General features: G+C 47.5%; 244 protein-coding genes, 1 tRNA gene and 1 other annotated feature (1 of these 246 running past the window's edge). Of the genes, 28 read left to right on the forward strand and 217 right to left on the reverse strand.

Annotation, left to right across the window (positions count from 1 at the left end):
• The 3 genes from HPY27_RS07525 to HPY27_RS07535 form a co-directional block, all read left to right on the forward strand.
• On the forward strand, positions 1-24 hold the 3' portion of the coding sequence (locus HPY27_RS07525) for an NUDIX hydrolase (RefSeq protein ID WP_174224719.1). 468 nt of this gene lie to the left of the window's left edge; only the last 24 of its 492 coding nucleotides appear in the window; the start codon falls outside the window, past its left edge; its stop codon occupies positions 22-24.
• Positions 25-42: 18 nt separating this feature from the next.
• Positions 43-495 (forward strand): GNAT family N-acetyltransferase, encoded by a 453-nt coding sequence (locus HPY27_RS07530; RefSeq protein ID WP_174224720.1) that lies wholly within the window; start codon positions 43-45, stop codon positions 493-495.
• A gap of 84 nt (positions 496-579) precedes the next feature.
• A complete protein-coding gene (locus HPY27_RS07535; RefSeq protein ID WP_174224721.1) occupies positions 580-1,380 on the forward strand; it encodes a VOC family protein in 801 nt (266 codons plus the stop codon).
• 63 nt (positions 1,381-1,443) lie between these two features.
• Here HPY27_RS07535 and HPY27_RS07540 read toward each other — a convergent pair whose 3' ends face one another.
• From HPY27_RS07540 to HPY27_RS07550, 3 genes are read right to left on the reverse strand one after another with little or no spacing between them, the layout of a single operon-like run.
• On the reverse strand, positions 1,444-2,562 hold the full coding sequence (locus tag HPY27_RS07540) for a YheC/YheD family endospore coat-associated protein (RefSeq protein ID WP_174224722.1): 1,119 nt from the start codon (positions 2,560-2,562) through the stop codon (positions 1,444-1,446).
• A gap of 59 nt (positions 2,563-2,621) precedes the next feature.
• Complete coding sequence (locus tag HPY27_RS07545) at positions 2,622-3,530, reverse strand: RluA family pseudouridine synthase (protein WP_173621626.1); 909 nt, start codon at positions 3,528-3,530, stop codon at positions 2,622-2,624.
• 33 nt (positions 3,531-3,563) lie between these two features.
• A complete protein-coding gene (locus tag HPY27_RS07550; RefSeq protein WP_017248178.1) occupies positions 3,564-3,911 on the reverse strand; it encodes a thioredoxin family protein in 348 nt (115 codons plus the stop codon).
• 150 nt (positions 3,912-4,061) lie between these two features.
• On the opposite strand from HPY27_RS07550, the gene HPY27_RS07555 reads away from it, so the two are divergent.
• Complete coding sequence (locus HPY27_RS07555) at positions 4,062-4,280, forward strand: hypothetical protein (protein WP_017248177.1); 219 nt, start codon at positions 4,062-4,064, stop codon at positions 4,278-4,280.
• A 31-nt stretch (positions 4,281-4,311) separates the two neighbouring features.
• Positions 4,312-5,001: a class F sortase gene (locus HPY27_RS07560; protein WP_017248176.1), complete on the forward strand. Its 690-nt coding sequence runs from the start codon at positions 4,312-4,314 to the stop codon at positions 4,999-5,001.
• Between the two features lie 28 nt (positions 5,002-5,029).
• On the opposite strand, the gene HPY27_RS07565 is transcribed toward HPY27_RS07560, so the two are convergent.
• Complete coding sequence (locus HPY27_RS07565; RefSeq protein ID WP_017248175.1) at positions 5,030-5,917, reverse strand: LysR family transcriptional regulator; 888 nt, start codon at positions 5,915-5,917, stop codon at positions 5,030-5,032.
• Between the two features lie 115 nt (positions 5,918-6,032).
• Here HPY27_RS07565 and leuC point away from each other — a divergent pair, with 115 nt between their 5' ends.
• Entirely contained in the window at positions 6,033-7,463 is a 1,431-nt protein-coding gene (gene leuC, locus HPY27_RS07570) for a 3-isopropylmalate dehydratase large subunit (protein ID WP_174224889.1), read from the forward strand.
• Positions 7,460-8,044 carry a 3-isopropylmalate dehydratase small subunit gene (gene leuD / locus HPY27_RS07575; protein WP_017248173.1) on the forward strand — a complete coding sequence of 195 codons (585 nt, stop codon included), beginning with the start codon at positions 7,460-7,462 and terminating at the stop codon, positions 8,042-8,044. The genes leuC and leuD overlap by 4 nt, the downstream gene beginning before the upstream one ends.
• Before the next feature lie 77 nt (positions 8,045-8,121).
• On the opposite strand, the gene HPY27_RS07580 is transcribed toward leuD, so the two are convergent.
• From HPY27_RS07580 to HPY27_RS07690, 23 genes are all read right to left on the reverse strand, one after another.
• A complete protein-coding gene (locus HPY27_RS07580) occupies positions 8,122-8,628 on the reverse strand; it encodes a GNAT family N-acetyltransferase (RefSeq protein WP_174224723.1) in 507 nt (168 codons plus the stop codon).
• Positions 8,629-8,745: 117 nt separating this feature from the next.
• Positions 8,746-10,404, reverse strand: a complete 1,659-nt coding sequence (locus tag HPY27_RS07585) for an AMP-binding protein (protein WP_017248171.1) — start codon at positions 10,402-10,404, stop codon at positions 8,746-8,748.
• A gap of 79 nt (positions 10,405-10,483) precedes the next feature.
• A complete protein-coding gene (locus tag HPY27_RS07590; RefSeq protein WP_017248170.1) occupies positions 10,484-11,281 on the reverse strand; it encodes a phosphotransferase in 798 nt (265 codons plus the stop codon).
• 64 nt (positions 11,282-11,345) lie between these two features.
• A complete protein-coding gene (locus tag HPY27_RS07595) occupies positions 11,346-11,822 on the reverse strand; it encodes a hypothetical protein (RefSeq protein WP_017248169.1) in 477 nt (158 codons plus the stop codon).
• Between the two features lie 92 nt (positions 11,823-11,914).
• Entirely contained in the window at positions 11,915-12,406 is a 492-nt protein-coding gene (locus tag HPY27_RS07600) for a YajQ family cyclic di-GMP-binding protein (protein ID WP_069845290.1), read from the reverse strand.
• Between the two features lie 20 nt (positions 12,407-12,426).
• Entirely contained in the window at positions 12,427-13,215 is a 789-nt protein-coding gene (locus tag HPY27_RS07605; RefSeq protein WP_173621622.1) for an SDR family oxidoreductase, read from the reverse strand.
• A gap of 124 nt (positions 13,216-13,339) precedes the next feature.
• Positions 13,340-16,435, reverse strand: coding sequence for an efflux RND transporter permease subunit (locus HPY27_RS07610; RefSeq protein ID WP_174224724.1), 3,096 nt, complete (start codon positions 16,433-16,435; stop codon positions 13,340-13,342).
• A gap of 4 nt (positions 16,436-16,439) precedes the next feature.
• Complete coding sequence (locus HPY27_RS07615; RefSeq protein ID WP_174224725.1) at positions 16,440-17,663, reverse strand: efflux RND transporter periplasmic adaptor subunit; 1,224 nt, start codon at positions 17,661-17,663, stop codon at positions 16,440-16,442.
• Positions 17,664-17,910: 247 nt separating this feature from the next.
• The gene (gene pepF / locus HPY27_RS07620; RefSeq protein ID WP_106835958.1) at positions 17,911-19,770 is read right to left on the reverse strand and encodes an oligoendopeptidase F; all 1,860 of its coding nucleotides are present in this window, start codon (positions 19,768-19,770) and stop codon (positions 17,911-17,913) included.
• 97 nt (positions 19,771-19,867) lie between these two features.
• Entirely contained in the window at positions 19,868-21,154 is a 1,287-nt protein-coding gene (locus HPY27_RS07625) for a UDP-glucose dehydrogenase family protein (RefSeq protein ID WP_174224726.1), read from the reverse strand.
• Between the two features lie 12 nt (positions 21,155-21,166).
• Entirely contained in the window at positions 21,167-22,240 is a 1,074-nt protein-coding gene (locus HPY27_RS07630) for a glycosyltransferase (RefSeq protein WP_017248162.1), read from the reverse strand.
• 26 nt (positions 22,241-22,266) lie between these two features.
• On the reverse strand, positions 22,267-23,217 hold the full coding sequence (locus HPY27_RS07635; protein ID WP_174224727.1) for an NAD-dependent epimerase/dehydratase family protein: 951 nt from the start codon (positions 23,215-23,217) through the stop codon (positions 22,267-22,269).
• Positions 23,214-24,017 carry a glycosyltransferase family 2 protein gene (locus tag HPY27_RS07640; protein WP_017248160.1) on the reverse strand — a complete coding sequence of 268 codons (804 nt, stop codon included), beginning with the start codon at positions 24,015-24,017 and terminating at the stop codon, positions 23,214-23,216. The genes HPY27_RS07635 and HPY27_RS07640 overlap by 4 nt, the downstream gene beginning before the upstream one ends.
• On the reverse strand, positions 24,014-25,060 hold the full coding sequence (locus tag HPY27_RS07645) for a glucose-1-phosphate thymidylyltransferase (protein WP_017248159.1): 1,047 nt from the start codon (positions 25,058-25,060) through the stop codon (positions 24,014-24,016). Before HPY27_RS07645 ends, HPY27_RS07640 begins: the two co-directional genes overlap by 4 nt.
• Before the next feature lie 122 nt (positions 25,061-25,182).
• Positions 25,183-26,355, reverse strand: a complete 1,173-nt coding sequence (locus tag HPY27_RS07650; protein ID WP_173621620.1) for a glycosyltransferase family 4 protein — start codon at positions 26,353-26,355, stop codon at positions 25,183-25,185.
• On the reverse strand, positions 26,336-26,758 hold the full coding sequence (locus HPY27_RS07655) for a hypothetical protein (RefSeq protein ID WP_069845301.1): 423 nt from the start codon (positions 26,756-26,758) through the stop codon (positions 26,336-26,338). The genes HPY27_RS07650 and HPY27_RS07655 overlap by 20 nt, the downstream gene beginning before the upstream one ends.
• A gap of 105 nt (positions 26,759-26,863) precedes the next feature.
• Positions 26,864-27,547, reverse strand: a complete 684-nt coding sequence (locus tag HPY27_RS07660) for a DnaD domain-containing protein (RefSeq protein WP_069845302.1) — start codon at positions 27,545-27,547, stop codon at positions 26,864-26,866.
• A 122-nt stretch (positions 27,548-27,669) separates the two neighbouring features.
• The gene (gene asnS / locus HPY27_RS07665) at positions 27,670-28,959 is read right to left on the reverse strand and encodes an asparagine--tRNA ligase (protein WP_007723123.1); all 1,290 of its coding nucleotides are present in this window, start codon (positions 28,957-28,959) and stop codon (positions 27,670-27,672) included.
• Between the two features lie 216 nt (positions 28,960-29,175).
• Positions 29,176-32,058, reverse strand: a complete 2,883-nt coding sequence (locus HPY27_RS07670) for a WIAG-tail domain (protein WP_174224728.1) — start codon at positions 32,056-32,058, stop codon at positions 29,176-29,178.
• Positions 32,059-32,236: 178 nt separating this feature from the next.
• On the reverse strand, positions 32,237-33,748 hold the full coding sequence (locus HPY27_RS07675) for an AAA family ATPase (RefSeq protein WP_174224729.1): 1,512 nt from the start codon (positions 33,746-33,748) through the stop codon (positions 32,237-32,239).
• Entirely contained in the window at positions 33,741-34,268 is a 528-nt protein-coding gene (locus HPY27_RS07680) for a hypothetical protein (RefSeq protein ID WP_017248154.1), read from the reverse strand. The genes HPY27_RS07675 and HPY27_RS07680 overlap by 8 nt, the downstream gene beginning before the upstream one ends.
• Before the next feature lie 152 nt (positions 34,269-34,420).
• A complete protein-coding gene (locus HPY27_RS07685; protein ID WP_007723133.1) occupies positions 34,421-34,900 on the reverse strand; it encodes a cell wall elongation regulator TseB-like domain-containing protein in 480 nt (159 codons plus the stop codon).
• A gap of 29 nt (positions 34,901-34,929) precedes the next feature.
• Positions 34,930-35,634: a hypothetical protein gene (locus tag HPY27_RS07690; protein WP_017248153.1), complete on the reverse strand. Its 705-nt coding sequence runs from the start codon at positions 35,632-35,634 to the stop codon at positions 34,930-34,932.
• 133 nt (positions 35,635-35,767) lie between these two features.
• Between HPY27_RS07690 and HPY27_RS07695 the strand changes: the two genes are divergently transcribed.
• On the forward strand, positions 35,768-35,947 hold the full coding sequence (locus HPY27_RS07695; RefSeq protein WP_133257456.1) for a hypothetical protein: 180 nt from the start codon (positions 35,768-35,770) through the stop codon (positions 35,945-35,947).
• A gap of 63 nt (positions 35,948-36,010) precedes the next feature.
• Here the strand turns inward: HPY27_RS07695 and HPY27_RS07700 are convergent, their stop codons facing one another.
• The 15 genes from HPY27_RS07700 to HPY27_RS07770 form a co-directional block, all read right to left on the reverse strand.
• On the reverse strand, positions 36,011-37,315 hold the full coding sequence (locus tag HPY27_RS07700) for an amidohydrolase (protein WP_173621616.1): 1,305 nt from the start codon (positions 37,313-37,315) through the stop codon (positions 36,011-36,013).
• Positions 37,316-37,331: 16 nt separating this feature from the next.
• A complete protein-coding gene (locus HPY27_RS07705) occupies positions 37,332-37,955 on the reverse strand; it encodes a redox-sensing transcriptional repressor Rex (protein WP_017248151.1) in 624 nt (207 codons plus the stop codon).
• Between the two features lie 15 nt (positions 37,956-37,970).
• Entirely contained in the window at positions 37,971-38,876 is a 906-nt protein-coding gene (locus tag HPY27_RS07710) for a ComEC/Rec2 family competence protein (protein ID WP_174224730.1), read from the reverse strand.
• 41 nt (positions 38,877-38,917) lie between these two features.
• Complete coding sequence (gene dinG / locus HPY27_RS07715; RefSeq protein WP_174224731.1) at positions 38,918-41,821, reverse strand: ATP-dependent DNA helicase DinG; 2,904 nt, start codon at positions 41,819-41,821, stop codon at positions 38,918-38,920.
• Positions 41,822-41,912: 91 nt separating this feature from the next.
• Entirely contained in the window at positions 41,913-43,322 is a 1,410-nt protein-coding gene (locus HPY27_RS07720) for a tetratricopeptide repeat protein (protein WP_017248148.1), read from the reverse strand.
• A gap of 82 nt (positions 43,323-43,404) precedes the next feature.
• Complete coding sequence (gene panD / locus HPY27_RS07725; protein ID WP_007723146.1) at positions 43,405-43,788, reverse strand: aspartate 1-decarboxylase; 384 nt, start codon at positions 43,786-43,788, stop codon at positions 43,405-43,407.
• 20 nt (positions 43,789-43,808) lie between these two features.
• On the reverse strand, positions 43,809-44,675 hold the full coding sequence (gene panC / locus HPY27_RS07730; protein ID WP_017248147.1) for a pantoate--beta-alanine ligase: 867 nt from the start codon (positions 44,673-44,675) through the stop codon (positions 43,809-43,811).
• Positions 44,672-45,535 (reverse strand): 3-methyl-2-oxobutanoate hydroxymethyltransferase, encoded by an 864-nt coding sequence (gene panB, locus HPY27_RS07735; protein WP_017248146.1) that lies wholly within the window; start codon positions 45,533-45,535, stop codon positions 44,672-44,674. The genes panC and panB overlap by 4 nt, the downstream gene beginning before the upstream one ends.
• Positions 45,536-45,795: 260 nt before the next feature.
• Positions 45,796-46,779 carry a biotin--[acetyl-CoA-carboxylase] ligase gene (locus HPY27_RS07740; RefSeq protein ID WP_017248145.1) on the reverse strand — a complete coding sequence of 328 codons (984 nt, stop codon included), beginning with the start codon at positions 46,777-46,779 and terminating at the stop codon, positions 45,796-45,798.
• Positions 46,769-47,992, reverse strand: coding sequence for a CCA tRNA nucleotidyltransferase (locus tag HPY27_RS07745; RefSeq protein ID WP_174224732.1), 1,224 nt, complete (start codon positions 47,990-47,992; stop codon positions 46,769-46,771). Before HPY27_RS07745 ends, HPY27_RS07740 begins: the two co-directional genes overlap by 11 nt.
• Before the next feature lie 140 nt (positions 47,993-48,132).
• The gene (gene bshA, locus HPY27_RS07750; RefSeq protein WP_017248143.1) at positions 48,133-49,260 is read right to left on the reverse strand and encodes an N-acetyl-alpha-D-glucosaminyl L-malate synthase BshA; all 1,128 of its coding nucleotides are present in this window, start codon (positions 49,258-49,260) and stop codon (positions 48,133-48,135) included.
• Positions 49,261-49,276: 16 nt separating this feature from the next.
• Positions 49,277-49,972 carry a bacillithiol biosynthesis deacetylase BshB1 gene (gene bshB1, locus HPY27_RS07755; RefSeq protein WP_017248142.1) on the reverse strand — a complete coding sequence of 232 codons (696 nt, stop codon included), beginning with the start codon at positions 49,970-49,972 and terminating at the stop codon, positions 49,277-49,279.
• On the reverse strand, positions 49,969-50,379 hold the full coding sequence (locus HPY27_RS07760; protein WP_017248141.1) for a methylglyoxal synthase: 411 nt from the start codon (positions 50,377-50,379) through the stop codon (positions 49,969-49,971). Before HPY27_RS07760 ends, bshB1 begins: the two co-directional genes overlap by 4 nt.
• Positions 50,380-50,429: 50 nt before the next feature.
• Positions 50,430-51,182, reverse strand: a complete 753-nt coding sequence (gene dapB / locus HPY27_RS07765; RefSeq protein WP_017248140.1) for a 4-hydroxy-tetrahydrodipicolinate reductase — start codon at positions 51,180-51,182, stop codon at positions 50,430-50,432.
• The gene (locus HPY27_RS07770; protein ID WP_016740047.1) at positions 51,175-51,522 is read right to left on the reverse strand and encodes a nucleotide pyrophosphohydrolase; all 348 of its coding nucleotides are present in this window, start codon (positions 51,520-51,522) and stop codon (positions 51,175-51,177) included. The genes dapB and HPY27_RS07770 overlap by 8 nt, the downstream gene beginning before the upstream one ends.
• Positions 51,523-51,737: 215 nt before the next feature.
• On the opposite strand from HPY27_RS07770, the gene HPY27_RS07775 reads away from it, so the two are divergent.
• Complete coding sequence (locus HPY27_RS07775) at positions 51,738-52,595, forward strand: YitT family protein (RefSeq protein WP_017248139.1); 858 nt, start codon at positions 51,738-51,740, stop codon at positions 52,593-52,595.
• Positions 52,596-52,654: 59 nt separating this feature from the next.
• Here HPY27_RS07775 and HPY27_RS07780 read toward each other — a convergent pair whose 3' ends face one another.
• The 44 genes from HPY27_RS07780 to HPY27_RS07995 all read right to left on the reverse strand — a co-directional run bounded on the left by HPY27_RS07780 (position 52,655) and on the right by HPY27_RS07995 (position 88,383).
• Positions 52,655-53,470 carry a sporulation protein YpjB gene (locus HPY27_RS07780; protein WP_017248138.1) on the reverse strand — a complete coding sequence of 272 codons (816 nt, stop codon included), beginning with the start codon at positions 53,468-53,470 and terminating at the stop codon, positions 52,655-52,657.
• Positions 53,471-53,518: 48 nt separating this feature from the next.
• Positions 53,519-54,118, reverse strand: a complete 600-nt coding sequence (locus HPY27_RS07785; RefSeq protein WP_017248137.1) for a DUF1405 domain-containing protein — start codon at positions 54,116-54,118, stop codon at positions 53,519-53,521.
• A 76-nt stretch (positions 54,119-54,194) separates the two neighbouring features.
• Positions 54,195-54,986, reverse strand: coding sequence for a menaquinol-cytochrome c reductase cytochrome b/c subunit (locus HPY27_RS07790; protein ID WP_017248136.1), 792 nt, complete (start codon positions 54,984-54,986; stop codon positions 54,195-54,197).
• A gap of 28 nt (positions 54,987-55,014) precedes the next feature.
• Positions 55,015-55,686: a menaquinol-cytochrome c reductase cytochrome b subunit gene (qcrB, locus tag HPY27_RS07795; protein ID WP_012686173.1), complete on the reverse strand. Its 672-nt coding sequence runs from the start codon at positions 55,684-55,686 to the stop codon at positions 55,015-55,017.
• Position 55,687: 1 nt separating this feature from the next.
• Positions 55,688-56,206, reverse strand: a complete 519-nt coding sequence (locus HPY27_RS07800) for a Rieske (2Fe-2S) protein (RefSeq protein WP_007716590.1) — start codon at positions 56,204-56,206, stop codon at positions 55,688-55,690.
• A 252-nt stretch (positions 56,207-56,458) separates the two neighbouring features.
• A complete protein-coding gene (locus HPY27_RS07805; protein WP_017248135.1) occupies positions 56,459-56,881 on the reverse strand; it encodes a DUF2487 family protein in 423 nt (140 codons plus the stop codon).
• A gap of 89 nt (positions 56,882-56,970) precedes the next feature.
• Positions 56,971-57,186 (reverse strand): IDEAL domain-containing protein, encoded by a 216-nt coding sequence (locus HPY27_RS07810; protein ID WP_007716588.1) that lies wholly within the window; start codon positions 57,184-57,186, stop codon positions 56,971-56,973.
• A 9-nt stretch (positions 57,187-57,195) separates the two neighbouring features.
• Complete coding sequence (locus tag HPY27_RS07815) at positions 57,196-58,314, reverse strand: hypothetical protein (RefSeq protein WP_174224733.1); 1,119 nt, start codon at positions 58,312-58,314, stop codon at positions 57,196-57,198.
• 103 nt (positions 58,315-58,417) lie between these two features.
• Positions 58,418-59,365, reverse strand: coding sequence for a tetratricopeptide repeat protein (locus HPY27_RS07820; protein ID WP_017248133.1), 948 nt, complete (start codon positions 59,363-59,365; stop codon positions 58,418-58,420).
• A gap of 128 nt (positions 59,366-59,493) precedes the next feature.
• On the reverse strand, positions 59,494-60,144 hold the full coding sequence (locus HPY27_RS07825) for a zf-HC2 domain-containing protein (RefSeq protein ID WP_174224734.1): 651 nt from the start codon (positions 60,142-60,144) through the stop codon (positions 59,494-59,496).
• Positions 60,141-60,731 carry an RNA polymerase sigma factor gene (locus tag HPY27_RS07830; protein ID WP_007716581.1) on the reverse strand — a complete coding sequence of 197 codons (591 nt, stop codon included), beginning with the start codon at positions 60,729-60,731 and terminating at the stop codon, positions 60,141-60,143. Before HPY27_RS07830 ends, HPY27_RS07825 begins: the two co-directional genes overlap by 4 nt.
• Positions 60,732-60,877: 146 nt before the next feature.
• Positions 60,878-61,999: an amidohydrolase family protein gene (locus HPY27_RS07835; RefSeq protein ID WP_174224736.1), complete on the reverse strand. Its 1,122-nt coding sequence runs from the start codon at positions 61,997-61,999 to the stop codon at positions 60,878-60,880.
• A 322-nt stretch (positions 62,000-62,321) separates the two neighbouring features.
• Complete coding sequence (gene aroA / locus HPY27_RS07840; RefSeq protein ID WP_174224737.1) at positions 62,322-63,602, reverse strand: 3-phosphoshikimate 1-carboxyvinyltransferase; 1,281 nt, start codon at positions 63,600-63,602, stop codon at positions 62,322-62,324.
• 91 nt (positions 63,603-63,693) lie between these two features.
• Positions 63,694-64,797: a prephenate dehydrogenase gene (locus HPY27_RS07845; RefSeq protein WP_026043044.1), complete on the reverse strand. Its 1,104-nt coding sequence runs from the start codon at positions 64,795-64,797 to the stop codon at positions 63,694-63,696.
• A gap of 69 nt (positions 64,798-64,866) precedes the next feature.
• Positions 64,867-65,961 (reverse strand): histidinol-phosphate transaminase, encoded by a 1,095-nt coding sequence (gene hisC, locus HPY27_RS07850; RefSeq protein WP_017248128.1) that lies wholly within the window; start codon positions 65,959-65,961, stop codon positions 64,867-64,869.
• Between the two features lie 29 nt (positions 65,962-65,990).
• A complete protein-coding gene (gene trpA, locus HPY27_RS07855) occupies positions 65,991-66,809 on the reverse strand; it encodes a tryptophan synthase subunit alpha (protein ID WP_017248127.1) in 819 nt (272 codons plus the stop codon).
• A 2-nt stretch (positions 66,810-66,811) separates the two neighbouring features.
• Entirely contained in the window at positions 66,812-68,032 is a 1,221-nt protein-coding gene (gene trpB / locus HPY27_RS07860; protein WP_174224738.1) for a tryptophan synthase subunit beta, read from the reverse strand.
• Positions 67,995-68,663, reverse strand: coding sequence for a phosphoribosylanthranilate isomerase (locus HPY27_RS07865; protein WP_017248125.1), 669 nt, complete (start codon positions 68,661-68,663; stop codon positions 67,995-67,997). Before HPY27_RS07865 ends, trpB begins: the two co-directional genes overlap by 38 nt.
• Positions 68,660-69,460 carry an indole-3-glycerol phosphate synthase TrpC gene (gene trpC, locus HPY27_RS07870; protein WP_174224739.1) on the reverse strand — a complete coding sequence of 267 codons (801 nt, stop codon included), beginning with the start codon at positions 69,458-69,460 and terminating at the stop codon, positions 68,660-68,662. Before trpC ends, HPY27_RS07865 begins: the two co-directional genes overlap by 4 nt.
• Positions 69,450-70,475, reverse strand: a complete 1,026-nt coding sequence (gene trpD, locus HPY27_RS07875) for an anthranilate phosphoribosyltransferase (protein WP_017248123.1) — start codon at positions 70,473-70,475, stop codon at positions 69,450-69,452. The genes trpC and trpD overlap by 11 nt, the downstream gene beginning before the upstream one ends.
• Positions 70,469-71,983, reverse strand: coding sequence for an anthranilate synthase component I (gene trpE / locus HPY27_RS07880; RefSeq protein ID WP_174224740.1), 1,515 nt, complete (start codon positions 71,981-71,983; stop codon positions 70,469-70,471). The genes trpD and trpE overlap by 7 nt, the downstream gene beginning before the upstream one ends.
• A 292-nt stretch (positions 71,984-72,275) precedes the next feature.
• Positions 72,276-72,653, reverse strand: a complete 378-nt coding sequence (gene aroH, locus HPY27_RS07885; RefSeq protein ID WP_017248121.1) for a chorismate mutase — start codon at positions 72,651-72,653, stop codon at positions 72,276-72,278.
• A gap of 2 nt (positions 72,654-72,655) precedes the next feature.
• Positions 72,656-73,756, reverse strand: a complete 1,101-nt coding sequence (aroB, locus tag HPY27_RS07890; protein WP_017248120.1) for a 3-dehydroquinate synthase — start codon at positions 73,754-73,756, stop codon at positions 72,656-72,658.
• On the reverse strand, positions 73,756-74,919 hold the full coding sequence (gene aroC, locus HPY27_RS07895) for a chorismate synthase (protein WP_017248119.1): 1,164 nt from the start codon (positions 74,917-74,919) through the stop codon (positions 73,756-73,758). Before aroC ends, aroB begins: the two co-directional genes overlap by 1 nt.
• 335 nt (positions 74,920-75,254) lie before the next feature.
• Positions 75,255-75,413 (reverse strand): hypothetical protein, encoded by a 159-nt coding sequence (locus HPY27_RS07900; protein ID WP_007716564.1) that lies wholly within the window; start codon positions 75,411-75,413, stop codon positions 75,255-75,257.
• Positions 75,414-75,489: 76 nt separating this feature from the next.
• Positions 75,490-76,263, reverse strand: a complete 774-nt coding sequence (locus HPY27_RS07905; RefSeq protein WP_017248118.1) for a CheR family methyltransferase — start codon at positions 76,261-76,263, stop codon at positions 75,490-75,492.
• Positions 76,264-76,391: 128 nt separating this feature from the next.
• Positions 76,392-76,835, reverse strand: a complete 444-nt coding sequence (gene ndk / locus HPY27_RS07910; protein ID WP_007716560.1) for a nucleoside-diphosphate kinase — start codon at positions 76,833-76,835, stop codon at positions 76,392-76,394.
• Between the two features lie 104 nt (positions 76,836-76,939).
• On the reverse strand, positions 76,940-77,905 hold the full coding sequence (locus HPY27_RS07915) for a polyprenyl synthetase family protein (protein WP_174224741.1): 966 nt from the start codon (positions 77,903-77,905) through the stop codon (positions 76,940-76,942).
• A 9-nt stretch (positions 77,906-77,914) separates the two neighbouring features.
• Positions 77,915-78,778, reverse strand: a complete 864-nt coding sequence (locus HPY27_RS07920; RefSeq protein WP_174224744.1) for a menaquinone biosynthesis protein — start codon at positions 78,776-78,778, stop codon at positions 77,915-77,917.
• A 4-nt stretch (positions 78,779-78,782) separates the two neighbouring features.
• On the reverse strand, positions 78,783-79,379 hold the full coding sequence (locus HPY27_RS07925) for a UbiX family flavin prenyltransferase (RefSeq protein ID WP_174224746.1): 597 nt from the start codon (positions 79,377-79,379) through the stop codon (positions 78,783-78,785).
• Positions 79,376-80,245: a UbiA-like polyprenyltransferase gene (locus HPY27_RS07930; RefSeq protein ID WP_017248114.1), complete on the reverse strand. Its 870-nt coding sequence runs from the start codon at positions 80,243-80,245 to the stop codon at positions 79,376-79,378. The genes HPY27_RS07925 and HPY27_RS07930 overlap by 4 nt, the downstream gene beginning before the upstream one ends.
• Before the next feature lie 77 nt (positions 80,246-80,322).
• A complete protein-coding gene (locus HPY27_RS07935; protein WP_017248113.1) occupies positions 80,323-81,042 on the reverse strand; it encodes a demethylmenaquinone methyltransferase in 720 nt (239 codons plus the stop codon).
• Between the two features lie 4 nt (positions 81,043-81,046).
• Positions 81,047-81,883 carry a heptaprenyl diphosphate synthase component 1 gene (locus HPY27_RS07940; protein WP_174224748.1) on the reverse strand — a complete coding sequence of 279 codons (837 nt, stop codon included), beginning with the start codon at positions 81,881-81,883 and terminating at the stop codon, positions 81,047-81,049.
• Between the two features lie 125 nt (positions 81,884-82,008).
• Positions 82,009-82,524, reverse strand: coding sequence for a hypothetical protein (locus tag HPY27_RS07945; protein ID WP_069845336.1), 516 nt, complete (start codon positions 82,522-82,524; stop codon positions 82,009-82,011).
• Positions 82,525-82,600: 76 nt separating this feature from the next.
• Positions 82,601-82,831 carry a trp RNA-binding attenuation protein MtrB gene (gene mtrB / locus HPY27_RS07950; protein ID WP_017248110.1) on the reverse strand — a complete coding sequence of 77 codons (231 nt, stop codon included), beginning with the start codon at positions 82,829-82,831 and terminating at the stop codon, positions 82,601-82,603.
• Positions 82,832-82,868: 37 nt separating this feature from the next.
• A complete protein-coding gene (locus tag HPY27_RS07955; protein WP_174224749.1) occupies positions 82,869-83,579 on the reverse strand; it encodes a lytic transglycosylase domain-containing protein in 711 nt (236 codons plus the stop codon).
• A gap of 111 nt (positions 83,580-83,690) precedes the next feature.
• Positions 83,691-83,767 (reverse strand) — tRNA-Pro (locus HPY27_RS07960).
• Between the two features lie 66 nt (positions 83,768-83,833).
• The gene (gene folE / locus HPY27_RS07965; protein ID WP_017248108.1) at positions 83,834-84,400 is read right to left on the reverse strand and encodes a GTP cyclohydrolase I FolE; all 567 of its coding nucleotides are present in this window, start codon (positions 84,398-84,400) and stop codon (positions 83,834-83,836) included.
• Positions 84,401-84,607: 207 nt separating this feature from the next.
• Positions 84,608-84,880: an HU family DNA-binding protein gene (locus HPY27_RS07970; RefSeq protein WP_005831316.1), complete on the reverse strand. Its 273-nt coding sequence runs from the start codon at positions 84,878-84,880 to the stop codon at positions 84,608-84,610.
• Positions 84,881-85,117: 237 nt separating this feature from the next.
• Entirely contained in the window at positions 85,118-86,596 is a 1,479-nt protein-coding gene (gene spoIVA / locus HPY27_RS07975) for a stage IV sporulation protein A (RefSeq protein ID WP_026043041.1), read from the reverse strand.
• A gap of 180 nt (positions 86,597-86,776) precedes the next feature.
• Entirely contained in the window at positions 86,777-87,505 is a 729-nt protein-coding gene (locus HPY27_RS07980) for a hypothetical protein (protein WP_017248106.1), read from the reverse strand.
• Positions 87,506-87,521: 16 nt separating this feature from the next.
• Complete coding sequence (locus HPY27_RS07985; protein ID WP_012686141.1) at positions 87,522-87,869, reverse strand: 2Fe-2S iron-sulfur cluster-binding protein; 348 nt, start codon at positions 87,867-87,869, stop codon at positions 87,522-87,524.
• Between the two features lie 16 nt (positions 87,870-87,885).
• Positions 87,886-88,182 (reverse strand): 2Fe-2S iron-sulfur cluster-binding protein, encoded by a 297-nt coding sequence (locus HPY27_RS07990; RefSeq protein ID WP_017248105.1) that lies wholly within the window; start codon positions 88,180-88,182, stop codon positions 87,886-87,888.
• A gap of 12 nt (positions 88,183-88,194) precedes the next feature.
• A complete protein-coding gene (locus HPY27_RS07995; RefSeq protein WP_017248104.1) occupies positions 88,195-88,383 on the reverse strand; it encodes a DUF2768 family protein in 189 nt (62 codons plus the stop codon).
• A 134-nt stretch (positions 88,384-88,517) separates the two neighbouring features.
• Between HPY27_RS07995 and HPY27_RS08000 the strand changes: the two genes are divergently transcribed.
• Positions 88,518-88,994: a hypothetical protein gene (locus tag HPY27_RS08000; RefSeq protein ID WP_017248103.1), complete on the forward strand. Its 477-nt coding sequence runs from the start codon at positions 88,518-88,520 to the stop codon at positions 88,992-88,994.
• Positions 88,995-89,114: 120 nt separating this feature from the next.
• On the opposite strand, the gene HPY27_RS08005 is transcribed toward HPY27_RS08000, so the two are convergent.
• The 17 genes from HPY27_RS08005 to prsW form a co-directional block, all read right to left on the reverse strand.
• Positions 89,115-89,381, reverse strand: coding sequence for a stage VI sporulation protein F (locus HPY27_RS08005; protein WP_017248102.1), 267 nt, complete (start codon positions 89,379-89,381; stop codon positions 89,115-89,117).
• Positions 89,382-89,459: 78 nt separating this feature from the next.
• Entirely contained in the window at positions 89,460-90,512 is a 1,053-nt protein-coding gene (locus HPY27_RS08010) for an NAD(P)H-dependent glycerol-3-phosphate dehydrogenase (protein WP_217437903.1), read from the reverse strand.
• 13 nt (positions 90,513-90,525) lie between these two features.
• Positions 90,526-91,128 carry a glycerol-3-phosphate 1-O-acyltransferase PlsY gene (gene plsY / locus HPY27_RS08015; protein WP_017248100.1) on the reverse strand — a complete coding sequence of 201 codons (603 nt, stop codon included), beginning with the start codon at positions 91,126-91,128 and terminating at the stop codon, positions 90,526-90,528.
• Positions 91,129-91,143: 15 nt separating this feature from the next.
• Positions 91,144-92,457, reverse strand: a complete 1,314-nt coding sequence (gene der / locus HPY27_RS08020; RefSeq protein WP_017248099.1) for a ribosome biogenesis GTPase Der — start codon at positions 92,455-92,457, stop codon at positions 91,144-91,146.
• Between the two features lie 54 nt (positions 92,458-92,511).
• The gene (locus tag HPY27_RS08025) at positions 92,512-92,694 is read right to left on the reverse strand and encodes a capping complex subunit for YIEGIA (protein ID WP_017248098.1); all 183 of its coding nucleotides are present in this window, start codon (positions 92,692-92,694) and stop codon (positions 92,512-92,514) included.
• Positions 92,695-92,697: 3 nt separating this feature from the next.
• A complete protein-coding gene (locus HPY27_RS08030; protein WP_017248097.1) occupies positions 92,698-93,603 on the reverse strand; it encodes a YIEGIA family protein in 906 nt (301 codons plus the stop codon).
• 7 nt (positions 93,604-93,610) lie between these two features.
• Positions 93,611-94,246, reverse strand: a complete 636-nt coding sequence (locus HPY27_RS08035; RefSeq protein ID WP_017248096.1) for a YphA family membrane protein — start codon at positions 94,244-94,246, stop codon at positions 93,611-93,613.
• An 85-nt stretch (positions 94,247-94,331) separates the two neighbouring features.
• Entirely contained in the window at positions 94,332-95,384 is a 1,053-nt protein-coding gene (gene fni / locus HPY27_RS08040; protein ID WP_174224750.1) for a type 2 isopentenyl-diphosphate Delta-isomerase, read from the reverse strand.
• 76 nt (positions 95,385-95,460) lie between these two features.
• The gene (gene rpsA / locus HPY27_RS08045) at positions 95,461-96,633 is read right to left on the reverse strand and encodes a 30S ribosomal protein S1 (RefSeq protein WP_173621598.1); all 1,173 of its coding nucleotides are present in this window, start codon (positions 96,631-96,633) and stop codon (positions 95,461-95,463) included.
• Positions 96,634-96,818: 185 nt separating this feature from the next.
• On the reverse strand, positions 96,819-97,412 hold the full coding sequence (locus tag HPY27_RS08050) for a lysophospholipid acyltransferase family protein (protein ID WP_017248093.1): 594 nt from the start codon (positions 97,410-97,412) through the stop codon (positions 96,819-96,821).
• The gene (cmk, locus tag HPY27_RS08055; protein WP_174224751.1) at positions 97,409-98,080 is read right to left on the reverse strand and encodes a (d)CMP kinase; all 672 of its coding nucleotides are present in this window, start codon (positions 98,078-98,080) and stop codon (positions 97,409-97,411) included. Before cmk ends, HPY27_RS08050 begins: the two co-directional genes overlap by 4 nt.
• Positions 98,081-98,288: 208 nt before the next feature.
• A complete protein-coding gene (locus HPY27_RS08060) occupies positions 98,289-98,471 on the reverse strand; it encodes a hypothetical protein (RefSeq protein WP_174224752.1) in 183 nt (60 codons plus the stop codon).
• Between the two features lie 25 nt (positions 98,472-98,496).
• Complete coding sequence (locus tag HPY27_RS08065) at positions 98,497-99,180, reverse strand: flagellar brake protein (protein ID WP_174224753.1); 684 nt, start codon at positions 99,178-99,180, stop codon at positions 98,497-98,499.
• A gap of 115 nt (positions 99,181-99,295) precedes the next feature.
• Positions 99,296-100,663 carry a germination protein YpeB gene (gene ypeB, locus HPY27_RS08070; protein WP_017248090.1) on the reverse strand — a complete coding sequence of 456 codons (1,368 nt, stop codon included), beginning with the start codon at positions 100,661-100,663 and terminating at the stop codon, positions 99,296-99,298.
• Between the two features lie 32 nt (positions 100,664-100,695).
• Entirely contained in the window at positions 100,696-101,355 is a 660-nt protein-coding gene (locus HPY27_RS08075) for a cell wall hydrolase (protein WP_017248089.1), read from the reverse strand.
• Between the two features lie 26 nt (positions 101,356-101,381).
• Positions 101,382-101,540, reverse strand: a complete 159-nt coding sequence (locus HPY27_RS08080; protein WP_007716480.1) for a hypothetical protein — start codon at positions 101,538-101,540, stop codon at positions 101,382-101,384.
• 20 nt (positions 101,541-101,560) lie between these two features.
• Positions 101,561-102,235, reverse strand: coding sequence for a glutamic-type intramembrane protease PrsW (gene prsW, locus HPY27_RS08085; RefSeq protein ID WP_017248088.1), 675 nt, complete (start codon positions 102,233-102,235; stop codon positions 101,561-101,563).
• 82 nt (positions 102,236-102,317) lie between these two features.
• Between prsW and HPY27_RS08090 the strand changes: the two genes are divergently transcribed.
• Positions 102,318-103,289, forward strand: coding sequence for an asparaginase (locus HPY27_RS08090; RefSeq protein WP_174224754.1), 972 nt, complete (start codon positions 102,318-102,320; stop codon positions 103,287-103,289).
• Between the two features lie 636 nt (positions 103,290-103,925).
• Here HPY27_RS08090 and HPY27_RS08095 read toward each other — a convergent pair.
• Positions 103,926-105,215: a Glu/Leu/Phe/Val family dehydrogenase gene (locus HPY27_RS08095; RefSeq protein WP_017248085.1), complete on the reverse strand. Its 1,290-nt coding sequence runs from the start codon at positions 105,213-105,215 to the stop codon at positions 103,926-103,928.
• A gap of 311 nt (positions 105,216-105,526) precedes the next feature.
• Between HPY27_RS08095 and HPY27_RS08100 the strand changes: the two genes are divergently transcribed.
• Positions 105,527-106,270: a PIG-L deacetylase family protein gene (locus HPY27_RS08100; RefSeq protein WP_174224755.1), complete on the forward strand. Its 744-nt coding sequence runs from the start codon at positions 105,527-105,529 to the stop codon at positions 106,268-106,270.
• Positions 106,271-106,342: 72 nt separating this feature from the next.
• On the opposite strand, the gene HPY27_RS08105 is transcribed toward HPY27_RS08100, so the two are convergent.
• From HPY27_RS08105 to HPY27_RS08130, 6 genes are all read right to left on the reverse strand, one after another.
• The gene (locus HPY27_RS08105) at positions 106,343-106,942 is read right to left on the reverse strand and encodes a genetic competence negative regulator (RefSeq protein ID WP_174224756.1); all 600 of its coding nucleotides are present in this window, start codon (positions 106,940-106,942) and stop codon (positions 106,343-106,345) included.
• A 376-nt stretch (positions 106,943-107,318) separates the two neighbouring features.
• Positions 107,319-108,233 carry an NAD(P)/FAD-dependent oxidoreductase gene (locus tag HPY27_RS08110; RefSeq protein WP_174224757.1) on the reverse strand — a complete coding sequence of 305 codons (915 nt, stop codon included), beginning with the start codon at positions 108,231-108,233 and terminating at the stop codon, positions 107,319-107,321.
• A 50-nt stretch (positions 108,234-108,283) separates the two neighbouring features.
• A complete protein-coding gene (locus tag HPY27_RS30345) occupies positions 108,284-108,961 on the reverse strand; it encodes a LysM peptidoglycan-binding domain-containing protein (RefSeq protein WP_173621593.1) in 678 nt (225 codons plus the stop codon).
• Complete coding sequence (locus tag HPY27_RS08120; RefSeq protein WP_174224758.1) at positions 108,958-109,536, reverse strand: CPBP family intramembrane glutamic endopeptidase; 579 nt, start codon at positions 109,534-109,536, stop codon at positions 108,958-108,960. Before HPY27_RS08120 ends, HPY27_RS30345 begins: the two co-directional genes overlap by 4 nt.
• A gap of 16 nt (positions 109,537-109,552) precedes the next feature.
• A complete protein-coding gene (locus HPY27_RS08125) occupies positions 109,553-111,064 on the reverse strand; it encodes a RecQ family ATP-dependent DNA helicase (protein WP_174224759.1) in 1,512 nt (503 codons plus the stop codon).
• Positions 111,061-112,176 (reverse strand): YpbB family protein, encoded by a 1,116-nt coding sequence (locus HPY27_RS08130; RefSeq protein ID WP_017248078.1) that lies wholly within the window; start codon positions 112,174-112,176, stop codon positions 111,061-111,063. Before HPY27_RS08130 ends, HPY27_RS08125 begins: the two co-directional genes overlap by 4 nt.
• A gap of 80 nt (positions 112,177-112,256) precedes the next feature.
• Between HPY27_RS08130 and HPY27_RS08135 the strand changes: the two genes are divergently transcribed.
• The 6 genes from HPY27_RS08135 (at position 112,257) to HPY27_RS08160 (ending at position 118,586) form a co-directional block, all read left to right on the forward strand.
• Positions 112,257-113,168, forward strand: coding sequence for a hypothetical protein (locus HPY27_RS08135; protein WP_017248077.1), 912 nt, complete (start codon positions 112,257-112,259; stop codon positions 113,166-113,168).
• A gap of 103 nt (positions 113,169-113,271) precedes the next feature.
• Positions 113,272-113,478 carry a ferredoxin gene (locus HPY27_RS08140; RefSeq protein WP_007724004.1) on the forward strand — a complete coding sequence of 69 codons (207 nt, stop codon included), beginning with the start codon at positions 113,272-113,274 and terminating at the stop codon, positions 113,476-113,478.
• Positions 113,479-113,847: 369 nt separating this feature from the next.
• Positions 113,848-114,096, forward strand: a binding site (T-box leader).
• 70 nt (positions 114,097-114,166) lie between these two features.
• The gene (locus HPY27_RS08145) at positions 114,167-115,321 is read left to right on the forward strand and encodes a pyridoxal-phosphate-dependent aminotransferase family protein (protein WP_174224760.1); all 1,155 of its coding nucleotides are present in this window, start codon (positions 114,167-114,169) and stop codon (positions 115,319-115,321) included.
• Complete coding sequence (gene serA, locus HPY27_RS08150; protein ID WP_173621590.1) at positions 115,314-116,897, forward strand: phosphoglycerate dehydrogenase; 1,584 nt, start codon at positions 115,314-115,316, stop codon at positions 116,895-116,897. Before HPY27_RS08145 ends, serA begins: the two co-directional genes overlap by 8 nt.
• A 117-nt stretch (positions 116,898-117,014) precedes the next feature.
• The gene (locus HPY27_RS08155; protein WP_017248074.1) at positions 117,015-118,298 is read left to right on the forward strand and encodes an ArsB/NhaD family transporter; all 1,284 of its coding nucleotides are present in this window, start codon (positions 117,015-117,017) and stop codon (positions 118,296-118,298) included.
• A gap of 12 nt (positions 118,299-118,310) precedes the next feature.
• The gene (locus HPY27_RS08160; RefSeq protein ID WP_026043038.1) at positions 118,311-118,586 is read left to right on the forward strand and encodes a hypothetical protein; all 276 of its coding nucleotides are present in this window, start codon (positions 118,311-118,313) and stop codon (positions 118,584-118,586) included.
• 41 nt (positions 118,587-118,627) lie between these two features.
• Here HPY27_RS08160 and HPY27_RS08165 read toward each other — a convergent pair whose 3' ends face one another.
• The 53 genes from HPY27_RS08165 to HPY27_RS08425 form a co-directional block, all read right to left on the reverse strand.
• Complete coding sequence (locus HPY27_RS08165) at positions 118,628-119,758, reverse strand: HAD family hydrolase (RefSeq protein WP_173621589.1); 1,131 nt, start codon at positions 119,756-119,758, stop codon at positions 118,628-118,630.
• 14 nt (positions 119,759-119,772) lie between these two features.
• Complete coding sequence (locus tag HPY27_RS08170; RefSeq protein WP_069844671.1) at positions 119,773-121,557, reverse strand: ATP-binding protein; 1,785 nt, start codon at positions 121,555-121,557, stop codon at positions 119,773-119,775.
• A gap of 1 nt (position 121,558) precedes the next feature.
• A complete protein-coding gene (locus HPY27_RS08175) occupies positions 121,559-122,275 on the reverse strand; it encodes a response regulator transcription factor (protein WP_012686105.1) in 717 nt (238 codons plus the stop codon).
• An 88-nt stretch (positions 122,276-122,363) separates the two neighbouring features.
• Positions 122,364-123,593 carry a c-type cytochrome biogenesis protein CcsB gene (ccsB, locus tag HPY27_RS08180; protein WP_174224761.1) on the reverse strand — a complete coding sequence of 410 codons (1,230 nt, stop codon included), beginning with the start codon at positions 123,591-123,593 and terminating at the stop codon, positions 122,364-122,366.
• A gap of 24 nt (positions 123,594-123,617) precedes the next feature.
• Positions 123,618-125,252, reverse strand: coding sequence for a cytochrome c biogenesis protein ResB (resB, locus tag HPY27_RS08185; protein WP_174224891.1), 1,635 nt, complete (start codon positions 125,250-125,252; stop codon positions 123,618-123,620).
• 13 nt (positions 125,253-125,265) lie between these two features.
• Positions 125,266-125,790 (reverse strand): thiol-disulfide oxidoreductase ResA, encoded by a 525-nt coding sequence (resA, locus tag HPY27_RS08190; RefSeq protein WP_017248069.1) that lies wholly within the window; start codon positions 125,788-125,790, stop codon positions 125,266-125,268.
• A gap of 117 nt (positions 125,791-125,907) precedes the next feature.
• Positions 125,908-126,648 carry a pseudouridine synthase gene (locus HPY27_RS08195; protein WP_026043037.1) on the reverse strand — a complete coding sequence of 247 codons (741 nt, stop codon included), beginning with the start codon at positions 126,646-126,648 and terminating at the stop codon, positions 125,908-125,910.
• 115 nt (positions 126,649-126,763) lie between these two features.
• Positions 126,764-127,297 (reverse strand): spore maturation protein, encoded by a 534-nt coding sequence (locus tag HPY27_RS08200; RefSeq protein ID WP_007724050.1) that lies wholly within the window; start codon positions 127,295-127,297, stop codon positions 126,764-126,766.
• Between the two features lie 11 nt (positions 127,298-127,308).
• Complete coding sequence (locus HPY27_RS08205) at positions 127,309-127,899, reverse strand: nucleoside recognition domain-containing protein (RefSeq protein WP_017248068.1); 591 nt, start codon at positions 127,897-127,899, stop codon at positions 127,309-127,311.
• Positions 127,892-129,061, reverse strand: coding sequence for a D-alanyl-D-alanine carboxypeptidase family protein (locus HPY27_RS08210; RefSeq protein WP_174224762.1), 1,170 nt, complete (start codon positions 129,059-129,061; stop codon positions 127,892-127,894). Before HPY27_RS08210 ends, HPY27_RS08205 begins: the two co-directional genes overlap by 8 nt.
• Before the next feature lie 144 nt (positions 129,062-129,205).
• A complete protein-coding gene (scpB, locus tag HPY27_RS08215; RefSeq protein WP_017248066.1) occupies positions 129,206-129,790 on the reverse strand; it encodes an SMC-Scp complex subunit ScpB in 585 nt (194 codons plus the stop codon).
• Positions 129,780-130,544 (reverse strand): segregation/condensation protein A, encoded by a 765-nt coding sequence (locus HPY27_RS08220; RefSeq protein ID WP_069844664.1) that lies wholly within the window; start codon positions 130,542-130,544, stop codon positions 129,780-129,782. The genes scpB and HPY27_RS08220 overlap by 11 nt, the downstream gene beginning before the upstream one ends.
• A 19-nt stretch (positions 130,545-130,563) precedes the next feature.
• Positions 130,564-131,232 (reverse strand): site-2 protease family protein, encoded by a 669-nt coding sequence (locus HPY27_RS08225; RefSeq protein WP_017248064.1) that lies wholly within the window; start codon positions 131,230-131,232, stop codon positions 130,564-130,566.
• Between the two features lie 180 nt (positions 131,233-131,412).
• Positions 131,413-131,844, reverse strand: coding sequence for a peptidylprolyl isomerase (locus tag HPY27_RS08230; RefSeq protein WP_017248063.1), 432 nt, complete (start codon positions 131,842-131,844; stop codon positions 131,413-131,415).
• A gap of 68 nt (positions 131,845-131,912) precedes the next feature.
• A complete protein-coding gene (locus HPY27_RS08235; RefSeq protein WP_174224763.1) occupies positions 131,913-134,186 on the reverse strand; it encodes a GGDEF domain-containing protein in 2,274 nt (757 codons plus the stop codon).
• Positions 134,187-134,310: 124 nt separating this feature from the next.
• Positions 134,311-135,633, reverse strand: a complete 1,323-nt coding sequence (lysA, locus tag HPY27_RS08240; RefSeq protein WP_017248061.1) for a diaminopimelate decarboxylase — start codon at positions 135,631-135,633, stop codon at positions 134,311-134,313.
• Between the two features lie 179 nt (positions 135,634-135,812).
• The gene (locus tag HPY27_RS08245; RefSeq protein ID WP_017248060.1) at positions 135,813-137,282 is read right to left on the reverse strand and encodes a spore germination protein; all 1,470 of its coding nucleotides are present in this window, start codon (positions 137,280-137,282) and stop codon (positions 135,813-135,815) included.
• Positions 137,236-137,850, reverse strand: a complete 615-nt coding sequence (gene spoVAEA, locus HPY27_RS08250; RefSeq protein WP_017248059.1) for a stage V sporulation protein SpoVABEA — start codon at positions 137,848-137,850, stop codon at positions 137,236-137,238. Before spoVAEA ends, HPY27_RS08245 begins: the two co-directional genes overlap by 47 nt.
• Positions 137,851-137,879: 29 nt before the next feature.
• Positions 137,880-138,230, reverse strand: a complete 351-nt coding sequence (gene spoVAE / locus HPY27_RS08255; RefSeq protein ID WP_007724093.1) for a stage V sporulation protein AE — start codon at positions 138,228-138,230, stop codon at positions 137,880-137,882.
• Positions 138,230-139,255, reverse strand: coding sequence for a stage V sporulation protein AD (gene spoVAD / locus HPY27_RS08260; protein WP_174224764.1), 1,026 nt, complete (start codon positions 139,253-139,255; stop codon positions 138,230-138,232). The genes spoVAE and spoVAD overlap by 1 nt, the downstream gene beginning before the upstream one ends.
• Positions 139,256-139,268: 13 nt before the next feature.
• The gene (gene spoVAC, locus HPY27_RS08265; protein WP_017248057.1) at positions 139,269-139,754 is read right to left on the reverse strand and encodes a stage V sporulation protein AC; all 486 of its coding nucleotides are present in this window, start codon (positions 139,752-139,754) and stop codon (positions 139,269-139,271) included.
• A gap of 81 nt (positions 139,755-139,835) precedes the next feature.
• Positions 139,836-140,255, reverse strand: coding sequence for a stage V sporulation protein AB (locus HPY27_RS08270; RefSeq protein ID WP_174224765.1), 420 nt, complete (start codon positions 140,253-140,255; stop codon positions 139,836-139,838).
• Positions 140,252-140,866 (reverse strand): stage V sporulation protein AA, encoded by a 615-nt coding sequence (locus HPY27_RS08275; protein ID WP_017248055.1) that lies wholly within the window; start codon positions 140,864-140,866, stop codon positions 140,252-140,254. The genes HPY27_RS08270 and HPY27_RS08275 overlap by 4 nt, the downstream gene beginning before the upstream one ends.
• 166 nt (positions 140,867-141,032) lie before the next feature.
• Positions 141,033-141,788, reverse strand: a complete 756-nt coding sequence (sigF, locus tag HPY27_RS08280; protein WP_017248054.1) for an RNA polymerase sporulation sigma factor SigF — start codon at positions 141,786-141,788, stop codon at positions 141,033-141,035.
• 11 nt (positions 141,789-141,799) lie between these two features.
• Positions 141,800-142,249: an anti-sigma F factor gene (spoIIAB, locus tag HPY27_RS08285; RefSeq protein WP_007724107.1), complete on the reverse strand. Its 450-nt coding sequence runs from the start codon at positions 142,247-142,249 to the stop codon at positions 141,800-141,802.
• Positions 142,249-142,599: an anti-sigma F factor antagonist gene (gene spoIIAA / locus HPY27_RS08290; protein ID WP_174224766.1), complete on the reverse strand. Its 351-nt coding sequence runs from the start codon at positions 142,597-142,599 to the stop codon at positions 142,249-142,251. Before spoIIAA ends, spoIIAB begins: the two co-directional genes overlap by 1 nt.
• Positions 142,600-142,746: 147 nt before the next feature.
• The gene (locus HPY27_RS08295) at positions 142,747-143,931 is read right to left on the reverse strand and encodes a D-alanyl-D-alanine carboxypeptidase family protein (RefSeq protein WP_017248053.1); all 1,185 of its coding nucleotides are present in this window, start codon (positions 143,929-143,931) and stop codon (positions 142,747-142,749) included.
• 142 nt (positions 143,932-144,073) lie between these two features.
• Complete coding sequence (locus HPY27_RS08300) at positions 144,074-146,146, reverse strand: methyl-accepting chemotaxis protein (protein ID WP_173621582.1); 2,073 nt, start codon at positions 146,144-146,146, stop codon at positions 144,074-144,076.
• Between the two features lie 179 nt (positions 146,147-146,325).
• Positions 146,326-147,285, reverse strand: a complete 960-nt coding sequence (locus tag HPY27_RS08305; RefSeq protein WP_026043036.1) for an ABC transporter ATP-binding protein — start codon at positions 147,283-147,285, stop codon at positions 146,326-146,328.
• A 20-nt stretch (positions 147,286-147,305) separates the two neighbouring features.
• Positions 147,306-148,295 carry an ABC transporter ATP-binding protein gene (locus tag HPY27_RS08310; RefSeq protein WP_026043035.1) on the reverse strand — a complete coding sequence of 330 codons (990 nt, stop codon included), beginning with the start codon at positions 148,293-148,295 and terminating at the stop codon, positions 147,306-147,308.
• A 14-nt stretch (positions 148,296-148,309) separates the two neighbouring features.
• Entirely contained in the window at positions 148,310-149,227 is a 918-nt protein-coding gene (locus HPY27_RS08315) for an ABC transporter permease (protein WP_017248051.1), read from the reverse strand.
• Positions 149,228-149,233: 6 nt separating this feature from the next.
• Positions 149,234-150,166, reverse strand: coding sequence for an ABC transporter permease (locus tag HPY27_RS08320; RefSeq protein ID WP_017248050.1), 933 nt, complete (start codon positions 150,164-150,166; stop codon positions 149,234-149,236).
• A gap of 248 nt (positions 150,167-150,414) precedes the next feature.
• A complete protein-coding gene (locus HPY27_RS08325) occupies positions 150,415-152,073 on the reverse strand; it encodes a peptide ABC transporter substrate-binding protein (protein WP_174224767.1) in 1,659 nt (552 codons plus the stop codon).
• Positions 152,074-152,188: 115 nt separating this feature from the next.
• Positions 152,189-152,659: an Lrp/AsnC family transcriptional regulator gene (locus HPY27_RS08330; protein ID WP_012686077.1), complete on the reverse strand. Its 471-nt coding sequence runs from the start codon at positions 152,657-152,659 to the stop codon at positions 152,189-152,191.
• Positions 152,660-152,989: 330 nt separating this feature from the next.
• Positions 152,990-154,297, reverse strand: coding sequence for a pyrimidine-nucleoside phosphorylase (locus tag HPY27_RS08335; RefSeq protein WP_174224768.1), 1,308 nt, complete (start codon positions 154,295-154,297; stop codon positions 152,990-152,992).
• Between the two features lie 24 nt (positions 154,298-154,321).
• Entirely contained in the window at positions 154,322-155,131 is an 810-nt protein-coding gene (locus HPY27_RS08340) for a purine-nucleoside phosphorylase (RefSeq protein ID WP_007720725.1), read from the reverse strand.
• A gap of 60 nt (positions 155,132-155,191) precedes the next feature.
• A complete protein-coding gene (gene deoB / locus HPY27_RS08345) occupies positions 155,192-156,364 on the reverse strand; it encodes a phosphopentomutase (protein ID WP_069844653.1) in 1,173 nt (390 codons plus the stop codon).
• 119 nt (positions 156,365-156,483) lie between these two features.
• Positions 156,484-157,371 (reverse strand): site-specific tyrosine recombinase XerD, encoded by an 888-nt coding sequence (gene xerD / locus HPY27_RS08350; protein ID WP_017248046.1) that lies wholly within the window; start codon positions 157,369-157,371, stop codon positions 156,484-156,486.
• Positions 157,372-157,464: 93 nt separating this feature from the next.
• Positions 157,465-157,704: a YqzK family protein gene (locus tag HPY27_RS08355; RefSeq protein ID WP_007720735.1), complete on the reverse strand. Its 240-nt coding sequence runs from the start codon at positions 157,702-157,704 to the stop codon at positions 157,465-157,467.
• 156 nt (positions 157,705-157,860) lie between these two features.
• On the reverse strand, positions 157,861-158,325 hold the full coding sequence (gene fur, locus HPY27_RS08360; RefSeq protein WP_007720739.1) for a ferric iron uptake transcriptional regulator: 465 nt from the start codon (positions 158,323-158,325) through the stop codon (positions 157,861-157,863).
• Between the two features lie 94 nt (positions 158,326-158,419).
• Entirely contained in the window at positions 158,420-159,046 is a 627-nt protein-coding gene (spoIIM, locus tag HPY27_RS08365) for a stage II sporulation protein M (RefSeq protein WP_016739960.1), read from the reverse strand.
• A gap of 67 nt (positions 159,047-159,113) precedes the next feature.
• A complete protein-coding gene (locus HPY27_RS08370) occupies positions 159,114-160,286 on the reverse strand; it encodes an endonuclease Q family protein (RefSeq protein ID WP_174224892.1) in 1,173 nt (390 codons plus the stop codon).
• 4 nt (positions 160,287-160,290) lie between these two features.
• Positions 160,291-160,848, reverse strand: coding sequence for an NUDIX domain-containing protein (locus tag HPY27_RS08375; RefSeq protein WP_020477519.1), 558 nt, complete (start codon positions 160,846-160,848; stop codon positions 160,291-160,293).
• Positions 160,849-161,008: 160 nt separating this feature from the next.
• Complete coding sequence (locus HPY27_RS08380; RefSeq protein ID WP_174224769.1) at positions 161,009-162,208, reverse strand: DUF3866 family protein; 1,200 nt, start codon at positions 162,206-162,208, stop codon at positions 161,009-161,011.
• A 143-nt stretch (positions 162,209-162,351) separates the two neighbouring features.
• The gene (locus tag HPY27_RS08385; RefSeq protein ID WP_017248041.1) at positions 162,352-163,473 is read right to left on the reverse strand and encodes a M20/M25/M40 family metallo-hydrolase; all 1,122 of its coding nucleotides are present in this window, start codon (positions 163,471-163,473) and stop codon (positions 162,352-162,354) included.
• A 91-nt stretch (positions 163,474-163,564) separates the two neighbouring features.
• Positions 163,565-163,981: a methylmalonyl-CoA epimerase gene (gene mce, locus HPY27_RS08390; protein ID WP_069844648.1), complete on the reverse strand. Its 417-nt coding sequence runs from the start codon at positions 163,979-163,981 to the stop codon at positions 163,565-163,567.
• Between the two features lie 328 nt (positions 163,982-164,309).
• Positions 164,310-166,454 carry a copper amine oxidase N-terminal domain-containing protein gene (locus HPY27_RS08395; RefSeq protein ID WP_017248039.1) on the reverse strand — a complete coding sequence of 715 codons (2,145 nt, stop codon included), beginning with the start codon at positions 166,452-166,454 and terminating at the stop codon, positions 164,310-164,312.
• A gap of 241 nt (positions 166,455-166,695) precedes the next feature.
• Positions 166,696-168,033 carry a dihydrolipoamide acetyltransferase family protein gene (locus HPY27_RS08400; RefSeq protein WP_217368462.1) on the reverse strand — a complete coding sequence of 446 codons (1,338 nt, stop codon included), beginning with the start codon at positions 168,031-168,033 and terminating at the stop codon, positions 166,696-166,698.
• A gap of 20 nt (positions 168,034-168,053) precedes the next feature.
• Entirely contained in the window at positions 168,054-169,037 is a 984-nt protein-coding gene (locus tag HPY27_RS08405; protein WP_017248037.1) for an alpha-ketoacid dehydrogenase subunit beta, read from the reverse strand.
• Positions 169,038-169,050: 13 nt separating this feature from the next.
• Complete coding sequence (locus tag HPY27_RS08410; RefSeq protein ID WP_017248036.1) at positions 169,051-170,043, reverse strand: thiamine pyrophosphate-dependent dehydrogenase E1 component subunit alpha; 993 nt, start codon at positions 170,041-170,043, stop codon at positions 169,051-169,053.
• Positions 170,044-170,061: 18 nt separating this feature from the next.
• A complete protein-coding gene (lpdA, locus tag HPY27_RS08415; RefSeq protein ID WP_017248035.1) occupies positions 170,062-171,483 on the reverse strand; it encodes a dihydrolipoyl dehydrogenase in 1,422 nt (473 codons plus the stop codon).
• 138 nt (positions 171,484-171,621) lie between these two features.
• Positions 171,622-172,713, reverse strand: coding sequence for a Glu/Leu/Phe/Val dehydrogenase dimerization domain-containing protein (locus HPY27_RS08420; protein ID WP_017248034.1), 1,092 nt, complete (start codon positions 172,711-172,713; stop codon positions 171,622-171,624).
• 233 nt (positions 172,714-172,946) lie between these two features.
• Positions 172,947-175,016, reverse strand: coding sequence for a sigma-54-dependent Fis family transcriptional regulator (locus tag HPY27_RS08425; protein ID WP_017248033.1), 2,070 nt, complete (start codon positions 175,014-175,016; stop codon positions 172,947-172,949).
• Between the two features lie 217 nt (positions 175,017-175,233).
• Here HPY27_RS08425 and HPY27_RS08430 point away from each other — a divergent pair, with 217 nt between their 5' ends.
• Positions 175,234-175,494 carry a DUF2627 domain-containing protein gene (locus tag HPY27_RS08430; RefSeq protein WP_007720834.1) on the forward strand — a complete coding sequence of 87 codons (261 nt, stop codon included), beginning with the start codon at positions 175,234-175,236 and terminating at the stop codon, positions 175,492-175,494.
• Here the strand turns inward: HPY27_RS08430 and HPY27_RS08435 are convergent.
• From HPY27_RS08435 to HPY27_RS08470, 8 genes are all read right to left on the reverse strand, one after another.
• Positions 175,491-176,414, reverse strand: a complete 924-nt coding sequence (locus HPY27_RS08435; protein ID WP_026043033.1) for an MraY family glycosyltransferase — start codon at positions 176,412-176,414, stop codon at positions 175,491-175,493. The genes HPY27_RS08430 and HPY27_RS08435 overlap by 4 nt on opposite strands.
• Positions 176,396-177,088 carry a glycosyltransferase family 2 protein gene (locus HPY27_RS08440; RefSeq protein ID WP_017248032.1) on the reverse strand — a complete coding sequence of 231 codons (693 nt, stop codon included), beginning with the start codon at positions 177,086-177,088 and terminating at the stop codon, positions 176,396-176,398. Before HPY27_RS08440 ends, HPY27_RS08435 begins: the two co-directional genes overlap by 19 nt.
• On the reverse strand, positions 177,075-177,629 hold the full coding sequence (locus HPY27_RS08445) for a copper transporter (protein WP_017248031.1): 555 nt from the start codon (positions 177,627-177,629) through the stop codon (positions 177,075-177,077). The genes HPY27_RS08440 and HPY27_RS08445 overlap by 14 nt, the downstream gene beginning before the upstream one ends.
• A 25-nt stretch (positions 177,630-177,654) precedes the next feature.
• A complete protein-coding gene (gene steA, locus HPY27_RS08450; protein ID WP_174224770.1) occupies positions 177,655-178,821 on the reverse strand; it encodes a putative cytokinetic ring protein SteA in 1,167 nt (388 codons plus the stop codon).
• A 110-nt stretch (positions 178,822-178,931) separates the two neighbouring features.
• Positions 178,932-179,108, reverse strand: coding sequence for a DUF2759 family protein (locus tag HPY27_RS08455; RefSeq protein WP_017248028.1), 177 nt, complete (start codon positions 179,106-179,108; stop codon positions 178,932-178,934).
• A 116-nt stretch (positions 179,109-179,224) separates the two neighbouring features.
• Positions 179,225-180,028, reverse strand: a complete 804-nt coding sequence (locus tag HPY27_RS08460; RefSeq protein ID WP_017248027.1) for a class I SAM-dependent methyltransferase — start codon at positions 180,026-180,028, stop codon at positions 179,225-179,227.
• Between the two features lie 2 nt (positions 180,029-180,030).
• Positions 180,031-180,405, reverse strand: a complete 375-nt coding sequence (locus HPY27_RS08465; protein WP_017248026.1) for a VOC family protein — start codon at positions 180,403-180,405, stop codon at positions 180,031-180,033.
• Positions 180,389-181,198, reverse strand: coding sequence for a class I SAM-dependent methyltransferase (locus tag HPY27_RS08470; RefSeq protein WP_174224771.1), 810 nt, complete (start codon positions 181,196-181,198; stop codon positions 180,389-180,391). Before HPY27_RS08470 ends, HPY27_RS08465 begins: the two co-directional genes overlap by 17 nt.
• Before the next feature lie 100 nt (positions 181,199-181,298).
• On the opposite strand from HPY27_RS08470, the gene HPY27_RS08475 reads away from it, so the two are divergent.
• Positions 181,299-182,165: a LysR family transcriptional regulator gene (locus HPY27_RS08475; protein WP_017248024.1), complete on the forward strand. Its 867-nt coding sequence runs from the start codon at positions 181,299-181,301 to the stop codon at positions 182,163-182,165.
• A gap of 7 nt (positions 182,166-182,172) precedes the next feature.
• Here HPY27_RS08475 and HPY27_RS08480 read toward each other — a convergent pair whose 3' ends face one another.
• From HPY27_RS08480 to dxs, 10 genes are all read right to left on the reverse strand, one after another.
• Entirely contained in the window at positions 182,173-183,054 is an 882-nt protein-coding gene (locus HPY27_RS08480) for a metallophosphoesterase (RefSeq protein ID WP_017248023.1), read from the reverse strand.
• Positions 183,023-183,601: a beta-class carbonic anhydrase gene (locus HPY27_RS08485; RefSeq protein ID WP_026043031.1), complete on the reverse strand. Its 579-nt coding sequence runs from the start codon at positions 183,599-183,601 to the stop codon at positions 183,023-183,025. Before HPY27_RS08485 ends, HPY27_RS08480 begins: the two co-directional genes overlap by 32 nt.
• A gap of 114 nt (positions 183,602-183,715) precedes the next feature.
• Positions 183,716-184,186 (reverse strand): hypothetical protein, encoded by a 471-nt coding sequence (locus HPY27_RS08490; RefSeq protein WP_174224772.1) that lies wholly within the window; start codon positions 184,184-184,186, stop codon positions 183,716-183,718.
• 199 nt (positions 184,187-184,385) lie between these two features.
• A complete protein-coding gene (spo0A, locus tag HPY27_RS08495) occupies positions 184,386-185,174 on the reverse strand; it encodes a sporulation transcription factor Spo0A (RefSeq protein WP_007720793.1) in 789 nt (262 codons plus the stop codon).
• A gap of 258 nt (positions 185,175-185,432) precedes the next feature.
• On the reverse strand, positions 185,433-186,767 hold the full coding sequence (gene spoIVB / locus HPY27_RS08500) for a SpoIVB peptidase (protein ID WP_017248019.1): 1,335 nt from the start codon (positions 186,765-186,767) through the stop codon (positions 185,433-185,435).
• Positions 186,768-187,008: 241 nt separating this feature from the next.
• Positions 187,009-188,733, reverse strand: a complete 1,725-nt coding sequence (recN, locus tag HPY27_RS08505; RefSeq protein WP_173621555.1) for a DNA repair protein RecN — start codon at positions 188,731-188,733, stop codon at positions 187,009-187,011.
• 16 nt (positions 188,734-188,749) lie between these two features.
• On the reverse strand, positions 188,750-189,199 hold the full coding sequence (ahrC, locus tag HPY27_RS08510; protein WP_017248017.1) for a transcriptional regulator AhrC/ArgR: 450 nt from the start codon (positions 189,197-189,199) through the stop codon (positions 188,750-188,752).
• Between the two features lie 5 nt (positions 189,200-189,204).
• Positions 189,205-190,062 carry an NAD(+)/NADH kinase gene (locus tag HPY27_RS08515; RefSeq protein WP_069844630.1) on the reverse strand — a complete coding sequence of 286 codons (858 nt, stop codon included), beginning with the start codon at positions 190,060-190,062 and terminating at the stop codon, positions 189,205-189,207.
• 128 nt (positions 190,063-190,190) lie between these two features.
• Entirely contained in the window at positions 190,191-191,009 is an 819-nt protein-coding gene (locus HPY27_RS08520; protein ID WP_017248015.1) for a TlyA family RNA methyltransferase, read from the reverse strand.
• Positions 191,006-192,892, reverse strand: coding sequence for a 1-deoxy-D-xylulose-5-phosphate synthase (gene dxs, locus HPY27_RS08525; RefSeq protein ID WP_017248014.1), 1,887 nt, complete (start codon positions 192,890-192,892; stop codon positions 191,006-191,008). The genes HPY27_RS08520 and dxs overlap by 4 nt, the downstream gene beginning before the upstream one ends.
• Before the next feature lie 248 nt (positions 192,893-193,140).
• On the opposite strand from dxs, the gene HPY27_RS08530 reads away from it, so the two are divergent.
• Entirely contained in the window at positions 193,141-194,835 is a 1,695-nt protein-coding gene (locus HPY27_RS08530; protein WP_174224773.1) for a M3 family oligoendopeptidase, read from the forward strand.
• Between the two features lie 54 nt (positions 194,836-194,889).
• Here the strand turns inward: HPY27_RS08530 and HPY27_RS08535 are convergent, their stop codons facing one another.
• The 21 genes from HPY27_RS08535 to HPY27_RS08635 all read right to left on the reverse strand — a co-directional run bounded on the left by HPY27_RS08535 (position 194,890) and on the right by HPY27_RS08635 (position 209,754).
• Positions 194,890-195,792 (reverse strand): polyprenyl synthetase family protein, encoded by a 903-nt coding sequence (locus HPY27_RS08535; RefSeq protein ID WP_174224774.1) that lies wholly within the window; start codon positions 195,790-195,792, stop codon positions 194,890-194,892.
• Complete coding sequence (xseB, locus tag HPY27_RS08540) at positions 195,792-196,043, reverse strand: exodeoxyribonuclease VII small subunit (RefSeq protein ID WP_017248011.1); 252 nt, start codon at positions 196,041-196,043, stop codon at positions 195,792-195,794. The genes HPY27_RS08535 and xseB overlap by 1 nt, the downstream gene beginning before the upstream one ends.
• On the reverse strand, positions 196,012-197,394 hold the full coding sequence (gene xseA, locus HPY27_RS08545) for an exodeoxyribonuclease VII large subunit (protein ID WP_174224775.1): 1,383 nt from the start codon (positions 197,392-197,394) through the stop codon (positions 196,012-196,014). The genes xseB and xseA overlap by 32 nt, the downstream gene beginning before the upstream one ends.
• 113 nt (positions 197,395-197,507) lie before the next feature.
• The gene (folD, locus tag HPY27_RS08550; protein WP_174224776.1) at positions 197,508-198,362 is read right to left on the reverse strand and encodes a bifunctional methylenetetrahydrofolate dehydrogenase/methenyltetrahydrofolate cyclohydrolase FolD; all 855 of its coding nucleotides are present in this window, start codon (positions 198,360-198,362) and stop codon (positions 197,508-197,510) included.
• 88 nt (positions 198,363-198,450) lie between these two features.
• Positions 198,451-199,413, reverse strand: coding sequence for a tRNA (adenosine(37)-N6)-threonylcarbamoyltransferase complex transferase subunit TsaD (locus HPY27_RS08555; protein ID WP_174224777.1), 963 nt, complete (start codon positions 199,411-199,413; stop codon positions 198,451-198,453).
• Between the two features lie 18 nt (positions 199,414-199,431).
• Positions 199,432-199,836, reverse strand: a complete 405-nt coding sequence (gene nusB, locus HPY27_RS08560; RefSeq protein WP_069844622.1) for a transcription antitermination factor NusB — start codon at positions 199,834-199,836, stop codon at positions 199,432-199,434.
• 47 nt (positions 199,837-199,883) lie between these two features.
• Positions 199,884-200,096 (reverse strand): DUF2273 domain-containing protein, encoded by a 213-nt coding sequence (locus HPY27_RS08565; RefSeq protein WP_017248006.1) that lies wholly within the window; start codon positions 200,094-200,096, stop codon positions 199,884-199,886.
• A 12-nt stretch (positions 200,097-200,108) separates the two neighbouring features.
• On the reverse strand, positions 200,109-200,666 hold the full coding sequence (gene amaP / locus HPY27_RS08570; protein WP_026043028.1) for an alkaline shock response membrane anchor protein AmaP: 558 nt from the start codon (positions 200,664-200,666) through the stop codon (positions 200,109-200,111).
• Between the two features lie 152 nt (positions 200,667-200,818).
• A complete protein-coding gene (locus tag HPY27_RS08575) occupies positions 200,819-201,235 on the reverse strand; it encodes an Asp23/Gls24 family envelope stress response protein (protein WP_017248004.1) in 417 nt (138 codons plus the stop codon).
• Positions 201,236-201,305: 70 nt separating this feature from the next.
• Positions 201,306-202,661, reverse strand: a complete 1,356-nt coding sequence (gene accC / locus HPY27_RS08580) for an acetyl-CoA carboxylase biotin carboxylase subunit (RefSeq protein ID WP_069844621.1) — start codon at positions 202,659-202,661, stop codon at positions 201,306-201,308.
• Positions 202,662-202,677: 16 nt separating this feature from the next.
• The gene (gene accB, locus HPY27_RS08585; RefSeq protein ID WP_174224778.1) at positions 202,678-203,178 is read right to left on the reverse strand and encodes an acetyl-CoA carboxylase biotin carboxyl carrier protein; all 501 of its coding nucleotides are present in this window, start codon (positions 203,176-203,178) and stop codon (positions 202,678-202,680) included.
• A gap of 207 nt (positions 203,179-203,385) precedes the next feature.
• Positions 203,386-204,060, reverse strand: a complete 675-nt coding sequence (locus HPY27_RS08590; RefSeq protein ID WP_017248000.1) for a SpoIIIAH-like family protein — start codon at positions 204,058-204,060, stop codon at positions 203,386-203,388.
• Between the two features lie 13 nt (positions 204,061-204,073).
• A complete protein-coding gene (gene spoIIIAG / locus HPY27_RS08595; protein ID WP_017247999.1) occupies positions 204,074-204,769 on the reverse strand; it encodes a stage III sporulation protein AG in 696 nt (231 codons plus the stop codon).
• Between the two features lie 31 nt (positions 204,770-204,800).
• Positions 204,801-205,478, reverse strand: a complete 678-nt coding sequence (gene spoIIIAF, locus HPY27_RS08600; protein ID WP_017247998.1) for a stage III sporulation protein AF — start codon at positions 205,476-205,478, stop codon at positions 204,801-204,803.
• A gap of 8 nt (positions 205,479-205,486) precedes the next feature.
• Positions 205,487-206,683, reverse strand: coding sequence for a stage III sporulation protein AE (spoIIIAE, locus tag HPY27_RS08605; RefSeq protein WP_174224779.1), 1,197 nt, complete (start codon positions 206,681-206,683; stop codon positions 205,487-205,489).
• A gap of 16 nt (positions 206,684-206,699) precedes the next feature.
• The gene (spoIIIAD, locus tag HPY27_RS08610; RefSeq protein ID WP_017247996.1) at positions 206,700-207,089 is read right to left on the reverse strand and encodes a stage III sporulation protein AD; all 390 of its coding nucleotides are present in this window, start codon (positions 207,087-207,089) and stop codon (positions 206,700-206,702) included.
• Between the two features lie 13 nt (positions 207,090-207,102).
• Positions 207,103-207,306: a stage III sporulation protein AC gene (spoIIIAC, locus tag HPY27_RS08615; RefSeq protein ID WP_007725726.1), complete on the reverse strand. Its 204-nt coding sequence runs from the start codon at positions 207,304-207,306 to the stop codon at positions 207,103-207,105.
• A gap of 16 nt (positions 207,307-207,322) precedes the next feature.
• Positions 207,323-207,841, reverse strand: a complete 519-nt coding sequence (gene spoIIIAB, locus HPY27_RS08620) for a stage III sporulation protein SpoIIIAB (protein ID WP_017247995.1) — start codon at positions 207,839-207,841, stop codon at positions 207,323-207,325.
• Positions 207,829-208,791, reverse strand: coding sequence for a stage III sporulation protein AA (gene spoIIIAA, locus HPY27_RS08625; RefSeq protein WP_174224780.1), 963 nt, complete (start codon positions 208,789-208,791; stop codon positions 207,829-207,831). Before spoIIIAA ends, spoIIIAB begins: the two co-directional genes overlap by 13 nt.
• 146 nt (positions 208,792-208,937) lie before the next feature.
• Positions 208,938-209,411, reverse strand: coding sequence for a CD1247 N-terminal domain-containing protein (locus tag HPY27_RS08630; RefSeq protein ID WP_069844615.1), 474 nt, complete (start codon positions 209,409-209,411; stop codon positions 208,938-208,940).
• A 79-nt stretch (positions 209,412-209,490) separates the two neighbouring features.
• On the reverse strand, positions 209,491-209,754 hold the full coding sequence (locus HPY27_RS08635; protein ID WP_017247992.1) for a YqhV family protein: 264 nt from the start codon (positions 209,752-209,754) through the stop codon (positions 209,491-209,493).
• A gap of 149 nt (positions 209,755-209,903) precedes the next feature.
• On the opposite strand from HPY27_RS08635, the gene comA reads away from it, so the two are divergent.
• The 3 genes from comA to HPY27_RS08650 are packed head-to-tail and all read left to right on the forward strand — an operon-like array spanning position 209,904 to position 211,930.
• Complete coding sequence (gene comA / locus HPY27_RS08640) at positions 209,904-210,725, forward strand: phosphosulfolactate synthase (protein ID WP_017247991.1); 822 nt, start codon at positions 209,904-209,906, stop codon at positions 210,723-210,725.
• Positions 210,716-211,432, forward strand: a complete 717-nt coding sequence (locus HPY27_RS08645; RefSeq protein ID WP_174224781.1) for a 2-phosphosulfolactate phosphatase — start codon at positions 210,716-210,718, stop codon at positions 211,430-211,432. Before comA ends, HPY27_RS08645 begins: the two co-directional genes overlap by 10 nt.
• 36 nt (positions 211,433-211,468) lie before the next feature.
• A complete protein-coding gene (locus tag HPY27_RS08650) occupies positions 211,469-211,930 on the forward strand; it encodes a DUF441 domain-containing protein (RefSeq protein ID WP_048035783.1) in 462 nt (153 codons plus the stop codon).
• Between the two features lie 51 nt (positions 211,931-211,981).
• Here the strand turns inward: HPY27_RS08650 and HPY27_RS08655 are convergent, their stop codons facing one another.
• The 7 genes from HPY27_RS08655 to HPY27_RS08685 form a co-directional block, all read right to left on the reverse strand.
• Entirely contained in the window at positions 211,982-213,670 is a 1,689-nt protein-coding gene (locus tag HPY27_RS08655; protein ID WP_174224782.1) for a DUF4179 domain-containing protein, read from the reverse strand.
• Positions 213,651-214,220: an RNA polymerase sigma factor gene (locus tag HPY27_RS08660; protein ID WP_017247987.1), complete on the reverse strand. Its 570-nt coding sequence runs from the start codon at positions 214,218-214,220 to the stop codon at positions 213,651-213,653. The genes HPY27_RS08655 and HPY27_RS08660 overlap by 20 nt, the downstream gene beginning before the upstream one ends.
• A 198-nt stretch (positions 214,221-214,418) precedes the next feature.
• Positions 214,419-215,273, reverse strand: a complete 855-nt coding sequence (gene ant(6) / locus HPY27_RS08665) for an aminoglycoside 6-adenylyltransferase (RefSeq protein WP_174224783.1) — start codon at positions 215,271-215,273, stop codon at positions 214,419-214,421.
• 145 nt (positions 215,274-215,418) lie between these two features.
• Positions 215,419-215,976 carry an elongation factor P gene (gene efp / locus HPY27_RS08670; protein ID WP_007725738.1) on the reverse strand — a complete coding sequence of 186 codons (558 nt, stop codon included), beginning with the start codon at positions 215,974-215,976 and terminating at the stop codon, positions 215,419-215,421.
• 41 nt (positions 215,977-216,017) lie between these two features.
• Positions 216,018-217,088 (reverse strand): M24 family metallopeptidase, encoded by a 1,071-nt coding sequence (locus HPY27_RS08675; protein WP_017247985.1) that lies wholly within the window; start codon positions 217,086-217,088, stop codon positions 216,018-216,020.
• Positions 217,089-217,116: 28 nt separating this feature from the next.
• Positions 217,117-217,557, reverse strand: coding sequence for a type II 3-dehydroquinate dehydratase (gene aroQ, locus HPY27_RS08680; RefSeq protein ID WP_017247984.1), 441 nt, complete (start codon positions 217,555-217,557; stop codon positions 217,117-217,119).
• A 140-nt stretch (positions 217,558-217,697) separates the two neighbouring features.
• Positions 217,698-218,210: a YqhR family membrane protein gene (locus tag HPY27_RS08685; RefSeq protein ID WP_254612845.1), complete on the reverse strand. Its 513-nt coding sequence runs from the start codon at positions 218,208-218,210 to the stop codon at positions 217,698-217,700.
• Positions 218,211-218,334: 124 nt separating this feature from the next.
• Between HPY27_RS08685 and HPY27_RS08690 the strand changes: the two genes are divergently transcribed.
• Positions 218,335-219,282: a DUF1385 domain-containing protein gene (locus tag HPY27_RS08690; protein WP_017247982.1), complete on the forward strand. Its 948-nt coding sequence runs from the start codon at positions 218,335-218,337 to the stop codon at positions 219,280-219,282.
• A gap of 36 nt (positions 219,283-219,318) precedes the next feature.
• Positions 219,319-219,678 carry an ABC transporter C family protein gene (locus tag HPY27_RS08695; protein ID WP_017247981.1) on the forward strand — a complete coding sequence of 120 codons (360 nt, stop codon included), beginning with the start codon at positions 219,319-219,321 and terminating at the stop codon, positions 219,676-219,678.
• Positions 219,679-219,721: 43 nt separating this feature from the next.
• On the opposite strand, the gene HPY27_RS08700 is transcribed toward HPY27_RS08695, so the two are convergent.
• From HPY27_RS08700 to HPY27_RS08710, 3 genes are all read right to left on the reverse strand, one after another.
• Positions 219,722-220,651: a patatin-like phospholipase family protein gene (locus tag HPY27_RS08700; RefSeq protein ID WP_017247980.1), complete on the reverse strand. Its 930-nt coding sequence runs from the start codon at positions 220,649-220,651 to the stop codon at positions 219,722-219,724.
• 120 nt (positions 220,652-220,771) lie between these two features.
• Positions 220,772-221,203: a transcriptional regulator MntR gene (gene mntR / locus HPY27_RS08705; protein ID WP_017247979.1), complete on the reverse strand. Its 432-nt coding sequence runs from the start codon at positions 221,201-221,203 to the stop codon at positions 220,772-220,774.
• 99 nt (positions 221,204-221,302) lie between these two features.
• On the reverse strand, positions 221,303-221,866 hold the full coding sequence (locus tag HPY27_RS08710; protein WP_017247978.1) for an NADPH-dependent FMN reductase: 564 nt from the start codon (positions 221,864-221,866) through the stop codon (positions 221,303-221,305).
• A gap of 156 nt (positions 221,867-222,022) precedes the next feature.
• Between HPY27_RS08710 and HPY27_RS08715 the strand changes: the two genes are divergently transcribed.
• Entirely contained in the window at positions 222,023-223,030 is a 1,008-nt protein-coding gene (locus HPY27_RS08715; protein ID WP_174224784.1) for a hypothetical protein, read from the forward strand.
• Positions 223,031-223,198: 168 nt separating this feature from the next.
• Here HPY27_RS08715 and HPY27_RS08720 read toward each other — a convergent pair whose 3' ends face one another.
• A complete protein-coding gene (locus HPY27_RS08720) occupies positions 223,199-224,536 on the reverse strand; it encodes a M28 family peptidase (RefSeq protein WP_174224785.1) in 1,338 nt (445 codons plus the stop codon).
• 317 nt (positions 224,537-224,853) lie between these two features.
• Between HPY27_RS08720 and dat the strand changes: the two genes are divergently transcribed.
• Positions 224,854-225,705: a D-amino-acid transaminase gene (gene dat, locus HPY27_RS08725; RefSeq protein ID WP_017247975.1), complete on the forward strand. Its 852-nt coding sequence runs from the start codon at positions 224,854-224,856 to the stop codon at positions 225,703-225,705.
• A 55-nt stretch (positions 225,706-225,760) separates the two neighbouring features.
• Here the strand turns inward: dat and HPY27_RS08730 are convergent, their stop codons facing one another.
• The 4 genes from HPY27_RS08730 to gcvPA form a co-directional block, all read right to left on the reverse strand.
• Positions 225,761-226,591, reverse strand: coding sequence for a lipoate--protein ligase family protein (locus tag HPY27_RS08730; protein WP_017247974.1), 831 nt, complete (start codon positions 226,589-226,591; stop codon positions 225,761-225,763).
• Positions 226,592-226,662: 71 nt separating this feature from the next.
• On the reverse strand, positions 226,663-227,742 hold the full coding sequence (locus HPY27_RS08735) for an undecaprenyldiphospho-muramoylpentapeptide beta-N-acetylglucosaminyltransferase (RefSeq protein WP_174224786.1): 1,080 nt from the start codon (positions 227,740-227,742) through the stop codon (positions 226,663-226,665).
• A 98-nt stretch (positions 227,743-227,840) separates the two neighbouring features.
• A complete protein-coding gene (gene gcvPB, locus HPY27_RS08740) occupies positions 227,841-229,310 on the reverse strand; it encodes an aminomethyl-transferring glycine dehydrogenase subunit GcvPB (RefSeq protein ID WP_017247972.1) in 1,470 nt (489 codons plus the stop codon).
• Positions 229,303-230,655, reverse strand: a complete 1,353-nt coding sequence (gcvPA, locus tag HPY27_RS08745) for an aminomethyl-transferring glycine dehydrogenase subunit GcvPA (protein ID WP_174224787.1) — start codon at positions 230,653-230,655, stop codon at positions 229,303-229,305. The genes gcvPB and gcvPA overlap by 8 nt, the downstream gene beginning before the upstream one ends.
• Positions 230,656-230,686: the final 31 nt, after the last annotated feature.

The raw sequence follows: 230,686 nt of genomic DNA on the forward strand, positions 1-230,686 counted from the left end.
TTGCCAAAGCCGGTAACAACTTGAATCGGAGGAGAAACACAGATGGAAATTCGCAAGCTTGCCACACAGGAACAACCACCAATGGATTTACTCTTATTGGCTGACCCCTCTGTCAGATTGGTGAAAGATTATTTACAAAGAGGTCACTGCTATGTCACTGTTCTGGAGGATAGCATCGTAGGGGTCTACGTCTTGATTCCAACCAGACCGGATACGATTGAACTCGTGAATGTTGCCGTCGATGAGTCCTATCAAGGCAAGGGCATTGGCAAAAAGCTCGTTCTTCATTCCATTGAAGTAGCCAAATCTCTCGGTTATAAGACGATCGAGGTCGGAACAGGGAATTCTAGCGTGGGTCAGCTCGCCCTTTATCAAAAGTGTGGCTTTCGGATGAATTGGATCGATCGAGACTTTTTCTTGCGGCATTATGAGGAAGAGATTTACGAAAACGGGATTCAAGTGGTAGATATGGTTCGCCTCTCTCAAGATATTTGAGAAGATTGTCTAGAAACAGTGTGAACCAAATGAGTATACATAATTTATATTATGTTATCTTTTTATAGGAAAAGGTGATGCCAGGTGATCACGCATTTTTCTAAATTAACCTTAAAAACTGTGTCCATCCAAGGGATACACCAGGTTTACGCAGACCGTCTCGGCTTTCCGATTTCATCTCAATCAGACAAACAGATTACGTTTCAAGTCACACCTGATTTTCGTTTAACCTTTGAAGAAGTGTATGAGCCGATTTCCCCCGCCCATATTGCTTTTCAAGTGCCTTATTCCCTATTTCATGAATCAGCGAAAAAGATCAAAGAATCTGGTCTTTTGCTTGTTCGATGGGAGGATGGGCATGACATTGATCAAGAAAAAGGACGAATGAACCTGTATTTCCGCGATGGAGACGGGAATCTTCTTGAGATTATTGCCCACGAGTATGTGTCAGAAGAGGTCGTCCTGCCATCCACTCCCCTACACATTCTATATTTACGAGAAGTGGGCTGTCCTGTGGAAAGTGTGCCTGTTTTTACGCAATGGCTAAAATCGAATATAAGCATGAAAACCTATGAGGATGGCGAAATTTTTAACTTCGTCATCGGAGGTACGGCACATATTGTAGCCACATGGAAAAACAGGCCCTGGATTCCCATTGCAATGAAAGCGTTGCCACCGAAAATGCACGTCACTTTTGGAACACCTGACCAAGCGTTTCTGCAAAAAGTGCGGAGACGCTTTGAAAAAAGTAATGTCCTCTTCCATTCGGATGCTCATGAGCTTACGTTCGTCCGGGAAGGATACTCGTTTTCTGTTATCCATACACCCGATTACGCCCCCGACATCCCGAGTAAATTGCAATTACCACTTTCTATCTCCACCTAACAAATACAGCGGCAGTCAAGGACTTCAAATGTTGTCCCTGACTACCGCTGTTCTGCTCTCACACTATCCTCTGGCGACCTTTCTCTTCAAAAGTGGCTCGCGACCTTCGCGTCCTTGTGTTTTTGCAAGGTAGATGGCGTATTCAAGCGGGCGAGTAATGGCATTCTTGTACTGCCCCGTTGCCCCCATCTCCCGGAAAATTTCCCGAGCTGGTTTGGGATTCACTTCGATCAGCCAAGCGCGACCATCTACATCGATGCCAATATCCAGTCCAAATTCAACCATCCGTCCAAAATGATCCTCGAGAGTTTCCGCTGTTTGAAAAGCGAGCTGTTCGCAATCATGCATGATCTGTGCAGTGCGCTCCTCCCCAAACTTCGGTCGGAGAAATACCGAAACAGGGATAGCTTTTCCCCCGCCATGCAGATTAGAGGTGGCACTGCGTTCTGGACCCACGCGAATTCCATGACCTGTAATGCTCCATTCACCCTGCCCATTCTTTTGAATCAAGAGGCGCATGTCTACTGCACGCGAAGGAACCAGTTGCAAACGAAGTCCTTGCTGAACGATGTATTTTTCCTGTCTCGTCCATCGCTCTACCCATCTCTGGGCAGCGGCTTTGTCTCTTACTACTGTGGATACTTTCGCCCTTTGCTTGTTCCGTCCGAGCAGTCGAAGTTCGTCGCCACGCTTTTCAATGGACAAGATGTTTCGTCCTCCTGTTCCATTGAGTGGCTTTACGTAGAGCAATGGATGCTTGCCTAGCATGTTGACTAGGCTTTGTCGGTTGTAGAGGTGTGTCTCCGGAAGCCAGCGATGCATTCTGGGGTCCCGATGCAGCACCTCATGCACACGCCATTTGTTTGCCAAGCGATTGTTTGCGTACAAAAAATTACTCGTCCGACGAAAGGCCACATAGTTCTTAAACGCTTGTGACGGTGTATAGCGGTATCGGTCGAAAACAGCGTCTGGACGGTCAAAAATCCTTGCTTGCCAACCGCCATTACTCCCCGGGACATACCCTCTCACCTGCTTCCCTGCTCCAAGCACATCGTTTGGTGAAAACAAGAAAACGGTACAGCCTAGTTCTTGTCCAGCCTTGAGTAGTCGCCGAAAATAGGTTGGCTCTGCAAAGCGCTTGCCTTCCCGCCAAGTCAAGATGCCGATTATGGGTCGTTTCAAAAGACCACCCTCTCTCGTTTCCTCCTTGGCAGTTTATTCAGTCCGTAGTCAAATGGCGATTATCTCAGCTTCTTTTCCAAGTGAAACAGATCGAGTGGCAACGGAGCCGTGACTTCGATGACTTCTCCCCCGAATGGATGCACAAATTTGAGCACTGCTGCGTGCAGCGCTTGTCGCTTAATGAGTTCGCGCTTGCCACCATACAGTTCATCCCCTAAAAGCGGGTGCCCAATATGACTGAAGTGAACGCGAATTTGATGGGTTCTCCCTGTCTCCAATTGACATTCTACTTTCGTAGCTGTTTGAAAGCGTTCCTTCACCTGATAATGGGTAATCGCTGGATCGCCGTTAGGTGTAACCCTTCTGCGCGTCCCATGATTCCGGTCTTTTCCAATGGGCTCATTGATTTTCCCGCGCTCTTTGGACATTTGTCCCGAAACATACGCGACATAGGTACGCTTGATTGTGCGCTCACGCAGCATTTCATCTAATAGTGCAGAGGCCCACGCATGCTTCGCGTACAGAACGACGCCTGACGTATCCTGATCCAGCCGATGGACATGGCGAACTTTTGCTTCCAAACCTGTACGGAAAAAGTGCCCCGACACGAGATGATCCAACGTCACATGATGATATCGTTCGGTTGGATGTAACAGAAGGCCAACCGGCTTATTCACGATGAGCAAATGATCATCCTCGTACAAAATCTCGGGAACTTCACTAGCCGGATCAAGCCCCAATGGCTCAGGCTTGCACATCCGCAGGCGAATTTCCTGACCTGCTTTTCCTGCAACATGCTGAGCAACAGGTGCGCCATCCAGTAGGATTTCTTTGTATTGGAATAAAAGATGGACCTGCTTGCGAGGCAGCTTCCACTCTTCGCGCAGCAGGTTCCCAATCGGGATAGCATCGTCTTTGTCTCGTAAATGAGCAACGAGCCATTCCCCTTCTTTTTTCATGAATAACATTTCTGTCTATCTCCCTGTTCTATGTTGATGCAATTACGCTTGCTCGAGTCCTTTACTGACTTGAATAGCACGGTCCAGGAAATGCTCGATCTCCTCACGACTTTTTCCGAGCTTGCTAACAAAGCGAACCAGTTCTTTTCCATTATGGAACGCAATAAAGCTCGGAATTCCGAAGACATCGTACTTTTGGGACAAGTCCGGGAGCGTGTCACGGTTGACTTCAATCATGTCCAGCTGTTCTTTGTATTTTTCTTCCACGGCAGGCATAAATGGATCAATGCGATGGCAATCTGGGCACCAATCCGTGAAGAATTTGACAATGACTGGCTTGGTTGCTGCGATTACTTGCTCGAACTCAGCTTCTGTCTTAATTTCTCTCATGTTATCTTCCTCCCAGAATGATTTGGAAATAGTGTACCACAGGCACGGGCTGTTTGGGACGTTTAGGAGAAACAATTGCCAGCACTAACAAATCAACAAACGGAAATCCTATCTGTTGTAACCCCAAAAAATTTAAGGTAGGTGCTACTCATGAAGAAATTCGCTGCTCTGTTGATGGTTGCATGCTTGGTAACTACTGCAATTCCTGTATCTGCTGCGACACATGACGGTCACAAAAAACACCACAAGGTACAAACAAAAGCGCATCATATGAAGACCAAAGCTCACCATATGAAAACCAAAGCACATAAAGGCAAAGTGCATATCAAGGCTTTGCCGAAAACGGGTATGGGTGGGGCTAGCAATTAAAGGGGGATCTTCCCCCTTTTCTTTGCGACCTATGAAAAAACTGCTCGGGTCCCTTCTATTCATTAGTTTGGTTACAATCGGTTGCGGCCATACAGCTAAACAACCTGTCGAAGCTCCCAAAATCGTAAATACCATGCAAAAACCAGCAGGGCCCATCCATATCAAACAAACGGTTACCGTTTATGGTCCTTCGCTGCCACCTCAACCGACGTTCCTTCCTGCCCCTCCTCTTCCAGACGGAATCATGCCGACACTTCTACATATTCCAAAACTGAACCTGCAAGCTCGTGTAGAACCGGTCGGCGTTTTACCGAATGGGCAAATGGGCGTCCCAAAGGCTTTTGATCGCGTGGGTATTTTGGCGCCATGGACGAAGCCCGGGATGAAGGGAAATGCAGTGATCGCCGGTCATTTTGATCATTATACGGGTCCAGCTGTTTTTTACCATCTGAAAAAACTAAAGCCTGGCGACAAAATCACGGTGCGTGAAGCAAAAGGAAGAACGCTAACCTTCCAGGTTCGCAGAGTAGAAAGCTTCCAGACAGCCGAAGCCCCCATCGATCAGATTTTCGGAAATGCAGAGAGCTCACATCTGAATTTGATTACCTGCTCCGGCAAATTTAACAAGAAAACACAGGAGCATGCTCGTAGGCTCGTCGTCTTTTCCGAACTTGTTCAAGATACAATACCGCAAGATGAAAAACCCAGTGTTCGCAAATGATTGCGGCGACTGGGTTTCTTGTTTGCCTTTATATTTTGCCACCCTGCTCGATTAGACATTGAACAAATGCCTCTGCCGGACGAGACAAGGGCTTGTCTTTTCGATATGCCACCACAAGAGTCCGAGATGGCTTGGTTTTTATGCGCACATAAGTTGGTGGTTCAATTGTTCCAGGTGCGAGCGTAATCATTTTCGGAGCAAACGACAACCCCATACCTGCTGCAACAAGTGACTGAGCTGTCTGGATGTTCGAGCTCTCAAACACGATTCGCGGTCGGAATCCCGCCTGCTCACAGAGCCGGAGCGAAATCGTGCGGAAGCCTTGTCCTTCTTTTAACAGGATAAAAGGCTGATCAGCTACCTCTGCGAGATCGACTTCTTTTCGTTTCGCGAGCGGATGATTGGCCGGTACCGCTAAAAAGATTTCTTCATTGATCGCGGGGATGATTTCCAGAGACGGATCACTGATGGGCATCGTTAGTAGGCTTACATCAATTTTCCCCCGCACAAGTAGCTGCTCCAAATGACTCGACGTTTCCTCCATCAATTGCAGCTCGACACCGGGAAATTGCTGTGTAAACGTAGGCAACACCCTTGGCAGCACGTACGCCCCTGTAATCGGTAGACTTCCTACTAGCAATTTGCCGCTTTCTCCTATGGCATAAGCTCGCATTTCCCTCTCTAGACCCTCTGACATGTCGACGAGCGTTTGCGCCACCTGTATGAAGCGCTGGCCCGCATCAGTCAGTTCTACGTGCTGCGGCAAGCGATGGAACAAGCTGACACCGAGTATTTTCTCCAGCTTCGCAATTTGCTGACTCAACGATGGTTGGGCCAAATGTAATCGATTGGCTGCCCGAGAAAAACTGCGTTCTTCCGCAACAGCGAGTACATAACGAATTTGTCGTAACTCCATATAGACCTCCCGATAGGCAAAAACTATCCTTCTTATAATTATTATATCTTTGAACTATTCTCTTTGCCATGTTACAACCTTGTTAAGAGTTTTTTGATCGAAGGAGGAAAACATGATGACAGCCCGTACGATGTTTGAAAAGATTTGGGACAATCACGTTATTCACGAAGAGGCAGGCAAGCCGAGCCTTTTGTATATCGACCTGCACCTGGTTCACGAGGTGACTTCGCCGCAAGCTTTTGAAGGACTCCGCTTGGCTGGCCGCAAAGTCCGCCGTCCAGAGCTTACCTTCGCAACCATGGACCACAACGTACCGACTGCTGACCGTTTCAATGTCAAAGACCCGATTTCTCGTCAACAAATGGAAACCTTGACGGCGAACTGTGAGGAATTCGGGATTACACTCGCGGATCTGAACAGCCCAGATCAAGGGATCGTCCACGTCATTGGTCCTGAGCTCGGGCTCACGCATCCAGGTAAAACAATCGTCTGCGGTGACAGCCACACCTCCACTCACGGAGCATTCGGTGCCCTCGCCTTCGGTATTGGTACCAGTGAAGTGGAGCATGTACTCGCAACGCAATGCTTGCAGCAATCCAAACCAAAAACGATGGAAGTACGCGTAAATGGCGACCTGCCATTCGGTGTCAGTGCAAAAGATTTAATTTTGGCGATTATCGCAAAATACGGAACTGATTTTGCAACTGGTTACGTCGTAGAATACACAGGCGCTGCGATCCGCAACCTAACTATGGAAGAACGCATGACTGTGTGCAACATGACGATTGAGGGTGGCGCTCGTGCTGGCTTAATCGCTCCTGACGACACTACTTTTGACTACTTGAAAGGCAAACGTTACGTTCCACAAGGGGAAGACTTCCTTTCAGCTGTCGAGGCTTGGAAAGAGCTGTGCACGGACGAAGGCGCTGCGTTTGATGCCTGTGTAGAAATCGAGGCAGCCGAGATCGCACCGCAAGTTACCTGGGGAACGAGCCCTGGTATGGGTACGAACATTACAAACACCGTTCCAAACCCTGAGTCATTCGAGACAGTCGCACAGCGCAAAGCGGCACAAGATGCTCTGGCGTACATGGACCTTGCACCTGGCACTCCTATGAGCGAAATCAAAATCGATCGCGTGTTTATCGGCTCCTGTACAAACGGTCGGATCGAGGACTTGCGCAAAGCAGCCGAGGTGGCAAAAGGACGCAAGGTCTCCCCTTCCGTACACGCGATGGTCGTTCCTGGCTCTCAGGCAGTTAAACAGCTCGCTGAGCAAGAAGGCTTGCACCTCATTTTCCAAGAAGCTGGCTTTGACTGGCGCGAATCTGGTTGTTCCATGTGTCTGGCGATGAATCCAGATATCCTTTCCGAGGGTGAGCGTTGTGCTTCTACCTCCAACCGGAACTTCGAAGGACGTCAAGGACGCGGCGGAAGAACGCATCTGGTTAGCCCGGAAATGGCAGCAGCAGCAGCTATCGCAGGCCACTTCGTCGACGTACGTGAATGGAAAAGCGAGAACGCTAGCAAGGAGGTATTCCAATGAATCCATTTGTCATCCACACCGGAGCGGTAGCCCCACTCGATCGTGTAAACGTAGATACCGACGCAATTATCCCTAAGCAGTTCTTGAAGCGCATTGAGCGTAGCGGTTTTGGTCAATTCCTGTTCTACGAATGGCGCTTTACTGTCGATGGTGCGCCAATCGATACGTTCATTCTGAATACGCCTGCGTACAAGGAGTCTACGGTCCTTCTTGCCCGCAACAATTTTGGCTGCGGCTCCTCTCGTGAGCATGCCCCATGGGCTCTCCTTGATTATGGCTTCCGCTGTGTGATTGCTCCATCCTTTGCGGACATTTTTTACAACAACTGCTTCAAAAACGGCATCCTGCCGATCAAGTTGAGTGAAGAGCAAGTCGATGAGCTGTTCAATCGTGCTCAAAACAAGCCGAACTACCAGCTGACCATCGACCTGCAAGAACAAGTCGTTCGTGACAGTGAAGGTCTCTCCTATCCGTTCGAGGTAGACTCCTATCGTCGTTACTGCCTGCTGAATGGTCTCGACGATATTGGAATCACGTTGCAGTATGAAGATAAGATCACTGCATACGAAGCAAGTCGTTAATTTATCATCCATAGCGTAGCGCATAGAAAAAACGAAGGCATCCACTATTGTGTCCCTTCGCTTTTTCTATGTTTGTCCTATAGATGAATATACATGTGGTTCTCATCAAAGTATTGATCGCCGATTTTCAGTGCCCGCTTCTCTAAACCGTATGGGAGAAAACCCATTTTTTCATAGAGACGAATGGCACCCGGATTGGTCGTGACGACAGCGAGCTGTACCGTATCAATATCTCCCCGCTTCTTCAAATACGCGAGCTCGGTCTGCATGAGTGCTTGCGCGACACCCGTCCCCCGATAAGCTTCACGCACGTACATAGAGACGATAGATGCTTTGTGTCTTGCTTTCATCCCTCGATGGCGGAAAAAACCGATGATGCCAGCCAGATGTCCTTCCACAAAAGCTCCAAAATAGCCGCTATCCCCCGCCTCTCCTTGCGAAAGTCTTCTCAGCCACTCTTCCCCAGGCATTTGAATTTCCTCTTCATAGGTAGAGCCGAATGTATCTGGATCAGTTTGTAGCCCTTCCAGTCTAATTTTAATGAGCTTATCTGCATCATCTGGTACCAAAAAGCGAACTTCCATTCTAAGCTGCACCTCTCCCATTTTTAATTTCCACTTATCTTAGTCAAGAGTTGCTTGAAAGTAAAGAACTATCTAAAAAAATAGCCAGGAGCATCTCCCTGGCCTATGAACCTCTTCCTATGCAGTTCCCGTCTGATTGGGGTTGCTTTGCCCAAACAGCTCCAGTGCTTGCTCCCGCAGCTTGAACTTTTGAATTTTACCAGAAGCGGTCATCGGATATTCGTCTACAAACTGTATGTAGCGAGGGATTTTGTAATGAGCGATCTTCCCTTCGCAATAGTCCCGTACCTCATCCTCCGTCAACGTTTCGTGAGGCTTTACCCGAATGCACGCCAATACCTGCTCGCCGTATTTAGCATCAGGTACACCTACAATCTGGACATCCAGCACGTTTGGATGTGTATAGAGGAATTCTTCCACTTCACGAGGATAAATATTTTCCCCTCCGCGAATGATCATGTCTTTAAGCCTGCCAGTAATCCGATAGTAGCCTTCTTCATCGACGGTTGCCAAGTCTCCGGTATGTAGCCAGCCTTCCTGATCGATCGCTTTCACTGTCTCCTCTGGCATGTTGTAATAGCCTTTCATGACCAAATATCCTCGGGTGCACAGCTCGCCTTGTACACCTGGCGGCAAAATGTCTCCTGTCGCCGGATCGATGATTTTTGCTTCTACCTCTGCATGGAGACGACCGACAGTGGATACTTTTCGCTCGAGGGAATCCTCTGGCACAGTCTGTGTGATGACGGGAGAAGCTTCGGTTTGTCCGTACGCAATCGTAATGTCACGGATTCCCATTTGATCGACGACCTTCTTCATAACCTCAATCGGGCATAAAGAACCAGCCATGATGCCTGTTCGCAGCGAGCTCAGGTCACGCTCGGCAAACGTCGGATGGTTCAGCTCGGCAATAAACATGGTTGGTACACCGTACAATGCTGTGCAGCGTTCAGCCTCCACAACCGCAAGTACCATACCGGGATCAAAGGCGATGACAGGAACCATCGTCGCACCAGTTGCTACACATGCCAAGGTCCCCATCACACAGCCAAAGCAGTGGAAAAACGGAACAGGAATGCACACCTTATCCTCTGACCCGAGCCGCTGACATTCCGCTACCTTGACCGCATTGTTGACGATATTGACATGTGACAGCATGACTCCCTTTGGAAAACCAGTCGTCCCCGATGTGTACTGCATATTGATGACATCATCAGGGGAGAGCGTCGCCTGACGCGCGATCCGCTCTTCTTCCGTGACCAATACAGCACGTTCGAGTAAATCACTCCACAAAAACATTCCGGGTTGTCGCTCATTCCCTAGATAGATCACATTTTTTAAATGCGGAAGCCTTTTAGATTGTAGCGCTCCTGGATCACACGTCTGTAACTCTGGGCAAATCTCTTGAATCATGGCGAGATAATTCGCATCGCGATAAGAATCCATTAAGAGAAGCGTCGTCGACTCGGATTGACGCAACAAATATTCCAGTTCATGTACCCGGTAGCTCGTATTGACCGTTACCAGTACACCGCCCATTTTCGCCGTAGCAAACTGGGAAATCACCCATTCTGGAACATTAGTTGCCCAAATCGCGATATTGTCCCCTTTTTGAATGCCAAGAGACATAAATCCCCGCGCTGCCTGATTGCATATCGCTTGAAATTCCCCAAACGTATAACGGAGCCCTCGTTCGTGATAAACCAGCGCTTCCTTTTCCTGATATTTACTGGTTGTGTCGTCTAACATATTGCCGATTGTGGTCATATGAATCATACAAGCACCCCCAAAACATTCAGACTATTCTGTATTATTCTTCTTTTACGCCACAATCCCTTCTTTTTCCATTATCGTCCTATACCCATTCGTTCTTGTGTTCCTTGATAAAGGCAATGTCCTCTTGATAGTGAAGAATATGACCTTCTTCGACCATCTTTTGAAAAGCAGCATCGCCTTCACTGGCTTTTCTGGCAATGGTTTTGCATAGTCCTTCTAAACGAAGCAAGACCATTTCTAGCGTACCTTCCTTCATTTCCATCCCGTACGATTCAAAAAACATGGCCACTCGCTGTTTTCGCTGATTGGCATGCAGCAGTGGTTGGTAATGGATTTTTTCTCCAGATTCCGTTAAAGAAAATCTACTCAAAGGCACGCAGGTATAGAGCGTATAGGCGATATCCCAAAGTCTTGGACCCGGAGCCGCTAAATCAAAATCGATAATGCCAATCGGTACTTCTTGATGGAAAATGATATTGTACATAGCAAAGTCGTTATGACAGATGATCTCACGCGGGCCAGGAGTGTGATCCAACGAATGCCACTGATCATCGAAAGGAAAATCACTCACAGAATCATGATAAAGCCGAAGCATTTTCGCAATTTCTTGTAACGCTTCGTTTGCATGCATATATTCCTTCCAAGGATAATGACCTGCCTCTCCTTCAATAAAGGACAGGATTTCTCTCCCCTTTTCATCCATGCCTAAAAATTTCGGCGCATTCGGATATCCTTTTCTTTCCAAGTGCTTCAATAAATCATGGATGTTCTTGCTTCCTGGCTTTACTTCCCTTCTAACTGTATGGCCAGAACGGTAAACGTTCGTGACGTTTCCGCCCGCTAATAATTCTTCTTTCGACGATGACGATTTTGACATTGCATGAACGCTCCTTTCTTTTGACGAAAAAAGAAAGCGTCCCTGTTGTGGAACGCCATCTACTTTACTGCACGACGATTTTTTTCGTAACCTCTACCTTGTATGGCAGGTGGTTGCTGTAGTTGAGCTCTACCCGAATTTCATGCTCTCCCTTGGGCAACTTTTTCAGTAAAAATTCTGGTTGATAAATCATCCCTTTTGGCTCGCCATTCAGGTATAAATGTGCGTGCCCCTCACCAAAGACTGGTGCCTCTGCCAATTCTCCATTGTCCTGAACAAACGTGAAGTTCTCCGTAAGCAAGGATACTTCTGCCGTCGTCCCATCCATCTTGACCTCCATATTCAGCGCTGGCTTTTCTGACCCTGCTGGCTGGTTCATGGGTGCCGTCGCTGTAACAGAAGTAGTTGGATCTGACGGTCGATAAGAGTCAGAGACGCTCAGAGGGTCTTTGACCAAAAGTACGATTCCCGCCACTAGTACTACAAGAAAAACGATTCCGCCCAAAATGAGATTGCGCATACTGATAATAAAGACCTTCATGTCTCTACTCTCCCTTTCGCAAGTGCTTGTCACTTATTTGTACATGCATATGCGAGAGTGAAGAGAGTTAGAAGCAAAAACTTTTCTAGTAGTTAACGATAGTTAATAAATTGTACTTCCAATGGCAGATCAGCCTTGCGAATTGCGTTAATGATTTGCTGTAATTCATCTTTGCTTTTTCCCGTCACGCGAATCTGATCGTCTTGAATCTGTGTTTTTACTTTGACCCCTGTATCTTTGATGATGCTGTTGATCTTTTTCGCATTGTCTTTGTCGATCCCCTGCACTAGCTTGACACGCTGACGGACAGTACCACCCGCTGCCGGTTCAATTTTGCCGTAGTCGAGGTTTTTGATCGGGACATCCCGTTTGACAAGCTTCCCAAGTAAAATGTCTTTTACCTGACTGAGCTTGAAATCGTCATCGGAGACGAGAACGAGCTCTTCCTTTTCCAAGGAGATGCTGCTCTTGCTCCCTTTGAAGTCAAAGCGATTTTCTATTTCTTTTAATGCGGTCTGAATCGCATTGTTCACTTCGGACAACTCTACTTTGGACACGATATCAAATGAGCTCTCTTTACTCAAAGAAATTCTCCTCTCTTTTATTAGATCGCACGGATCAAGCCACCATCGACGAGGAAGGATTGACCTGTCACGTAGCTGTTTGCTGGCGAAGCCAAGAACGTCACCATGCGAGCAAACTCGTCAGGCTGACCGTATCTGCCCAATGGGATTTGCTTCTCCCAATTTTCTCTTACTTCATCTGCACTGATGCGCTTCGCCTCTGCGGTAAGCCCATCCAATTGTGCCACACGATCCGTCGCAATTCTGCCAGGCCCGATGGTATTAATCAGAATCCCATCTGGTCCGAGTTCTGAGGAAAGCGTCTTGGATAGGCCCAATACCCCTGTACGAAACGTATTGGACAAGAGCAAATTCTCAATCGGCTGTTTAAAGGACGAAGAAGCGAAGTTGATGATTCTTCCAAATTGGTTCGCTCGCATATGCGGCAAAACAGCACGAATGGCTCGTACATAGCTGAGCAAATTTAACTGGAAGGCTTGCATCCACTGTTCGTCGGTGAGCTGATCGAATCTGCCTGTCGCTGGCCCTCCTGAATTGTTGATTAAAATATCGACGCTGCCAAAATGCTTGACCGTTGCTTCGACAACTCGCTTTATGTCTTCTTCCTTTGTCACATCCACTGTTACGGCTAGAGGTGATTTTCCAGTAGCCTGTTCGATCTCAGCACGAACGATTTCCAGAGCAGCTTCATCTCTACCACATATCGTGACATTCGCTCCTTCTTGGGCGAGGCACTGCGCTGTTGCCTTCCCCAATCCTTTTGATGAGGCGAGTACTAGAGCCGTTTTTCCTTGCAAATATAGATCCATGTGCATGCTCCTTTCATGGTTCACTTTTGTATGTATCTTGATCTCTTTATTCTACAGAACTTTCAGACGAAGGAAAAGCAAAAGAGAAGGGGTACAGCACATACTCCCCTTCTCTTGCGAATCGCTATACCTCTGTCGGAGGTACGTTCTTATCTTTATTTTGTTTTGCTTCTCGTTTCGCTTCGCGCTTCGCCTGGCGAGCCTCTTTGCGCTCCAGTCTTCTTGCCTTCGCCCCCTCAAACAGGGAGTACAGAACTGGAACGAGCACCAGTGTCACGATTGTGTGGAAAATCAAGCCGGAGATAACGGCTGTTGCGAGTGGAGCTTCCAAATCAGAGCCTTCCGCCATTGCAAGACCCATCGGTAGCATCCCGAGAATCGCCGTCAACTTCGTCATGATAACGGGACGAATACGTTCTTTCGTTCCTTGGATGATCGCCTCTGCGGTTTCCATTCCACGTTTACGCAACAGGTTGATCCTGTCGATCAAGAGGATCGCATTGGATACGACGATACCGACAAGCATGATAATCCCGATCATCGCCATTTCACCGAATGTCCGCTGCGTAAGGACGAATCCAAGCACAACACCGACCAAGGCCATTGGAATCGTCAGCATGATGATAAACGGTTGGGACATCCGCCCGAACTGGGCAACCATAATGACGTAAATCAGAGCCAGAACCCCCAAGAATACGAAGATCCCCTGGTTTATATTCGTGCTTTGCTCTTTTAGCTTACCGGCAATTTCCACCTTATATCCTGCTGGTACAATCACGTTTGGCAATTTCTCATTAATCTCACGGCCTACTGGGCCTAAATCACTTCCCAGCATCTCAGCAGAAACCGACACGATACGTTCGCCTTCTTTACGCTCAATCGTGATCGGAGACTTACTGTACTCCATATCTACCAGATCTGCCAAAGGCACTGCTGCCCCGTCTTTCGATGTCACCATAATCGTTTTGAGCTGATCCGGGTGCTTCAGCCAGTTGTCCGGCATCTTCGCAACGACGTCTATTTCGATTCCATCTTGTGTGATGGACGTAATTGGTTGGCTGCCAATTAACACGCTCAGTTGTTGCAAAAGGGAACGGTGATCTACATTCAGTCTGGTAAGCGCTTCTTGTTTTGGCAGCAACGTAACTTTTTCTTTTCCTTCTTTAAAATCGTTGCGAATGTTGGTGAGCCCGTTGATCGTGCCAAGCATCGCTTCCAGATCGGTTGCGATCTTCCGCATGACTTCCATGTCATCCCCGTAAACATCCAGTTGGATCGGGCCGCTTCCCCCTTGTTGTCCGAAAGACATGGAGACGGAATCGATTCCTGGGGTCGCATTCAGGCGCTTGTTAATATCCTCATTCAAAGCGTCCTTTTCACGTGTTCTCTCCGTCTTCGGAATTAAGGAAATGAACAATGTTGCTTCTTCCTTGGAAGTGAAGAAGAATACATCCTTGATTTCCGGGATCTCCCGCATAGATGTTTCCGCGGTGATGGCTGCTTTTTGGGCTGTTTCCAACGTAGTACCAATTGGCATTTTCATAGTGACAAAGACGATATTTTCATTTGGGTTAATTCCTTGACCCATTTTCATAAAAGGTGTGAGGAAAGCAGAACCAACCAGCAATGCTACTGCGAGTAAAATTGTTTTCATTCGATGTCTAATCGCTACATGTAAAATACCGCTGAATACACGAATGATAAAGTGTTCCTTGCCTTCTCCTTCTAGTGAAACGTGCTTATCCTTCTGCAAGAAGCGATTGGAAAACACGGGAACGAAGAAGAAAGCAGCGATCGTCGATGCAATAATGGCAGCGGATACCGTAAAGGCGATTGTGGCTAAGACCGGTTTCAGCCAATCTTCAAAATCGGCAAAGACAAGTGGCAAAAAGACGATGATGATCGTGAGCTGCGAGGTGAACACAGGTGTCAAAACTTCTCTCGTTCCTTTAATAATTGCCTGCTTCAGCTCTTCGCCCTTTTCCCTGTAGTGATAGATACTTTCCAATACGACGATGGCGGCATCGACGATCAAGCCGACTGACAAGCTAAGTGACAGCAAGCTGATCATATCGATGTTGTAGCCTGCGAGTTTCATCGCGATGAACGTCATCAACGCAGAGAGCGGCAGCGTCGTAGCGATAACGAGTGTGACCCTCCAGTTGCGAAGGAAGACGAACAAGATGATGATCGCAAGCGCCCCACCAATCATGACATCCCGGCTGAGGTTGCTCACGGCATGCTCGACAAAGGAAGCTCCTTCGAACATGACTTTGATGTTGTATTTGCCGTTTGCTTCTGTGTTAATTTTGCGAACGACTTCTTCTACATTCTTTTGTGTCGTGATCAAGTCATAACCGTCTGCCCGCGTCACGCTGAGTTGAATAAACACAGAACCGTTTGTCAAGGCGACGAAGTCTTTTACTTTTCCACGCAAATCTTCAATTTGTGCCAGTTGATTCAGAGAAACGGTTCCTCTCGGTGTATCAATTGGCAGAGCCTCTATTTCCTGTGGAGTCTGATAAGTATTGTCAATCATGACAACCGTATCAAATCCCGTGTTCTCCAGTGTACCAATCCCTTGCTTCCAGTTTGTATCCTGAAGCTGTGAAATGATAGCCGCTGGCGTTGTTTGATAGGCATTCAATCGCTGTGGCAAAAAGGAAATGGTAATTTTATTCTCGAAGCTTTTCTCTTCTACGATTACTTCCTTGACGCCCTCGACTTCTTCAATGCGATCCTTGATTGAGGTTTTTGCCAAACTCAGCATGGTCTTTGGTTCTGCTCCCACGACGGCAAAATCAATCATTTGATCGCTACCCATATTGCTCTGGAAGATATCTACAGAGTCAACGGCTTTCGGAAAACCGTTTCGGAGACGGTTAACGGCATTTTGTACATCTTGCTTAACCTGCTCGCCTTTGCCTTCATTTGCAGAAACATTGATTCTGACAAAACCTGCACTTGTTGAAGAAGAGTATTTTTTAATATCATTAATCGATTTTAGTTCTTGCTCTACTTTCTTCGTTACTTTTTCTTCCATCTCTTCTGGTGGCAGTGCACCACCGGAAATTCTTACGTTAATATCAGGGAAGTTCGTCTTTGGAACGAGTTCGATATTAAAGCTGAATAAGGACCCCAAGCCTGCAATGACGAGCAAAAATGTAAACAAGTAGACGATTAGCTGTCTTTTCAGCAAAAAGAGAATCATCTTGTTCATGCAACTATTCTCCCTTCGCCTCTACTTTTTGCCCTTCGACGTAGAATGTAATTCCACTGCGCAGGAGCTGGTCGCCTTCTTTCACTCCAGATACGATTTCGATGGAGTCTCCGACCAATTGACCGGTCTTCACTGGTTTTTTTACTGTCAGTCCATTCTCTACTGCCATCACGTAATGGTCGGTTTGACTCACGCCGACACTTTCCAGCGGCACGAGGAAGCCATTCACTTGGCGCGGCACCTCAATTGTTGCGGCCATTCCTCCACGCCAGTAACCATCTGCATTCGGAATCGTGATCTCGACGCGGTACTTCCCTGTATCCTTGTTCACAACTGGAGAGATAAATGCAATGGTTCCTTCACTTTTCTTACCATCGTCCGCCAAAGCCTGCACCTTCGTTTTCTCACGGAATTGGCCGATCAATTCATTGGAGACATCCAAGGTTACTTTAACTTCAGACAAGTCGACAATACGAATAATTTCTTGACTTGGAGAAGCCTGCTCTCCGATTTGCAGCTTTACATCCACGACTGTTCCTGCGAATGGCGACTGAATTTTCGCATCATCCAAGCTCTTCTTCGCACGGTCTACACCGCCGGCAGCGGCTTTAATCGATGCATTGGCGACCATGACATCTTCTGGTTCCGCTCCTTTTTGCAGCTCATTCAGAGACAGCTGAGCGTCACGCAGGGTAATCTCTGCTTGCGTAACAGCCCGTTTACTTGCATTTATTTCGTTTTGCGAAATGGCTCCGCCAGCAAACAGCTTCTCACTTGTTGCGAGGTCCTGCTTTGCTTTATCCAAACTGTCTTGCGCACTTTTTACCTGCAAACGCTTCTGCTCAAGTGCTTCTGCTGTCGCGCCCTTTAACGTCTTGATTTTCCGCGCTGCTGCTTCCTCTACTTGCCCCTGTGCTGCTGCAATTTCTTTTTGGGTGTAACGCGTATCCAATGTGGCCAATAACTGACCTTGCGCGATTTTTGCTCCTTTGGTCGCGGAGATCGCTGAGATCGTTCCGCCTGTACCAAACGACAGTACCGCTTCCCGCTTAGCTTCCACCATCCCTGTGACCGCGAGCATCACTGGCTTTGTTGCTTTTTGTACCTTTACAACCTCTACTACCTTCGCCTTTGCCTCTGTCTGCTGCGGTGCCTCTGGTGCTGGTGCTGAACAACCTGCTGCGACCAACATTACCGAAGCCAGAATAATCGATGCCCGTTTTTTCACAAGAATTCCTCCAAATTTTCACAATCATTCCTCATGGCGTAATTGTGCCAGTTTTTACCTCTGCTGCAAAACAGTCAGCGGGTGGAAATTCATATCCGCCCCGAGACGGAGACCAGCACCTCCCAGCGCATAAATAAATACGCAAGAAAACTGGGAAAGTTACCTTTTATTGGACGATTTTATAGAAAAATTTACAAAAAAAGCAGCCAAGTCATAGACTTGAACTGCCTTTTGGATTTGATCCCTGTTATTGTTCGATCAGTTGTTCCAGTTCTTCGAGCAATTCCTTGAATACACTTAATGCTTCTGCAATCGGTGTTGGCGACGTCATGTCTACGCCTGCGCCCTTAAGCAGATTGAGCGGATAATCTGAGCTACCGCCCTTGAGGAACTGCAAATAACGATCCACGGCTGGCTGGCCTTCCTCCAATATCTGCTTGGAAAGAGACGTCGCGGCAGAGAAGCCAGTCGCGTACTTATACACATAGAAGCCTCGATAGAAATGAGGAATCCGCGCCCATTCCAAATCTACCTCGCTGTCTACGACCATATCCGGGCCGTGATAGGCAACATTGAGCTCACGATAAATGGTACTGAGAGATTCCGCTGTCAGCGGCTCTCCCTGCTCTTCTTTTGCGTGCACAATTTTCTCAAACTCAGCAAACATGGTTTGACGGAATACCGTTCCACGGAACTGCTCCAGGTAATGATTAATCAAGTACATGCGCTGTTTCTTGTCAGTCGTCGTCTCGAGCAAATGATTCATCAGAAGTGCTTCGTTCAATGTGGAAGCCACTTCTGCTACGAAAATCTTGTAATCGGCATACGTGTAAGGCTGTGCGTGATTGGAATAGTAGCTATGCAAGGCATGCCCCATCTCATGCGCCAACGTAAACATGTTGTTGACATTGTCATGGTAGTTCATGAGCACAAATGGATGTGACGTAAAGGCGCCCCATGAATAGGCTCCGCTTGTCTTCCCTTCGTTTTCATGCACATCGATCCAACCGTTGGAAAAACCTTCTTCCAAAATGCGACCGTACTCCTCACCCAGAGGATGAAGGGCTTCTTTAATCGTTGAGACAGCCTGATCATACGGGATTTTCATGTCCGTCTCAGGTACGATTGGCACGTACAAATCGTACATGTGCAATTCATCTACGCCCAATAATTTTTTGCGCAAAGCAATGTATCTGTGCATGAGCGGAAGATGCTCATGGATCGTTGCAATCAGGTTATCGTAAACAGGGAGCTCCACATTATCGGCAAACAAGGCTGCGTACAGGGCAGACGGATATTTTCTCGTTCGTGCGTAGAAAACATCCCCTTTGATGGCAGATGTCAACGAAGCTGCGATTGTATTGCGGAACTTGCCATACGTGCTGTACAACGCCTCGAATGCTTCTTTGCGCACGCGTCGATCTTTGCTTTCCATGAACTGCGTATAGCGTCCCTTGGTCAGCTCGACTTCTTCGCCATTTTCATCCGTGATCATCGGAAATTTCATGTCAGCGTTGTTGAGCATCCCAAAAATTTTGGAAGGAGAAGACACAAGTTCGCTCATATTTGCCAGCAATGCTTCTTCCTCGGCGGACAGCGTATGTGGCTTGAAGCGAGTTATCTCTTCCAACAAAATGCGGTAGTGCTCAAGACCTTCTACTTCTTTGATCCACGTTTGCAAGTCTTCCGTGGAAATCGCCAAAATCTCTGGCTGTATGTACGAAATGGAACCATATACTTGCGTGCTGAGGCTGGTCGCCCTGTCAGTCAGCCCTTGATACTTGCTGTTCGCATTGTCTTCGTCTCGACGCATACGTGCATAGACGTACACTTGATCAAGCGTCTTCAATAATTCATCTTGCAGAGTCAACACGGCCAGCAACTGTTTACCGGAAGTAGCTAGAGAGCCTTTCATTGCTGCGATTTTTTCTGTGAGCTGTTTTACTTTTTGTACGTCCGCTTCCCAATCATTATCAGTGGGATACATGTCCTCAAGACGCCATTTGTATTCAGCGGGGACGTCACTGCGTTTCGGCAGTGTTTTGCTTTTATTCACCGTGATCACTCCCTCGTTATTCATGTAAGATGAAATGGTCAAATCATCCATATGTGTATCCTATCGCATTATGCCTACAGGTTCAAATCAATCAGGCGCTTTCACGTTTTCCACAGAAAAAAAGCCGAGCTTTCCCGTGATGGAAAAGTCAGCTTCTCCCTACTCCAATATAGTGAAAGCCTGCTTCCTTTACCTCCTGGTTCGGCCAAGCATTTCGTCCGTCTACCAAGAGCGGCTGCACCATGCTTTGATGAACCTGTTTCCAATCCAGTTGGACACACTGTTCCCATTCTGTGACCAAAAGAGCCGCGTGTGCTCCCTCGCATGCTTCTGCCGCGGATTGCGTGTACGTGATCTGTGGAAACTGCTTGCTGACACCAGGTGCTCCAATCGGATCGAACGCCTTCACGGAAGCGCCTTTTTGCAGAAGTGATTCTATCAATTTGAGCGAAGGCGCTTCGCGGATGTCATCCGTATCCGGTTTAAACGTCAACCCCAAAACGGCAATTTGTTTGCCTTTCAGATCAGGGAGTTGCAAGCATAACTGCTCCAAAAACCAGCCAGGTTGTGTAGCATTCACCTCTCGCACTTTATCCAAAATGCTTAAGTGAATATTGTGCTCTGCTGCGAGCTGCAATAACGCAATCGTATCCTTCGGAAAACAGGAACCGCCATAGCCTACTCCTGCCCGTAAAAATTGGGGACCGATTCGGCTGTCCAGTCCCATACCTCGCGCAATCGTCACAATATCCGTCCCGAGCGCGGTACTCAACCGTGCTAGCTCATTCATGAAGGAGATTCGGGTTGCCAAAAATGCATTCGAAGCGTATTTGATCAGCTCCGCGTTTGCTCTGGTGGTAATTACTCGCGGTGCCTTCACGCCATTGTACAGCTCCTCCATGCGAGCCGCTGCCTGAGGACTATCTACACCAATGACGATTCGCGAAGGCTCCAATGCGTCCAATAATGCACTCCCTTCCCGTAAAAACTCCGGGTTGGATGCAACAGATACACCTTGACAGCCAGCCAGCATCCCCGCTACTTTTTCGCCAGTTCCGACTGGTACGGTACTCTTGATTACCACGATGCGTTCTTTCGGCGCGAGCGAATGGACCTTTTCCATGTCAGAAACAGACCCAAGTACATACGTTAAATCGGCTGTGCCGTCTGCTGCTTCAGGTGTCCCCACACAAATGAAAAAAATCTCTGCGTCCTTCGCCTCTGTCAGATCCGTATAAAAAGCTAGCGCGCCATCATCCAATACTTTTTTCAATGCCTCTTCTAAGCCTGGCTCGTAAATCGGCGAGATCCCTTGCCGCAATTTTTCTACTTTGGACGCAACGAGGTCAATACCGATCACCTGATGACCGTTTATGGCAAGGGAGACAGCAGTCGTCAAACCTACGTAGCCGGTCCCAATAACTGCAACTTTCATTCCTTCACCTCATCATTTTTTCGACACACGTAAATAGAGCTCTTCTAGCCTCATCCGTTGCTTATGGATATCGTGGTTTTTTTCTACTTTCAGTCGAGCCTCCGTCGTGACCTGTGCCCACTCGTGGCTATCTGTTAGTACACGATTTATCATTTTCCCGAGTGCAGTCGGTGATTTCTCCGGAACCAGATATCCGGTCACTTTGTTTTCGACCAGCTCCGGAATCCCCGCGTGATAGGTGGAAATGACAGGGCGTCCGCTAGCCATCGCTTCCATGATGACATTAGGAATCCCCTCTTGGTTGCCATTTCTCGCTGTCTTACATGCGATGATGAACAAATGGCACTTAGCCAGTTCACGCTGGACTTCACGATGTGGCAGAGCTCCTTTGAGCACGACTTGTGTGCCTAACCTGTTTTTCTTGATCAGTCGTTTGAGCTTCTTTTTTTCTTCTCCATCGCCTACGATGATTAGCTTCGCCTTGGGATGTTTTTTTTGCACGTGGGTAAACGCCTTGATTAACGTATCCATACCCTTTTTTTCAGTCAGTCTCCCTACGCTTAGCAATCGGTACTCCCCATTTTCCACAGGCTGTGGCGGCAGCATGGGAAATTTGCGTAAATCAATTCCTGAGCGGATAAGGGTAATTTTGGATGGGGGACAGCCCAGATGAATCAATCTCTTTCTCATGTGATTGCTCACGACTGTAAACGCATGGCCCTTTCGAAAGAGACGCGTGAGGGACCTTCTGTACAATGGATTTTCTTTGACGCGCTTGGTGGCATCAAAACCGTGAAAGGAAGTGATCAGAGGGAGCTTGCTTTTTTGTGCATGAGGAAGTAATTCTAATCCAGCAGGACCAAAACGGGCATGCAGGCACTTAAATTTTTTTCGTCGCAGCCAAGTGGAGAGGCCGGCCATATGCTTGCGCACATAGACCGGCGAATAAGGAAATTGTTTTCGGTTAAAGGCTCGCTGTCGGGTTAACACCACGGGTTTGACCACTTGATGTCCAAGCAATTGCTCGTAAATGAACGTTTCACTCTTGGGAAGAAACTTTCTGCGATAAACGAGGACCCGATGCATGCAACTGGCCTCCTTGATGACGGGTATTACCCCTTCGATTGCGAACGAATCTCTGCTAATTGATGGCTAAGGCCCTCTTCTAGCGTCACTTTTGGCTTGTATCCCAAGCGTTGTTGGGCAAATTGGATATCCGCACAGGTTCGTAAGGAGTCACCTGCCGGCCCATTTTGATACGTAATGCGAGGGGTCAGATTCATTAACGTACCCATGATGGATAACACATCGATGAGCTTGATTTCCCGATCGCCACCCACATTAAAAATGTCACCGGGAACAGCATGCTGTGCAGCGAGCAGATTCGCCTCTACCGCGTCTGTCACATACGTAAAGTCTCGTGATTGCTGGCCATCCCCATAGATGACGACCTGCTCGCCTTTCATCATTTGACGAAAGAAACGATGAAAAGCCATATCGGGACGTTGTCTGGGACCGTATACCGTAAAGTAGCGCAGCATGGTAACCGGGAGTCCATAAGCTTTTACATAAACGGAGCAGATTTGCTCCATCGCTTCCTTGGTCACACCATATGGGGAAACTGGGCGAAGAGGCGCATTTTCATTGGTTACTGTCCCTTGCATCGTCCCGTAAACCGAGGAAGAGGACGAAACCACGATGACAGGTGGCTTCGGTCTGTGCAAGCAAGCCTCCAGCAATTCTTGTGTAGCCAAAATATTATGGCTAACATAATCAGCAAAAGACTTTCCCCAACTGTTTCTCACGCCCGGCAAGGCAGCGAGATGGAAAACAGCATCGACGTTCTCAAGCCAAACGTCCCAGCGCCCAGTCTGAAGCGTTGTAGAGTGGAAGGTGAAGGCAGGATGTTTTCCTATTTCGGCCAGATTACGCAGTTTCGCAGCAACATCGTAGTTATCGATAAACCCGTCTATCCCGATGACTGTCACGCCATCGTTCAACAAGCGCTGTGTCAAATGAGACCCAATAAAACCTGCACAGCCGGTGACAAGAGCTTTCTTCATCGCCTCCGACGCCTCACTTTCTTCAGCCTTTTAATGACTAAATAACCTTCCTTGTAACCATAGATGGCCTTGTACTTCTTACCCCACCTGTTCAGATAAAATTTGAATGTTTTTTTTCGCAAATAATTACGGCGGAACTTCATTTTGCTGTCTGTGAGCTGACCTTTATGCTTCGTCCGGTTGTACAGGATCTGGTTGATGTATCTCACCCGATACTTTTCAATTAATCGCAAAATGATTCGCCGGTCCTCCATAATCCTTCCCTCGTATCGATCCGAGGTATCCCAACCACCCACTTTGTGCAGGGCTTCTACGCGATAGCAACGTGGAGAAACCATCCAGCGATTGTACTTCAGAAACTGGTATTTGTTATGAAATGTCTTATGCTTCACCTTAATCGTTTTGGTATACTTTCCGCTCCTAACTTTCCAGATGTTCATGTTGCCATAGAAGAGAGCTGTGCTTTTCTTGCTTTTGTGAATGTACTTTTTGAGCACTGACAGCGTTCGTTTCGGTAACCAGTCATCGGAGTCGAGTTGTACGAGATAAGGGGTATCCACCATGGACAATGCCTGATTCATGACTTTGCCGATTCCAGAATTTTGTTCCATTCGATGATACATAATGTTTGGGTGGTACATATATTTTTCAATTTTACTTCTGGTGTGATCGGTGGACGCATCGTCAATGATCAACAGCTTCCAATCTTTTGAGGTTTGATTCAAGACGCTGTTGATGGCTTTGCGAATAAACTTGGCTCGATTGTATGTCGGAATAACTACAGTAAAGGTCGGATTCATACGTCCTCCCTCTTGAAAGCCGGAATGCAAATGGACGATTTGTCGCTTACAATGAAGACTCCTGTACTGTTAGAAGATTGACCCGTCAACATCGATGAGCGGCCGAAAACGCTGTTTGTTATTTTCCAAGCGATTTCTTGCAGCGAGCTGTTTTCCAGCAAGATACTATTTTCGATATACGAGCAATTTCTCAAGCTTACGCCATTTTGGATCGAGACGTACGGTCCGATTTGGCAATTTTCAATCACACAATCATCACCGATTAGTACCGGACCCGTAATCTTCGAATTTTTCACTATGGTTCCTTTGCCAATTTGATGTTGATTGCCTAGCTCCCTCGTAAGCATCCACTGGTTGGCCTCCAGCCAGCGATCAATGGTTCCCACATCCGAATACTTTCCGTTGGTGACGGAGTGAGCCAACTTGAATCCGCGATTAATCATCGATTGAATCGCATCCGTTATTTCTAGTTCGCCTCGGGGAGATGGCTGCAGGGTAGCAATCGACTCAAAAATAGGTGGCGTAAACAGGTATGCGCCAATCACTGCCAGGTTGCTCTTTGGCTGACGTGGCTTTTCCTCTACAGAGATTAGTCGTCCTTTTTGTACTTCTGCGATCCCATAATCCTGTGGTCTCTCCACTTTACTTAGCATCACGACACCGTCAGATTTTCCCTGCGTAAACGCTTTTGTAAGTCCGTGAAGCGAATCCATCAATAAATTATCACCTAGTAGCAAGATAAACGGTTCGTCTTGTAAAAACGGTTGCGCTAGCTGGACAGCATGGGCAATTCCCAGTCGTACCTCCTGCCTGATAAACGTAATGGTAGCCCCGAATTGACTACCATCGCCCACCATGGGAGGAATCTGTGATTGAGAAGGATGTATCACGATGCCAATGTCCTGAATGCCCACTTCACGCAGTTTGCGAATGCAATAGTGTAAGACCGGGTGATTGGCCACAGGGAGGAGGGTTTTCGGTTGCGAATAGGAAAAGGGGTGCAGTCGCGACCCACGTCCAGCACACAAGATTAACCCTTTCACAAGTATCACTCCCCAGTTGTGCTCTGCGATACTTATAAGGTATGCGTATCTGGATAGCTGGACAGGGCAGACGTCCACATTGGCGCAAGAAAAGGCAACCACCTACATCCTTTCCGTTCGAATTAACCAGTTTTTAAAAGCGGTTGTTTCTCTTCACTTCGCGTTGGAACAACTGTTTCAAACACGTTCAGATAGCCTTGCGCTGTCGCGTACCAAGAAAAAAACTTGGCTCGTTGCAGGGCCTGTTTGCCCATTTCATTCCGGACAGCAGGTGAACTCCACAACAGTTCCCAGACAGCAGGCAATCCTTTTTCCCAATCTTTTGGCGGAATGATAAAGCCACTTTTCTCGTGGGCAACGACTTCACGAATACCACCACGTGGAGTGGAAATGACGGGCTTTCCGGAAGCCATTGCCTCTAAATTGACACGGCAAAACGCTTCTTTCCAAACGGATGGTGTCGCCACGACATCCCCAATTTGATAGTAAAGCGGCATTTTTGCGGATGGTACGAAATTGACGAAACGTACCTTCTTACCCAAAGGCTTCGCAAGTCGCTTGAGCTCTCGAACATACGGGTTCAGGCGATTACTGCCGTATCCCGTACCGCCCACAATGACGAGTTTGGCTTTCGGGTCTTGTTTGCTCACCTGGCGAAAGGCTTTGATCAGCACATGCACCCCTTTTCCGCGCATGAGTCTGCCGGCATAAAACAAGACGCGATCATCTGGCTTCAATCCGAGTTCTTGGCGCATTTTTTTGACCGCTATCTTTGCAACCTGATAAGGAGTGACATCGACTCCGAGGTGAACCGCATGAATTTTATTGGCAGGAATCTTGCAAGTCCGAATAAAATGTTGACGTAAAAATTCACTGTTCGTAATAAAACCTGTTGCCAGTCGAACGGCACGCCGCATATTTTCCTTGCTGATGATAGGCTGTGACCCATACACGTGAGAGTGCATATTCACAAAGACCGGGATCTTGGGAAAATGGCGTTTTAATGTGAGAACATAGATCGGTCTGTTTTCCACGAGGATGACATCTGGCTTGTTTTTTTTGATATGGTTAATAATCCGGCGCAAATAAGGCTTTGGCCCTTTATACGGGACGCGAATAAACTGCCGGTTTTCTTCCACGGATGAGGTTGGATAGGTCGCACATTGACGCGTGTAGATCTTCACGTTATGCATGGGCTCGATCATCTTTGTAACCTCGTCAATATCGTGTTCGACCGAGCTTCCTTTGACCGGTGGTACAGAAAAGGGACCCGGACTAATAATTGCGATGTTCATTTCGCTCGATCTCCCACTCCTTTTTCAGTGAAAGAACTACTTGATACAGGTACTGCAATTGTTTAGTATGGTTCCCTTCAAGCTTCTCCCATCTTTCTTCCCACGAAGCCAGAGCCTCTTTCAGCTCCATCACTTCTTGTTCAAGCTTGTGAACCTGTTCCACGACTACCTCGTCGGTCTCTCTCATAATAATTTCGAAGGTAGGCTCCAAGACCAGTTCCTTCGGCTGCTCTACTGTTGTTTTCACAACCAACTCTTGAACGTTTTCCGTTACTTCCTCTTCCTGTTTTTCATTGGCTTTTACGATTGAAATACGTTGAACTGCCTCATCTACGACATAACTTCCTGAAAACACACCTGGCGTTACCCAATGAGACAGATCCCATTTTTTTCGTTTTTCCACAAGTCATCGCCTCCTGAAGCTTGCATCTACGTAATATGTTATGACAGACAAGGAAAATGGGTACGTGTACGGTGACATAGAAAAAACCGCTTGATTTGGATGAAATCAAAGCGGTTGCCCGTGGTCTCTCATATTTGCTTGTCTACGGAAGTTCAAGCTGTAAAGACGTGCTTGTTCTACGGTTGTAATCTGCTGCTTTTGCCATTCGAGCAAGATCCTGTCAATATAGCGGATGTGGAGTTTGCCCACGGTTGCAGCCTCACGCAAAGCGGTCAATATCAATTCTTCCTGATAGCCGTCCTGTTCGGTCCACATGTGGATGTTCTCCAATTCAAATGGCGCTAACGGGCGACCAAATGCCTGTTCAAAACGAGCGTAAATGGCAACAGGTTCGGCATCCAGAGAAACGGCCACTTCCATAAAGGGCTCCATGCTTCTCGGGTCTGCTTGCTGCTCCCGCCAGGTCTGGTACAGCTTTTTGTACAAAGGGGTCAAATTGTATTGCTCATGACGCATGCCAGTCTGAGGATCGATAAACTCATCTATCGTAATCCAATCTTCTTTTAATAGCTTTTGTAGAGATTGAATCAATTTCCTGCTCGTCATGGACATGCGTTCCTCCAGCTCGGTTAAGGTCGGGAATCGATTCCCTTCCTGCTGAAAGGATAACAGATGAATCAGTAGCATCATCTCGTCATCAGTCAATGACATACGCTTATACATTTTCAAAAGAAGGTTGGAGACCGATGTTGCTCCTTCTTGCAACAATTGCAATATATGGGAGTCCATAACGCATATTCACCTCTGGGTTGGAATAACAAGGGAGTGCGTAAAACGCGCTGTCAAACAATAGGAACACCCTGCTGCCCTCGCGCAACAGGGTGTAGATCATTCAGTGATAAAGGAACTCTCTATGGGTAGAGACGATTCAGCATGCGTGGGAATGGGATCGTTTCACGCACATGATCCAGACCGCAAATCCATGCAATCGTACGCTCCAGACCCAAACCGAAGCCCGAGTGAGGAACTGTACCGTATTTGCGCAGATCCAAATACCAGCGATATGCCTCTTCCGAAAGCTCATGCTCAGCAAAACGTTTCTCCAAGAGTTCTGGATCATCAATCCGCTGGCTACCCCCGATGATTTCGCCGTAGCCTTCTGGTGCGATCATGTCCGCGCACAGAACCACTTCCGGACGTTCAGGGTGTGGCTTCATGTAGAAAGCTTTGATTTCGGTAGGATAATGAGTGATGAAAACAGGCTTGTCGAAGTGGTCCGCAATCATCGTCTCATCCGGTGCCCCAAAGTCGTCTCCCCATTTGATCTCGCTACCTTTTTCCTGCAACAGTTTGATCGCATCATCATAAGAGATGCGTGGGAACGACCCTGTTACATTTTGCAGTTTTGTGGTATCGCGCTCCAACGTTTTCAGTTCGCGCTCACAGTTTTTCAATACGGATTGTACCACATGAGAAACAAACGCTTCCTGAATACGCAGATTTTCTTCATGATCCACGAAAGCCATCTCCGGCTCGATCATCCAGAACTCGATCAAGTGACGACGTGTCTTGGATTTCTCGGCACGGAAAGTTGGACCGAAAGAGTAAACGCGGCCTAACGCCATAGCAACTGCTTCCATATAAAGCTGGCCGGACTGCGAGAGATACGCATCTTCCTCAAAATATTTGGTATGGAACAGATTGGTGGTACCTTCCGCAGAGGTCGGTGTCAAAATCGGTGGATCTACTTTTACGAAACCGTTCTCGTGGAAGAACTCATACATGGCGCGAATCACCTCGGAACGCACAGCCATGACTGCACGCTGACGTGGAGAACGCAGCCACAGGTGGCGATGGTCCATGAGGAAGTCAACACCGTGTTCCTTCAAGGAAATCGGATACTCCTGGGCGATCTGAATAATTTCCACACCTGTTACTGTCAGTTCGTAACCGCTTGGTGCGCGGTCATCCGCACGAACTACACCGGTTATGTAAAGTGAGCTTTCTTGTGTGAGCTGCGATGCATTCTCCCACACTTCTTCCGCTACTTCCGCTTTTACTACTACACCTTGGATGAAGCCGGAGCCGTCGCGGAGCTGCAAAAATTGAATCTTGCCGCTGCTGCGTTTGTTGTATAACCAGCATCCCAGGCGTACTTCTTGTCCAACATGCTGCCCGATTCGGGCAATCGTCGTCAACATTGAATGATTCCCTCCATTTACCATGCCACGCAAATACAGACTAAGTATACCTGATAATTATACTATTGGGGGCCTGCAAATTCAATGAAAGTCTCCTTGTACAATGTTAACCATAAATTTATTATGTAAACTAATGTGCATTTGGGAGACCTGATCTCAACATCGGCCTCCCCGCTTCTGAATCATCCACTCGCCCCATTGTTGTTTCCTACCGAATTATTTATCATGCTCGATATCGCTATCGTATTCTTCACTACTTTCATAATAATCTTGCTCGAGATCATTTTCATCCGTATCTTCTTCATCTTCATCTTCATCCATGTCATCCTCGTCCATGTCCTCATCTTCCATGTCTTCATCGTCCGCATCTTCATAATCCGTATCTTCATCATCCGCGTCTTCATAATCCGTATCTTCATCATCCGTATCTTCATCATCCGCATCTTCATAATCCGTGTCTTCATCATCGGTATCTTCGTCATCGGTATCTTCATCATCGGTATCTTCATCATCCATGTCTTCATCATCCATGTCTTGATCTTCTTCTATCTGATCTTCGTCGACTTCTTCTGTCTCCAGTTGCTCCCTCTCCGTTGACCATTCCAATATTTCGTGTGGGACACCTACTCCTTTTTCTCCAATCGCGATCCAGTGAATCACACCAGTCGCTTCTTGACCCTCTTGATTGCGGAACACGGTGATGATCGCTGAAGTCCTCTTGGTGTATTTGAGCGACGTATATATCCCCGGTTGATTTGTCATCGCCACCATACAATAATGTGTATCCGCATATGGCTGTGGCAAACGAACGGTCACATCTGTGGACTTGCTCGTGGCAGAAAGTCTGAATGGGACGAAACCGTATTGTTGAAAGGTTACTCCTACGTGATTATGCGTTTCAATGACCGGAAAGCTCAGCTTCTCAGCCGTAATCGACTCATTCTCAATGTGAAGCGTAGAGACAGCTTTGGGCGCAATTTTGGAACCGGTCACGGAGTCCTCTGCCAGTTTTTCCTGCGTAATGATCCGGTTTTGCAGATGCTGTTCTGTTATGCTTCTGGCGACAAGATGATTTCCTTTGAGCGTCCCCTCCATAATATGAGTTCCATCCAAGCTGCCTTTTATGACATGAGCACCATGAATCGAATGGCTATCTAGCTTGCTCGCATCAATGCTCTGGTCAGCTATTTTCTCTCGGGTGACACTGCCTTCCTGTAATTTTTCCTTGGAAATGGAGTTACCCTGGAGATGTTCATTTTGAATGATATGACTGTTGAGATGTGTAGACGATATTGCTTTTTCGGCGATCTTTTCCCCTGTGACGGCTGCTCTGCCCAGATGGCGTGTCTTGATCGCATCTTTGGCTATTTTGGGGGCTGTGATGACGGCATCTCCAATTTTGCTTGTCGTAATGCTTAGGTCTGAAATTTTGTCTGTGGAAACAGATTCCGGCGCCAATTTTGAGGTGGTCACCAAGTGGTCATGCAGATGTTGCGTGTGGATGATGTATTCGCGTAGATGATTGCCCCCAATGAGTCTGTCAGCCAAATGATGTTCTTCTATAGATCTTCTTGCCAACTTTTCTGAACGAATGGACCCGTCAATCAGATGTCGTGAACTCACACTCTCGTCGAGTAAGTGTTTCTCTCCTACACTCTTGTTCGCCAATTTGTCGATAGTGACAGCCTTGTCGGCTATTTTGCCAGTGGTAACCTGCTGATCCCCAATTTTTTTGGACGTCAGCATCCCGTCTTGCAAGTGGCTCGATAGGACACTGCCAGCTTGTAAATGTGTACTACCGATTGATTCTTTGGCGAGTTTTTCTGTCGTGACACTGTTGTTGCTCAAATGCTCAGTCGAAATCGCATTTGGCCCCACTTTATCACTGGTCACCGCTTCGGGCTGTAAATGCTGGCTGTGAATGGCCTGAAATGCGATGTGATGATTCGTGATGCTGCCAGCGCTAATATTACTGCCCGCTATTAGCTCTTCAGTGAGGTGATGACGGTAAATGGAGCCTTCACGGATATGTTGAGACTCAATTGCATCCTCGTCTATCTTCGTCGAAGTAACTGCTCCATCGCGTAATTTATCTCCTGTGACTGCTCCATCCTCAAGCTTCACTGTGTTGATCACATAATTGGCTAGGTTACTTGTTTGAATGGATCCCATTTTTATTTTTTCCGTGGTAATCGATTGATCCTGGATCAAGTCATTCGTAATGGCTTGATCCTGAATATGCTTACTCTGAATCGAGTGGTCGGCAAATTTCATGGAGTCGATGGTTTTATCAGCTAACTTCTCCGACGTAATGCTATGGTTGATCAATTTTTGCGCGGATATCGAATAATCCTGCAAATGCTCACCGTCTACGATTCCCCGCCCCAGATGATCCCTCAGTATCGCATGCGGTGCGATTTTGGTGGAGGTTACGCTCATGTCCGCGAGTTTGCTGCTGTCCACGGCATAATCCTTCAAAATCGAATTATCCACGGCGCCTTGCTTAATCTTGGATGAGTCAATGGCACGGTTCGCAATTTTTTCAGTGGTCACTGATTGATCTGTCAAGTCGTCTGTATAGACAAATGATTGGACACGATCATCATTTCGGTCTTTGATGACCTTCGAATAAAAGTTCGGATTGGCAGTTGAGCTTTGTTTGGAAGATGCATCCTGTTTGGAAGTTGTATCCTGTCTGGAAGTTGAAACCTGTCTGGAATTTGAAACTTGTCTGGAAGTTGTATCCTGTTTGGAAGTTGTATCCTGCCTGGAAGTTGTATCCTGCCTGGAAGTTGTATCCTGCCTAGAATTTGATACCTGTCTGGAAGTTGAATCCTGTCTGGAAAACGAGTCCTGTTTGGAGGATAGGTCCTGCTTGGGTACTTTGGGAATCGGTTGTTGTTGCTCTTTCGGTGTGGCAGCAGAGAGGGGAGGTATTCTCTGATCGCTCTCCAAATTACTTTCAAGCAGATTTAATTCGAGGTCTTCCATCCACTCCCGATCGGGTGATGATGTATATGAGAGCGGTAACTCGTGCATGGTCTGCCTAAAGGTTTTACTCAGACTTTTGTTTGCTTTTCGCCGGTTCACATTGGCCATAGGGTCTCCTTGCCTCCTGATTTCATTCCCGTATCACTCTTGTAGGATATTCATCCATTTCCCTATTTGGCACCGTGTCTACAAAATTGTTTCATCCTTATTGGCCTAAGTTTCCAGCCAACACAAAAAAACCTGCTTGGCCAACTCTCCCGTTGGCTAGCAGGTTCTTTATCTTCATTTATACAGCAACTTCTTCTTTTGTTTGTGACAAAAGCGTCCTGAATTCATCGCCTTGCAGAACTTCCGCTTCCATCAATGTGTACAAGCCTGTTTGGAATACGGAGTCATATTGTCTCAAAAGATTGCGAGTTTCTACGAGCAACCCATCCAGCAGACGCTCAACCTCATCATGAATACGACTCTTCTCCATGTATTGCAAATGTACAATCCCCAGATCCGACATACCGCTTTGTACAATTTCCTGTGCCATTCCCAGCGCTTGCTCGAAGTCATTCTTCGATCCAGTACTGCGTCCACCGTAGTAGATTTCCTCCGCTACGGCTCCTCCAAGGCTAACCATGATTTGCTTTTCCATCGCATCCTTGGTATACAGATAGCGGTCTTCCATTGGATTTTGTCGGACGTACCCTAGTGCTTTGCCACGTGGACTCAGCGTGACCTGCGAGACAGAGCCTGGTCGCACCATCTCACTGACAATGGCATGCCCCAATTCATGGAGCGCAACACGCTTCTTCTCTTCCTCTGATGCTTGTCGATCTACTTTCTCTCCGAGCATGACCTTATCCACGGCATAAGCAAAATGCTTCGCAGTGATCTTGTCCAGTCGGTCACGCATGGCGTAAATAGCCGCTTCATTGGCTACACTTTCCAGCTGTGCGCCAGAAAAACCGAATGTCTCTTGTGCCACTTTTTCCAGTGTGACGTCTTCGCCAAGCGGTTTATTCGCCGTATGAATGGTCAAAATCTGCTCGCGTGCTGGCTTGTCTGGGAGATCAACGCTAATATGACGGTCAAAACGACCAGGACGCAACAACGCTGCGTCGAGCATGTCTTTCCGGTTCGTAGCTGCCATGACTAAAATCCGCGGCTTGTCGGTCGTAGCTACACCATCCATCTCCGTCAACAGTTGATTCAAGGTCTGATCGTATTCACGTTGCTGTTGACCGTCCCTTTTTCCACCGACGACATCGATCTCATCGATAAAAATAATCGCGCTGTCTTGCCCATTTTTCTCTGCCAATGTCTTCGCTTCTTGAAACAATTCACGAACGCGTTGTGCACCGACACCGACGTACATCTCTACAAACTGCGAACCTGATGCCGCCACAAAGGCAGAATTTGTATAGTTCGCTGCTGCTTTCGCCATCAGTGTCTTACCCGTACCAGGAGGACCTGTCAAAAGAACACCTTTGATCGGGCGAATCCCGTACTGCTCAATTTTGTCTTTATACACGAGAAAATCAAGCGATTCCTTCAGTTCTTTTTTAGCGCGTTCCTGTCCACCAATATCGGCAAACTGCACGTCCGATTTCGGCAGCTCATGCTTGTTTGCTTTTCTTTTCCCACCGAGGGCGACATTCCCGCCTTGTCCATTTTGCTGACGGATGACCAGAAAGTAAATCGCCCCCAGTACGGCTCCGAACACCAAGAATGGCGTAATATTTACACCTAGAAAAACAAGAAAAATAAACAGTGCAGGTACGACGCCGATCAGTACTTCCTTACGCACGTGCCGTCACCTCTTTTTCAATGGAACGGGGGATGATGGTGTAGAAATCCTCCGTTCCTTTTTTCAAGTAAACATAAATGTTCTCGTCATCCATTAATGCAGATGCTTCGTCCAGCTGATTCCCCTTTTTCCATTGTTCCACGAGGGCTGGAATGCGGCTATATTCATGCAGTTCCACTGCTTCTGTAAACACAAATTGACCGCTCTGCCATATATCATTCATCGCTGTCGACTGATTGTCTATGTCAATGACCACTTCTTTTTCCCCTGCGATCTTTTGTGTTTCCGTTAGCAAATTGCGATATTCTGCTGGAAACGTGTCAGGTTTTGTAACAGTTACATCTATTTGAATTTTATCTTTGCTGATCTCCAAATTACCCAATGTGGCGGACTGCATTTGTCCAATTTCTGCACGGATTGGCTCCTCAATCTCCATCTTTTGATACAAGAACCATCCTCCGAACAGGAGTGCCAAGGTTGCCACCAAAGATAATCCAATTGCGCTCTTTTTCAACTGCACGGCTACTCCCCCCATAAATATCGTTCTCGTTTTCTCTCTCTGCAACGTCCCCAGTATATCATATGAGTATATCAATTTCTTATACAGATGTTGGATGGAATGCCAAACAGGCCTTCTCCCATAAGGAAAAGGCCTGTCGTCAAGCTAGCGTATTAGGTTGGCGCGAGCACGTATGAGGTTAACAAAGCACCTGTGAATAGATCATAGTGAATATAGTGAAAACGACCGTCTTTGTCTTTGACAGTGACTTCCCAAAATTTCTTATCGTTTTCGAGACCAGGAACCAAATGAGTGATCTCCGATTGCGGGAATGACTTGTAAACCGCCTCTTCTACATTCTTTTTAGGAACAGCTAGATCCATTCGATCGAAACTAACTTTCTGATCGGTCATCCATGCTACAACCTGTGTACCCGCCTTATTTTTCCCAATGACGACAGCGTAGCTCTCCTTGCCCCGATATTCATCAATGGATTCAATCTCCGTGATTGTCGTGCGATCCTGGACCCACTGACGAACGGTTTCCTCAAATTGATTACGCTCTCCTGCTACAGAAGCCGTCAGGTGATAGGCGAACCCAGCTCCCGTAAGTAAAATGACGGCTACGATTGATAGGATAATTCGTACTAACACAGCAAAGTAACTCCTTTACGTGGCTGACATTACAATCGGAATCGAAGCTGGTCTCTCTTCACTCCAACTGCCGTTTGCATTTGCAAATCCAGCTCCAGTTGGCGAAGCTGCCCCGTAGTTGACTCGTACCATAGTTGGTAATTGACTTTCATTCCCTCTGTTACGTTCGAAGACAAATCCTGAATAGGGAAGGATGGACCTAACCACATCGATAATAACGAAGAGACTTCCTCTGGTGGAACCGCTATCCGATATCCACTCCATCCTTGCCCTGCAGTATCTTCAAGGCGTTCAGGACTAACCGATTGCAAAACTCCCTTGAGCAATACTGCGTGCTCATGCGGGGTGAACATCGCATACGGCAGTGCGGCATGATCCTGTATCTGGCCATCAATTCGCACCGATACTGGTTGCCCATCTTTTCTGGCTATTTCAAGCTGGTGGCCACCGATTTCTCCTGTGAGCTGAAATTGCTCATTTTGATATCGCCCATGCAAGGTCTGATCCTGCATGTATACCAGAAATGAGCGTTCCTCGTCCTTCGTGATCTGCTCCAAAAGCTCCGCTACCGTCGTCGCTGTCTGCTCCGTTCCTGCTGTTTGTCTGACCGCAGCCGCAGTATCAGTGCTGTCTGTATTGGCTGATCGACTTACTGTCCCCAATACAATCCCAAGGAGAAATAGACCGAGTAGGATAGGAATGAGCCACCACAGCATTTTGGGCCGGATGTACATGTCGTCCCCCCTGTCCCATTTTTGTCTTTAGCCTATGCTATACGGGAAGGTTTTAGAACGACACGGAAAAGTTGCTAATCATACCTTAGGGTCGGGCGGTCATACTACATATACACCCCGAGGAGGTGAGCGCGTGACATCTTCGCAACAAACCACATCTCCTGACATACTTGGGTTTCTGTTACAGGAATACCGCGTCTCCTGGGCAGGATTGTCGTCTCCCTTGCGTCAATGGTCGCACACACCCACTCTTCATTTTCGCCATCATCTCCTGACAAAAGCTGTGGCAAAAATGAACAACGGAACGTCGTAGTATCCAATTCCCCTACCTACACCTACACTGCCTTACTCCTGTCCCCCACCTGACAGGAGCCTTTTACCGTTTTAACGTTTGGAATACGCGGTTTGCTTCATAAATCGCGCGCTCCTCATCGATGGTCAACAGCTTATGATTACGCATCAAGAATTTACCCGCTACAATCGTATCTTTCACATCGCGTCCATTTGCTGCGTACACCACGTGTGAAACCGGTTGGTGTGCCGGGTGGAAATGGGCTTGGTGGCTATCCAGCACGATCAAGTCAGCTTGCTTGCCTACTTCAATGCTTCCGAGTGTTTCCTCTTGGAATACCCCTTCTGCACCATAACGAGTAGCCATGCGAAGTGCTTCCTCTGCTGGAACCGCTACTGGATCGTTGTTCACACCTTTGTGTAGGATCGCAGCGAGTTTCAATTCCTCAAACAAATTCAAATTGTTGTTGCTTGCAGAGCTGTCGGTACCCAGGGACACGCTTACACCTTTTGCCAACATTTTAGGAACTGGCGCAACACCACTAGCCAGTTTTAGGTTGCTCACTACGTTATGAGAAACTCTTACGTTGTATTTTGCCAAAATGTCGATTTCTTCATCCGTTAGGTGAACAGCATGCGCGACGAGTGTTGGACGATTGAACATTCCCAGCTTTTCCAAATGCGCAACTGGACGAAGCCCGTAGTCCTTCTCGTTTTGACCGACTTCCCAAGCAGTTTCAGACATATGGATATGAAGCGGCAAGGAAAGCTCATCGGCTTTTTCGATAATTTGGGTAATAAATTCTGGCGAGCACGTGTACGGCGCATGCGGTGCCATCATGACGGTAATACGCCCGTCTGCCTGATTATGCCATTCTTTTGCAAAAAGAGTTGCGTCTTTCAGCTTTGTTTGACGTTCTTCTTCGGAGCACAGACCAATCATCCCTCTGCAAAGGCGAGCGCGCATTCCAGCAGTATCGACTTCCTTCGCCACGACATCCATATGATCATACATATCCACAAACGTAGTGGTACCGGTACGAATCATCTCGATTAGCGACAGCTGGGTTCCCCATTTTACTGTGTCTCCCGTGAATTGCGCCTCCAATGGCCACATTTTGTCTTCAAGCCATTGTTGCAGCGGCAAATCATCTGCATAACCGCGTAGGAGGGACATACCAGCATGTCCATGCGTGTTGATTAAGCCAGGCAGTATGTAATCACCTTTTTGATCGATGACTTCATCGTATCCCGCTTCCGACAGGTCCTCAGGAGTTGGGCCCACATACGTAATCTTGTTGCCTTCGAATGCTACGGCACCATCGTAAATGACTTCATTCGTATCGTTAACGGTAATGACTGTTGCGTGAATGAGGATCGTCTTTTTCATAGTATACACTCCATTCTTACGTCAAATAGTAGGCCAAGCTTTGCAGGTTGGACGTCACATCCGCATAGTGAATGCGAACATCTTTTCCTGCGCGAATCGTCGTAGGGGCAAAATTCAAGATCCCCCTGATACCCGCTTGAGTCAACTGATCACATACGGATTGCGCTGCAGGTGCCGGTACCGTAATAATCGCCAGCTTGATTTGCTTGTCGACGACTGTTTCTTCCAGCTCTGATAAAGGCTGAATGGGTATACCTGCGACTTTTTTGCCCTGCTTCTCTGGATTATTGTCAAAGATGGCCGCAATCCGCATGTTATCTTTCAAATAAGCGTTGTAGTTACTAATGGCATGGCCCAAATGCCCAGCTCCGACCAAAGCGACACGGATTTCATCCGTTAGCTTCAGAATTTCACGGATTTTTTCCACCAGATAATCGACATCATAGCCGATTCCCTTTTTTCCAAAATCACCAAAAGCTGCAAGATCCTTTCTGATTTGGGCAGGATTCACATCAAGATTCTTGCCCATCTGTTGGGAGGAAACGGTGGTCACCTCAACTTGCTGCAAATAGCTAAGGTAACGCAGATAAATCGGCAAACGACGGACGACCGCTTCTGAAATCTTTTCGTGTTTTGCCACGTTCGGTCTTCCCCCCTAATTCTTTTGCTTCAAAATCCGATATTCTTTTCCATTCGATAAAATGGTAATGGAACCGTCGTCGCTGGTAACGTATGTCTCGGCCCATGACTCACCCAAGCGCTCCATGACTTCCGTCTGACCGTCTTTCATTTGATCCCGTGATCGGCCTGTCTGAATAATGGCGACCTGTGGATCGACTTGCGTCAGAAACGGTTGCGAAGAGCCTTGATTGCTCCCCTGACCTGCTACCTTTAGCACTTCCGCCTTCAGTCTGTCATTCTTCCGTTCCAACAGTCGCTCTTCTGCTTTTTCATTCACGGCGCTCATAAATAAAAATCGCAATTGACCGTGCGTCAATCGAAAAACGAGAGAATTGTTCTGAGGCGATAAAAATAACGGTTCATCCGGGAGCAAAACTTCCATGGAGATTTCTTGGTCAAGAGTGAGTACTTGTCCTTGCTCTGCTTCCATCTGTTTTTGGTTGGAGCGAAGCAGCGCGACATGGCGAAGCGATGATGCGATCAGCTTGGGCAAAATGACGGCATCTACAAGCACTTGCTGGCTCAATGAAGCGTAGCCTCCCATATGCTCAGGCTGGTCGTTCGTCAACAGGACATAGTCGAGCCGTGTGATCTTGAGCTCTGCCAAGCGTGCCGAGAGAACGGGCCAATCATCTGCCGTACCCGTATCAATCAGCATCGTTTTGCCGCCTGGCATTCTCAAAAGTGTACTCTCACCATGCGGAAGTGCCAAGTAGGTGATAATGAGACCCGAAAATTCCTGCTCTGTCTCTGTTTCAAACGGGTCATCTATCTTCACTGCTGCTTCTTGCAAATACAAATGGCTATCAATCGAGCATGCGCAAAGGAAAATCGCACTAAGAACTACAATCCACCAACGCCACTCTTTTTTCCATAACATTTATTTTATCACCTTAATCCCTATGAGACTATTGCTTCATTTTATGAATCTGACAGGGATTGCATACTAAGGAATGGCTCTATGCGTTCTCGAAGCGTTGGCCATGGACCGCTTTCGATCTGAAATGGCGGCAAAGATTGAAGGAATGAGCGTCCATATCTTGACTCAACCACACGCGTGTCAAGAACAATCACAACCCCACGATCCAAGTGGTGGCGAATTAATCGACCCACCCCTTGTTTAAATTGCAGAACGGCTTGTGGAAGAGACAAGGACATAAAAGCGTTTTTTCCTTCTGTCTTCAAAAGCTCGGCCCTTCCTTGATACACAGGATGATTGGGTGGAGCAAACGGGAGGCGAACAATGACTAAACTGCTCAGCCATTCCCCCTGGATATCGACACCTTCCCAGAAGCTGCTCGTCCCAAGCAGGACACTTCTCTCCATGCTTCCGAACAAACGAACCAGCTTGCTCCGATTATTGCTATCGATTCCGTGACCGAATAGCGTATATGGTTCTGGAGCATCCGCAAGCCGTTCCTTCATCGCTTGGTAAACAAGTCGAAGCATCGAGTGGGAGGTGAATAGAATCAGCGTCCTTCCTTTCGAAGCCAGTACCACATCAACACACCCTTGAATGACCGCCTCCAAATACGTGTGGTCACTCTCTTTGCCTGGTGCGGGGAAATCAGATGGAATCAACAGTAATCCCTGCTCTTCATAATGAAAAGGCGATGGCAGTGACAAGGTACGCACTCGTTCCTCGGGCAGTTGGTCGAGACCAAACTGGCTTTTGATGTAGGAGAAGCTGTTTTTGACCGTCAGAGTGGCTGATGTCAAGATCAGACTCCGCTTCTGCGCGAAAAGCGGTTCTGCCAGTGAGTCGGCAACCTTCAAGAGTGCTGCTGACAAATGAACTTGCTTGCGAGCTGTACGGGACTCTACTTCCATCCAATATACATACTCGCCATCCTGCTCAAGTAAAAAGAAGTGAAGCAGCTCCACAACATTTTGCCAGTCTTTGATGAGACCGAATAAATCTGTCAGTAGACTGCGTACGACAAATGGTGGCTTTTCCTCTTGCGGAGTCGTTCGCAAAAGCTGCTCGATGCCCGCTGCGTATGCAGTCATCCCTTCTATCAGCTTTTTGGTTACTTTACGTATCTTCTCGTGCTTACCTACAAATGATTCGACCCGATAACGTACTGTCTCACGTCCGGCGTCCGTCGTCTCCTCCGCACGGTCTGATGCCCATGCATACAAGAGCTGTGTCCATTGCTGCGCTTTCTCACGTAAGGCAGCGGACTGTTTTCTCAACTCCAGAAGCTTTGTGGCGACATCTTCTTCAACCGCAGGCATCCAGCTTTGCAGCTCTTCTGCGAAGCGGGAAATTGCCCCACTCTCTTCAACTGATGCACGATCTAACAAGAAAAGAAGCTGCGTGGTTGAAAACTGTTTGCCTAAATGCTGTGTCGCGGCATCCTCCAAATGATGGGCCTCGTCGACGATGGCAACTTCATACGGAGGGAGGATTCTATTTTCCGCTTGCAAGTCGCTGATGAAAAGGGCGTGATTGACGATGAGTACATCGACATCGCGAGCCCGTTCCTTCGCCTGAAAATAGTAACAGCGACTAAACCAGGGACAAGCCCGATTCAAACAAGAGCTCGTGTCACTTTTTACCTGTTGCCACAGCAGTTGGCCACTCGGAGGCATGCTCAGCTCTTCCACGTCACCGGTTACGGTTTGCGTGAGCCACGTCAGCATCTGTCCTTTGACCAAGCGCATTTCTTGGCTGCTTCCTTCTACAGGCTCGTCCACAGCTTGTTCAAATTTACGCAAGCACAAGTAGTTTCCTCTGCCTTTTAGCGTCGAAGCTGTAAAGGAAAACGGCAGAGACTCCTGCAAGGTAGCGATTTCCTTATGGAATAACTGTTCCTGCAATTGAATGGTATTGGTACTGACCACCAGCTGCTGCTGATTGTGATGAGCCCAAATGATCCCCGGTAAGAGATAGGCTAATGATTTTCCCGTACCTGTCCCTGCCTCTACCAATAAATGGGCACCATCCTCCATGGCCTCATAGACCGCATGCATCATCGCTTCCTGAGCATCCCGGCGTTGATATCCCGACATTTTCGCCTGCATGTGCCCGTTTTCGCCCAAGACATCCTCGAGCTGGTCAGCAAACGCTTTGGTCACTGTCGCATCGACATGGGAACGTTTTAGCGAGGCTGTTAATTTTTCTTCTCGCTTCCGAAGGGCCAGCTGGCGATAAACATCCCACATGTCTGAGGAATCCGTTTTGGTTGGCGTTCCATCCAGCTCTGGCAGCTCTATGAGCTTTTCCATCTCGATCTGACGTAAAAGAACCTCGATATCAGAGCGAAACGAAGAAACGAGCATCTGCAGGCGCTGGATGGTCACGAGAGGCAGTCTCTTTAAAATATCCAGCAAGTGGAGAAACAGCTGCGCCGTTGCGAGTGCATCGCTATCTGCTTGATGGGGATTATCGTGCTCGATCTCCAGCTCAGACGCCAGTTCTCCGAGTCTGTAGCTATTTTGCATCGGCAAAAGAACGCGAGATAGCTCCACTGTATCAAACACGTAGCCGTCAAACGCATAATAGCCCTGGCTCAGCAGGGCTTCTTGTAAAAATTGGAGATCAAAGCTTGCATTATGTGCAACAAAAGCTCGTCCGTCCAATAAACGCAAGAAATCTGGAAACACTTCTTCCAAGGAAGGAGCATCTGCAACCATCTCATTGGTAATCCCTGTTAATTGGGTAATAAATGGGGGAATATCCTGGCCTGGATGAATCAGGGTGGAAAAACTCTCGGTAATCTGTCCATCATCGATTGCGACGGCACCAATCTGAATGATGCTGTCCCCTTGGCGTGGATGGCTTCCCGTCGTCTCAAAATCTACAACTAGTAATCGATTCAAACGTTGTCACCTCGTAACCTGGGCGGAAACATTCAATCCGCACCCATTCACATTCGGCAACGATGGGAAATATTCCTGCTCTCCTGTACATTTAAGGCTGTACGAGCTCGGTTTGCATTTCTGATTGACCGAGCTTGCTTGCGCATAATTGCAGATAGATGGGGATTTCCCATAACTGTTCTGCGAATGGCAATGCCCGTTGAAAATATTGTTCAGCTAGGCGCCAATTTTCTTCCACAACCGCGATTCTTCCCAGATGAAAATACCCTAACGAACGTACATATGGCTCAGCGTCGTCCAGGAAATACTTTGCCAACCGTTTTGCTTCTTGTGTATCCCCCAGCTTTTCGTATGCGGAAATCATCCCGGATTGTCCGAGGCGATTGTCTCGGTTTTTCTCCAGCATGATCCGAAACGCTTTGATTGCGTCCTCTACCCTTCCATCAAACAACAGCATCCATCCATAACTAAAAAGAAAGTCGTCATTTTCGGGTGCAAGACTGATGGCTTTTTTGACGAGCGTCAATGCCCGCTTCGTACCTGCAATGAGCCACGTATTCCAGGCCAAGCCATGCCACGTCCACCCATCTTTTGGGGAACGCTCCGTCAAAAAGTGATAGCAAATTTGTGCCCGGTGATAATTGCCCACTGTTTCGTATAAAGAGGCCATTTCCTGAAGGGTATCGCTGTCCAAATCGCGCGTCGGCAGTTGCAAGCCTTTAGGCGGGCTCCATTCCACCGTCTGGTCCATCGTATGCAGTAATTTGGCAGCACGCAGCCATAGCATCTGCGCTTCCCAATCGTGCTCGTTTTTTTCTAGATACGGTTCCAATTCGTCCAAAGCTTCCTGTGCATCGCCATCTCTTAAATAGCATAGCGCGAGGTTGTATTTGGCTTCTTCCTGTTCTGGCTTGATTTCGAGAGACGTCTTAAAAGCTTGCACCGCCTCTAACCATTGCTCCTCTTCAGCCAGAATGCAACCGATGGCATTAAAGCTGATGGCAACAACGGTAGGTGAGCTTGCTGTCCTGCCGAGAAGACGGAATTCCCGAAAGGCCAATTCATTCTCCTCGCACAAAAGGAGACTGTAGGCGTAGTACAGGCGTCCACTTTCCCAGTCTGGCGATTTTTGGACTAATTCTGCAAAACACTTTTTCGCGTCTTGGAACATCCGCAAATGATAAAAGCCTTCCCCTCGACGAAAAATCGGCTCGTATGGATTCGTTTCAACGGCCTTTGGTGATTTTGTATTCACCTTCGACTGATCCGTCTTTTTCTCTTCCACTGGAAGCTGGCCTTCCATTTCCTTGATGTTACGAATCGCATTCGATAATTTTTCTTCGAATTGCAGCCACAGGTCTACGACTGTATCACTTACTTGGCGCAATTGAAACAATTGTTCCGCGAGCTGAAGACGCTCTTGTTCAGAAGCCCCCTGCCACTTCTCTTCAATCGACTGCGCTTTGGTACGAAGCGTATGAAACCAGTCCTCGATTTTCACAAGAAAAGCCACCCCCTATGAGGCATGAGTACTTTCATTGTCTCACAAGGCAGGTGGCTCTATACAGGAACAGACAGATCGCTTACAGAATCGTCGCGTGCACTTCTTCAGCAATCAATTCTTTGATCTGATTTTTTTCATCCATGATGGCGACACGTGGCTTATAAGTTCTCGCCTCTTCATCCGTCATCATCGCATAGGCAATAATAATGACGATATCGCCCTCTTGAACGAGACGTGCAGCTGCTCCGTTCAAGCAAATGACGCCACTGCCTGGAGCCCCTTCGATGACGTATGTTTCCAGACGCGCTCCGTTGTTGTTATTGACGATTTGTACTTTTTCATTTGGCAAAATATCCAGTGCATCCAACAAATTTTTGTCGATGGTAATACTGCCCACATAGTTCAAGTTTGCTTCAGTTACCGTTGCGCGATGGATTTTTGCTTTCATCATGGTGCGGAACACTAAGAATTCCTCCCTTATCTCTACTTGATGGATGTAATCGTATTGTCAATCAGACGCGTTTTGCCAAAACGAGCAGCTAACGCGATGATGATCGTTTGACCTGCCGTTTCCTGCTCGACGGGTGTGAGCTCTGGATAGCTCAAAATTTCCACATAATCAATCTCAGCCAGCGGCTTCTCGGAAATCATTTGCGTGATTCGATCCTTGATCTCAGTAAGAGGCCTGTCCTCACCCAGCCATTCTTCTGCTTGCTTCAGGCTTTGTGATAACACGAGTGCTTGTGCTCGCTCATCCGCTGACAAGTATACATTCCGAGAGCTCATGGCAAGACCATCCGCTTCGCGGACAATCGGGCATGGAACGATTTGTACTGGCATCGACAAGTCGTGGACCATTTGCGTCACAACTGCTACTTGCTGGGCATCCTTTTGTCCGAAAAAGGCGTAATCGGGCTGGACAATTTGAAACAATTTATTGACGACAGTCGATACGCCATCAAAATGACCCGGACGAGAAGCTCCACACAATGGAGTCGTCACATTTGCCACTGAAATATTGGTCAGCATCGGTTTCGGATACATCTCGCTGACTTCCGGGGTAAACAGGAGGTCCACCCCCGCTTCTTCCGCCATTTTACTATCCCGTTCGATATCACGCGGATAGCGCTCAAAGTCCTCATTCGGCCCGAATTGCAGCGGGTTTACGAAAATGCTCATCACAACCAAATCGCATACTTCACGAGCAGCTTTTACCAAGCTGAGATGACCTTCATGCAAAAAACCCATGGTCGGTACCATTCCGATCGTTTTGCCTTGCCGACGTGCTTCTTTTATATGAACGCGCATCTCTTCAATGGTGGAGACTTGCTGCATCATTGTTTGCATCATGACTGCTTCACTCCTTCCCCGTACAATTCCTTGATGGTTTCTTCAGAGGCATGGAAGACATGCTCTGGTCCTGGGAAGCTTCTTGCTTCGACTTCTTTGTTATAGATCTCAACTGCTTCACGGATGGTTTCACCAATGTTTGCGTACCGCTTCACGAATTTCGGTGTGATATCCGATGCGTAGCCGACCATATCATGGAACACCAGCACTTGCCCATCACAAGTTGCACCCGCTCCGATTCCGATCACAGCGATGTCCAGCTTGTTTGCAATCATGCCTGCGACCTCTTCCGGAACACATTCCAGCACAATGGCGAATGCACCCGCTTCTTGAATCGCAAGGGCCTCATCCAACAATTTTTTGGCTGCCTCCAGATCTCTTCCTTGTACTTTATAACCGCCTAATTGATGTACCGATTGCGGAGTAAGTCCAATATGTCCAACGACAGGGATGCCTGCTTGTACACAGCGTGTTATGATTGGGACCAGTTCACGGCCCCCTTCCATTTTGACCGCCTTGGCCAGCCCTTCTTGCATTAGTCTGCCCGCGTTTTTCACTGCTTCCTCAACTGTTCCGTGATAACTGAGAAAAGGCAGGTCTGTCACGACAAATGCACGCTTGGCCCCTCTCGTTACTGCTTTCGTATGGTGTAGCATATCCTCCATCGTAACAGGGATGGTGGAGTCATAACCCAGTACGACCATTCCCAATGAATCACCAACCAGAATCATATCAGCGCCAGCTTCATCCACTAATTTGGCTGACGGATAGTCATAGGCGGTCACCATGGTAATCGGGGTTCGCGTTTCTTTTTTCTTGCGGATACTCGAAGTCGTAATAGGTCTGTCGTGTGTTGCCATTGTTCATTTCTCCTCTTTCGCATCAAGCCCGTGGATCGTGTGAGGAATAAAAAAACCTTCTCGCGTCAATCGGGAGAAGGTTGTCCATGTCAAAAAGACATTTGCGTCCAACGGATTCCTTCTGTCTCGGTCCACACAGGCTCTGAGCAGATTTTTGTCCTTACACGTATTGCTTTAAGATTACACGATAGATACAAAAATACTCCGGGAGTACCGTTCACGAGGTGATACAGCCTCCAAATTGGAGTATAGCAAATGATTTAATCATTTGCACGATAATTGACATCAGCCGAATAAACTTTGTGGATCTGTCCCGCCTGATCCTCTACCTTGAGTACGCCTTCCTCATCCAAGCCAACGGCACGACCTTCAAACTGTTGTGAAATCGTCTGGAGGGACACCCATTTGCCAATGGTGTACGAATGATCCTCCCACTCTTGTTTTACACGCTCGAAGCCAGCCTGCAAATAGTGATCGTACTCTTCTTCAAAAATTCGGCAGAGTCGTTGGATAAACGAAACGCGCTTGAGTGGCTCGCCAGATTCAATACGAAGCGAAGTCGCAATCTGTGCCAGTTCTGACGGGAAATCTGACTCGACACTGTTGGCATTGAGTCCTATTCCGATAACTAAATAATTGACTCGATCAGATTCAGCATTTAGCTCTGTCAAAATCCCGCATACTTTTTTATCGCCGACAAAAATATCGTTCGGCCATTTGATTTTAACAGGCAACCCAGTCTCTTCCCGGATCGTTGTGGCTACAGCAACTGCCGTTAACAACGTCATCTGAGGTGTCTTCGGTAACGGAATCGCAGGTCGAATGATCAAGCTCATCCAAATCCCCGTTCCTTTTGCAGAATGCCACGGGCGGCCGAGTCTGCCTTTCCCACCTGTTTGCAGCTCTGCCAGCACAATCGTACCTTCTGCTGCTCCTTTTGCCGCAGCCTCGTGTGCGAGTGGCTGTGTAGATACCACCTCATCGTAAGCAATGACATTTTGACCGATCCGATTCGTTTCCAGTCCAGCCATGATTTCTGCTGCTGACAAGCGATCAGGGGCAACCAGCAGGCGATACCCCGATTTGCGTACCGCCTCTACCTCGTAACCATCCCGGCGCAGCTCTTCGATATGCTTCCAAACCGCCGTCCTAGAGCAACCACATGTTTGGCTTAATTCTTCACCAGAGATGAAACTACCGGGCTGGTCACGGAATGCTTGAAGGATGACTTGCTTAATGTTCATCTTGTGCAACCTCTTTCTTTGCAACTTCGACGAGTGCTTCTGGTGTATTTGGTAAACCGTGCAGAGCTGTTTGTCTAAGTAACGATTCCAAGACACGGACAATCCACTCGCCTGGCTTTTTCTGAATCGCTACTTGCAGGTCGAGCCCCGTGATTGCCAAATCCTTGATGGTTTTGACAGGCATGTTTTCGTATTGATCGAGGAGTGCTTGCATCGAAAACGATTGCCTCTCCTTCCACCAACACGCTTGCAATAAAAGGAAGAACTCGTTGCACGTGTCCAAACCGACTTCAAGCAGCAGTGGCCCCCACTCAATCGCTTGAGGGACATCCCATTGTGGCTGCAATCGCGTCAGAAGTTCAGCCAAGCAACAAATTGCTTCTGTTTCGCGCTTGGACATTTTGAGAAATTGGCATACTTCACGCGATTGCACAGGTGAATAATTCGCCGCAAACAGTAGCAACGACCATTTTTGCGTCACGTTTTGCAAATGATGCAACCGCCAGACATGCTCATTTGAGAGGACGAACAGTTTTTCTACCTCAGGGGCATAAGCCATGAGTCTCGTTTCATTCAACAGCTGACAACCTACCTCTGGGGCTTTGCTGTCGAGTGTTTTATTCAGCTCTTCCCTTATGCGCTCCACAGCAATATGAGCTAACAAAGGCGCAGTCTGTTTCATAGCAAGCATAGTCTGGTCTTCTATCGCAAAACCTAACTGGGAAGCAAAGCGCACACCTCGTAATAGCCGAAGGGCATCCTCCTGAAATCTCTCAAGCGGAATGCCTACAGCCCGAACCAGCCGAAGCTGCATATCCTCTCGTCCACCGAACGGGTCGTGCAATACTTGATGACGATCCATCGCCATTGCGTTCATCGTAAAATCTCGTCGCTCCAGATCGAGCCGAAGTTCTGAAACGAACTGAACTTCAGCGGGTCGACGGTAATCTTCATATTTTCCTTCCGTCCGAAACGTGGTTACTTCGAACATCTGCCCCTCTACTTTTACAGACACAGTACCGTGTTTCAGACCAGTCGGGACATGATCGGGAAACAATCGGATGACGTCGCCGGGATGGGCATTCGTACATATATCTATATCATGAACAGGTCGTTGTAAAAGCCAATCGCGGACGCAACCACCTACATAGTAAGCTTCGAAGCCGTGTTCCTCCAATCTGTCGAGAACACGCTTTGCCAATTCTATCGCCAATCCAATCCCCCCTTTCTGGTTTGCTCCGCCTGATCTAGACAAGGAGGCGTTTTCATGAGAGTTTTGTATGGATTGTTTATTTTTATATCCAAGATGCATCAATTAGCGAAAAGCTCAATCTTGCGTTCAAAAGCTTAGTTTTACACCGGATTGCTTGCCAGCAAGTTGGCGTAAAGTGCTTCATACTGAGAGGCGATCGTTTCGTGACAAAACGTTTTGCAGGATCGCTCGATGCTATTCGCGGAGAATTCGCGGTATAGCTCTTCGTTTTGCAAGAGACGTATCGTTTCTTTCGCCATGCCTTCAACGTCCCCAATTGGACGCAAGAAGCCGTTCACACCATCTAGGACGACTTCGGGCAAGCCTCCTGCCACTGTAGCGACGACAGGCACACCGCAAGCCATTGCTTCCAATGCGACGAGTCCGAAGCTTTCCTTTTCTGATGGAAGCAGCATGATGTCTGCCATCGACAATACCTCAGCGACGTCTTCTTGCTTGCCGAGGAAGCAAACATCGTCACTCAGACCGAGCTCAGCGATCATCTTGCGGACCAGACCCATTTCGGGACCTTCACCAATGAGGATCAGTCTGGATGGCACTTCTTCACGTACACGCGAAAATATTTCAATCACATCCGGCACTCGTTTGACCGGACGGAAATTAGAAATGTGCATAAGAATTTTTTCACCATTCGGTGCAAATACCTTTTTCAGCTTCGTAACCTCTTTCGGGTAATAACGCCGCTTGTCTACGAAGTTGTACACAGGAACAATTTCTTTTTCAACATGTAGCAGCTCTTGTGTTTGCCTGATCAAATCATGGGACACCGCTGTTACCAAATCGCTTCGCTCAATGCCGAAGCGGATCATATCACTCAAATTCGAGTCATACCCCAGAACAGTAATATCCGTCCCGTGCAAGGTGGTCACAATTTTCAAATGATCCCCTACCATTTGCTTGGCAAGGAACGCGCACAACGCATGTGGCACAGCATAATGCACATGTAATAAGTCCAGGTTTTCATTTTTCGCCACTTGTGCCATTCGGTTCGCCAAGGTCAAATCATAAGGTGGATATTTAAAAACATCATAGTTGTTCACTTCTACTTCATGATAAAAAATGTTCGGGTGAAACGCACCTAAGCGAAATGGCATTCCACCTGTGATGAAATGGACTTGATGTCCTCGCTCGGCCAATAGCTTGCCCAGCTCTGTGGCTACTACACCCGATCCGCCCAATGACGGATAGCAAGTAATCCCGATCTTCATACAGTGTCACTCCTTCTCACAAGCTCTTTAATACATACGGAGCTGCACTGACAAATCCTTCTGCGTAGGCTACACCAACCTGCTGACCAAACAGTCGCTCTCGATACTCGACAGATTCCAGATACCCGTTGGTAAGCGGTGTTTGAACGCCACCTTCTTCTAGCTCAAACTGACTACGGTAGCAACGCAGCGCCTCCATTTTTTGCGGATAAACAGCGGTGATATCCACGACAACCTGAGGCGTGACAGTTGAATTAATGAAATAGTAAAGGAATTGCGAAGGTCGATAGGCAGGCAAAGAAGGCTCTGGCAAATACTTGCGGATGCCCGCATTAAACACCGCCTCTCGAACGATTCGACTTACACTTTCGTGATCTGGATGACGATCCGCGAAATAAGGCGCAAGCACAATGGCTGGACGAGTTTCGCGAATGAGCTTGACGACACGTTCAATCGCACTTTCTCTGACTGCTTCCAAGCCACGATCAGGCAGGCCAAAGTTATAGCGAGCAGCCACTCCCATCACTTGGTCAGCTGCAGTCGCTTCTTGCTGCCTTCTTTCAACCGTTCCATTCGAAGACAATTCAGCATAGGTCAAGTCGAGAATCCCCACGCGCTTTCCCTGTTTAGCAGCCAAGATCAGACTGCCTGCCGCACCGATCTCGACATCGTCAGGATGAGCGCCGATTGCCAAAATATCGAGTGAACTCATACTTCATTCTCCTCATGCACCACTTCACGCCAATCCAGTTGTCCCAGTTCCAAAGCCTTCAGCATGATTTCTGCCGAACCGAGATTGGTGGCAAACGGTATCTTGTGCACATCACACAGTCGAAGCAGTGCGATAATATCAGGCTCATGTGGTTGAGAGGTAAGCGGATCACGCAAAAAGATAATCAAATCCATCTCATTGCGGGCGATCATCGCACCGATTTGTTGATCGCCTCCTAATGGCCCTGACAGAAATCGGGTTAGGGACAGCGACGTAGCTTCCATGATTCGCGACCCAGTTGTTCCTGTGGCATACAGGTCATGTTTTGCCAAAATGGATTCATAGGCCATCGCTAGTTGCACAATCTGTTCTTTCATTCGATCATGGGCAATCAATGCAATTTTCAAGAAAACCTCTCCCTTTATGGCTGGGTATCGTGTGTATGTTAATCAAACGTTTAATCAATCAGATGTTCCAATCCGTAAATCAATCCGTTCATATTCATTACAGCTTTAATGGCCATATTCACGCCTGGCATGAAAGATTCCCGGTTAATCGAATCATGGCGAATAGACAGCGTTTGGCCTGTTGCACCAAACAAAACCTCCTGATGAGCAACCATACCTGGAAGACGGACACTGTGAATCCGGAATCCTTCGTAATCTGCTCCGCGAGCGCCTGGAATCGTTTCTACCTCTTCAGGATGCCCTTGCTTGAGCTCTTCCCGAACGGCTGCAATCATCTCAGCGGTCTTCAAAGCAGTTCCGCTTGGCGCATCCAGCTTGCGGTCATGATGCAACTCGATAATTTCCACATGCGGCATATATTTTGCTGCCATTGCGGAAAACTTCATACATAGAATCGCGCCGATTGCAAAATTCGGGGCAATGATAGCACCCAGTCCCGCTTCTTTATAGCGCGCAGTCATCTCTTGCAGCTGTTCTGCTGTCAGGCCCGTAGTTCCGACAACTGGTCTCACACCACGAACCAAACAGAGCTCCATATGACGGTAAACCGTATGGGGTGTAGTAAAGTCGACCAGAACATCCGGCTTCATTTCGTCCAGTTGTTGATTGATTTTCTCTTCGCTCACACGCGTATCCAGATTGCCAGTAAAAACAAGTGAGGTATCCTGCGCTAGCATTTTCACTACCTCTTGCCCCATTCGACCATTTGCGCCTGCAACTGCTACACGAATTTGTTTAGTCATGCTGCTCGTTCTCCTCTATTCTCGTCCAGCGATCTTTATCGCGAGTATTAAACTTGTGCATAATACGATCAAACGCTTCCTGCAAATCGATTCCGAGCGAGTTTGCGAAACAAATCACGATGAAGAGTACGTCACCCAGCTCTTCCTCTACTGTTTTTTCGCCTTCGTCCTTTTTCTTCGGTTTTTCTCCATAAAAATGGTTAATCTCTCTGGCTAATTCCCCTACTTCTTCTGTCATTCTAGCCAGCATCGAAAGCGGAGAAAAATATCCTTCTTTAAATTGCGATATGTATTGATCAACTTCTTGCTGCATCTCTTGCATCGTCTTTTGCCGTTCCATCCGCCCACTCCTTTTTTCACAGTCTTCTCTCTTTCACCTATCGTACTAAAAAAGGCTTGGTTTGCCAAATCACAATACTTCGTCTTTCCAGCATATGGACAATCAAACGAGCGTTCATTTATAATGGCTTTCGGATAGCCCTCAGGTAACTCAAGTATTACCTGCACATCATGTCCGGGGGGAAGCCATTCCTGATCCGGCGAACAGGAGGACATATGAAAATTCGTCTTGATAGTATCTTTGCCATTATCATCGGTTCTGCCATTATGGGATTTGGTATTAATGCGTTCAACATTCCCAACCATTTAGCTGAGGGCGGTATCACTGGTATCAGTATTTTGATCAAGCTGTTAGTTCCATCTGTGGATCAGGGGGTCGTCTTCTTCGTCCTAAACGTACCGTTATTTTTTCTAGGCTGGAAAATTCTTGGACGAACTTCTTTTTTCTACACGATTTTGGGAACGGTTTCACTCTCCGTCTTCTTATCCTTGTTTGATGGAGTTCTTCCGCTTCAAATGAAGGATCGCTTGCTCGCCTCCCTCTATGCCGGGGTAGCTGTCGGAGTCGGTTTAGGGATTATCTTCCGTTACGGCGGGACAACCGGCGGTGTGGACATCATTGCCAGACTGCTTCAGAAATACATGGGTATCAGTATGGGGAGGACGTTGTTTTTCGGTGACATCTTAGTCATTGGGGCGTCCCTCGTCTATTTGAATCTGGAAAGCGCCATGTACACACTTGTCGTCGTCTTTATCGCAGCACGTGTCATCGACTTTTTCCAGGATGGGGCATATGCCGGCAAAGCACTGACGATCATTTCCAACGAAGCGGACAAGATTGCCAATCAAATCCTTGAATTCGGTCGTGGTGTTACCCTTTTAGCAGGAAAAGGCGCCTACTCTGGTGATGAAAAGAAAGTAATCTATGTGGTTATCAGCCGCAACGAAGTGATGCGTTTTAAAAATATCGTGCAAGAAATTGACCCGCATGCCTTTGTCATCGTCAACGATGTTCATGAGGTACTCGGAGAAGGCTTTACTCTAGACGAAAACAAGAAACCGCTTCACGACTAGCACGAAGCAGAACAGCAAAAACCCTTGCCTTTTCGTACAGGCAAGGGTTTTTGCATCCATTAAGTCGAACGGATTTCTCCGTCATATTTCTTCCACGCCACATAAGATAAGGCCATGATCAATGCAATCGAAATCGAGGCGAGAATGACAATAGGTGAATCTGGACGCATCATTAAGCGAGCAAACGTACTCTTTTCTTCTCCCACAAAAGCCACTTGAAAAGAGCTGTTCAATTCTCGCAATGCCTCTCGTACTAGTTGCCAATCTACCTGGCTGTTTCGCATCTCTTTGGATATGATATCGTACGCAACCGTAATCGAGGACATTTGCCCCTCTGGGAGCTGAATACTCATCCCCGGCTTAATGGCCAAAAATAATCGGTAATTCTCATCGAACTGTTCGCGAAACTGACTGAAATTCCGATCAACAGCCGATAGCTGCAGGTTTTGGACCTGCGTTACGAGAGAAGGATAGTAGCTACGCCACATCGGCTGGTGATCATGCGTCAGAGCATCTATGGCGATACGGACCCGCGTGGCATGCCACAGCAATTGCTGTTCACTTGCGTTTGCGGAAGCAAAGCTTTGCTTGGCTGCCAGTATGGACTGTGTCACTGCATTCAGACTCTCAATTCGTATCGGATTGGGCAAATGCTGGTTCGGGAATCGTTCTGCCAGCTGTACAATGCGCTGCTCTGCCCCTTCAAGATCTCCCTTTTTTGCATACGTCAGTAACTCATGCGCAATTTGATCCAATGCGGCCAACTGCTTTTCTTCTATCGGTTGATTCAGCTTCGAGTACAAATTATGAATGGGCCACGACAAGAACAACCCGATCATGAGAAAGAATAATAAAAACCGGATGTTTTTCTTCAACGCAAATAACCTCCTTCCCTAGTACAGCCTATGGAAAGGAGGACAAGATTAGACCTTATTTGTCGTATACTTCATATTCACCCACCAGATCACCGAGATCGAGATCAGACTGAGAAGAACCGTAAACAAACCGACGAAGCCTTCATACGGATCCAGTACACTCGGCAGCCACGGATGGATGTCCATGACGTAATCGAGAAAATCATTATTTAGTGTCCACAGCGCAGCGATTCCCACCGGCAGAAGACTTAGCTTGTAAAAACGCGCATACAAAACAGATTCCACAGCCATGCCGGTGTGGGAAATGATTAGCATCACGTCTGTCCAACGCACTTCATTGCCCATCATCCAACCAGCCACGATAATGCAGACGGCCCAGACACCGTACTTAAAATTGGTGATGCCAGCCAAAGCTTCCAGTACAGGAATGTGGCGACCCAACAAATAGGTAAGGAGTACAAGCGAAAAAAGTCCGCTACCTGTCGGGCTGTCTGGAACAAAAGGAATCAAATATGCTGGTGTCTCAGCTAATTGGTTACCGTACCAGATAAATCCATATATGGTTCCCAAAAAGTTGACGACGAACAGCGTCCAAAGAAACCACCTTTTGCCCAAAGATTGCCGAAACCACTCCCATATCCAGATCATCTATAATCGTCTCCCGCTGTGTACGCCGCTAACGAAAAAGCTGACCGCATTACCAGCCAGCTTTTCCCCTATTAGCTTATTTCAAGCCAGCCATGTATTCAGCTAGCTTTGCGATTTCTGCATCATCTTTGATCATACCGCCTGGCATTGCGCCTTTACCGTTCTTGATGACATCAGTAATCTTGGCTGCATCCAAAGTTGCACCGATTTTTTGGAGGTTTGGACCCATGCCACCCTCCATGTTTTTACCATGGCATCCCATACAGCTTGTTTGCGCTTTCCAAAGCGCATCTGCTTTAAAGCTGGTGTCAGCTGGAGCAGGTGCAGTTGCACTTGATCCCTGTTTACCACCAGTTCCTTTACCTTTATCAGGGTGAGCCAGATGATATTCATGGTTTGCCGCCCAAGTCAGGTAGAAAATACCAACGAGTGCCGTCAGCATCAAGCCTGTAGCAACTGGACGTTTGCTAGGACGACGCTCTTTGCTGGTATCCAGCCAAGGTGCCAGCATCAGTGCACCAAATGCGATACCTGGAATAACAACGATTCCAAGAACGACCCAATCCCCTGCAGCCCATGGATATTTCAGCAATTGATACAGGAACAAGAAGTACCAGTCTGGCAACGGAATGAATGAAGTATCATTCGGGTTTGCTTTGTCTGTCAACGGCGACGGATGTGAAACCGTCAACACGAGGAAGCCAACTAAGCAAACGGCTGCCACCATCCACTCTTTCAACAGGAAGTTTGGCCAAAACGGCTCGTTTTTACCTGGAAAGTCGGAGTAGGATGGAGAAATGTTTGGGATACGCTTCGCCGATACTCGGGAATCTCCGACGAAGGTAGCATCTTTATCTTGTTTTGCCATGCTATTTCCTCCTTTTTTCGAAGACCGATTATAGTGGACCCGAGATACCTTGCGAACGGATCATAACAAAGTGAGCTCCCAACAGTCCAAGCAGTGCGCCTGGCAGGAAGAACACGTGAATCGCGAAGAAGCGAGTAAGCGTTTGCGCACCTAGAATGTCTCCACCTGTGAGCAATGTTTTCACATACGGACCGATAAATGGTACCGAGTCTGCGATCTGCACACCTACTTTGGTCGCAAAGTATGCGGTGTTATCCCAAGGCAACAGGTAACCTGTGAAACCGAGGCCCAGCATAACGAAGAAAATCAGTACGCCGACTACCCAGTTCAATTCACGAGGCTTTTTGTATGCACCTGTAAAGAATACACGCAAAGTATGTAGGAACATCATCACGATTACCAAGCTCGCGCCCCAGTGATGCATACCGCGTACGATTACCCCGAACGCTACTTCGTTCTGCAGGTACTTAACGGATTCGTAAGCATTGATAACGTCTGGTACATAGTACATCGTCAAGAACATACCAGACAAGATTTGAATAACGGTAATAAAGAACGTAAGTCCACCAAAGCAGTAAACAAAAGCTGAAAAATGATGTGCCGGGTTCACGTGCTCAGGTACTTCGTGGTCAGCCAAGTCACGCCACATCGGAGTGATGTTTAAGCGCTCATCGACCCAATCATACATTTTTTGCATCATGTTAGCCGTTCACCCCCGGACGAGGATTTGCTTTTACTTTACCTAAATACAATTTTCCATCTTTGACTTCTGTCTCATACTCATCCAGAGAGGCCGTCGGTGGCGTTCCCAAAATGTGCTCGCCATTGATCGAATAACGACCCATGTGGCAAGGACAGAAGTACTCATTTGGTTGTCCTGGGCCAGTTCCCCAGTCAACCGTACACCCTAAGTGCTTACAGATCGGGGACAGAGCAAGAATCTCACCCTTGTCGTTCTTGGTAACCCATGCAGTAAGTGTAGATTCTGATTCATACCAACCGTCCTTGGTATGGACCTTGAATTCTACGCGTTTTGGCACGGCACTAAACTCATCCGGACTGCCGACAGCTACTTTATCTCCACCTGCATGTCCTTGCAGAAGGGGGTCTACCGCAAAGCGAATCATTGGGGTGATCATTCCCGCAGCAAGGAATCCGCCAGTTCCCATCAGGGCGTAGTTCAAAAATGTACGCCTGGAAATTTCGCGTTTGTCTCCCATATCTTTTTTCCCTCCTTATCCTGTAAAATAGCGCTACGATGGCATTTTCATACATATACACTAGGTCAATCCCAATCATAGCTAACGCCTATAAAGATGTCAAGAATGTCCAGTGGACATGTCTTTACCCAAACGATGTGTGACAGGATATTGTTGCCAGATTGTCAAATTTATGACCTTGCCCCACCCAATTTTCTGTAGTATTACCGGAAAACGCTTTCTCTATTGCGTCTCTTTTTTTAGTCAAAACGATTATCCTCGCCCGGTTTGCCACAACTTGATGACCTCTTTGTATAGCACATCCACGGTCACTTCGAAACGCAAAGAAGATTCCAGGTCTTCATCCCCTACCAATAAAGTCAACACGCCTTCTTCCGTTCGTTCCTTTAATTGAATCTGTTCTCCCCGAAAATGAAGCAGTACTTTATAGGGGAATTCCGCCGGTGTTCGTTGTTCCAGCTGCTCTTCTCCTATTTGATAGCTTAACGGAAATAGCAATACGCGTCCCTTCAGTCGCTGCTCAATCCCCGCCGCTACATTTAATAAGTAGTTCATGCGTACAACATGCTCTTCTACTTTTCTGTCCGAGTTGTACAAATAAAGAGGGAGCAGCGCGGTATCCACAAAGGACCGCAACTCCTCCCAGTTTTCAAAATCGTTCAAGTTCCACTGCATAGAGCTGTCTCCTCATTTCCTTGTTCATTTCTGGAAACAAGCGTACCATGAATGGTTGGAGACTCGCAATAACGCATACGATTATGTATTTAGGCTTGCTCGTAAGCCATGATTTCTTTTAATTCGTCTGTTAAGCGCAAAAACAATTCTTTGTTCTTCGATGCAAGAGCCTCATCAATCTCCTGGATTAGCGTGCGCTTGCGATATTGACGCATTTGCTCATCGATCACCATTTCAGATAGCAAACCGGAAACCATTTGATTGTTCGTTCCGTACGCGTTGGAATAGAAATTCGGCCACTCCATACCCATCCCTCACTTCAATAAAATAGTCGTTTCGGTAAAACCATTGTATTTTCGAAGCCAAGTCTGGCTCGCATACGTTGCGGTGTATAACCACTGCCCCTGTTCGTCTTGTCCGACGCGCAACAATCCTAGATGGACCATCATTTTGCATACCCGATTCACCAAGATATCTGTAGGCGAATCGTAGTAAAACTCTTTCATCCAATGGAGTAGCGTGTCCATCAGCGATTGCTGACTTACCCATCCACCCGACGCGATCAACGGAATGAGCTGAACCAGCATCGGCAAGTTCGGGACAGCCCGCTTGTACAGCCTCATCCAGAAGCGAATGACATCATGGTACAATTGATCGTTATACGGTTGCTCCAGTCGCTCCCTACCCGCTTCCGTTACTGCTACCTTGCCGTCCACTTCTACAATCCATCGGTGATAGTAGCAGAAATCGTAGAGCAAAGAAAAACGGTCAGGGTATAAATCAAAATGCAGCCCGTACCCAAAACGCCATTTTTGCGGCAAAAGCGGCTCTTCTTTTACGTACAAAAATTGAAAAAGCTGCTGCTGATGACGCTTGTACATGCCACCTTCTGCGGTTAGCGGTACTGGCTCCTGCTGGAGAAATTGTAAAAATTGCATGATATCATCACAGAGTGCTGTTCCCTCATCCCTATAAGCTTGCGGACCGGGATGAAGCAATGCGTTTAAATCACGCCATTTTGTCAGCCACGCTTGCAAGTACGGCTCACGGATGTCCAGCGGAATTTGATACTGCCCTATGGTTTTACTTTTCGCCGGAAAAATCCATCCTCGCTTCATTGCTGCTGCGACAAACTTCCGTCCTTCCTCCTGCTTTTTTTCCTTTTCACACTCCAGTGCCACCCCAGCTTTCGCCAACAAATCCTCAAGCGACATGACCGTACGCTTGTCCAGGAACAATTGGAGCAAAAAATGGGTTTCTGCACTGCTCAGCTGCTCAACTGCTTGAGAGATTGTCAACTTGTGCCTCAAGCTAGACAACAGTGACGTAATCAATTCGTTTTTGGAATGAGGGTTGCATTCGCATCCGTAATGGTTGGCAATCTGATGGAGCTGCCGGATATCGGTGTACACCAAGATCTCAGCCAAGTTCATCTGTGCATCCCTTCTTTACGATGGCTTACTTGTCTCTCATTCTTGCCAAAATGCGGAAAAATAAACAGGAAGCCACCGAAGTGACTTCCTGTTTGTCGATTTTTTATTGCTCCTCTTCGGATTCATGGTCCCATTGGTCGTGAAGCTGTTGGTATTCTTTCGCTTCCTCATAGCGCCCGGCTTGAGTCAAAAGAGCGATCAGCCTGCGGATTTGATCCAAATCGAACCCTGACAACGATACATATTGCTTTAGGGCCTCAATAGCTGCTTCTGTTTTCCCCATCGAAAGATTCACATCTGCAGCTAATGGGTACGCAGCCACATACTCCTCGTCAACCGCTTGCAAACTGCTGACCAATTCGGCTGCTTCATCCAGTCGTCCTACGTGGAATGCCATCAGTGCACATCCGTAGAGTACTTCTGGCGAACGATCCATGACCAGCGCCTGACGGAATACTTGGTAAGCCTGTTCGAATTGACCGCTTTGAGCGTACGAGCGCCCCTTTGTCAAAAGCATGGACAGACTTTCATCCCCAGCTTGTTCCAGGAGCTTCATTGCTTTCTCGTCATCTCCAATGCGGAAATACAAGTTACCCAGCGCTGCCATAATATCTTGGTTATCTGGCTCCTTCAGTCTTGCTTGCTCCAAATATTTGACCGCTACTTCATCTAAATCTTGGAGGGAATACAGATCCGCTAGCAACAAGTCCAACTGGATGCTTTCAAAGCCAGATTCTTTGCATTCATAGAGAAGATGTTGCGCCGTCTCAAAATCACTGGAATCCAAAGCAATCTCTGCTAGCAGCAGCTGGCATTCTCTGCGCAAAGAGGAATCCATTTGCGGATTTTTGCCCATGACATCTGTCAGCAATTGACTCGCCTCTTCCAAATGACCGAGTCGATACCAGACCTCCGCCAAATACATCATGACATCCGGCAAATCCTTTCCATGCTCCTGAACCTTTTGCAGAGCGGTCAAGCCCAACTCCACTTCATCGTTTTCAATCCGCTTGATCGCTTCGTCTATGACATACAGCCACTTTTTCGGCATTTCTTTCACCTCATATGTATTTTGCGTGGCCTTGTTGCTCTACGCGCTTGCTGAACAACCACTCTAATAAAATAGCCACAAAAGACCGTCCGAAGACGGTCTTTTCTTTTACTCTTGATCATATACCATTATGCTCGCGTTAGCCAGCTCATTGTAAGAACAGTAATAAGGATTCCAAAAATACTAAGCACAATGCTGTAATTCGGCTTGGCTAAATCAGTAGAAGTCGGCTTTCCATCGAGCGGTACGATCGATGCAGTAGCATGTTCCAGTGAATCACCTTGCGACGTATACGGCTGTGCTTCTACCACGTATGTACCGTCGTCTGTTTGCATGGAAGAAGAAATGACTTGCGCCTTTGGCGTGTTAATCTCCATGACTTCTCCGTTAATAATGAGAGAATTCGCATGCTCCGTGGTACTTGTATTCACATATAAAGTGAATGAAAAGACCATGAGCAACAAAACCGCTACACTCGCACCCATGCGTCGCATTCTCGCTGTCACGCTGAAAATTTTTCTGCCGATCGGGATCGCCCACTGCTCTTCCGATAAAATACGGGCCATCACCGCGTCTACAATGGAACGTGATGGAGTTACAGAATGATATTCTTCTTTATCCATTTCCATCCACTCACCACTGTCCGACCAAATCTCATAGTCGGAACGACAGGCATAGCATGCTGCCATATGGTGATCAACCCGACGTTGGGTCACCTCAGGCAACAGATTTTCGGCGTATTCAGGCAGCATTTCCTGAACTTCTTCACATCTCATCATCGATTCATCCCTTCAGCTTCATCCAAATGAGGGTCCAGGATGTAGTTTTCCAACTGTCCACGAATACTTTGCCGCGCTCGAAACAGTAGAGACTTCACAGAGCTAACTGTTAAATCCAGAATCGTAGCGATTTCTGTGTAATCCATTTGTTCGTACTCGCGTAATATCAGTGCTGAGCGTTGCTTCTCTGGTAGACTGTTGATTGCCAGTCTTACCATGCTCTCCCGTTCATTCCGGAGCAAAACTTGCTCAGGCAGTGTCTTGGGAGATGCCATAGGCACTTGCAACGTATCATCCAGATACACATCAGAATTGCGACTCTTGCGCAATTCACTGAGTACGGAGTTGCGTGCAATCGTATAGAGCCAGGTGGAGAATGTAGCTTCTACATCTCGGAAAGAATGAATGCTCTTATACGCCTTGTAAAACGTCTCCTGACATATATCCTCCGCTATATGCTCTAAATGTGCCTGACGCAAAAGATGAGTGACAAATGAGAGGATCTTTTTTTCATATCGACGAATCAGTTCAGCATAGCATTCCAGATTACCTTCTTTAATCTCTCGGATAAGCTGGGAATCGGTCATGATCAGGATTACCTCCTTGCGATTCCGATCCCTCAGCGGCCTTTTGCATAATTAGACTGCTGGGGATGTAAAAAGTTGCGCGACCTTACGATTCTTTTTCTCGTGTGTCTGCTGGAAACCATTCACGAAAAAACCCCCAACCGGGGTTATATGACATAAGCGTAGGGCTTCGTGTCGAATAAACACTTACCCATACCAATCAAAGGGATAAATCGCATATTTCGATATATCCATTTACCGTTCGACATAACAGATGTTGGAAGATGCATTTCACTAAAATTGAGAATAGTGGAAAGATCATTCTTTGTCAACCAGTTTTCCTTTTTCAGGAAAACGATATCAGCGTCTGCGCCAGTTGTCAAGCTTCCTTTTCGCGGATACAGTCCAATTGCTTTTGCGACATTTGTCGAAGTGAGCCTGACTAGCAAGCAAAGCAATTCTTCAGGCGTACACCAGTTCTTTCGTGTATCAATCCGTACATCGTGAATCGGAGATGCTACTTGCCAACTCCCAAACCATTGACGATGTAATTGACGAAGACCTTGATCCGTCACTTCAGCAGGTAAACGAAAGATATGCAGGAACGGATCATTTTCTTCAAAATGAAAGGCCGCTTGAGAATCAGTGATGACTGTGCGTAATCGCCAATAACGAGTAGCCTCCATCCAAATCTGTCTAATGAGTTCCCGTTGTTCTTTTTTCAAAAACGGATCATTCTGTACCTGCATGTGCAGGATCGTATGTTTAGACGTATGAAGTTGCAAAAGCGTTTCCCATTTTATTGTGGAAATTTCTTCTGGATTTCGAATCGTGACATGAAACGAAGAATAGCCATGGTTCATCCACTCCGCTAAGCGGTCACCGTGAAGATCAGCGACATCGATTTCCACATGCCAAACATAATCCAACAAACTGTTGAAGTGCTGGGTTTGTTGATAGTGAATTTGCGGTCTGCTCATCCAACGCTCTGGCTGGAAGACGTCCACCAGGCTTGTACATCCCGAGCTGATGAGATTTCGCATGGCTTCTATATAAACATCTACATCTTTGATTTTATACAACGAATGTGTCGGGAGTGCGACGAAACCGGGCAAAAGATACATACCGGTAGCATCTATTTCTTCATATGAATCGTTGAAGGGGTTTTTCGTCAAGGTATCTTTAGCCATTCGTACAATTTTCCCATGTCGAATCCAAATATCTACTTCTTTCATTCCTAGTGCTGTGACAATCGTTCCCCCACGTATGACCGTCCCTTGCTCCAGCATAGCTCGTCCCCCTCCCGTTTCTCATGCACATACTACCCTTGTACGAGCATATGCACAGAAAGGGGAAAAAGTACTAATGAGGATCAAACCGCTTTTTAAACAAAAAAAGACCGCCGTTGATGTAAGCGCATTCAAACGACGGTAGCACACACGTGCTTTCTTATATTGGATAGGAGTGGAGAGAAACCATACTGTAGTTTTATAATAAACGGAATGTAAGCGCTTGTCAAATCATTTTTGCTAAAATTCGGAACGCTTTGTCCTCCCCCAAAAAAAGAAGCCTGCTACCTTATAAAGGCACAGACTTCTCTTTCATTTTTTCTTATTGGCTGATTTTCACAAGCAAGTCATGGAAGCCAGGGAACGATACATCAATCGCATCATCATTTTCGATGGTCGTCTCTCCCTCGGCAACGAGACCCGCAATCGCCATCGCCATGCCGATTCGGTGATCCCCCATGCTATCTATGACAGCCCCTGTCAATCCTGTTTTTCCTTCGATGATCATTCCGTCATCTGTAGCTGTCACCCTAGCGCCGAATTTGGACAGTTGACTAACCACCGTGGCAATACGGTCTGTCTCCTTTACTTTCAGCTCTTCCGCATCACGGATAACGGTTTGACCTTTGGCCTGCGTTGCCATGACCGCAATCACCGGAATTTCGTCAATCAGGCGTGGAATGATATCTCCAGCAATTTCAATACCGTGCAGCTCCGAATGTGTCACGAGGAGGTCTGCAACCGGCTCTTCATTTACGACTCGCTCATTCAAAAGCTCCAGACTTCCCCCCATCGCCTTGACAACATCAATAATGCCCGTGCGGCTTGGGTTAATTCCGACATTTTCAATGAGAAGAGAGCTGCCTGGTACAACCATTACAGCCGCAATTAAAAAGGCAGCGGAAGAAATGTCACCGGGAACAGAAATGGCACGGCCCTTCAGCTCTTGTCCGCCTTCTACTGAAACGGTCAAGCCATCACGCACAACTTGTACACCAAATGCTTGCAGCATACGCTCCGTATGATCGCGGGATAAATGCGGCTCTGTTACACTCGTCACGCCTTTTGCCTGCAACCCTGCCAACATAATCGCTGACTTCACTTGTGCACTCGCAACTGGGGATTGATACGCGAACCCTTGAAGCTCCCCACCTCGAATGGATAACGGTGTGTATTCGCCGTCTTTTCTTCCATCGATTTTGGCGCCCATTTGACGGAGCGGTCCGATCACACGACGCATTGGTCTTTTGGCAATGGACTCATCGCCTTCCATCACCACATGGAAAGGCTGTGTTGCCATGATCCCGGCCATTAAACGAATGGTCGTACCGGAGTTCCCTACATCCAAATGTTGAGACGGTTCCTTCAAGCCATACCAGCCTTTTCCTTGTACGGTTACGGCATCTCCTTGTTGTTCAATCTCAATCCCCATCCGACGAAAGCAGCTAATCGTGCTCAAGCAATCGGCACCCGGCAAAAAGCCTTCAATGGTTGTGGTTCCTTCTGCTAGAGCTCCAAACATAACTGCACGATGGGAAATGGATTTATCTCCTGGCACGCGAACGGTACCTTTGATTTGTTTGGCTTGTTGTACGCGAAGCATTTCTTCCACTCCTTTTCTCTCTCACGCTCTCCCAGAACACCAGTCGCACTGTGAAGCGTCTTCGTTGTAAAGTGTGTTTGCATAAAAAAACTTATGTGCGCTTGTATACATTGTAATCGAAAAAGCGAAGAACTTCCTCTCCCTTTTCCAACTCTTGTTGCGAATGGAACGTAATGCGTAGCACCCCATAAATGTCTTCTCGTGTCTCTCTGATTTGGAGATTCGTGATGTTGATTTCTCTTGCTCCCAATAGTGTCGTAATTCGTCCGATTTCACCCGGGTTGTCAGGGATATCGATATACAAATCGTTCAAAGGAGGCAATGCACCCGTTTTGCGCTCAGGCAAGCTGTCGCGGAATTCTCGTGCCGTTTTGAAGAAATGCTCGATTCCTTCTGGATCTCCCTGTTCTACAAGGTGAACGACATCTTCCAATGCGTTTGCCCAATCTTTTGCGATTTTCAGGATCGGATCACGGTTTTGCAGCAAAATGTCACGCCACATCTGAGGGTTGCTCGATGCAATGCGCGTAATATCACGGAAGCCACCAGCAGCAAGCGTAGCATGCCAAGCATTTTCCTCGTCGTACCCTGCCACCAGATTGACCAGAGCAGAAGCGAGAATATGCGGGAAATGGCTGACTGCACCCACGACCTGATCATGTGAATCCGCGTCCATTTGCACGACTTTTGCGCGAGTCAGTGTAAGTAGTTCAGACAATTGCTTTACTTTTTCTTCAGGTGTTCCCGGCGCTGGTGTCAAAACATAATAGGCGTTTTCCATAAGACGGTCAGAAGCAGCTTCCACGCCGGATTTATGCGAGCCAGCCATCGGATGTCCACCAATAAACGTGACATGATCGGGAATGACATCCACCGCTTGTCTCACAATACCTGCTTTTGTACTGCCAACATCCGTAATGATCACACCAGGCTGCAGATCCATTTCCACTAACGAGCGAATGGTCGCAACGATTTGCTCTACAGGTGATGCGAGGAAAATGACATTTGCTTCTCGAACTGCAGTCTGCAAATCAGTTGTGCCAGCATGAATGACACCAAGAGTCAGTGCTTTATCCAAACAATCCTGACGTAAATCGTAGCCGACTACCCGAATATTTGGATCACGTCGCATAGACAGCGCGATTGAGCCGCCGATCAACCCGACGCCGATTACAGTAATGGTGGTTCTTTTCATCTCCACTCTCTATCCTTCCTACATCTCTCTTAGACAAAGATGCCGAGGCATGCCCGGCATCTTCGTTCTTTATTTCAATGCTCCAGTCACGATTTCTTTTAATACAGAAAGAATCTTATCATTTTGCTCTTTGGTCCCGATGGTAATACGTTGAAAACCTGGGAAGCCTAGCGCATTACCAGAGCGAACGATGATGCCTTGAGAGAGCAGCTTCTTAAATACTTCATCGGAATCCCTTTTCAAATCAACCAAGATAAAGTTGGTCTGAGATGGATAGTAGGAAATTCCCCACTCGTCAAAGGAATCGGTAAACTGCTTCATGCCTTCACGGTTACGATCGCGGCATGTTTGCACAAATTCCTGGTCTTTTAACGCAGCACGTGCTGCTACTTGGCCAAGTGTGCCTGTATTAAACGGCTCACGCACATGTTCCAAAGAGGAAATGAGCTCCTCTGACGCGACCCCGTAGCCGATACGAAGGGCAGCCAGACCGTAGATTTTGGAGAACGTACGCAAAATAATCAGGTTCGGATACTCAGCGAGCATCGGTACTGTTTGTGGATACTCTGGATCCACCACATACTCGTAGTAAGCCTCATCCAATACGACCAGCACATTTTGGGGAACCTTTTTCAGAAAAGCTTCCAACTCGGATGTTGTTACAATCGTCCCAGATGGATTGTTCGGGTTACACACCCATACGACCTTCGTCTGTTCGTTGATGGCAGCCGCCATCGCTTCGAGATCGTGAACGCCATCTTTCAACGGCACCTCAATCAAGTCTGCTCCTTCAATAATCCCATTTGAGCGATATTGCGAGAACGTTTGCGTCGCCATGACTGCATTTGTTCCTTCGCCCAAAAAAGCACGAGAGATCATCAACAGAATTTCATCAGACCCGTTGCCGAAAAACAATTGACCTGGTTTGACTCCGAGGAAGTCAGCAAGATCCCAGCGTAGATTAAGGCTTGCACCGTCTGGATATAGGGCCAAATTGTCCAACTGTTCCGCAATGGCGGCTTTAGCCTTCGGTGAGGAACCAAAAGGATTTTCGTTGGACGCCAGCTTGATGACTTCGGTCAAACCAAATTCACGTTTAACGTCATCAATGGGCTTGCCAGGTTGATATACCGGGGCATTGAGTATGCGTTGTTTCGGTTGCATCCACGTTCACTCCAGTCACATTTTTCCCACTATTGTAGCGCACTGGCTAACTGATGTACAAAGGTTTTTATTTTTTCTACTGCTTCTGGCATCTGTTTTGGATCTTTCAGCTGCTCAGCATGTTCCTCGATCAGCTGTACAATGGCACTTCCCACAATGACACCATTTGTATGGGGTGCTACTGCTCGTACCTGATCCGGCGTGGATATTCCGAAGCCTACCGCAGTAGGAACCGATGTACTAGCCTTTACTCGTTCCAGAAAATCTGCCAAATCCTCTCGCAGGTCGACACGGGCACCCGTCACACCGAGCGACGATACACAATAAAGAAATCCAGTTGCTTGCGCTCCAATCGTATTGATTCTGGAACTAGAAGTTGGTGCCACCAGCGAAATGACATGAATGCCATTCTGTTGTGCTGCGGTTACTACTGGACCGTTTTCCTCAATCGGCAAATCAGGAATGACAACACCGTCAGCACCATAGGCAGCGAGATCGGCAAAAAAGCGCTCGATGCCATATTGTAAAACCGGATTGAAGTAGGTGAACAGGACGATGGAAGCCTCCATACCTGATTCGCGAAGCCTTTTGACCAAGTGCAAAGCATCCCCGATCGTCACGCCATTTTTCAGCGCGCGTTCTGAAGCCCGTTGTATCGTTGGGCCATCTGCCAAAGGATCGGAGTAAGGGACGCCGAGCTCGATGAGATCTGCTCCTGCTTCGACCATCGCTTTTACGAGATGAAAGGTTGCTTCTATTGAAGGATCGCCTACCGTTAGAAATGGGATGAATCGTTTGCGATCACGATCCGCGAATAATTGATCGATTCTGTTAAGAGCTGTCGTCATGATTACTCTCCCCCTCTTGCTGTCAGCGCTTCTTGAATAGTTAGTACGTCTTTGTCCCCTCGACCAGACAAGCAGATCACGAGTATTTGGTCTGAAGTCATTTCTTTCGCACGTTTTATCGCTTCAGCAATCGCATGTGCGCTCTCCAAAGCTGGAATGATCCCTTCCGTTTGACAAAGCACTTGTACTGCCTCGAGCGCTTCCGCATCTGTTACCGATGTATAGGTCACTCTTCCACTGTCTTTGAGATAGGCGTGCTCAGGTCCTACTCCTGGATAATCCAAGCCGGCCGAAATCGAATGCGCTTCTTGCACCTGTCCGCATTCATCCTGCAACAAGTAGGTTAAGGAACCGTGGATGACTCCCGGGCGTCCAAGTGTTAGTGTTGCTGCATGTTTTTCAGTATCGATTCCTTTTCCTGCCGCTTCTACCCCTCTAAGCGCGACAGACTCATCCTGAATGAACGGATAAAACATGCCAATCGCATTGCTGCCGCCACCAACGCAAGCAACGATCTCGTCTGGAAGCCTTTTGAGCATTTGCAGGACTTGACCGCGAGTCTCTTCTCCGATAATTTTTTGGAATTCGCGTACGATGTACGGATATGGATGTGGGCCAACGACAGATCCGATGACATAAAACGTTTCTTCGACATGGGAAACCCAATGGCGAATCGCTTCGTTTGTCGCATCCTTAAGTGTACGTGAGCCAGATACAGCAGGAATGACTTCGGCACCAAGTAGCTTCATCCGAAAAACATTCAACGACTGGCGACGAATATCTTCTTCCCCCATGAACACCTTGCACGAGAGTCCGAGCTTTGCTGCCACAGTTGCACTTGCCACTCCGTGCTGACCAGCGCCCGTTTCGGCAATAATTGATTTTTTGCCCATGCGCTTGGCTAGCAAGGCTTGGCCCAAAGCATTGTTCAATTTATGTGCACCCGTATGGTTAAGATCTTCTCGTTTCAAATAGATTTGGGCACCGCCGACCGTTTTCGTCAAACGCTCTGCATAGGTGAGCGGAGTTGGGCGTCCAGCATACTCGCTGAGCAGTCCATTCAATTCTTGAACAAATGCCGGGTCTCGACGTGCTTCTTCAAAAGCGATCTCGAGTTCTGTCACCGCATTCATCAAGGTTTCCGGAATAAACTTGCCTCCGAAGGCACCAAATCGTCCGTTTTCGTCAGGCACGACTCGCGTAGTTGTTTGAATGTTGTTCATGCGCCTTCACCCTCTCCACCAATGTTTTTATTTTTTCGGCGTCTTTTTCGCCATCTGTCTCTACTCCACTGGACACATCGACTATCCCTGCTTGATACTGCCCCATTAATTCTCCGACATTCTCCGCATGAATTCCTCCAGCAATGATGCAGTCAGCTTCCTCGCATGCTGCTTGCAATGCAGGGATTTGCTCCCACGAAAACTTTTTCCCTGTACCTCCTGCTTGACTAGGGTCATACGTATCAAACAAAAAGGCACTGACAATGCCTCGATAGGATTCAATTGCTTGAGCAGCATCCGCTTCTCCGCCCACTGCCAACGCCTTCCATACCGGAATTGCAAACCGCTCCCGAACTTGCTGGCAAAATTGTGGCGTCTCCTGTCCATGCAATTGAATCACAGATAATGGTGCCTCACTTAGCACTTCCTCCAGTTCTTCCATCGTCGGATTTACGAACACACCAACAGCAGGAGGATGGCCCGAAACGGCTGCAAGCAATTGTCCAGCAGTCTGGGCATCTACTTGTCGCTTACTTGGGGCAAAAACAAGGCCTACGTAATCGACTTCCAGCTCTTTTAACAGCGCAAGTGTTTCCGCTCGCTTAATCCCGCATATTTTCAAACGAGTCATACACTCACCCCCGGTGCTGCTTCTCCCACGAGATCAATGACTGCGCGCTCTACGTCTGTTTGGCGCATGAAATGCTCTCCAACTAAGACAGCCCGGGCACCTGCACTTCTTACATTCTCAATATCCGCTGGTGTCGAAATCCCACTTTCGCTCACAATCGTCAATGACGTAGGCAGTTCTGCAATCAGCTCATGCGTAACGGCTAGGTCAGTTTGAAACGTATTTAAGTTTCGATTGTTGATCCCGAGCAATTTAGGTTCCATTACTTGAAAAACAAGCTCGCACTCGCGTTTGTCATGAACCTCCACCAGTACATCCATGCCCAGCTCCTCGGCAGTTTGGTTCAGGTGGCGAAGTGTTTCCCGATCGAGAATGGCTGCAATGAGCAACACACAATCAGCGCCTGCTGCTCTTGCTTCCACGACTTGAATTTCATCAAGTAGAAAGTCTTTTCTAAGTAATGGACGATCAATTGCCTCGTGAATTTGCCGTAGATAGCTCAAGCTCCCTTGGAAAAAGGTCTCGTCTGTCAAAACAGACAAACATTCTGCGTGAGCGGCCTGATAAGCCTTCGCAATGGTCACTGCTTGGAAATCAGGTCGGATTAACCCTTTGGATGGCGATGCTTTTTTTACTTCGGCAATCACGCTTACAGGCCGTACACTTGTCTCCAATGCGTGACGAAATCCGCGTGGACGTTGTACTTCTTTCGTTGCTGCGAGCAATGCTGAAACGGTTGTTTCTGCTTGAAGACGTGCGATCTCTTCATGTTTCTTTTCTACGATTTTACGAAGCATGAATCATACCTCCTGCGATGTGACGAACGTGCTCAAGCTTTCGCGTGACTAGTCCGCTGTCGATCAATTCCGCTGCACGTATAACCCCTGTTTCAATCGAGCTAACACGATCTGCGAGGTAGAGGATCGCGCCCGCATTTAGCAAAACGATGTCGCGTGCTGCCCCACGTGCACCGGAAAACACGTCGTGAATGATCTTGGCATTCTCATTGGCATCACCGCCGCGCAAAGCATCCCTTTCATGTCTACGAAGACCGAACTGCTCAGGCTCGATTTCATACGTCAAAATACGCCCATCGCGCAACTCGGCAATATGACTCGTTCCCGTTACCGTCAATTCATCTAGACCATCCGAACCTGCGACAACGAGCGCTCTGTTCACATCCAGCTCGTGTAAGACTGCGGCTACATTTGGAAGCAGCTTGGCATCATACACGCCCATAAGCTGATGGCTGGCACCTGCTGGATTCGTCAATGGTCCCAATAAATTAAACACTGTGCGAATCGCCAATTCTTTTCGCGGTCCAGCTGCATGCTTCATTGCTTGGTGGTACAGAGGAGCGAAAAGGAAGCAGAGATTGGTCGCACGCAGGCAATCTGCGGCGTCCTTTGGAGATAAATTGACGGGCACTCCCAACGCTTCCAATACATCAGCACTGCCACTTTTGCTGGAAACTGCACGATTCCCGTGCTTGGCGATACGTACACCGTCAGCTGCTGCGACAATGGCACTCGCCGTCGAAATGTTAAAGGTGTGACTTCCGTCTCCGCCTGTTCCGCAGGTGTCTACCAGATCTGGCAGATCGATCGGAAAACTCATCGCCCGCGCTCTCATGGCTTTGGCAAAACCGATAATCTCTTCCACTTGCTCGCCTTTCAAGCGAAGACTCGCTAAAAATGCACCAATTTGAGCCGGAGTTGCCTTTCCGTCCATAATCTCGCCCATGGCCTCTTCTGCAACCGTCCGTGTTAAGTGCTTTCCAAGCAGAATTTGTTCCAGCGCGTATGTTAGCATGACAACTCCACCTTTCTGACAAACATCTGTTCCGCTTTTTCTAACGCAGAGAGCATCGCTGCTGCTTTGTTCACCGTCTCTTGATATTCACTCGCAGGGACCGAGTCCGCTACGATGCCTGCTCCTGCTTGTACATGTGCGTACCCATCCTGAAAGAACAACGTTCGAATCGTGATACAGCTATCAAGTGAACCATCAAATGAAATGTAGCCGATTGCTCCCGCATACAGATGGCGTGCGTCAGGCTCGAGCTCTGCAATAATTTCCATCGCCCTTAGCTTGGGAGAACCAGATACCGTCCCTGCCGGAAAAGCGCTTAGCAATGCATCGAAAGCGTGCAGTCCCTCACGAAGCTTGCCTGTCACATGCGAAACCATATGCATCACATGGGAGTAGTTTTCAATAATCAGTGCTTCCTCCACCTTCACACTTCCGTACGCAGAGACCTTTCCTACATCGTTGCGCCCTAGATCCAGCAGCATGTAGTGCTCGGCTCTCTCCTTTTTATCTGCCAAAAGATCAGCCGCCAGCGCAGCATCTTCTTGTGGGGTTGCCCCTCTTTTCCGCGTTCCGGCAATCGGTCGCATCTCTACTTTTTCATCTTCTACACGCACGAGCAGTTCTGGTGATGTCCCGACCACGGTCTCGCCCTCGTATTCGAGATAGTACATATACGGGGAAGGATTCAACGTGCGCAACAATCGATACACCGCAAAAGGATCGACATCTGTCTTTACGGAAAAACGTTGCGACAACACGACTTGAAAAATGTCGCCGGCTGCGATGTATTCTTTCGCCTGCACGACAAGTTGCTCGTATTGCTCACGCGTCATATTTGGCTCTACTGTTAATGGCGTTGGTGTATCCGCTGCTACTTGAATGCGTTGATCCATTTCAAGCGGAGCCATAACTTTTGCAGCGAGCTCCTCAATTCGTTCGCAGACTTGCTTGTATTTTTCGCCAATAGTATCCGCAGTGTCGCCTGGCTCCACATGGAGGTTCACAATCAATTGAATTTCCTGCTTCAAATGATCAAAGGCGATCATCTCATCAACGAAAAGAAAGCGCATATCCGGCACTCGTACAGCTTCCTTGCAATGTGCTGGCAAATTTTCGAAGTAGCGCAGCGTATTGTAGCCGAAAAAGCCTACGGCACCTCCACTGAGACGAGGTAACCCGGGTAGCTTTGGGCTTTTGTAGCGATCGGTTTCTTCACGCAAAAAGGAGACGGGATTTCCTGTCTGGACAAGCTTTTCACCAGTACGATAGGAAATGGTGATTTCTTCCCCTTTTGCTTCTACGATTTGAAAAGGATTCATGCCAATGAACGAAAAACGAGCCCAGCGCGCACCACCTTCTACGCTCTCCAGCAAAAAGGAATCACTCGTGCGAATCTTCTGATACAAGCGAATCGGTGTCTCCTGATCCGCCAACAGTTTCATGCTTACAGGGATAAGGGAATACGACGCCGAGAGGGTCTTAACCTCGGCAAGGGAAGGGAAATACATGAACTCTCATCTCCTCAATTAGTGGGAGAGAAAAGGGAATCAGACATCCGCCTTTTCTACACCCGCTTCCTAGAGCGAGAGGTAGGGGGGGGGGGAATTTTTTGTATACAAAAAAACCCAGACAAAGAGACCTGGATTGGGTGTCAATATGTACCCAGCCTTCTCTTCTCTCCTCAACCTAACTCATCTCAACTCTGCTCAACTCATTCTCTGCTCTCAGCCGGCTTTTGCTTATTACCGGAAAAACGAGGCGCTCTCGTTTCACTTATGGTAAAAGAGAGCGCCCTAATTGTCAACCGCGATTTGTCAAATCCGGGCGCAACTTGACTGCATCACGCAAAAAGACGTGATGCATGTCTTTTGCTGTCTTGTCTGTATTCACATGCATCATAATACGAATACAAAGCGGCAAGCCACCCGGCACTGGAATTTCTCTTGCGCACATGAGTGGCACATATTGCCAAGCTTCTCCTTCAAGCAGGCGAGCCGCTTGAGCAGGGAAGGTCGCACAGAGGTCCTCTGTCGTCGTGATAATAATACTACCAATGTCTTCGGGGTTTACTTCATTGCGGCTTACCATTTCTTCCAACAACCATTTTGTAGAGGAGACAATCTCTTCGCGCGTATCGGCTTCCACCGTGACTGCGCCTCTGATTCCTCTCATTCCCATCCTTATCCCTCCACTTCTTCTCTCATGACTCCCAGTATGAGTTCTTCTTCTATATTTTTGACGACTTCAACCTGCCCGATTGCCCTAGGCAACACCAATGCCAGTTTTCCGCCTACCGTCTTTTTGTCCCGTTTCATGGCTTCCAGCACAGCTTCTGGCGAGAGATTACCCGGCCACGCCGTTGGCAAGTGGAACAATTCCAGCATCCGTTTCGTGCGATTGTATACACCTGTCTCGGCAAAACCAATGCGTTCCGCTACCTTGGCTGCCAAACACATCCCAATTGAGATAGCTTCCCCATGATTCAGCGTGGAGTAAGCAGACAGCGCTTCAAATGCATGCCCAAACGTATGACCCAAATTAAGCAATGCACGCTGCCCTTGCTCTGTCTCGTCTTGCGAAACAATAGCCGCTTTGACTGCGCAACCTTTTTCAATGGCTTTCCCTAATAATTCTGAATCGAGCTGCCATAACCTATCCGCGTTGTCTTCCAGCCAATCGACAAAGGCAGCGTCGGCGATAAGACCATGCTTAACAACTTCTGCAAAACCTGCTGCGATCTCCCGCTTCGGTAAGCTATGCAATGCTTTCGTGTCGTAAATGACAACTTTCGGCTGATGAAAAGCACCAATGAGATTTTTTCCGAGTGGATGATTGATCGCTACTTTTCCACCAACCGAACTATCATGTGCGAGCAAGGTGGTCGGCATTTGAACGAAATCAATGCCGCGCATGTACGTAGCAGCCACAAATCCAGCCAAGTCTCCGACGACTCCACCACCGAGAGCCAATACAGCAGACTTCCTGTCCAGTCCTGCATCAATTGCCTCTGTCATCAATCGTTCGTAGACAGCCAGGCTCTTCGATTGTTCTCCAGCAGCGATGACAGCTGAGTGGGCCGTATATCCATGCTGTCGCAAAACTTCAAGCAAAGGCTCTAGGTAATGAACCGCTACATTCTCATCTGTGACAATCATCAGCTTGCTAGTAGAAGCAATTCCTGCCTCTACTAGCAACGCTGCTGCATCGTGCAAAAGACCGTCGCCTATCACAATCTCGTAGGAACGCTCCCCCAGTTCAACAGTCAGCTTCTCTACACTCATTAGAATTTCTCCGTGTACGCACGGTATTGACGTACGTTTTCTGCCATGTCGTCAAGAGAATCAGAAGGGAATTTTTCGCACATTGCACTCGCGATCTCCCACGCTACCACTGCCTCCGCAACCACACTTGCCGCTGGAACAGCACAACTGTCGGAACGCTCAATGCTCGCTGAGAATGGCTCTCTCGAGTCAATATCCACACTCATCAACGGTTTGTACAAGGTAGGGATCGGTTTCATGACACCACGAACAACTACAGGCATTCCTGTCGTCATTCCGCCTTCGAGTCCACCTGCACGGTTTGTTTTACGGCTGTAGCCGGTTTCTTCGTTCCAAATAATCTCGTCATGAACTTGCGAGCCTTTCAGACCAGATGCCTCGAATCCGATACCGATTTCGACACCTTTGAAAGCCTGAATGCTCATGATCGCTTGTGCAAGACGTCCATCCAGCTTTCGGTCCCATTGCACATGGCTACCCAAACCAATCGGCACGCCTTCAACGATAACTTCTACGGTACCACCGAGGGAATCCCCGTCTTCTTTTGCTTTATCAATCGCCGCCATCATCAGTGGCTCTGCTTCTTTATCCAAGCAGCGTACTGGCGATTCTTCTGTGCGCGCAATCAGCTCGTCCAGACTTACTTCTTGTCGCTTCGCCACGATCTCATTGATCTGGAGTACCTGTCCGCCAATACGGATACCAAATGGAGCCAGCAATTGGCGAGCTACTGCACCAACAGCTACGCGGACAGTGGTCTCACGAGCGCTGGAACGTTCCAGAATATTGCGCATATCTCGTTGATGATACTTAATAGCCCCGTTTAAATCAGCATGTCCAGGGCGTGGACGGGAAACACGACGCTTTTCTTCAGTGCCTTCCTCTACAGGTTCAGCACTCATGATTCCTTGCCAATGCGTCCAATCATTATTTTCAACGACCAGTGTGATAGGAGCTCCGGTTGTATATCCATGACGGACACCAGAAAGAATTTTCACCTGATCCTTTTCAATCTGCATTCTTCTGCCGCGGCCATGGCCTTTCTGACGACGTGCCAACTGCTCATTAATTTCCTCAATGGAAATCGGCAAGTTGCTCGGTACGCCCTCAATGATAGCTGTTAATTGCGGCCCGTGGGATTCCCCTGCTGTCAAGTAACGCATCTCTATCCTTCCTCCATCCTCCAGGCAGCCTGTATCCCAAAATGACTCTTTTCGGGATGCTGTCCTTTATCACTTTTAAGCGCTATAATATCATACCTAGTACGCCGTGGAAATACAAAAGTGGCAAACGTCTGCGAAAAACCTTTTCTTTTTACAGGAAAACGCCCCTCCGTATAAGGAGAAGCGCTCTCGTTACGCTATCGCGAATAAATCAGGATTGACATACCTACACGTTAAGGAAACCTCTATTGTTGATAGCTCACGGAGGAGCGACCGCGTTTTAGAGGAAAGTTTCCATGCGTTCCGGGATATATAAACGAAGCGTTTATATATTCCTACACGTTGAAAAAAGGATTGGGGCTCAGCGGTTTGCGAGTGTGATCTACGCGTATCAAATCATCTAGTTGTGTCCTCTCCGCCCCTAATATCTGACCACATTCCTGCAGCGTGATCAGCCCTCGACGGTATGCTTCGATGACCTTGTGTTTATCCATCTGCTGCCTCCTCTTGCAAAGTAGGTATTCCTAGTCTTGGGAAAAAACAGCAGAGATATACCAAGGCCAACATGAATCAACCCATTTTTCGATAGAAGAACGTATCCTCTGTCTCCAGTTGGTATTGTTGCGGCTGAAAAATTTGTTCCGTGCTGCCTACAAAGAGTACCCCACCAGGTTTCAGTGCCCGGCTAAACTTATGATACAGCTCATGCTTTGCTTCTTCGGTAAAGTAAATCATCACGTTCCGGCAAATAATCAAATCAAATTGAGAATCAAATGAGTCCGCCAATAAATTATGTTTTTTGAACGTCACTTTTCTCTTCACTTCGTCCGTTATGCGATAGCTGAGTGTATCTTTTTCAAAATACTTCGTTACGAGATCTTTCGGACAATCTTGCAGGGAGCGATCCGTGTATACCCCTTGCTTTGCTTTTGCCAGTGCTCCCTCATCAATATCGGAAGCGAGCACGGTCGCATCCATCTTCTTGCTCAGCAAAATCAGTGAGAGTGTGTACGGCTCCTCCCCTGTCGAGCATGCAGCACTCCAGCATTTCACCCGCGGCGATTGCTTCGCCAAGCGTGGCAAAATTTTATTCTCGAGAACTTCCCACCGGCCTGGATTGCGGAAAAATTCCGATACGTTGATGGTCATCCTATCGAGGAACTCATAGAAAAGCTCCTTGTCTTTAGCGATGGCATCGAAATACTGGGCAAATGTGTTGTACCCCCGCTTTTGTCTCAACGAGGTTAGACGGCGCTTCATCTGTGCTTCCTTGTAGAGGGCAAGATCAATTCCAGTCATTTTCTTCACACTAGCAATAAATTGGAGAAAGTCCTTATCTTCCATGCTGAATCGTACCCCCTTTGAAAACTCCTTAATTTCATTCGCTATATTTCGTCATTATCCTATCTGTTTTGACAAAGATTTTGACAAAAAAAAGAAAACCCCACTAAATGGGGTTTTCTCGATCAGTCTTAGATCCAGCGTTGGATTGTTTTCTCGAAGGAGAGAACTTCTTCAGCGGAGAACCACAGGCCGATTTCACGCTCAGCGCTCTCAGGAGAGTCAGAACCGTGGATGATGTTCATGCCAACGGAAGTAGCGAAATCGCCACGGATCGTACCGGAAGCAGCGTCTACTGGGTTTGTTTTGCCCATCATAGCGCGAGCAGTTGTGATTACGTTGTTACCTTGCCATACCATAGCGAATACTGGTCCGGAAGTGATGAAGTCTACCAGTTCACCGAAGAATGGGCGCTCTTTGTGCTCTGCATAGTGTTCTTCAGCCAGTTCGCGGCTTACTGTCATCAGCTTAGCACCTACGAGTTGGTAGCCTTTTTTCTCAAAACGGGATACGATTTCCCCGATCAGGTTGCGTTGTACGCCATCTGGTTTTACCATAAGGAATGTTTTTTCCATTGTAAGTATGCCTCCATTAGAGCTATGTATTGGTGCATAAGACACCAACGTAAATTTTATCAAAACTAGAGTGGTCAAGCAACAGGAAGACCGTCAAAATATCATTAAAATTTGCGATCGATGATGTAATTGGCGATACCTGTCAAAGATGTCTTAGCTTGGTTGTTAGGTAAATCTACGAGAATGGCATGCGCACGGGCGATGTAACGTTCAGCGAGGCGCTGCGAAAAAGCAATGCCCTCATCTTCTCGTACCATACGAACTGCTTCATCCGTATGATCCCAAAACGTATTTTGCGCGATCCATTCCTGGAATTGCGCACGTGCCTTTCCATGATGAGCAGAATAAAGCGCAGGCAACGTAATGTTTCCATGCACCAAGTCGCTTCCAGCAGGCTTCCCTAACTGCTTCTCAGTCCCTGTAAAGTCCAAAATGTCGTCAGTAATTTGAAAAGCCATCCCCACATTGTAGCCGTACCAGTACATTTTGCGAATCATGTCAGCTGGCGCTCCGCTTGCCACTGCTCCTAATTGACAGCTAATCGCAATTAAAAGCGCCGTTTTTCGTTTGATTCTGCGCAAATACGTACGGAAATTTTGGTCCCAGTTATTCAAATCCTTTACTTGCTCGATCTCTCCCTTGCAAACCTCGACGATTGCATTCGAGAGAATTTGGTGCAATTGCGGAATCGGGAGCTGGGAGGCAATGGCCAATGCCCGCGCAAAAATATAGTCGCCTGCGTACATGGCTACTTTGTTATCCCACTTCATCCGAACGGTATCTTTTCCGCGACGCTTATCCGCATCATCAATCACATCATCATGGACAAGCGAAGCCATGTGGATCAGTTCAAGAGGAACGGCCACATGCTTTAGCTTCTTGACATCGTAATTGCCCCACTTACCGCCAAGCAAAACAAAAACGGGACGAATCCGCTTTCCTCCTGCCTTGAGTAAGTGAGTCGAAGATAGATACAGTTCTCGAACCGGCGTATCAATCGCTTTTTCCAGTTCATCTTCTATGTATTGGACATCTTTTTTCATCTTGAAGTAAATATCGACTAGATTCATCCGTTCCACCTATCTCGTCAACGTAGTATTGGTCTGTCGGCCGCCAGCTTGCCACAGATCGACGGTTGCAGGTGCCGATAGAAGTCCCAGCTCCGCTGCGCATCGGTAATAGTACTCCAGTCCAATCCGCTGAACGTCACCGAAATCGTGCTGTAATCCTTGGAAATAGTGGATCCATTGCTCTTTCTCTCCACCGAAATGTGTGTGAACGTAGTCAATCAAAGGGGCTGTATTCGCTCTTGTTTTCCTTTTGCTCTCTAAAAAAGAAGCATGGACTTCCGCGATCAAATTATGCTGATCGGCAATAACCGCTCGACGAAGAGCCCAAATGGCAAAGGTCATGGAATAGCCCGTAAATTGATGCCACAGCTCTCCTAAGTCATAGACATGCAGGTCTTTGGCCGTTCGCTCAGCCGAAATAGCGTCGTCCCCGATCAAGAGCGCTGCATCAGCATCCTCCAGCATTTCTTGCAAAATGGGTTCCTGTGTAACGTAGGAAATCTCATAATCGTAAAACTTATGGAGGATGATCTTTAAGAGGTTCACTGTGGTAGCCGATGTGTTGGTCAAGGCTATTTTAGCACCGTTTAATTGTTCAATCGGCTTTTTGCTGAACAAGAAAAGGGAGCCTACTCTCCCCTTGGCACTGACAGACAGATCTGCCAATGCCACGTATTCGGAGGCATGCTCTGCATAGCTAAACGAAGAAATCGGTCCCAAGTCAATCTCGCCATTCGCCATTGCAGTGTTTAACTGGGCAGGAACCTGGCGGATGAATTCGATTCGGTCTTCGAATTTCGCCTGATCAAAATAGAAGTAAACCGGCAATACATTGGTATACAAAATTTGTCCAACACGCAAAGACTTTTGCATGCGTTTATTCCCCCCAACGCCGGAACAGCGAATGTGGTACATCAATTGCATCCAAAGTTTTCCCTACTACAAAATTGATCAGATCATCCATGGTTTGCGGTTTCTGATAGTAGCCTGGCATAGCAGGCAGAATCTTGACTCCCAGACGACTTAATTTGAGCATGTTCTCGAGCTGAATCGCATTGAACGGCGTCTCTCTCGGAACGATGACCAAGCGCCGACCTTCCTTGATCATGACATCTGCAACACGCTCCAGCAAATTACCTGATGCACCATGCGCGATGCCAGAAACAGTCCCCATCGAGCACGGTACTACGATCATACCGTCACAGCGATAGGAACCACTGGCTGCGGGACAATTGAAATCTCGCAGTCCCCAATAATGTAGCTCACCCGAAAAGTCTTGTTGCAGCTTCTTCTGCAATAGAGCTTCTCTGTCATCCGTGTGCCAATCCAGTTCATCACGAAATACTTGCCAGCCTGCTTCTGTAATCATCAAGTGAACGATATGTCCAGCACGTAAAAGCTCCTGGACGACTCGAACACCATAGATAGCACCACTTGCACCCGTTATCCCGACAGCCCACTTTTGCTTGTTCATGCAATCACCAAATCAATCATCGTAAAGGTAAACATCACGACACTCAAGATGCCATTCATATTGAAGAATGCCATGTCCAGCTTGGACAGGTCTGTCGGCTTTACCAGCGTGTGTTCATAGATCAAAATCGCACCAGAAATGAGCACACCTACCAAGAACCAGATAGACAAGTCTGCGACTACATACAACGACATCAGACCAACGAAAGTAAGAACGTGGCATACGCGGGCAATCAGAAGTGCATTGGCAATTCCGAAGCGGCTCGGCATGGAATAAAGTCCTTCTTTACGGTCAAAATCTGCGTCCTGGCACGCATAAATGATATCAAATCCTGCTGTCCAGAACATAACAGATGCAAACAATAGAAGGCCGATGCCATCTACTTGACCCGTTGTCGCTACCCAGCCACCTAACGGACCAAACCCGATGGCAACCCCGAGAACAAAGTGGCAAAGCCAAGTAAAACGTTTCGTATAGGAATAAAGCACAAGAACAAACACAGCGAGTGGCAACAATTTCACAGCCAAATCATTTAACTGGAATGCAGCAATGAACAACACCGCAAAGGACACCACGATAAATAAAATGACTTCCACAATCGAAATGAGACCAGCAGGTATCGCTCGTGTGACCGTCCGAGGATTTTTCGCATCAATCACCCGGTCGATGACGCGGTTTAAGGACATCGCTGCACTTCGAGCGCCCACCATCGCTACCGTCACCCAGAAAATTTCTGACCAGGTAGGCCATGCATTCTCTACCACAATACTTCCCAAAACAGCTCCCATAAAAGCAAAAGGCAAGGCAAAAAGGGAGTGCTCGAATTTAATCATTTCCAAGATGACTTTCAATTTACGTAGACCCATCTATGACACTTCCTATCTAGTGAAGAAATACCGGTTTACTCCCCATGTACGCGTTTGGCGCCATCGCATTCGTCAACCTATGGCTTTGTGCCAATATGCAAGGCTGATACGCCGCCCATAAACAATTTGACCTGAACCGGGTCCAAGCCTGCTTTTTGAAACATGCTTGCCAGTTCGCGACTGTCCGGGAAATTGGTCAGGGATTGTGGCAGCCACGCATACTCTTCGTACTTGTTGACTGTCAGCTTCGCGATAAATGGCAAGATTTTGTAGAAATATAAGTAAAATAGCTTCCGGTACGGAATGAACGGGGGCTTGGACACTTCCAGAGAAACGACTTTACCGCCCGGCTTTACAACACGCGCCATTTCATTCAAGACCTGCTGAACATCCGGTACATTGCGCAGGGCAAACCCGATTGTCACGAAGTCGAATGTATGATCCTCGTAGGGCAGATTCATTGCATCTGCGTTTACTAGCTTTACGTTGTTGCCAACACCTGCGTTCGCCACTTTATATGCCCCGACATCCAACATATTTTGGCTGAAATCAAGGCCAACAACGCTGCCTTCTTTACCAACTGCCTTGGCCAATGCAATGGTCCAGTCTGCTGTACCACAAGCGACATCCAACGCTGTATGCCCTGGCTGGATATTCATCTGCTTCATCGTGTAATTACGCCAAGCAATATGACTGCCAAAGCTGATTACATTATTCATTTTGTCGTAATCGTTTGCAATGCTCTCGAAAACGGAGTGAACGTACTCTGCTTTCTCATTCATCTGTGTCTGGTTCACTTGGCTACATCTCCTCAATTACCTTCTTCAAGCGACTGATCCGATGGGAGTACCGTGCCGTAATGGATGCAAGCATGTTCCGCGTCTCTGCCGGATGCAGCGTACGTACCATTTGCTCACATAAACCGATTAATTCGATGGCTTTTCCCTCAACGCCAGACAAAACTTGCGCGAGTGTAGCACCGGGTTTTTGCAGCAAAAAACGGGCAAAACCAAAAGGGACTTGTTCTTGCCATTTGAGCTGCTCCCACTCTCCGATCACACTCTCTACCTTGGCTGTTTCCTTCATCAGATCGCTCCAGAATCGACGGCGATCAGCTGAATCAGCAAACTCCTCTACAACAGCCACGTATAAGCCCGTATCAATCGTATTTCGCAGTTCCCAGTACTCTTCATCTGATAAAATCTTGCTATCTCGCCCAGCGATGTAGAGTCTCATTTTCGCTTCGTTCACTCGCTGAATGGCTGCCGACAACACTTGAATGGCTTGGATTTCACCCGCTGAAGCCAGAAGGTGATAATAGCGACTGCTGTAATAATCACCCGCAAGTACGGTCAGCTGTCGGTTTCGCTCCGCGCTCTGTGAGGAGTCGTACTCATTTTTCACGAGCTCATGCGTGTCCAGTCCCAATTGGACAAGTCCTGTTGCTGTACATAAAACCGAAGCCTTTTCCTTCGGCATACCTTGTTCCAGCAAAAAAAGGTACAACAGCTCTAGACGATTTTCCGCCATGGAAGGAACGTCAACATAATGTTCTACATAGGAATGGGTGATTCTCTTGTAGATTTGTTCGATAATGGACCGAACTTCTTCTACATTCGGGGAAAGTTCTTTGCTCATGCGTCCTCCTCCACAAGCTGCACAACCTAAAGATGTCTGCCTGTTCCGTACTGTTCCTTACTCTTCGGTCTTCCTCTGCCGTCCGGTCAAAAGGCCGTCTCTACTATCATACCATACTTCTTCCATCAGGGACTAATTCGCTCATAAAAATACGGCTCGATTCGAATGGGAAATGTACTGCTTACAAAGGACTGGATATCCGAAGGGTCGGTCAAAGGTTTGTCATGCCCTGCGAGATTTCCCGTTGTCGATTGTATGGCAATCAATAGTCTCGATTCTTTTGGTGGATCCGTCTCCTCCAACAAGCGATAGTACACGGGCCCAACATTGTCTGCATAGGTACGCAAGTCGTATGTCAAACGGTAAAAATCTTGATAGACGGTGTTTAGCTCTACTTTTTCGGCAGGTTTCACCACAAAATCGACATAGATCGATGGGTTTTCCCATTTTATACGCTTAATATTATAATGTGTCGACAACCTTGTAAACAAATCAAGGGCATTTTGCTCGCTTAAGTGAATGGCTCGTGCCGACTGAAATGTCGGTATATCCGCTTGCATCCACTGATTTGTGGGAACGAGCGACAGCATCAGAGCCAAGAAAGTGGAAACAGCAATCGCCATCAACAATTGGCGCGGCATAGACATCCCTCCTCTCCTCCATTGTACAAACAAAAAAAGCAGGCTATGCCTGCTTCTTAGCAAAACGACTTGCTCTTTATTCGGTCGTATCCACGACGCCATGCTGCGAGTAAATTACTGCTTTTCCTCGCACCTTAATCGCAGAGGTGTGCTCAGTAAATTGAAAAATCATGACCTCGTCTTTATCGAGCTTCTCTGTATGATGAAAACGCGTATCAGTGCCTCTTGTTAATCCGATCACATGAACGCCATTTTCCTTCGCTTTGACTACGAAATAATCCTGATTAAATCCCGATGGTTGTGCCAATATGTTTCCTCCTGACCAATACGATATGCGAGTATGTCTAGTATGATGCCCCTTCTGACTCCAGTCGGCTCATGATCTTGTCTACATAGCGCTGTGTCTCTTGCGGCAATTGGTCAAACTTCGCTTCTAGTTCGTCATCACTGCTGATTCCCAGACGACTCATCCGACCTGGACCAGCATTGTAAGCAGCAAGTGCTACTTTCACATCTCCATCATAACGATCCAAGAGCGACTTCAAATATTTTGTTCCACCTTCAAGGTTTTCATCAGGGTCGTATACATTACGGACTTGCATGGCTTTTGCCGTATTGTCCATCAGCTGCATCAAGCCCTTCGCCCCTGCGTGAGATTCTACATTCGGATTGAAATTGGATTCGGCCCTGACGACCTCTCTCACTAGATCAGCGTCCACTCCGATCGCTTTCGCTGTCTGATCAATCTTGCCCAAAATTTCCGGGGTAGGAACAGATGGCCCTTTTGCAAAAAACAGGGACTGCTCATTTTGAATATGGGTAGGAATCTTCCAGTTCTTAGAACCATCTAACTTGGCTAAAATCTCCTGCGAACTGATAACCCGCTGGCCGGTTGTTGCTAGCTGGGACTGCAGGATGTCCGAGAAGAGCCCCTCGTCTCCATACGAAAGCGAAGAGGCGTCATAGGTTTGCGGCAATGTTTGCAAATATGGTTGAAGTGATACAGGCACCTTCATAGCATTGAACAACCCTTCCGTAGCTTGTCTACCTATCATTATAAAAAAGAAAGATCAAGAAGCCAATAGCAAAATGGTACTACTTGGGAGAGTAGCCATTTCACATAAAAAAGAAGCCTTTGCTCAAGGCTTCTGATCGTTATATGCAGATGGTCGGAATGCAGGGATTCGAACCCTGGACCTCACCCACCCCAAGGGTGCGCGCTACCGGGCTGCGCCACATCCCGACTGTACATCCGTACTATACAATATTTTACTTATAGAGTCAATATAATTTCCTTATTTTTGAATTTTTATGAGCGAATCAAGCTAAATACTTCTGCACGGGCAGCCGCATCTTTCTCAAACATCCCGCGAACAGCAGAGGTGATCGTTTTCGAGCCTGGCTTTTTCACGCCACGCATCGTCATGCACATATGCTCTGCTTCAACAACCACAACCACGCCATGCGGATCGAGCTTGCGCATAATCGCGTCTGCTACTGTCGATGTAATGCGTTCCTGCAACTGCGGGCGTTTGGCAACGGTATCAACCGCACGCGCCAACTTGCTCAGTCCAACCACGCGGCCCCCACGCGGTACGTAAGCGACATGCGCTTTACCGAAAAAGGGAACCAAGTGATGCTCACACATGGAGTAAAACGGAATGTCCTTCACTAACACCATTTCCTCATGATCTTCGCTAAAGACAGTCTCAAAATACTGATCTTCGTCTATATGCATGCCCTCAAATACTTCAGCGTACATTTTCGCAACTCGCTTAGGGGTATCGAGGACTCCTTCTCGATTAGGATCATCCCCTACTGCTTCTAGGATCATGCGAACAGCTTGCTGTATTTTATCCAAATCGACGTTCATCATTGTACCTCCTACGTAACGGCATACGCCTTGTTTCTCATCCAAAAGCTCTGCCTGCTCGCGATCAAAGCCAATCTTACCATATCGTTTTAAAAAAGACAAAAAAATATGCCAGTATTTTCATAGGCAAACTGTATGTACACAGAAAAAAACCCACATTTTATCAATGTGGATTTTTTTATGTAAGTGCTTCGTTCTCAAAAGAAACAACTACTTGATGGAGTCTTTGAGTTGTTTACCTGGTTTAAACGCAGGTACTTTGCTGGAAGCGATTTCGATCTCTTCACCAGTTTGTGGGTTACGACCTTTACGAGCCGCACGTTCACGAACTTCGAAGTTACCAAAGCCGATCAGTTGGACTTTATCACCAGTTTTCAATGCATCTGCAATTGCGTCAAGAACTGCATCAACTGCTTTTGTTGCATCTTTCTTGGTGAGTTCTGTGGTTTCAGCCACTTTTGCAATCAGTTCTGTTTTGTTCATTTTATTCACCTCCCCTCAAAGAACACCAAGTCCTAGCTATTATTTTTCTTAACCGAAACGAAGCGTTTTATACACGAATGGTTGTTTTTACCGATCTGACAAGCTTATAGTAATACACCGATTTCTTAAATTCAAGCCCCTCCTGTCGAAATTGAACGAAATACAAGAAAAAAAGGCATCTCGTCATGTCAGATGCCTTCCCTATATTTGTTGTTTATAGGACTTTGGAACTATTTATTAGAGTATGATCGCAATCAGGCCACCCGATCCCTCGTTGATGATTCGACCTAAAGTCTCCTGTAATTTGTATCTGGCGTTGTCTGGCATCATGGTAATTTTTGCCTGAATACCCTCTCTTACGATGGAATGGAGCGAGCGTCCAAAAATATCGGAGTTCCAGATGGAAAGCGGGTCTTTGTCAAAATCTTGCATCAGATAGCGGACAAGCTCCTCACTCTGCTTCTCTGTTCCGATAATCGGAGCGAATTCAGACTCGACATCCACCCGAATCATGTGAATAGACGGTGCTGTTGCTTTAAGTCTGACTCCAAAGCGCGGCCCCTGGCGGATTAGTTCAGGTTCGTCCAAGGTCATTTCATGCAACGACGGGGCTGCTATACCGTAGCCCGTACTTCGGACCATGTGCAATGCTTCCGCTACCTGATCAAACTCGCGCTTGGCATGTGCGAATTCCTGCATGATTTTCAACAAGTGATCCTTGCCATTTATCTCAACACCGACAATTTCCATCAAGATGCGGTCATACAGTTCATCTGGCGCGTAGAGGTCAATCTCTGCGATCCCTTGCCCCATATGCATACCAGCAAGAGAGGCTCTCTCTACGAAGTCATAGTCATTGAAGAAGCCGACGACACGGTCCACATCGCGTAACCGGCGGATATCCTGCACGGTCTCACGTACGGCTTCCTCGTAGTTCTGACGCAGCCAGTGCCCGTTTTCCAGCACCATTACCCAGCTCGGCAGATTGACATTTACTTCATGAACTGGGAATTCAAACAGAACTTCTCTCATGAGGAGTAAGATTTCCTGCTCTGTCATATGATCAACCGACAAGGCAACGACTGGGACATCGTATTTTTCCTGGAGCTGTACACGAAGGTTTTGTGCTTCGTCGGCGCGCGGACGCGTCGAGTTTACAACGATCACGAACGGTTTTCCGACTTCCTTCAGCTCGTTTACAACCCGCTCCTCTGCATCGATGTATCCTACACGCGGTATTTCCGCGATGCTGCCATCCGTTGTCACAACAATCCCGATGGTTGAGTGTTCCTGGATAACCTTGCGTGTCCCGACTTCAGCCGCTTCCTCAAATGGTACAGGCTCTTCATACCAAGGTGTATTTACCATTCTTGGGCCATTGTCGTCTTCAAAGCCCTTTGCCCCTTGCACCGTATAGCCAACGCAGTCAACGAGGCGGACATTGATGCTGAGTCCTTCTGTCACATGTACGTTAACGGCCTGATTCGGAACAAATTTGGGTTCGGTTGTCATGATTGTTCGTCCTGAAGCGCTCTGCGGCAACTCGTCTGTCGCTCGTATCCGCTCCGCTTCAGAGTTAATATTCGGGATGACAACTTGCTCCATAAACCGCTTGATAAAGGTAGACTTTCCCGTACGAACAGGGCCTACCACTCCGAGGTAGATGTCTCCGCCCGTCCGTTCGGCAATGTCTTTAAAGATGTCGACTCGTTCCACCATCGATGACCTCCTTCTATTTGTCTATTTTTACACTATGACCGATTTTCCGAATTATCCCTGACCGCCAGTATTTTCGTAGGGAATCTCGTACTAGTTTTGTGGACAGTACAAATATATGTATTTTTGCGTTAACTAGAACAAAAAAAACGACCCTGATCAGAGTCGTTTTTCGTAAAGCTAATTTAGTTTGAGAAGCCTTGGGTCACCATCGACCATTTCATATGGAAACGATTTCGCTGGCACAAACATCGAATGGCGTGCAAGAACGTACCTCGGGTCTGTTTTTTCCGGCACGGTTACTTTTGTATCCCGAAGCAATTGCGCGATATCCGAAGCATAGTCGATCCCGACTTGTCCTTCAGCGTTCATGACCAGTGGCAATAAGTAAGTCCCCATCGTGGACGGCACCTGCCACGCTTTTAACCCGAGCCGTTCATGATCGATGGAATAGTAGCCATTCCCCAGGTCAGCGAGTACAGGCAGCTTTTCGAAATGTCCCTTGTAACGGTCTACTTCGCTCTGTACATCCGCTACTGTACTGACAGCGGTCAAATGAATGAGCTTCACTGTCGGCTTTGTATCCACATCAATGAGTACGTACTTGTATACGCCACCTTTTTCAAATGCGTTCCCTGGTACATCCGGCATGTATTTAGGGATCATCCTACGGAAATCAATCTCGTATTTTTCAAAAATAGGAGTATCGAGGGTTTTCGTTACGATTGGCAATACTGCTGTGTCTTTTTGGAATTGCTCAATCGCTTTTTGTGTTGCTTCTACAAAAAAGGTACTAGGAATTTGATTCTCTGCTCTGCGTTCATCCGGATACAAGCATCCGGATAAAAGAGAAGACAGAATCGTCAAACTGATCACAAGCTTGAACGATTTTCGCCACGATTGCCACATCTTATGTACACACCTCTTACATTCCATCTTCATTTTCTTTGCGTTGTCGCTCGAGTGCAGCCGCTACCACTGATTTCAGCTTGCTTTCTGGAATCCTGACTGTACAATCCTTTTCCGTCGTTTTTGCCTGACAGGCCAAACGAATCCCATTGGCGAGATCCTTTTCAGGCAGCTTGCGTTTTTCTAGCGCCGTTGGCGGGCACAGCAGGCCATTCTCAACGACCACACGGCACATCAGACAAGATGCATGCCCACCGCATCTCTGCGGGATTACGACGCGAGCTGACGAAGCTACACCGACCAAGGTTTGCCCTGTCCGCGCCTTCACACTCTTCTTGCTCGGGAGAAAGGTTACTTTCCCCATTTTTTCACTTCCTTTACTAGTACGGCCGATGAGCTACCTTGACTGTTCCTGCTGAAACAATCTTTGTCTGGCAGCCTAATCTGTAGCCTTCTGCGCGTTCAGCCTTGCGCAATCGCAGTTTTTCTTCTGGTGTCACTTCGTTTAAGTACTCTGCTCCTTCTAGAACATGCGTACGGCATTGTGCACATACCCCTCTTTGGCAGGCATGGCCCCACACGATGTTGTTCTTTTTCGCAAGAGCAACAATGGATTCATTCAACTCGATCGAGACTTCATGACTGCCTGCACGAGTAAGTAATGTGATCGTTGACATCGATAATCCTCCCTAGACAAAAATCACAATCAAAATCATGACAAGCACGACGAGTAATAGTAAGAATGCGAAGGTCTTCACCAGGAACCGCAAAAACGCATTGGTTATTTTTCTGGCAAAGATCATAACTAAATTGCAGACGAACATGAGCCCAATGGCAATTAAGGAAATGTTCATCTTTGTCATAGGATCAATATACATCGGGACTGCAGCATCCTTTGCATTTTTTGCTTTATTATACCATACTTCCCCATCTTCGTCTGACGCTTGCGAACCTAATACTAGACATTCGCATAGACTATCGTGATGAATTCGCCCATTGGAGGGATGAAACGTTGAGTAATAAAGTAAATAATCGAAAATGGCGGAATCCATACGCGCCTATACCCAGCAAAAAATTAAGCGACCAAATCGAAAATGTCTCCCTTTCCATTTCACCGAAAAGAATCCTGCCCTCGGTTGATTTGCGCACCTCTGTTTCAAAAATGCGCCATAACATCAAAGGGATCGGCAGCACGATCCGGCAGGTAGAAGACACGATGGATTCGTTGTACGGGGCGATGGAGATGATGGAGAACCTCGGAAAACGCACGCCTGAGCCTGAGGTCGTTGCCGAAAAGCCTACTGGCAAACGCAAAGCTGCTCCAGAGCCACAAAAGGCAGCAGAAACAGCACCACAGGAATCAGGCTTAGGCAACCTTTTGGGCAATATAGATATCGGGCAATTACTGGGTCTCCTGCAATCCCCATTAGTCCAGAACCTGATTACACAGGTAAGCAGCAACTCCAAGGAACGAAAAAAAGAGGGATAAGATCCCTCTTTTTTTCTTGCAATCTGTAGGTCAGCCATGTCCCTGTAGAGCCATGATTGTTCCTAGTCTTACTGTATGACGGTTTTTGTTGCAGGTAACGGGCATAATCGCCCATTTCTCTTATTTGAGCAGCTTGGTCAAGGTGGACATGTCACTGAGATTGATTTCCTGATTGCGAAACATTTCAATGACCTTATCCTCCTTTTCAGGAGTTAATTGCTTGCCGCTAAGGGTAGCGAGTGTGCGAATGATTTGACGGAGCTTAGTCTCATCTTCAAAATCACTGCGCTTGACCTGACCGGCTAGTGAACGAAGCTTTTCTTCATCAACATTTTCCGTTGCTTTTCCTTGCAAGCGCTCAAAAAGTCGTTTCGACATATTATTCATGTGAAATCTCCTCCTGCACATGGGCTTTCACCCTATCGTATGTGCAGAAGCCTAAATCGGTGATACTTCATTCATGACTTATTCCGCATCAGGATTGAGGTATGCCATTTCAAAGGTTTTTCCGCGCCCCATCAGTTCTTCCACGCCTTGACGAGCTTCTTTTCCTTCAAACAGCATGCCATACAGAACAGAAGTGATTGGCATTTCCACTTGCTCGCGTTTCGATAAGGAAAAGGCTGCATTTGTTGTCCGAACGCCTTCGACGACCATCCCCATCTGCGCCAGTACGTCATCGAGTTTTTTTCCTTGTCCGAGCATATAACCTGCACGCCAGTTTCGGCTGTGTTTACTTGTACATGTGGCAATCAAATCGCCAACACCAGCTAGACCTGAGAACGTAAGCGGCTTAGCACCGAGCTTAATGCCCAGACGGCTAATTTCCGCCAAACCACGGGTCAACAGCGCTGCCTTAGCGTTGTCTCCGTATCCTAAGCCATCAGACATCCCTGCACCAAGTGCAATGATGTTCTTCAACGCTCCAGCGATCTCAGCGCCAATCAAATCCGGGTTAGTATACACACGAAAATTCGTATTCATCAGCAAATCCTGAGAGCGCAGCATGCTTTCTTCCGATTCAGACGCCATCACAACTGTCGTTGGTTGCCGTTTGACTACTTCCTCGGCATGGCTCGGTCCTGACAACACAGCCATTCTGGACGCAATCTCTTTCGGCACCTCTTCCGCAATGACTTCTGACATTCGCTTCAGACTTTCCAGTTCAAAGCCTTTTGTCGCATGAATCAAAAGTACATCCGGTTCTAAGTACGGAGCCACTTGCTGACAGATTTGGCGCATAGCATGGGAAGGAACAACGAGAAGAACAATTCGCTTGCCTATTACAGCCTCTTGAATGTTGGTCGTTGCCACTATGTTTGCTGAAAGCTTTTCTCCAGGCAGGTATTTTTCATTCACATGCTTGCTGTTTATTTCTTCTGCCAGCTTGGTATCCCGTACCCAAAGCGTAACCTGATGCCCGTTGTCCGCCAAAACAGTCGCAAGTGCCGTTCCCCAGCTTCCGGCCCCAATCACCGTAACATTTTGAATCAATACGTCCCCCTCCACTTTTTTCATGTCCGTTCGTACATTATCCCAGCTTCCGGTTGGACTTATCTCCTAGTTTCCGTTCGTTTCCTGAAAGAAGATTGCGGATATTATTATAATGACGAATGTAAGCAAAGATTGCGATCGCCAAGCTCGCCCAAATAAAGGAAATAGGTTTGTCCAACAAGTAAAGGGTGAATGGAATAACCGTTACGATAACCAATGATCCTAATGAAACAAAGCGAGTGATCGCAATGACTATGACAGCCAACACGGCAGCGATCAAAAAAGCCAAGGGAGAAAAACCTAACACGACACCTAGCGTGGTCGCAATGCCTTTCCCTCCGCGGAATCCAAAAAAGATCGGCCAATTGTGACCGGCGATAACAAACAAGCCTGCCACAGCATACGCTGCCGGGTCTCCTGTCATCAGGTGAGTCAGTCCCATCGCAGCTGTTCCTTTAAGTGCATCAAGAAGGAGAACGGCAATGCCGGGGCCTTTTCCTAACACCCTTAAGGTATTAGTTGCACCGGCATTTCCGCTGCCATGAGAACGTATGTCAATTCCTGCGACTTTTTTGGCGATAAGATAGCTAAAGCTAATAGAACCGATTAAATAGCTAATCACCCAGGATAATAACACCATGGCGTTTTTCTCTCCCTACGTTTTTTTCCGTGTCCAGATTCTAACTGGTGTGCCTTCAAACACAAAAGCTTCACGGATCTTGTTCTCTATGTAACGTTCATAGGAGAAGTGCATAAGTTCTGGATCGTTCACAAACAAAATGAACGTCGGTGGTTTCACTGTCGCTTGTGTCGCATAGTTGATCTTCAAGCGTTTGCCGCGATCAGATGGTGGAGGTGTACGGATCGTCGCATCTGTTACCAAATCATTGAGAACGCCGGTAGGAACGCGCATAGTATGTGCTTGTGCTACTTCATTAACCTTCGGCAGAATCGTATGGACACGTTGCTTCGATTTTGCAGACACATACATGATCGGAGCGTAATCCAGGTATTTAAATTCTTCGCGGATCAACTCTGTGAAGCGTTGCATCGTTTTGTCGTCTTTTTCAATAGCATCCCATTTGTTCACGACAATAATGACACCACGGCCAGCCTCATGTGCATAACCCGCGATCTTCTTGTCCTGCTCGATAATGCCCTCTTCCCCGTTAATGACAACAAGAACGACATCGGAATCTTCAATGGAACGCATCGCACGCATCACACTGTATTTTTCCGTTGTTTCATACACCTTCCCGCGCTTGCGCATACCTGCCGTATCTACGAGAATGTAGCTTTGGCCATCACGCTCAAATGGCGTGTCGATCGCATCACGGGTCGTTCCGGCAACTTCACTGACAATGACTCGCTCTTCACCGAGAATCGCATTCGTCAAGGAAGACTTCCCGACGTTTGGACGACCGATGATGGATACACGAATGATATCGTCTCTTTTCTCTTCGTCATCCTCTGCTGGGAAATGCTGAACCACGTCTTCCAGCATATCGCCCAAGCCAAGACCATGGCTACCCGAGACAGGGAATGGCTCACCCAAGCCCAAGGAGTAAAAGTCGTAAATATCCGCACGCATTTCCGGATTATCCGCTTTGTTCACCGCGAGTACGACAGGTTTTCCTGTCCGATTCAGCATTCGTGACAGTTCAACGTCCGCATCTGTCACACCTGTGCGGCTATCTGCAATCATAATGATGACATCTGCTTCGTCAATCGCAAGCTCTGCCTGGTAACGCATCTGTGTAAGAATCGCGTCGGTCTCGCCAAACTCAATTCCACCGGTATCAATCACATGGAAAGTATGAGTTAACCATTCACCTTTCCCGTACAGGCGGTCACGGGTTACTCCCGGCATATCCTCCACGATCGCGACTCGTTCGCCAATCAATCTGTTAAAAATCGTGGACTTTCCCACGTTGGGTCTCCCCACAATGGCTACCACTGGTAATCCCATAATCAACAACACTCTCTCTCATTTTACGTTTTGACTAGCTAATCATACCATACACTACTTATGCCGAACAATGATAAGGGTATCGTCGCTCACTTCATGCACCATCGCGTCCAGTATCTTTTCCAGCGTGAAAGCCGTTTGCTGCATCTTCTCCGTAGTAGATTCGATAAAAATCGGGACACCACCCGCAATCCTGTCTTTGTTCGTCGTAATCACCGACAAGATTAATCCTGTCATGGCCTACAGCTCCTTTTTCACCATTCTAGTCTTCGTTGGCATTCGGAAGACGCTTTCGAGAATCGGGACTGCACGAATGACGGACGTTGCGCGTTCCACATCTTTTTCTTGCGGTAATAAAAATACACCCAGTCTCCCTGACTGTATATCACGTTTTACCAATGGTGTTAGCGATGGCTCTCCCGTATCTGTATAAACGCCGAGCTGCGTCGCGACATCGTGCAATATCGCTTGCCGCTGTCCTGGGTGGGCAATCGTGACCTTGGCATTGGCATCCCTCGGTGTCAGAATAAAACCCACACCTTGCTCACGTATGATCTCTTGGGCATCTGCCAACCCGACGTTCATGATGTAAATGTCGTTCACATACAAGTCTCTTCCTTCCATTCTCACTTCCCCCGGCTCGATCTCTGCAATCAGCGACAGTGTTTTTCCAGAGCGCAGCTTGCGAGAAATCATCAAGGCGATGACACCCGCGATGACACCTCCCCACCAATGAAAAAGGATGGTAGCCGTCGTTGTCACCAAAGAAGTAAACATGACCATGTAATTGCGTCCTTCAAACACCATTGCGATTCCTTCGATATAGGGACCACCACGGGGCACTAGCTCCTGCTTATCGATCTCTGTGAGCGTAGTGCGTTCCATGTTCCTGACATCGCGGAATTGCTGAGCAGCCACCGTCAAAAATGTGACCGCCGTGTAATTCTCCTTGAGCAGGGCAGGAATCGCTAACGCTCCGAGCGCGGATGCAATCACCCCAAGTGAAATGTGAATAATTTTTCCGTGGGGATAGGTTGGATATTGTCGATAATCCGTTCGCAAAAGATGAATCCGGCACATAATCCCGAATAGGAAGCCCAGAACTAAAGGAAAAACATATTCATAAGCTAGCAATTCCTTGAACACCCTAGCGTCACCTGCCCGTATCGGAATGGGAAGACTCTGTTTCTGTTCTACCAAGAATACGACGAATCGCAGACCAGACGATGCTGACGAGAGCCCATAGTGATATGCCACTCCACAAGAGATCTTGCGCATACTCCGATCCCCATTGACAGGAACCCGACAATTTCCAAAAATAAAGCGAATGTATCGCATCTGCGAGTGGCATGGCGAGCGTGAGCTGAAACAGCTGGCCCAGATTCGTTCTGCTCATCAAAAAAATCGTACTGACTCCAACAGCGGGTACGATGATCCTCTCATCCCAAAACAGCAAGATCGGATCGGTAAAAAACAGCCAGCGCAGCCAAAATAGCAAAAGGGCGGTTGCCAGCGCACTCAGCAAGTACAATCTGCGTATTTTGGACATGAGCTTGGTGTAAAGGACAATACTTGCGATCAGTGGCAATATCGTTCCACTTAGACTAACTTGAATGGGGGCAAAATAGATTTCCCAGTTCACAAACGTACAAATTAAAAACGCACTGATCACTGCGAGCACTCGTCTGCGTTCCATCTTCATGTTTTGCAGCTGCAAGTCAAAGCTTCCCATCCAGACAAGACACAGCAAAGACCACTGGATGAGGATCGCAACGGTTCCCTCGTTCATGTTCATCTCCTCAAAATGATGGTTGTCTCCCCCAAAAGTATGCCTCAACCAAGGAAATTTCATGAATCGAATGCTCGTCCACTAACTAACGTTGCGCCAGTCTCTCCAATTGGATGTGACGAAGCCTAGCTCTCTCCGCTGTTTTTCCCGTGATCATAACAGGAGTACAAACTGCGTCTGCCAGACCTTTCATACCTAGCGCCGTCATAGCCACACGAATTTGGTGATGCCATCTGTCGACGGTAGACAAGCATTCTTCCAGAGATTCGCGTTGAACCAGACGCAGCATTGCCCCCGCCATCCCGACAGCAGACGCGCCTAAAGAAGCGGCTTTGACTACATCGAGTCCATGACGAACACCGCCTGTTGCTATGTACGACATTCCCGGATGACCGACAGCATTCGCTTCCAGCAAGCTCTCTACCGTCGTGAATCCCCAATCTTCAAACATCGCGTGAGGATGATCACTACGCATATTTTCGACTTGAGCAAAATTTGTTCCGCCCCTTCCACCCACATCGATGGTTCTGATCCCGATTTCTATGAGTTTCTCGATTGATTCCTTCGCCATGCCAAAACCGACTTCTTTGACCATAACCGGTACATCCAGACTCTCCCTGATTGCTTGAATCCTCTCGAGATAGCCGCGAAAATCCCGATCTCCCTCTGGCATCAGCAGCTCTTGCATGACATTCAGATGCATTTGCAGTCCGTTCGCTTCTATCATCTCCACCGCTGCTGTTGCCTGCTCCACTGTCGCCTCCGCCCCAACATTTGCAAACAAGATCCCCTGTGGATGTTCCCTTCTGACAATCCGATAGCTATCCGTAACATCCGGATCACGCAGAGCCGCCATTTGTGAGCCAACAGCCATAGCCAGATTGCGTTCCCTCGCAATGATCGCCAGTTTTTGATTGATTTGCGTAGTCCCACCAGCTCCACCCGTCATCGCATTAATCATAATCGGTGAGGAGAGTCGTAAGGATGCAATCTCGGTGTCCAGTGAAGTTTCAGCAAATGCTGCATTCGGCAAGCTGTTTGGAACAAAGCTAACATCATCAAAACTATTCGCACCATTTTCCCCAGTAACAAGAGCATTTCGAATATGGTCCAGTTTTCTAATCGAACGACGATCCATTCTACCCCTCCTAGACTTTCACTCCCAGAAAAAAGGGATACGCCAGAGCGTATCCCCATGAGTCCTACTTTTTATCTTACTTGAACTTGTCTTTCAGATCACCGAACAACTCGCCCAATGTCACGCCCATTGGTTGGTTGTTTTCTTGCGTGAATTGTTGCTGTTCACGCTTACTCGCACGTTCTGCCTGCTCCACACGGTCTTCTTCTACTGCACGGATGCTGAGGCTAATGCGCTGTTCTTGTGGAACAACATCCAAAACTTTCACTTGTACTTCTTGGCCCTCTTTCAAAACCTCACTCGGTGTATTCACCCGGCGATTTGCAATTTGCGAGATGTGTACCAGGCCTTCGATTCCAGGAGCCAGCTCAATAAATGCACCGAAGGACACCAAACGTTTTACAGTTCCATTCAAAATAGAGCCCGCTTTGAAATCTTCTGCAACGTTCGCCCATGGACCTGCTTGCGTTTCCTTAATGCTAAGGCCAATGCGCTCGTTTTCACGGTCAATTTTGAGGACCTTCACTTGCACCTTGTCGCCTTCCTTCACTACATCGGACGGCTTATCTACACGGTTCCAAGCAAGTTCAGATACGTGAACCAATCCATCAACACCACCGATATCCACGAATACGCCGAAATCAGTCATGCGCTGAACCGTTCCTTCCAATACTTGACCCACTTGGATTTTATCCATAATGGATTGCTTTTGCACTTTTACTTCGTCTTCCAAAACCGCTTTGTGGGACAGGATGACTTTATTCTTTTCCTTATCCATTTCTACTACTTTCAAAGCCAATGTTTTGCCTTTGTAATCAGAGAAATCTTCAACAAAATGACGCTCTACCATGGAAGCCGGAATGAAGCCGCGAACGCCTACATCAACAACCAGGCCGCCCTTCACTACTTCTTTCACGGACGCTTCGATGATCTCACCCGCTTGCATTTTTTGCTCAAGATCAGACCAAGAAGATTCCATCGCTACGGCTTTCTTGGAAACAACGAGCTCTTCTTTCTCGTCGTTTAGCTTGATGACTTTCACTTCGAAAGTATCACCAACCGCTACTACATCAGATACCTTTTCAACATGCAGTGGAGACAGTTCGCTGATAGGAATCAGACCATCGTACTTGTAACCTAGATCTACAAGCGCTTGTTTGTCCTCAACTTTTGTTACGGTTGCTTTTACGACATCTCCTACGGAAATGGTTGTTGCATCCGTCAAGCTTACGTTCGTTTCTTCCATCATTCAAAAGACCTCCTTAATACCATCCAGTCCCAAACGTCTATGTACAGGTTGTGTACAACCTCACTACACGAAGCGGGAGCATGTATATTTTTAACTGTCGCCTGATGGCTGGCAGTTAGTACTGATGAAGCCAGTAAGTTCCAGCAGATTTAGTATTTGTCCCTTTAGCAATTCTATACCGTTTGCTAAGAGAGATGCTGGTTCCGTAATTGCTTGATGTGCTCCATAATCAGATCGCTCGCTTCCTTCAACGTATCAGCGCTTGATTTGGCCTCGCGCAGTTGAGTCAGATCGATCGGTTTACCGTAAACGATCTTAATGGAACGAAACGGCCGATATGGCCCGATAATGGCTACCGGAATGACCGCGGCTTCTGATTTGAGAGCGAACATCGCCACACCCGGCATCGCTTCCCCTGGTTCCCCTGTTTTGCTGCGGGTTCCCTCAGGAAAGATTCCAAAGATTTTTCCATCTTCCAGCAATTTGAGAGTCGTGCGAATGGCCGCACGATCTCCTGCACCCCGTTTGACCGGAAATGCACCGAATTTGGTAATGAGAAAGGATATGACCGGAATTTTGAACAGCTCTTCTTTGGCCATGAAATGAACCTGACGCTCGATACCACTCCCGAGAAGCGGTGGGTCCCACAAAGAAATGTGGTTGGCACAAAGGATCACTGGGCCTTCCTTAGGTATATGTTCACGCCCGATCACTTGCCAACGAAAGACAAGCGAAAAAATTATGCGAAAAAAACCTCTGAATAAACGATAGTAACTCAATGGGTTGACTCTCCCGTTCGCTCGCAGATTTGCAAGATGCGATCGACCACCTGATCAATGGTCATTCCTGTTGTGTCTACCAAAACGGCATCTTCCGCCTGGCGCAACGGTGCGACTTCTCTCTGCATGTCCCGTCGATCTCGCTCTTCGATTTCTTTTTCCAGCTCAGCCAAGTCTGTCTGGGTACCTTTTGCGAGTAGTTCCTTCCAGCGGCGTTCTGCACGCTCTTGGATGGAGGCCGTCAGAAATATCTTCACATCTGCATCAGGCAAAACATGAGTACCGATATCTCTACCGTCCATGACGACATTGCCTTGCGTCGCCAATCGTCGCTGGAGCACAAGCATTTGTTCACGTACGGAACCGTAGCTCGCTACAATGGAGGCGTACTGGCTCACTTCTGTGGAACGTATCCAGCTTGTGGCATCGATTTCATTCCAGTATACATGTTGCTGTCCGTTTTCCCGAACCAGTTGAATCCTGTTTTTTTGCAAAAGTTCGGAAACTGCAGACTCATCGTTGATAGGGAGCTGATGATGGTGGACTGCCCAAGCGAGGGCACGATACATGGCACCCGTGTCAATGTACACGTATTCCAGTTGTCCCGCTACTTTTTGGGCGACAGTGCTTTTGCCTGCTCCCGCTGGTCCATCAATGGCAATGTTCATTACTTCTCACCTGCTATGTACGTTAGTTCGGATGGGAATAAAACAAGAAAAGCTTCTGTCGAAGCCCTTTCCCATTCTTTGTGTGATGAAAAACGATATTGCGTTTTTCGGATTTGGCTGTGACCACTATCGGTCTACAAAAAACGATCCAAGACCGTTTTCTATGTTATCTATAATAGTACCATAGTATGGAAGCATGCGCAAACCTTTAGGGCTCTCTGGACACGCCTTCCAAGCGCTCTGTTTCGATTAATACTAGTCTTGCGGGTACGTACTGAATGAGGACTTCGCCTACGGTCAGTACAATCGCACATACGACAATTCCAATCATGATGCCTTTTTCTACCCGTTTGGAAAAGCTGCGAAAACGATCGTTGTACTGACTGGTCAATAGGGTCACTTCCTCTGATGAAGCGTCAATCCACAACGCCTTTTTTGCGAAGCTCTAGCTGTCTCTCGTAACACGCTCTAACCACTTTTGCCCGATCTTGCTCACTGATTTGGGTGAACTTACCCGAAATCCATTGGTGCAAACCTTTTTCTTCCGCCGGTTTTTGTCTGACGATTTCCATCTCAACAAAAGCATGTTGAACCTGTCCATTTTTGCTTGGAAGGGAAATCCAGACCTGCAAGTTGTCTTTTTCCTTCAAATGATAGCTTTCCTCACAGCTAAAAGACAGCCCACCACCGCTGATATCCAGCGTTCGTGCCAGAAAATGATAGCGTCGAATCGGATCATCCAGTTTGACTGCGATGTCTACTGTGGTGTCAATTCTCAAGTAGTTTCGTCGCTGTGTGCGCACAATCTCCTCTTTCGCTGGGAGTTGCAAAAGCAGTACAGGAATGTGGTTGTTTTGCCTGCCGACAATCGCAGAGCGGAATTCATAGCGTGAGCCATCCTCGCCAACATACCAAACCAAGCATTCTGTCCCTGGTTGAAATATCCCAGTCCGTCCAGTGTTTTCGCTGGTTGGCAACTCGATGAAAGCTACATCATCCTTCAAATCAGCCACTCGGCTTTTGAACGTTTGCAGCTCCATTTCTTCTGAGGAACTCGTGAAGTTTAGTCTGATTGTTTGTCCTATTCGTGGAAGCATCATAAAGTAAATGTTCCTCCCCTTCCCTATCACCCTTTCCATTATATACCCTTTTGTTTCGAATCAGCAAATAGGGAAAGCCGCTAAAAAACTAGCTTTCCCCCTGATTTTTCAAACGCTATTGTCCCTCGTTCTGTGCTGATCCCGTTTCCATTTTCACAACTTCTTCTTCTTCTCCATTCATGGCGTTGATATAGACCATGTACGAATTTCCTTCAAAGCTACCTGTCATTTCCCATGTCAATACTTCTTTTCCATCGTTTTTCCCTTCGATGAGAGCAAGGCGTTGATCCGTCACTTTTACACTCGGATTGACCTTTTTCCTTGCTTCTTCTTTCGTGAGACGAGGCTCGGAGATAATTCTCTTTTTGTGATTAAACAGATACTCCGTCGAGTTAAAGGCAGTAACCTCTCCATTGTCCAACGCGATCTCGACGACCACCCCGTCAGGATAAATTCTGACGCCATCCTGAACAGGCACAAACGTAAAGAGTGCGTTGCGGTCGTAGCTGTCAATCTCGGAGACCTGCATATTGTCAAATCCGTGGTTACGCAAGAACACGCGACCTTTTTCTTCCGCCTGTGTCATGTCCAGCTTTTCCTCACCAACCCCACGCTCGTTCATCATCCAAACCACTTTACCGCCGCGTTTGGTGACATCGAGGTTAATGCCTGTCTTGTGTCCTTTTGGCGTGACACGTACACTATACGCCGAGTATTCCTGCCCCTTGCCGTTCTCATTCACTTCTACTTTCGCATCCCCTGGCTTCAACCCGAGAAACGCCAGTGCATTCTTCTCTGCTTCCTCTTTGGTGGCTGCTTTGCCATCGATCCCTTTGATTCGCTGCTGCTTTTTCTTATCGAGACTCTGTATCCCGACGCCCCAGTCTAAATCAGGGTATTCCTGCACTTTTTTCTCAATGGTTTGGAAGCCATCGATGATGGAATTGTCCTCTTTGCTTTTATTGGAGGCCAATGCCGTCTCGACATCCATCCACCTCAATTGTTTGTCCATCGCGAGGGTTTGTACCTTGCGTAGCTCATCCTGGATATCCTTTGCTTGGGTGTGCAGGCTCTTCAATGTCTTGTATTCACTCTGGCTCAATGGCTGCTTGTCCAGATCACGCACAGCGACGCGATAAGAAAAATCTGCGACCCTCGACAGCATTTCTTCGGTTTTGCTAAACGCCATCAAGGTCAGTGGGAGTTGTCCGACATCCGCTTGTGCCGCATAGGAAAGCCGCCAAACACTCGTCAAAATGGGGGTCATTTGTCTGCGCGAGTTGACTACCAGCGATTTGCCAAGCTCATCGTGCAGCTTGTCCACATGATAAGTGAGATCGTGAAAAGCTCGTTGATATGAGTTTTCCGCTTTGATCAGGACCGAGTTCTTCTCATTGTGCTCCTGATATCCCCACACGCCAGCGCCTATTAAGGCAACCAGGGCAATGGGAAATAACACACGTGCTGTTGCTCCATATACCATCCCTTGCCACTCCTCCTTTGATTACGTATCCATCATCTGCAAAAGATGTGTTTCCCGATCTTTTTGACCTGCGGCCTGGTCCAAATCCAACCGGATGTTGCTGTATCCGGATTAAAATAGTACGTGCAGCCTCCCGTCGGGTCCCAGCCATTTAGCGCATTCTTCACTGCTTTCGTCGCACTTTCATTCGGTGTCAGCCATATTTGACCATCAGCAACTGCTGTAAAAGCACGTGGTTCGAATATTACAGCCGAGGGCGTATCAGGAAACGAAGGACTCTTGACGCGGTTCAAAATAACGGCTGCGACAGCTACTTGCCCTTCAAACGGCTCTCCTCTTGCCTCCCCGTAAACAGCATTCGCCATGATTTTCAAATCATTGTCAGAGACCCGTGAAGGATGAAAGCTGGCTTGGGTTTTGGCAGTATTTTTCTTTGCAGCAGGTGCAGCCATCTGCTGTTCTTGTACGGCAGCTACATTCTTTTCTTTCCAGACAACCTTGTATCCACTCAAGCCAGCTGCTACCAACATCACTAACACACCTGCGATCCAGATTGTACGCACGGCTGAATCCTCCTTGGCATGTATTGAAATCTTTGCATAGTGTTGGTGGAGGAAGAATGGATTATGCATGTAAATCTGGATATAGAAAAAGACCGATGCTATTTGCATCGGCCCACATAGATTTGTCACGCTTTTTCAGTTGGGAAAGGAAAAGATCAGGACTCGTCAATCCGAAAATGCTTATCGTTGTCACACAGGCATTGCTTGAACCCTGTTTCTATTTGCCCTCCAGGTTCTCGATGACCACGCAGTGTAAACTTTTCTCCACATACATTGCATTGAATTGTCACTTTTGCTCGTTCGGTTTTTAGCACGTACGTCTCCTCCTTACCGTCTATTGTGGACGTGAAGAGAGGTTTTTAGAACCGAAATCGTGTGCTCTTTGTACCTTTTTTAAGCCCTGCCACCACAAGACGAGCATGAATGGTACAATCACGACCAACCAGTTTTGCACTGCCAAAAAAATCACGTTGTACAGGGCATGCAAGCCGATTGGCAAGGTAATCGACATCCATAAAAAAAGCCGCTCATGTTTGGCGTCCTTGGAAAACTTGGCCCGTCCGAGATAATAGCCCATCCACACCGCAAACAACGCATGGCTGGATACCGGCAGAAAGGCACGCCAGATGGCGATATTCGTTCCGTTGATAATGAGGTAGAACAAATTCTCCAGCGTAGCAAAACCAAGTGACACCGCAACCGCATAAACAATTCCATCGTATGGCTCATCAAATTCCAAATGTTTATAAACCGTAAAATAGATGACCATCCATTTAAAAAATTCTTCCACGACAGCGGATTGGAAAACTTCCGCGACAATGCCATCCCGCCAGTTCCATTCATTCTGCATGATGTACTGGAGCACCATAATCGGTACAACCAGCAGCATCCCAAAGATAAACGACCGGATCACCATCGAAATCGGCTCCGGTTCGAGACTGTCACGCAGGTAAAAGTAACTTAAGATGGCGATACCGGGGGCAACTGCCGCGCCGATCAAAGCAATCATCTTTTATTACTCCTTTACACAAGACTATTGTTCATCGTACCATGAATACTGGTTGATGAAAACCCGCTACAGGAGAGAGATCATGTCAAAAAAAATTTTGGTAGTGAACACAGGCGGTACGATTGCCATGTCTGTCGATGACTCAGAAGGCGTAAAGCCATTGGATGATCAAGCAGTCAACAAAATCCTTCCTTTTTTAGAAAAACACGCGGATGTCACCATGAAAAATGTACTCAACCTACCTAGCCCTCATATGACTCCTGCGATCATGAATCAGCTGCGACTCGATATTGAGGAAGCCTTTCACAATGATCACTACGATGGCATTGTCATTACCCATGGGACTGATACGTTGGAAGAGACCGCATACTTTCTCGACTTGACTTTATCGGTTAACGTCCCAATTGTCGTTACCGGAGCCATGCGCAGCAGCAATGAGCTCGGAGCGGACGGCCCTGTTAATCTCATTTCTTCCGTTCGTGCAGCCGCAGATTCCTACAGTTTGAACAAAGGCGTTATCGTTGTGTTTAATGATGAAATTCACGCAGCACGTCACGTAACTAAAACACATACGAGCAATGTCGCTACCTTTCAGTCGCCACAATACGGACCGATTGGAACCATTGCGAAAAAGAGTGTGCAATACCACCATGCTCCATTGGATCGAGAGCATTACGCCATTACCCATGCTGATGCGAATGTACCGCTGATCAAAGCAGTTGCAGGCATGGAGCCCGCTTGGCTGCAGTTTTTATTGGAGCAACACATTGATGGACTGGTCGTAGAGGCGTTTGGATTAGGAAATCTTCCTCCCGCTATCATCCCTACCCTGCAGCAACTACTCGACAAAGGCATACCCATCGTGCTCGTCTCCCGGTGCTACAATGGCCAGGTACAGGATATCTATGACTATGAAGGTGGAGGCCGCAAACTAAAAGAGATGGGCATCATCTTCTCCAATGGCTTGAATGGGCAAAAGGCTCGTCTCAAGTTAATTGTAACGCTGCAAAAAACACGGGATTTCAACGAGCTGCAGCAGTTGTTCGACCAGTAATTAAATGACTACAACCTCCTGGCTCTTCAGGAGGTTTTTTTTGTTTAATGAACTGTACGTTGCTGTTGTGGTGGGGCGGAAACAGGAGAAAATACTCAGCTTCTAGGGCCACCCCCTGTGGGATTGACTGCCCGCCTCCATGCAAAAAGCGAAACCGCGGCCAAAGTGGTCCTCTCAGGATGTGCCTCAGAGGTGGCCGCTTAAGGGCGTGTTTCGCTTTTTCCATTCCGTCTCGGTCGGTGTCCCTAAGATCTTCGCTTATTTCTCCTGTTTCCTCTACAAGCTTTCCGTGTTTAACCGAGTTTTAAGTGCCTTAAAAGAATGAAGATTGTCACCGGTTACGCCAGAGAAGAATATTTCCAGACGTAGCGACTTGTGGAGTCCTACCAAGCGGAGAAGGGATTTGCGGGCAAAAGAAACGCAACGTGCCCATACTACGAAGCGGCTACCACTTTTGCCGTTTCCCGCAAATCCCTTCGGAGCGGGCAGTCTCACCCCCTAGCAGGACGGAGCCTGGAGCCTAGACTGGAAATATTCTTCTCTCCACTAAAGCCACATCACAAACGCCAATAAAAAAAGGCCCCGCCAAAACGGCGAAGCCATGTTTTCTCAATATATGGAGGGTTGTTTGGAAAATTATACCCAACCGCGGAAGCGAGAAGCTTCTGCCATTTTGCGGGCACCAACCATGTAAGCAGACAGACGCATATCAATACGACGAGTTTGCGACATGTTGTATACATTTTCAAACGAACGAACCATTACTTTTTCCAACTTCTCTTCTACTTCTTCTTCAGACCAGTAGTAGCCTTGGTTGTTTTGTACCCACTCGAAGTAGGAAACAGTCACACCACCGGCACTTGCCAGTACGTCTGGAACCAGAAGAATTCCACGCTCAGTCAAAATCTTGGTCGCTTCCAAAGTAGTTGGGCCATTTGCCGCTTCTACTACGATTGACGCCTTGATGTTGTGAGCATTTGCAGCTGTGATTTGGTTTTCAATCGCTGCCGGAACCAAAATATCGCATTCCAGTTCCAAAAGCTCTTTGTTGGAAATCGTGTTGTTGAACAGTTTTGTAACTGTACCAAAGGAATCACGACGATCCAGCAAGTAGTCAATATCCAAACCGTTCGGATCATGCAGGGCACCGTAAGCATCAGAGATACCTACAACTTTAGCACCTGCGTCATGCATGAATTTTGCCAAGTAGCTACCAGCGTTACCAAAGCCTTGTACAACTACGCGAGCACCTTTTACGTCGATGTTGCGACGTTTCGCTGCTTCACGGATGCAAATCGTTACACCTTTTGCAGTAGCTGTTTCGCGGCCATGGGATCCACCCAGCGCAATTGGTTTACCCGTAATGAAACCAGGCGAGTCAAATTCACGGATACGGCTATATTCGTCCATCATCCACGCCATGATCTGTGAGTTCGTAAAGACGTCCGGAGCTGGAATATCTTTAGTAGGGCCCACAAGCTGGCTGATTGCGCGAACGTAACCGCGGCTCAGTCTTTCCAGTTCGCGGAAGGACATTTCACGCGGGTCGCAAATGATACCGCCTTTACCACCACCATATGGCAGGTCGACGATACCTGCTTTGAGGCTCATCCAGATAGAAAGTGCTTTAACTTCATCCTCAGTAACTTCCGGGTGGAAACGAATGCCCCCCTTGGTCGGACCTACTGCATCGTTGTGCTGTGCACGATAGCCCGTAAATACCTTTACTTCGCCATTATCCATGCGAACCGGAATACGTACAGTCAAAACGCGTAGCGGTTCCTTCAAGAGTTCAAACATCGATTCTTGGTAACCTAGTTTCTCCAGTGCTTCCTTGATCACCGTTTGAGTTGAATGGAGCAAGTTCAATGATTCTTGCTTTTCTTTCCCTTCGGTGCTTTCGGTTACCACGTCTTGATTACCCATTACTTACCACCTCAAAAATGTTTTCGGTCAATGCCGCCTTTAGTATACACGCTTGTATCATTTATGAGAAGCTTAAAAATGTTTTTTTTCCATTTCGAAAACGTTTTCGTGCCTTGTTTTGCATAATCATTCAATTATTTACCATCCATTTTGAAATCGCTTTTACAGACTGCATTTTTCACAAACAGCTTCAAATGCACGTCCAGTCATGCTTGTATTGTCCCCAAACTTGTTTCTTTCATTACAGGAATAGTGAATTTATGCCATAATGGAAACAGTAATGGTGGAAGTTTATTCATGGAGGTGTTTTTATGAAAAAAAAGTCTATTTTGTTTGTTTTTGCCCATCCCGATGACGAAACGTTTGCTTGTGGGATTTCCATTTCCAAATATAGTGAAACGAAAATGGCCAGCACTCATCTCTTGTGTGCAACAAAAGGGCAAGCAGGAAAAGCTGGTGAACCACCGTTATGCTCACCCGAAGAGCTCCCCCGCTTTCGCGAGCAAGAGCTTCGCGACGCTTGTGCCATACTCGGGTTCGATCAGGTAGACGTCTGGGAATATCAGGATAAGTTCCTAAACTCAGTGCCTGTAGATGAGCTCGTTACTCGTATCCATCAGGCCATTCACCAGATCCAACCGGAAATCGTCGTCACGTTTGCACCGCATGGCATCTCCGGACATCCTGACCATTTGGCGATTAGTCATGCTACCACCCAGGCTGTCCTCTCTTTAGGCCCAGATATGAGTGTGCGAAAGCTTTATTACGCAACTCGCTCGTCCGAAGAAGGATTTGGTACAATAAAGCCTCCCTTTACGGATCCAATCGAGAGCATTACGACGATCATTCACGCCCCCGAATACATGCAAAAAGTCGCAGATGCCTTGCGGGCGCACAGAACACAGCACCTATCAGTAGAACGCGTTTTCCCAGGGGTAACAAAAGGCGAGCACCATTCTGTTCCGCCAAACAATCATTACATCTTGGCTTGGCACAGCCTTCCGAACTATACCATTCAAGGTAAAGAGGCTGATTTTTTTGACGGCCTAGCATAATCTGTACAGACAGCAACAGCACCTAGTTGGTTGACTAGGTGCTGTTTTATATTCCCAGACATTTCGTTCCGATTACGTGAAATGCCTGCATATTTCTTTTACAGCATCGTCGGCAACGATCACTTTCCCGTATTCTTCCAACACATAAATCGTTATCGGCGTCGCTTCTCCGTACTCAGAGAGGATCGCAATTAACTTGTGATAACGCTCCTGATCCAAGTCGACTTCCTCCAGCACCAGATGATATTTCCCCTGGTAGAAGTAGGCAGCTCCGCCATTGGTCAAAAGGGCGTTAATGCGATGGGCAGCTTCAACCATATGCTCAAAGTCCCGGAAGGCATACATGATCAGATCGCTTTCTTCCAACGTGACCTCTAGCTCGTATACATCATCGTCTTCGAATTCTTCTTCTTTTCCGTCCTTTGAGCCCGTCTTGCCACGCGTTACGATTACGACCATTCCCTGAGCTGGCAAGGCGAACACTTCAACTGCAACAGGCCCTGATACCTCAAACCCTAATTCGTGATAAGCCTGTTCCATCATGTCGTTGAACAGTTCATGAACTTTAGGAATGTCACGCCACATGTCTTCTTTTTCTATCCCGCGCTCTGTGAGGTCGTCAAAAGTTAAAAAGATTCGTATTTTATCTTGACCAAGGCGTTCAACACGCATGACTGTCCCTCCTCGCCATCCAGTCGTACTACAAAATATGATGGTAAGCCTGTAAGAGTTCTCCACATTCTCCGGCGAATACCTGTTGGCATTCATCCATTTTTTGATGGACTGGAAAATAAGGGGTAGTCCTATCATATCACATTTAGTTACTGGAACAAAAGCTACCATGACACCTACGCAGCATTCGCCTATCGATGTCGAATCCACTCACGAAAAAAGAAACTTTGTTGTTGCCTGTCATTTCCTGCGCTTTCCCAGGAAAAGTTCCCCCTCATGGTTCTTCTTCTGTATTTATATTTGGCTCTGCTAGTTCGGGTTCCTTCTCATTCATAAAGGTTTGTACATGAAAAAACGCCCAGAATCAGGCGTTTTTCTACTTCTCATATTCACGTAGCCGCTTTTGAATCCAAATGGCCGCCTGTGTTCCATCCCCCATGGCAATCGACACTTGCTGAGAATGCTGATTGATATCGCCGACAGCCCATAGGTTGGGATGATCGGTTTCTTTTGTTCGCGGATTCGTATGAATGTGGCCTTTTTCATGAATTTGCACGGAAAAACCACGCAAAAGCTCTGTTAAAGCATGAGCACCAGGAAAGGCAAGAAACGCTCTTTCTGCAGACAAGCGTTCACCTGAAGAGAGCTCGATTTCTTGCAATTGCCCCGACGTATGATGAAGGGCACATACTTTTTCCTCCCGATACATAATCCCTCGCTGACTTAGTCCAGAGACAGCCTGCGTATCCACCTGCACTTTTGCATGGTTAATCACGGTTAACTTGTTTGTATAATAAATAAGTTCATCGGCCATCGAAACAGCGTGTGGGCCCGCTCCAATGATTGCCGTGTCTTTCTCAACGGTTTCATAGCCGTCACAGTCGGGACACAAGAAAATTGATATTCCTACACAATCGGAGAAGCCAGGGATCGTTGGAAACGGATCGCGAATGCCGGATGCCAATACCAGCGTTCGCGAAGTAAGCGTATGTATGCCACTTTTCGTACCTATCGTAAATAAGCCGCTTGAATCAGTAGCAAGCTTTGTTACCTCATCTGTTATCAAGATTGCGCCGTATTTTTGCGCTTGCTCCCTGCCCGCTTGACGCAAAAAATCGCCACTAACCCCCTCCGAAAATCCGAGAATGTTTCGGTAGGCTTTGGCGACTGTTGATCGACCACCCGGCATGTCAATGACTGCAACGCGTCGAAGGCATCTTGCTAGTTGGATTGCGGTTTGAAGCCCCGCAATCCCGCCGCCGACAATGACGGTATCATACTCCACTTGCATCCACCTGCTTATCCTTTTCCCGATAGCATTGCCAGTGGAGCACGATCTCATTACTGAACGAGGGGAACCCAGACAATTTTTCCTTCAACGAGCCCTGCTTCTGAATGAAGTCTGTTATATTTTGCGATTCGTCCTACGTTCGAATTATTTCCATAGTACTTTCGTGACAGCATAAACAACGTTTCACCCTTCTTCACCACATGCTTGACGACCTTCGATTTTGTTGTAGGCGGTGTTGAAGCTTGTTTTCCCGGTATAGCTACTTTGCTAGTAGAAGTACTCGCGATCTGGTTTGCCTTGTTTACAGGTGTACCAGTCGAAGTTTGAGCTGGGACTGGGCTTACAGCAGGTGTCTGTACGCTTGTGGTCGCCTTCACTGCAGGCTCAATTGATTTTGATTTGATCGTTTTCACCTTGGCAGGTGGGGTGGTCACGCTTGCACTGGGATCAGGCGTAGCATCTAGAACGACAGATACAGGCTCCTTTTCCCCTGCCTTGCTTCCTTGCGAAGTGGTACTCGCTTTACTAACATCTTTCACTTCAACACTACCAGAAGCTGCTGACTCGTGTGGGACATTGGCCCTGTACAACTCAAGACCAATCAACCCGAAAAAGACGAGTCCAAACAAGTATAATCCCGGTTGAATCCACTTTTTAAACGAGAACGACGCTTTAGGGCGAGTATGACGGGAGCGTCGGGGTGGTAATGGATTATGCTCGAGATTCACTCTTCCTCCCCCTTTTTCTTGATCGTATTTTGTAAATAAAATGCTAACATGACGTCAATAAGGATATGAGCCACAATCGAGGGCCAAAGGGACTGAAAGTGGGAAAACAAGAGTCCCAAGATCCAGCTTGTACCAAATACACTTATGATCATGAGCGGCTTTTTCAAATAACGTACGTGGATCAGTGTAAAAATAAGACTGCTCCAAAAATTCCCGGTAAGAGATTGAATGACTCCCCGGAATAGCCATTCCTCTCCCACTCCTACTATCATACAGACGAGAATCGTAGTGGATGGTAACATGGTCCCAAAAACTTTCTCATTGATACTGCCATCATCTTGCCATCGCTTAGGCAAGTAACGATCCATCGCCATACTCGCGGTGATAATACCTCCGGCTACAAACACGGCCCACAGTACGGCGTTCCAGCCTGGCAAAGTAAACAAGGACAGAGTAGCATCCCAGCCCAACACCAATAAGCTACCGGCAGCAGCCACTCCCATCACGATTCCTTGTGTCAACCATAGATTCAGCCGAAGCGTGGCTTCATCCACCTCTAGCCGATCTTCCCTCACTCGATGTTTCTCTCCTTTATTTGTTCGGCAAAAGAGTGTCTAACGCCTGCCGCAAATTCCATTTGATTTGTTCATTCTTTGCGATTGTATGGTCATTCGTTTGGAAATACGCATCCGTAGTTAGGCCACATTTCTTACAGCAATATAGATCAAATTGATGATCATTTTCTTTGAAATACGTATTGATGCTCGCACGCAAACAGTTTTCTCCTCTTACGTAAGACACCATTTCTGCCAGCTTTTTTTGCTTAAAGCTTCTTCTTTTTTCCGTTTCCTGCCAAATGATTTGAGCCTTCGGATACGATTCACCCGCAGCGGCAGCTTCGTAGGAGGCCAGCACTCTTTCCGTATAAAAGGCAAGAAGTGCACCCATTTCTTCGGATATGTCCACCATCGCCAATGCCTCGTTCGTCAAGGGTACTCCGGTATTGCACAACTGCTCGTATTTTTGAACTTGCGCTTGTGTCGGGTACTCTTTCTCCAGCATGTGTTGATGAATCTGCCAATCGTCCCACGAAAATAAAAGCAGCGCATACCCAGGCTTGCCGTCACGGCCGATCCGCCCGATTTCTTGTGCGTATGCCTCCAAACTGGCTGGCATTTGGTAATGGATGACGTAGCGAATATCTGGTTTGTCGATCCCCATACCAAACGCATTAGTTGCAATAATAACATCCAACTCGCCCGCGAGAAATTGGGATTGGATCAGCATTCTCTCCATGCTGTTCATCCCCCCGTGGTAACCGTGAACGCGTTTTTTCCCATCGAGTTGATAAGAGGCTGCCAATACATCTACCGCTTGTCGTGTGCTGCAGTAAACGATCCCAGGGCCCTGCAAACGATCCATCTGATCAATTACATACGAACGCCTGTCAATTTCCTCCGCAACTTCAACCAGATCATAGGCGATATTCGCCCGATTAAGGGATTGCAACACGACGTCTTCTTTTTCAATGGAAAACAAGCTGCAAATTTCTTCACGAACAGTCGCCGTAGCGGTAGCCGTCACAGCCAGAACGGGAGGGGCTCCCAACTGTTTCACGACTTGTGGCAATCGCAAGTAATCTGTGCGAAAGTCATGTCCCCATTGCGAGATGCAATGCGCTTCATCAATGGCGATCAAAGACACCCTCGTCCGCTTTAACACTTGTTGGACATAGGGCTGTTGAAGCTTTTCTGGAGAAATATACAACAGCTTGAACGCGCCTTCTGCGAGCCCTTTTAAAATTTCGCGGGACTCTGTCGGATCTTGCATGCTGTTCAAATAGGTAGCTGGAATTTTTTTTCGTGCTCGAAGCTGTTGCACCTGATCAACCATCAAGGAGATTAACGGGGAAACCACGACGGTCAGACCCGGCAAAAGCATTGCTGGAAGCTGATACGTCACTGATTTCCCGCCACCTGTTGCTAATAACCCGAGAACGCTTCGTCCAGACAATACACGTTCAATAATGGACTCCTGACCGGGACGGAATGAGTCGTATCCAAAATGCAGCTTTAATCTGTCGTGCATGAGCTGTTGGTTCATTTTGCCCCCCTTGTCGCTCGTGCCAGTGCCAATCGGATTTGCAAATACGTCACTGTTGCTTCCAATTGATCCTTGATGAGCCGGAGTCTGCTTGTATCGAGTCGCTCACTCGTCTCCACGATCTCTTTTGCCAACTCATTCGGTAAATACGTTGTCATATCCCATTCCGGACAGCGTAAGGCAATCTCTACCAAATGATCTTCTATCGTACTTTCTTTCATTTGTCGTTTCTTCGCTATTTCTTTTTTGTCACTGCCAGTCTGAAGAAGGGCATACGTTCGAGCAGCACTTTCGGTTAGACGTGGATCAAGCTTGTGCGATTCTGTAACAAGTTTTGATAAAAGAGGATAATGATTGCTCTCTGCAAGCAGCGTCTGAATCGACGCGGCAAGTCCGTATCGAAACTGCAGCATGAGATAGCTACGACTCGTTTGGCGAATCTCTGCTACCTGTCCCAAGGTCTTGCCGACTTGTCCTACTCCTGACAGTTGACAAAATAAAAGCTCCTGAACACCTTCATCCAAGGGCTCCCACAATCGATATAGCTCGTCAGACAATTGCTGCTTCCAAGCAGTTCGCATTGCCCCATCAGCCAATTGGTTTTTTACCCAACGCTGCGCCGTCTTGTCCGAAACGACCGGAATGAAACCGAGATCACCATGATGCATTTGCGAGATCGTCTGCACCATTAGATGAAGCCTACTCCAAAATGGTTCGATTCGCTCCGCCAAATCGGACTGGGTAAAAGGTGCGAACCATACATCAAACCGATATTTTTGGTACGTATGTTTGGCATGCTGCAATCCTGTATCAGAAAAGGTAAATGTCGGCTTCGAATTCGTTCCACCTGCATCAACTGGTAAAATCCAGCCCGCCTGAAATAAAGTTGAAACTATTTTCTCCCAATCCTCTCTTGGAAAACGAGAAAACATCCGATAATACGGATAAAGGGTATACAAATGCACATCTTGCAGTGTCTGATTGGCTTTTCTGCCACGCAGTATGTAGTAGGCTGATTGCAGCGTTCGTTCATTGGCCAGAGGTAACATGGCATTCAAGGCGACCGCACATAAAAGGTCCTGCTCCTCTGCCGCACTGTTCCGACTGTTCATTGGTACTCCTTACATCATTCTATATTTTTCAAAGCTCAAAGTAAGCGAAGTAAACTGCATCATTGGATTTGGAGGATAGTATGACAAAACGATTGAAAAGAACTGAATTTATGATGGCGTACATGATCATCATAACACTTGCATGCACAGTTGGTGGATTTTTTTTCGGGGCCCATTATATGAAGACACAATTGGAGTCGGAACAAGCCGCCGTACTCGAAGCAGAGAAAAAGGAAGCCGAAAAAGAAAAACTGCTGCGTGAGCAAAAGCTGTACAATGAACAGGACTTTATTCGATTTTACTATGCCGTTTATGCACCGCTGCTTGATCTGAAGCAAGCACATTTTGATACGATGGATAAATGGAATCAAATGAACGAAAGTGAACGGACGGATGGCTTGAAGCAGCTCAGCAATTTAGCTGACCAGACAAGGAAAGAGCTGGAGAAAAGTGTTCCCTTGCCAACGTCACCCATGCTGAGACAAGCTCACGCCACTTTTACGAACAGTGTACGGGCGTATTTGGATAGTATGGAGCAGATTCGTTCCGATCAAAATAATGCTACGCCTGCTTCTATTGGAGCTAGCCTGACGCTTTTCCAAAATAATTGGCTAACCGCACAGGAAATGGTCTATCACTCCATCGCGTCTTGGGAATCGGCTTATGTGGTCAAGCAAGCCATGCCGAAACAAGTACCTGGAGCCGTTAACACCGCGCAGTGGAAGCAGTATCCGTTTCACTACCGCACCTATCTCGCAGCTGTGGCCATGTCGGCAAGCAATCAATGGAGCAGCTATAGTCCTGAGGACCTGACTGCAAGACTTGATTTGCTCATCGCGTCTAATGAAGTTCAAGCACTAGGAATCAAGGATTTAGCCGCTGCCGTAAAGATTTTGAACGCGACAGATGCAGTATCTGCGGGAGATTTTAAACGCTTGAACACACAGCTCTACTCCGTGCTGAGGGCACCTGAAATCCCTCTTTATAAGTAGTCGTACATTTTTAGACTGATTCAATCTTGAAATCTTGTCACCAAGAGCATACAATGGTCTATGATAGTGGACGTACCACTTCGGTATGGGAGGTGAAACCACGATGACTACATGGGTAGATAAAGATACTTGTATTGCTTGCGGTGCTTGTGGCGCCACGGCTCCTGACGTCTTTGATTACGACGATGAGGGCCTTGCGTTCAACAAGTTGGATGACAATGCTAACAGCGTTGAAATCCCGGATATCCTGCATGACGATGTTCGTGATGCTGCTGAAGGATGCCCGACCGACTCTATTAAAGTGGAATAGTATTCCATCTATTAATGGAAGAGACCTCTTACGTACTCCGGTATGTAAGAGGTTTTTCATTATGCCCTCCTCTCCTCCACTGAACGAATGATCGACAACTTTCCGTTCTTTCTTTTGTGATTTTTCGGTATGATAAAAGCAACAGCAAAAACCGAACATTAAAGTGCGTTTTTTCCATTTTTTGTGATGTCAATATCTTAATGTTCGTGTTTTGGTCATTTTTGTGGTGTTTCTAGCATATAATTGAGCATTATTCACGAACGATAAGCGATTTAAAATAAATAATGTTCATTTTTTCTTGTTTTTCTTCTTGACGGTGTTATTTTGACGTGATATCGTAAGTACAAATCTTACGAAACACCTTATAAAACAACGGCGTTGACGAAGAAACGCTGTGATCGAGAAATCCCCAGAGAGCCGATGGTTGCTGCGAATCGGCGATTTCTCCCACGGTTAAGCACTTCTGAGCTGCTGCGTTGAAAAGAGGGTTCACCATCCCAGTAGACGCAAACGGTAGATCCGTTATCTCTTTTAGGTCATGTACCTACCAAGGCTCTTTTTTGAGAAAAAAAGAGCGAATGAGGGTGGCACCGCGAAGCAAAGCCTCTCGTCCCTCACTGTTCTGTAATAGGAGCAGTGTGAGAACGGGAGGTTTTTTTGATATGCACATATATAGGAGGAGAAAACCATGTTTGCAGACAAAATGATCTTGAGAATCCCTGGTCCTACCCCCATTCCACCACGTGTTCAAACTGCGATGAGCCAACCGATGATTGGACACCGCAGCGGCAAATTTTCCACTCTCTTCGCCCGTACTGCTGAAAGACTAAAGCCTTACTTTGGCACCAAGCAGGACGTATACATCTTGGCAGGTAGCGGAACGAGCGCGCTGGAGATGGGCGTCGTAAACACGCTCCAACCAGGCGATGAAGCTGCTGTCCTCATCAGCGGTGCATTTGGTGAGCGCTTTGCAAAAATTTGCGAGCGTTACGGTATAGTCGCCCATCGATTAGAAGTGCCTTGGGGAAACGCCGTAACTCCTGAGCTGGTTGAAACATTCTTGCAAAAAAAGCCGCAAGTAAAAGCCGTATTTGCCACCTACTGTGAAACATCCACTGGGGTAGAAAATCCGATTGCTGATTTGGCGAAAGCAATCCGCACACATTCGGACGCCCTCTTCATTGTGGATGCGGTAAGCAACCTCGGTGCGGTTCCATGCGAGATGGACGCTTGGGGTGTCGATATCGTGGTAACCGGCTCGCAAAAAGCTTTCATGCTGCCAACAGGCCTTGCCTTCCTCGCTGCGAGTGAACGCGCATGGCAAGTGATTGAGCAAAACAAATCGCTCGCCTTCTATTTGGACCTGAAAGCATACCGCAAGAGCTTGGCAGAGCAAACAACACCGTATACGCCTGCTGTATCCCTCATCTTCGGTCTCGCCGAAGTATTGGATATGTTGGAGGAAGAAGGCTTGCCAGCTATCGTAAAGCGCCATGAACTGATGAGAGACATGACTCGCGCAGCGATGAAAGCATTAAACATCAAACTCATGGCGGAAGATCAGTATGCATCGACGACCGTAACTTCTTGCGATCCTTCTGGTGTCTTTCATGCAGAAGCTCTCCGCAAAATGTTAACGCAGCAATTTAACATCACGATTGCTGGCGGACAGCAGCACCTGAAAGGCAAGATCTTCCGTATCGGGCACATGGGTTATTGCGAACCATTGGATGTCCTGCAAGTCATTTCTGCCATCGAATTGTCGCTTCACCAAATCGGTGCCCCAGTAGAGCTGGGTGCTGGTGTAAAAGCTGCTCAGGAGGTGCTCATTGCACATGTATAAAGTACTCATTACCGACCCACTAAGCGAATTTGGAATTCAACAGCTCTTGGACGCTTCTGATGTAGAAGTTGTTCGTCAAACAAACCTCTCCCCTGCCGAACTAATCGATGTGATTGGCGACTACGATGCACTCCTCGTACGCAGCCAAACCCAAGTAACAGCAGAAGTACTCGCTGCCGGCAAAAAGCTGAAGGCAGTCGGTCGTGCGGGTGTTGGGGTCGATAACATCGATATCAACGCTGCCACCCAAGCGGGTATTCCAGTCATCAACGCTCCAGACGGTAACACCATCTCTACTGCCGAGCATTCGTTTGCCATGCTGATGGCTGTCGCTCGTAACATCCCTCAAGCTCACAAGAAGCTGGTAGACGGTACATGGGATCGCAAAAGCTTCCAAGGGGTTGAGTTGAACAACAAAGTACTCGGAGTCATCGGGATGGGCCGTATCGGTTCAGAGGTTGCGAAGCGTGCAAAAGCATTTGGCATGACTGTTATGGGCTTCGATCCTTTCATGACCGAGGAACGTGCACAAAAGATGGGCGTAACCAACGCGACTGTTGATGAAATTTGCCGCAAAGCTGATTTCATTACCGTCCATACTCCGCTGACAAAAGAAACCCGCCATATCATCAGCACGCGTGAATTTGCGAAAATGAAAGATGGCGTTCGCTTGATCAACTGCGCTCGCGGGGGAATCATTGACGAGAAGGCTCTCTACGAGGCGATTACCACTGGAAAAGTCGCGGGGGCAGCTCTGGACGTTTTCGAAGAAGAACCACCTGTAGACAACCCTCTTGTTGGTCTGCCACAAGTAGTAACGACTCCACATCTAGGAGCTTCGACTATTGAAGCGCAGGAAAACGTGGCCGTAGACGTATCGGAAGAAATCCTGAAGGTTCTTCGTGACGAGCCATTCAAAAACGCAGTGAATTTGCCTTCGATCCCTGCGCACGTGATGGAAAAAGTTCAACCATACTTTACGTTGGGTGAAAAGCTGGGACATTTCCTTGCCCAAGTGACGGTAGGTTCCATTTCGGAGATTTCGATTAAATATAGCGGTGAGTTGACGGATGTAGACACGTCTCCTTTGACTCGGACAGTCCTCAAAGGCGTGCTGTCTTTCCGTTTGGGCGAGGAAGTCAACTATGTGAACGCCCCGATTCTGGCAAAAGTGCGTGACATCACCGTAACGGAGCAAAAGGCAGCACAAAACAAAGGCTTTACGAACTTACTGACCGTTAGCTTAAAAACAACGCAAGAGACACGCACAGTGTCTGGAACACGACTCAATGGTTATGGTGCGCGTATTGTAAAAATTGACGACTTTGCGATTGACGTAGCGCCTGAGGGCTACCTCCTCTACATTCACCATAATGACCGTCCAGGTGTGATCGGACGTGTCGGCTCTATCTTGGGTGAAAACAGCGTGAACATTGCAACGATGCAGGTAGGACGCCGTGATATCGGTGGAGACGCGATCATGATGCTCTCTGTCGACAAACCATTGACGCCAGAGCTTCTCGATACGATGGGCGAGCTGGCGGAAGTGAAAAGCGTTACACAAATCGAGCTGTAGGTTCTCCTTTTCCTATGAAAAAGACCTGGCCATTTGCCGGGTCTTTTTCTTTACCCTTATTTTGGTTAGAGCTATAATGGGACAAGATAATTCTACACACCTAGGAAGGAGCTTCTTATGACGAACCAGGCATTATTCGCTATTGCTATCTTTTTAGTTACCTATGCATTTATTATTAGCGAAAAGTTACATCGAACCATCGTCGCCATGTCGGGCGGAATTCTCATGGTCTTGTTCGGGATCGTTACACAGGAACAAGCAATTCACCATATCGACTTTAACACGCTCGGCCTACTTATTGGGATGATGATCTTGGTTGCCATTACGGCGCAAACCGGCGTTTTCAAGTATGTGGCCATCCGTGCGGCAAAGGTCGCAAAGGGCAAACCGATTCGCATCCTCGTCTACCTGAGCTTGATCACGGCCGTTGCCTCCGCCTTTTTGGACAACGTTACCACTGTACTTCTCATCGTACCTGTGACGTTTAGCATCGCCCGCCAGCTCGAGCTTAATCCGATACCTTTTTTAATCAGTGAAATTATCGCTTCTAATGCCGGAGGAACAGCTACATTGATCGGTGACCCACCGAATATCATGATTGGCAGTTCTGTACCTGAGCTTGATTTTATGAAGTTTCTTGTGAATTTGAGCCCAATTATCATCGTCATTATGGCTGTAACCGTTGTTTGCTTGGTCTTGATTTACCGCAAGCAGTTAGTAACGTCACCTGAGTTGAGTGCAAAAATCATGCAGTTAAATGAGCGCGATGAAATTACCGACAGCCGTTTATTGAAAAAGTCTTTGACGGTGATGGGATTGACCATTATTGGTTTCATGCTCCATGGGGCCCTTCACTTGGAGTCGGCAACCATCGCTTTAACTGGAGCTTTTCTTTTGCTCCTCCTTACCGGAGAGCATTATTTAGAAGACGCGATCAGCAAAGTCGAGTGGAATACGATTTTCTTCTTCATCGGTCTGTTTGTTCTCGTCTCTGGTTTAGTGGAAACAGGCGTGATCAAAAAGCTCGCAACGGAAGCAATGAATCTGACGGGTGGAGATCCATTGAACACCTCCCTGTTGATCCTCTGGTTGAGTGCGATCGCCTCTGCCTTTGTTGACAATATCCCATTCGTCGCCACCATGATTCCGATGATCAAGGAAATGGGAGCCCTCGGGATCACCAACCTGGAGCCTCTTTGGTGGAGCCTTGCACTCGGGGCGTGTTTAGGAGGAAACGGTACCTTGATTGGAGCGAGTGCCAACGTGATTGTAGCTGGCTTGGCCTCAAAGGAAGGCTATCATATCGGCTTTTTCAGCTTTATGAAGGTCGCCTTTCCGTTGATGATTATCTCTATCATGATTGCTCATCTCTACGTTTACCTGCGTTATTTTATTTGGTGAGGAGGAATCCATTTGTTCCATTACACCTATGATGAAAAGGAAATCGAGATAAAGGAAGTTGTTTCTGAGCAGGGCGTATCTTTCCAGATCATCGTCAAAACCGAATCAATGCGAGAGCGTGTGAAAGAAGTTCGCCGTTATTTTGAAGGGAACAAAGACTATACGGATGTCATGTTTTTTTCTCGTGAAGACGGTTCTTTTGAAGTAATCGTTAGGACGGACATGATTGAATCCTTTTTGATTGACGCCTTTCGCTTCAAATGCTTGCAATCGATTTGTTGGGAATAAAAAAACTCCGCCGTATGTAGAAACGGCGGAGTTTTTTTTATCTACAGAATGGACAGGATATCGCGAACATCATCCAGAATAAAATCTGCTTTTTCCTCTTCAAACTTGCTGCGCGCGTCTTGACCAGACAGTCCAGTCAATGTCGCTGCAAACTTGCAACCGATGGAGCGAGCCGCTAGAAAATCTGCGAGTGAATCGCCGACGATCAATACCTCTTCTCCATTTTCGATTGGCAATGAAAAATGGACAGCATCGCTAATCGGTGCATCGAGTCCGAGCAACCCTTTTACATAGGAATAAGGGTGTGGCTTGGACATCGGCGCAAAGCTAGGAAATGCTTCTTCCGCATCGAGTACGTGAGAGGCAGTTACGACGCGGTTCGGGTCGAACCATTCCAGTATGTTCATCTCACTGAGGGGAACATGCGTCTCGATGGTAGGGCGCCCTGTTCCAATCCCCAGTGTGTATCCTTTTTCTTTTAACGTGCGGAACAACTCGACCATTTCTGCTGGCGGTACAATCGGAATCTCGTCTGACAAGAAGCCCTTCTTGCCCGGCTGCATGGTTTCACGGCCAATTGATGCCGCCACACGCTCATCACCGAGATACCATTCTTGAAACGTCTTTTGAATCAACTGCCATAGATCACTATTGCGAGAGAACATATCTGTTGAAACACCGCAACGCTCTTTTGCAATTTGATTCAAGTAGAGCAACATTTCTGCTTTTTGTGCGGAACCTTTGGCAAAATCAGCGGTGAACGCTGCGTAGTCTACTTGGAAATCAGGAGCATAAGTGGCTGCCCACTCTTTCACTTTTGCTAGTTGCGGTCGATCAATTTGTTCGCTGAGAAGGCTCGTTGCTTCTGGCACTTGCGTTTTAACCGCTTCAATTATACGAATCAACTGATAGGAAAACGCGAGGAAAACCATGTCCCAGTTGGAGTTGATTCCACGTGACTTGATGAAATTCAGCACTTCATCATGAGCGAAAACTTGCTCGCGAACTCGTCTGATTTGCGCTTCTTCTGGAGCTGGTGTGAATTCCTCCCCTGCAAGCCCCACATACTGCGGACTGTACAAAAATTCCCACACTGTCAATGCAGAAGCATCAAAGTAACGCTCTTCACTCAACATAACCCCATCAACATCAAATAAGATCGTTTTGATCATTTCTCTCTACACTCCTATTTGTTTTTATGCAGCATCATGGCGATTGTAAAAGTCGTTCCCTCACCCAGTTTACTTTGCACACTGATGGTGCCCCCGTGTGCCTCGACAAGGTTTTTCGCGATGGCTAGTCCAAGACCAGTTCCACCTAGTCGTCCACGTGTACGAGCCTTGTCTGCTTTATAGAATCGCTCAAAAACAAACGGCAAATCTTCTTGCGGAATGCCACTGCCTGTATCGCTTATCTCAACCAGCAACGTTTTATCTCCGCGAGCACGAATGGTGACGCTTCCTCCACTTGGCGTATGTCGCAGTGCGTTATCGATCAAGTTCGTTAGCACTTGCTCCATGCGATCAGGATCCATGAGCACATGCGTATGCGTCGTCGATATTTCGAGGAAGAGATGGATTTCGCGTTCTCTCGCCAAATTGGTGAATTTACGTTGAATGCGCTCCAAATACGGACGCAGTTCCATCGTCTCCTGGAACAATTCAACATGCCCCGCTTCCATCCGTGCCAAGCTGAGCAATTCATTCACCAGCTTGGTCATACGCGCTGACTCGTCATAGATGATCTGCGCCAATTCTTTATGCTCTTCCGGTGTAGCCACGATATCGTCCACAATCGCTTCACTGTACCCTTGCAGCATGGATAGAGGTGTTCGCAGCTCATGGGATACGTTAGCCACAAAATCATTACGCATTTTATCTAGCTTTCGTTCCTGCGTGATGTCCCGAAGAACTGCGACAGCTCCACGGATTTGATCCCGATCATTCAAAGGTACCATGACAACGGACCAGATCCGCCCTTGAACAGGGATATCCTCTGTCACTTCCTGTCCCGTTTGCAAAACCTGCTGATAGAATGAGAACAGCGGCACCGGCTCATCCAAATGCTCGAAATCCCAATCTCGCAAAAATCGTTCTGCTGGCGGATTCGTTACGGCCAGCTTGCCGTTCGCATCTATCATCACAACACCATCTACCATGCTTCTAAGGACACTCGCCAGCTGCTCCTTCTCTTTGGACAGGGCATCGACTAACTGATTGAGCTTGCTTGCCATCGTGTTAAACGAAGCCGCCAGTTCACCTGTTTCGTCCTGGGTCCTAATCGGGATTTCAGCATGAAAGTCCCCTTCCGCTATGCGATGCGCCGTTTCTTTCATCTGACGTAATGGAATCGTAAGACGCGATGAGAGGAAAAAGGCGAATACAGTGGTAGAGACGAATCCGATGACGCCAACCACAAAGATTAAAAATCTGACTTCACTAACCGTATCATCAAAATCTTCAATCGCCTGATACATGACCACTGCGCCCGTTTTCCCTGCTGCCATTTCTAAAGGCACAGCGACCGCAAGCATTTCATGCTTGTTGTTCGTGTGATCAGCGGAATTCTCCACATTAATATAAATCGTTTTGGGAGCAGGATGCTTACCTGCCAGCGCATCAGGCAAACGCAAAGCAGGATTTTGGAGCAATTGCTCTACTGGAATACGAGGGAGCCCAGCCCCTTCGCTCATACCGACTTGCTTACCTTTTTCATCGAGAATGACCATGCCTGTATGATGGACCAAGCCAAACCTGGAAGCCATCTCCATAGCTGCTGTCATATCCGGACTCTGCGCCAAACCGATTGCGATGCCATCTGCCAGATCGTGCAAATTCTTGGACTGCCGATTGCTATAAAAGCTGTCAAAGGATTGAACGAGCAACAAACTGAAGATCGTCAAGACGAGAGCAAATAAGGCAATAATGGTCATCCATAGCTTTCCGACTACACTGCGAAAAATAACGTCCACTTTACTTAGGCACCTCTAGTTTGTATCCGACGCCCCAAACCGTGGCGATCATATTGGCAGCTTGCGGAGAAACACGGTTCAATTTTTCGCGGAGACGCTTGATATGCGTGTCCACCGTGCGCAAATCGCCAAAGAACTCGTAGTGCCACACATCTTTTAACAATTCTTCACGCGTAAACACTTTATCCGGCGACAATGCCAGGTAGTGCAACAGCTCATACTCTTTTGGAGTCAGGCTCACCTCTTGGCCACTTGCGATGACTTTGTGTGCATCGTGGTCAATGGTCAATTCCGGGAAAACAAGGACAGAATGACTGTTGAATGTCTCTGTCTTCAAATAAGCTGTCGCGGAAGATCGACGCAGAATCGCTTTTACCCGGTACATGACCTCCCGCGGGCTGAACGGTTTCACGACATAATCGTCTACCCCTGCCTCAAACCCGTGAACGCGGTTCGTTTCTTCCCCTTTTGCTGTCAACATAATAATTGGGGTTGCCTTGAATTCACGAACACGCTGGCATACCTCGATCCCGTCCATTCCTGGCAGCATCAGGTCGAGCAAAATGATATCATAGTCACTTCCCACAGCCATTTCGACTGCTTGTTCTCCATTATCTGCTTCATCAATCAGGAAGTTTTCTCTTTCCAAGTACATTTTCAGAAGTCTGCGAATGCGCTCTTCATCATCCACTACGAGAATACGTGCCATTTTTTCCATCTGAAACACCTCTTGCTCTCATAATATCGTAAAACCGTTAGAAGATAGTCCAAAAAGCTGGTGGTAAAACCAGCTTTTCGAGGAAATTTTACACCCCAGCGTAGGAGTGTAAACCAGCAATGACCAAGTTGACCACGACCAGTGTAATCAAAATAATGACAAACCCGATGACGGACATCCATGCGGATTTTGCACCGATCCATCCTCTGGATAGACGCAAGTGCAAGTAGGCACTGTAGAAGAGCCAGACAATTAATGCCCATACTTCCTTCGGGTCCCAGCCCCAGAATCGTCCCCATGCCTCTTCTGCCCAAATCATGGCAAAGATTAGGGCCCCGAGGGTAAACACCGGATATCCGATACTGATTGCTCGATAACTGATCTCGTCCAGAAGTTCAGGATCAACACTCTCAACGGAAGGCTTGATAGCAGCCCCTAATCGTTTTCGGAAAATCAAGCGCAATCCGCCATATAGAATTCCCCCTGTAAGGACTGACCACAGCATCGTGTTCAATTTACGTGCAGCGTCTTTTCCTTCCATCCAGGTAGGTGCCTCAAAGAGTGGTGAAATTGGACCTTCCTTGATGATGGTTGCATCAGCAGGTGCAACAATTGCAGGGAGAATGTACTCCACTTTCGGTTTTACCATCTGTCCTGCTGCATTCATTTCTTCTTTCTTCATCTCAAATACCGTCTTTTGATCCATCCGAGCAAAAGAAGAATCCATCAAAATGAAACCAACGAGCATCAAGACCACAGCTAGCACGATCTCCAACCATTTCGTACTTTTCGTCGAAATATGCTGCGGAACGGTACGGATCAAATACATCAGACCCGCTGCAAAACCAACTGCCAAAATCCCTTCACCCAGTGCAGCAGTCGTCACGTGAATATGCAGCCAGTAGCTCTGCAAAGACGGAATCAATGGAGTGATTTCCTTCGGGAACACGTACGAGTACGCGAGCATGATAACCCCAAGCGGAAGGACGAACGCTCCAATCGAGGTCAGCTTGTAGATCCGGTAAATAATTAAGTAGGCCAGGATAATACAGTAATCCAAGAATGCCATAAACTCAAACATGTTACTCGTCGGGCTATGGCCGCCGGCAATCCAGCGAGCCATCACATACCCTGTTTGCGCCACAAAACCGATAACGGCTAACCAATACGCAATTCGTCCATAGCGATCCTCATGTTGTTTGGGATCCCGCCCTGCCCAGTTTTTACCCGTCACGGCTACAGCGAAGACGATAGACGAGATGACGTAGAGCAGAAACGCGACATCCAGTAACCAGTCACTCAGTTGAATGAGCTGCACGTTGTTTGTACCCCCTTTGAAGCTTTAGGCCTTGGCCTTCGTTTTATCTTCTATCGTGACAGGGAGCTCCGCTAGTTTAACCAGCCCATCTACTTCTCGGCGAAGACCGAACCAGTTTTTATTCGTGTGAGCTGCTACCAAGATACTTCCCTCTTGCGTCTGTACCCAAACCCTACGATGTTGCCAGAACATACCGATCACAACGCCCGCAAGGAAAATGAATGAACCTAAATAAATCAGTGGCAATGCTTTGTCCACCCGTACATTCAGCCCTGCAATATCGATTAAATCAGGCATTTTGATGTCGAGTCCGTAACGCGTATCATTTTTCTGTGTAAGAATGGTTCCTTCTAGATAAACCAGTTTTTCGTTATAATTGCCATTCTCTCCAATGAATTCCAATGCCACCATCGGATTTTTAGGCAAATTGGTTTTCGTCGCCGGCTTCCCGTCTTTTCCCATTATAAAATCGGGGAAGTAATCCAAAATCCGTACCGTAAACCCATCCGCAATGGTTTGCTCGGGCTGTGGATTGTACAGATCAATTTTGATAAGACCGATCTCTTTTTTATTGTTTTTCAAATCGACCACTGTAAAATTAAGCGCTCCAAGCTGCATCTCTTGCACGCCACTCTGATAAATGTAGAGGCTGTCCTGCTGCATCGGATGATTCACGACGATCGGCCCCTTCTGTACTTCTACCAAATCCGGCTTTTTCCCTGGAACGTCAGCGCTTTTATTTTCATACAAAATGGCCTCTGTCTGGTAGCTCTTCACAATAGCTCCGCCCTTAAGCTCCAGTTGCTCCGGCATTTCTTCTTCCGACCAATACTCTGTCGTGTAGTTCTCGTTTTTTATGTAGTAAGGGGTATTCGGAATCGCCATTGTTTGTCCCTCACGCACCCAAACGTACTCGTCCAAGTAAAAGCCAGGCAGGCTTCGCATCAGGGTACCGACCAAAAACAAGATCAGTCCAATGTGATTAATGTAAGGACCCCAACGGCTAAAACGGCCTTTTTCAGCCATAATCGCCCGTTCCGTGCGGAAAATGCGGTATCCTTTTTCTTTCAATGCCAGAGCGGAGGCGTCCAGTATCGCTTCCTGATTGGCTTCTGGAGCAAGCTCACCCTCTGCAAAAAGCTTTTGTCCTTTCAAAAAGGACTTGTGCTGGTTCAATCGTGGCTTCTTTAGCGCTTTATACAGTGGTACTACGCGGTCCAGACTACAGATAACCAAAGACGTACCGAGCATTACCAGAAGCGTCACAAACCACCAGGACGAGTACATATTGTGAAATCCAAGTCCGTAGAAAATCGTTCCCAGCGTTCCATATGTTTCCGTATAAAAACGGGCAACATCTGCTTCAGTCGGTACGGGAACTGGTATGTACATTTGTTGTGGAAAGATGGTTCCGACTGCGGACGCCACCAAAATGACAATAATGATACCGATTGCAATTTTGACCGAAGAAAAAAAGTTCCAGACTCGATCGATTACCTTCGTCTTATTCGTTTGAGAACGTCTTGCCATTCCTTCATAACGCATGTCAGGAAACGATGTCTGCTCGTGGACTTCCACATTCAAAGGCTTCCCGCAAGACTCACAGAGCAGCGTCCCAACCGGGTTGGTATGACCGCATTCGCATTTTCTCTGATCCATCATTGCTCCTCACTTACGGCAAGATTTTTGTTATTTTCGACTCAATCATCGCTTCATCTAACTGCCCGATAAAAATTTCTTGCACTTCTCCATCTGGGTCGATGAAAAAGGTCGTAGGAATCGGACCGATTCGATACAGCTTGGTAATTTGCGATTGGCGATCGAGCAAAATAGGGAAGTCAATCCCGAACTGCTTCACGAATGGTTCTACGGCAACTGGCGATTCTCCGATATTGACGCCGACTACAACCAATCCCTTGTCTTTAAACTTCGTGTATTGCTCTTGCAATGCCGGCATTTCTTCCTTACAGGGTTCACACCACGTGCCCCAGAAATTAAGGATAACGCCCTTTCCTTTCAAACTTTCCAGAGTCAGCTCTGGTCCATTCAGCTGCTCCAAACTAAAATTCGGAGCATCGCTTCCTACTTTCACAGCACCGGGGTCCTTCACAAAGCTGGAATAGAGTGCAAAGACCAGCGCTACAAGCAAAACACCCAATACCGCGATCCTGACATATGTACGATTGCTTTTGTTCATGAGGCCATACTCCCATCTACTGCTAATAAATTGCATCCTTTTCCCATTCTATTATAGCGTTCCTAGTTTTTCCGACAGCGCACAACTTATGAACAGATTTTGAACGAATCAATGTTTCTACCGCGGGCTGCGTTTCTTTTGAACCAATCCCCGCTTCAAGCTCTCCACTTCCTCATGAGTAAGCTTGCGAAATTCGCCCGGCTTTAGTCCATCTAATGTGAGAAATCCTAAACGGATTCGCTCCAATGTCAACACCGGATGACCGATCGCTTCACACATTCTGCGCACTTGGCGGTTTCGTCCTTCATGTATAGTCAGTTCTACCAATGCCTTTTGGCTGTTAGACTCTGTCTTCAACAATTTGGACTGACCGGGAGAAGTCATGCCGTCTTCCAAACGAATGCCGGTTGCTAGCTTGCGCACTTTTTCCTGACTAGGGATTCCCTTTACCCATGCCCGATACACTTTATCGATTTCATAGCTTGGATGTGCTAACCTGTTGGCTAGCTCCCCGTCGTTTGTCAAGAGCAGCAAGCCAGAAGTATCGTAATCCAAGCGACCTACTGGATATACCCGTTCTTTAATTCCCTTCAACAGATCGATCACTACCCGTCTGCCGCGCGGGTCTGTGACGCTCGTAATGACACCAGTAGGCTTGTACAGCAAGAGATAGACATGTTGCTCCAGCCTAACCTGCTGTCCATTCACCACAATTTTATCTTTGAGCGGATCGACTTTTATTCCCTGCTCTCGTACGACTTGGCCATTTACCTGCACCTTGCCTTGCGCAATCAATTCTTCACAATGGCGACGAGAGGCGACTCCAGCATGCGCCAATACTTTCTGTAAACGTTCCATCGTTGGTTCACCTCTACAACATCATACCCATTCTTACTAGTGTGGACAAGAAAAAGGGAAAAACTTCCCCATATCCATGAGGAAGTTTTCACTGACTACGCTATTTGAACTCTTTTTAAGCGAATATGTAGGAGACAATGAGCAGCGAGAAGATGACACCAGCCAGGTCCGACCACAAGCCTACCTTTAGCGCATAAGCAGAATTGCGAATGCCAACTGCGCCAAAATAAACGGTTAGGACATACAGTGTCGTATCTGTGCTCCCTTGCATGGTAGCTGCCAGTCTGCCTAAAAAAGAATCGGGACCGTACTGCGCGATCAGATCTGTTGCAATCGCAAGTGAGCCTGTTCCCGTCAACGGACGAAGCAATGCTAACGGGACCAATTCTTCCGGAAAATGCAACAGGTCAAGAAGCGGTTTGAGTGCGCGAAGCAGTAGATCCAATGCTCCTGACTCCCGAAACATACTTACCGCGACCATCATGGCAATCAGATGTGGGAGTATGCGAATCGTAGTGGTTAAGCCGCCTTTTGCTCCATCTACAAATGTCTCGTAGACGGGGACTTGTTTCCGCCACCCATACAACAAGACAAAGGCAATCGTAACGGGAATGGCCCAAAGAGAGAGCAGGGATACCCATTGGTACATAAGGACTCCCCCTATCTATGTCTTCGTATATGCCGATAACGATACATGCGATCAATCAACAGAGCGACAATGGTGGCAGCAAAGGAAGATAACAGCGTAGTACCTACGATTTCTACCGGATTCACGGAGCCATACTGCATGCGAATCGCGATCATCGTCGTCGGAATAATCGTAATGCTCGCCGTATTAATCGCCAGCAGCGTACACATGGCAGGCGAAGCGTTTTGCTTGTCTGGATTTAGCTTTTGGAGCTCTTCCATGGCTTTCAGCCCCATTGGAGTTGCTGCATTACCCAGCCCGAGTAGGTTTGCACTCATATTTGAGAGGATATATCCCATAGCAGGATGCCCTTTTGGTACATCCGGAAAAAGGGCTTGGATGATCGGTGACAATACCCGCGCCAATAGCTCAAGGAGTCCTGACTTTTCTGCAATCCGCATCATTCCCATCCAAAAGGCGAGAACACTGAGAAGACCGAGACTAACGGTTACTCCCGTTTTGGCTCCCTCAAACGCGGCTGCGTTGATCGCTTCCATCCGCCCTGTCATGGCCGCAACGACAATGCTAATGACAATGAGCCCGAGCCAAATGACATTAAGCACTCCACAGCCCCCCTGACACTATGTCCCAAAATGGCTGCCACATTGAGCGTGAAGCCTGCGGAGCTGCGAAAGCCGGCGCATCCACACTAACTAGCAACGGAACCTGTCCAATCATCTTCTCCTTTAAATAGAGTTGAAGAAACCCTGCCAGTTGGCCATTCATCTTCGCTGTAACCGTTGATTCTCCCATAACGACACGCTTGTGAATCCCCTCTGCCTCTGCCGTTTGCAACGGATATTGAAAAGCGTTTGTTGTGACAAGATGAATTCCTGCTTCAAGTGTGACTGGTGTGTCAGGCTTTACCTCCTGCCCTTTCTTGACCAGCTCTTGTAGCGGATAATTCTCAAAGCCCCAGTCCATCAGCTTGGCGGAGTCGTTCCAGTCATCAGAAGCATTCAGAGTAATCGTCGCCAGCTGCCTTCCATCCCGTGTGGCAGAGGAAGCTAGGCAACGCTTCGCGAGTTTTGTGTATCCCGTTTTCACACCATCAGCACCGTTGTATAGGTGAAGCATCTTGTTTTTGTTGAGTAGACGCCGGTCCCACTGTTCGCCTTCCCATGAAATATCCTTGACTTTCGTAGAAACGATTTGACGAAACACCGGATTATGTAAGGCGTAGGCGGACAGCTTTGCCATATCTTCCGCAGTGGAGTAATGCTGGTTACTGTCATCTAACCCATGCGGATTGGTGAAGTTCGTATGCTCCATTCCAATCATCGCAGCTTTTTCATTCATCAAGTAAGTGAATCCAGGCACTGACCCTCCGATGTGCGTTGCAATGGTGACGGCTGCGTCATTGCCTGATCGTAGCATCAAACCGTACAGTAGTTCTTCAAGCGTGAGCTTTTCTCCATTTTTCAAGTAGATCGATGAGCCTTCTACGCCTACTGCTTGTGGGGGTACCGTTACCTGTGCATCCAATTTGCCCATCTCGATCGCTACGATTGCTGTCATTGTTTTGGTCAGACTCGCAATCCTCATTTTTTTCGTACCGTTTTTGGAATAAAGAATCCGTCCACTCTCTACATCGACTAGTGCTGCACCTTCAGCTGACAAGCTAGGTGGAGTTGCAGCAGCATTTACCATCGCTGCCGGCGTAAGAGCCATCTGTATAAAAAGAAAAACGACGAGTACGCCGGACAGATATTTTCGTATGCTCATAAAAGTCCTCCCCATTTGAAAACTTGGGCTCAACCCTACCTATTAGGCAAGAGAAAAGCCATCGTTATACCACGATACACAGGTTTGTACCATAGTATATGGGGACGAGTCGTATGATAGTACGAAAAACTGTCCGGGCTGTAACTAGTCGTTTGTCGGTTCTTCTGATTTTCCGAATAGCGCTGATGCTTCCAGTCGCGCTTCTTCGATATCTAGATTGACAGGCGGTTCTGGCAAATCCCCCAGTTCCCTTAATCCAAAGTGCTCTAAAAATTCTTTGGTGGTCGCGTACAAAATGGGGCGTCCGATCCCCTCTGCTCTCCCCGCTTCGCGAATGAGATGTTTGGATAAGAGGGTGTTCAGTGCTTTTTCGCATTTCACGCCACGGATTTCTTCAATCTCCGAGCGGGTCAGGGGTTGCTTGTACGCAACAATGGCGAGAGTCTCCAGTGCTGCTTGGGATAGCGTTGACTGACCCGGCGATGTTGCTAGCCGTTCAAAATAGGGCACATGCTCGGGCAGAGTGGTCAGCTGATACGCTTTTGCCACTTCCACGATTTGAATACCGCGTCCTGCCCGGCGGAAGTCAGCTTTCATGTCTTCGATCAAGTCGATGACCTCTTCTTCCGACACCTCAGTGATTTCACTGATTTCTTTGGCATCGATTCCTTCATCACCCGAGATGAACAGCAAGCCCTCGATTACGCCTTTCAGCTTGTCATAGTCCATCGGTATGGGCTCCTTCCGTTCCGTTTTCACATATGATGATGTCTTGGAACAATTGATTTTGTACACACGTAATGTGCTTAGCCTTCATGAGCTCAAGCAAGGCGAGAAAGGTAGTTACAATCTCTGTGCGCGTCGCACCTTGGGAAAACAACTCAGAAAAACGAACCATCCCACCGCTACGTACCGCTTGGCGTATCTCCGTCATCCGATCCTTGATGGAGATTTCGTCGCGCGACACCCTGGTCATCGGTTCTTTTTCTTTCGATTTCTTCACCAGCTTTTCCAGCGCGTTGATCAAATCGTAGAGGGTCACATTCGTCACGGTATGATCCTCTTCACGCGCATAAGGAGACAAATTCTCTGCGGGACGCGTAAAAACTTGATTACGACCGATCTCCATTTCTCGCAAGTTCCCGGCTAGCATCTTATAACGCTTGTACTCCAACAGACGCGCAACCAGCTCTTCACGCGGGTCTATCTCGTCTACATCCATATCGAGGAACTGCTGAAAGACATGCTCCTCCTTTTTGGGTAACAGCATCTTGCTTTTAATAGAGAGGAGCGTAGCCGCCATGACTACGAACTCACTGGCCACATCCAGTTGGAGCTCTTGCATCTTGTCAATCGTCGCGAGGTATTGCTCCGTAATTTCCGCTATCGGTATGTCGTAGATGTCCACCTCTGCCTTGTCGATCAGATGGAGCAACAGATCGAGTGGTCCCTCAAAAGAATCAAGTTTGATGCTGTAAGCCAAAAGACGTCCCTCGTTTCCGTTAGATGAACACGCTTAAGATACTATTTCCAATTTGTTGAACCCATGCTAGTGCAATCCCATGGGGAATACCAAAAATGATTGTGCTAACCCCCGGAATAAAGATCAGTAATAAGAGAATCCACGGCCCGTAGACTTCATAATTGTAAAACTTTCCATCCCAACTCCGTGGAGACAAAAATCGCAGTATTTTGTAGCCGTCCAATGGCGGAATCGGCAAAAGGTTGAAGATAAAAAGAGCTGTATTGATCAATACAGAAAATCGTAGTGTCAGATCAATTGCATAAGCCACTTTTTCTTGCATTCCTACTAGTACTCCGGAATTAATTACTACGAAATACACCATGTAAAACAATACCGCGAGTATCAGGTTAATTAATGGACCTGCAAATGAAACGTAAACAATCCCTAATCGCTTGTTCCCACGGAAATGCAGAGGGTTGATCGGCACTGGTCTCGCCCAACCAAATGGACCAAACAGAATGAGAATCAAACCAAACGGATCAATATGCGGGATTGGATTTAATGTTAAGCGGCCCTCCGATTTCGCCGTATTGTCACCCAGCTTCCAGGCGACAAAGGCATGTGCCCATTCATGCAAAGTGAAAGCGATAACGAACGCAATCAAACGAAACGGTACCGTTTTCCAATCAAAATGAAAAAGATCCATTGCTTCCTCCAATCATGCGAGTTCAAAAAGTCATCTTTTTGAACAACCCCAGATAAAAATCGTCTATCTTCTAGCATACCAGCAGATAGATAGGCTTACAACCCCATTCCAGCTTGACCCAGCATGCATCCTGACAAAAAAACACCGACAAGGTTTCCCTCATCGGTGTTCATGAAGCTTTTATTCGCCTACTTTTACTGTACCCATTTTATCGCCTTGTTTGATTGCATCAACGTGTTCCATACCGGAAGTGACGCGACCAAATACTGTATGTACGCCATCGAGGTGAGGGAAAGCATCATACAAGATGAAGAATTGGCTTCCGCCTGTGTCTTTTCCTGCGTGTGCCATGGACAGGTAACCGCGCAGATGCTTGTGTGGGTTTCCTTTTGTTTCACATTTGATGGTGTAACCAGGACCGCCTGTACCTGTACCGTAAGGGCATCCGCCTTGTGCTACGAAGCCAGGGATAACACGGTGGAAGGACAGACCGTTGTAGAAGCCTTCGTTAATCAATTTCTCAAAGTTTGCTACTGTGCCCGGAGCTTCTTGATCGAACAGCTCCAGCTCGATTTGGTTACCATTTTCCATGGTGATGAGCGCTTTTTTCATATGTTGAACCTCCATACCTTGTAAAGTTAACGTACCCATTCTACCATGGAGATCGATTGACGTCCAATTTATCCCTCGATGCGGATCTGCTCTTCGCCAGGCAACTCACAGTCGGTAATAAAAACAGTTCCCGCCTTCGCCTTTGCCACCATTTTCACGTACGCTGCCTTCTCTGCAACTTGTTTTGCACTGGTGTACTTCCCTGCATAGAGGACGACACCTGCCATCGACATCGAGAGCTCCTGACCGTCCCCCATTCTGCGCTTTTCATAAATGTCCGAAAAATACGGCGTAAAAGCATCCATGATAAACAAGACGACATCATTCGCACATTGTGCTGTCGTAATCAGGATAAAATCATCTCCACCAATATGCCCAATGAAGTCAGACCCGCTTCCGTACCATTTCGAGGCTTCCCGCAACAAGTTCGCGGTTCGAACGATAATCTGATCCCCCACTTCAAACCCGTAGCGGTCGTTAAACCATTTGAAACGGTCGAGATCACAGTAGATGACCACCTGATGATCATTCCGTTTCAGCCGTTGATTCAATTCCCTTTCAATCTGCACATTCCCCGGCAATCCAGTCAGCGGATTGGCAGAGCTCGCCATCTCGAGTTTAATGGAAGCCATTTTGTCCAACAGCTTTTGCACGGTAACGATGCCGATGTACTCGCCATTCTCATCAATAATAATGACCACATCATACAAATGATAAGCATCTCTGGCCATCGCACGCTTCGCTACCTCATCCAACTTGTCGTCTTTGGTAGCTTTGAGCGGGTTCGTATTCATGATTTGAGAAACGGATCTTTCATAATACAGCGCGATTCCATATTGACCACCGAGAATTTGATACAGGGAAAACCGCATGACAAGTCCAACCGGTATACCTTTCTCTAGCACTACCACGCTTTCAATCCGCTGATTTTGTTCGAAAATCTCATGGATGCGTCTTACTTTCACGTGTTTTTCAACACTGATTGTCTTCGCCAAGATTTCCGTCATAGCCGGTGTGGGCAGCACTGGTTCCGCTTCTTGCTCAATCCGCTTTTCCATCGTAAACCGCAGAAAGTTCATAGCCGTTCCACATAGCTGCGCCATCCCTTTGTCAGGCTTACCTAAATAGTAACCCTGTCCATAGATGACACCGACGTCCATGAGCGTTTCCAGCTCACGCTCCGTCTCGATCCCTTCTGCTATGATTTTGCAGTTTACCTTGTCAGCAAAGGATACAAACGTCTCCAACAACGCCTGCTTAATCGGATCGACATCAATATTGCGGATCAATGACATATCAAGCTTAATAAAGTCTGGGTAAATTTCTGTAATCGATTCCAAGCTGGAATACCCTGCACCCGCATCATCTACGGCAATCATATAGCCCTGCTTGCGGTATTCCTCGATGATTTTTCGAAAAGCAGCGTAATTCGTAATCGCGTGGCGCTCTGTAATTTCAAAAACAATGTTTTGTGGCGTCAGCTCATACTCTGCCAAAAGCATCTGCACTTTGCCACGTAGCAGAAACGGATCGTCAATCGCCCGTGGGTCCAAATTGATAAACAATTTCTCATGTGGCTTCAGGTAGCGTATATGCTCCAATGCCCGCTTGCGACATATATGCTCCAAACGAAACACCGTATCCGTCTCTTGCGCATAATTAAACAAAGCAGCAGGAGTTGCAAAGAGGCTGTTGACCGGCCCTCGCGCCAATGCCTCCCATCCTAAAGCTTCGCCATTTGGCAAATGAATGATCGGCATGAAGTGCATCTGAACATTTTCTTCTGCAAGCAGCTTGTGAAATTGTCTGATGTGCGTATATTTTTCGGAGGTAATCCCATATTTGGCCATATGAACAGCATGTTTGACAGAGGTATACATCTCTTTCACGATATCTTCTCCGATGATTTCCGCATAGCCGATATGGACACGAAGCTCCTCACGATTAACGAAGCTCACTTGTCGATTTAACTGTCGTTCAGCCAACTCCTGAAAATGAATCGAGAGCATTTGACAGTCTTCCTCACTCATCATTTTCGAAAAGGAAGTGTAAATCGCAAAATCATCACCCCACAGCTTTTGAATCGCGATGATTCTCCCTTTGATTTCAAATGCTTGACGAGCTACAGCTGGCAAAATGCTTTCAAATATATGAAGCACTCTCTTGGCACTCGTATCGCCGTAGCGATGCTCTACCTCTGTCAGCTTGACGATATCTATATAAAACAGGACGACTTTCTTCTCTCTCTCCACCTCTTGCCGAATCATCGCCTTCATCCATTGGCGTTTATCCAACGAAATATAGGGTATTCGTCGAAACCGCTTCATAAGAGTCGACAACATGATGAATCGCTCCCCCTCACCCTTCCATTATGCCGAGCAAACATTAAGCAATCATGAATGGGAGATGAAGGAAATACAAAACCTTCCCAAACGATCGGGAAGGTTTGTGCATTTTTTATGAAGTTTAGCGCATAAGCTGCGCGCGTTTTGGCAAAACATCGTGACCAACTACTTCTGCGTACGTTTCGCGTCGTACGACCACTTCTGCTTCTCCGTCCTTGACAAATACAACAGCAGGACGAGCGATTCGGTTGTAGTTGTTCGCCATCGAATATCCATATGCACCTGTGCTTGGGACTGCGAGAATATCGCCCGCCTGCGCTTCTGGAAGCCTTACATCCCAGATGAGCATATCACCTGACTCGCAGCACTTCCCTGCAATGGAAACCATCTCGGTAGCAGGTGCATTCATTTTGTTCGCAATTGCTGCTTCATATTCTGCATCGTATAAAGCTGGTCGCAGATTGTCTGTCATGCCACCATCGACCGCAATATATTTTCGGACATTTGGAATGTTCTTTTGCGATCCAATTCGGTACAAGGTTGTCCCTGCATCCCCTACAATACTCCGACCTGGCTCGATCCAGATCTCAGGTAGAGGAATCGCAAGCGCTGTGAGCTCTTGGCGAACGATATCTGTAATGGCTTTGATATACGTGTCCGCTGGCTGCGGTGTATCGCCTTCTACATACCGAATACCGAAGCCGCCTCCTACATTCAGTACTTCTGGCAGGAATCCAAGCTTTCCTTTTGCTTCGCCCAACAGTTCTGTCAATCGTTTGACAGCGACGAGGAAGCCTTCTGTTTCAAAAATTTGTGAACCAATATGGCTATGAACTCCTAATAAATGGAGATGATTGCTTTCGTGAGAGAATTGAATTGCTTCAAGAGCCTGGCCGTTTTGCACATCAAAGCCAAACTTGGAGTCGATCTGTCCTGTAGAAATGTATTCATGCGTATGAGCTTCTACACCCGGTGTGACACGCAAGAGAACGGAGACTTTTTCGTTCCGCTCTTCGGCCAACTGCGCCAAGATGTGCAACTCATAAAAGTTGTCCACAACGAAACAGCCAATTTTGGCGTCTAGTGCCATGATTAACTCATCACGAGATTTGTTATTGCCATGAAAATGGATGCGTTCTACGGGGAATCCAGCTTGCAGAGCCGTATACAATTCGCCGCCAGATACTACATCGAGTGACAAGCCTTCCTCTTCAACCAACTTACACATTGCCATCGTGCAAAAAGCTTTGCTCGCGTAAGCAACCTGGAAGGAAAAACCCGTATTGTGAAACGCATTGACAAAATCCCGGCATTTGGTGCGAATTTGTTGTTCGTCATACACATATAAAGGTGTTCCGTAAGTAGCAGCTAACTGTGTCGTATCACAGCCTCCGATTTCCAAGTTTCCTTGTTCATTCACTCGACTTGTCCCGTGTAAGTACATGTTTCGTTTCCTCCCCAATTCATTCGCACCGATGATGTATATAGACAACCTGTTATAGAGAAAGGCAACCAACGAGGAGCGTCAGTTGCCATACAGAAACTTTTGTTCGTAAGGCTTCCCTACAATTTACTACAAGGTTGTGCGTTTGACAATGGGTGAAGTCAACCGTTTTCAGAATATTATTGCCGAGAGGAATTTTGCGCGCGAACGATACTCGGCCTGTTGTTTTTCTTTGGCACAGCCAGCCGTACCACAATATCCTTCATCCCTTTGTAGTTGAATGGAATGAACGGCCATAAGTAAGGCGTATTGAGCGAACGCGTAGAAGCCAAGAAAATCAGGATGATCGTAAGTCCGATCATCAGTCCAGGTGTAGAGAAAAAGCCCACCATGAGAATGAGAAACAAACGAATCAGTCGATTGGCCAAGCTCAACTCATAACTGGGAGTCGCATACATACCGATTGCCGCCACTGCCAGATACAAGATAACCTCGGGTGCAAGGAGTCCTACCTTTATCGCCACATCCCCGACCAGAATCGCGGCCAATAAACCTACGGCAATCGAGAGGGGCGCTGGCGTATGAATGGCGGCCATCCGCATCAAATCCAGTCCAAGCTCAGCGATTACGAATTGTGCCAAAATAGGAATACTCCCCATCTTTTTGATCCCCAGGAAGTGAAGTGGCTCCGGTATCATGGAAGGGTGCATGACCAAAAGCAACCAGATCGGCAAAACAAAAACAGAAGCAAAGATTCCCAAAAAGCGAACCCAGCGCAGATAAGCACCGATTACCGGTGTTTGTCGATACTCCTCCGCATGCTGTACATGATGAAAATAAGTGGCGGGTGTGATCATGACACTCGGCGAAGTATCCACATAAATCAGTACATGACCTTCTAATAAATGTACAGCGGCTACATCGGGACGCTCTGTGTATCGAACCAGCGGGAAGGGGTTTAACGTTTTTCCTATGATAAATTCTTCGACGGTTTTTTCTGCCATCGGTATCCCGTCAATCTGGATATTTTGTAGACGCTCTTTCAACGTATGGACCAGCTCTTCATTTGCTACATCATGCAAGTAGGCGACGGCAACATCTGTCTTGGTCCGCTCCCCAATCTGCATGATTTCGAAGCGGAGCCGTTCGTCACGAATCCTTCGTCGCGTAAGAGTTGTATTGGTTACGAGCACTTCTGTAAAGCCGTCATGCGCTCCGCGGACGATTCTCTCCGTATCTGGCTCCTGCGGTGTGCGATTCGGCAGGATTTTGGCATCGAGAATAATGGCGTGGGGAGATCGGTCAATGATCAGCCCTACTTGACCGACGAGCAATTTATCAATAAACTCGTCAGTCGTTTCTACCTTGCTCAGTTGGTAGAAAGGGATGAATTTGTGAAACAAATGGTCGAAAGCGTTATCAGCCAGATCCCGCTCACGCACATCGTTCAGCTCACGCATGACCTGCGAAATCAGTAAGCTTTCTGCGAAGCCATTTATGTAATACAACAACATTCGTGTATGACCCACATAAAAATCATGGACTCCAATATCAAAGCTCTTACCAACACCGAGTCTGTCGTTCAAATACCTCTGATTCTCTTCAAGATAAGTCGAGATGGGATGCCGTTTTTCCGTGACCTGTGCCATGAGCGCCGCTCCTTTCCATTATCCATTGCACCGCTCTCGTTGTGATGGGACAACCGTTTTGCAAACTATCCCTCCCTTCCATTTTGCCTATATCTCCAATGCCGATGACATTTGGTACATGCAGGGAATTCAAGATGTCTACGGTATCTCCATAAATATGATGCTGAAGTTGCTCGTCTGCGTACCCGTCCTTGTCCACCGCTTCATCTACAATTTGTCCTTGGTTGTTTACAGAATAAGCGACTGTCGCACCATTGACCCAGTGTGTATTCGAGGCTACTGCAATTGCACCGATTACTTCGATATCAGGATGCTTCACCACGTATTCGAGTGCTCGTTCTCCTCTACCCTTGCCGTAATCTCCATTGTCATCGAACATGACGATGACAGGATCATACGGTGTCATTTTAATGAGTTCGACCATCTGATTGCCTCGTAATGGAGTCGGATTCCCGGCAGACAGTGATATACATCGCCCCCCAAATTGCTTAGCGACATTCTCGATAACTTTTTGGGCAATATGATCTCCGTCTGTCACCAATATGACTTTCCGGCGTACTGTGTCCATGCTGGGTCACCGCCTTTTACTGCCTGGACTTACCCTTTGGGTTTAAAGATGAGTGAGGCAAAAAATCCAAATGCAATCGCGGCCGATATACCCGCACTCGTGACCTCAAAAATCCCCGTTGCCACACCGATCAACCCATGTTGTTCGGCCTCGCTGATAGCTCCGTGATACAAAGAATGACCGAAGCTCGTAATCGGTACAGTCGCTCCTGCGCCTGCGAAATCAATAAACTTGTCATACACGCCGATAAAATCGAGAAAAACTCCTGCCACGACCAGCGTACTCATGACATGAGCAGGCGTTAGCTTGCCAACATCTAGAAGGAGTTGCCCCACTACACAAACCAATCCCCCTACGACAAAAGCAATTAGGTACTCCATCATTTTCCTCCCTCAAGTGCAACCGCATGGGCGATGCACGGTATCGAATTGCCCTGCTGAGTGCTTACCGGGCTTAAAAGTGCTCCCGTGGCGCAGATCAACACGTTTTTCAGTAACCCACGGTTGAGCTGATCCATTATGTAGCTATAAGTGACTACTGCACTGCTGGCACAACCGCTCCCGCCTGCAAATACATCCTGATCGGGGGAGTATATCATCAATCCGCAATCATTGTAGACTTGATCCATGTCGTATCCTTCTGTCAGCATGAGCTCCTTTAAAATCGGATACCCGACAGCTGCTAGGTCACCAGTCACGATCAAATCATAGGACTGTGGAGAGCGCCCCGTATCTTGAAAATGCGTCTGAATCGTCGAAGCAGCTGCTGGCGCCATGGCCGTCCCCATATCAAACGGGTCTTTAATCCCCATGTCCACTACTTTCCCCATCGTTGCATACGTAATGCGCGGACCATTTCCCCCTATCCCGACCAATCCCGCGCCAGCTCCTGTCACTGTCCACTGAGCGCTGGGCGGCTTCTGGCCTCCGTATTCCGTAGGATAACGATACTGCCTTTCTGCTGTGGCATTGTGGCTACTGCAAGCAGCAATCGCCTTGTTTGCATAGCCTGCGTTTACCAAAGCCGCCGCATTTGCCAGTGTAAGCATTGAGGTAGAACAAGCGCCGTACATGCCCAAAAGCGGAATCGTCAACTTTTCTGCTGTAAAGTTGGTGGTGATGTTTTGATTCAACAGATCACCCGCAAGAATGATATCCACATCCTTGCCCGTGATCCCCGCCTTTTGCAACAAGGTGTTGACTGCATCCTCCATTAACTGGCGTTCGGCATCTTCCCACGTTTGTTGGCCTGCATACATATCATCGTGGATCTTATCAAACAAGTGCGCCAGCGGCCCTTCTCCTTCTTTTGGTCCCAAAGCAACTGCCGAGCTTTGCAGGCGAACATTTTGATCAAAGTGCCAGGTTTGCCGATTGACTCGTTTCACAGGTGGATTGTTTGACACTGACAGCCCTCCCTTAGAAAAACATGTTGATCAGGCTCTTTAATATTCCTGCAACGAAAGCAGCAACAACCCCAAAAACAATGACCGAACCAGCGAGCTTAAACATATTTCCCCCAACGCCAAGCACAAACCCTTCGCTCCGATGTTCAATGGCAGCAGAAGCGATCGAGTTGGCAAAGCCTGTAACAGGCACGGCTGATCCGGCTCCAGCATACTGCCCGATATTGTCATACACACCTAAACCTGTGAGCAAAACGGATAAAAAGATGAGTGTCGCAACGGTTGGATTGCTTGCCGTTTTCTCCGTAAATCCGAAGAAGGTAATATACATATTTTGAATGGCCTGACCCAACAAACATATGGTCCCTCCTACCCAGAAAGCACGAAACGAGTTAAGCAGAACATTTCGTTTGGGCTGGAACTTGGAAGCCTGCTGTTGATACAGTTGTTTGGTCATCTGCATCGATCCGGGGTTTTTGGATTTTGTTTTGGTTGCCATGCCCTTTCACTCCCTTTGTAAGCTTTCTTCCTATATCCTTCCTTTTTCTAAAGATGCCTATGAATAGTGGTATTTACCATTTCACAGATGGAGCAACCATTGCAATAAGGAACCTGTCACTTTCCCCAGCACCACTGCCATCAACAGAAAAAGAAGACTGCCGTCCATGTGGATTCGCTTTGCTAATATCGGAAAGACGTTGAGTACCTCAGTTAAGCCTGCGGCGAGTGTCCCCACAAATATCCCTGCAAAGATCCCGTAAAGCGAAGAAACGATAACGGGCAATTGAACACCCCAATGAAAAAAATCAATAAACGTAAAAAAAAGCGCTCCGGCCACCAGAGCCCATTCCAGCGAGCGAATATACCGATGAGCATTCGTTAATTGTGTCAACCTCGGAATGATGTCCAGAACGGTAATAAACGCGACCAGCCCGCTCCCTACTGCAAGCCCTCCACCCAGCCCGAACAAAATAAGCAACAAGCACTTAATGACGCTCATTTCTTCGTCCGTTGGTTTTCCTTGTTTTCATTTTGTATGTAGTATTGATCCAGGCTTTGCTGATACATAAACAATTCCACTTCAAGCGGACTAGGTTCCTCGTTGATTTTTTTCTGAAAGATATGATTGAAAAACAGAATCATCCCCAAGCCGATTCCGATAGAGTATGGAATTTGCATCCACAAAGGCTGATGGCTTTTTTCACCTGTAATCAAATAGTAGATTCGTTCGTGAACCTGCATCATGCTGACATCCGTATGGAAATTCATGATCGCCAATCCTGAGCCAATGAACAACAGAAGCCACACCAATGCCACTAAAATCGGATTCGATTTCTTACGTGGATTGAGTACTTCCACAATGATTTGGGGTGCACCCTGGACGTCAAGTTCCACATCAGGATAGACAGAACGCAATCTTTTAATCACCTGCATAATATCGATAATGATCAAATTGCCATCCGTTGGCTTCGTCTGGTAAATGGGCATCCGCTTTAACGCTTCCTCGCGCTCTCCATCCCAGTAAAGCTGGCAAATGTCCCCAAGCGTAATCATAGCTTGTGGCTGTATGGCCAATCGCTTTCTCAGGCGCAGAAACAACGCGTCATTCATGGTACCTTCCCCTTCCATCACATACCCGATTATTCGCTAGTATGTGCCGCGCCACAAAACCCATTCAAATAAACGGAAATGATCGTTCTGTTTAATGAAAATTATCGAGATGTTTTTCACAAAACAAAACACCCCAGCCACGTTGCGACCGGAGTGTTTGCATCTGTTAATGCTCAATTTGCTCTTTGATCGTTTGCAAAATGCGCTTCTCAAGGCGCGATACCTGTACTTGCGAGATTCCCAGCCTCTCCGCTACTTCTGACTGCGTCTGATCCTTGTAGTAGCGCAGGTAGACAATGAGTTGTTCCCGCTCGCTCAATCGACTGATCGCATCCTTGAGCGCAATTTTTTCAAACCATTTGTTGACCCCTTCATCCGCAATCTGATCGATCAAAGTAATGGGGTCCCCGTCATTTTCAAAAACCGTTTCATGGATGGAAGAAGGTGCCCGATTCGCTTCTTGCGCAAACACGACTTCTTCTGGCGTAATCCCCACCACGTCCGCAACCTCAGCAATCGTGGGTGCGCGACCGAATTGCTTGTACAGCTCATCCTTTGTTCGTCGTACCTTATTGGCTGTTTCTTTGAGTGATCGACTTACCTTGACTGTACCGTCATCACGTAAGAAGCGTTGAATTTCTCCGATAATCATCGGCACAGCATAGGTTGAGAATCGAACATCATAGGAGAGATCAAACTTGTCTACGGCTTTCAAAAGGCCAATACAACCGATCTGAAACAAATCATCCGCTTCGTATCCACGGTTGATAAAGCGCTGGACGACGGACCAGACCAGCCGAATATTGCTGTTGACTAAAAGCTCTCGTGCCTCAGTGTCGCCAGCTTGGCTTTTGGCGATTAGCTCTTTTACTTGGTCATTGGTCAGAAATGGTTGACTCGCGTTTTTGATATCGGCACCCATAGGCACTACCCCTAATTTTGCAAGGCTTTGGCAAACGCTAGGCGTTTGGTGAGGCGCACAGTTGTTCCTTTACCCACAACCGTTGCCACTTCCAAAGAGTCCATGAAATTCTCCATAATCGTAAAGCCCATCCCAGAGCGCTCAAGCTCCGGTTTCGTCGTATAGAGTGGTTGCATAGCCTGCTCCACATCCTCAATTCCACGTCCATTGTCTTCTACAATCAGATCAATACTGTCCTCTTGAATTCGCACGGAGATCTGTACCACACCCTCTGGATTTTCGTCATAACCATGAATAATGGCATTGGTAACAGCCTCGGATATAACGGTTTTGATTTCTTCCAGCTCGTCCATCGTAATATCGAGTTGAGAAATGAAGGCTGCGACTGCTACACGTGCGAATGCTTCATTTTGGCTCAATGCTGCAAACGACACTGACATAAAGTTACGTTGTACCATCATTACGCCACCCCCAGAATATGCAAAGCATCCGCTTCGTTTTCGCGAAACTTGATCACCTTGAATAACCCGGACATCTCAAATATTCGATAGATCGTAGGATTGATCGAGCAGACATACATTTCTCCAGATCGGGCAGAAATCTGCTTGTATCTTCCCAAAATAACCCCGATACCAGAGCTGTCCATAAACGTCAAATCAGCCAGACTCAGCACAATATGGCGTATCGTAGAGGTACGCAAAAGATCATCCGCCTTCTTGCGCAACTCCTCTGCCGTATGATGATCCAGCTCACCCTGCAAACGGATCACCAGCACATCCTGCCGTGTCTCCATCGCGACTCGTAAACTCATAGCTGACACACTCCTTCTCCCTTGATAGAAACTCTCTTTCTTCCTCGGCGAAACCAATTCCTGCCAGCCGACAAAAGAACAAAAAAATCGAGCAGCCGCGCCATTCCATTCGGGGCAACTCGATTCTTTTCGCGCTCATGCTGTCTGTCAGTAGCTAATCAAAACGCTCTTGGTGGTTCGCTTGAGAATCTCCCACATGTTGGCTTTATCTACCTGATCTTCTGGGAACAGATCGATTCGGTTTACTTCCTTGCCATCTTTCGTTCGGATGAAAATGTGGCCAATTACTTGGTCTTTTGCTATAGGTGCGTGAACCGCCTCATTGATGACAATTTCCTTCTGGAAGGTATCGGCCGATTCTCCTTTTTTCATTAACAAACTAACCGCATGTGGTGTCACCGCATTGATTTGCGGTTTCTGACCTTTATCTACAACGAGTGCGCGCACTGCTTCTCCCTTTTTGTACATCGGCATCACCTGAAAGTGTGTGAATGCGTAATTGAACATGGTCGAAACCTCATTGTTACGCGTTTTTACATCAGGCTCACCCATGACGACTGCAATGACACGCATGTTGTTGCGTTTGGCTGTCGCTGTTAAACAGTATTTCGCTTCGCCTGTGTACCCTGTTTTCAAACCGTCCACCCCTTCATAAAAACGCACCAGCTTGTTCGTATTTACAAGCCAGAAGGGGCTCTCTGTATCTTTCCGCAAATAGTCTTGATACGTACCGGTGAACTTCGTGATGCCATCGTGCTTTAAGAGCTCACGTGACATGATCGCAATATCTGCTGCCGAAGAGAAGTGATTCGCGGCTGGAAGTCCATTGGAGTTGACAAAATGCGTATTTTTCATACCGAGCTGCTGTGCTCGTTCATTCATTCGCGCGACAAAACTCTCTTCTGTCCCAGCCAAGTGTTCAGCCATCGCTACAGAGGCATCATTCCCAGAAGCAATCGCAATCCCTTTCAACATGTCCTCTACCGTCATTTCTTCACCAGGCTGTAGAAAAATTTGCGACCCGCCCATTGATGCTGCTCTTTCACTTGTTCGAACCTTATCGGTAAGCTTAAGCTCTCCCCGCTCCACCGCTTCCATGATCAAAAGCATGGTCATTACTTTGGTGATACTGGCGGGTGGCATTTTTTCATTGGCGTTCTTTTCATACAAGACTGTTCCCGTATCCGCTTCAATCATCACTGCGGATGAAGCTAGTGGGGCAAAATGATTGTCACCCTTTTGCTGTCCAGCCTTTTCTTTGGCAACAGCCATCGGAGAAAAGATGGTAAAGCACATAACGAAGCATAGAGCGAGGTATCCATTCCGTTTCATAGCAGTCTCTTCCCTCCATTCATGGTTTTATTCTCACCATCATGAAAGGAAAATATTCACACAAAAACGGCAAGATTATCTTCTCGAAAGACATCCGGTTACACAAAAAATCCCTTCTACTACTCGCAGAAGGGACACTTTCTTAAATGACGAATCGGCTCACATTTTGAGTTAACTCGTCCGCCATTTTTTTCAATTGTTCTACGTTTTCATTAATGCGTGCAATCGAATTCAATTGTTCATCCACTGTCTCTACTACACCTGAGATGGAATCACTAATTTCATCGGACATGGTGGCGAGACGCTGCATGGAGTTCGTCACAACCTGATTACCTGCGGCCATCTCTTCCGAGGTCGCCGTCATCGATTCGCTTTGCTCTGCGGCCGATTGAATCTCTGCCACGATATTTTGGAAAGCAGTACCCACAGACTCTACAGACTGCAAGCCTCCACTCACCATGGTAACGATCTCGTCCATATGCTTACTCATATCCATTGCCTCATCATTGATCGAATGGGCAATAGCAGCAATACGCTCAGAGAAGGAGCTGCTTTCCTCTGCGAGCTTGCGAACCTCGCTGGCTACAACCGAGAAGCCTCGTCCAGCATCTCCAGCACGGGCAGCTTCAATGGCTGCATTCAGCGCCAACAAATTCGTCTGCGATGCAATACTCGTAATCATTTCGACGATACTCGTAATTTCACGAGCACGATCACGAAGATTGTGCATTTGCCCAGCAGTACGTTCTACCTCACTAGTGGCACGTCTTACCGTATTGATTACGTTCCCCACTAATTCCATTCCGCCTTGCGCTCTCTCAAACGTACGGGTCGTAGCAACCGATGTTGATTCGGCAGCCACAGCCACCTGTTCAACGCCTTCCGATATTTCCGAGACGGTATTGGCCGTCGCTTGCACTTCATTTGTCTGCGTAGAAACGCGTTGGGCAATCGTTGAAATATTATCCGTAATGACGTTAATGGCTCCTTTGTTCTCTTGCGCAAATAGAGTCAGCTCATCTGTCGCTACGTTCAGTTGTGTAGCTTGTCCCTGTACAAGGGCAATCAGCTTGCGAAGTTCAGCCGCCATCTCATTCATTTTGCGCCCAACCATAGCCAGCTCGTCATTGCCGTTTACTTTTACGTTGATATTAAAATGTCCGGCGCCGATTTGATCCATATCTCTGGCTATCGCGAACAAGGAAAGTCGAATCCGCTTCGCAAACCACCAGATCGCCCAAACCGAGAGTCCGATGATCGGCAAGCTGAAGAGCACGAAGTATAGCCACATTCCGTCCACCTCGCCATACACCTCGTCGGTTCCCGTGGACAAAACTACATTCCATTTCAACAACGGTATTGGTGCAAAAGCTGCAAATGAATCAATACCATGATCCGAGTACAATAAGCTATTGCTTGTCTCATACTGCATCAGGGCAAGCATCTCTTCATAATCTTTGTCACCAGCTAGCACGAGCTTGTTGTTGTTATTCGGATTTTGATGAGCTACAACCAAACCATCTTGTCGAACGACAAATGCGTAGCCATTCTCCATGAAAGAGATCTCAGGAATTTTTTGAATCATTTGGTCAATCGTAAACCCAACAACGAACAATCGGCTCGTATCATCTGTCTTTTCCCCTATGGGTGTCGCAATATAAAGAAAACTCTTGTTGCTGCCTTCAACGATTTCTTCATCAGAAATGACCAAGGATTTCGTAGTTAGTGCTCTTTGGAAGTATTGCTTTTGCTTGAAGTCAATCTCATTGGTCCCGGTCAAGGAATACAGGGATTTCCCGGTAGCCGTGTCGATCAAATAGATTCGGGATACTTCTTTATGTGCCTGGCGCAATAGAGTAAACTGCTCCATGATAAGCGGCTGTAGCTCTGTCATCATCACACGTTTGGTTGCCGCCGATTTCGTGGAGTTCACAATTGCTTTTATGTCATCTTCTATGCTATTTGCATGCTGGTCAGCCAGCATTTTCGCCTGGTTAGAGGTAATGCTGAACAGCGTTGATTTCGAGAAGGAAAGAGCTATGTATTGCAAAGAACCGATAATAATAAGTACAAGAATTAGGCCAAACACAATCATCTTTGTAGCAAGAGAGCCTTTTAGCTTTTCCGTTGCTACTTGGCTAGTCAAATTTACTTTTTTTAAGAGATTCGAAATTCCCTCCTTCTTGTTCCATCGTGGCGACAAAAATTTACTCATGCTACTTGCCCCCTTTATCGCTACTACAATTTTCCAGTGCAAGAACTCCGAAAAAATACCCCTGAAAAAACTGCCTCTGGGTACAATACCCATTTTTTTCAGAGGTAAAACCTCCCTTATGAAGGGAAACGAGTTCCGGGCTGCACGAGTAGCCTCGGAACTCGTTATTTGTAGTTGATTTAGTTATACAAATGACAAGCTGCGAAATGTCCTGGCTCTACTTCTTTCCATACAGGTGCGGATGCAGCGCATTCCGGCATTGCTTTCGGGCAACGGGTACGGAAGTGGCAACCGCTTGGTGGGTTCATTGGGCTAGGTACATCGCCTTGCAATACAATGCGCTCACGGTTACGCTCAACTTCTGGGTCTGGAATCGGAATCGCAGACAACAGCGCTTGCGTATACGGGTGGAGCGGCTTTTCATACAAAGCATCGCTTTCTGCCAGCTCAACCATTTTACCCAGGTACATAACCGCTACACGGTCGGAAATGTATTTTACCATGGACAAGTCATGGGCAATGAACATGTAGGTCAAGCCCATTTTTTCTTGCAGCTGTTCGAGCAAGTTTACAACCTGTGCTTGTACGGATACGTCCAAAGCAGAGATTGGCTCGTCACAAACGATGAATTTTGGCTCTACTGCCAATGCACGGGCAATTCCGATACGTTGGCGCTGTCCGCCTGAAAACTCGTGTGGGAAGCGGTTCATATGCTCAGGATTCAAGCTCACCAAGGAAAGGAGCTCCTGGATGCGTTCTTTGCGCTTTTGACCAGTCGCCAGGCCATGAATATCCAGCGCCTCGCCAATGATATCCCCAACTGTCATACGCGGATTCAAGGATGCGTAAGGGTCTTGGAAAATCATTTGCATGTTGCGGCGCATCGCCTTCATTTCCTGCTGGTTCAAATTCATGATGCTCTTACCTTCAAACAGGACGTCCCCTTCAGTCGCATCATACAGTCTCAAGATGGTACGACCGGCAGTGGACTTTCCACAGCCTGACTCTCCTACTACGCCCAATGTTTCTCCACGTTTGATCTCAAACGAGATATCATTCACAGCTTTCAGAGTATTATCGCCAATAGAAAAGAACTTTTTTAGATTACGTACTTCAATTAAATTTTCACGTTTATCCACTGATATCCCTCCTTCTACGTTCATGCACGGTTCTGAGCAAGCGGATGCTGAAGCCAACAAGCTGCTCGCTGAGTCGTGCTGACGTCGTTCAGCTCAGGATCGATCTCTTGGCACACACGCATCGCTGATTCGCAACGCGCAGTGAATCCACAGCCAACTGGCGGACGCAGAAGGTCTGGCGGCGTACCAAAAATCGGTGTCAGTGGCTCGTCACGGTTCAAGTCAAGACGTGGTACCGAGCGAAGCAAGCCTTTGGTGTAAGGATGTTGCGGATTGTAGAAAATATCGTCAACTGTTCCTGTCTCGATCACTTTTCCTGCGTACATAACGATGACGCGTTCACACATCTCAGCAACAACACCAAGGTCATGCGTGATCAAGATAATGGAAGTGCCTGTTTTCTTTTGCAATTCTTTCATCAGGTCCAAAATTTGCGCCTGAATCGTTACGTCCAAAGCTGTCGTCGGTTCATCCGCGATCAACAGCTTCGGCGAACAGGCGAGAGCGATCGCGATCATCGCACGTTGACGCATACCGCCAGAGAACTCGTGTGGATATTGCTCCACACGTTTCTCAGGTTGCGGAATACCAACCATGGTCAACAGCTCAATGGCACGATCACGTGCTGCAGCTTTCGACATGTTTTGGTGCTTGATCAAGCCCTCGGTAATTTGGCTACCGATGGTCATGGTTGGGTTCAAGGAAGTCATTGGATCTTGGAAGATCATCCCGATATCTTTACCGCGGATCGATTCCATTTCTTTTTTCGACTTCTTGACGATATCCTCGCCATTGAAGAGAATTTGCCCTTGTTTAATTTCACCTGGAGGCATCGGAATCAGCTTCATGAGGGTTTGAGCGGTTACGGATTTACCGCAACCGGACTCCCCTACAATCGCTACAGCCTCTCCGCGGTTGACGTGAAAATTCACACCGCGGACTGCTTTTACTTCACCTGCATACGTATGGAAGGATACATGCAGGTCTTTTACATCAAGAATGCGTTCCATTACGACGATCCCTCCTATTTACGCAGGCGTGGGTCTACTGCATCGCGCAGACCGTCACCGAACAAGTTAAATGCCAAGATGGTCATGGAAATAAAGATTGCCGGGAATGTCAAACGCCATGGATAGTACTTCATGGCCGGCAAGCCCTCATTGGACATCGTTCCCCACGATGCAATTGGTGCCGAAACCCCTAACCCGATAAAGGACAAGAAAGATTCTGCGAAAATCGCGGAAGGTACAGTCAAGCTCAATGTAACGATAATTGGACCCAAAGCATTAGGAATCAAGTGTTTGAAGATCAGACGGTTGGCGTCAGCTCCAAGGGAGCGTGCTGCCAGTACAAACTCTTGGTTTTTCAATTGAAGGATCTGACCACGCACAATCCGGGCCATACCGATCCATCCCGTTATCGTCAAGGCAAGAATAATCGTTCCAACACCAGGCTCTAATACAACCATCAACAAAATAACAACCAGCAGGTAAGGAATTGCAAACAAGATATCTGCGAAACGCATCATCAATTCATCTACTCTTCCACCATAGAAACCTGCGAGACCACCCCAGATCACACCAATGATCAAGTCAATGAACGCTGCGGCAAGACCTACTTGCAGAGAGATACGTGCACCGTACCAAATACGCTCAAATACGTCACGACCTAGGTCATCTGTGCCAAACCAGTGTTCAGCAGACGGCTTTTTGTTCTTGCCAGCCAGATCCGTCGTAAAATAATCTTGTGGAGTTAGCCATGGGACCACAATGGCACATACGATCAACGCAGCAATGAAGATCATAGAAATCATTGCGACTTTATTCATTCTCAAACGACGCCAAACGTCAGACCAGAAAGAGAGACTTGGGCGCTTGATTGCTTCCGCTTGACGAAGGTCAACGGAAATTGGCTCGAAATGTTCTTTAGTCAAGTTTTGCACGTGTCATTACTCCTTTCCTGCGTCCGAAAGTTTGATCCGTGGGTCTACCAAGGTGTATGCGATGTCAACAATCAGAATCATCACAACAAGGATCATGGAGTAGAACACGGTCGTACCCATGATTACCGTATAGTCGCGGTTTGTAATGGACAAAACGAATTCGCGACCAAGACCAGGAACACCGAAAATACGTTCAATAACGAATGCACCTGTCAAAATACCGGCAATCAGTGGACCCAGGTAAGTAACAACTGGCAAGAGCGCATTACGGATTGCGTGTTTTACTGTAATGGTAAAAGTGTGCAGCCCTTTTGCTTTTGCTGTTTTGATGTAATCTTGACCCATAACTTCAATCATATTGGAACGCGTCAAACGCGCGATAAATGCCATCGGTGATGCGGCGAGTGCCAATGATGGAAGGATGGTGTATTCGAATCCTTCCCATTTCGCGATTGGAAACCAGCCCAAATTAATAGCGAAAATGTATTGGTAAAAGGACGCCAAAATAAAGCTTGGTACCGATAATCCCAAAACGGCGATGACCATCGCGGAATAGTCTTGCCATTTATTATGGTTTAGCGCTGCGATAACCCCTAGCGTAATCCCACCAAAGATAGCGAGCAATAAAGCTTGTGCACCCAAGTGAGCAGAAACTGGGAAACCACGATTAATCATGTCATTAACAGTTGAAGATTTCTCCGTAAACGATGGACCGAGCTCCCACGTTACTACACCCTTCAAATATTCAAAGTATTGTTCGTGCAACGGCAGGTTCAGCTTGTACTTTGCCTCTAGTGCTGCCTTAATTTCCGGCGGGACCTGCTTCTCGGATGTAAATGGACCACCTGGTACTGCTTTCATGATGAAGAAGGTGGCCGTTACAATTAAGAAGAGCGAGATGAGCATAAAAATGATGCGCTTACCGAGATAACGGATCAACTAACTTACCCCCTTGTAGATTTTTGATTGCTTTCACGTCCCATGTTTACACTGCGGAACGCTGCCGACACAGTGTAAAAATCGGCTGTGTAAATAACCCTTAGATCTCTTGCAGTAAAGCTTCTCTCTCTATTTTCTCTTTGCTGGCAATCATGCCAGCTGGTATTTATGGGAAGGGCTTGCATAGCAGAGGGTATATGAGCAACCATATAACCTCTGCTGCAAATCCCGTTTCCTTCGTTATGAAATTACTCGATGTATGCGCCTTTCCAATCCACGTCACCCAGGCCAGTTTGGTGAACGCCTTTCACTTCTGGCTTCTGTACCCAAGATTGCGTGTAGAAGTAAATTGGCATGATTGGCATTTCATCCATCAGGATTTGTTCTGCATCTGCCAAAATTTTCTTACGTTTCTCGAGGTCTGATTCCTGAGCGGATTGGTTCAACAACTCTTTATATTTTGCATTTTCCCAACGCGTATCGTTGTTTCCACCCATTTTATCTTTGTAAAGCTCCAGGAAGTTGATTGGGTCATTGAAGTCACCCAGCCAGCCCATCCGTCCAATCTGGAAATTACCCTCATGCATATCTTCCAGGTAAACTTTCCATTCTTTGTTCTCGAGTTTCACATCTACACCGAGATTTTTCTTCCATTGGTCTTGGATGGCCTCAGCAATCTTCTTGTGAGCCTCAGATGTGTTGTAGGACAACGTAATCGCTGGCAACTTGCTCATGCCAACCTCTTTCAGTCCCTCTTCCAAAAGCTTTTTCGCGTTTTCTAAATCTTTGTCTTTGAAGTAGCCGTTTGGATTCAGCACCATGGATGGAGGTACAGCGCCTGTTGCCGGGATTTGACCCGTTTGGAGAATGTTGTCGATCAAGGCTCGGCGATCGATCGAGTAGGCAAATGCTTTTCTCACTTTAATGTTATTAAATGGCGGCTTTTCGGTATTGAACTTGTACCAGTACGTACCAGCGATTGGATTTGTTTGAATCTTGCCTTGATCTTTCAATGCTGGAATCGCATCTGTTGGCAAAGCACTCATTGGTGCGCCAGCCCAGTCGATTTCGCCATTTTCGAACATGGAGAGCTCTGTATTTTCGTCTTCTACCATGGAGAATTCGATTTTTTCGAGCTTTACATTGTCTTTATCCCAGTAATTTTGGTTCTTCACGAGCACCATCTTGCTCTTGTGCTCCCAAGATTCGATTTTGAAAGGTCCGTTACCGACGTGCGAACTTGCTTCGCCTGCCCACTTCGGATTTGCATCAATTACTTTTTTGTTAACTGGGAAGTAGGTACGGAATGCGAGCAATTCCAGGAAGTATGGAGTTGGATTCTCCAGCTTAACTTCCAGCGTCTTATCGTCAAGTGCCTTCACACCTACTTCATCAAGCTTTGCTTCGCCCTTATTTGCTTTTTCACCATTTTTCACGTAGTACAGCTGATATGCGTAGTTGGAAGCTGTTTTTGGATCGAGAGCACGCTTCCAAGCATATTCAAAGTCATGTGCTGTTACAGGATCACCATTGCTCCATTTCGCTTCTCTGATTTTAAATGTGTAAGTGAGCTTATCATCAGAGACTTTGTAGCTCTCAGCGGCAGCTTCATGTGGCTTATCGTCGGTACCAATGCGGGTCAAGCCGTCAAAGGTTGCCAAGATAATCGCGCCTGAAGTCGTGTCCTCTGCGAGTCCTGGATCAGTTGTAGGTGGCTCGGAGTGCAGGTTCATCTTTAGAACTTGTGGCTTCTTCTCAGCAGCTGGTGTTGCAGGCTGTGAAGGTGCTGGCGTTGCAGGTGTTCCTCCTGCCGGTGGAGCGGCAGCTGGTTGACCTCCTCCGCACCCTGCCAGGGCGGTTCCTAATACAGCAATCGAGCTCACAAGTGCAAACATATTCTTTTTCAACGCAATAACCCCCAGTACGTTTTTCTTTTTTGTCTTTTTTCTGAAAATAAAGGACGAAAAAAAAACGAAAACTACGCGAAGCTGCTTGACTTCGGCTGGAAGGCATCAACCCCTTTCATTGCAGGGTCACCTCGTCGTCTTGAACGAAAGAGAAGGTGTCTTTGTACTGCTTCAGTTCCAGTGAAACGTCCGCAGCTGCAATTCCTTCAATTTGAGAGAGTCGTTCATTGACAAAGGTGATCAGCTCATCATTACTATGGAAACACGCTTGGATAATCAAGTCGTGCTTACCGCTATAAGCGCCTACAAAGCGTACTGCAGAAAATTTGCTCAATTTTTCTGCCACTTCTTTCTGCAAACCTAGCTTTGTGGTTAACCCGATGATAGCCTGCACATGTAATCCTAATTTCTCTGGATCGGGTTGTATTACGAATTGGAAGACTCCGTCTTGCAAAAGACGAGTGATGCGCGATCGAATCGTTCCTTCGCTCACGCCTAGTTGATGGGCGATTTCTGTATATGGGATACGCCCATCTTCATGGAGGATTTGCAGAATCTGTCTATCGACATGGTCCAGCTTTTTCATAAATACGATTTTCTGGGAACCTCCATCATTTTTTTACGAATTTCGCAATAATCTTTTACAAACAGTCTAATACAATAAAAGTAATCGGAAATGATAGCGGTGTCAACGAAATTTGACAAGTAGAATTATAAAACTTTATAAAGTCAATCCGAACAGTAAAATATATTTTATACAATAAAAAACGACTTATATCTTACTATTGAATATGAAAAACTAGATTTAATCAACAATATTTTTTCGAGAAACTGTATTTTTACTCATAAAACAAGGCGTGCTCATGTGCTGTGCACGCCTTGTTTTATTTGATTGATCAACTAATATTCAGACTTTCTATGCTTCGATAATTTTATAAATCAACGGTTGTTCTCCGTCGATTGCCGTCGAAATTTGGAAGGCACCTTCCATTTCTTTCAACGCATTTTGCAAAAGATGGTCTTCGTTGGCATAGATGGTGACCAAAACTTCGCCTGCCTTCACCTGATCCCCGCGTTTTTTGTGCAGAACAAGACCTACTGCCAAGTCAATCGGCATTTCTTTTGTTAATCTGCCAGCACCCAAGACAACAGAAGCATGACCGATCGCTTCTGCATCAATCGCGCTCACAAAGCCGTCCTGTTCGGCTGTAACGGTATGAATGATCTTTGCTTGCGACAAACGAGACAAATCATAGACGTCCTGTTTATTGCCGCCTTGAGCCTCTACCATTTCCGCCAGTTTATCTACTGCTTTTCCGGAAGCCATCAGGTCTTCGAGCTTTTTACGTCCTTCTTCCACATCAGTAACAAGCCCACCCATAACAAGCATGCGGGAACCAATAGCCAATACCAGCTCGGTCAAATCGCGCGGACCTTTACCTGCTAGTGTCTCCACTGCTTCTTTCACTTCCAGTGCATTGCCCACAGCAAAGCCAAGCGGCTGGTTCATATCGCTGATGACCGCCACCGTTTTACGTCCTACTTGGCTGCCGATTGCAACCATCGCATTTGCTAATGTTTCTGCCTCTTCAATGCTTTTCATGAAAGCGCCCTTCCCTACTTTTACGTCAAGCAGGATGGCATCTGCCCCAGCGGCAATCTTCTTGGACATAATGGAGCTTGCAATCAACGGCACAGCTTCTACAGTAGCTGTCACGTCACGCAGCGCATACAGCTTCTTATCTGCAGGTGTCAGGTTGCCAGACTGCCCGATTACGGACACGCCAATATCACGCACCTGCTGCAAAAATTGCTCGCGTGTGCGTTCTACTTCGAAACCTGCGAAGGACTCCAGCTTGTCAATGGTGCCTCCTGAGTAACCAAGACCTCTTCCAGACATTTTTGCCACAGGAATACCTGCTGCCGCAACCAATGGTGCAACAACAAGAGTAGTCTTGTCGCCTACCCCACCTGTACTGTGCTTGTCTACCTTAATTCCTTGCAGAGAAGACAGGTCAAGCTGTTCGCCTGACCCTGCCATTGCCAAGGTTAGATCTCCTGTCTCTCTCGCTGTCATGCCACGGAAAAAGACTGCCATTGCCCATGCGGACATTTGGTAGTCAGGAATACTTCCATCTGTATAGCCTGTCACCAGAAATTGAATCTCTTCTGTTGTCAGTTCTCCGCCATCACGTTTTTTGGCGATCATATCGACCATACGCATTGTTAATCCCTCCGAATCCGTTACTTACATTTTGGCTACGATACCGTTCACCAGAGCCAGGAATTGCGATTTTACCTTTTCTGTTGTTTCCATTACTTCATCATGGGACAGAGGTTGTTCCAAAATACCTGCTGCCATGTTGCTAATGCACGAAATACCGAGCACCTTCACACCCATGTGTCGTGCCACGATTACTTCTGGTACAGTTGACATCCCTACAGCATCTCCACCCAACAGGCGAAGCATACGGATTTCTGCAGGAGTTTCATAGGTAGGACCTAGCAGACCTGCGTATACACCTTCACGGAGCTGGATTCCCTGCTCGGAAGCAACTTCATGAGCCAGTTTGCGGAGCTGTTTGGAATAAGCTTCAGACATATCTGGGAAACGTGCTCCCAATTGTTCATCGTTTGCACCGATCAATGGATTGCGGAACGTCATGTTGATGTGATCGGAAATCAGCATGAGGTCGCCTGCATTGTAGCCTTCGTTGATTCCGCCAGCAGCATTGGTTACAATAATGGTTTCTACGCCGAGCAGCTTCATGACACGGATTGGGAAAACAACGGCATCCAGACCATGTCCCTCATAAAAGTGAAAACGACCTTGCATCGCAACGACTTGCTTGCCTTGCAGTTTGCCAATCACGAGTTGTCCTTTGTGGCCCACAACGGTGGACACAGTGAAGCCTGGAATTTCATGATAAGGAATGATCACCGGATTTTCGATTTCATCTGCCAAAACACCCAGCCCTGATCCGAGTACGAGACCAATGGTTGGTTTTTCTGTTAGTTTCGGTTCGATATATGCTACTGCATCATGGAAATTTGCCAATTCAACTCTCTCCTTTTTTGTGTTTCTTCTATTATATAAATGTTTATTTTTGCTTAACCTTTATAAATGATTGAGGAAGCTTTTCCCAATCACTGGAGCAGTTACTCCAAAATTGTCTGCGATGGTCGCACCCAAGTCCGCAAATGTCTCACGGATGCCCAAATGTGCCCCAGCTTGAATACCCTTATGATAGACAAGCAACGGAACGTATTCTCTCGTATGGTCGCTGCCATGATGTACAGGATCGTTTCCATGGTCTGCCGTGATTACCAGTAAATCATTTTCTTGTAGCGCTTCCAAAAGTTCTGGAATACGAGCATCGAACTCCATCAACGCTTGACCATACCCTTCTGGATCGCGGCGATGACCAAACTTCGCATCGAAGTCCACAAGGTTTACAAAAGAAAGACCTGTAAACGATTGTTTCATCGTGCCCAGAATTTGATCTACACCGTCCATGTTATCTTTGGTACGGATAGATTGGGTAACACCCTCTTCTGCGTAGATGTCGCCGATTTTGCCAATTGCAATAGAAGCAAGGCCAGCATCCTGCAAACGATTCATGACTGTCGGAGCAAATGGCTTCACAGAATAATCGTGGCGATTTGACGTACGGCTAAAATTGCCTGGCTGTCCAACAAATGGACGCGCAATAACACGAGTAACGGCGAATTCATCACGAAGCGTCAACTCACGAGCTACCTCGCAAATATGGTACAGCTCTTCAAGCGGAACAACCTCTTCGTGCGCTGCTACCTGGAATACACTGTCCGCAGACGTATAGACAATCACCGCACCCGTTTTCATATGCTCTTCGCCAAGCTCGTCGAGAATGTCTGTCCCTGAAGCAACTTTGTTCCCGAGCACCTTGCGACCAATACGTTGTTCAAATTCCGAGATCAGCTCTTGTGGAAATCCATCTGGATACGTGTTAAACGGAGTAGACACATGCAGACCCATGATCTCCCAATGACCAGTCGTCGTATCTTTCCCCATGGAGATTTCTTGCATTTTTCCATAATGGGCCATAGGGGTTGCTACTGGTGCAACGTTCTGGAGTGGTGCAATATTTCCCAAACCTAATTTTTGCAAGTTGGGCAATGAAAATCCTGCAACTCGTTCCGCAATATGACCTAAGGTGTTCGCTCCTGCATCATTGAACTTAGGCGCATCAGGTTGTTCGCCAATCCCTACGCTGTCCATGACGATCAAAAAAACTCGTGAATACTGCATCTTAACGCCTCCTGTTTACCAGTCATTCGAATTCTAAGATCAAGTCGTCAGACGTCTGACCTGATTCAGAAAATTTTTCTCCGCCCGACAATCAGGCGGAGTCGATCGGTTTTTCATACTCATGCTCGCGGATGCGTCTTGGCATAGATGTCCTTAATCCGCGTTCTGGTCACATGTGTGTAAATCTGGGTGGTTGAAATATCAGCATGCCCAAGCATCTCTTGAACAGAGCGCAAATCCGCTCCATTTTCCAGTAAGTGAGTGGCAAAAGAGTGGCGAAGTGTATGGGGTGTAATCTCTGCACGGATGTTAGATTTTTGGGCATATCGTTTAATAATTTTCCAAAAACCTTGCCGTGTAATTTGTTTGCCCAAGTGATTCAGAAATAATGCAGTATCGCCAGTTCCTTTTACCAGCTTGGGGCGCCCTGCCTGTAAATAGTGGCGAACCACTTGAATGGCAACCGAGCCTAACGGAATGATTCGCTCTTTTGATCCTTTTCCCATGCACTTGACAAAGCCCATATCCAGATTCACATCAGCACTATCCAGATTGACTAACTCCGAGACACGAATGCCTGTCGCATATAAAAGCTCAAGCATCGCCTTGTCCCGCAGCCCGGCAGGATGATTGACAGGAGGACTTTCCAAAAGACGTTCCACTTCCTCAACAGAGAGCACTTTCGGCAAGCGTTTCTCGATCTTCGGTGTTTCCAGATGAATGGATGGATCTTTATCTATGTACTTATCCCGAATGAGAAACTGATAAAACGCTCGTATCGATGCCATATTGCGAGAAAGCGTTGCTGTAGCACGTCCTTTTTCCCGTAAAACAAGTAAGTAACCAATGATGTGCGTCCGAGTAGAATCCTCTATTCGAGCAACACCTTGCTCCTGTAAGTACGAGGTAAAGGCCACCATATCCCGTTGATAGGATTCCAGGGTATTTCTCGATAACCCTTTCTCCACAGTCAGGAAATGAATAAACTGATCAATCAGACTGTCCATGAAGCTGTCCCCTTCAGCTGATAAGTATCTTGTATTGCTTTCCACAAAGAAGAAGAAACTCCTGCTTCTCCAAATAAAAAACTCATACTTGCATTACTCTCCCGTTAAAAAAAAGAGCTGTAGTCGTGCGACATAACCGTCAAAATCCTGTGCCTGAGAGGTATTGATGACTTTTACTACCTTCACAGCATTCCCATGTGGTTCATGATAAGGGTTTGCCGGGAGAAATTTGTCCGCCAGCAAGGTAATGATGCCGTAGGAGAGCAAGGTGCAGGTAATGAAAAGAAGCAAGAAGCGAAGACCCTCCATCAAGCGGCGATAAGAGACCTTCATCCGTGAGCCTCCTTACAGACTTTCTTTCATTTATATGCACTTGTCCCCTGCTCCATTCGAATCGATCCTCTCTTAGGATTCCACAGGAATAGGTCTGCCATTACAAAAGCTCCCAATGAAAAAAGAAAAACTTCTCCGTTCCCAGAGAAGTCGACTTTATTTGAAGTCCTCCACGTTCACTTTATCTACGCAACGATTGCAGATCCCGTAGAAGGTCAATCGGTGGTCGGTAATATAAAAGTTGTAAACATTCTTGACTTTCTCTTCTGCTGTGACAAGCAGATCTTCAAAAATTTCATCCACCGTACCACAATTGAGGCAAATGAGGTGATGATGGTGATAGGCAGCATTATCATCACGAAGATCGTAACGAGCTACGCCATCGCCAAAATTCATTTTATGGAGGATCTTCAGTTCGCTCAACAGCTCTAATGTCCTGTATACGGTAGCAAGCCCGATTTCCGGCGCTTTATCCTTCACCAACAAGTAAACATCTTCCGCGCTCAAGTGATCTTCTTCATTCTCCAACAACACGCGAACAGTGGCTTCACGCTGTGGTGTCAGCTTGTAGTTTTGTGAATGCAACTGCTGCTTAATTTTCTCTAATTTTTCTTCCAACATTAATGCCCCTCCCCGCTCGCATGAAACCTGTTCCTATTATAGTAGAGGGGCATCGAATAAGTCAAATGCATAAGTTCTTACCTGAGAATTATTCTTAATTAAGTACGAGCTGCATCAACCGAGGGGAAATGAAGGTTTCAAACAAGGCTGCAATCGTCAATACCGCCAGCATGCTAAGTACAAGAACCGTATAGCCCATGAAATGCGGCATGATGACATCCCTTTTGCTTAGCACTCTCGTTCGTATGAGTCGAAGAGAAAACGAAATTCCGCTGACGCCTACAATAAAAAGGGCAGGGACGACTAATAAATTTTGTGGGAGAACACCCACCATGGCAAATGTTACGCCTTGCCATTGGAGTTGACTCACCAAAAAACCGACGGTGAAACCAACCACGACTCCTTTTAAGAAGAGCATCAACAAAATCATAGGCAACCCAATAATGGATAACCCTAGCACCCACATGATCGCTATGGTTTTGGCATAATGACCAAACGCCTGCTGAAAATGGGCACTGGTCTCAGGGATTCCATCACTGCCAAGACTGTTGAAAAAATATTGTAGAAAACCGTACAGCTCCTGCTTCTGTGACAATGGCAGTGAATTGACGAGGACGGCTCCGAAAATAATACCCATCGTAAACAGGACGATCGTGAACCAGTAGAGTGACTGATGTTCTCTCGCATAGGATTGGATAGTTTGTCCGACTCGTGAACGCACGCTTCGTCGCCTCCCGCTTGGCTGATTACTGTACAGCTTATGCGGACGAGTTCTCCCCTATGACAACCTACATCGGGACGATCTTTCCGTAGGTACCGGCGCCGCCTTTTTGAACAGAGAGCTTTCCCTCTCGTGCGTGTACGATAAGCGATGCGATTTTCTCTCCGACAACAGAGGTGAGCTCTTCTTCGTTTACGCGATGCAATACGTTCATCTGTGTACCAAACGACCGATACAGCTTGTCCAACAATTTCGGACCGATTCCCGGAATGAATTCCAACGGGATTTGCTCGATATAAGGAGGACGGAACGCCGGATGCTGGCCGACCTCTACATCCGCCAGCTGATCAATGCGCGCTGCAACCCCTCGCACAATTCGTTGGAAGCCGCATTCCGGACATTTGCCTGAGGCATCCGCCGCTAGTAAAGACTGGCACCCTTGGCACGCCGTCTGATGATACTTCCCAAGCTCGGGATGCAGACCGTAGTTCATATGAACCCCTCTGCCACCGATGCGCTTAATTGCTTTCACCCACTCTGCGAAGGAACGCTCTTGCATATATATCGCTTGATATTCCCGGCCTATCTTCGCCAGAGAATGCGCATCTGAGTTTGTGAGAAAGGTTTTGTCATGGAGCTCGGATATGCGGTCTGCCATGCTGGTATTCGCACTCAATCCCAGCTCAACCGCATAGATAAGCGACGGATCAAGCACTTCGGCCATCGAATCCGTACAGCTCCCATACAACCCTTTATGCGGCGTAAAAATATGTGCCGGGATCAAGAGGCCCTGCAATTGATCGACACAGGCTTGTAGTTCCCTCAGTGATGTGTAGATACGCTGAGAACTTAAATGCACATTTTTGCAGCGTTCAGACAGCCACGCGGTAAATTGCTTCATTTCTTGCAGTTTCGGCAGATAAACGAGAAAATGAGCTGCACCACGCCCTGGCTCCTTGATTTCTACTTCGCACCCCAAGAGTAGCAGTGTATCTTTGTAGGAAATTCCTCCATCCACCTGTTCAGTGGCTAATCCCATTTCCAACAGATCTACCAGCTCATCCTGAACCTCCGGCGAATGTGCATCGATAATCCCGATGACATCCATCCCTTTTTTATCTGAGGCTTCCTCCAAAATTTTCGTGAGTGTCATTTGGCGAGAAGCCGTTATTTTCACAGGTTTACCGGTCCACGTACCACCGATGTGAATATGCATGTCGCAAAAATACGAAGAAAGCATAGTACTAACCACGTTCGCGTAGCATTTTGTTTTCCCACGCAAACAATGCCACAACTGTCTTGGCATCGCGAATTTCTCCACTTTGATGCAGAGCATGCGCTTCTTCCAATGTTACTTCCAGCACATCGACGAACTCATCCTCGTCCGGCTTGCTTTCTCCTTTTTTCAAACCAGTGGCCACAAAAACATGTAAAATTTCATCCGCGAAGCCGGGAGATGTGTAAAAAGAGCTGAGCGGTGTGTACTGACTCGCAACGTAGCCGGTCTCTTCCTCCAGCTCGCGCATTGCACACGCAAGCGGCTCTTCCCCTGGCTCCAGCTTTCCTGCTGGGATTTCCACGATCGTACGCTCCAATGGCTTGCGGAACTGTCGAACTACAACCATTTTGTTATCATCTGTTATCGGCATTACAGCTACCGCGCCTTGATGATTCACGATTTCTCGCTTGGCTGTGTTGCCATTGGGCAGAAGGACCTCATCTACCTTGACCTTAATAATTCTTCCGTCATAAATCGGTTGACTGGAAATGGTTTTTTCATATAAGTGATCATATTTACTCACTGTCGTCATCATCCTTTTTTCATGAAGTCGTTCTAAATCGTCGATTCCCTCCATAAGTTGGGAGCATAGAGCTTGTCCATCTTATTGTATCGGAGGAGATTATGAATGAAAACATATGTTAGCGAAAACCAATTGCGTATGGTCGGGAAAGCTTGGGAGATCAAGGCTGCACTTCGTTCCTGGTCAAATAAAGACCTAACGCTTCAAGCGTACTTAATGAAGCGGGCAAATGCGGGGCGTCGTTAACGGTTTGGACGATGTAGCCCAAACTGTTTTCTACATAATCGGCAGCCATCCATGCCGTCTGAAAAGGGGCAGGGTCCTCTTGCCAATTTCGTCCCATCGTAGAAAAGGACAAGCCATACCCCTTTTCCAGCGCTGCTAGTTCTGATTGGTCTGGGACTTTTCCTTTTATGAAAACATGCTTCCCCGCAACTTCTAGCGTTCTCAATTGCCGTGAAAGGACTTCATCTCTTTCATCTCCGAAAACCGGAATTGTAACCAGGGCAGGACAGAGAGCAAATCGGTTTAATATCGATACAGTATGATGACTGACACCGTAATGCCTGGTACGTGGGTCACCAAAGCTGATTCGTGGAATAAAAAAGGGTGTTCCACCGAGAGTAGATATGGCATGAATGACCTCAGCTAACTGAATTCCCGAGAAGCCATAAGGTGTACCTGTACCTGCTACCCCAGGTCCCAACATACAAACAATAATATCGGCATGCTCTACATGGCGCGCTGCCAACAAGCCACTATGAATCGTCAACGACTCGCGATCTCCACCCCACGCATGACCTGTCGTTACCGTCGCAGCCAAGCTCCCGACTGCTTTTAATTGCTGGACGTGCTGACTCAAGGCAATCGGCAAGGATGCACCGTCTGGCATGACATATACGATACGGACATTTGGATTTTTTTTATGCAAAGCAAGGACAGCAACAGGTAGAAGACTGTGCAGCTCTCCGACCAAAACAGGGGTACCTTCCAAGGATAGGTCATCTTGCACAAACAAAGGGTGGTACGGGCTAGTCTGTTCTTCTACCGAATCAACCGCGAGCTGCCATGGCGAATAGCGCATTTTCATGACATGCCCCCACTCATTCGGAAGAACATCGGTTTCCTCCAGTTGGGTAACCTTCCCTACAACAAAGTGATACCCGCCTGTCCCCAATTCAAGGCGAACAGCAGTTGTATTGATCAAGAGTAAATCGCCACTGCTATAATCCTCCTGCAAAAAAGACAGCACTCTCTCCATTTTGTATCCAGCAACCGATTCTATCCGGACTTCGAGTATCTGCATCCCTGTTTGTTTTTCTAGAACTTTTTGGACCGTCCCCACTGCCAAACGGAGCACTCAGCTTCCCCCTTTCATTCCTGCCTCGTCCCCACTTTCTATTCAGTCTATGATGAACAGTGCTTGTCTCAATCATGCAAACGAGTAAGAGAACGTACAAAAAGGCCGGAACCCCTCGCAAGGAGATTCCGACCTTCTTTTGATTACTCTTGTACTTCTGCAATTACAGCAAGCACCAGCTCAGCCGCTTTGTTCAGTTCAGCGATTGGCATGCGCTCGCTTTTTGTATGGATTTCTTCATAGCCGATGGCAAAGTTTACGCTTGGCACGTTGTAGCCGTTAAATACGTTACCGTCGCTTCCGCCGCCGCTTGCAACCAGCTCAGGATTGCGGTCTACACGCTTAACCGCTGCAATCGCTTTTTGTACAACAGGCGTTTCTTCATTGAATTTGTAGCCGTGGTACATAAAAATAACGTCATTTTCGCAAGTCGCACCCATTTCGGCTGCCACTTCTTCAAATGCTGTCGTCATTTTCTTCACTTGCGCTTCCAGCTTGTCCATGACCAAGCTGCGAGCCTCTGACCAAATTTCCACATAATCCGTTACGATATTGTACGCTTTACCGCCTTCAAAACGACCGATGTTTGCAGTTGTGTCCGCATCGATCCGGCCTAGTGGCATACGGGAAATGGCTTTACTTGCAACCGATATAGCACTGATGCCATCCTCTGGATTCACACCTGCATGCGCTGCTTTGCCGTGAATTTTGGTTACGATGCGATATTGTCCAGCACCAGCTACTGTAATTTTTCCAACTGGACCTTCCGAATCGAGGATGAAGCCCATTTCTGCTTTCAGCAGGCTGGAATCCATTGCGCGGGAGCCTACAAGTCCTGACTCTTCTCCCACGGTCAATACGACTTGGATCGTTGGATGTGGCAAGTTTTGCTCTTTCATGCTGCGAATACCTTCAAAGATCGCCGCGATTCCTGCTTTGTCATCCGCACCGAGGATCGTCGTTCCATCGGAATAAATATAGCCATCGCGAATTTGTGGCTTGATTCCGTTTCCTGGTACAACCGTATCCATATGACTGCTAAACAGGATAGTCGGACCGTTGCCAGTTCCTTCTAAGGTTGCGATCAGATTGTTGGCACCATGTCCGGTTTTCGCTGCTGCGTCATCCTCTTCTACGGTAAAGCCCATCTCAATCAGTTTTTCTTTGAGCACCTTATTGATCTCTGCTTCGTTCTTCGTTTCACTGTCAATTTGGACGAGCTCTAAAAATTCATTTAACAAACGCTCTTGGTTGATCGTACTCACACTCGTTACCTCCTGATCGTACTGCCCGATTTTGGTACATATTCACAAGTTCCAGTATACCGCAAAAAAAATTTTTCTACTACGTAAACGCCTATGATTCTTTCGGATATTGGCATAGCTCATACAAAACGCCATTCGCTGCCTTTGGATGCAAAAATCCAATCAAAGCATCGTGCGCACCCGCTTTGGGGACCTCGTGAATGAGAGGTACACCTTGCTCTTTTAATGTGGCTAGACGACCCGCAACATCATCCACATCAAAAGCAATGTGGTGAATGCCTTCTCCGCGTTTTTCCATAAATTTTGCTATTGGACTCTCATCACTTAACGGTTCTAGTAATTCAATATGACTTTCCCCGATCTTTAAAAATGCCACTTGTACTTGTTCGCTCTCTACGATTTCGGTTCCAACCAACTCCAATCCCAATTGCTCGGTATAAAAGGGAAGCGTCTTTTCCAAGCTTTTTACCGCAATGCCAATATGGGCAATTTTTTTCGGTGCGCTCACGAATCATCATCCTTTTGTAAGTGGTTGTCTCATTGGCTACATTTCGGTACAATTTCAGCATGGGCGAAAAAAAGAAAGCCAATGATATCCTTTTCTTCATTCTAGCACAGCCACTTACAGAATCACCTGATAATTTCCTCTACCTTGAAAGGAGGTTTGATTAGAATGAGACACCAGTCGCTCTTTGCAAAAATCCTGATCGGCATTCTAATACTCTCACTCATCGTTCCCACGTTTTTTTACTTTCAATAAACGATTGATAAAACGATTAAAAACCCCTTTCCGACTGAAAAGCGGAAAGGGGTTTTTCGTTTGTCCCAGCTCGTTATTATTTTTGAACGAATATGCTGGAAGTTTTCGCATCCCAGCCGACTTTATAACCAAGATTATCCGTAACGGTACGGATTGGGATCATTGGCATGCCGTTTTTGAGAACAACAGGTGTTGGCAATTGGATATCCGTTTTGCCTACTTTTGCTGTTTTCGACCCAACTGTAAACTTCACGACTTTGGTTCCACTGATAACAGCAACACTTGTATTGTTCCATTGCGTAGTCAGTGCCAATCCTTCTTTAAAGAATTGGGCTGGAACCATGGTCGTATTACCATCTGCAAGGTAAGGAGCTACAGAGAGAGGATACGTTTTGCCATTCAGGCTGAAGTTTGCTGTATTTACTTTAAAGGAAGCCGCGTTCGCTGGAATAGCTGTTGATGGCTGTTGTGGTGTTGGCGTTCCAGGCTTTGGTTGAGCCGGAGAAGGCATCCCTACACCAACAGCACGCGCAAACAGCAAGCCTCTTTCTTCGGAAGTAAATACGCTAATGCTATATGTGTTTTTCACAGCAGGGTTTACGATGTTCGCCGCTGGATTGATCACGATAGTAGCATTTGTTGCCGCAGGAATATCCTGAGACGGATAAATCAGAACGTTTTGTCCACGAACCGCAACAAAATTCGCACCTGCACCATTCACAGAGATGTTAGCTGGCGCGATGTAAGCCGGTACCTTGTAGCCTACCGGGAATACGATCTCGATGAAATCGCGCTGTTTTTGCAGACCAACACCCAATCCTTTGATTGCCACGTTCACACCCGTCTGCTTGCCAAGTGCATTTTGTGTCAATGCGATAGTTGCGGTGCTATTGTTAGTAGTTGTATTTGGTACAGGTATTGGAGTTGTCGGGTTGGTTGGCGTCGGGTTCACCGAAGAGCCACCGATGCTGAAGGATTTGGATTCCAAAGTTCTTCCGGAAACAGTAGCCTTCAACGTATAGCTACCCGCTGCTTTTGGATTCGAAATCCACGCTCCGTAAGTAACTTCAACCTTCACTTTGCTATTGGTACCGAAGTTGGTTGGCGCTACCAACGCGATTCTATTTCCAACTGCAGTTGCTTTTTTCGCTGGTTTCCCATTGAGCAAAAAGTCTGATGCAGTCAAAATACCCGGTACCATGTCAGATGATGGGAATTCAAGAACTAGTTCCCCATCTGCTTTCAATTCTTTGCTACCGAAATCAGCATCAAAGGTGTAGCTGGTGCGAGCACCTGCGCCCGGATCGGACAGGTTCACAGTAAAGCTGTCGGAAGCGTTGCTAGGAGTGGAGGAACCGTTCTTAGTAATTTCAACATCCTCTGATTCGTATGTAGTTCCATCATATTTCACTTTGAAAACGTGCTTGCCTCCGGAATTAGGGTTCTCGATTCCAGCATCCTTGTCAAATTCCACGGTGATGTAATCATCTGCGTCTGCACCACTCGGAATTTTGACATCAACGGTACTGCCACTAACACTGACAGATTTCGCTGTATAGCCGTTTACTTTTACATCCTCTTCATCAATGCTTGATGGCAGCATGTTTTTATCTGGGAAAGTGACAGTAATCGTGGAGTTTGACTCCAGCTCATCACTTCCTTTGAGAGAAATTTTGCCAAGCTTGAGGCTAACTTTTTCTCCTGCTGCTTTGCTGCTCAACGATACTGCGTAATCTTTGCTGGACTTGCTACTGCTGCTCGAGCTGCTTTTTTTGATATCTACATCATCCGATTCCGAATCCTCGTCACCCGCTTCTACACTTACGCTGTATGAACCTTTGTCATCGGGATTCGTGATACCGCTCGTAATTTTAATCTTAATTTTATCGCCTTCATCTAGATCTTCATCAGTCTTGATTGTAATTTCGCCTTTAGAAACACTTACTTTCTTCACATCGAAGCTAGCATCAATATCGTCTGTATCAATATCATCGTCGATATCAAAATCAGAATCGAAATCAATAGTAATAGATTCTCCACTTTCCAGATCTTCTTCTAGCTTGAATTCAATTGTGTAATCACTTTCTTTACCTGCACCATCGTTGTCAGCCGTTACCGACAATTTTTCAATAGCATGTGCTTGCTGCGGTACTGCCACAAATGGTGTAGCGGCCAGCGCTGATGCCAGCACTATTGGTAGTGCTTTTTTACTTTTCTCCATGTTTTTCCTCCCATAATTACCCTTAATCTGGAAATTCTCTCTAGCGGGACGCTACCAGTCTACCACAAATGCTATCTGGTGGGAATCTCTTCTAGATCATTTATGAGACTTACTGGCTCCAATTGGTAAGACGAAAATGTCTCGGAAAAAGTTACATACGTAATGATCGATTTGGAAAAATTTTTTTGTCATTCTTTTATCAAAAAAACCAGGTCGTTACTTGACCTGGTTTTTCGACACCCTAGTATAGCTTGGTATCCGGACCTACATTTTCAAGCTTTTGTTTCACACTCTGAAGGAATCGTCCGCAAATCAGACCATCCAGCACGCGATGATCCAAGGACATGCACAGATTGACCATCGAACGCACTGCAATCATGTCGTTAATGACGACAGGGCGTTTCACAATGGATTCGACACTAAGTATCGCAGCTTGCGGAGCATTGATAATCGGCTGGGACAAGACAGAGCCAAAAGAGCCTGTGTTGTTAACCGTAAAGGTCCCGCCTGTCATGTCATCCATTGTCAATTTCCCTGCACGGGTGCGTGCTGCCAGATCATCGACTGCCTTAGCAATGCCAAGAATTGATTTTTGATCAGCATGCTTGATGACAGGAACATAGAGAGCATCTTCCGTGGCTACTGCGATGGAGATGTTGATGTCCTTTTTCACGATGATTTTGTCGTGTGCCCATGTGGAATTGATCATCGGGTACTCTTTCAACGCTTCTACAACCGCTTTGATAAAGAACGGAAGGAATGTGAGGTTGAGCCCTTCTTTTTTCGCAAATTCACCTTTTGCCTGATTGCGGAAGTTAACGAGATTGGTCACGTCTACTTCGACCATCGTCCAAGCATGTGGAGCTTCGTGCTTGCTCTGTACCATCCGGTTTGCAATCGTACGACGAATCGACGTTACGGGTACAACTTGATCACCGCTTGCAACCGGAATATCTACGGAAACAGCAGGAGTCGAAGCGGGTGCTGACGGCACAGGTGTTGAAACGACAGTAGATTGTTCGACTGCTGCCACGGGAGCCTGCGCGACTGTTTCTTTCACTGTCTCAGCTGGCTTTTGGCCGCCCGCGTCGATAATCGCTTGGACATCTTTGCGCGTAATACGGCCGCCTGCTCCAGTCCCTACAACGCGGGACAAATCAATGCCATGTTGCTGTGAAAGCATGACTACAGCAGGTGAATAACGTTGTTTTGGTTCATCAATGACTGGTGCTTGCTGAATCGATACCGCCGGCGTAGCTGCCTTTGGCTGCTCGGTTGCAGGCGCTTGTGGAGCCGTAGTTTCCGGTGTGCTAGCAGGCGCTACAGTTCCACCTTCTGCTCCACTTTCTTCTATATATAGGATCAATGTGCCGACAGCGACTGTCTCACCTTCTGGCACGACGATCTCAGTAACGCGTCCTGAAACGGTAGAAGGAACCTCTGCGTTTACTTTATCCGTCGTCACTTCAGCCAGCGAGTCGTATTTCTTCACCGTGTCGCCTACATTGACCAACCATTTGCTGATGGTGCCCTCGGTCACGCTCTCTCCGAGCTGGGGCATAAGTACTTTCGTTGCCATGATCCTTGGTCCTCCTCGCCTTAAAAGTTGGCCAGCTCGCGCATTGCTTCCAATACTTTTTCCGGGTTCAGCATAAAGTATTTTTCCATCGGCGGGCTGTATGGCATAGCTGGCACATCTGGACCACAAAGACGTTTGATCGGTGCATCCAAATCGAACAGGCAATGCTCCGCTACAATGGCAGCTACCTCACCGCCAACGCCGCCTTCTTTGTTGTCCTCGTGTACGATCAATACTTTGCCTGTCTTCGAAGCCGCTTCTACAATCGCTTCTTTGTCCAACGGATACAGTGTGCGCAAATCGAGCACATGCGCGCTGATACCTTCTTGTGCAAGTTTTTCCGCAGCTTGTAGACAGAAGTGCAGAGTCAAGCCGTAGGAGATGACCGTGATATCTGTCCCCTCTCGCTTCACGTCCGCTTTGCCAATCGGCAACACATAGTCGTCCTCAGGCACTTCGCCCTTGATCAAACGATAGCAGCGCTTGTGCTCGAAAAAGAGCACCGGATCTTCATCGCGAATGGCTGCTTTTAGGAGACCTTTTGCATCATAAGGTGTCGAAGGTGCCACTACTTTCAAACCAGGGGTGTTCGTGAACATCGCTTCCACAGATTGTGAGTGGTACAGTGCACCATGAACCCCGCCGCCGAATGGGGCACGAATCGTGATTGGGCAATGCCAGTCGTTGTTCGAACGATAGCGCATTTTCGCAGCCTCACTGACAATTTGGTTCACAGCTGGCATGATGAAGTCAGCAAACTGGATCTCCGCGATTGGACGCATACCGTAAGCTGCCGCACCAATCCCTACACCGACAATAGCGGATTCAGCCAGTGGCGTATCAATCACACGCTCCTCACCAAACTCATCAATCAACCCGTTTGTCGCACGGAAAACCCCACCGCGTACGCCAACGTCTTCTCCGAGGATAAACACATTGGAATCGCGACGCATTTCTTCACGCATCGCCATTGTAATTGCATCAATAAAAGAAATGACTGCCATAAAAGATCCCCCCTTATTCCCCGTATACGTATGTCATTGTCGATTCTGGTGTTGGATATGGCGCGGTTTCCGCATATTCAGTGGCTTCATCCACTTCCAGCTGGACGCGGGCAAGCATATCTGCTTCCTTATGTTCGTCCAAGAGTCCGATCTCTCTCAAATAGGCAGCGAAAACAATCAACGGGTCCTTTTTCTTCGCTTCTTCTACTTCTTCTCTCGTACGATACACACGATCGTCATCGTCACTAGAGTGCGGAACAAGGCGATACATAACGGCTTCAATCAGCGTTGGCCCTTGACCACTACGAGCACGTTCAACCGCTTCTTTCATGACACGATATACTTCAATTGGATCGTTTCCGTCCACACTGATTCCAGGGAAGCCGTAACCGATCGCACGGTCTGCTACACTTTCACAAGCCAACTGCTTATTTAGTGGTACAGAGATCGCGTATTTGTTGTTTTCACAGAAAAAGATAACCGGGAGCTTGTGGACACCCGCAAAGTTCGCACCTTCGTGGAAGTCCCCCTGGTTACTGGAGCCTTCTCCGAACGATGCATACACAACAAAATCTTTTTGCTTCATTCTACCTGCCAAAGCCATACCAACTGCGTGTGGCACTTGAGTAGTCACAGGGCTTGAGCCCGTCAAAATATTGTACTTCTTGCCACCGAAGTGACCTGGCATCTGTCTTCCACCGCTATTCGGATCTTCTGCCTTCGCAAAAGCGGACAGCATGCAATCACGGGCTGTTTGGCCAAAAACCAGAACCAAACCAAGATCGCGATAGTACGGGCACAAGAAGTCTCTGTCTTTTTCCATCGCAAAAGCTGCTCCCACCTGAGCTGCTTCCTGACCCTGGCAGGAAATCACGAACGGTACTTTGCCCGCACGATTCAACAGCCATTGGCGCTCATCAATTTTTCTGGCCAATAGCATGTAATAATACATGTCAAGGACTTGCGCATCGGTCAATCCCACTTGCTCATGTCGCTTGGTTGTCATCGTTACATACCCTCCTTGCTAATTGTGTATCGCTTTTCCGTCGACAGCCTGCGCTGCCTCCATGATTGCTTCTGATAAAGATGGATGCGGGTGAATCGTCTGTCCGATCTCCCACGGAGTCGCATCCAGTACACGGGCCAAGCCCGCTTCGGAAATCATATCTGTCACATGTGTACCGATCATGTGAACCCCTAACAAATCATTGGTCTTGGCATCAACGACCAACTTCACAAAGCCGTCATTCTCACCGTGGATCAGAGCTTTGCCCAACGGCTTAAAGCTGAATTTGCCGATCTTCACATCGTAGCCTTGCTCTTTTGCTTCTTTTTCAGTGAGTCCGACATTTGCGACTTCAGGTCTGCTATACGTACATTTCGGAACCTTGGTGTAATCCATTGGGTGCGGGTTTTGTCCAGCCATGTGCTCTACCGCGAGTATTCCTTCATGCGAAGCAACATGTGCCAATTGCAGACCGCCAATCATGTCACCAATCGCATAAATATGAGGCTCTGCGGTCTGGAAAAATTCATTAACCACGACTACGCCACGCTCGACTTTGATTTCTGTTGCTTCCAAACCGATGTTTTCTACATTCGCTTGGCGTCCTACAGATACGAGTACCTTTTCGGCTTCAAAGGTTTGGACTCCATCCTTGACTTCCGCCTGAATAGAGACTTTGCCTTCCCCTTTTTCCAACGATTCAGGCAGCACCTTTGCTCCCGTCACGATGTTGACTTTCCGCTTTTTCAACAGACGAGCCAATTCCTTGCTCACTTCTTCATCCTCAAACGGCAAAATACGGTCGGCGTACTCCACAACAGTTACTTCCACACCGAAATCATTGAGCATGGAAGCCCACTCAATCCCGATGACACCGCCACCAACGATGACAACAGAAGCAGGCAATTGCTCCCACTGCAACGCTTCATCGCTTGTTACCACATATGAACCGTCAATGACCAAACCGGGAAGTGTGCGTGGACGAGAACCTGTTGCCAGCAAAAGGAATCGTGGAACGATCATTTCTTGGTCCCCGTTCTCCTTTTCAATGCGCACAGCACCTGCCTGCGGAGAAAAAATGGAAGGCCCCATAACTCTTCCAAAGCCTTCGAAGACAGTAATACTGCCTTTTTTCATCAAGTACTGAATCCCTTTGTGAAGTTGGTCGATAATGCCTTGCTTTCGCTCTTGTATTTTTGTGAAGTCATAGCCTACAGTACCTGCCGAGACTCCGTATTTGTCAGCTTCCTTCAGGGTGGAGAATACTTCTGCACTGCGCAATAGCGCTTTTGATGGGATGCAACCACGGTGCAAGCAAGTACCACCGAGCTTTTCTTTTTCCACGATTGCTACCTTCATTCCCAATTGGGAAGCGCGGATTGCCGCTACATAACCGCCGGTACCTCCCCCGAGGACGACTAAATCAAACTCTTGAGACACCACGATCTCTCCTTTCATTCGGAAAGCTAACCTGCGTATTTACGAGAATATGAATATTCAAAGAAAACGGTTTATGTATTCCTGACCGCCCTCCATAGAAGAGCGGACAGGAGTTTGAACTTTATAGAAGAAACGAGATTAGCGCTTGTAAACAGTCTTGCCGTTTTGCAGGAAAGTATTACGTGATCTTGCAACACTTGCAATGCGCTCTTCCGCCATGCGATCAGCAGCTTTGTAGGAAGCCATGCCATCACGTTCAGCGATTTCATAAATTTTCAGGATGCTGTCATAAATCGTTTCTACTTTTTTCAGTGCACGCTCGCGGTTGTAGCCTTGCAGCTCATCTGCCACATTGATTACACCACCAGCATTGATCACGTAGTCAGGTGCGTAGATCAGACCCATTTCGTGAATTTGGTCGCCGTGTCTCTCTTCTTTCAACTGGTTGTTAGCTGCCCCAGCGATCACTTTTGCTTTGAAGAGTGGAATGGTGTCATCGTTGATGATTGCACCCAATGCGCAAGGAGAGAAGATATCGCACTCTACACCAAAGATCTCGTTTACGCCTACCGCTTTGGCACCGAAATCGTTCACTGCGCGATCTACGTTTTCTTGATTGATGTCCGTTACGATCAAATGCGCGCCTTCTTCATGCAGGTGGCGGCACAGATTGTACGCTACGTTTCCTACACCTTGTACGGCAATCACACGTCCGGAGAGAGAGTCAGAACCGTAAGCCAATTTAGCAGCAGCTTTCATTCCACGGTAAACACCATAAGCTGTTACTGGGGATGGGTTGCCACTGGAACCGAATGCTGGAGAAACGCCTGTGACGAAATCTGTTTCCAAGTGGATCATATCCATGTCTGCTACCGTTGTTCCTACATCCTCAGCTGTGATGTAACGGCCATTCAGCCCTTGAATATAGCGACCGAAAGCACGGAACAGCTCTTCGCTCTTGTGCTCACGCGGATCACCGATGATGACTGCTTTACCACCACCGATGTTCAGTCCTGCTGCTGCGTTTTTGTAAGTCATCCCACGACCGAGACGCAGTACGTCCACAATCGCCTCTTCTTCTGTTTTATACGGCCACATGCGCGTACCGCCGAGTGCTGGTCCTAATGTCGTATCATGAATGCAAATGATTGCTTTCAAACCGGAATTTTCGTCTTGGCAAAATACCAATTGCTCGTAATCGTACTTTTGCATGTAGTCAAAGATGTTCACTGAAGAAACCTCCCTAGTATCTTTCGTTTTCCGCTTAGGTAAGCTAGCGTAACAGTGGGCTCCATTTGGAGAATTTCCCGTCAAAAGGTATATGCAAAAGTCATGCCAATAAAATCAAACTTATGAAAGCGCTTTATTTACAAGAACGTGGAATGAGTATCCTGACGTCAAGTCTGCATTTTTTTGCATATACGCGCAAATATTTGCGTGCAATATTTTGCACAGCTGCTTCGTTACTCTTCCTGCACATCCATGATGCCCAATTTTTCCATCTTGTAGTACAAACTGCGAATCGCGATTCCGAGGCGTTTGGCTGCAAGGGTGCGATTGCCTTTGGCTGCTGCCAGTTCCCGCAATATGTGCTGACGCTCTGCCTTTTCCACAGCTTCTTTTAACGTGGTACCCGTGGAACCCTCATGCTGGGCCTCTTCCTTTTTGGTCGAAACAATTCTTCTTTCCAGTGGGGGTAAATGCTCCGGCAAAATGATTCGCTCGTTGATCCGCATATGAATCATCGCCCTGCCCAGTACATTCTCTAGCTCGCGTACATTGCCTGGCCAGTGATAGGACAGAAGCATCTGCCATGTTTCTTCATGCAGTTCTTCTACATTTCTTCCGTACTCCAGATTGGCTTTTCGTAGCAGGTGCATAGCAATCGGTTTAATATCTTCCAAGCGCTGTCTGAGTGAAGGGATATGAATCGGCACGACGTGGAGACGATAATACAGATCTTCACGGAAACGTCCCGCTCCAATCGCCGCCTCCAGATTCACATGGGTAGCCGCAATGACGCGAACATCGATGTTGATCGGTTTCGTTCCACCCACTCGTACAACCTCTCGCTCCTGCAGGACGCGCAAAAGCATGACCTGCATGCTCATGGACAGCTCGCCGATCTCGTCCAAAAAGATCGTTCCACCGCTCGCTTCCTCAAACAGCCCCCGCTTTCCTCCTCGACGCGCGCCTGTAAACGCGCCTTCCTCATAACCGAAAAGCTCACTCTCCAGCAGGCTCTCTGAGATAGCTGCACAATTGACACGGATGAATTGGTTGTATTTTCGTTCACTTTCATTATGTATGGCGTGGGCAAATAGTTCTTTCCCCGTTCCCGATTCCCCACGAAGAAGGACAGTTGCTGGAGTTGACGCCGCTTTTTTGGCTTGCTCGATCGCTTGCTGCATAGGCTCGCTATAGCCGATGATGTCTGCAAAGCTATATTTTGCCTCCAAATTGCGGATGATACGACGAGCTCTCTCCAGCTCTTCTGTCAGGCGCTTGAATTCGGAGACATCGTGAATGACGCCAACGCTGCCTTTCAGCTCCCCATCGACCACAACCGGTGCAACATTGACCACGACGTCCTTGCGCTTAGGTCCTAATTTCATAGGGACGCCTCTCACTGCCTTCTTCGTTTTCAGGACTTGCATGTGCATGCTATCGCCTTCGGAAATGTCTACCGTCGCTGGTTTCCCGATGATGTCGTCTTGCGAAAAGCCCGTAAGCCTTGTGTAGGCCTTGTTAATCAAAAGTCCATTCCCGAATTGATCAACGACTGATATTGCTTCGTCCGATGATTGAATAATCGCTTGTAGCATGCTCTGCAAATCTTTCAAGTTCGTCACTTCTTCTGCCAACGCCATGATTTCTGTAATATCACGGAAAATGGCAACGGCTCCGACAACTTCTCCTCGATCATTGCGAACGGGCACGCGGTTTGTAATAATCCGCGTCTGATTCGGCAAGACCTGCTCCTGATTCAATTCGGGAGAGCCTGTCTTTAATACAATATGTAACCGAGTGTTCGGTATACGCTCCGAGACTTTTGTATCCAGCACTTCACTCGCCTCGATGCCCATCAATCGCTCTGCAGCTTTGTTGAACAACGTAATAATTCCTTGGCGATTGACCCCGATAATCGCGTCATGAGTGGAGTTCAGCATCGTTTCGCGCTCCCGCTGATTTTGCATCAAGACTGCAATCAGCTTATCGCGTTCCCGAATCAATTTCATGACGATTCTCGTAAACGTTCCCGGGATGAGCACCGTCTTATCTTTCTTTAACTGCCTGAGATGCTCATACTCCCCCAAGTCCCCTGTAGCTTCTAAAATGACATCCAGATCCTCATCCAAATAAGGCCGATAATCTTGATCGGCGGGAATCCCCAAAGATTGGGCCAACAGTATGCCTGGAGCGTCCGGCCGTTGATCGACCACAGCCACGACTTGTAATCGGTCCATCTGGTTTAGCATCCGCAGGAGTGCTGTACCACCACGTCCCGCACCAACGATGAGCAGCTTGTGCATGCGAGAGACCCCTCACTTTTTTGAACAACCTCTTTACGATCTTACTCGTTACCATTGTACTCCAACAAATCGTTGATGGACAGGCGTTCTTCCCTAACGTGCGCTCGTTCGTGTGCAACAGGTACGGTGGACAAGGCTGTTCGCATCCGATATGATGAAAAGACCTTATTGTAGTTGGTGAAGTCGTTTACGCATTTGAGAAAGGGGTGAAAAACCCTTGGTTTTTCAGAAAATCATTGCACTCTTAATTATGGTAATCCCGGCGGCAATCGCCATGTACGGAATCAAATTAATTCGTGACGCATTCTTCTATTCTGCCTCTCCTGATGTTGGATTTTTATGGGGAAAACTCATTCTAGGGATACTGGCTTTCGCCATCCCTGTATGGTTTATTGCCGGATTTATTCTCCATCACGAGCGCAAAAAAAATCGCGTACAGCCCCGTTTCATGGTTCCTGAACCTGATGACGAGGACTAGACCAAACCGGACGTGCCAGTCTGGTTTTTTTTATTTTCAGCTTCTGCAGCTCTCCCCCATTGATCGAGTCGTCGGAGCCAACCAACCTGTTCAATCACACGGGAAAACGAGCAAAATTCTGCCGTAACCTGAAGACACAAGAAAAGCACGAGCATACTCGCCTGTACATAAATCGGTGTCCCGATGACCAAGGAAAAGCCTACTGCAAAGCCCAAGGCATTCGCCCCTGTATCTCCGAGCATGATTTTGCCGCCAGCGTCATGAGGAAACATGAGCATACTCGCCACGAAGATAGGCATCAAAAAAATCCAGTTTGCCATCGCCGTACCGGCTCCTATTGTCCAAATGCCAAAGGCCCCTGCAATTGCTGTCAGGCCCCAAAACACTTTGATCGCCCTTGCAGGCCGCAAATCAAACAAGTTAATGATGTTGGGGGAGAGAGCAAGTAAACCAAAGGAAACAATACCTGCCCACAACGAGTTCGAAAGAGAGAAGGAAAGACAAAAAGCCGTGCTTGTACCACCTATCAGCTTCCACATGCCACTGGTCATTCGCCTCTCTCTCCATAACACGCCGAAATGTCCACGAAAGCCTTTTGCATCCCGATCTGATGCGCGATCGTCACGCCACCCCCAAAAGGCCATTGTGATCATACCTGTTAGAAATAAAAAGCCGTGCAGGAGAAGCTCGCTTTTGGCCCCTCTGAGCAAAAGGAATCCGATCAGCACGATCCCCGTTATAGCGCTCGAACATACGAGGATAAGACCCCCTGCTGTCAGTACTGGCTCTCTATCGTAATTGAATCGATTCATCCCCATGGCATTGAGCTTTTGTGTACCGATTTTATGCAGCGGGCGGTCAAGCACCAGCGGAAAAACGACCGCGACAAGCATCATAAGCATCATGTTTTTCGTTTCCACTCATGCCCCTCCCACCATTTCCAGCATAGCGTTCGACTAATCGCGACAAACTCTTTCCCTCGATGACAGAAGCCTGCCCAATCGTTTTTCGTTTCACGGTGCGAAAAAAAGACAGGCACCTCTGCTACACGATACCCTGCCCGCAAAGCATCGACAGTGAGCCCCACCTCTATGCCGAATCCTTTATCCTGGCTCCCCAATCGGTTAAGAAGCTCGCGACGTATTGCCCGTTGTCCCGATAAAGGGGCTTTTGCTTCAAAGCCTGTCAACATCCGAATGCCATGATGGGCCAAGCCTTTTGCTAATCCGAGCCCTGCTTTCACTTGCGGAGGTGGAAGAACAGCTACCGCCATATCACAGACATCTTGTAGCACCGGCGTAACTAAATGTGCAGCTTCTGCTGCGCTGTCTCGCAAATCACCGTCGAGAAGCATGACCACATCCCCACTGGCGCACTTCCAGCCCAGTTGAACAGCTGCACCTTTCCCTTGATTGCGCGGCGCTCGAATCACCATATCCGCCCACTTGCTTGCGATGTGTGCCGTCTCATCTTTACTACCATCATCAACGACGATCAGTTCATCACAAAAAAAGCGTTCACGGATGGCACGGAGTGTATCACCGATAGAAGCCTGTTCGTTGAACGCAGGGATGACGACGCTAACTTTTTTCACGCGAGCCCTTCCTCTCAGCCAATCTATTTTGCACTTGCTCCAAAAGTGCCCATTGTTTTGCAGGAGAGTCAGGCACTTCTACGACCTGAATCCAGGAATTCGCCTGTTTTTCCCGTAGCCAAAGCGGGGCTTGCCTTGCTACCACCAAAAGCACCCCATCTTCCCACTTGTTTCCCTCGCGATACGAAACCACTTCCATTCCTACCGAATGCATCAGTTGCTTAATCTGTTCAGCAACGTTGCCATCCTCCTGCCAAACATACACCTTGCTTCCTGCCAGTTCATCCACATAGCGTATGCTCATGAGTTGGACGACTTCTTGGTTGCTGTGTGCAACTTCCTTGAGCAATCGATTCATTTGCTGCCTTAATTCATGGTTGCTTTTGAGAGCGCGATCGTACTTTGCTTCCATATTGGAAAGAATGCCATTTGTTCCTTGCGTTATCCATGAATGGCCTGCCATCCCTCCTAACAAGATACCTACCCCAAGCGCGACAAATATGGCAGCCAGTGAAATCAAATGATAGCGGAAGGGTATCATGTATACCTCCATGAAAATGCGTTGTTCATAAAGTCCAAGTCCGCCACTGGGTCCAAATCATCTGGACAGCATGACGGGTGATCGGATTAATGACGAGCGCGGCTGAAACAGGGAGAAGCATAGCGACTATACACCACCCCCACAGCTTCCATGACTCGCTCGGCCGATAGAGATGACTGACTCCTTTGGCATCAATTAGCTTTGTCCCGATCTTCGTGCGTACCAATAACGTGCTCGCCATACCTTTGCGGCCTTTTTCCAGAAAATCAATCATATTGGTATGGGCACCGATCGTAACGATCAGTTCAGCCTCGTTTTCGTACGCTAACAGCATCGCCACATCTTCGCTCGTACCAGGCGCTGGCAACACATGAAAAGGCAAACCGAGTGCTTTTACGCGAATCGTTCCAGGTGCTGTCCCATCCACAAAAGCATGTACGACGATCTCCGCTCCGCTTTGGAGCGCTCTGTCCGAGACGCTGTCCATATCTCCCACTATCAGGTCTGGACGATACCCTGCTTCCATGAGGGCATCTGCACCGCCATCGACACCAATCAAAACAGGTCGATATTCGCGAATGTAGGAAGACAGCGTCAGTAAATCCTCTCTGTAATGTTTCCCGCGAACGACGGCAACGACGTGTCGCTGTTCCATTTTTGTATGTAATCGCACATGGCAAAGTGGTTTCAAAAATAGGTCTTTTTCCTTGCTGGCGTACAAAAGTGTATTGTCAATAAACGATGAGAGCGTGTCATCCAACTTGTCGTGCGCTTCATGCCATCGGTTCAAAATAGCTGGAACCGTCACCTGCTGCAGCCTACATACATGGACCCACTTCTCTTCCAATAGGATGTACAGATTTTCTTCACGTATCGTTGCATACTTGCCCTCGACCCATTCCACGAACGAATCCGACACATCTCCATCCAGTACCTCATAGAGTGTGACACCGTTTGTTAAAAGTTGACGAGCTCCTTCAGCCGGGTATTGCCCCGTCATGAATGGTGAAAGGTTGAGGACAACTTTTACCCCTCTTTCCAGCAAGGACTGTGCTGCTATCTCATCAACATCCGGATGATCAATGATGGCGATATGATGGGAGTGGAGACGTTTGCACAACTGCTTCGTCTTCAGATCAGCTGCTACGACAGCCGTGTATGAATGTGCTACAGAACTTTTTCGTTTGCCCACGTTTTCCACCTCCGCCTATAGTATGCTAAATATTTCCTTCCTACATGCAAAAAAAAGAAGCCGTGCATCAAATGCACAACCTCTTTTAAGCGAAGCGTTTTCAGTTTCATCTACGCACCCTTGACCAGGTAGTAAATGATCAAACCATCTGCGAACAGGAAAACCATCAAAGATACAAAGCCAAATAAGATTGCAAATGTGTTTTTCGCTTTGATGGAACTCAAACAGCCCCAAGCAATAAAGAATGTGAAGATAAACATCAGGATGTCAAATAAAACTAGTTTCATAAACGACAACTCCTTCACCATGATGACGCAAACCGGAATACAATGGCAATTCCATTATATAGCTTCACGTATTATGAGACAAGCATATCCAAATTTGTGAACAAAAAGTTTCACAATTATTCCCCTTTTATTGTGCCACATGTTGCGTTGCCTATCCATATACTCCAGCAATCTTGCTCATTCCATTTTTCTTGCCCGGCTACGTGATCATGGATGGTGTGAATGAGGTCCTTCAGTTCCGCATCGGTCAATTCATGCAGAATGGAGCGGCCTTTTCTTGAAAGCAAGTCAGCTTCCAATTCAGACCAGCTATCGTATTCACGCCTTGTCTCCCATAGTGTTGTCTTGTTCACCTGTTTAAGCCCCGCGAGTTTCATGGTGTTCTGCACCGCTGTATCATCCGGTCTTCGTCTCTGTTCGATCGTGAGTAAGCGCGGGTACCGGGTAAAAAAATAACCGCGAAAATGAGTTGGCGATGCTGGCATTTTGACATCGTCTATCGTCCTGTCTTGTATGAAGCAAATTCCCCCCGGTGCCAAGAGCCTAATGACTTCCTTAAAAAACTTCTGCAAGTCTTGCTCCGGGAAATGATGGATCAAGGCGCGAGCGAATACAATATCCGCACACTGACTCGGTAAGCCTGTTGCGCGGGCATCGCCCTGTGCAAACGAAATCTTCGGATCGTCAGCGCATTGCTCTCTCGCCGCATCTACCATCACCTGGGAAAAGTCAATCCCTGTGACAGAAGCAGCTCCTAACCTAGACCAAGCCTTGCTGTAAATTCCACCACCACAACCGATGTCTACGACGTTTTTTCCCACAGGATTGACGAGTGACAGGATCGTCTGACTCCACGAATCGTCAGCGGTTCTTCCCGTATAGCTCAACTGGTTTTTCTCTGCATGAAAATCAATGGTCATTCCTATTTCGCCTCCATGAACTCCAGTCGGTTTCCAAATGGGTCCTCTGTGAAAAAGCGGATAAGGTGAGGAATTTCTTCGTCAATCCGAAACGATACCCCATTTGCTTGCAGATGCTCCATCAGCGAACCAATGTTTTGCACAAGGAACGCCGGATGTGCTTTTTTCGCGGGAATGAATCCTTCCTCTACGCCAATATGAATCATTTGAGCGCCACATTGAAACCATACACCACCTCGTACGAGAAGCTTCTCTGGCTTTGGAACCTCCGGCATTCCCAAAAGCTCACCGAAAAACTTGCGGGCTACGTCCTCCGTTCCTCCTGGTGCTGCTAATTGTACATGATCGAGCCCAATCCATTCATGCTTTGTTGTCATCGTCTTCATTTCCTCCTCTTTTTTTACACAGAACCATCCATTCGTCAATCTGATGGTTCATTACTTTGCCTTCCTTTGTGGTAAGCCCGAGATATTCCTTTTGTTCGTCTGTAGCGTTTAGCAGCAGTTTTTCGACGTCCGCCTCCTGCTCAACTGATTCGGAAGTACGCTGAACCCATGGTAAAAACTCAAACCTTTTTTTGCGTTCCTGCTGCTTTTGTGGATTCAAGCCGTTCGCTTCAAACAAAGCGCGCCATTCACTTACAGAAAGACAGCGAACATGACTGGGATCGCGTGTTTTCTCTACTTCATTTATGAATGCCGAGAGTGACGACTCCTCAGGCGAAACATTGTCGATGAAGAGAAACAACCCACCAGGGGACAGCACGCGACTCACCTCACGAACAAAAGCCGCCGGATCCGGAAAATGATGAGCCGCGATTCGGCATGTGACGATCTCAAATGATTCATCGAGAAACGGAAGAGATTCTGCATCAGCCTGAACATACATCACATTATGAACAAGTGCTGTATCATTGGCCGCAGCCGCCGCCATGAGCATCGGGCGAGTCAAATCCGTGGCGACGACCAAGCTCACATGTGGAGCCAATGTCCTCGCTACGTGCCCACCTCCTGTGGCGATATCCAGTGCCCGCCACTTCTCTGCTGGCTGCATCCACTCCACCATCAGTTCCAGGTCGCTACCCTTTGCATGCGTCTTGCTTTGCACGTATTGCTCGGCATTTTTTCCAAATTGCGCTTGTACAGCTTGTTTGATCTCCTCATTCTTCATCGGGAACACCTCCTGCCTACATCATATTCCAATGTTTGTCATCTTTGTTATAGAATACAGATAACTAGTTATCAAGAATTTGAATAGGAGGCAACTCACAATGGATCGAGAAAGTCTTGAGGTATTTTTGACGATTGCTCGTCATGGATCGATTAATCGCGCTGCACAGGCATTATTTTTGGCGCAATCAACATTGACGCACCGATTGAAGCAGTTAGAGCGCCAGGTTGGAAGTGCGCTTTTTGTTCGTACTGCCTCAGGAGTGAGTCTTACAGGCGAAGGACGTCGGTTACTACCAGTGGCTACAAATATCGTGGAGCAAATGCGCTCCTTTATCCAAGAGAAAGAACAGCGCCAATCGATGAACATCGTCGCAGGAAAAGCTTTTGTCGCCTATGAACTGCCGAGGCTGATCGGGGAGTACCGGATTGCTCATCCGGGCTTTACCTGCTACGTCCGCTCTACGTTGTACGAGGAGTCACTCAGCGCTCTGCTAACCGGAACGGCCGATATTGCCTTTCTCGGGAGTGAAATGTATCACCCACATATCCATCAAGAATTCCTTCCCAGCGATCGCCTCCTGCTCGTCATGGCACCAAGTCATCCTTGGGCAAACGGGTTTCCTGGTTTTCAGGCATGGGGAACCGAGGAAATGATTGTGTTCGGGAATCACACTGCTCCTTATCGCCAACGGATTGACCGCTATCTGGCGCAGCAGGGAGTTTTTCCGAATATTATTATGGAATTGGACAGCTTCAATGCTGTTAAAAAAATGGTCGAACGTCAGCTAGGGATCACGATCCTTCCGGAAAGAACCATACAACAAGAGCTAGCGACCGGAAGATTGGTCGCCTACGATATCGCAAACGGCGAATTAGTACGCCCCACGCTCATCGCCTACCTGCATCCAAAAAAAGAGGACGATGCTTTCCAGCAATTCGTCCAATGGATCAAGGAACATTATTAACAAAAGTTTACTGTAGTGTTAGTACCGTAAGCTCCGGGCGGCAAAATAAACGAACAGGCAAGATCGTCGTACCCAATCCTCTGTTGGTGTACACAGCCATGCCACCTACCTGATACAGTCCTTGTACATATTTACGCCCGTATTGCGGCGCCAAGAGATGACCAATGAAGGGCAAGCGCACTTGTCCGCCATGGCTGTGGCCGGACAGTTGGAGATGCACGGGATGCTCTGACGCAATATCAGCAAAATCAGGCTCGTGCACCAACAAGATCACGCTGCCCTCCGGCGGGATATTTTCCAACGCCCGCGGAAGATCAGGTACGCCATAGAAAACATCATCGACCCCCGCCATGTATAACTGCTGGCCATCTTTTTGCACGACAACGTGCCGATTATCCAACACTTCGAATCCAGACGCGACTAAGCCATCTCGAACTTTTTGTTGTTCACCAGCTCGATAATCGTGGTTGCCTAAAACGGCGAATTTGCCTAATGGGGCTAGGAGCTGATTGAAAAGGGGAACAGCGGCGAATAGCGGTCGCGTCACTTCATCTACGATATCCCCTGTGAAACAAATCAAATCCGGTTTTTCGCTCTGAATCAAGGCAATAATCGACTCCAACTCTTTCGGTTCAAAATAATGGCCGAGATGGACATCACTGAATTGAATGAGCTTTGTCCCCTTAAAGCTTTCTGGCAATCCCGGTATCGTGATGGACAATCGCACGATATCAAGCGCTTTCCGTTCCCATACATGACCGTACACGCCAATCGCTACACCGAGACCAATCAATCCACCTACCCATTTCGTAACCTTGTGGAGAAATGTTTTTCTTGAAATGGGGGCAAGGTTAGGATCATTCACTGTCTTTCGTTCGCCCATACCCATTCACGACAACGTCCAATCTTCCCGTCACCGGGTCAATGAGTAAGCCATGCACCTCCACATTAGGTGGGAGGAGTGGGTGATTTTTAATCGTTTCTACGCTATTTTTCACACTTTCTTCTACACGATCGAATCCATGCAACCATTTATGTAAGTTAATCCCTGCATGTTGAAGCGTGGAAAACGTTTGAGCCGAGACTCCTCGCTCCAGCATCTTCTCCATCGTGCGTTTGCTATCTATTGCACTCATCCCGCAGTCATAATGCCCGACGACCATGACTTCTTCGGCATTCAATTCGTAGATCGCAATCAGAATACTACGCATGATACTCCCAAAAGGATGGGACACGATTGCCCCGGCGCTTTTTACGTGCTTGATATCTCCATTGCGCATGTTCATGGCTTTCGGCAGCAGTTCAACCAAACGGGTATCCATACAAGATAGCACGACCAATCGTTTATCAGGAAACTTGGTGGTTTGGTACTTTTCATATTCTTGGTTCGCCACAAATTCACGGTTAAATGCGAGAATTTCATCTAAATTACGCACTTTCACAGCACCTGCCTCGCTCTTTGTAGTATGTATTTGTATCGTATGCTTTTCTATTTTACATAGGAGAATCAAAATCTCGCAAGTGACTGTGGCAGTTTCTTATCAAGTGGTTCATTTTTTCAGGATGTAATGTTGCTCGTCTAAACGAAATTTTTTTGGTGAAAAGAGGTTCTCAATCGTCGAGTAAATTGGTTCTCTTTTCGTGAATTTCTCACCTATCCATAGACCATACAGTTCAACCTGCGTCTTGTCGTGATCAAGTAGCTCCTCGCACCAAGCACGTAGATGCATCATTCTGGCCATGCTTTTTTGATAGTCCTCTACGTATCTTTGATATTGACGAGGTCTCTCCTCTTCTGGGTACATCCCGAGTTTTACTTTATCTGGATGCTTGGAAATGCTAAAACTGCAAGCGCAACCCTCTTCGGTTGTCACCAGCCATGCCTGTTTTTGCGGAAAATACTTGAATAAATCAGGGCTTTTTTCCCGTGACAGTTTGCCTGTCAAAACATAAGGAGAGAGTAGTGGCTTTGGTTCAAATCCTGGCGTTTCTTTTATCATAACGATTAATTCTAAGCACATTGCTTCCATTCCTCCGGAAAGAGTAGAAATATCGAAGTGCGACATCTACGTTCATTAGTTTTTTCATCATGTTAATATTTGGAAAAGTTTTGCACAAGCATTGTGAGCGATTGTTATCCATACAAAAAGACACTAACAATAGCTAGTGTCCTTTGTATTGGTTATTTTCTTATCCATTACTTTTTGCTACGACTACACCCTAGCTAATCTTCGCCTCAATCCGCAGCTTGTCCGCAACCATGGCAATGAACTCACTGTTGGTCGGCTTCGCCTTGGTGTTGGAAATCGTATAACCAAACAAGCTGGAAATAGAGTCCAAATTACCACGGGACCACGCTACTTCTATCGCATGGCGGATCGCACGTTCTACGCGACTAGCGGTTGTATTGAATTTCTTGGCAATGTCCGGGTACAGGACTTTGGTAATCGAACCGAGCAGCTCGACATCGTTGTATACCATTGTAATCGCTTCCCGCAAATACAAATAACCTTTGATATGAGCAGGAACTCCAATCTCATGAATGATGCTGGTGATGCTCGCGTCCAAATTGCGTCCGCGGATTTGTAAGGTAGCTTGTGGTTTCACAGAAGAAACAAAAGAAGAGGCAGGTTTGGTTGTAATGATTTGACGGATGCGCTGTGCCAGCACCTCCATATCAAACGGTTTCAAAATGTAGTATGCTGCTCCCAGCTCTACTGCTTTCTTCGTAATTTCTTCCTGCCCGAAAGCAGTCAACATGATAATTTTAGGTTGAGGACTTAAGCGCATGGCCTGAATTTGCTCCAAAACAGCCAAGCCATCCAGATGTGGCATGATGATATCCAAAATTAATACATCGGGTACACGTTCCTGCAGCAGTCGAACTACCTCATTGCCGTTGTAAGCAACACCTACAACATTCATGTCATACTGGCTACTGATGTACTCTTCCAACAGATTTACAAATTCACGGTTATCATCTGCCAACAACACTTCAATCTTGCTCAAGGTCGTTCCTCCTAACAATGGACGGTCTTTTGGAAAGAAGGTGGCGTTCTAGGGGTAACAAATCTAAAAGGATTAGTCCATACCATCTTTTCTCTACAAAAATTATTCGACAAAGCAAATTCCATTCCTGCCAATGACGAAAGATTGAATGATTTAACTGATATTTCGACAAAGAATCCATTCATTTCCAAGCGATTCGTCAAAGGACTGCAAAAATCGAAAAAGCCGCCTCGCTTCGTTCGCGTGACGGCACTTCATTCAGGCAGCTTTGGTTGTATGGGTTCGAGATTCGGCAGTACCTCGCACATTCACACCAGCATCCTGAAGCATCCACTCAATGTAGCAGCCGTATCCCGAAGTAGGATCATTGACAAACACGTGCGTGACGGCACCGACGATCTTGCCTTTTTGAATGATGGGACTGCCGCTCATCCCCTGTACGATACCACCTGTCTTTTCCAAAAGGCGTTTGTCCGTGACTTTAATAATCATCCCTTTGGTTGCAGGAAAATGCTGCTTGACCACGTTTGCGATCTCAATATCGAACTCTTCGACCTTTTGGCCTTCCACGACAGTAAGAATTTTGGCTGGCCCTTCCTCTACCTGCTCAGCAAGAGCGATTGGTAACGGCTCCTGGTAATAGCTGCGTTTGGGCTCGTCCTTCATTTTGCCGAAAATGCCAAAAGGGGTGTTTTTGGTTATATTTCCGAGAACTTCACTTTCATTGTAGAAACGCGCAAATTTCTCCCCTGGGTTGCCACTTTGTCCTTTTTCAATCGATGTGACACTTGCTTGCACGATCTGGCCATCTCCTACGACAATGGCTTGACCAGTATCAACGTCGGAAATGACGTGCCCTAATGCCCCGTACGCTTTGGAATTCGGATCATAAAAGGTCAGTGTCCCTACTCCTGCCGCTGAATCCCGAATATAGAGACCCATACGGTATTCACTGTCTTTTTTGTCTTTTGCCGGGTGCAAAGTGAGCGAAAGCTTTTCCTTGCCACGAACGACAAGCAATTGAACGGAATGATTCTTTTTCCCCGTTTCGTTAATCAATTTCTTTACGTCGTTCATGTCATTGATGTACATGTCGTTCATTTTGATAATCATGTCACCGACGTGTATACCTGCCTGTTCACCTGGAGAAAACTTGTTTTTACCATTGTCAACTAAATGATGACCGACAACCAAAACACCCGCTGTTTGCAGCTTCACCCCGATTGACTGTCCACCAGGGTACAACCGCAGATCTGGCAATACATTTACTTTTACAGCAGTCAGCGGAATGTTATGCCACTTCACCTGCAATTGGGCTTCCCCAGCCCTACGCGGTTCAACGGACATAGGCCTGCTCAAATCAACGGATACCTCACGCGCCTCTGTCCCGTTAACGTGCAAAATATCAGGATTGCTATTGATTAGCGTGCCCATTACCGGCACAGAGACCCGCAGTTGCTCGAGGGACCCTTCCATCAAACGCAATTCACGGGGAAAGGAGGACAGATCGCGGAACGGGGTGGAACTCACGACAAGCGCCGTGATGAGGAGAAGGAGACTTCCCATCCATTTTCTTTTGTTTTGTCGGATCACCAGTAATCACTCCTACCGTTCCCTACCTACACCTACAAAACAAAACGGTCAGGTCCGTTTTGTTTGACCGCAAGCGGTCATGAGGGACACCTCCACCTTGTGTACCTTTAATGTTGCCACCAGCCAAGCGGATTATGTCAGGAAAATAACCCACTCTGAACATTAGAAAACCAAGCTTCACCAAGCCCTTGGGAGGGCATTGCTGCACTCTTATCAACGAAAAAAAGACTGCCAACTAAAATTAGCTGACAGTCTTTCGTTCACGACCGAGGAGGATCATCTCGCGTGCATGTTCTTCTGTTTTCGCTGTTACCTCTGCCCCGCTTAGCATGCGAGCCAGCTCCGTTACCCGTTCATCATCAGACAAACGATGCACCCGCGTCTCCGTTTCATTCTCGCTCATTTCCTTTTTGATCAGAAAATGCGCGTCTGCCATGGATGCGACCTGGGGTAGGTGCGTAATGCACAGGACTTGGCGCTGCCCAGCGACTCGGGCGAGTTTTTCTGCTATCGCTTGAGCGGCTCTTCCGCTTACACCCGTGTCGACTTCATCAAAAATAAGGGTCTCCACTTGATCCGTACCCGCCAAAATCGTTTTGATGGCCAGCATGACACGAGACAGCTCCCCGCCGGAAGCAATCTTCGCCAAGGGACGCAATGGCTCACCCGGGTTAGGTGAGATTAAAAACTCGATCTGATCCATTCCGTTCGCATCTACGAAGCGCTTGATTCCGTCGATTTCTACCCCGTCATCATCCGGCGTCTGTCTGACGTCGATGGCAAAACGAGCCCGCTCCATGTGCAGTTCTTTTAGCTGCTGCTCGATTTCTTGTGCGAGTTTTCCTGCACATTCGGAACGAATAACCGACAACTCCAATGCCTCCACCGCCAAATCGGCTGCAAACTCCTGTAATTGCTTTTCCACCTGCTGGAGGCGGTCTTCGTAGTGATGCATGTCATCCAATTCATCCTGAATCGTGGCAGCGTACTCCAAAATATCGTCTACACTTTTGCCATACTTGCGTTTTAACGACTGGATTTGATCAAGACGGCGTTCTACTTCTGCCAGCTGCTCCGGTTCAAAATCCATTTGGTACGACAATTGACGAAGGTTATGTACCACATCTTCTATCTGGTAGTATGCCGATTGGACCATCTCCAAAATCGGAACGAGCTGTTCTTCGTAGTTCACACCACGCTCAAGCTCTCCCATCGCATGCCCTAACCAATCCATGCCTTTTTGGTCACCATGCAATGCGCGGTATGCATCTTGAATCGTTGAATAAACTTTTTCAATGTTCATCCACTTTTTCCGTTGCTGCATGAGCTTCTCGTCTTCGCCTGGCGTGAGAGTTGCCGCCTCAATTTCATCCAGCTGATATTGCAATAGATCGATGCGCTGTACCAGCTCCCGATCATTACGCGCCATACGCTCCAGATCTTGCTTTGTTTTACGGTAGGCAGCATACAGCGTACCGTACTCTTGCTTCGCAGATCCCAAAGCGCCCTCTCCATATGCATCGAGCCAATTGATATGCTTGTCTGACTGCATTAGCATATGCGTATCGTGTTGTCCATGCACCGTAACCAGCCATGGCCCTAACTCACGCAGCATAGCGAGAGTTACGAGCTGGCCATTAATTCGAATGATGCTCTTCCCTTGATTCGATATATCTCGGCGTACTACGAGCATGCCGTCTTGCTCAATCTGGACACCGACATTCTTACAAACGTCAAGTCCAGGGTGACCAGGCGGCAATTCAAACAGCCCTTCCACTTCTGCACGCGGCTCACCGTATCGGACAAAATCAGCCGAAGCCCGGCCTCCTAACAACAGTCCTAGCGCATCGATAATGATGGATTTACCGGCACCAGTCTCACCTGTGAGGATGTTTAAGCCTTTTTGGAAAGAGACTGTCACTGATTTGATGATGGCAAAATTTCGGATCGAGAGTTCCACTAGCATCGCAAGCGACCACCTTCTACAACATTTCCATTAAGCGTTTCGTCACTTCATTGGTATTTTCTTTGGAACGGCAAATAATCAGGATGGTGTTGTCGCCACTGATTGTCCCCATGATTTCTTCCCACGGAAGGTTGTCAATCAGTTCAGCTACCGCATTCGCATGTCCCGATAGTGTCTTCAGTACAATAAAATGATCAGCTTGGTCAATGCTAATAAAGGAATCCACAAGCATGCGTTTCAGCTTTTGCAGTGGATTGAATTTTTGTTCAGCAGGCATTGAATACTTATATCGTCCATCAGGGAGCGGCACTTTTACCAAGTGTAGTTCCTTGATGTCTCGGGATACAGTCGCTTGCGTTACGTTAAAGCCAGCAATCCGCAAGCGGTCCACCAGATCATCCTGTGTTTCCACCTCTTGATTGCTGATGATATCCCGAATTCGAATATGTCGTTGCCCTTTGTTCATATGGATTACTCCCATTCCCCTTGTAATTTCGTTCGTATTGCTTCGAAAAAGCCACCTTTTTTCCACTTAATCAGCGGGGTAACACACGGTGACTTTTTAATGTAAATCTGATCGCCGCCCTCGAGTCGATAACCAAACTGCCCGTCTATGGACAGTCCCATCTCTTGATGAATGGCATCTACTTCGACCCGGATCGTTTGATTGCCTGACAGTACCATTGGCCGGGCCGTCAAGGAATGAGGAGCCACTGGCGTCAGTAATAGCATGTCCACATTGGGCGCCACTATAGGGCCGCCTGCAGAGAGTGAGTATGCCGTTGATCCTGTTGGCGTAGAGACAATGACACCATCTCCGCTGAACGTCGCGACGTACTCATCATCCAGAAAGACCGCACATTGAATGATTCGGCAAAATGACCCTTTGGCAATCCCTATATCATTCATGGCCGTGTATGTCCCCAGCGTGGTTCCTTTTCGCACCAAACAAGCTTCCAGCATCGCTCTCTTTTCAATGTCGTACTTTCCAGAAAGGAGATTGTCTACAGCCTGAGGCAGATGCTCCGGTTCCGCTTCCGACAAAAAGCCTAACGTGCCTAAATTAATTCCAAAGATTGGGATCGAGTGACCGGCAAGCTGGCGAGCAATTCTAAGTAGCGTGCCATCGCCCCCTAATACACAAACCAAATCCGCCTGCTTCCCCATCTCTTCTACAGATGCGCCCAGTTCTGGATGCCCTACATCTGATGCGACATGTTCATCTAGGAATACGTGCGCCCCTCTGTCCTCAAGTAAATACAGCAGTTCCCGTGCAACGATACGTGCTTCAGGTTTTCCTTTGTTCGCTATGATTCCAATTTTCTTCACGTGGTCCACCCCAAAACTGGTTGGTTGGAAATCCTTCTTGAACAACCTCATATTCAAGTATACAACTTCACATGCATAAATAAAAAGCCTCGATTGTGACAAAACTCCCGAGGCTTTGGTTTTTTATCCTATTTCAAATTCGCATGTGCAGAGGCAACTACCTCTGTTACGCATTGCAACCATGCTTCCGAATCCATGCCGCCCTCACTTTTCTGGACATGCATAACAAATTCAATGTTTCCTTCTCCCCCTGTAATTGGAGAGTAGTCCAAGCCCTTTAGCGCGAAACCCAATCCACTGGCAAATTGACCGATGTCAGTCAGTACGCTCTCGTGTACTTCTGGATCACGGACGATTCCATTCTTTCCGACTCTATCCTTGCCGGCTTCAAATTGAGGCTTAACCAGCGCAACGACGTCACCACCATCGAGCAGAAAACGGTACAACACCGGCAAAATCAATCGCAATGAAATAAACGATACGTCAATTGATGCCGCGTTTGGACGTTCATGTTCAAAAGCTTCCGGGTCCATATGACGGAAATTTGTCCGTTCCATGACGACCACTCGTTCATCCTGTCGCAAGGTCCACGCGAGCTGTCCGTACCCGACATCAATAGCGTATACAAGTCGCGCACCGTTTTGCAGCGCACAGTCCGTAAATCCGCCCGTGGAGGCCCCGATGTCCATCATGACACGATCCTTCATGTCGATCTCAAAGACACGCAATGCCTTTTCCAACTTGAGGCCACCCCGACTCACATACGGGTGTACCTCGCCCTTCACCGTAATCGCAACATCCTCGGCAAATTTGGTTCCCGGCTTGTCACAGCGTTCGCCAGCTACTTGCACAAGGCCTGCCATTACGGCTGCTTTTGCTTTTTCTCTGGTCTCATAATGGCCTCTCTCGACCAAGAGAACATCAACCCGTTCTTTTCTTACACTCATGCTTCCACTACGCCCTTCGAAATTGGCATCAAGGATCGGACACGAGCAGCGATATTATCAGCTGTGAGCCCTACCTCTTGCCGCTGTTCTTTCACACTTCCATGCTCAACAAAATAATCAGGTACCGCGACAACCTGTACATTCATGCCGTGATAGCCTGCACGATTGTAGCATTCTATGACAGCGCTGCCGAATCCACCCATTTCACAGCCCTCTTCGACCGTAATGATATCGTAGCCTTCCTTCGCCAGACGGTACAAAAGCTCTTCGTCCAAAGGCTTGCAAAAACGTGCATTGACCAGCATCGGTTTGATTCCTTCTTCTTGAAGCTGATTGACAGCCGCCTCAGCAATTTCAAATACGTGACCGAACGAGAGGATCGCAACGTGTTTGCCTTCGCGTACAATCTCCGCTTTTCCGATTGGCAGCACTTGCAGATCATCATCCATTTTGACGCCACGAATCGGCAATCGCGGATAACGATAAGAGATCGGACCGTCTTTATATTCCACTGCTGTCTTCATCATGTGACGCAGCTCATTTTCATCCTTCGGTGCCATAATGACCATATTTGGAATGATGCGCATGAATGCCACATCGTACATCCCTTGGTGTGTCTCCCCGTCTGCTCCGACGAGCCCAGCACGGTCAACAGCGAAAATCACATTGAGTTTTTGACGCGCGACATCGTGGACCAGCTGATCATAGGCTCTTTGCAAAAAGGTCGAATAAATCGCAAAGACCGGCTTCAAGCCTTGTGTCGCTAATCCTGCCGCAAATGTACATGCGTGCTGCTCTGCAATCCCAACGTCAAACAGTCTGTCAGGGTACTTCTGTCCAAATGGGATCAAGCCTGAACCCGCTGGCATTGCAGGGGTAACAGCTACGATCGAATTGTCTTCATCTGCGAGCTTCATCATCGTTTCCGCAAAAACAGACGTATACGTTGGTGCAGATTTCGGTGTATCACCTGACTCGATTTTATACGTACCGATACCATGCCACTTGACTGAGTCGGCTTCAGCTGGCGCATAGCCTAGTCCTTTTTTCGTGATGGCATGAATCAAAACAGGGCCTTTTGTATGCTTGGCTGTCTTTAATGTATCGAGCAACAGCTCCATGTTATGTCCGTCGATTGGGCCAATATACGTAAAGCCGAGCTCTTCGAAGAGAACGCCAGATACGAGCAAGTACTTCATGCTGTCCTTGAAGCGTTCAGCCATGTGAGCCAATTTGCCCCCTACAGCCGGAATGGATTTCAACAATCCTTCGACTTCATCCTTCGCCCATTGATAGTTCTCCGTCGAGCGAATTTTCCCCAAGTAGTTATGCAAGGCCCCAACGTTTGGCGCGATGGACATTTCGTTATCATTTAACACAACGATGACATTCTTACGCTCATGACCGATGTGGTTCAAGGCCTCCAGAGCCATACCACCTGTCAGCGCACCGTCACCGATGACTGCAATCACATGATTCTTTTCCTTTTTCAAGTCCCGCGCAGTCGCCATCCCCATTGCGGCAGACAAAGACGTACTGCTATGTCCGGTTTCCCAGACGTCATGCGGGCTTTCTACCATTTTTGGGAACCCACACAGACCTTTATACTGACGCAAGGTCGGAAACATCTCCCGGCGTCCTGTCAGCATTTTATGTACGTATGCTTGATGTCCGACATCCCAGATCAGCTTGTCCTTGGGACTGTCAAAAACATAGTGCAGCGCTAGCGTCAACTCGACGACTCCCAGATTCGGCGCGAGATGACCACCTGTTTTCGATAGCGTCTCGATTAGAAACTGACGGATCTCGGATGCCAATGTATGTAGCTGCGGTTGCGTGCACTTTTTCAAGTCTTGAGGATCATTTATAGTAGTAAGCAGCATTGGTATTCCTCACTTTCCACTGTTCGTTCTCCGGCGATTGTGCATGCTGCATATCAATCAAGCCACTAGAAAACCCGGCTTTCCTTATTGCTATAGCCGATTTCGCTTATTTTCAGCTTGATTCATTATAACGGTTTCTTAATAAAAACACCACTTTTCATCAACATATACGAATATGAAGGCGATACCTTGCATTTTCTGGTAAGATGATTTTGAATACATACTCCGAACAAAAGAGGTGGACGTCCGTGAAGTTCTCACAAATTCAGTATGAGCGCATGGATATGGACAAAGTTGAAGGACAATTCACGCAATTGTTGGAAGCGTTTCAACATGCTGCAAGCTTCCCTGAGCAAGATACGATCATGGCTCAATTGAACAAACTGCGACAAGAAGTGGAATCTGCGCGTAATGTCGCACAAATCCGCCACACGATCAATACAGAAGATCCTTACTACAAAGCAGAGCAGGACTATTGGGATGAAGCAACTCCTTTGTATACCGGAATCGTTTCCCGCTACTATCAGGCAATCGTCGATTCTCCCTTCCGCGCTGACTTGGAAGAAAAATGGGGAGCACAGCTGTTTCGCATCGCTGAGAGCACACTCCGTACATTTTCGCCAGAAGTTATCACTGATTTGCAGGAAGAAAATCGTTTGGCTAGTCAATATGTCGCTCTGAAAGCTTCTGCCAAAATCATGTTTGAAGGAGAAGAGCGAAACCTTTCAGAGATGATTCCTTTTACAATCGCGAAGGATAGAGACATGCGCAAACGAGCTAATGAAGCGAAGTATGATTATATGCGGCAAAATACGGACGAATTTGATCGCATTTACGATCAGCTCGTCAAGGTACGCACACGCATCGCCAAAAAACTCGGCTTCAATAGCTTTGTGGAGCTAGGCTATGCACGTATGAACCGTTCTGATTACAACGCAGAAATGGTAGCCAGTTTCCGCCAACAAGTGCTTGCGCACATCGTTCCAGTAGCATCAAAGCTCGTTGAACGTCAGCGCCAGCGCATTGGTGTCGATACACTTGAGTATTACGATCTTTCCTTTGATTTCGCTACAGGGAATCCGAGCCCGAAAGGCCCGCCGGAATGGATTGTGGAAAACGGGAAAAAAATGTATGCCGAGTTGTCACCTGAAACCGACGAATTTTACAACTTCATGCTGGACAATGACTGTTTAGATCTATTGAGCAAAAAAGGAAAGGCTACAGGCGGCTACTGTGAATACATCAGCCAATACAGGCTCCCCTTTATTTTCGCCAATTTTAATGGTACATCCGGTGATATTGACGTACTTACGCACGAGGCAGGACATGCGTTTCAGGTGTATGTAAGCCGAGATTTTGAGGTCCCTGAATATCATTTCCCAACCTACGAGGCGTGTGAAATACATTCAATGAGCATGGAGTTTTTGACCTGGCCATGGATGGAGCATTTTTTCAAAGAAGATACCGATAAATACAAATTCTCTCATCTGAGTAGTGGACTCCAGTTCATTCCGTACGGCGTGTCTGTTGATGAGTTCCAGCATGTTGTCTACGAGCACCCAGATATGACCCCAGCAGAGCGCAAACAGGCTTGGCGTGAAATTGAGCGCAAGTACCTCCCGCATCGCAATTACGCACAGAATGAGTATCTGGAGGATGGCGGGTTCTGGCAGCAACAAACGCATATTTTTCAAAGTCCCTTCTATTACATCGACTACACACTGGCCCAGATTTGCGCGTTCCAATTTTGGAAACGGTCTCAATCTGAGCCAAAGCAAGCTTGGGAGGATTATTTGACGCTTTGCCGCGAAGGTGGCAGTAAGTCATTCCTCGAACTGGTACAAGTGGCGAAGCTGTATTCTCCATTTGAGGGCGACAGTATCCCATCAGTGATTGGCGAGATTGAACAATTTTTAAATAGCGTTGACGATAAGAAGTTGTAATTAGGTAGGTATGCAAAAAAGCTGGCATTTCCCGTATGGGTTGCCAGCTTTCACTTATTTATTACGATCACGCACGTAGTCGGCCAAAGGGCTGAGTGCAGAATTCTCGATTCCCGCATCTGCAAGCGCTGCTTTTGCCTCCGCAATCAATTCGGTAAGACGCGCCTTCGATTCGGCTAGACCAAGAAGCGATGGATACGTCGCCTTTTCCCGATCCGCATCGCTGCCAACTGCTTTCCCCAGCTCTTGGGCATCTCCTTCCACATTCAAGATGTCATCCTGAATTTGAAAAGCAAGACCAATGCAAACACCATAGCGTGTCAATGCTTCCATTTGTCCTTCGGATGCTTCTGCGAGGTAGCCTCCCCCGCGCAAGGCTGCGATCAAGAGATCACCCGTTTTGTGACGATGGATAAATTCGAGCTGATCGAGGGTAAGGCGCTTACTCTCCCCTTCGATATCAGCCATTTGTCCACCGACCATGCCAGTTGCTCCTGCACGTTTTCCCAGCTCCGCAATCAGTTTCACGGTAGTAGCCGCTGAAACATCAGCGCGATCCATGTAAGCTTCTGCAATGTATGCGAACGCTCTCGTCAGCAAGGCATCTCCTGCCAGGATGGCTGTTGCTTCACCGAATACTTTGTGATTGGTTGGTTTTCCGCGACGCAGATCATCGTCGTCCATCGCAGGGAGGTCATCGTGAATCAAGGAGTACGTATGTATCATTTCCAAGGCAGCCGCAAATGCCACACCCCGTTCAATCGGCTTGTCCAGTGCTTCGAGGACCGCCAACACCAGCATGGGACGCAGCCTCTTTCCGCCTGCCATGAGCGAATACTTCATGGATTCGTACAAGTTTTCCGGAACTCCTTGCTGCTCAAGGGCTGGCAGGAGTCTTTGTTCTATATAAGCGGTCTTTTCCACCAAATAACTCTCGAATGTATGCACGCCGATCATTATTCTCCTTCCACGCGAAAAGCCTTCTGCTTTACCTGCCCGTCTTCTTCTACCAACTGGGTAATCTTCGCTTCGATTGCATCCAGCTTTTGACCACAAATTCTGGAAAGAGTTACTCCTTCCTGATATAACGTAATCGCTTCTTCGAGGGGAATATCTCCTTCCTCGAGTCGATTGACGACTTCTTCCAGACGCTTCATCGCTTCTTCAAACTGCATATCAGTCTCTTGTTCTGTTTTCTTGCGAGCCACTCTTCTTCTCCTCCTCCCGCTTCACTTTTTCCACACGCGCAGTCGCACTGCCATCACTTAATCGTACCATGATCTCATCGCCCTGGGCAAACTGTTCCACCGATTTTACGAGTCTGTCATTGGTGTATACAAGTGAGAATCCACGCTGCATGACCTTCAGCGGACTCAGTGCTTCCAAAGTAGCTACACGAGCCGCGAATGCCATTCTTTTTTGGTTGAGACGACCCAGCATCCGTTCGTTCAGGGTGGCTCGGAGTTTAGATAGATTTTTTCTTTTATCCCCGATTTGATCGGCGAGGCGATAGCGCTTGATCTGTTCATCTAATCGCGTATAGCGTTCGCGTCTTCTTTCCAGCAAATGCTTCATCGATTGACGCATCCGCAAATGCGCCCGATCCAATCGTTCAGACGCTTCCTCCAGCCTCCGCTCCGGTTGGCGCATCGCATATGCATTGCTCAAGCGTGTCAAACGGTTTCTCTGCTCTGTCATGGTACCACGCACTGCTCGATGCATCCGTATTTCGAGCTGCCGCACTCTCTCGACCCATTCCAAATAATGCGGTACAGCCAATTCAGCTGCCGCTGTCGGTGTAGCTGCACGGACATCTGCTACGAAATCGGCGATCGTCACATCCGTCTCGTGTCCAACAGCGGAGATGACAGGGATGAGTGATGCAGCAATTGCCCTCGCTACGTTTTCATCATTAAACGCCCACAGCTCCTCGATAGAACCACCACCGCGCCCTACGATGAGAACATCAATGTCAGGCTGATCGTTCATAATCCGAATAGCGGAGACAATCGATGCAGGTGCATCCGTACCTTGGACAACGGCTGGTGAAAGTACGATCTCTGCTTGTGGATACCGTCTGCGAATCGTCGTGCAAATATCTCGGATGGCTGCTCCTGTGGGAGAAGTGACGACACCGACACGTTTGGGAAAACGCGGGAGCATCCGTTTCCTCTCCGCTGCAAACAACCCTTCTTGAGCCAATTTTTCTTTTAGCTGCTCAAATGCTAAATAAAGCGAGCCGAGACCATCTGGCTGCATCTCTTTGGCGTACAGCTGATACGCGCCGTCCCGTTCGTATGCAGAAATAGACCCGCGTACAATCGCTTTTGCTCCATCTTTGGGCAAGAAACGCAGGAAGCGGTTATAACTTGCAAACATGACGACTTTGATGCGTGACTGCTTGTCCTTCAGCGTGAAATACATATGACCACTGGAGTGGTGGGTAAAATTGGAGATTTCCCCTCTCACCCATATATCTTGCAGGTGGGGTTCCTGTTCCAGCACCAGCTTAATATAACGATTGAGATCACTCACTGATAAAATATCTTGTAATGCCATGCGGCCCCTCCTTTACAAAAAACTTGGCTTTGCCGTGCATGTAACAAAGACTATGCAAAAGAATGGATAAAGCTTATGCCTTATCCATTCTATAATAAGTTGCCGATTTTCTTCTATTGTTTTGCTTGCTTTTTCGCTGCCGCAACCGTATTTTTCAGCAGCATCGTAATCGTCATCGGGCCAACACCGCCAGGAACTGGGGTTAAAAAGCTAGCCACTTCTTTGACCTCGTCGAACTTGACATCTCCAACCAGCTTACCCGTTTCGATGCGGTTCACACCAACGTCAATGACGACAGCACCCGGTTTGACATGCTCTTTGCCGATCATATGAGCCCTACCGGTTGCAACGACGAGGATGTCTGCCTTTTGGGTGTATTCCTCGAGATTTTGTGTGCGAGAATGACACATGGTTACCGTAGCATTTTCCTGTTGCAGTAGCAATGAGACCGGTTTTCCAACGATGTTGCTGCGTCCGATCACCACTGCATATTTGCCTGCCATTGAGGTGCCTGTGCGCTTGATCAATTCAATAATCCCGTGCGGCGTGCAAGGAAGCAGCGTGTCATTTCCCAATACCATATTTCCTACGCTAATCGGATGGAAACCGTCCACATCTTTTTCAGGAGCAATGGCTTCAATTACCGCATGCTCTGAAATATGAGCGGGAAGAGGAAGCTGAACCAAAATCCCATTAACGTTCGGATTTTCGTTCAACTGTTGAATGATAACCAACAACTCTTCCTCTGTGATGTCCGCGTCCTTCATGATGATCTCGGATGAAATACCGACTTCCTCGCAGCCCTTTGCTTTACCACGCACATAGGAGTGAGAAGCCGGGTCGTCTCCCACAATGACAACGGTCAAACCCGGTACGATCCCTTGTTTTTTCAATTCAGCTACTTCGTTCGCCAATTCGGCCCGAATACTCTGTGCTACTTCTTTTCCCTGGAGAATGGTTGCAGCCATGGAGAAAATGCCTCCTTTATCAACGTCGATACGTTAAGTGTACCGATTTCCCCCTCCGCTGTAAAGCCGAATTATAAAAAGTTCTCATTTATTTAATGTTCGTCTTTTGCTTCATCCACCCCAACATAGCGACTCCATAGGCATTATCACCGGAGTAAACGGGGTCACAGAAGTACAGCTTCGCCTTCACGGCAGGGTGTTCCAGGCGTTTGATCAGCCGCTCACGTATGTAATAATTAGCAGCTACTCCTCCAACAATCAAGATGTCCTTCGGGTAGCCTTGCTCTACTGCATGACGTAAGGACTTCTCTAGAGTATTGGCAATACATTGCTCTGTCGCCCGCGCAATCTCAGCAGGGCTCGTACTTCCCTTCTCCACTTCACGCAAAAGCGAAGCCTCTGGACCAGAAAAACTAAAGGAAAGCCCGTCAACCGCTGAAGAAATCCGAAACGCTTCTGTTGAGTCCTTAGCTAATTGCTCCAATGCAGGACCCGCAGGAAAGGACAGACCGAGTGCCACACCAATCCGATCAACCAGCTGCCCAGCGTGCAGATCGATCGTCCCACCGATTTTCTCAATGGCATAACCGGCTGCATGACGCTCGCACAACAACAACTCGCTGGTGCCTCCAGACAAATGTACGGCCAAAAAGCGATCCTTTATCGGACGCACCTCAGCGGTATATTCCCCCGCCGCGATATGCCCCTCTTGATGAGTCGTCAAGTGGAGGGGAACGCGCAAATAAGTCGCCAACGATTTCGCCAAACCCTCTCCTACCTTAAATACAGGCATATACGATCCGTCTTGCGGACGCGGCTTCTCGCTCACGCAAATCGCTGCAATCTCGTAATCCTTCCACTTCATCTCTTCACTTAATTCCGGCAGGTTCATCACATGCTGAAAGACGGCTTCGGATTGTTGCAGTCCGCGCTTGCCCTCCTTTACTTTCAGAAGGCGTTTTGCTTCTGCGACAATTCGGCCGTCTTCCTCAGCCAAGCACAGTGATGTCCGGTAATTGCTCGTGTCGATGCCCAACATTACCTTACTCATGCTTGTATCTCCTACCTATTACGCCTGCTTGGTTTCACGCGATTGCAAGAAGCTCGACAACACACCGTTAATGTATCGGTGGGACTGCTCGTCGCTAAAGAGCTTCGCGATCTCAATCGCTTCGTTCATCACGACTTTGTCAGGAGTGTCTTGCTCGAACATGATCTCGTAAAAAGCCAGACGAAGAATAGCGCGATCTACATTGGCGATGCGTTCCAATTGCCATCCACGCAAATACTTCTTGATTTCCGAATCAATCTCAGTCAAGTTTTTCAATACACCGTCGAGGAGATATCGCAAGTACTGCGCATTTTCCTCAGATTCTTCCATGACGAGGGCAACCGCATCCGTTAGCGGAACCTCTGCCATATCGATTTGGAAAAGACATTGAACTGCTTTTTCTCGTGCTGTTCTTCGTTTCATACCATTCATTCACCTACTAATTAGATTGAGCTCGGACCTTCTTTATGTCACCGAAACTTGCCTGGCAAAATCTTGTCGAGTATCTCACGCAAGTCTTCTTTATGATCGAGCTTGCGACCAATATAATAACCGGTCCCGACAAACACAACAAAAACCAGTGTATCCCAAAATCCCACGAGAAGGTAGATGATGCCGAAAAAAAGTCCGGCCAAAACCCCCATTAGCTTCCCCTTGTGTTCCCACATTAACTCCCTTACCATGGACTTCACCTTCTATTCCACCCGTTTACGAGCCGCGTAGTTTTCCTGCTGAGCTACTTCCGTCACGACAATGACCACCTCGGAAATGACAACCCCAGCAATCCCTTCGACTTGCTCCTTCACGTCAGCCTGTAGCTTCTGTGTCAGTTCAGGTAATGGCGTTTCTCCATCTACCGAAACACGCAGAGTGATAATATTGCCGCTCTCGAGTGCTTTGACTGTCGTTTTCATGTCGCGCACTCCTTTCACTCGGCGGGCTGCACGCTCTGCAATTGTCTGGATCGTCTGAATCGTAATGTTGACCTCACCCAAATCACTGCGCTGACGGATTCCCCGTTCTACTTTAGGCTTGTTAGAGCGGAAAGAACTGAAAAAGAAGCGAAGGCTGACTACGAGGAAAATAATCGCGACAATGAGATAGGTGATGTTCGTACCCGCCAGTATCTGATCCACGTACGGACGGAAAAAATCTGGATGGATCAATCCGCTGGTCGCTGCTATCGCGATGCAGGACAACACAATAAGCGCAAAGCTATAAATCGTCAAGATAAAACGGTCAAACAAGTTCACAAGCACCTCTCCTTTCAGCCATGTTTGAAAAAGGAGACAAACACGGCACGCTCCGGAACACTCCATGAATTTACGCTGAAAGCCTAAACAAAATCACGTTTTCAAATGAGGAAAATGCCCCCTGTTCGTAGGGGGCATCCATCCGCTGCTTGTTAGCGCACGCGCTGGTGTTCTTCAACCGGTACTGGTGCCGGTGCTTTTTCTTCAGCTTTCAACTCAACATCAACGATATGTACGTTTACTTCAACTACCGAAAGACCTGTCATGCTCTCAATCCCATTGCGTACACTATCTTGAATATTTCGAGCGACTTCCGGGATGCGATGTCCGTATTTGACAATGATAGACACATCAACTGCTGCTTCTTTGGAGCCAACCTCCACTCGAACGCCACGAGCTATATTTTTACGGCCTAAACGTTCAGCTATTTCTCCTACGAAACCGCCGCTCATTTGTGCTACGCCTTCTACTTCGGACGCAGCCATGCCGGCAATCACTTCCAACACTTCGGGAGCGATCTGGACCTTACCAAGTTCTGTTCTATCTAAATCTGGAGTAAACTCTTCCATGCTTCGCACCTCCCTTTAGATTTGTATTTCATTATACCAAGCACACCGTATTTTTACAAATCAGCCCTACTTACTCTTCATCCAGCTTCAAATCGTAGGTTTCCAAGAATTTCGTATCGAAATGACCGCTGACAAATACTTCATGCTCCAATACCTTCAAATGGAATGGAATCGTCGTCGTAATACCCTCTACGACGAATTCACTCAAGGCACGCTTCATACGGTCAATCGCTTCGTTACGATCCTTGCCCCACACAATCAGCTTGGCGATCATAGAGTCGTAGTATGGCGGAATGGAATATCCCGCATACGCTGCACTGTCTACGCGCACACCAAAGCCGCCTGGCGCCAAATATTCCGTGATACGACCTGGCGAAGGCATGAAGTTTTTCGCAGGATTCTCAGCATTAATACGGCATTCAATAGCCCAGCCATCCATTTGGATATCCTCTTGTGTAAAGGACAATGGTTGCCCTGCCGCTACGGTCAGCTGCTCCTTGATCAGGTCAAAGCCAGTCACCAGCTCGGTTACAGGGTGCTCTACCTGAATACGCGTATTCATTTCCATGAAGTAGAACTTTCCGTGTTTATCCAGCAAAAACTCGACAGTGCCCGCACCATGATAGGAAACGGCTTTTGCCGCCGCAACAGCAGCTTCACCCATTTGTCGGCGCAGCTCCTCACTCAATGCTGGAGATGGCGCTTCCTCGATCAGCTTTTGGTGACGACGTTGGATGGAGCAGTCGCGCTCACCCAGGAATACGGCATTGCCATGCTTGTCGGCCATGATTTGAATTTCTACATGTCGTGGGCCTTCCACGAACTTCTCCAAGTAAACCCCTGGATTTCCAAAAGCCGTTTTCGCCTCGTTTTGCGCCTGACGGATCGCTTTTTCCAAATCTTCGTCGTCAACGGCTACGCGCATTCCGCGTCCGCCGCCACCCGCTGTTGCTTTGACCATGACAGGATAGCCAATCTGGTTTGCGGTGACTACAGCGTCAGCCACATCTTCGATCAGTCCTTCCGTACCTGGTACAGTAGGTACACCTGCCGTTTTCATCGTATCCTTAGCTGTGGACTTGTCCCCCATCTTCACAATTGCTTCTGGGTCTGGACCGATAAAGGTAATGTTGCAGGCGGTACAAATCTCGGCAAAGTCGGCGTTTTCTGCCAAGAAGCCATAACCAGGATGGATGGCGTCTGCCCCTACCTTGGTCGCTACGCTCATGATGTTTGCTATATTCAAATAGCTTTCCTTGGATGCCTTTGGACCAATACAGTAGGCTTCGTCGGCCAGCTTCACATGAAGCGCTTCACGATCCGCTTCGGAGTAGACGGCGACCGTACGAATGCCCAGCTCGCGGCATGCCCGGATAATACGCACGGCAATTTCTCCGCGATTGGCAATCAATACTTTTTGAAACATTCCGCTCTCCCCCACCTTATTCTGGCTTCACCAAAAACAATGCTTGGCCATACTCAACCAATTGACCGTCTTCTACAAGCACTTTCACGATCTCGCCGCTTACTTCTGCTTCGATTTCGTTAAAGAGTTTCATAGCTTCCACGATGCAAACGACTTTGCTCGCAGTCACTTTGTCACCAACTTGTACATAAGCCGGCTTGCCTGGTTCTGGTGCGCTATAGAAAGTCCCTACCATTGGAGATACAATCTTGTGGAGATTGGCGTCATCCGATGCTTGTACAGCTGCTGCTTTCGGAGCTTCTGCTACGACTGGCGCTGCCGCAACAACTGGCTGAGCCGGGATATGTGCTACTGGTGCTGCAACAGGAGCTTGAACCGCTGGTTGCGTGACGACAATCGTTTCCGTACCATTGGATTTTTTCAGAGACACCTTGGCACCTTCTGTTTCCAAGTTAAATTCTTGAATGGAAGATTGATCAATTAACTTAATAATTTCGCGGATTTCATGCATTTTCATTACGAACAAGCACTCCTTCTTTTCTTTCAATAAGGTTCGTGGAGTCCATTATGTATCCTTTTGGCAAACCATAAATCCATGGTAGCCTGTTGCCTAAACCACGTCAAGAAAGGATTTCCCCGCTTCTTTTCCAACAGAAGCGAGAAAATCCTTACCATCATGCCCGTTTCTCCTATCCCTTATAACGAGAAACTACCGCAGCTTTTATTAGGATGACTTGTATTGTACGTTTATGTTTGTCGCCGGGATATTCAAGTGCTGCTTCACGTTTGCAATGATTTCCACAACCTCGTTGGCGCTCAATTTATCTTTTTGTACAAGGACTGTCGCCTTGTCATTTTGGACAGTAACGACCGCATCCTGATAGCCACTCGCCTTGAGCATTTCTTCTGCAGTCATTGTAGCACTTTCCATGTTGGACAGTTCTTCAAACTTAGCCATCGCTTCTGCTACTGCCTGCGGAGAGGACTCCGTGCTGTTTACGATTGCGAGCTGTTCGTCTTTTTGTTGCTGCAGCATGGCTTCGCGTTTCATTTTGTAGCCTTGGAAGATTTCACTCGCCGTTTCCGCTACTGGGACGACCGTGTTCGTAGCCGCTGGTTTCGCTTCTGGCGCAGCAGGAGTTTTGGCTTCCTGCGTGCCATTTTTTTCGTCTACCGGAGTTGCCTTTGGAGCTTGATCGACAGGAGTTGCTTGTGGGGCGTGATCTACTTGCTTCGATTCAACAACCACGCCAGAAATTTGCTCTTGTTTCTGGACGGCTTGCTCTTTTCCTGATGTTGGGACCTGGTCTTGCGGCCCCTTCACCAAGTAATATCCGGAGAGCACAACCATGACAGCAAGCATTGTCAACAACCATACCGTTTGCTTTCGTAGAATCATTCGCCATTACCTCCTACCCTTTTTTGGGCAAAATGGATATTTTATAAGCGGGTACATCCAAAACCTTTTGAACGGCTTCAGTGATCCACGCTTTAACCTGGATGTTATCGGCCCCTTTAGCGACTACCAGGACCCCGCGGACTTTCGGCTTCAACGTCTTCACAATGACGGGGGCATCTTGCTTGCCGCCTTGCACGATGACGACCTGCTCATCTCGTGACTGGTCATTTTGATTGCGGGTTGCCTTTTCTTTGTCCATTTCCTGATTGGTTGAGGAACGAATGTTACGATTTTTTTCCACAACCAGCTCTGGCGTTGATTCCAGATTGACCATGACCTCTACTTCGCCGACGCCGACAACAGAAGCGAGGATATCGCGAAGCTGTGTCTCGTAAATGTTTTCATATTCTGCAATGACGTCGGTAGTCGCTGATCCCCCCAGCACCTGGGAAGTTGAATCGCCTCCAGGAGGACCTGGCGCCTCACTCCCTATATCTCCAAATCCGAGTGGCTGATCTTTTTCCACTCTGAGGAAATCCGTCAAAATCATGATGGCTATCCCTACTCCCAATATGACGATGAAATAATGCAGCGGCTTTAGTTTTTGGTTTTTGCCCTTGCTCCCCACAACGATTTTCTTTTCTTCTTGCATCGTTTCGCCTTGTCGCTTCATAAACAGACTTTTCAGCTTTTCCCACAATTGGTTCATGGTTTTCACCTCGCTTCACTGACAGTATCCGCTACTGTTTCTCTCTTTCTCTCGATTCGTCTTTGATGACGACCTGACTCTTCGAAAGCCCCCACTCTTTGGCGACATCGTTTGTGATTTGCGCGTAAAGTGGGTTGTCATGGTGAGTTGTTGCTGCAATATCTGATTTGGGATCAGGTTGTATTTCAATGGGCTCGCCAATCGTAATCTCAACAGGCTGGACAGGTTTAATCGGTTCAATCGTGCTCTGCCCTTTTTGCTCTTCCTTGTTCGCGTCACCGACTACCAACTCGATTCGCTCAAGGGTTGGCTGTTCCGGATTTTGCTGATTGACGGTAATCGTGACATCTTCGACTGTTACGCCGTACTGCTCTTTGACACTGGCTTTTACCGAGGACGCTACCTGTGACTGTACGTAAGCGGTCATCTGTTGGTTTTGTTGACCGAGCAGCTTGTCAGTGATGCGTTTCCACTCTGCCGAAGCAGGCTTGTTCAGCTCTTGTTGGTAGCGATCCAGACGAAAGGCCAAATCTTCCTGCGAGAGGCTGAACAGACTAAACACGGGAGAAATGATCGTCAGCAAGAGAATCAAGCCCATCACCATTTTTACGTAGCGTTGCAATGTCGTATTGGGCAGGATCAGATCGAGGAAGGCAGCCAAAAGGACGAGCAGGATAATTTTTTTCAACCACAGTGTTAACCACGTCATTTCATCACCTACCGAACCATCATGGAGATGTTGCCCGCCGCAATAATGATCGTAATCGCCAGAAAGAACATCAAGCCGACTGTCGCCAAAGCAGCAAAGACGAACAAAAGACTTTTCCCAATCGTACCTAACGCACTGATGATTGGGCTGTTTCCAAGCGGTTGGAGTACGGCAGATGACAGATTGTAGATCAGAGCCAGTACCAGTATCTTCAAAGCCGGAAACGCGCATAGCATGATCAGAATTAAAACTCCTGCCAAGCCGACGGCATTTTTGACAAGTAGCGAGGCATTGAGTACAGTATCTGCCGCATCGGAGAACACACGACCTACAATCGGGATGAAATTGCCCGTGATGTATTTCGCTGTTCGGAGAGTAACCCCATCCGCAACAGCTGAAGTCGCTCCCTGTATGGAAATGATGGCGAGAAAAATCGTCAGAAATGAGCCAAGGACACCCATTGCAATATTGCGAAGTAAGGTCGCTAACTGTGTGACTTTGTACCTCTCTGAAAACAGGCTGACGATAGAGAGCATCGCAGAGAGAAACAGAAGCGGAAACACGACATAAGAGATCATCATGCCACTGGTGTTGATCATGAAGATAATCAGCGGGTGAAACATAGTGGCGGATGCCAGATTGCCTACCGAAGCAAGCAGCGCGATGACGAGTGGGATCATGGCTAGCATGAAATCAGACATGTTCGCGATTGCATCTTTGGCATAGGTAATGGCGACATGAAAGCTGTTAATTGCGAGTACCATCAAGACGAGATAAGTAATCGAGTACGCCACTGTCGATACCGCATTGCGTTCAAAGGCGTTCTGCATCGTTTCGAGAATCATCGCGAATACCGTAATGATAATGATGGAGCTGAGCAGCTTGCCATTCATCAAAATCTCATGAAAGATGAATTTGCCCATTCCTTGCAGGACTCCTGAAATACTGAGGTCACCTTGCTGCATGAGGATTTGGATAAAGCCTTCCGATTTCAAGTCGGGCAAGTACCCTTTATAGTCGCGCTGCAACTGATGCCAATACTGTTCGACTCTGTCTAGTTGCAAGTGATCGACCTGTTGTTGCACAATTTGATTGATCGGACCAGCCGCAGGTGTCACAGCGGGTGTCACAGCAGCAGACACGGCAACTGGAAACAAGGCAAGAAGCAGGAACAAGAACAGGATCAGCTTGCAAGTGTGTGCCATGGACATCCCACCTCCCTTATGCCGGCAACAAATCGATCACTGTTTCGATAATGATTTGGATGATCGGTACAGCCATAACCAGTATGAGGACTTTTCCAGCGAGCTCGATTTTCGAAGCTATCGCACCTTGTCCAGCATCTCGGGTCATCTGTGCCCCGAATTCAGCAATGTAGGCAATTCCAATGATTTTTAGAATCGTTTCCAGAAACACAAGGTTCAAATCTGCTTGAACTGCCAATTTTTCCAAAACTCGAATGACATCTGCTATTTTTCCGACGAGAAAGTAAAAGATGATGACTCCGCTCGCGATCGCCAGCAAAAAGGCGAACATCGGCTTCTGTTCCTTAATGACTAGCGCGAGAATGGTAGCCACCAGTCCTAGTCCGACAATTTGTACAATCTCCATCTGGAGCCCCTCCTCAGTTGAACAGGAAGACGCGTTTTACCTCGGAGAACAGATCACCGATGTAATGGGACACCATGTACAGGACAATGATGAATCCGACTAGAGTTGCCCAATGCGCAATATCTTCCTTGCCCGCCTGCTTCAGGACTGTATGCAGGATGGCTGTTATGAACCCTACTGCTCCTATCTGGAAAACAGGTGTCAAATCAAAATCCACTGTGAACACCTCGCCTTTAGAACATCAGGATGACGACCAAGAGTCCACCTAAAAAGCCCAAACTCTTGTACATTTTTTCGTACTTTTCCTGTTCTGCACGAGCCTCCTCTTCCAGCCCTCGCAGGTGGGTGACAGCTAGGCGCAAATGCTTTTGCTGGTCTTCCCGATCGGATGATCCAAGTACCTGACCTAGACTCTCCAGCACCTCTCGCTCTTGTCTGCGCAAAGCGGTTTGGGCCCAGAGTCTATTCATTGCTTGTTGCAAGGCTTCCTCAGCCGAATGCGCCTTTTCTGTCTGCAAGAATTCAGCTGCCAGTAGAAATACTTTCCCTACCTCTTCGGAGACGCGATGACCGACCTTCACAAAAGCCCGCTGTAATGGAGTCATCCCGAACACGATTTCCGTTTCGAGCATTTGCAGAGCAACGAGCAGTGCCCGAAGCTGAACGGGACGATTCGCGTAATACTTGCCGATCTGCCAACCAACCATCGACGCTGAAAACAGGATGAGTACGGCTCCCATCAGCTTGACCATGCAACTTTCTCCTTTTCAACCAGGTTCATGCTTTGATCGTAGATGGCCTGGATTGTTCCAACACCTTTTGCGCGGCTGAGTACGATATAGCGGGAAAAGGCACCATATCGAATCAGCTTGCCCAGCATGGGGCGTTCGGCTACTTCCTTGACGCTCGCTCCATGTGCCGAGCAAATGACGGCTACCCCTGCATGAATCGCTTCCCAGACTGCATCGCCATCCTCCGCTCTTCCCACCTCGTCCACAATCAGAACATCAGGAGACATAGAGCGAATCATCATCATCATCCCTGCAGCTTTTGGGCAAGCATCCAGCACGTCCGTTCGTGGACCGACGTCTCGTTGAGGAACCCCTTGCAAGCATCCCGCCAACTCAGAACGCTCGTCCACAATTCCTACCTTACGACTTGAAGACCACTCGCTCCCATAGCTGATGGTTCGCGCCATATCACGCAACAAGGTTGTCTTCCCGCATTGGGGTGGGGAGATGAGCAGCGTGTTCAGCAATTTGCCATCCTCAAACAAATACGGCATGATCTTCTTGGCCGCGCCTTTTTTCTCGCGGGCAATCCGGATGTTGAAGCTGGTCACATCTCTGATTCCCTTCACTTCACCTTTGTCCAGCACCACTTTCCCCGCAATGCCAATGCGATGGCCGCCAACTACCGTGATGTAACCCCTTTTCAACTCTTCTTCCAAGGCATAGAGAGAATGCTGGCTGACCTGGTTTAAGAGCTTTGCAGCCTCTTCTGCTGAAAATAGCCAACCTTGCGCGGGTATCGAGGTGATTTGCCCCGACGTTGTCACATAGCTAGATTGTTGGCCAAACCGGACTTCTAGTGGTTGGTTTTGCCGAAGCCGAATCTCTTCCAAATTCTCTCTTACCGCGATAGGAAGGGCCGTCAAAATCGTGCGTAAAGTTGCTGGCAGAATCGCCAAAATTTCATTCATCCGGTACCCTCCTTTTGCAGCATTCTGCCTTTGTACACGTTGTCTTACCTCCATCCTATGCTGAGGTGGACGAGATTTATGCAAAAAAAATAGCTTGCTCTCGTGCTAGAACGCGAGTAGCAAGCTTTTCCTATAAAGCTCATGGATTATCTGTTTTTCTTGTTATCCACCGGCTCTATTACATAGTGTCGGTAGCCTTCCTCATCTTTACCTTCGTGCAGATAGATTTCTTTTTGGCAGCTAGGGCATGCGAACTCGTAGGTCGTATCGAGATGGGGATCTACTTGTACTTCATACAGATGTGCGTCTTCATCATCATCCAAATCGTACAAAGTCGCGTACTCGTCGTCATCGTCCTCACAATCGACAACGGTTTCGTACAAGTCATCATCATCTTCAAAAAGGTAGAGCTCAATGTCCTCTAAGTCTTCATCCAAGGCCTCCACATAATCCTCTGCCTCTTCCACTCGCGAGTGAAGCTCTCGTAGTTGACCCTGTACCTCCCCTAGAATCTCAATCATCTCTACCATAATTTTTCCTTCGGGGCTCTTCTCCCCCACTTCCAACCCATCTGCCAACCCTTGCAAGTATGCGATTCGATTCGCCAATGATTCTGGCATCCACATTCCCTCCCATCCAATCTCTCCCACATATCTTTCCCCATCGTGATAGCATTTACCAATGGAAGGAAATGGGTAACTACTTGCGGACACCAATCAAGATGCAGGAGACCCCCACCAGAATCCAGGCAATTTTGGCAAAGCTAACCCGATCCGACATGCCTAATAAACCGATCGTTGTAGTGGTGATCAAGATGATTGGCCCGACAATCGCAAGACCTGAATTAATGAGCAGAGCTTTTTCGACCTGGTTCACTTTTAAAATGAGCAAAGCTGCAATGATCTCGATACTACCTGAGAAGACCCTAAGCGCCGCCATACCCATAATTGCTTTTTCCAACATACCGTCTCGTCCTCCCCTCCTTTCACTCTATGCCTGTACCACATCATTTCAGCACTTTTTGCATTTCCTCTATAGGCTTTTGCCCTCACTCCTCCCCTCCGCTGGGCATACACTGAACCATACGCCTAGAAGAAATGAGGAACTTGCCGATGGTAGAGTGTGATCAATCGTTTTTGCCTGAAAGCTGGGCAAACCCGTCCGGGCAAATACGAGAGAAGCCCCGTGCGAAGGGCTTAACCATGGTCATTGACAAAGGCCTTGGGCTTACCGCTTATTCCGACTTGTTAGCACTGGCTGCTCCCTATATCGATCTATACAAACTCGGTTTTGGCACCATCGCTCTGTATCCGCTCGAAATACTCAACCAAAAATTGACCCTCGCAAAACAAAATGGCGTACACATCATGCCAGGAGGAACTTTTTTCGAAATTGCTATCCGTCATAATACGATTGCAGATTATATGAAGCTGATTCGCACTCTCGGTTTTACTGCGGTAGAAATATCCGATGGAACGTTCCCTTTATCTTTCTCAAAGCGTCAAGAAGCCATCAATTACGCGTTAGACAATGATCTGGTGGTCTATACTGAGGTCGGGAAAAAAGCGGCCGATTATCGCGCTTGTCGAGAGGAATTGCTGGAGACACTTAGCTTCGACCTGCACAACGGTGCCAGTCACGTTATTGTCGAAGCGAGAGAGAGTGGTACTGTCGGCGTATGCGACGGGGACGGCAATATTGACGATTCCTTCGTTCGAGATATTGTCTCGGCGGCCAAAGAAAAAGCCTCCCGCCTGATATGGGAAGCCCCACAAAAAGATCAACAGGTCTGCTTCATTAAGGCCGTTGGCAGCGACGTAAATCTCGGAAATATTGCCTATACGGATGTATTCTCTGTGGAGACGCTACGGCGAGGATTGCGCGGCGATACAGCCCTACTCATGGAGAGAGGGGGGTTTTATCCGTGCGAATAGAAGTGGTGCCGACCGTGGAAGAAATTCGTTTTGAACAGATCAGTAATCATGTTGTCATTGTCATCGATGTGCTTCGAGCCTCCAGTACGATTGTCACCGCATTAGGCAATGGATTTCGTAGCGTCATCCCGGTCGAAACCATTGGGCAAGCGAACTCGCTGCGCGCCAACGACTGTATTTTGGCTGGTGAACGCCACTGCAAGAAAATCCCGGAATTCGACTGCAACAACTCACCAACCGAAATCGCTTCTCTGGGGAAAACGGGGAACCAGCTGATTCTCACCACGACGAACGGGACTCGCGCGATCCAAAAAGCAGAACGTGCCTCTGCACTCTTGATTGGCTGCTTCTTGAATGCCACTGCATGCGTGCAGCACGCTCTTTCGTATCATCTCGATATTACGCTGTACTGTGCAGGTACCCGGTCGGAATTCGCTTTGGAAGACGGTCTGGCTGCCGGCTTGATGATTGCCCAGGCACAACAATCGTTACCGAGCATCCAAATTTGTGATCTGGGTGAAGTTCTAAAAGCGAGCTATCTTTACTACGCAGGAAAACTGAGCGAGCTGTTACCCCACACAACAACAGGAAAAAGGCTCGTCCAGCATCATCTCGCAAGCGATATACGGTACTGTGCTCAAGTAGATCAGTATCAAATCGTTCCCTATATCAAGGAGAAACGCATACTCCCACACCTTGTCTCATAATGTGAAAGGAGAACAGGGACAGGGGTTATGATGCCAATGATGTCTGGAGAAGTGATGCTCGTCATCCTGATCGTTATCGGTCTTATTGGGCGCTCACCAATTATTGCGACTGCTGCGAGTATATTGTTGGTGTTGAAGCTAACGGCGCTGGAGCGCTTTTTCCCGACGGTGGAACGCCGTGGGCTGGAGCTAGGCCTGCTTTTCTTGACGATTTCCGTACTAGTTCCATTCGCCAGCGAAAAAATATCGTGGAAGGACGTCACCCCACTATTCACGACGGTAGTCGGACTGACAGCACTAGCTGGTGGGGCCATTGCCACCTGGATGAATGGAAAAGGACTTGACCTGCTAAGGTCTGAGCCGCAAATGGTTGTCGGTCTGGTCATTGGCTCAATCATTGGCATTGTATTTTTTCGGGGCATTCCCGTCGGACCTTTGATGGCTGCTGGCATTACGGCGTTTGTGTTGAAGCTGTGGGAATGGTTTGGCAGCAGATAAAAATGAAATCCCCCTCTTTTTTGCATCGGAGGGGGATTTTTTCGTTTTGACTTAGCGTTTGTCAGTCGTTTGGAATGGAACTTCCCAATTCATTCCCTGGTACTGACGCCATTGCATCAAATGCTCCAGATTCAGAGTTTTCGGCAGCTTTTCTATGTCACGGACAAAGAACGTACCGCTGACATGTACACGCCCGTCCTTGTCTCTCTTGAATGATTGTCTGACGAGCAATTTGTAATCTTGCTTGGCATCACCTTGCGCATTCCATTCAATTGCCCTGATGACGCCCTCTGGAAGAACAGCCGTGTACGGGATAATCGCACCTTTCCCCTTGTACGTATGTTCCCCTATTTTTTCCTCGCCCTCCGTCGTTTTCAACGTAACGCCTGAAAAGGTGTACGTGCTGTCATGACTCGTTACGGTTACCTTTTCCTTGCCCAGCTTCTCAACAGGTATGCTTGCTTGAAACTTCGCCGGCTCAAACAGGTACAGGGAGTGCAGCCTGAAAGTATACGTTTGGTCGTCAGCCAAAGGCGCGATGCCATTCAACTTCGTATATCGTTTCCCCTCGTCATGCAGCTGTCCTCGGTAACCGGGAGATACCGTGTTTTTGCGAATTTGATTGATTTCATCCCCGTTAATGGCATCATCCCATCCCGCTACCACTTTTCCTTTTTCATCCACGATCTCATAGGCCAATCCGATGTCTACGAAATATCTCTCCACGCGCGCTGCATCCGTGAACCCATCTGGTGCGTTTTCCTTTACGACCCAACCATTTTCTTCTTTTATTTTTTGAACCTGCTTCGCTCGCTCTTCCGTCCACGTTGTCTCCAATTCAATCAAACTGACACTAGGCACAGTCTTAATGTTTTGCAACGCTACCTTAATTCCATGCGGGGTCATGAAATCTTTCCCGATCGTAGTTTCATTTGCTGCCGCTCTCGCCTTTTTCAAATCGACTGGAAACTCCATCTTCCAGCTGCCTTCTTTTCCATCCAGCATCGTTGCGTCGACGCCAACAACCATTTCATCCAGTTGCGTCTTACTTTCTTTTAGGAATTGGAAGATATCATGACTAATGACAAGATATTCGCCTTCCTCCCCGATGCTATAGCCCCCTCCATCTGGATTGAGCTCTTCACCTGACTTCGTTTTATACGTAAGGTTCACATCGATTTTACCCGGTTCAAACGGGATCCGCTTGCCATTTTGATCGACGACTTGAGCGAAGATAGCCATTCGCACCGGATCAGCAACCACTTCTTTCACATTCAATGTAATTCCTTGATCGGTTGCGCTCTTATTGATGGCTTGGGCATAGCCTTTTTCGGCTGCCTGCTTCATTCCGGTGTCTACGCCTTGGATGGACTGAATGACACTGTTTACATAGCTCGCAAAAGTCGGTGACACCATGGACCCAAACGCAATAATCGCTGTAACACTCGCTACGGCTAACGCGGTTTTTTTCAAAATAGTTACACTCCTCTTTTTCCAATTTGATTTTTGTGTAGGAGTACGCACGGTCTCTAATGCCATCATTACCTGAGCAGTAAAGTCGATTGGCAACGTACTGGGGACTCGCAGGCTCGAATAGTCCTCGCCGCTCTCATCTTCGTCCACCATCTGCCGCTGACAGCACAGACACGCTTCTACGTGTTGTTCCATCAGCCTGGCTTCGTCAGAAGATAATTCTCCAACCAAATACTTGCGCAATTGTTCAGTTTTGGAGCAGTTCATAGATAGCACCCCTTCCCGACCTTTCTTGCGCCATACTTGCCCGGAGCTTTTTCTTGGCGTGATGAATGCGCATTTGCACGGTTGTAATCGGGATATGCAGAATTCCGCTAATCTCCTTGTAACTCAACTGCTCCATGTATTTCAGCAGAAACACAATGCGGTATTCCTCACCCAGCGCCATGATTTGTTGTTGCAAGGCGTCTTGCTTTTCCTTTTCCAAATAAGCTTTTTCGGGTGTATCTGTTTCAATCAGTCTGGTTTCTTCCAATGGCGTTTTAAGGTAGCGCTTGTTCTTGCGCCACGCATCGACGCACAAATTGGACGCAATCCGATACAGCCAAGCCAAAAAAGCATCGGTCGGCCTATATTTGTCCAACTGGCAGTACGCCTTGATGAAAGCCTCCTGCGTCAGGTCCTGGGCATCCTGCTGTTGTCCTGTCATGCGATAAAGATAGCTGTATAATCGATCCTTGTACTTGTCGACCAGGTACGCGTAGGCATCGCGATTTCCTGTTTGTACCTGTTGAATAAGCAACCAATCATCCTGCAATGGAAATCCTCCCGTTTTAAAAAAGTTCGCTGCGCAGCGTTCATTTTGGCAGGTTCATATAGATTAACGGATCATTTTGGTTTTTCTTTCCAAAAAAGAATACATTTTTTTAAAAAAGCTTGAGTCAAGGGGATTCACTGGCCTTCTCCACTTCCATAAATAAAACCACCCTTGATAAGGGCGGTCGAATGACGTCTATCACTTCCATGAATGGTAGATATTTTTCGCGTACTTGGTAATGGCTTCATCGTAATCTGGATACGGATATCCGAGACTTTCTGCCACTGCTTTGGCATACTTTCGAAATAATTCATAGCAAGTGAATAACGATTCCCACATCTGCGTGTAGCCATTTTCGTGATAAGTGGATCGTAACGCTTCCCAATCTTCTGTTGGAAGATAGTGATCTATAAATTTGTAATTTTTCCCGACACTAAAGGTAAACCCTTTCTCACATCCGATTTGCCAAGCCATCATTCGGAGCAAATTCGGTCGGGCAATTTCGTTGAGATGGTCAATCGCAAACAGGATTTCTTTTCTTGCCAGACCTTTAACAACGTAAGTAGAGACCATCCAGAATTCATTGCAGCAGTCATCAAACTCTCTAGAAGTTGGCTTCCGGGTCCAATATTGACGATCGGAAGCGACCACCTCGTGTTTGATAAGCTCGTCCTTATCCAGCAAAACCTCAACTAGACCGTCGCTATCCGCAAAATACTGCTCTGTCTCGTCTATCGGAATCAGCGTCAGATCTACTTTATTTCCATCCTCAAATAGCATGAGATAGGAAAACCAATTCCCTAACTCGGACGGAAAAAGCTCCATATCCTCCGGCTTTTGCATCATGATCCGATTCCCAAAAACATCGAGCCATTGATCATTTTCCTTAAAAGAATCCATCTCTGTCACAAAATACGAAATATCATAATCTTGGAATGGATCAGCGGGTATGTTTTTGTTCGTGCGTGACCCTTCCAAGGTTACAAACCGGATTCGATCATCCTTCCTGGCGAAATCGATCAGCATGCTCATCATTTCTTGTACCGTTCTCAAAACCATACCCCTCCACCCTACTCTTTCTCCGTACCACTTAATGTAGTGCAATTGCATAATTTTTACAATACCGCATCATTAGGAGAAGCAAATAAAAAAAGCTGCACCCATATATGGGCACAGCTTTTTCTTCCAATCCGTACTTTTACGCGCGGGAAACGTATGCTTCCGTACGAGTATCGATGATTAGACGCTCTCCTTCTTCTACGAAGAGAGGAACGTTTACTACGAAACCAGTTTCCAAGGTTGCTTTCTTTGTTACGTTAGAAGCAGTGTCACCTTTTACACCTGGCTCACATTCTGTTACAACGAGTTCAACTGTGTTCGGCAATTGAATACCGATTGTTTCTCCGTTGTACTGCATGATTTGCACGTTCATGTTTTCCTTGAGGAAACGCAGTTCACGCTCAATTTGCTTTTGAGTGAACGTCATTTGCTCATAGGTTTCTGTGTTCATGAAAGTGTACTCGTCTCCGCTCGCATACAGATATTGCATCGTGCTGGATTCGATACGGGCAGGGTTAACTTTTTCACCACCGCGGAAAGTCATTTCCGTCGTGTTACCGCTGCGCAGGTTGCGCAGTTTGGAGCGAACGAAAGCCGCACCTTTACCTGGTTTTACGTGTTGGAATTCTAGCACGGTAAAAATATTGCCATCCACTTCGATTGTCAAACCGGTACGAAAATCGTTTACAGAGATCATGGTAGTCCTCCCAAATCAATCAATAACAGAATAAGTATAAATTACACAGGCAAAATGAGCAACTCTTTCGTGGACTTGTTCAGGTTCTCATGACCATCAGCAGTAATCCACACATCGTCCTCGATCCGAACGCCACCAAGTCCTGTTACGTAAATGCCTGGCTCCATCGTTACGAGCATACCTGGCTCCAATACGAAGGTACTTACAGTCGACAGCCCTGGCAGCTCGTGAACTTCCAGTCCGAGACCGTGACCTGCGCTATGTCCATAGGCATCGCCATAGCCTGCTGCTGTGATGATATCTCTCGTTGCAGCATCAGCGTCTTTTGCGGATACACCTGGCTTCAGTGCTTCCAAACCTGCGAGCTGTGCACGCAGAACGATTTCGTAGATTTCACGCATTTTCGGGTCTGGCTCTCCCACAGACAATGTGCGTGTGATATCGGAATTGTAGCCCTGATAAGCAGCACCAAAGTCGAGCGTAACCATTTCCCCTGCCTGAATCACTTTCTCGGAAGCTCGTCCATGTGGCAGAGCACCGCGCACACCCGACGCTACGATCATATCAAATGCAGAGCCTGTTGCTCCTTGTTTACGCATGAAGTATTCCAATTCCAAAGCAACATCGGATTCACGCACACCTGGCTTGATGTAGCCTTGAATATGCGTAAATGCTGCTTCCGCGATACGAACCGCTTCACGAATAATAACCATCTCGGATTCGACTTTAAACATGCGGATTTTTTCAAGCAGACCGCTTGTTGGCACCAGTTCTACTCCGTCAAATCCTTTGTTCCAATCCTGATAGGTGCTAAAGGCCACGCTGCTCTCGAATGCCAAACGCTTAATCCCTTTTTCTTGCAGGAGCTTTGCAATCGCTTCAACAGCTTTTCTCTCGTTATTTACTACAGTAAATTCAGGTGCTTGTTCTTGCGCTTGTTCCACATAGCGGAAGTCAGTGACGAGAAACGCCTCTGTTTCGGTGACAATTACCCATCCCGTTGATCCGGTGAAACCACTCAAGTAGAAGCGATTCTCTGTTTTTTCGGTAATAAACGCCTCTGCTCCAACTTGTGTAAGTGCTTCGCGCAATTTATGCAAACGTTGTTTCATGGCAGCCTTTTCCCCTTTTTGACAGCTTTTATTTTTTTTCGATTTTACGGACGAGCGCTCTTAGCGCCCATTCATATCCATCGATCCCCAATCCGACAACTTGTCCAATCGCGATAGGAGCGATGACTGAGTGATGGCGAAATGGTTCCCGTGCATGAATATTGGAAATATGTACTTCAATCGTTGGCAGAGCCACACTGGCCAATGCGTCTCGGATCGCATAGCTGTAATGTGTGAATGCCCCTGGATTGATCAAGATGCCGTCATGGACACCTCTCGCCTGATGAATCGCGTCGATGAGGACACCTTCGTGATTCGATTGGAGATGCTCAAGCTTTCCGCCCAACTCATCCATGACACCCTTCAGGATTGTCACCACATCCTCCAGCGTTTCCCTTCCGTAAACATCCGGCTCCCTTGTCCCCAATAAATTCAGGTTGGGTCCGTTCAATAACAAGACGGAAGTCATCGACCATCCCTCTCCCTATAAAAGTTTTTTTACTAATGAAACATTTTACCACAAGCCGTCCTAGTTCCATAGTGGGCATTCATCTATGAAACTTTTCGAACATTGTTACATCCATTTTGACAAGGAACGGAGAAATCCTCCTACCTTGTAGACTCATTCCATGTATGATTCTCGTCGGATTGCTCGAGTATGATTGTCATCCCGATAAACAATCCAAACGTCAAATACCAAGCGCCCTCCGTACTTAAAGTGGCTATCTCCCAATTTCCGATATGAAAGAAGAAGCCTGCTATCACTAGCACGCCAGCCCCGTAGACGAGTCCCAACCACCAGGCACGGATCCGGCTAAAAAGCAAGCTGAACACAAAGGAAGCAACGGCTGTTTCAACAAATAGCACGATACCACCAAGACACAAGCTCGCAAACTTATTTTCGTCCTCGATGCTGATAAAGGGACGTGCAAAGGCTCCGACTCCATACGGGGTCATGTTCAAAAAGTGAGCTATCAACCGAGCGAGCCCCCAAATAATCGTTCCCCAGAATGCGACCTCCAAAATCTTCGAAGTGGAGATTCTTTTACTCTCCTGCTTCACTTCTTCCGTATGGGATACACGCGCTTGCTTGTGTTTCCGTCCTGTTTTGCTTATTTCCATTTCCATCACCTCTGTTCTCTAGTATGCTCTTCCTCTAAGCTTTTCACTTTTGCTTTACATTTGTTGGAAAAGTGCGAACTCCTTGTAGCTTCAAGTCGCCATTTCCGTTAATATAGTGGTAAGGATGGTGATTGTATTGGCGCAACAAAACGTACCTAGCTACGGCGGTCAGGCCGTCATCGAAGGAGTTATGTTCGGTGGCAAAACCATGACTGTTACGGCTGTTCGCAAAAAAAATCATGAAATTGAGTATTTTGAATCCCCAAGATCGGAATATAAATGGATTACTACGCTGAAAAAGATTCCGTTTGTGCGTGGGATTGTTGGTTTGGTCGAAGCCAGCGCCAATGGGGCCAAACATCTCAACTTCGCCTCTGAACAATACAGTATGGAGTCTGGAGAAGAAGTATCTGAAAGTCCATCGAAGCTCACTATGATTTTAGGTGTTGCTGTCGTAGGGGTACTTTCCTTCCTGTTCGGGAAATTCGTATTTACACTCGTTCCCGTTTTCCTGGCTGACTTTTTACTCGGAAAATGGGTACCGGATGGCGTTCCTCAAACCTTGGCTGAAGGCGGATTTAAAATCTTGCTCCTCCTCGGCTACATTACAGCGATTGCACAAGCTCCGTTGATTAAAAGGCTTTTTCAATACCACGGAGCCGAGCATAAAGTGATTAACGCATTCGAATCCGGGGTAGAATTAACAGTAGCCAATGTACAAAAATTTTCCGCTCTGCATTATCGTTGCGGTAGCAGTTTTCTCATTTTCTCAGTGTTCGTCGGTGTCGTGATTTACTCACTGTTCAGTTATGACTCCCTGACGGAGAGGGTCGTACAACGCATTGTTCTTTTGCCACTGGTAATCGGCGTCTCTTATGAGGTTTTGCAGTGGACAAACAAGCTCCGTGATGTACCAGTCCTACGTTACCTTGGTTATCCAGGATTGTGGTTGCAAAAGATCACGACTCGTGAACCAGATGACAGCCAAGTCGAGGTAGCCATCGCTTCATTCCAAAAGATGCGGGAGCTTGATCAGAAGCACGTGCAGGAAAGAATGGTTACGACCGGATAACGTGAGGCATTTTTATTCCCATAGAGGTGAAGCCCTATGTTACGCCGCATTCCACCAGTGATTCTGATAGTGATCGTATTAGCGATTTACGGATTTTTGATCACACTCATCAATGACCCTGTTAGTACGATTATCATCTTGGGATTATCCGTTGTACTTTTCTTGGTCGTGCGCAACTATTTACAAACCGGCTCCTTCTTTTCACAAGGCGCAGGCTCTGGCAAACCTAGACAGCCAAAGGTCAAGGTGAAGCCAAAGCCCTCCATAGGTCGGCAAGCAGTGAAAAAGCAGTCGACTACCCCGAGAAAAGATCATCCGTTTCGTGTGATCGAAGGCAGCAAAGGAAAGCAAAAAGAGAAACAAGACGAAAAATCGCAAAATAATATCTCCCACTAAAAACAAGAACAGGTTGCCTGAATCGGCGACCTGTTTTTGTTTTTCACACCAGCATTTTCGGAGAGCTATTGCGAAACACTTTTACGTAATCTTCAAAATCCCATTGTGCCAAAAATTTGTGAGCGGCTGCCTCCCCTGACTCAAACAATCGCTGCCTCATATCTTTTGACATCTGAAATTGGGTTGTCCTTACCCCTAATGTATGAATGAAAATCGTCCGAACGGCTTTTGCCTTTTCCACATACAGACGGTCATGGGCATCGAGCATAGTCGCCAGCAATCCCCGAGAGAAGGAAAAAAGACCTTTGATACTGGTTGCTTCTCTCTTGTTTTGATCATCACTCAGGCGAAAACCAATTGTCGGCCACCGGGGAGTCCCCTCTACATCAAATAACCACACGGGGTAGTTGCTCAATAATGCGCCATCGACGATGTAGTGCACATGTCCAGCACTTGTCAGCTTTGCGGGCTGAAAAAAGAACGGAATAGAGGAAGACATACGAACGGCTCGTGCCACAGGAAAATGATCTGGTTCTACACCATACCGTGCCAAATCGTCGGGAAATATAAGCATTTTTCCGTCAGTGACATCAGAAGCGACAACTTTCAGCTTACCAGGAGGAAGATCTCCAAATGTTCGCACTCCTTTTCGCTGTAACAACTTCTCTATGAACAACTCGATTCGATCTGCTCGATAAACCCCTTCCCGCACGACTAGTTCATAGATTGGTCCGATGAGAGGGAGCCTGCCCAGCCCTGAGCGCTTGAGAAAGTGAAGGTAATCCAGCTCTTCAAAGATCGGTTTCAACTCATGGCTTGAATAGCCTGCGCCAAGCAAAGCTGCAACAATGGAGCCAGCCGAGGTACCAGCGAGCCTTTCCCATGTGTATCCATTCTCCTCCATGACTCGCAAGGCACCGATAAAAGCGATTCCTTTTACGCCGCCACCTTCAAAGACTGCATCCGCTTTCACCTTGTTTCCCCTCCCTAAAATTCCTCCCCATTTTCCATGTATAAGACGACAGCTTTTCCGTTACCACAAAGAAAAACGCAAGCCTGGTCGGCTTGCGCTATAATACGATAACGATATAGACTATTCCTCTTTTTGCTCATCTAACAAACGAATGTTACGAAGCTCTTCTATACGCTTTGGATCTGCCTCGAAGTACTGAACCAGATACTCCAGGCATGTAATCGATTCCCAGCTCAGGTGGTGCTCGATTCCTTCCACATCCTGATAAATATGCTCTTCATCCAAGCCAATGATCCGCATAAATTCTTCTAGAAGACTGTGACGGTCCACTAGGCGTTTTCCGATTTTCTTCCCTTTTGGCGTCAAGACAAGCCCGCGGTATTTTTCATAAACGAGATACTTGTCTTTGTCTAGCTTCTGAACCATTTTCGTGACCGAAGAGGGATGTACTTCTAACGCTTCAGCAATATCGGAGACACGAGCATAGCCCTTTTCTTCAATTAAGTTGTAAATGCGTTCCAAATAGTCTTCCATACTCGGCGTCGGCGGCATTGTGAACCCCTCATTTCCAAACCGTTATTTCATCAAGCCAAAAAAGGCACGTAGAAATATCATACCGTGTAATGAGAACCATTTGCAAGAGAAAAGTACCTATCGCAGCTGTTTTTCTGGTGTTGGGTTCATCATTTGGACATATTGTACGAGTTGTTGACCCAACTGCTCCATGCGCGCCTGCAAACGCTCATCCTTCAGCTTGCCTTCTGGTGTAAAGGCATTGTAAGCACTTGGGATGGAAGGGCTAGATGGCAACGGCCATGCATGCAGGTTGCGCATGATTAACTGCAAAGTGTTGACCGTGTTCGTAGCACCCATGCTTCCCCCAGCGACGCCAATGATGGCAACCTGCTTGTCACGCAAAATGCGCCCTTCCAGGAAGTCAATGGCGTTTTTCAAAGCACCTGTCATTGTGCCATGGTATTCAGGCGAACCGATCACAAGTCCATCCGCTTCGGAAACTGCTTTGACAAATTGATGGACAATTTCAGGGTACGTACTGGTATCATCACGATCATCATACAGCGGCAGCTTCCAGTCCGCGAGATGAATCATTTCAACATCGGCACCTGCAGCCTTCGCTGCTTCGAGTACAATATGAATCGCTTGTTTTGTCGTAGAATTGGCATTCATGCTTCCGGCTATTCCTACAATTTTCATGGTTTCACCCCATCGATAATCTAAATACTGGTATGATCATCATTATATTCCATTAAGTATATTTTGTAAACATTTATGTTTATTTAATATCATCTGTTCTGAACAGACCTGTTTGTCACATACACTTGTACCAAGTTGCAAGTGAGGATGATGCCTATGGACAAAGTTGCTTGGCATATCGCCGTGCTTTTTGCAGGGTCTGCGTTAGGTGGATTCTACTTGGGTGGATATGAGTGGTTACGCTTTTTTACTTATTTCGGTTCCTGGGGGACAATAGGCATTGCACTTGCGGCTCTTGGCCTCGGATGGTTCGGCGTCCAGCTGTTGACCTTTTGCCATCGCAAGCAAATTCGCTCCCTGTACGAGCTGTACTACGTATTGTGTGGCGAAGCGTTCGCTTCTAGCCTATCTGTAATCACCCACATTCTGCTATTGGGCTATACAGGAGTCATGCTTGGCCAACAGGCAGATTCCCTCTTGGAGGAGCTCTCTCCTCTCTGGTTCATCCTTATGACCATTGCAGCCATCTTCTTTATCATAAATCGTTGGAGATGGATTGTCACTGCAACAGCCATATCTCTATCCTTCGGTTTATTATTATTCGGATTGATTTTCAGTGCACAATCCCATGTCCCAATACCGAGCTTAGGTTATCAAATGAATGTGAACTGGCTGATTCACGCCGTATTTTTCCTTGCTTTGCATTTTCTTATCAGCTTGGCCACGACTCTACCTCTGGCAGTCCGTGCGTCCCATGAGCGAACTGTTCGGATGGGGGCAATCATCGGAGCTGGAATCTTCCTTTTGTTCACGTTTTTAGGTCAAGCTATCCTTCTTGCCCATTGGCATGATGCACACTCCTCTATACTGCCTATCAAACAAATTTTGGTTCAAATGATGACGGGTGGCGATTGGCTTCTCGCTATCCTCTCGCTTGTGCATGGTGGAGTCATTGTCGCAGCCCTACTCTACTCGTTGACACATCCAATTGCGACACGTCAACATCTACAAATGCTGCCATTGATTGTCGTCATGCTGCTTACCGTTTTGGTATTCTCTCTCCTCACACTCGTGGTTCCGTGGAGTATGTCTGCAATCGCCAGTGCAACGACCTATTGCGGCATGTTCTTAATGGGCTGGTACGTTTGGAAGCATCAGCATTGACCTGATTAATTGTTTACTCGTAGCTCCTGTGGTCAAGACAAAGTCTTGGCCACTTTTTTCGCATGATAGGACCCATTTCAACGGACTCATCGTCACGTAGGCCTCCTCTACACATGGTTACTCTCCCTCATTTTACCACAAATGAAAAACGTCCCCCGAAGGAGACGTTTACTGCAAAGCCTCACTTTCCCCTTTCAGCTGTACCCCATTTGGAGTACCCAACGGATAAGCTGGCGTTGTTTGTGCCGTAATTTTGTGGATTGCTGAAAGGACCGCCTTAGTGGCCTTTGTAGTTTGTTCCCAATCCATTTGCGCCAAGGAGTCTTCTTTTGCTTGTCCTGTCTCTGCATTCGTCACAAGTGCCGTAGGAATGCCTGCGGCGGCCAAAGAGCTCGCTGCACCGTTTCGTTCACGTGTACCATTCTTTTCGGAAGGTGATGCCCCCGCTTCTCTCAGGAGTTGGATTGGCAGATTTTCGTTGCCCAGCGAATTGATTGCAACAAGCTCTGCCTTTTGGCTGCCCACACCATCGACATAGAAGGCTGCAATCATGGCTTGTCGTTCCTTGGCTGATAAGGCATTCGCATAAGCAATCGGGCCTCTGTTTCCCGATGTAACTGCACCAAAGCTGACAAACCTCACTTCCGTATCAATCGGCTTGTCAGCCATATTACGCGCGATTTCAAGTAAGGCCGCTACACCGGAGCCATTGTGATTAGCCCCAACCGATAACCCAGCGGAATCATGATGAGCGGATACCATGACGACCTGCCCGGTGTCGTTTTGATTGGGCTTTCGACTTGCCACGATATTATACGAGGTTTGCTTGATGCTTACGGCTCCTTCCACCTTGACTCTTCCCTTTACGGGCCGTTTGTCCATGATGCGTTTTTGGAGCTTCGTGCCATCCGCCTTAGACAAAGCTATTACAGGCACAGCGATATCCAAAGGTTCGCCCAGCGAAGCATTCCAGCCTTCCTCTCGATCATTCCAGATGATAAGAGCAACGGCTCCGGCAGCTGCTGCTTGGCGTACTTTTTCTCCGAACGGAATCTCGCCTCGCTTGACCAAGGCAATCTTCCCCCGGGATGCATCATTTGCAAAATCAACCGCTCTTCCCAAGCCTGCATCCACCACCTCTGCTGTCGCGGTTCCATTGATCCCAAAAGCAAATCCACTTACTGTCCATTTTTGACCTGGCCATTCTTCTATCGTCAGTGATAGAGTAGCAGGCTTTCGGTACGTATAATAAGAAAAGGGATCGAGCTTGGTCTTGTACCCGTAAGATCGAAGTGTATTTTCCACATAGACAGCTGCCGCAAATTCCGTTTCAGTAGCAGGTGGACGAGCTGTTCTCGCCAATTGCTCGACATGGCTATACAAGCGTTCACTATCGATCCAATCTTGCGTTTCCTCTGCATGAGCACGATGTGAAAGGAAAGGTATCGGAAATATCGTTCCACAGACAAGCAAGGCACATAGCGCATAATGACGGACTGATCGCATGGCATTCTCCCTTTCCTTCGCTCTTTGCATTTATTATGGGCGGTTATGACAAATAGAGTCTAGTCAGAATAGTTAGTCAAATAACTTCATCCTGCGCCATCCCTGGACAGCTTTCGCTTTCTTCTGCCCAAAACGTCGATTTTTCGAGTGACTTCCCTCCATATGAATTCTTAATAGAAAGGTGCTTTTCTCTGTAAAATTATTGATAAAGAAAAGGCGACTTTCAAATTGACCTATGTCCTTCCCTTTTGCTAAGGTGGAATCAATAAAAAACCGTTTGAAAGAAACGGATTGGAATCCATTGAGGGGGAAGTACCATGCTGTATGTAGATGGAAAATGGGTAGAAGAAGGGCAAGTCGCAGTTCATCCAGAAGACCGCGGTTATAACTTTGGGGATGGCATATATGAGGTAGTACGCATTTATAAGGGACGCATGTATCAATGGGATGGACATCTTACCCGCTTGTTTCGAAGTGCCAAAGAAATAAAAATGGAGCTTCCATGGAGCGCAGAAGAGCTGACAGATTTAGCGAATCAGTTGATCGCCAAGAACAACATCACGGAGAATGATGACGCCAGCCTTTACCTGCAAGTATCTCGTGGCGCCTCACCGCGTGTTCACGATATTCCGTCTGGGATCAAGCCTGTGATTATGGGCTTTGTCCGTCACAAGGACCGCCCTGTCTCCGATATGAAAAAGGGCTGGACAGCACAACTCGTCGAAGATATCCGCTGGCTCCGTTGCGATATTAAAACGCTCAATCTGCTAGGAGCTGTTCTTGTCAAACAATACGCAAAGGATGCAGGTGCCCAAGAATCAATTTTGCACCGCAACGGCGTCATCACAGAGTGCAGCTCTTCCAATTTGTTCGTCGTAAAAAATGGCGAGCTGTATACGCATCAGGCTGACAATCTGATCCTGCACGGAATTACCCGCCAAGTGGTCATTGATTTGGCTCGGGACAATGGCATCACTGTACATGAAGAAGCATTCGACATGGCTTTCTTGAAGCAAGCCGATGAAGTCTTCCTCACCAGCACGACTGCGGAAATCATGCCGCTCATCTCGGTAGATGGCGTCGCTGTCGGCAACGGACAGCCAGGACCTGTCGTACTTACGCTACAAGATTTGTTTGAACAGCATATCAATACAAGTGTACTCGTGTAATGAAGAAAAGCTCTCCCGGTATGCATATACATCCGAGAGAGCTTTTCTTTATTGTTTAACGACGCAGATTCCATTCGTCTGTGGCATAGCGCGTCTTAACGAGTTCTTCTGCCAACGCGAGTTCTTCGTCCGTAAGCGTTGAAGGAATTAGCTCCACTTCCAATCCAGATGCAAAGCCTTTCGAGAACGCCTCGATGGACTCTTGGAGACTAATTGGCCGTGGGCTTACTTCGTTGATCGTCACTGCTTTTTGTCGGAAACTATCGATCATCCGTTGTTTTACCCGCTCCGATGGGAAATGCAAGAGCGAGAATAGTAAATCTACGTCCATATCAAGCAGAATAGAGCCGTGCTGAAGAATAACGCCCTTTTGTCGGGTCTGAGCGCTTCCCGCTACTTTTTTCCCCTCTACCACGAGCTCATACCATGAGGGCGAATCGAAGCAGGCGGATGACCCTGGCGAATTGTACTTTTCCTTCTCCTCTTCACTCGCCAAAGAGACCATTTCCGCTGAGAGTCCAAGGTTCTGGAATCCGTGCAGCAGTCCCAAGCTGATGATTTTGTAGGCTTCCGTCACACTCGAAGGCATTTTCGGATGGTCTTCGGATACGATGACACTGTATGTCAGCTCCTGATCGTGGAGAACAGCACGCCCTCCCGTCGCTCTGCGAACAAAGCCCAGTCCTCTATTTTGAACTTCCTCCAGGTTTATTTCCTTGATGGCCTTTTGGAAATAACCAATCGACAGTGTCGCGGGGTCCCACGTGTAAAAACGAACGGTCGGGGGAACCTTGCCCTCACTGTGTAACTGCAAAATCGCTTCATCTACTGCCATATTCATCGCGGGTGACATTGCTTCCGTCACGATATAGCGCCACTGTTCCATCTATGTACCTCCTCATTCACAACGCCTTCATTGTACGCTTCTGGCACGAAGGACGGCAAGCTTCTGATGGGCTAATTTGAGCGAGCTGTTTCCTGCAAAATGGTCAAGACCTGCGCCAATGAATCTGTTTTCTTCTCAGTCTCTTCCCGCATTCGCCGCAAGATGGACTCCCTGTTGTTTTGCAAGTCATTCACCGCTTGAAAAAAGCGATCAGCCGTTAGCTCTTCTTCCAGCAAAACATGACACAAGCCCTGCCTTTTAAAAGACTGTGCATTTAAAATCTGATCACCCCGACTTGCTTCACGGGACAACGGTATCAAGAGCATCGGCTTTTGCAGGGCTAAAAACTCATAAATCGCATTGGAGCCTGCTCGAGACACGACAAGATCAGCCATTGCCAGCAAATCAGGCAATTCCTCCTGTACATACTCAAATTGCTTGTAGCCTGCCACCTGAATCGTTTCATCCACTTGATTTTTGCCACAAATATGTACAATGGAAAAATGTTCGAGCAAAGCAGTAAGCGAATGGCGTACAGCCTCGTTTATTCTCCGTGCTCCCAAACTTCCTCCCATGACGAGCATGACAGGTTTCTTCGTAGAAAAGGAGCAGGATAACAGACCCGCTTCTCTTCTCCCCTGCTTCAGCTCATCTCGCACAACTGCACCTACGTGAATCCCTTTGTTTTTCGGCACTTTCGAAAGCGTATCTGGAAATGTTACGCACACCTTGCTGGAAAAAGGGACAGCCAGCTTATTTGCGAGACCCGGTGTCAGATCAGATTCATGGATGACTACAGGAAGACGGTTTAGCCACCCCCCAAATACGACCGGCACGGAGACGAAGCCCCCTTTGGAAAAAATCACATCCGGCTTCCATTTGCCAAGAAAGCGAGACGCCTGCCAAATGCCTTTGACGACTCGCAGCGGGTCACTCACGTTTTTCCAATCAAAGTAACGTCGTAGTTTGCCTGAAGAAATGCCAATATAGCGAACATCCGGATGGTTGGCGACTAGCTCTCGTTCAATTCCTGTCGCAGAACCAATATAGGCGACTTCCCAGCCCAGCTTGATAAAGTGGGGGATAAGCGCAAGATTCACAGTAACATGTCCTGCCGAACCACCACCGGTAAATACAATCTTTCTCTTCATTCGGCCCGAACCCTCCCTGCCTCTTCTTCCCCCATGATAGCACCAATCGGAAAGAAAAGCCGCCCGTAACAACAGGCGACTTTTCCTGGAATCTAGAATTATGCTTGTGGTTGATAACGCAGAATTGGCTTTCTTGCCGCTGTCGCTTCATCCAAACGTTTGACCACAGTGGTATGAGGAGCTTCCTGAACGATTTCTGGCGTTTCCTCGCACTCGCGGGCAATTTGTATCATGACGTCGATGAACTCATCGAGCGTTTCCTTTGTCTCCGTTTCGGTCGGCTCGATCATAAGGCACTCGTCCACGATCAATGGGAAGTAGATCGTTGGCGGGTGATAGCCGAAGTCGAGCAAGCGTTTTGCGATATCGAGCGTGCGTACGCCCAGCTTCTTCTGGATTACACCAGACAGGACGAACTCATGCTTGCAGACGCGATCAAATGGCAGATGATAAGCCGTTGCCAAACGACGCATCATGTAGTTGGCGGAGAGCACCGCATTTTGGGAAACTTGCAGCAAGCCTTCTGGACCCATGGTACGGATGTAGCTGTACGCACGAACGAGAATACCGAAGTTTCCGTTGTAGCCTTTTACGCGACCGATGGAAGCCGGACGATTGCTATCCCAGTAGAAGCTGCCGTCTTCCTTTTTCGCTACGATTGGAGTAGGCAGGAATGGCTCGAGAATTTTTTTCACGCCGACCGGACCTGCACCTGGACCACCACCGCCGTGAGGCCCTGTAAACGTTTTGTGCAAGTTCAGATGCACCACGTCAAAGCCCATGTCACCTGGACGGGCAATGCCCAAAATCGCGTTCGCATTCGCACCATCGTAGTACAAGAGACCGCCTGCTTCATGGACGATTTTCGCCATTTCCACGATATCTTCTTCAAACAATCCGAGTGTGTTCGGGTTCGTCAACATCAAGGCAGCTGTGTCAGGACCAACCGCATCACGCAGTGCTTGAATGTCAACCAATCCACGCTCGTCAGATGCAATGGTTACGGTATCCAAGCCAGCTACCGCAGCAGATGCCGGGTTCGTACCGTGTGCGGAGTTCGGCACGATTACTTTGGTACGATGTCCTTCCCCACGGCTCTCGTGGTAGGCACGGATCATCATCAGACCTGTCCACTCACCCGCAGCACCAGCAGCTGGTTGCAGTGTAACTGCGTCCATGCCAGTAATTTCACCCAGTTCTTCTTGCAGGTTGTACAACAGCTCCAAAGCGCCCTGTACGGTTTCTTCCGGTTGGTATGGATGTGTCTGCGCGAAGCCTGCGTAACGGGCAACATCTTCGTTGATTTTTGGGTTGTATTTCATCGTGCAAGAACCAAGCGGATAGAAGCCATTGTCTACCCCGTGGTTGCGACGAGACAGTTCTGTATAGTGACGAACCAATTGCAGCTCAGATACTTCTGGCAGCTCAGCCGGCGTTTCGCGAATGAGGTGCTTTGGCAAAAGGCTTGCTACTTCTACTTCTGGAACATCCAATGCCGGCAAATTGTAGCCCACACGGCCTGGTTTGCTCATTTCAAAGATCAGTGCTTTCTCTTGGTCGTTACGCACGTGTGATCGCCTCCAATTCAGCCGCCAATGTGTCGATTTCTTCTTTGGTACGCAGCTCAGTTACTGCAAACAAGGTGTGATTGGCAAACTCTGGGTAGTCGAGTCCGAGATCATAGCCCCCGATGATTCCAGCAGCCAGCAGGCCTTTGTTCACTTCTGCAACTGGTTTGTTCAGCTTCACCACGAACTCGTTAAAGAACGGTGAGGTAAATACGATCTCCAAGCCTTTTGCTTGCAGGGCATTCTTCGCGTAATGAGCTTTTTGCAGGTTCATCATCGCCATTTCTTGTACACCCTGCTTGCCGAGTGCTGTCATGGCAATAGAAGCAGCCAAAGCGAGCAGCGCTTGGTTGGAGCAGATATTGGAAGTCGCTTTTTCACGACGAATATGCTGTTCACGCGCTTGCAGCGTCAATACGAAGCCGCGTTTGCCATTTTCGTCCTTCGTTTGACCGACGATACGACCTGGCATTTTGCGCATCAGTTTGGAGGTTGTAGCAAAATATCCGCAATGCGGTCCGCCAAAGGATGCTGGGATACCGAATGGCTGCATGTCGCCCACTACGATATCTGCGCCTAATTTGCCCGGCGCCTCCAGTACACCCAGAGCAAGCGGATTGGAGGATGTAATCAACAGTGCGCCTTTTCCGTGTGCAATTGGTTCAATCGCTCCCAAATCCTCTACGTTTCCGAAGAAGTTTGGATACTGCACGATGACCGCTGCTGTATTCTCATCAACAAGCGCTTCCAGAGCCGCTGTATCTGTAACGCCATCGCTGTTGATACCTACTTCAACCAGCTCAACGTTTTGTCCATACGCATATGTTTTCAAAACACCACGCGCTTCCGGATGTACAGCGCGGGAAACGATTACGCGCTTTTTGCCAGTGTGACCTGCAGCCATCATCGCTGCCTCTGCCAAAGAAGTCGCGCCGTCATACATCGAGGAGTTCGCTACCTCCATACCAGTCAGCTCACATACCATCGTTTGGAACTCAAAAATAGCTTGCAGCTCACCTTGGCTGATTTCTGGCTGGTAAGGTGTATAGGCGGTAAAGAATTCACCGCGGAGCAGCATATGATTGACTGTGCTCGGCGTGTAATGTTGATAAACACCCGCACCCAGAAAGTTAACATGCGTGCTGAAGTTTACGTTTGTATTTGCGAGGCGTGTAAAATACTTCACCAAATCTGGCTCGGAAAGTGCTTCTGGAATATTCAAAGCACCTTTGAAACGTACTTCTTCCGGAATATCAGCAAACAGTTCTTCTATACTCGAAATGCCGAGGGTTTCCAGCATTTCGCGCTTGTCCTGATCAGTTTGGGGCAGGTAGCGGTATTTCACGGACGTTGTCCTCCTCTAAAAGGATGTATGT

The organism is Brevibacillus sp. HB1.1 (assembly GCF_013332445.1).
Taxonomy (GTDB): domain Bacteria; phylum Bacillota; class Bacilli; order Brevibacillales; family Brevibacillaceae; genus Brevibacillus; species Brevibacillus porteri.

Excerpts from the sequence above, each read along its gene's own strand:
- HPY27_RS07530 (WP_174224720.1), top strand. The coding sequence starts at position 43 with ATGGAAATTCGCAAGCTTGCCACACAGGAACAACCACCAATGGATTTA.
- HPY27_RS07545 (WP_173621626.1), bottom strand. The coding sequence starts at position 3,530 with ATGTTATTCATGAAAAAAGAAGGGGAATGGCTCGTTGCTCATTTACGA.
- HPY27_RS07550 (WP_017248178.1), bottom strand. The coding sequence starts at position 3,911 with ATGAGAGAAATTAAGACAGAAGCTGAGTTCGAGCAAGTAATCGCAGCA.
- HPY27_RS07555 (WP_017248177.1), top strand. The coding sequence starts at position 4,062 with ATGAAGAAATTCGCTGCTCTGTTGATGGTTGCATGCTTGGTAACTACT.
- HPY27_RS07560 (WP_017248176.1), top strand. The coding sequence starts at position 4,312 with ATGAAAAAACTGCTCGGGTCCCTTCTATTCATTAGTTTGGTTACAATC.
- HPY27_RS07565 (WP_017248175.1), bottom strand. The coding sequence starts at position 5,917 with ATGGAGTTACGACAAATTCGTTATGTACTCGCTGTTGCGGAAGAACGC.
- leuC (WP_174224889.1), top strand. The coding sequence starts at position 6,033 with ATGACAGCCCGTACGATGTTTGAAAAGATTTGGGACAATCACGTTATT.
- leuD (WP_017248173.1), top strand. The coding sequence starts at position 7,460 with ATGAATCCATTTGTCATCCACACCGGAGCGGTAGCCCCACTCGATCGT.
- HPY27_RS07580 (WP_174224723.1), bottom strand. The coding sequence starts at position 8,628 with ATGGAAGTTCGCTTTTTGGTACCAGATGATGCAGATAAGCTCATTAAA.
- HPY27_RS07585 (WP_017248171.1), bottom strand. The coding sequence starts at position 10,404 with ATGATTCATATGACCACAATCGGCAATATGTTAGACGACACAACCAGT.
- HPY27_RS07590 (WP_017248170.1), bottom strand. The coding sequence starts at position 11,281 with ATGTCAAAATCGTCATCGTCGAAAGAAGAATTATTAGCGGGCGGAAAC.
- HPY27_RS07595 (WP_017248169.1), bottom strand. The coding sequence starts at position 11,822 with ATGAAGGTCTTTATTATCAGTATGCGCAATCTCATTTTGGGCGGAATC.
- HPY27_RS07605 (WP_173621622.1), bottom strand. The coding sequence starts at position 13,215 with ATGGATCTATATTTGCAAGGAAAAACGGCTCTAGTACTCGCCTCATCA.
- HPY27_RS07610 (WP_174224724.1), bottom strand. The coding sequence starts at position 16,435 with ATGAACAAGATGATTCTCTTTTTGCTGAAAAGACAGCTAATCGTCTAC.
- pepF (WP_106835958.1), bottom strand. The coding sequence starts at position 19,770 with ATGGATGATTTGACCATTTCATCTTACATGAATAACGAGGGAGTGATC.
- HPY27_RS07625 (WP_174224726.1), bottom strand. The coding sequence starts at position 21,154 with ATGAAAGTTGCAGTTATTGGGACCGGCTACGTAGGTTTGACGACTGCT.
- HPY27_RS07630 (WP_017248162.1), bottom strand. The coding sequence starts at position 22,240 with ATGCATCGGGTCCTCGTTTATCGCAGAAAGTTTCTTCCCAAGAGTGAA.
- HPY27_RS07635 (WP_174224727.1), bottom strand. The coding sequence starts at position 23,217 with ATGAAGAAAGCTCTTGTCACCGGCTGTGCAGGTTTTATTGGGTCTCAT.
- HPY27_RS07640 (WP_017248160.1), bottom strand. The coding sequence starts at position 24,017 with ATGAATCCGACCTTTACTGTAGTTATTCCGACATACAATCGAGCCAAG.
- HPY27_RS07650 (WP_173621620.1), bottom strand. The coding sequence starts at position 26,355 with ATGAACATCGCAATTATTAGTCCGGGTCCCTTTTCTGTACCACCGGTC.
- HPY27_RS07660 (WP_069845302.1), bottom strand. The coding sequence starts at position 27,547 with ATGGACTCCCATATATTGCAATTGTTGCAAGAAGGAGCAACATCGGTC.
- asnS (WP_007723123.1), bottom strand. The coding sequence starts at position 28,959 with ATGTTGACGACGATTGCCCGAATCGGGCAGCATGTTGGACAAGAAGTA.
- HPY27_RS07670 (WP_174224728.1), bottom strand. The coding sequence starts at position 32,058 with ATGGCCAATGTGAACCGGCGAAAAGCAAACAAAAGTCTGAGTAAAACC.
- HPY27_RS07690 (WP_017248153.1), bottom strand. The coding sequence starts at position 35,634 with ATGTACATCCGGCCCAAAATGCTGTGGTGGCTCATTCCTATCCTACTC.
- HPY27_RS07700 (WP_173621616.1), bottom strand. The coding sequence starts at position 37,315 with ATGAAAAAGACGATCCTCATTCACGCAACAGTCATTACCGTTAACGAT.
- HPY27_RS07710 (WP_174224730.1), bottom strand. The coding sequence starts at position 38,876 with ATGTTATGGAAAAAAGAGTGGCGTTGGTGGATTGTAGTTCTTAGTGCG.
- panC (WP_017248147.1), bottom strand. The coding sequence starts at position 44,675 with ATGATGCAAACAATGATGCAGCAAGTCTCCACCATTGAAGAGATGCGC.
- panB (WP_017248146.1), bottom strand. The coding sequence starts at position 45,535 with ATGGCAACACACGACAGACCTATTACGACTTCGAGTATCCGCAAGAAA.
- HPY27_RS07740 (WP_017248145.1), bottom strand. The coding sequence starts at position 46,779 with ATGAACATTAAGCAAGTCATCCTTCAAGCATTCCGTGACCAGCCCGGT.
- bshA (WP_017248143.1), bottom strand. The coding sequence starts at position 49,260 with ATGAAGATCGGGATTACTTGCTATCCGTCATTGGGCGGATCGGGTGTA.
- bshB1 (WP_017248142.1), bottom strand. The coding sequence starts at position 49,972 with ATGAGTTCACTCGATATTTTGGCAATCGGCGCTCATCCTGACGATGTC.
- dapB (WP_017248140.1), bottom strand. The coding sequence starts at position 51,182 with ATGACTAAACAAATTCGTGTAGCAGTTGCAGGCGCAAATGGTCGAATG.
- HPY27_RS07770 (WP_016740047.1), bottom strand. The coding sequence starts at position 51,522 with ATGGAACGGCAAAAGACGATGCAAGAGATGCAGCAAGAAGTTGATCAA.
- HPY27_RS07775 (WP_017248139.1), top strand. The coding sequence starts at position 51,738 with ATGAAAATTCGTCTTGATAGTATCTTTGCCATTATCATCGGTTCTGCC.
- HPY27_RS07785 (WP_017248137.1), bottom strand. The coding sequence starts at position 54,118 with ATGATCTGGATATGGGAGTGGTTTCGGCAATCTTTGGGCAAAAGGTGG.
- HPY27_RS07790 (WP_017248136.1), bottom strand. The coding sequence starts at position 54,986 with ATGGCAAAACAAGATAAAGATGCTACCTTCGTCGGAGATTCCCGAGTA.
- qcrB (WP_012686173.1), bottom strand. The coding sequence starts at position 55,686 with ATGATGCAAAAAATGTATGATTGGGTCGATGAGCGCTTAAACATCACT.
- HPY27_RS07800 (WP_007716590.1), bottom strand. The coding sequence starts at position 56,206 with ATGGGAGACAAACGCGAAATTTCCAGGCGTACATTTTTGAACTACGCC.
- HPY27_RS07805 (WP_017248135.1), bottom strand. The coding sequence starts at position 56,881 with ATGCAGTGGAACTTGAACGATTTTGAAAACTGGGAGGAGTTGCGGTCC.
- HPY27_RS07810 (WP_007716588.1), bottom strand. The coding sequence starts at position 57,186 with ATGGAGTGGCCGAATTTCTATTCCAACGCGTACGGAACGAACAATCAA.
- HPY27_RS07815 (WP_174224733.1), bottom strand. The coding sequence starts at position 58,314 with ATGAACTTGGCTGAGATCTTGGTGTACACCGATATCCGGCAGCTCCAT.
- HPY27_RS07820 (WP_017248133.1), bottom strand. The coding sequence starts at position 59,365 with ATGCCGAAAAAGTGGCTGTATGTCATAGACGAAGCGATCAAGCGGATT.
- HPY27_RS07825 (WP_174224734.1), bottom strand. The coding sequence starts at position 60,144 with ATGATGAGATGTGAAGAAGTTCAGGAAATGCTGCCTGAATACGCCGAA.
- HPY27_RS07830 (WP_007716581.1), bottom strand. The coding sequence starts at position 60,731 with ATGACCGATTCCCAGCTTATCCGAGAGATTAAAGAAGGTAATCTGGAA.
- HPY27_RS07835 (WP_174224736.1), bottom strand. The coding sequence starts at position 61,999 with ATGCTGGAGCAAGGGACGGTCATACGTGGGGGAACGATTGTCACAGCA.
- aroA (WP_174224737.1), bottom strand. The coding sequence starts at position 63,602 with ATGCTTCGCGTACAACAAGCCAAACAAATCAAAGGTACCGTTCGCGTG.
- HPY27_RS07845 (WP_026043044.1), bottom strand. The coding sequence starts at position 64,797 with ATGAAAAGAACCACCATTACTGTAATCGGCGTCGGGTTGATCGGCGGC.
- hisC (WP_017248128.1), bottom strand. The coding sequence starts at position 65,961 with ATGCAACCGAAACAACGCATACTCAATGCCCCGGTATATCAACCTGGC.
- trpA (WP_017248127.1), bottom strand. The coding sequence starts at position 66,809 with ATGACGACAGCTCTTAACAGAATCGATCAATTATTCGCGGATCGTGAT.
- trpB (WP_174224738.1), bottom strand. The coding sequence starts at position 68,032 with ATGAACAACATTCAAACAACTACGCGAGTCGTGCCTGACGAAAACGGA.
- HPY27_RS07865 (WP_017248125.1), bottom strand. The coding sequence starts at position 68,663 with ATGACTCGTTTGAAAATATGCGGGATTAAGCGAGCGGAAACACTTGCG.
- trpC (WP_174224739.1), bottom strand. The coding sequence starts at position 69,460 with ATGCTTCGTAAAATCGTAGAAAAGAAACATGAAGAGATCGCACGTCTT.
- trpD (WP_017248123.1), bottom strand. The coding sequence starts at position 70,475 with ATGCTAACATACGCGCTGGAACAAATTCTGCTTGGAAAGCACTTAACA.
- trpE (WP_174224740.1), bottom strand. The coding sequence starts at position 71,983 with ATGTATTTCCCTTCCCTTGCCGAGGTTAAGACCCTCTCGGCGTCGTAT.
- aroH (WP_017248121.1), bottom strand. The coding sequence starts at position 72,653 with ATGGGAATGAGAGGAATCAGAGGCGCAGTCACGGTGGAAGCCGATACG.
- aroB (WP_017248120.1), bottom strand. The coding sequence starts at position 73,756 with ATGAGTGTAGAGAAGCTGACTGTTGAACTGGGGGAGCGTTCCTACGAG.
- aroC (WP_017248119.1), bottom strand. The coding sequence starts at position 74,919 with ATGCGTTACTTGACAGCAGGGGAATCCCACGGGCCGCAATTAACAGCT.
- HPY27_RS07900 (WP_007716564.1), bottom strand. The coding sequence starts at position 75,413 with ATGGATAAACACAAGGTCATCGAAGCATACCGTCGAGGGCTGATCACG.
- HPY27_RS07905 (WP_017248118.1), bottom strand. The coding sequence starts at position 76,263 with ATGGAAGATAAGGACTTTCTCCAATTTATTGCTAGTGTGAAGAAAATG.
- ndk (WP_007716560.1), bottom strand. The coding sequence starts at position 76,835 with ATGGAAAAAACATTCCTTATGGTAAAACCAGATGGCGTACAACGCAAC.
- HPY27_RS07915 (WP_174224741.1), bottom strand. The coding sequence starts at position 77,905 with ATGAATCTAGTCGATATTTACTTCAAGATGAAAAAAGATGTCCAATAC.
- HPY27_RS07920 (WP_174224744.1), bottom strand. The coding sequence starts at position 78,778 with ATGCAAAAGTCTTTGCGTGTTGGACAAATTTTGTATACCAATGTATTG.
- HPY27_RS07925 (WP_174224746.1), bottom strand. The coding sequence starts at position 79,379 with ATGAACAAGCAAAAGTGGGCTGTCGGGATAACGGGTGCAAGTGGTGCT.
- HPY27_RS07930 (WP_017248114.1), bottom strand. The coding sequence starts at position 80,245 with ATGGGTCTACGTAAATTGAAAGTCATCTTGGAAATGATTAAATTCGAG.
- HPY27_RS07940 (WP_174224748.1), bottom strand. The coding sequence starts at position 81,883 with ATGAGCAAAGAACTTTCCCCGAATGTAGAAGAAGTTCGGTCCATTATC.
- HPY27_RS07945 (WP_069845336.1), bottom strand. The coding sequence starts at position 82,524 with ATGCCGCGCCAATTGTTGATGGCGATTGCTGTTTCCACTTTCTTGGCT.
- HPY27_RS07955 (WP_174224749.1), bottom strand. The coding sequence starts at position 83,579 with ATGATAGGTAGACAAGCTACGGAAGGGTTGTTCAATGCTATGAAGGTG.
- folE (WP_017248108.1), bottom strand. The coding sequence starts at position 84,400 with ATGATGAACGTCGATTTGGATAAAATACAGCAAGCTGTTCGCATGATC.
- HPY27_RS07970 (WP_005831316.1), bottom strand. The coding sequence starts at position 84,880 with ATGAACAAAACAGAACTGATTGCAAAAGTGGCTGAAACCACAGAACTC.
- HPY27_RS07980 (WP_017248106.1), bottom strand. The coding sequence starts at position 87,505 with ATGTGGCAATCGTGGCGAAAATCGTTCAAGCTTGTGATCAGTTTGACG.
- HPY27_RS07985 (WP_012686141.1), bottom strand. The coding sequence starts at position 87,869 with ATGGGGAAAGTAACCTTTCTCCCGAGCAAGAAGAGTGTGAAGGCGCGG.
- HPY27_RS07990 (WP_017248105.1), bottom strand. The coding sequence starts at position 88,182 with ATGTCAACGATCACATTACTTACTCGTGCAGGCAGTCATGAAGTCTCG.
- HPY27_RS07995 (WP_017248104.1), bottom strand. The coding sequence starts at position 88,383 with ATGTATATTGATCCTATGACAAAGATGAACATTTCCTTAATTGCCATT.
- HPY27_RS08005 (WP_017248102.1), bottom strand. The coding sequence starts at position 89,381 with ATGAATAATATGTCGAAACGACTTTTTGAGCGCTTGCAAGGAAAAGCA.
- HPY27_RS08010 (WP_217437903.1), bottom strand. The coding sequence starts at position 90,512 with ATGAAAAAAGTGGAGGGGGACGTATTGATTCAAAATGTTACGGTGATT.
- plsY (WP_017248100.1), bottom strand. The coding sequence starts at position 91,128 with ATGGTGTTATTATCCTGGGTGATTAGCTATTTAATCGGTTCTATTAGC.
- der (WP_017248099.1), bottom strand. The coding sequence starts at position 92,457 with ATGGGATTACCAGTGGTAGCCATTGTGGGGAGACCCAACGTGGGAAAG.
- HPY27_RS08025 (WP_017248098.1), bottom strand. The coding sequence starts at position 92,694 with ATGACAGGATTAATCTTGTCGGTGATTACGACGAACAAAGACAGGATT.
- HPY27_RS08035 (WP_017248096.1), bottom strand. The coding sequence starts at position 94,246 with ATGAACGAGGGAACCGTTGCGATCCTCATCCAGTGGTCTTTGCTGTGT.
- fni (WP_174224750.1), bottom strand. The coding sequence starts at position 95,384 with ATGGATCGTCGTTCGATTAGAAAACTGGACCATATTCGAAATGCTCTT.
- rpsA (WP_173621598.1), bottom strand. The coding sequence starts at position 96,633 with ATGATGGAAGAAACGAACGTAAGCTTGACGGATGCAACAACCATTTCC.
- cmk (WP_174224751.1), bottom strand. The coding sequence starts at position 98,080 with ATGAACATTGCCATTGATGGACCAGCGGGAGCAGGCAAAAGCACTGTC.
- HPY27_RS08065 (WP_174224753.1), bottom strand. The coding sequence starts at position 99,180 with ATGATGCTTCCACGAATAGGACAAACAATCAGACTAAACTTCACGAGT.
- ypeB (WP_017248090.1), bottom strand. The coding sequence starts at position 100,663 with ATGGTATATGGAGCAACAGCACGTGTGTTATTTCCCATTGCCCTGGTT.
- prsW (WP_017248088.1), bottom strand. The coding sequence starts at position 102,235 with ATGATTGCTTTGATCGGCGCGGCAGTTGCCCCCGGTATCGCCATCTTA.
- HPY27_RS08090 (WP_174224754.1), top strand. The coding sequence starts at position 102,318 with ATGTCAAAAAAAATTTTGGTAGTGAACACAGGCGGTACGATTGCCATG.
- HPY27_RS08095 (WP_017248085.1), bottom strand. The coding sequence starts at position 105,215 with ATGGGTAATCAAGACGTGGTAACCGAAAGCACCGAAGGGAAAGAAAAG.
- HPY27_RS08100 (WP_174224755.1), top strand. The coding sequence starts at position 105,527 with ATGAAAAAAAAGTCTATTTTGTTTGTTTTTGCCCATCCCGATGACGAA.
- HPY27_RS08105 (WP_174224756.1), bottom strand. The coding sequence starts at position 106,942 with ATGCGTGTTGAACGCCTTGGTCAAGATAAAATACGAATCTTTTTAACT.
- HPY27_RS08110 (WP_174224757.1), bottom strand. The coding sequence starts at position 108,233 with ATGCAAGTGGAGTATGATACCGTCATTGTCGGCGGCGGGATTGCGGGG.
- HPY27_RS08125 (WP_174224759.1), bottom strand. The coding sequence starts at position 111,064 with ATGAACCAACAGCTCATGCACGACAGATTAAAGCTGCATTTTGGATAC.
- HPY27_RS08130 (WP_017248078.1), bottom strand. The coding sequence starts at position 112,176 with ATGAACAGTCGGAACAGTGCGGCAGAGGAGCAGGACCTTTTATGTGCG.
- HPY27_RS08135 (WP_017248077.1), top strand. The coding sequence starts at position 112,257 with ATGACAAAACGATTGAAAAGAACTGAATTTATGATGGCGTACATGATC.
- HPY27_RS08140 (WP_007724004.1), top strand. The coding sequence starts at position 113,272 with ATGACTACATGGGTAGATAAAGATACTTGTATTGCTTGCGGTGCTTGT.
- HPY27_RS08145 (WP_174224760.1), top strand. The coding sequence starts at position 114,167 with ATGTTTGCAGACAAAATGATCTTGAGAATCCCTGGTCCTACCCCCATT.
- serA (WP_173621590.1), top strand. The coding sequence starts at position 115,314 with ATGTATAAAGTACTCATTACCGACCCACTAAGCGAATTTGGAATTCAA.
- HPY27_RS08155 (WP_017248074.1), top strand. The coding sequence starts at position 117,015 with ATGACGAACCAGGCATTATTCGCTATTGCTATCTTTTTAGTTACCTAT.
- HPY27_RS08165 (WP_173621589.1), bottom strand. The coding sequence starts at position 119,758 with ATGATCAAAACGATCTTATTTGATGTTGATGGGGTTATGTTGAGTGAA.
- HPY27_RS08175 (WP_012686105.1), bottom strand. The coding sequence starts at position 122,275 with ATGGAAAAAATGGCACGTATTCTCGTAGTGGATGATGAAGAGCGCATT.
- resB (WP_174224891.1), bottom strand. The coding sequence starts at position 125,252 with ATGGATCAGAGAAAATGCGAATGCGGTCATACCAACCCGGTTGGGACG.
- resA (WP_017248069.1), bottom strand. The coding sequence starts at position 125,790 with ATGAACAAAAGCAATCGTACATATGTCAGGATCGCGGTATTGGGTGTT.
- HPY27_RS08195 (WP_026043037.1), bottom strand. The coding sequence starts at position 126,648 with ATGGAACGTTTACAGAAAGTATTGGCGCATGCTGGAGTCGCCTCTCGT.
- HPY27_RS08200 (WP_007724050.1), bottom strand. The coding sequence starts at position 127,297 with ATGTACCAATGGGTATCCCTGCTCTCTCTTTGGGCCATTCCCGTTACG.
- HPY27_RS08210 (WP_174224762.1), bottom strand. The coding sequence starts at position 129,061 with ATGAGCATACGAAAATATCTGTCCGGCGTACTCGTCGTTTTTCTTTTT.
- scpB (WP_017248066.1), bottom strand. The coding sequence starts at position 129,790 with ATGGACTATGACAAGCTGAAAGGCGTAATCGAGGGCTTGCTGTTCATC.
- HPY27_RS08225 (WP_017248064.1), bottom strand. The coding sequence starts at position 131,232 with ATGGATCTTTTTCATTTTGATTGGAAAACGGTACCGTTTCGTTTGATT.
- HPY27_RS08230 (WP_017248063.1), bottom strand. The coding sequence starts at position 131,844 with ATGAAAAAAGCGCTCATCACCATGGAAAATGGTAACCAAATCGAGCTG.
- HPY27_RS08235 (WP_174224763.1), bottom strand. The coding sequence starts at position 134,186 with ATGTTGTCGACTCTTATGAAGCGGTTTCGACGAATACCCTATATTTCG.
- lysA (WP_017248061.1), bottom strand. The coding sequence starts at position 135,633 with ATGTACTTACACGGGACAAGTCGAGTGAATGAACAAGGAAACTTGGAA.
- HPY27_RS08245 (WP_017248060.1), bottom strand. The coding sequence starts at position 137,282 with ATGGCACAGGTCACGGAAAAACGGCATCCCATCTCGACTTATCTTGAA.
- spoVAEA (WP_017248059.1), bottom strand. The coding sequence starts at position 137,850 with ATGGACACAGTACGCCGGAAAGTCATATTGGTGACAGACGGAGATCAT.
- spoVAE (WP_007724093.1), bottom strand. The coding sequence starts at position 138,230 with ATGGAGTACCTAATTGCTTTTGTCGTAGGGGGATTGGTTTGTGTAGTG.
- spoVAC (WP_017248057.1), bottom strand. The coding sequence starts at position 139,754 with ATGGCAACCAAAACAAAATCCAAAAACCCCGGATCGATGCAGATGACC.
- HPY27_RS08270 (WP_174224765.1), bottom strand. The coding sequence starts at position 140,255 with ATGAGCGTCATTAAGTGCTTGTTGCTTATTTTGTTCGGGCTGGGTGGA.
- HPY27_RS08275 (WP_017248055.1), bottom strand. The coding sequence starts at position 140,866 with ATGAATGACGCGTTGTTTCTGCGCCTGAGAAAGCGATTGGCCATACAG.
- sigF (WP_017248054.1), bottom strand. The coding sequence starts at position 141,788 with ATGGGTGCCGATATCAAAAACGCGAGTCAACCATTTCTGACCAATGAC.
- spoIIAB (WP_007724107.1), bottom strand. The coding sequence starts at position 142,249 with ATGATGGTACAACGTAACTTTATGTCAGTGTCGTTTGCAGCATTGAGC.
- spoIIAA (WP_174224766.1), bottom strand. The coding sequence starts at position 142,599 with ATGAGTTTACGAGTCGCGATGGAGACACGGCAGGATGTGCTGGTGATC.
- HPY27_RS08295 (WP_017248053.1), bottom strand. The coding sequence starts at position 143,931 with ATGAAACGGAATGGATACCTCGCTCTATGCTTCGTTATGTGCTTTACC.
- HPY27_RS08300 (WP_173621582.1), bottom strand. The coding sequence starts at position 146,146 with ATGAGTAAATTTTTGTCGCCACGATGGAACAAGAAGGAGGGAATTTCG.
- HPY27_RS08310 (WP_026043035.1), bottom strand. The coding sequence starts at position 148,295 with ATGGAACGCATTCTTGATGTAAAAGACCTGCATGTATCCTTCCATACG.
- HPY27_RS08330 (WP_012686077.1), bottom strand. The coding sequence starts at position 152,659 with ATGAAAAAGCTGGACCATGTCGATAGACAGATTCTGCAAATCCTCCAT.
- HPY27_RS08335 (WP_174224768.1), bottom strand. The coding sequence starts at position 154,297 with ATGCGTATGGTCGATATGATCGCCAAAAAACGTGATGGCGGAGAACTG.
- deoB (WP_069844653.1), bottom strand. The coding sequence starts at position 156,364 with ATGCAGTATTCACGAGTTTTTTTGATCGTCATGGACAGCGTAGGGATT.
- xerD (WP_017248046.1), bottom strand. The coding sequence starts at position 157,371 with ATGGACAGTCTGATTGATCAGTTTATTCATTTCCTGACTGTGGAGAAA.
- HPY27_RS08355 (WP_007720735.1), bottom strand. The coding sequence starts at position 157,704 with ATGAAGGTCTCTTATCGCCGCTTGATGGAGGGTCTTCGCTTCTTGCTT.
- fur (WP_007720739.1), bottom strand. The coding sequence starts at position 158,325 with ATGTTGGAAGAAAAATTAGAGAAAATTAAGCAGCAGTTGCATTCACAA.
- HPY27_RS08370 (WP_174224892.1), bottom strand. The coding sequence starts at position 160,286 with ATGCTTTCTTCGTATTTTTGCGACATGCATATTCACATCGGTGGTACG.
- HPY27_RS08395 (WP_017248039.1), bottom strand. The coding sequence starts at position 166,454 with ATGGAGAAAAGTAAAAAAGCACTACCAATAGTGCTGGCATCAGCGCTG.
- HPY27_RS08400 (WP_217368462.1), bottom strand. The coding sequence starts at position 168,033 with ATGGCAACGAAAGTACTTATGCCCCAGCTCGGAGAGAGCGTGACCGAG.
- HPY27_RS08405 (WP_017248037.1), bottom strand. The coding sequence starts at position 169,037 with ATGGCAGTCATTTCTTTTATTGATGCAATTACAATGGCGATGCGTGAA.
- HPY27_RS08410 (WP_017248036.1), bottom strand. The coding sequence starts at position 170,043 with ATGACAACCAAGCGACATGAGCAAGTGGGATTGACCGATGCGCAAGTC.
- HPY27_RS08425 (WP_017248033.1), bottom strand. The coding sequence starts at position 175,016 with ATGCACAAGCTGCTCATCGTTGGTGCGGGACGTGGTGGTACAGCACTC.
- HPY27_RS08445 (WP_017248031.1), bottom strand. The coding sequence starts at position 177,629 with ATGATACCCTTCCGCTATCATTTGATTTCACTGGCTGCCATATTTGTC.
- HPY27_RS08455 (WP_017248028.1), bottom strand. The coding sequence starts at position 179,108 with ATGAAACTAGTTTTATTTGACATCCTGATGTTTATCTTCACATTCTTT.
- HPY27_RS08460 (WP_017248027.1), bottom strand. The coding sequence starts at position 180,028 with ATGACCATTGATTTTCATGCAGAGAAAAACCAGTTGAGCTATACGGGA.
- HPY27_RS08465 (WP_017248026.1), bottom strand. The coding sequence starts at position 180,405 with ATGACAACAAAGCATGAATGGATTGGGCTCGATCATGTACAATTAGCA.
- HPY27_RS08470 (WP_174224771.1), bottom strand. The coding sequence starts at position 181,198 with ATGAAGAATGAGGAGATCAAACAAGCTGTACAAGCGCAATTTGGAAAA.
- HPY27_RS08475 (WP_017248024.1), top strand. The coding sequence starts at position 181,299 with ATGGATCGAGAAAGTCTTGAGGTATTTTTGACGATTGCTCGTCATGGA.
- HPY27_RS08480 (WP_017248023.1), bottom strand. The coding sequence starts at position 183,054 with ATGGGTATGGGCGAACGAAAGACAGTGAATGATCCTAACCTTGCCCCC.
- HPY27_RS08490 (WP_174224772.1), bottom strand. The coding sequence starts at position 184,186 with ATGTGCTTAGAATTAATCGTTATGATAAAAGAAACGCCAGGATTTGAA.
- recN (WP_173621555.1), bottom strand. The coding sequence starts at position 188,733 with ATGCTAGTGGAACTCTCGATCCGAAATTTTGCCATCATCAAATCAGTG.
- ahrC (WP_017248017.1), bottom strand. The coding sequence starts at position 189,199 with ATGAACAAAGGGCAACGACATATTCGAATTCGGGATATCATCAGCAAT.
- HPY27_RS08520 (WP_017248015.1), bottom strand. The coding sequence starts at position 191,009 with ATGAGTGTAAGAAAAGAACGGGTTGATGTTCTCTTGGTCGAGAGAGGC.
- dxs (WP_017248014.1), bottom strand. The coding sequence starts at position 192,892 with ATGCTGCTTACTACTATAAATGATCCTCAAGACTTGAAAAAGTGCACG.
- HPY27_RS08535 (WP_174224774.1), bottom strand. The coding sequence starts at position 195,792 with ATGATCGGCGTGCATACATTCGAGAGTTATTTGGTGGAAAAGACCGCT.
- xseA (WP_174224775.1), bottom strand. The coding sequence starts at position 197,394 with ATGGCATTACAAGATATTTTATCAGTGAGTGATCTCAATCGTTATATT.
- folD (WP_174224776.1), bottom strand. The coding sequence starts at position 198,362 with ATGGCTGCAACCATTCTCCAGGGAAAAGAAGTAGCACAGAGTATTCGG.
- HPY27_RS08555 (WP_174224777.1), bottom strand. The coding sequence starts at position 199,413 with ATGAGTAAGGTAATGTTGGGCATCGACACGAGCAATTACCGGACATCA.
- nusB (WP_069844622.1), bottom strand. The coding sequence starts at position 199,836 with ATGAAACGAAGAACAGCACGAGAAAAAGCAGTTCAATGTCTTTTCCAA.
- HPY27_RS08565 (WP_017248006.1), bottom strand. The coding sequence starts at position 200,096 with ATGGTAAGGGAGTTAATGTGGGAACACAAGGGGAAGCTAATGGGGGTT.
- HPY27_RS08575 (WP_017248004.1), bottom strand. The coding sequence starts at position 201,235 with ATGGAAGAGTTTACTCCAGATTTAGATAGAACAGAACTTGGTAAGGTC.
- accC (WP_069844621.1), bottom strand. The coding sequence starts at position 202,661 with ATGTTTCAAAAAGTATTGATTGCCAATCGCGGAGAAATTGCCGTGCGT.
- accB (WP_174224778.1), bottom strand. The coding sequence starts at position 203,178 with ATGAAAATGCATGAAATCCGCGAAATTATTAAGTTAATTGATCAATCT.
- HPY27_RS08590 (WP_017248000.1), bottom strand. The coding sequence starts at position 204,060 with ATGATTCTACGAAAGCAAACGGTATGGTTGTTGACAATGCTTGCTGTC.
- spoIIIAG (WP_017247999.1), bottom strand. The coding sequence starts at position 204,769 with ATGAACCAATTGTGGGAAAAGCTGAAAAGTCTGTTTATGAAGCGACAA.
- spoIIIAF (WP_017247998.1), bottom strand. The coding sequence starts at position 205,478 with ATGACGTGGTTAACACTGTGGTTGAAAAAAATTATCCTGCTCGTCCTT.
- spoIIIAE (WP_174224779.1), bottom strand. The coding sequence starts at position 206,683 with ATGGCACACACTTGCAAGCTGATCCTGTTCTTGTTCCTGCTTCTTGCC.
- spoIIIAD (WP_017247996.1), bottom strand. The coding sequence starts at position 207,089 with ATGGAGATTGTACAAATTGTCGGACTAGGACTGGTGGCTACCATTCTC.
- spoIIIAB (WP_017247995.1), bottom strand. The coding sequence starts at position 207,841 with ATGGTCAAGCTGATGGGAGCCGTACTCATCCTGTTTTCAGCGTCGATG.
- spoIIIAA (WP_174224780.1), bottom strand. The coding sequence starts at position 208,791 with ATGAATGAAATTTTGGCGATTCTGCCAGCAACTTTACGCACGATTTTG.
- HPY27_RS08630 (WP_069844615.1), bottom strand. The coding sequence starts at position 209,411 with ATGCCAGAATCATTGGCGAATCGAATCGCATACTTGCAAGGGTTGGCA.
- HPY27_RS08635 (WP_017247992.1), bottom strand. The coding sequence starts at position 209,754 with ATGTTGGAAAAAGCAATTATGGGTATGGCGGCGCTTAGGGTCTTCTCA.
- comA (WP_017247991.1), top strand. The coding sequence starts at position 209,904 with ATGGTAGAGTGTGATCAATCGTTTTTGCCTGAAAGCTGGGCAAACCCG.
- HPY27_RS08650 (WP_048035783.1), top strand. The coding sequence starts at position 211,469 with ATGATGTCTGGAGAAGTGATGCTCGTCATCCTGATCGTTATCGGTCTT.
- HPY27_RS08655 (WP_174224782.1), bottom strand. The coding sequence starts at position 213,670 with ATGAACTGCTCCAAAACTGAACAATTGCGCAAGTATTTGGTTGGAGAA.
- efp (WP_007725738.1), bottom strand. The coding sequence starts at position 215,976 with ATGATCTCTGTAAACGATTTTCGTACCGGTTTGACAATCGAAGTGGAT.
- HPY27_RS08675 (WP_017247985.1), bottom strand. The coding sequence starts at position 217,088 with ATGAAACAACGTTTGCATAAATTGCGCGAAGCACTTACACAAGTTGGA.
- aroQ (WP_017247984.1), bottom strand. The coding sequence starts at position 217,557 with ATGACTTCCGTCTTGTTATTGAACGGACCCAACCTGAATTTATTGGGG.
- HPY27_RS08685 (WP_254612845.1), bottom strand. The coding sequence starts at position 218,210 with ATGGAAATAAGCAAAACAGGACGGAAACACAAGCAAGCGCGTGTATCC.
- HPY27_RS08690 (WP_017247982.1), top strand. The coding sequence starts at position 218,335 with ATGGTGATTGTATTGGCGCAACAAAACGTACCTAGCTACGGCGGTCAG.
- HPY27_RS08695 (WP_017247981.1), top strand. The coding sequence starts at position 219,319 with ATGTTACGCCGCATTCCACCAGTGATTCTGATAGTGATCGTATTAGCG.
- mntR (WP_017247979.1), bottom strand. The coding sequence starts at position 221,203 with ATGCCGCCGACGCCGAGTATGGAAGACTATTTGGAACGCATTTACAAC.
- HPY27_RS08710 (WP_017247978.1), bottom strand. The coding sequence starts at position 221,866 with ATGAAAATTGTAGGAATAGCCGGAAGCATGAATGCCAATTCTACGACA.
- HPY27_RS08715 (WP_174224784.1), top strand. The coding sequence starts at position 222,023 with ATGGACAAAGTTGCTTGGCATATCGCCGTGCTTTTTGCAGGGTCTGCG.
- HPY27_RS08720 (WP_174224785.1), bottom strand. The coding sequence starts at position 224,536 with ATGCGATCAGTCCGTCATTATGCGCTATGTGCCTTGCTTGTCTGTGGA.
- dat (WP_017247975.1), top strand. The coding sequence starts at position 224,854 with ATGCTGTATGTAGATGGAAAATGGGTAGAAGAAGGGCAAGTCGCAGTT.
- HPY27_RS08730 (WP_017247974.1), bottom strand. The coding sequence starts at position 226,591 with ATGGAACAGTGGCGCTATATCGTGACGGAAGCAATGTCACCCGCGATG.
- HPY27_RS08735 (WP_174224786.1), bottom strand. The coding sequence starts at position 227,742 with ATGAAGAGAAAGATTGTATTTACCGGTGGTGGTTCGGCAGGACATGTT.